Here is a 230,686-nt window from a genome sequence, read left to right on the forward strand (position 1 = left end):
CCCCCCCCCCCCCCCCCCCCCCCCCCCCCCCCCCCCCACCTCCATGGAGAGGTCGTTGTCGACCGTGAAGTAGGGCCGTACGGTGACGCCGCCGAGGGTGGCCGACGGATAGACGAAGACCTCCTTGCGGTCCGCCACGTCGTCCAGCAGCCGGCCGATCCGGATCGGCGAGGTTCCCTCGCCTCCCGGGTGGACGAGGAGATCCCAGACGCGGCTGCCGGTGGTGCCGAGGTCGGCGGTCAGCTCCCCGTAGTCCACCGTCACGGAGAACTCCCGGCCGTCGTCGCCCGCCCGTGGCTCAAAGGCCCGTACAACACCGTTCCCGCCCCGCAGACGCAGTCGTACGGCGGCTCCCTCGGCGAGGGTGGCGCCGTGCAGCCGGGCCCGGAGTGTCATCGAACGGTCCGTCACCTCGATACGCCCGATCTCCGCGTGCGCGGTACGCGCCCAGGCCCGCACCGCGAGGAAGCCGTCCTTGGTGGTGTACGGCACCCGCACGGCCACCGGCGACGGCCGGTCGCGGGCCCCGCCGTCGACCAGGGCCCGCAGATCGCGCAGACCGGGCCGCACCCGCCGGCGATCGGCGCCCGGTTCGGGCAGCAGGTAGACGTCCCAACGGCCTTCGGCGAGAACGGGCTTCGGCTCGAGGACGGCACGCAGACGGCCGTCGCCCGTCGGTTCCGGGTCCAGCAGGTGCAGGGTCTTCTCGGGCTGTCCCTTCTTGGGACGCAGCCGCAGCAGCAGCCGGGGTGCGGCGGCGCCGGCGACCGCGTCCGCCCTCAGGACGAAGCTGATCCGTCCGTCCTCGTCGACCGTGCAGTCCGCACGGAGGGCCGTCTCCTGGGTCGCGCCGGTTGCGGTCGTCATCGCTGTCCCCTCCGTACCGTGTGCAGCGCACGCGAGGCCGCGGCATAGGCGGTGTCGCGTGCGGCGAATCCCTGGCTGACCAGGGTCCGGCCCATGCCGCCGCGTTCTGCCGCGACGGGCCGGCCGGCCCTACGGGCCTGTATCGCCTCGCCGATCAGCCGCTCGGCCTGCTCCACGACAGGGCCCGGGGCGAATCGCCGCGCGTTCTCCATCGCCCTACGGCCCATCCGCCGGCGCCGTTCGTCGTCGCGGACGAGATCCAGCAGGGCAGCGGCCATGGCGTCGCGGTCCCCGACCGGCACCAGCCTGCCGTCCACCCCGTCCTCGATGATCTCGCCGGGCCCGTACGGACAGTCGGTGCTCACCACCGGCAGCCCACAGCGCATCGCCTCGACGATGGTCATGCCGAACGGCTCGAAGTTGGAGGCGGCGGCGCCGATCGACCCCTTGACCCACTCCGCCTCCATGGGGGCCGCCGCGCCCATCAGGAAGACGTTGTCGTACAGGCCGAGCCGGTGGATGAGCTGCCCCAGCCGGTCGTGCTCCTCGCCCTTGCCGTAGATGCGCAGCTGCCAGTCCGGGAAGTCGGCGGCCACCGGCGCGAAGGCCTCGATGAGCAGGTCGTAACGTTTCACCGGGACCAGCCGGCCCGCCGCGACCACCACCTTCGCCGTGCCGTCGGCGGCGGGCAGGGCCGGGTCGGGGACGCTGTTGGGGAGTGCCTCGACGCGCACACCGGGCAGCCGCATCTTGCGCCGGTAGGCGGCGGCGTCGGCCTGCGTGACCGTGGTCAGCACGTCCAGCCGGCGGTAGGCCCGGCGCAGCGCGGTGCGCAGCCGGGGCGGATGGTTGTCGAGGGTGAGGTGTTCCTGGCCGACGCGGACGACGTGCTGCGGCGCCTGGAGCGCCAGGTGCACATTGAGGCCCGGCCGGGTGCCGATGACGACGTCGGCGTCGGTCTGCGCGAGGTGTTCGCCGATGCGCCGGTCCGTCAGCTCGCTGTACTGGCCGTGGCGGTACTCGGCGGCGGGGAACACCTTCGCCGGTCTCAGATGCAGCGGGTGTTCCTTCTCGTGCCGCAGGTCGACCAGGGGTCTCAGGGACACTCTCGGGTCGAGCGCGAAGTTGGGGAGTTCGCGGTGCCGCAGCACCGAGACGATCTCCACCTCGTGCCGTTCGGCCAGCGCCTGCGCCAGGTTGAAGGTGGTGGTTATCGTGCCTCCGATTCCATAGCCGTTGTGCAGCAGGAAAGAGATCTTCATGGCGGACTAGACCGCGTCAACCTCCCCCGGGTTGCCTGCTGTTACCAGTTCGTTCTCCTGTCATCAACCCCACGGCGTGCGCCCGGCGCGCGTTTGCAAGCCCCATGAGATTTCGTGCGCTGGTTGAGCGCCCTCGCTTCCACGAACCGGCACCAGAGCCGCCCGCCGGGAGCACCAGGGTTCGCCCCGACGTTCCCGTGATGGGTGAGGAGACGTCGACAAGGGTCGACAAGGGTGCAGTTCACGCCCCCTCGCAGCGCCTCGGCGCCCCGCCGCGCACCGCCTCCGCCCCGGGCGGACGTTCAGCTCATGTCATTCAGCTCTATCCTTTTTGCTCGATGCATAATGAAGGGAGCTGAGAGCTAGGAACTTTCTGTGCATGGCCGACCGGCTTCAGGGTAGGCGCACGGTCGAAGGAGCGGTGATGACATCCCCTGACCCCAGCCTCAACAGGCGCAAGCTGCGCCTTGCCCTGCGGCAGGCCCGCGAACGCTCCGGCCTGACCCAGCGTGAGGCCGCCGAGCGGGTGGAATGGTCGCAGTCGAAACTCATCCGCGTGGAGACCGGAACCGTCAGCGTGTCCGTGAGCGATCTGCGGGCCCTGCTACGACTGTACGACGTCGGCGACCCGTCCGAGGTGGAGGAACTGGTCGAGGCGGCCCGGGGCAGCAAGGGGCCCAGCTGGTGGTCGAAGTACCACGACGTCGTCACGCCTCAGTACGCCCAGTACCTGGGCTACGAGAGCGCGGCGACATCGCTTCGGACCTATCACCCCATCGTCGTACCCGGTCATCTCCAGACCCGCGCATACGCCGATGCGCTGCTCGCCCCGCGCGGGCTGAAACCCCAACGGACCAGGAGGGTGGTGGACCTGAGGATGGAGCGGCAGGAGAGGATGCTCGACGGTTCCGCCGGCCCCGAGGTCACCTTCGTCCTGGACGAAGCCGCCGTACGACGCCAGATCGGCGGAAAGGCGGTGCTGGACGAGCAGTTGCAGCAGCTTCTCGATCTGGGCGCACGGGACGGCATCACCATCCGCGTCCTCCCGTTCGAAGCCGGGGCGCACTACAGCACCCTGGGCAGTTTCGTCCTTCTCGGATTTCCCGACGCGGACGATCTGCTGTACCTGGAGCATGCCGCGGGCAGCATGACCGGCGGCGAGGACCTGGAGCTGCTGGCCCGCTACCAGGAGTGCTTCCACACGATCATGGACCTGGCACTCGGCGACACCGAGTCACTCGACCTGATCGGTCGCATCAAGCAAGACCTCGGGGCCCGCTAGATCCGCGGTGCCATTTCTGGTGGTGAAGCCAGGGGGAGGACCAACGTGGTCTTCAGGTCGATATGGCAGGGCCTGCAAAACGTACTCGGCGCCGGGATGAACGACGACGATGTCAAAGCGCAGGCGATACAGGACCCGGCACAGACACAGAACCTGATAGCGATAGAGAACGCCCGTGGCGCCGTGAAGCTGAAGCTGGTGATCTGCCTCGGCCTTCTCGCGCTGCTCGCGCTCGTTGTGGTGGTGGGGGCGCTGCTCGTCATCGTCGAGCAGGCCGGACAGCTGAGGCTCCCGTGGTCGCGGATCGGCACGATCGTCGGTACGTTCCTCACGACGTCCGGTATCACGGGCCTGGTCGCCTGGTGGTGGAAACGACTGCTGAAGCGCCGTCAGACCGCCGCCGCTAGTTCGGGAAACCCGTCCGCGAATCCTGCGGAAGGCGATCAGAATCAGGTGGGGACGTCGTAGTGGCGCAACCGGCCCGCCAGACTCCGGCGCCCACCGCCACGGCCACGGCCACGGCGATCCACAGGATCCGCTTGGCGAGGACGCTGTCGACGAGCACGGACGCGAGCGCTGCCGCCAACGTGGCCGCCGCTCCCGCGCTCAGTGAGTAGGTGACGGCTCCGCTCATGAGCGCCGGCCGCTTGCGGCGGCCCTTCCCCGAATGCTGCACTGCAGATGCCTCGGCACCCATAGAGGCCCCCTACCTACTGCCGATGGCTTGTCAGGAACGTCACGAGCCGTCCAACTCCTCCTGCGTCAGAGCAAGAAGGAATCTCGTCCAGGCGGGGGTGCTGAAGCTCAGCGGCGAGCGTCCGGGCTTCTTGGAGTCACGCGCAAGCACTTGGCCCTCCCCCACGGCGACCTCCACGCACTCGTTCTCATTGCCGCATAAGCTGCTCTTGCGCCACAAGGGTTTCCCCTTATGCACCACCTCAGCCCTCCTGCCCCCCGATGCGCCTGGATGGTGCCCATCCATGTTAGTGGACGGTTGTGCACCACCGCAGGCGAATACCCCTACGTCAGGGCCGGGGACCGCGAGCGGCACCCGAGCGATGACACACGGCTTCCACTGGCCGGACGGCCTACTCCATGTTTGCCCAACTTGACTCAGGGGGAACCGGCTTGGGCCGGAGTTGGCTCAAGTTCCGTCATTTCAAGGCGAGTTAGCAGACATGAGGGGGATGCGACCCGGCACCCCGGAAACGCCGACGGGCCGCACCCCCGTCGCCGGGGATGCGGCCCGTCACGGCGTGGGCCGCCGTGCCGTACCGCTTACTTGCGGATCAGGCTGCGCAGCACGTACTGCATGATGCCGCCGTTGCGGTAGTAGTCCGCCTCGCCGGGGGTGTCGATGCGGACGACCGCGTCGAACTCGACACCGGTGTCGGTGGTGACCTTGACCGTGCGCGGCGTGGTGCCGTTGTTGAGCTCCTCGACGCCCGCGAAGGAGAAGGTCTCCTCGCCGGTCAGGCCGAGGGACTGGGCCGAGGTGCCCTCCGGGAACTGGAGCGGGAGGACGCCCATGCCGATGAGGTTCGAGCGGTGGATGCGCTCGTAGGACTCGGCGATGACGGCCTTGACGCCGAGCAGCGCGGTGCCCTTGGCGGCCCAGTCACGCGAGGAACCGGAGCCGTACTCCTTGCCGGCCAGGACGACCAGCGGGATGCCCTGCTCGATGTAGTTGCGCGAGGCGTCGTAGATGAACGACACCGGGCCGTCGGCCTGGGTGAAGTCGCGGGTGTAGCCGCCCTCGGTGCCCGGCGCGATCTGGTTGCGCAGGCGGATGTTGGCGAACGTGCCGCGGATCATGACCTCGTGGTTGCCGCGGCGCGAGCCGTAGCTGTTGAAGTCGCGGCGCTCTACGCCGTGCTCGGTGAGGTACTTGCCGGCCGGGGTGTCGGCCTTGATGGCGCCGGCGGGCGAGATGTGGTCCGTCGTCACCGAGTCGCCCAGCTTGGCCAGCACACGGGCGCCGGAGATGTCGGAGACCGGGGCCGGCTCCATCTCCATGCCCTCGAAGTACGGGGGCTTGCGGACGTAGGTCGACTCGGCGTCCCACTCGAAGGTGTTACCGGTCGGGACCGGGAGGGACTGCCACTGCAGGTCGCCCGCGAAGACGTCGGAGTAGGACTTGTTGAACATGTCCTCGCCGATGGCGTTGGCCACGACGTCGTTGACCTCGGCCTCGGAGGGCCAGATGTCCTTCAGGAAGACCGGGTTGCCGTCCTGGTCCGCGCCGAGGGCGTCGCGCGTGATGTCCACCTTCATGGAGCCCGCGATGGCGTACGCGACGACCAGCGGCGGGGAGGCCAGGTAGTTCATCTTGACGTCGGGGTTGATACGGCCCTCGAAGTTCCGGTTGCCGGAGAGGACCGAGGTGACCGCGAGGTCGTGGTCGTTGACGGCCTTGGAGACCTCCTCCGGCAGCGGGCCGGAGTTGCCGATGCAGGTGGTGCAGCCGTAGCCGACGAGGTTGAAGCCGACCTTGTCGAGGTACGGGGTCAGACCGGCCTTGTCGAAGTAGTCGGTGACGACCTTCGAACCCGGGGCGAGGGTGGTCTTGACCCACGGCTTGCGGGTCAGGCCCTTCTCCACGGCCTTCTTCGCGACGAGCGCGGCGGCGACCATGACGTACGGGTTGGAGGTGTTGGTGCAGGAGGTGATGGCCGCGACCGTCACCGCGCCGTGGTCGATCTCGTACGTCGAGCCGTCGGGGGCGGTCACGGTGACCGGGTTGGACGGGGCGCCGTTCGGGGCGACGGCCGGGGCGTCGGAGGCGGGGAAGGACTCCTGGCCGGCCTCGTCCACGGTGTCGACGTAGTTGAGGACGTCCGTCTTGAACTGCTCGGCGGCGTTCGCCAGGACGATGCGGTCCTGCGGGCGCTTCGGGCCGGCGATGGAGGGGACGACCGTGGAGAGGTCGAGCTCCAGCTTCTCGGAGAAGTCGGGCTCGGCCTTCGGGTCCAGCCAGAGGCCCTGCTCCTTGGCGTACGCCTCGACGAGCGCGAGCTGCTGGGCGGAGCGGCCGGTCAGGCGCAGGTAGTTGATCGTCTCGTCGTCGATCGGGAAGATCGCGGCGGTCGAGCCGAACTCCGGCGACATGTTGCCGATGGTGGCGCGGTTGGCGAGCGAGGTGGCGGCGACGCCCTCGCCGTAGAACTCGACGAACTTGCCGACGACGCCGTGCTTGCGGAGCATCTCGGTGATGGTCAGCACGAGGTCGGTGGCGGTGGTGCCGGGCTTGAGCTCACCGGTCAGCTTGAAGCCGACGACGCGCGGGATGAGCATCGAGACGGGCTGGCCGAGCATCGCGGCCTCGGCCTCGATGCCGCCGACGCCCCAGCCGAGGACGCCGAGGCCGTTGACCATGGTGGTGTGCGAGTCGGTGCCGACCAGGGTGTCGGGGTAGGCCTGGCCGTTACGGACCATGACCGTGCGCGCCAGGTGCTCGATGTTCACCTGGTGGACGATGCCGGTGCCGGGCGGGACGACCTTGAAGTCGTCGAAGGCGGTCTGGCCCCAGCGCAGGAACTGGTAGCGCTCCTTGTTGCGGCCGTACTCCAGCTCGACGTTCTGCGCGAAGGCGTCGTTGGTGCCGAACTTGTCGGCGATGACGGAGTGGTCGATGACCAGCTCGGCCGGGGAGAGCGGGTTGACCTTCGCGGGGTCGCCGCCGAGGGCCTTGACGGCCTCACGCATGGTGGCGAGGTCGACGACACAGGGCACGCCGGTGAAGTCCTGCATGATCACGCGGGCCGGCGTGAACTGGATCTCCTGCGACGGCTGGGCCTGGGAGTCCCAGCCGCCGAGGGCGCGGATGTGGTCGGCGGTGATGTTCGCGCCGTCCTCGGTGCGGAGGAGGTTCTCCAGCAGCACCTTCAAGCTGTAGGGGAGGCGGGCGGAGCCCTCGACCTTGTCCAGCCGGAAGATCTCGTACGACTCGTCGCCCACCTGCAGCGTGCTGCGGGCGTCGAAGCTGTTCGCCGACACGACAGTCTCCTTCATTGATGTGCGCGTACCACCACACCGCGAAAATATGCGGCTGCTGCCGCGTGGTGCCGCCGGCGTCTTGGCCGATCCGCTTAGGTCAGGCTAAGTTAGGTGAGCCTTACCAGTGGACCGGCGGCGACGTGCGACTGCGGTGCACCTCGGTAGATATCTCGATGTCGAGATAACTCTAGTACATGGGGCCGGAATGGTCATGCCCCGGGGCTTCGGCATGCCCCCTTTGCATGATCATGCGGAATCATGCATACTCTTCCTATGTCCAAGGTCCTCACCTCCCTGCCCACCGGCGAGCGCGTCGGCATCGCCTTCTCCGGCGGTCTCGACACCTCGGTCGCGGTCGCCTGGATGCGCGACAAGGGCGCCGTCCCGTGCACCTACACCGCTGACATCGGCCAGTACGACGAGCCCGACATCGCCTCGGTGCCCGGCCGCGCCAAGACCTACGGCGCCGAGGTCGCGCGCCTGGTCGACTGCCGCGCGGCGCTGGTCGAGGAGGGCCTGGCCGCGCTGACGTGCGGCGCGTTCCACATCCGCTCCGGCGGGCGCGCCTACTTCAACACCACACCGCTGGGCCGTGCCGTCACCGGCACCCTGCTGGTCCGGGCGATGCTGGAGGACGACGTCCAGATCTGGGGCGACGGCTCGACCTTCAAGGGCAACGACATCGAGCGGTTCTACCGCTACGGCCTGCTCGCCAACCCGAACCTGCGGATCTACAAGCCGTGGCTCGACGCGCACTTCGTGACCGAGCTCGGCGGCCGTAAGGAAATGTCGGAGTGGCTGGTCGCCCACAACCTGCCCTACCGGGACTCGGCGGAGAAGGCGTACTCGACCGACGCCAACATCTGGGGCGCCACCCACGAGGCGAAGACCCTGGAGCATCTGGACACGGGTGTGGAGTCCGTCGAGCCGATCATGGGCGTCCGGTTCTGGGACCCGTCGGTGCACATCGCCACCGAGGACGTGACGATCGGCTTCGAGCAGGGCCGCCCCGTCACCGTCAACGGCAAGGAGTTCGCCTCCCCCGTCGATCTGGTGATGGAGGCCAACGCCATCGGCGGCCGGCACGGCCTCGGCATGTCGGACCAGATCGAGAACCGGATCATCGAGGCGAAGAGCCGCGGCATCTACGAGGCGCCCGGCATGGCCCTGCTGCACGCCGCGTACGAGCGTCTGGTCAACGCCATCCACAACGAGGACACCATCGCCCAGTACCACACCGAGGGCCGGCGCCTCGGCCGCCTGATGTACGAGGGCCGCTGGCTGGACCCGCAGGCGCTGATGATCCGCGAGTCGCTCCAGCGCTGGGTCGGCGCGGCGGTCACCGGCGAGGTGACCCTGCGACTGCGGCGCGGCGAGGACTACTCGATCCTCGACACGACGGGCCCGGCGTTCAGCTACCACCCGGACAAGCTGTCCATGGAGCGCACCGAGGACTCGGCGTTCGGCCCGGTCGACCGGATCGGCCAGCTCACCATGCGCAACCTCGACATCGCCGACTCCCGCGCCAAGCTGGAGCAGTACGCCGGCCTCGGCCTGATCGGCACCGGCAGCCCGACCATCGGCGCCTCCCAGGCCGCCGCCACCGGGCTGATCGGCACCATGCCGGAGCTGCCGGAGGGCGGCGCCGAGGCCATCGCCTCCCGCGGCGAGGTCTCCGAGGAGGACGCGTGGCTGGACCGCGCCGCCATGGAGTCCGGCACGGACTGACCCGGCGGCACCAGCAGGGGACGGATCCACGGAAGGGTCCGGCTCGACGCCCGCGGCGTCGAGCCGGACCCTTCCGGCGTTCCGACATGCCATCAGTTCGTCAAGTCGGGGTAACCGGGAGATACACACCGACTCCGAAGGGAGGCATCCATGCCCCTCACGTTCCGCAAGAGTTTCCGCATCCTTCCCGGAGTGCGGCTGAACATCAACCGGCACTCCTGGTCCATCACCACCGGTGGAAGGCACGGACCGCGACGCACCCACAGCAGCACCGGACGTCGTACGACATCGATGGATTTGCCCGGACCTTTCGGATGGCGTCGCACCCGTAACACCAGGCGGCGTTGACGTCCCGTCACCCGAATGGCTCCCCCTGGAATGTGCCATCTCATATCTGAGATAGCCTCAACCTCATGGCAGACGATTACCTCGTACGCATCGGCAAGCTCATCCGTGACGCCCGGCAACACCGTGGCTGGACACAGACGCAGCTGGCCGAGGCGCTCGGTACCTCTCAGAGCGCCGTCAACCGCATCGAGCGCGGCAACCAGAACATCAGCCTTGAGATGATCGCCCGAATCGGTGAAGCCCTGGACAGCGAGATCGTGTCCCTCGGGTACGCCGGTCCGATGCATCTGAGGGTCGTCGGCGGACGTCGGCTGTCCGGTTCCATCGACGTCAAGACCAGCAAGAACGCCTGTGTGGCCCTGCTGTGCGCCTCGCTGCTCAACAAGGGGCGCACAGTGCTGCGCCGCGTCGCCCGTATCGAGGAGGTCTATCGCCTCCTGGAGGTGCTCAACTCCATCGGTGTGCGCACCCGTTGGATCAACGACGGTGTCGACTTGGAGATCGTGCCGCCGGCCGAGCTGAACATGGCCGCGATCGACGCCGAGGCCGCCGTGCGCACGCGGTCCATCATCATGTTCCTCGGCCCGCTGCTGCACCGTCTGGACCGCTTCAAGCTGCCTTACGCCGGCGGCTGCGACCTCGGCACGCGGACCATCGAGCCGCACATGATCGCGCTGCGCCGGTTCGGTCTGGACGTCGCGGCGACCGAGGGCCACTACCACGCCACCGTCGACCGCTCGGTGCGCCCCGGCCGGCCGATCGTGCTGACCGAGCGCGGAGACACGGTGACCGAGAACGCGTTGCTGGCCGCCGCGCGGCACGACGGCGTCACGGTCATCCGCAACGCCTCCTCCAACTACATGGTCCAGGACCTCTGCTTCTTCCTGGAGGCCCTCGGCGTGCGGGTCGAGGGCATCGGCACCACCACGCTCACCGTGCACGGCGTGGCCACCATCGACGCCGACGTCGACTACTCGCCGTCCGAGGACCCGGTCGAGGCGATGAGCCTGCTGGCCGCGGCCGTCGTCACCGAGTCCGAACTGACGGTGTGCCGGGTGCCGATCGAGTTCCTGGAGATCGAGCTGGCGGTCCTGGAGGAGATGGGCCTCGACCACGACCGTACGCCCGAGTACTTCGCGGACAACGGCCGTACCCGGCTGGTGGACCTCACCGTCCGGCCCTCCAAGCTGGAGGCGCCGATCGACAAGATCCACCCGATGCCGTTCCCGGGCCTGAACATCGACAACGTCCCGTTCTTCGCGGCCATCGCCGCCGTCGCGTCCGGCAAGACACTGATCCACGACTGGGTCTACGACAACCGCGCGATCTACCTGACGGACCTCAACCGCCTCGGCGGCAGGCTCCAGTTGCTGGACCCGCACCGCGTCCTGGTCGAGGGCCCGACCCGCTGGCGCGCCGCCGAGATGATGTGCCCGCCCGCCCTGCGGCCCGCCGTGGTCGTCCTGCTGGCGATGATGGCGGCGGAGGGGACGTCCGTGCTGCGGAACGTGTATGTCATCAACCGGGGGTACGAGGATCTGGCCGAGCGGTTGAACTCGATCGGGGCGCAGATCGAGATCTTCCGGGACATTTGAAAGCTCTGAGAGAAAGCAGCGCGAACCCCCTCCTGACCCGCAGGTATGCCAGTCAGGAGGGGAATTGGCTTCTTCTGTGGGACTTCTCAGGGACTTTGGGCCGAGCCGGGAGGCTGCCGGTCTCGGGGCTGAGGGGGCGGAAATTGCCCGGCCCTGCACGTGATGGGTTACGGGCAGGACGTCGGCATGAGCGACGGATGGGCGACAACTGGTCGGGCCGAGTCTCAACTCACTGCCTCGCTGTCATGCACTCCGGAAGCAAGCTCGCGCATCATGCCTCTTACCGCTGTCCTGCGATCTTTGGAGGCATGTCCTCGAACCCACAGCGTCCCGCACCGCGTCCGAGCGGCCTCTCGCACGCGGTAGCTGAGGATCTCGCGTTGTACCGGGAGACGTTTCAGCGACGTCTGCCGGAGTCGCTGGACGAGTTGCACGGCCCCACTCAGGGGGTCGTGGAGCTACCGCTGCACATGGCCCTGGTCCGGGATGACGTCGTACGACCTGAGCAAGCCGCGCCAGCGCACGGGCCTGTACCGCACCGTCCTGCACGAGGGCCTGCACGACGATCTGCCCCGCTACCTCAACCAGGGCCTGCTCCTCCAGCTGTGGCCGGTACTGCGCACCCTCGTCGGCCGCACCGTGCGCGCCGTATGGGAAGACACCTTCCCCCAGCTCGCCTCGCGCCCAGGCCGCCGCGTGACGGACATGCCGGAGCTGCACACGCGGCTCCTGCGGGACGTGATCGCCCTCGGCTCCCCGTATCTCCTGGTTCTCACCGGCGGGTACGCGGCGCGGGCGCACCGCCTCGTGAACCGTCCCAGCCAGGACCTCGACATCGCCACCGAGAACCCGGCGCCCATGGCCGACATCGCCGCCACGCTCCGCACGGGCCTGGAAGCCCCGCGGCTGGAAAGTGCACGCGCTGGAGATCTCGCCGCTGTCCGCCCGCTTCACTGTGTCCGATCCCGCCACCGGACAGGACTGCGAGGTTGACATCCTCAAAGAGACCTTCTGGCGACCGGTCGCCCAGAGTCCGTACGGACCCGTCCTCGCCGAGGAGGACGTGATCGGAACCAAGGTCCGCGCCCTCGCCGGCCGCGGAGCGCCCCGCGACCTGATCGACGTGTTCGCGGACATCGACTGCACACTTCCGGACGCGGTCATGGGCCCGAGTAGTTGGAGCAGGAGTTGAGGAACGTCTCGCGACACATGTGAGGACTCGGTTTGCTTCCGCGAGCACGGAGAAGTGACAACGCGTGGGGACGAGGCGCTGAACGGCACCGTCAAGGCCGACCTGAACCAATCGAAATCGAACGCCACGAAACTCGGGCGGCTCACGGCCCCACCCCAAACCGAACGGCGTTGGCACTAGACCGCCAGAGCCATGCCTGAATAGTGGAAACTCAACGACTACGTTCGGAAAGCGAAGCCTTCTTAATCGACCCGTACTTCTTCCGGCGCACCCATCATGGATGGGACGGGCCGTCGATAACAGCCGGACTGGGGCGTGAAGATCCGCCGCTTGACCGGGTACGGACGGACACAGACCATGTGCTGCAGATTCAGGTGACCCGCCTCATAGGACAGCAGCCCGACGGCGAAGAGCAACCGCCAGGCGGCCACCGTCTCGCGGCCGACGAGTTCGACGGCCCGCTCGTGCCGCGTCTCCAGCCGGTCCAGCCACGCCCGGAGCGTCAGAGCGAAGTCTGTCCGGAGGTTTTCGACGTCCAGAACCTCCAGGCCAGAACGCTCCGCCTGCAGCACGCTGCTGCCGATCTCGCCCGGGTTGAAGTCCGGGAACACGTAACGGAGCATGAACGGACTGCGCACCAGACGTCGCCCGGGGCGCAGGATGCACAACTCGTGACTGAGGACGCGTCCGCCCGGCGCGACCAGACGCGCCAGGGCGGCAACATGTCGGCTCTGACCACGACGTGACAGGTGCTGAGTCATCTCGACGCTGGCCACAGCATCGAAGGGCCCGTCCGAGACCGCGCGGTAGTCCTGCAGCCGTACGTGCAAGCGATCCGACAGGCCGGCTTCCTGGATCCTTCGGGTGGCGAGTCGCGCCTGGTTCGGTGAGAGGGTCACACCCACACCATTGACACCATAGTGCCGGGCAGCGTGCAGAAGCAGGCCGCCCCATCCACAGCCGAGGTCCAGCAGCCGCATCCCTGGTTGGAGGTCGAGCTTGCGGCAGATCAGGTCCAGTTTGGAGGTTTGCGCGTCGTCCAGTTCGAACCCGGCGGAAGCCGCCCCCTGGCCCCAGTAGGCACTGGAATAGACCATTGACGACCCTAGGACGAGTCTGTAGAAGTCGTCACCGACATCGTAGTGATGGCGTACCGCTCGGGAGCCACGGGTGGGCCGGACCTCCCCCGACGGGGGGCGGAGCGGTGGTCCCAGCACCTGCCGGTTCACACCGAGACGCCATGACGACAGGGCCGCGCGCGCGAGATCCGATCGGGAGGACCCCAGGGCGGAGCCCAGTTGTCGCATGACCGCTACCAGGTCACCCTCAATGTCGATGTCCCCGGCCACGAACGCTCGAGCGGCTCCAAGTTGTCCGGGACGCCACAGCATGCGTCGCACCGCGTCGGGGTGCTTCAGTACCAGGGCAGATCCCGACGCGGCACCTGCGACGCTCCCGTCCCAGGCCCGCATCTCGAACTCCATGGCTTCCCCTGTCATCTGCTGCAGAAAGGCAGCGACCTGATGGGCAATGCCGCTGGTACGTGCTCTGGTCATCATCTCTCCCTACTCGACTGGCCATGGCTCGCGGTTGCCCCCATGCCGCCGAGGTGCAGCACATGCAACCTCGTGCTCCTGTTGGCGAACGGGTCGCCCGACAGAAGCACGCGTGGCCGAGACCCATGGGGACACCGGCGAGCGCTGGGTCACGCTGTGCGCCAAAGTGTCCGCAGGCTCACAGCGTCATGCCGCCGCTCGGCTAACGACCGTCGCACCACACGGGCACGGCCATAGCGCCCTGTCAGTGGACTACGAGGTGTTCTTACTGGGACGTATTTGCGAGGAGTACCAGCGCACGGCGGACCACCATCTCGCTGTGGTGGAGGGCATCGCCCACACCGGGCGCCTGATGACGTCCGTCGCGCTGGCCGTGGCGATCTCCACAGCTGCCATGGCCACCTCCTCCGCATCCGTGATCAAGACGATCGGAGCGGGAGTGGCTCTGGCCTCACTCGTGGACGCGGTACTGGTCCGCGGCGTCCTGGTGCTCGCCGTGATGGCGGCGCTCGGTCCCGCCAACTGGTGGCTTCCCGCCCGAGGCCCTCCGTGCGAGCGTTTGTCCAGCCCGTCCACGGCCAGCTGACCGCCGCGGACCCGGCTGAGGGGCCGATCCCTCGGGAAAGGCCCCTCGCGGTATTCCGTCGCCGCTCTAGTGGTGCAGTGTGCGGTGGATGCGGTGAGCGATTCCGTCGAGGGTCGCGGCGGCCATCAGCTCCATCATGGACAGTTCGCAGTGGAAGGTCTGCTGGAGGGAGACGGAGAGTTCCGCGCCCATGAGCGAGTCCAGGCCGAGGTCGGCGAGGTTCGCGGTGGGGTCGACGCGGTCCGTGGTGGTCTGAAGAATACGGGCGGCCGCGTCGACGAGGATCTCGGTGATCAGGTCGAGTCGCGCTTGGTCGCTCTCGGCCAGCTTCAGGCGCTTGCGCAGGTCGTCGGCCTGGGCACGGGACGCGCGAGGGTTCGCGTGGGCCAGCTGGGCGGTGAAGCGGGCCACGGACAGCGCGGGGAGCAGGTCGGTGAGCCGGTCCCAGTCCATGACACCGATGGCTGCTTGGCCGTGCGCACGGTGAAGATGCCGGTCGAAAGCGGCCAGAGCGGTGGCCGGAGAGATCAGTCCGATGCCGGAGCGGGCGATGGTGTCAGCCATCTGCGTTCGTGCGACGTAACCGGTTTCGGAGATGCCGCCCCAGGCCAGGGCCAGACCCGGGCTGCCGTGATCCCGGCGCTGTCGCGCAAGTGCTTCCAGGTAGAGGTTGGCGGCCGCGTACGGGGCTTGGTGCTGGTTGCCGATCAGGGCGGCGACGGAAGAGTAGACGACGAAGAAGTCGAGCGCGCGGTCGCGTGTGAGGTCGTGGAGTACCGAGACGCCGCGAACCTTGGGGGCCACGACGTCGGCGAACCGCTCAGCGGTGAGGTCGCTCAGGGGTGCGTCGTCGAGATGCATGGCGGCGTGCACGATGCCGCGTACCGGACGACGGAGTTGATCCGCTTCCGCGATGACCGCCTCGACAGCCTCGGGCTCGGTGACGTCGGCGCCGTACACCCGTACCGTCGTACCCGCCCTCTCCAAGTCGGCGACCAGACCGGCGGCTTCGGGCGCCTGGACACCGCGCCGGGAGAGGAGAGCCAGATGACGGGCGCCCCGGTCGGCGAGGTGGCGGGCCGTCGCCGCGCCCAGGCCGCTGAGCCCGCCAGTGATCAGATACGTGACGTCGGGGTCGAGCCGCACTGCCGGTTCGGGCTGGTCGATGACGACCGGCGAGCTGTCGGTGAAGGAAATGACGACCTTGCCCAGGTGACGCGAGTGGCGCAGGGCGCTGAACGCGTCCTTGATGCGGCTGGCAGGATGACTCTGATGGGGTAGGGCCCGGTAGACGCCGGCCCCCACGCGTTCACCGACCATGCGGAACGCGGCCGCGGCCGCCTCGGGCGCGTCGGCGATGAAGCGGGTGATGTCGACGCCGTAATAGGCCAGGTTGTCCCGGAAGGGGCGCAGGAGCAAAGGAGCGTTGGCGTAGATGTCGCGCTTGCCCAGTTCGATGAACCGGCCCCCCGGCGTCAGGCACTCCAGGCTGCGGGCGATGGCCTCGCCGGCCAGCGAGTTCAGCACGACGTCCACGCCCCGGCCCGCGGTCGCGTCGCGGACCTCGTGTGCGAAGGAGAGGTCCCGGGAGTTGAAGACCGCCTCGGCGCCGAGCGTGCGCAACAGGTCCCGCTTGGCCGGTGTGCCGGCGGTGGCGATCACCCGGGCGCCGATGTGTCGCGCATAGGCGAGGGCGGCCAGGCCGATGCCGCCGGCGCCGCCGTGGACGAGCACGGTCTCGTCGGACTGGAGGTGGGCGAGGGTCTCCAGGGAGTGCTGGACGGTGAGGAAGACCGCAGGCAGCGTCGCCGCCTGTTCGAAGGTCATACGATCGGGCATGCGGCCGACCTGCTCGGTGCGCACTCGTACGTGAGAGCCGAGCGCACCGTGGGCGAAGGCGAACACGCGGTCGCCCACCGACCACTCGGCCACGCCCGGGCCGGTGGCGGTCACGATGCCGGCGCACTCCAGGCCCAGAAGAGGCCCTGTGGGGGTGGCCGGTTCGGCGTCGGGCGGGAGCAAGCCTTCTGCGAGCATCACATCGCGGTAGTTGAGTGCGGCGGCCTTGACACGGAGGATCACCTCGCCGGGGCCTGGCTCTTCCGACGCTGCGGGAGCCCAGGTCAGCCGGTGACCGCGCCCCGGGCGGTGCAGCCGCAGCCGGTAGGTGTCGTGGCGTCCGGCCTGTCGGGTCGCGGGCGGGAGCGGGCGCAGTCGGGGGACGAAGCGGCCATGGGTGTCCAGCACGGTCTCGTCCTCCTCGCCTGGCGCGCCGGACCGGGCCGGTGCGAGGAGTTCCGCGGTGAGTCGGGCGGCGTCCTGCGCCAGGTCCCCGGAGGAGGAGAGGCTGACGCGGCGTACCGTCAGGATCGGGTGCTCGTTGGCCACGACCCGGCCGACACCCCACAGCGCGGCGGCCCAGGGCAGGCTCCCGGTGTCCGCCGGCGCGGGGTGCAGGCCCGTCGGGGGAGTGACCAACCACAGCTGGGGGTCGGCGTGGCCGGCGGCGGCCAGGGCAACTGCCGCGGCCTTCACGACTCCCGCGGCCTCCGTGACGAGGTCGGCGTCGGCTTGCTCCTGCTCGGTGCCGAAGACCAGCACCGCGCGTGACGGCACCTGGCCGGTGAAGTCGCCCATCCCCCGATCCCAGGCGTCCGACACACGCGTGCCCATGACGTGGGCCCCGGCCGCACGGAGGTCGTCGACCAACGTCTCGGCCAGGGACTGACCGGCGGCGTCGGTGACGACCAGCCACGGGCCGTCGGCGCGGGTGGGAGTTTCCAGGGCGGGCGGGGCGGGATTCGGGCGAGCCTCCGGGGCAGTGCTCCGCCGCGCGACCAGCAAGCAGTAGTCCTGCGCGGTCTCCGGTTGCTCGCTGCCGACGTCAGCGACGGCGTCGAAGCCGCAGTCGGACAGCAACGGCGGCCATGCCGCGCGAGGCAGCAGAGGGCTGGTGCGCACCTGGGTGTCGGTGAACGACCAGTACTCCGGCAGCAGCCCGAAGCACGGGCCAATGATCTCCTCGTCGTGACTCTCGACCGCCAGCAGTTGCCCACCGGAGTCGAGCAGCCGCGCCAGTCGTGTACACGTGGCCCGGAGGTCGGCGGTGGCGTGCAGCACGTTCGCGGCCACGATCAGGTCGTACGACCCGGGAGCGAAACCCTGCTCCGCCGGGTCGCGGTTCAGGTCCAGCACGCGGTAGTCGAGGTAGTCGTGGTCGGCGAACCGGGCCTGCGCGCGAGGAAAGAAGGCCGGCGTGGCGTCAGTAAAGGTGTAGCTCGTGAGGTGGGGCGGAAGCACGGGAAGCAGCGCCGTGGTGAGACCGCCGGTGCCGGCGCCCACCTCGAGCACTCGCAGAGGGCGGCCGACCGGCCACGTACGCAGTGCCTCCTCGATGACGAGACGGGCGTAGTGGCCGTGCGCACGCATCTGCGGGGTGTCGGCGTAAAAAGCCTCCACGAGGTGGCGGTCGGCCTCGTTGAACAGCACCTCGCGGGCGTCGGTCCGGCCGGTGAGAATGTCGGTCAGATGCGTTCCGCAACGCGTGGACAGGGCGATGGCGGTGATCCACTGAGGGCAGCGCTCCGACCACCGGCGCATATGGGCTTCCGCAGCGGCGGCCACGCCGGTGAACTCCCAGCGCTCCCCACTGGAGGTGGGCTGGAGCAGCCCGACCTTGACAGCCAGTCCCGCGAGCAGTCGGACGTAGGGGGCGTAGTGCGGTCGCAGGCCCGCGTCCAGGAGATCGCCCAAAGAGAACGAGCCGGTGCCGGGGATCAGAGCAGCGAAGGCAGCGGCTGCGTAGTGCCCCGCCGTCGTCTTCGCTATGGCGGCGAAGCGCGGGTAGTCGTCCGCCTGGTCTGCCTCGAAGGCCGCCCGGGCCGCGGCCGTCGCCGCCGTCGAGGTCTCCGGTCCCAGCAGCGGAACAGTGGAGTGGTTCGGCCACCTGCCGGGCAGCGGCGCGTGACGCAGCACGGTCGCCAGCTCCTGCAACTCGTCCTTGGCGGCGAGAGCACGCACGCGGCAGCCCGACAGCTCGGCAGCGACAGTGCCGTCCTCCAGACTGACGGTGACGTCGACGACGGCGTCCGACCCGGTGAGGTGGCGCAGCCTGACGTGGATCCGCCCCCGGGCCGGCGGCTGGTGCCAGACCTGCGCCTTCTCGACGGCCGTGGGCAGGAACACACGGCCGTCCGCGACCGGGGCGAGGAGTGGGGCGGTCGTCTGCAGGGCACCGTCGCTGATCACCGGGTGCGCCTCGAAACCATCGCCGTCCGCCGCGGCCGCGGCGGGGAGTTCGTAGGCGGCGGTGACCCAGGAGTCGGATACCTGCAGAGTGGTCAGGACCTGGAAGGCGGGCCCGTAATGCAGGCCGGCGCGCGCGGTGAGGTCGTAGTGCACCGCGGCGTCGACCGCCGTTCCTCCCTCTGGGGCGGTGATCGGTGCGGGTGCGGGCGTGGTATGCCGTCGTACCCGGCCGCGGGCGTGCGGTGTCCAGGGCCCGGAGGCGTCCCGGCGCGAGGCGATGAGGACGATGCCGTCCTCGACCGACAGGGACGTCTGTACGGACACGGGCGTCGGGTCGTCGGCGCGTGGCAGGGTCAGCGGCCTGAGCACGGTGAGGTCGGTGACCTCGCACCGGGCGCCCAGACCCGCACGGCCCGCCGCGAGCGCGGCCTCCAGGTACGCGGTGGCCGGCATGACGACGTCCGTGCCGACCCGGTGATCGGCGAGCCATGGCAGCCGGGTGCCCGTGAGCTGCTGATGCCAGGTCGGCTCGGCGACTGCCGCCCGTCGGCCCAGCAGAGGATGTACGACCGTCCTGTCCTGGGGCACCGAGGCCCACCAGTCGGGTGCTCCGTTCCAGTGCCGCTCGCGCTGCCAGGGGTATCCGGGCAGGGACACCACTGTGCCGGGCCGGGGGAAGCACCGCGCGCCGGGGCGGGCACCCGCGGCGACGACCGCGGCGGCGGCACGTCGCACGCCGGTGGGGCCGTCGGTGTCGCGGCGCAGTGTGGCGTGCGCGCCGGCCCTCGCGGGCAGCAGCCGTTTCAGGTAGGTGGCCAGGACGGGGTGAGGACCCACCTCGATGAAGGAGGTGCAGCCCTCGTCCGCCAGAGCCCGTACGGCGTCTGCGAACAGGACCGGTTCACGTACGTTGCGCCACCAGTAGCCGGCATCGAGCCGCGGGCCCGCCAGAACGGCCCCCGTGACGGTGGAGGCGAAGCCGAGTCGGCCCAGTCCTGGCCGGAGCGTACTCAGCGGCCCCGTGACATCGCCGTGCACCGGATCCATGTGGCGGGAGTGGAAGGCGTAGTCCAGGTCCAGGAGCCGGAAGAACACCCCGCGCGCCGTCAGCTGCCGACCCAGCTCCGTCAGCGCCGCAGGGTCACCGGCGAGCGTGACGTCGGTGGGGCTGTTGACACCGGCGAGTTCCAGGCGTCCGCCGAAGGCCGCCAGCTCCTTCGTGGCCGCGTCGGCGCCGAGGCCGACCGCCGCCATGCGCCCGCTGCCGGCGGTGGCGGACTGGGCCCGGCTGCGTACCGCCACGACGCGGCACGCCTGCTCCAGATCGAGACAGCCGGCGACGTACGCGGCGGCGATCTCACCGACGCTGTGCCCGACGACAGCGTCCGGCTCGATGCCGGCGTCTTCCAGCAGCCGGACGATGCCGACCTGCACGGCGAACAGCAGGGGCTGGGCGACCTCCGTGCGCTCCAGATCGGGTGACCCCCCGGCCAGCCTCTCTGCCACGGACCACCTCAGGTACGGGCGCAGGCAGGTGTCGACCTCGTCGACGGCGGCGGCGAAGACCGCCTCCGTCATCAGGTCCGTGCCCATGCCCGCCCATTGGGAACCGTTGCCGTCGAACACGAACGCGACTCGTCCCGGCGCCGCGCGCACGGCAGTCGTCGCCGCCCCGGGCGCCTCACCCCCCGCGAGCCGCAGAAACGCGTCGGCCGCCTGCGACGGGTCCGCGGCCCAGACACAGGCGGCGTGTTCGTGACGCGTGCGCCGCAGGGTGGCGGTGTAGGCGATGTCGTAGAGACCGTCCTCGGTGAACTGCAGGTGCTCCGCCATCTGTTCGCAGGCCCGCTTCAGGGCCGCCGGAGTCCGGGCAGACACCACCACCGGCAGAGCGGTCGCCCGTGAGGGCCCAGGCAGCTGCTCGTCCACGGGGGCCGCCGAAGGGGCGGCGATGACGACGTGGGCATTGGCGCCGCCGAAACCGAACGAGTTGACACCCGCGACCGCCCTCCCGGGTGAGTCGAGCGGCTCGGGCCGAGCGACCGGGCGCACGTTGAGATCGTCGAAGGCGATCTCCGGGTTGAGTCGTTCGGCATGCAGCGTGGCCGGGATCCGCTGGTGCCGCAGGACCAGCATCGCCTTGAACAGGCCCGCCATGCCGGCGGCGGCCTCCATGTGCCCGAGATTGCTCTTGACCGATCCGATGGGCAGGGGGCCCCGGTGGCGACCGACCCCGAGCGCACGGCCGATGGCCTCCACCTCAAGCGGATCCCCGGCCCGAGTGCCCGTGCCATGGGCTTCCAGGTACGCGACGTCGTCGGGTACCAGCCCCGCCCGCGCGTACACCTGACGCAGCAGCGCCTGCTGCGCGTCGCTGCTGGGCAGTGCGAGGCCGGGAGTACGTCCGTCGTTGTTGGTGCCGCTGGACAGGATCACCGCGTGGACACGATCTCCGTCCGCCGTGGCGTCGACCAACCGCTTCAGCAGTACGAGGCCGCCACCCTCCGCGCGGGCGAACCCGTCCGCCTCGGCCGAGAACGGCCGGCAGCGGCCTGTGGGCGAAAGCATGGAGGCGTTGCAGAAACCGGCGTACAGGTGGGGGTTGAGGAGAATGTTGATGCCCCCGGCCACCGCGACACGGGCATGTCCGTTGCGCAGGTGCTCACACGCCTGGTGCACGGCGGTCAGCGCGGAGGAGCAGGCGGTGTCCACGGTGACACTCTGTCCGTGCCAGTCGAAGTAGTGCGACAGCCGGTTGGCAGCGATGGCGCCTGCCGTCCCCGACATCGTGTAGGCGTTGCCCGACTCCGGTGACATCGACTGCAACTCACCGTAGTCCCGGCTCGAGCAACCGACGAACACTGCTGTGTCCGACCCCTCCAGCCGGGCAGCATCGGTGCCCGCGTCATCCAGCACCTCGACCGCCATCTCCAGCAGCAGCCGCTGCTGGGGATCCATCTGGGCCGCTTCTCTGGGGGAGATCGCTGTGAAGTAGGTGGTGTCGAAGCCCGCCACGTCGTCCAGGAAACCGCCCGCCGCGGTGTACGACTGACCGGGACGCCGATGGGTGTCCACGAAGTCCGCCGTCGGGAAGCGGTCCGGGGGTACTTCTCCGACCAGATCGGCACCGGCCGTCAACACAGCCCACAGATCGTCCAGGTGGTGGATCCCGCTCGGCAGACGACAGGCCGTGCCCACCACGGCGACGGCGTCATCGGACAGCAAGGGCATGTGCGAGGGCAACTGTTCTCCTGACGGACTGGTATGGATGTTCAAACAAGCACGACGGATCGCGCGCTGACGTAGCAGAGAAAGGGAGGTTGTCCGGGAACCGCTACCCCGGAGAAGATGCCAGCGAAGCGCCAAATCCGAGGGCCCGCCTAAGAAAGCGTGCATCGACCGGCGCGGGCTCTGGCAGTCCCGGGGTGGCGGCCAGCGCATGGGTGCGGTCGTATCGGTGCTGAAGTCGGCAGTATTTGATGAATCCCGTCAAGTGCCGGGCGATGAAGAGTTCAGGCACACTCGCCTCGTCGAACTCTTCTGCGCACTCCAGTCGCAGACCGGCGTGATACTGCTCGAAGACACGGAGCACCTCTGCCAGTCGGGTGGGAGTGGGGTGAACGATGTGGTAAGTGCGCACCTCGGAGTCCACACGAGGCATGTCGCACCCGATGCGGACCATCGCCTCGGTCGCGTAATCGCTCGGCACGATGTTGAAGGTGGCGGAGGGTGACGCGTTGATCCGCAGGAGCATCTCGGTTCCCCGCAGACGTTCGGCCGCCGGCGGGATACCGGGCGCGCCCCCCTCCGCGAGGACCTTGACCATCTTCCCCAGCTGAGCCAGCGGATGTTCCGCCGCGCTGTCCGGCAGGGGCCGGTCACTTGCCACCACGCCGGGGCGCAGTACCAGCGCCGGACGCGCACGTCGGGCCGCCCACTGGCGGACCAGTCGCTCCGCCGCGTACTTCGACGCGTCGTAGTGCGTCACGAAACCGTGGACGTCGGTCAGGTCGTCTTCCAGCACCAGCCCGGCGGGCCGGTTACCCGCGACCGCCATAGTGCTCACGTGCACCAGTCGGCATGCGGGCCGCGTCTGGTCCATGAAAGCGAGAACGTGGGCCGTACCCTGCGTGTTCACTCGGAAAAGGCGCTCCCGCTCCCCTGCCAGGGCAATGTCACCCGCGCAGTGCCAGACGGAATCGACCTGCCCCGCCAGCCGGGCGTGCAGTGCCGGCGTCAGCCCCAGCCACGGCAGCGTCACATCGCCCGCGACGCACCGCAGCCGCTGCAGAGCAACGCTGTTCGCATCGCCTTGCAGGCGGATCGCCGCCACGACACGGTCGCGTAGAACCGAAGGCTCACCCCGCCCCAGTGCGACAACCTGCTGATTCCGCGTCGTCAGCAACGCATGCGCGATACGTGAGCCCACAAACCCAGTGGCACCCGTGATCAGAACGGTCACCGCTTCAGAATGAGTGAAGAAGACCAAAAGAGCAAAAGCGTATTAAATAGTATTTACATTATCGAAACTCCTCGTTCTTGAGTGAGCTGTTTCCGACCTCAGTTTGAACAGGTCGGTGCAGGGCGAGGATGACCCGAACAACCCCTGGCGACAGGTGGGGCTGAAGCATGAAGGCGGAAGTGGAACTACCCGGGACCTCATTGTGGAGAGCTGCCCTTTCCGTCGGCGCAGTGGTGACCGCTGGAGTGGTTGCCGTCGTGCTCAGAGGCACGGCCCTGGCAAGCGGCACCTGCCGCCAATCGGTGAACACCAGCGCGGTGCCGCCAACCTTGGTGAGCCGGTGCGCCTCGGTCCTGATCTGCGTGAGCCAGAAGCCGTACGACCTCTGATCCATGTTCTCGCCATGAAGTCCGGCAGCTCGTGACCGGTGACGGCTGAGGTGTATTTGTGCTTCACGGACCGGCTCGTACGTTTCTTCACCGTCCGCTCCCGAGTTGTACGGCGGGTCGGTGATCACGGCGTCGACGCAGCTGTCCGGCAGTCCGGCGAGCACGCAGAGTGCGTCGCGCTGGTGCAGGGAGAAGGCCTTGAGGAGCATCTGCCTCCGGACCTCGGCCCCACCATCGCCTGGTGTCGTGTTCATCCGGCAGGTCACTTCTGGCCGGAAGGCGGCACACCGGCATCCGCCCCGTCGTCCCTATTACGTGTCGATGCCGACAAATGGCCGGATATGCCAACAGGTCAGCAATCTCGATCAGGGTCGACACGTAGAGAGCGACATACCGGCCGGACAGATCCACCGACAAAACCGCTGGACAGTAACCCAGATCCGCTGGTCATCGTGGTGCCGACCGACAGATCTCGTCGGACTCTGCGCCCGCCGCGCTCTCGAGACACGCCTCAGCGGGCCCCCGTTTCAAGGTCCGTGAGCAAGTCGTTGAGCACCGTTTCTTCCTCGATCCGGACGCCGCACTGGGCGAGAGCGACGGCCAGGGCCGGGTCCCAGGGAGTTGCGGCGGGCGGGCCCGTCAAGTCCGGGGCTTCGGCCGCTGCGCTCACTGCTGCTCGGTAATCCGCAGCCGTGTAGCGCCACGGCCGCCAAGGGACGCTTCGCGCCAGTGCTGTGGCGATGCGCACCCCGCCCCAGTCGAAATCGCCGTGATAGAGAAGGCGGGCCCCCCGCGAAGACTGGTCGCGCAGCAACGTGAGCGCGGCAGCCGACGGTTGCCCTTGAAGGCACACCATGGGCGGGCACGCCCGGCCAAGGGTGTCGGCGGCAGCGGACAGTACCGCGGGGTTCTCGCAGATGTGAACGGTTCCCATCAGGGGAACGGCGGCAACCGGTGCGCGGCCGGTGAGAGAGCGGAGCGTCAGCACCGCCGGATCCCCGGCGTCGGCCATCCAGTCGAGGGCTGGGGTGCCGCGCAGGTTGAGGGTGAGGACGGTCGATGACAGGTCGTCCTTGAGCAGGCCTGCCGACGCCCACGCCTCCCGCCGCCACTGTGCCCCGGAGCCGTCGGGGAAGCCGGTCAGGCAACGGATGCCGGACAGAACGAGAGTGGCGAGCGGCGTCCCCTCGTCCAGGGCATGGGCGCCCGAGAGATTCCGTGCCGCGAACGTCGCCCGCGACGTCGGGGGTGACGCGGGCAGTGCACGCAACGCGCGCACCGCGGCCTCCACCAAGGGGACCGCCGCCTCTGGGGTGCGGGCGAGGCGTCGTACGAGACCGTCACCGCGGATCCGTTCGGCCCAGTGGGCCAGCTCCGCGTCGAGGGTGCCGAGCGGGGCGTACGCCTCCTTCCAGGCCTGCTCCTCTCTTTTCCGTGCCTCGGCGTGGAGTACGACCGGGCCGGCGAGGGCGACGACGGCCGACGCCAGTCCACCCGGGCTGACACCGGAGCGACGCAGGATCTCATCCACGGTGTCGAGGCGAATGCCGAGGGAGCCGCGGGCTCGCGGTGCCCGTCCCAGGAGGCGTTCGGCGGCACGGCGTTGGGATTCCTCGGGGTCGGACAAGGTGACGGAGCCGGTGAGCGGCCGTCCGCGTGCCATCCGTTGCCGCACGCGGTCGACGAACCAGGTGAGGCCGGGATCGCCGAGCAGGCGTCCGAGGCGCTCGGTGTCGACGTCGGTCCGGGCTTCTGCCGGTGCAGGCCCCCTCTGCACCTCGTCCGCGGTCCTGTCCTGCGGTGTTGTGCGTCCGGGCGCCGCCCGGCCTCCGTCGCGGTCAGGCGGGGTCGTCGCATGGTTCAGGTCCACAGGGCCCCCTGTCCGCCGGCACCGTCGACCACGGCGGTCCGCCCTGGCTCACGGGATGGACTCACAGACCCGTCGGGCCACTCGCCGGAGTCTCCGGCACCGGCGGCCACCGCAAACGCGCCCGCCCGGGCACCGGGCTCCGTGCCGCGCCGCCGTTCGCTGCCGTCCCATTCCCACCGCGTCACCAGTACGGCGTCGATGTCGTCGACACGGGAGAGCTGGGCGATGGCGATGCCCGGCACTTGGGGGTAGCAGGCCCATTCGCGTTCGCTGGTCATGACGACGTCGAGGTCGAAAGCGCGAAGCAGACCGAGGCACTTGGCGCGCGAGTCGTCGTCGACGCCGGCGAATGCCTCGTCCAGGGTGACCAGGCGCGGGGCGTGCGCGCCGCCCGCACTCGCGTAGTGCGAGGATGCGGCGGCGAACAAGGGGACAGAGGCGGCCAGTACCCGCTCCCCGCCCGAGGCGGGTCCGGTGGCCGGCACCCACTTGCCGTGCTGGTGGCGTTCGACGCCGAACTCGTGCCAGGACCGGTAGTCCAGGGCGGCGGTGAGGTCCTCCAGCCAGCTGCCGGCGCTGTCGTCGGCCTGCCGGTGGGCGATCTGCTCCTGGAGGAACGCGCCGACCGCGACCCGGTCCTCGGGTGACCATGCGTCAGCTGACTGACGCAGCCGTTCCCGGGCCTGGGCCAGTCCCTGCGGGGCCCGGCGGGACGCTCTCCACACCAGCCGCAGCTTCATGCCCGTGGAGGTCGGACGCTCCTCCAGCTCCCTGTTCATGGCGGCCACCTGCCGTTCGGCCGCCCCGATCAGTTCCTGGAGCGTCCCGGCGACCTCGGTGATCAGATGGGTCTGGAGGATCTCGCGCTCGCGTGCGGACAGGATGCGGGTCAGTTCCGCGACCTCTACGGCCAGTGCCTCGGCGAGTTCGGGCACGGCCCGTTCCCGGCCCTGGTAGACGATGTCGACCCGCATGCCGTCCTCGCTCGGGCGGGCGGTAGCGGTGTGGCCGTGCCGCGACAGCGCGTCCTGGAGCCTGCCGAACTCCTCGCTCAGGCGCTTCTGCACGCGCTCCCAGGCCGCCTCGGTGTCATCGATCGAGGAGAGCCGGGACTCCACGGCCCGCGCGAGGGCGACGGCGGGAGTCGCCGCCCACGTCGCTCCGCTGTCGTCCGGTACGTCGATGTCGGGTAGCGCGACGGCGAGCAGCCCCGTCGCGGCGAACCGCTGGAGCGCCGCAACTGCTTCCTCACGCGCGGCGGTCGCCTCGGTGACGTCCTCGGTGAGCTGCTCGATGCGTCCCTCGGCGCGGCTGGCCCGCCGGTCGGCGTCACCGTGCTCCGCCCGGGCCTGCCGCTGCTCGTGCTCGCACACCCGGGCCACCTCGGCCGTCTCCTCCAGTTGCCTCTGCAGCTCGGCGACGGCCGCTCCGACGGTGGAGCGGAGCGTCGTGAGGTGTTCGTCCGCCGCCGCGGCCACCCGAGCCGCCTCCGTGGCGCGCTCCGTGAGTTCGGACACGAGAAGTTCGGCCCGGCCGGCCTCCTCCCGCTCACCGGTCACCGCGCGCTCGGCCTCCGCGTGCTCGCGCAGTGTCGGCCACAGGGCCGCCAGGAGGGCGGTGTGGTCGGCGAGCGCCTGGCGCACGGCGCCCAGTGCCGTGTGGTCGGCGGGGAGGGCCAGGGCCGCCGCGGTGTCGGCGAGTTCGGCCGCCGCACGATCGGCCCGCTCCGCCGCCGGAGCCAGCTCCGCGGCCCGCTCGTCCCGCCGGGCCCGGGCGCGACGGACCGCTTCGGCCGCTGCGGTGACGCGTGCGTGGGCATGCCGCAGGTCGTCGTCGCCGGGCAGTGCGGCGAGTTCGGCGTCCAGCACGGCACGGCGTTCGGCCACGCCGCGTGACTCCTCGGTCAGTCGTTCCCGCTCCGCCGTCAGGTCGTCGATCTCCGCGCGCAGTTCCCCGATGCGGACGCGGCGTGCCTGCTCCCGTGCCCCTTCCCCCACGTACTGGGCGCTGTCCTTGGCCCAGCTTCCCGTGAGCGCCCCGACGCGGAAGCGCCCGTCCGCGCAGACCCAGGTGTCGTGGCCGCCGGCCTCCCAGGAGGCCTCGCCGGATCCGTCGCCGTCGCCCGCTGCCAGCCCGATCGAGGCGAGCAGGCGCGCGACCGTCTCCTCCCCCACGGCGGCGGCCCCCGCGTCCACGGGGTCGACGGCCGGGCACAGCGCGCGGTCGAGACCGGCCCCTCCGAGCAGGCCGACCGGGTCCAGCACGACATCATGGCCGTCCGCCGCGACCGCGGAGCCGTCCGGCCGCACCCAGGCGTCGAGGAGCCCCGACGCCTCCAGCGCGGCTTCCAATCCCGCCCGGTCGGTCTCGGTGACGTGCGGCCGGAAGTCGACTAGCCGCCACAGCGGAGCGCCGGGGCCCCGGTCCCGCACGCCGGGTGTGCGCGTCGAGGGAGCCGCGGGGCCGCGCTCCCCACCCGTTTCGAGGGCGGTCATCTCACCCAGCGCCTGCCGCATGCGCTCCGCCGTCGCGGCCTCGCGGTGGGTCAGTCCCGCCGCCCTGTCGGCCAGGCGGGATGCGACAGCGCGATGCGCCTCGCTCGCCGCCGTACGGGCCGGCATCGGGCCGTGCAGAGAGCTCGACCAGTCCTGTACGGCGTCCAGGACCCCGGGCAGCCCGGGAACCCGCAGCTCCGCACACCCGGAAAGACGCTCCCGCACGGCCGTGACCAGCGCCCGCCCCTCCCGGACGACGGCGCCCTCCGCCTCGGCCAGTTGCTCCTCCCTGTGCACGACCTCCTCGTCGGCCTCGTCGACGCGCAGCCGCGCGGCACGGCGCCGCTCCTCGGCCTGCTCGGCCCGCGTGACGAGCTCCGTCACGTGCTCGACGGCGCGCCGCCTGCTCGCGGTCGCCTCGTCCGCCTCCCGGCGCAGGACCGCGTCGGGGGCTCCCTCCGTCCTGGGCCGGTCGAGCCGGGCGGCCGCCGCGCTCTCGGCCACCCGGTCCCGGATCCCGTCCAACGCCTCCCGGGCTGCTGTGAACCGGTTGTCCGCGGTGGCAAGCCGGCCCAGGGCCCGGGTGTGTGCCTCGGCCGCCGTACGCCGGTCCGCCTCTGCCCGCTTCAGCTCTGCGGCCGTGCGGGAGGCGTCGCCCGCCGCCCGGTCGAGCGCGCGGGCGTCGCGCATCTCCGGCCGGGACCGCAGGGTGGCGTCCTGGGCGGCCAGTCGTGCGGCCCGCTCGTCGAGGGCGATGCCCCTCGCCGCGGCCTCCTCGCGTTCCGCCGAGGCCCGGTCTCGGTCCGCCTGCGCCCTGGCGAGTTCCCGTTGCAGGTTCTCGTAACGGGCGTGTTCGCGGCGGGGCAGGCGGGCGCGGCGCCGCGACGCAAGACGGGCGTAGCGGCGGTAGTGGTCGAGGAACGCCGTGGACGCCTGTTCGGCCTCGCGGGCCGCCCACAGTTCCTCCTTCTCCTCGTCCAACGACCGGAACGCCTCCGCCGCGTCGGCGACGACCGCCTGGTCCATCGGCGGGAGTGCCTCGGTCAGTGCCCGGGACAGGGCGGCCTCGCTGGGGCGCTTGGACAGCTGGGGCTGGCGCAGCTGGATCAGGAGGTCGACGAGGGCGCCGTAGCGCCGCTCCCCCAGCCCGAACAGGGCTTCGTCGACCGCCCTGCGGTAGGCCTTGGCTGTGTCGTAGACCATGCCGTGGCCGCCGACGGCCTCGGCGAGCCGGTCCCGTGAGAGCGCCGTCCCGGTCGCGTCCAGCAGGTCGAGGCCGGCGCCGATCCGCTGGTCGGTGACCGCGAACCAGTGGCGGGCGATGCCGCGTCCGGCGACCGCCTTCAGTCCGCACAGCAGCGTGCGGAAGTGCGCCTCTGACGAGCTGTCGTCGAGTCGTCCGAACTCGATCCAGGTGTAGCCGAGCCGTTCGGGATGGGGGTGCGCGCCGCCCAGGAGCAGGTTCCACTCCATGCGCTTGCCGGGGTCGCCGTCGGGTTCGACGCGGCGGGCGGAGAGGTCGCCGTCCAGGAGGAACGGCAGGGTGAGGGCGAGCACCTTCGATTTGCCGGTGCCGTTGTTGCCGCGCAGCAGCAGCCGGCCGTCGCGGAACCAGAACTCCTCGATGTCGTAGTGGAAGAGGTCGACGAGTCCGATGCGCAGGGGTTGCCACCGCCCGGGCGCGGGAGCGGGGAGCGCGGGTCCGGAGTTCTCGGAGCCGGGGAGCGCGGTCACGGGGTGGTTCACCTTTCGTCCTGCATGGGCGGCGCGGGTTGCCCGGGTTGCCCGGGTTGCTCGGTCGTGGCGGGCCGGCGGGCCCGTACGGGTTCCCTGACCACGGGCTCGCCGACCGCGTATCGCGCGAGGGCGGGCCGCGGTACGACGCCTCGTTCGGTGCGCTCGGCGAGTCCCAGCGCCACCAGCTTGGTCAGCGCCTGCTCGACGAGTTCGGGCTCCGCTCCCGGTTCCCTCGCCGACTTGGACCAGAACCCGCCGTGCTCCACGGCCAGTTCACGTACGCGAGCCGCCAGTTCCGCCGGTTCGACGGGCCCGTCCGCCCGGGCCAGGTGCTCCGCCAGCAGCAGGGTGATATGGCCGTGAGTTCCCTGTTCGGGCATGCGCACGTCCGTGAGGTCGTCCATCGGGTCGACCATGGCGATGCCCTCGGCCCTGGTCTCCGGGACGAGTCCCGTCAGTTCGTTGATGCGGGCGGTGATGAAGCCGCGCTGCCGGGTGAGGTAGGCCAGTTCGTCGTCGGTCAGGTCGTCGTAGTACAGCACCGGGTCGTCCAGGAGGATGCGGGTCAGTTTCCAGCGGACCGCCCGGAACCTGAGCTCGTCGCTGTCGAGGACGGTCCACGCGGTCATCTCCACCAGGCGCTCCTCGAAGCCCGCGGCCTCGACCATGGAGGGACCCCGCAGGGACGCGGGCATCCCGGCCAGCACACGCCGCCGCACGTCGTACAGCACATCGCCCGACCCGCTGACGTAGGCGTCCTCGTCACCGGCAACCCGCCGCAGCACCCCGAGTCGCAGCAGCAGGCGGACTACGGCCGCGAGGTCGAGGCGCTCGTCGCGCCGCTCCAGAGTGAATGTGATCCCCGCGGCGACGAGTTCGGGATCGGCGGCGGCCAGGACGACCTGCTCGGCGAGGCGTCCGAGCGCCACCTGCGACTCGCCCCGTTCCAGCGCGGCCAGTGCCAGGCAGAGCAGGACGTAGCGGCGGCGGGTGAACGGCAGGGCGCTGCGGGCGGCCTCACGCGCCGGGTGCGTGGCGTCGGTGAGGGTCCCCGGCGTCTTGCGCAGCCGTGCGGCATCGGCGTCCGTGCGCAGCGTCCAGCCGACGTTGCGTTCGAACCACTCCCGCAGCTCGGCGGTGTGCCGGCGCACCAGCCGGAACTCGTCGGCGTACGGCCCGTCGGCGGTGAGCAGCGGCTCCTTCAGCAGGGCGCGTGCGGCCTTCTGGAGGTCGGCCTGCCGCTGGCCGTCGAGGACCTCGGTGAGGGGGCCTTTCACCGGTCCTCCGTCAGCTGGGGGGCGGTATCCCGTCGCGGGACGGGGACGGGGACGGGGATGGGGACGAGGGCGGACGCTGGTGCCGGTACGGTGCTGTCACCGTGCCCCACCGTGAGGTCGACGATGTCGATCAGGTGGTCGGGACCGCTGAACACGCCGTCGGGGGTGTGCACTTCGGCCGTCGATCCGTCGTCGAGAGCGGTCAGCCGGATCTCCATCGAACCGTCCCCGCTGGTGGCGACCGTGGTGATGATGCCCGGCCGCCAGGTGGCGAGCGCGTCGCCGAGCAGCCGCAGGAACAACTGGAAGGCGTGCGGGTCGAGTCCGCCGAACCGGGACAGCCGCACCGGTCCGTCCGTCACGAGACGGTCCCGGGCTCGCCTGGTCTCCTCCGTCTGCCGGGCGGCGATCTCGGCGAGCCGGCGCTTCGCCTCGTCCCGGTCGGCCACCCGGCGCGGCCTGCCGCGTCGTTCGTAGCTGCCGGTGCGGCGCAATTGAGGGCTGATCCTGAGCGGTCGCGCCTCGCTCCACGGGGTGGAGGCCGGCTCCAGGGCGGCCGTCCGTTCGGCGAGGGTGTCGGCGTCGACGGTGAGGTGCCGGGAGGAGTGCAGCCCGAACGCCACGCGCCACAGCCGGTGCCGTGCCGCGTCATCCGGTGCCTGGGCGAACCAGCGCGCGAGGGTGCGGAAGTCGGCCGAGCGGTCCGAGCGTCCGGCCCGCCGCTCGTTGAGCTGCCGTACGACGGCCAGGAGTTGCGGGATCGAACCGAGCGCCCGCCCGCGCAGCAGCCTGGCCTGCGACTCCCGCCCCTCCCCCGACACGAACCACTCGGCCAGGCCGGACCACCGCCCGGTCCACCGCTCGTACGCCACCGCCTCCGCCCGCTCGGCGTCCTCGGGAGCGGCGTCGGCCGCCTCGCGGGCGGCGGCGAGCCGCAGCAGCGGACCCACCCGCTCCTGCTCCTCCAGCTCCCCGATCAGCAGAGCGATGCGCCCGCCGAGGGTGATGAGGTCCTGGATGAAGCGTTCCAGGTACTGGATCAGCCGGTCCTTGTAGGCCAGGAACGCCTCGACCTCGATGTCGTGCAGGTCGATGGTGCGCTGGAGCGAGCCCATGAAGGCGCGGGCGTTGTCGGCGAGGTCGGTGAACCGCGCCGTCAGCACGGACAGGGCGACGTACGTCTTGGCCGGGTCGGGCTCGTCCTCCGCGGCGATCACCAGGAGCGCCCGCAGCTGCGTGACGATGTCGTGCAGCGCGACCGCCTGGAGTTCGCCGCGCCGCCCTAGCACCTCGTCGTACGTCCCCAGCGCCGCCTCCGCCGCCTCACCGGCCCGGGTGAGCTGGTAGATGAACCGACGCCGGTAGAAGTCCTCGACCGCCGTCACCCGTGCGTGGTCAGGGTCGGCCCGCAGATTGCCCCACTCCACGAGCTTGTCCAACGCCTGCGTCACCGCTTCGAGGTCGGCGGGGCGGTTCCCCTCGTCCAGGGCGGCGTACACGTCCTCGGGCCGCAGATGCACCGCGAACCGCTCCTTGGCGGCGAGGAACGCCCGCATGACCTGGCGGTAAAGGGGGGCGTTGGGGGTGGTGAGGTGGGCGAACGGCGAGTAGTCGCTGGAGGTCATCTCAGCACATTCTTCCACCGCGGCCCCGAGCTCACATGGGAGTTGCGAACACGCACTCCGCCCAGACCGTCTTGCCCGGACCGCCCGGCCGGAGGTGCCAGCCCCAGTGAGTGGCGGGACCCGCGACCAGCAGCAACCCTCGGCCGCTGGTGTCCTCTGAGCCGGGGGCGGGCAGCGCTTCCGGTTCGGGTGGGGTGCGTGCGGTACGGGTGTCGGCGACCTCGATCCTGACCGTGCGGGCGGGTTCGCTCACGTGCAGGAGCAGATGGAAGTCCCGGCCGGGGACGTGGCCGTGTTGTACCGCGTCGGCGGTCAGCTCGCCGAGGACCAGCACAATCTCCTCGTGCGGGCCGGTGCCGTACGGGATTCCCCAGGCGTCCAAGCGGTTAGCAGCCAGTCGGCGGGGGGGCCGGCGCCCCGTTGGGTGGAGGTGAACCGCATCTCGAAAGTGCGGTTCAAGTCGTCGTCGGCACACGTGGGTTGGGAGGCGCCGATGGGGCTGGGGAGTTGGCTCGTCATGCCGACAACGGTGTCTTCGGTCGCGTGGCGTGACCAGTGGTGGCGCACCGGCGCGGCCCCTTGTACGCGTTGTGGCGGTACGGGTACGAGACGCGCGGCGTAACGAGGCCGCCGGGGCGGCGTTGCGCCAGGGAGGCGGCAGCGATGACCGAGGTTGCACGCGAGGGGGCCGCGACCGTGCTGGCAGACGACGCAGGGCAGGCGACGGCGGACACGTCCGGCCAGGCTGTGGTCATCACGTTCGGACAGACGATGAAGACGCTGCGGGTGCGGGCGGGCCTCGAGCGCGAGGAGTTCGGACGGCGGATCGGATACTCAGCGACCACGGTCGCGTCGTACGAGCAGGGGCGGCGGATCCCCTCACCCAGGACCATCGAGCGGGCTGACGAGGGTCCTGGACGCGGGCGGGTTGCTGACGGTGTGGAAGGAGCAGGTGGAGCGGGCTCAGTATTCGGTGTTCTTCCAGGGGATGGCGACGCTGGAGCAGGAGGCCCTTGAGCTGCTCATGTACTCCTCGGCCTGCTGCAGACCGAGGAGTACATGGGCCCTGCTCGCCATGACAGGAGCTGAGCGGACGGCCGTCTCCCTCTCTCCTGCGGCCTACAGCGTGATCCACTCGCTGGAGGTGGTCACCGCGTCAAGGACGTCGGGCAGCGGCTCGACACCGAGGCCGGGGGCCGTCGGGACGTCGAGGTGGCCGTCGGCGAGGACGAACGGCGGTGTGATGTCGGTGGCGAAGTAGCGGTGGGAGCCGGAGGTGTCGCCGGGCAGGGTGAAGCCGGGCAGGGCGGCCAGGGCGAGGTTGGCGGCGCGGCCGATGCCGGTTTCGAGCATGCCGCCGCACCAGACGGGGACGCCGTGGGCGCGGGCGAGGTCGTGGATGCGGCGGGCCTCGAGGTAGCCGCCGACCCGGGCCGGCTTGATGTTGATCACGGAGCAGGCGCCGAGGGAGATGGCCGCGGCGGCGTCGGCGGCCGACTCGATGGACTCGTCCAGGCAGATCGGGGTCCGCAGCAGCTTCGCCAGCTGGGCGTGCTGCACCATGTCGTCGTTGGCGAGGGGCTGTTCGACGAGCAGGAGGTCGAACGCGTCGAGCTTGGCGAGCTGTTGGGCGTCGACCAGGGTGTAGGCGGCGTTGGCGTCGACCTGGAGAAGGAGGTCGTCGCCGAAGCGTTCACGGACGGCACGTACGGGTGCCACGTCCCAGCCGGGCTCGATCTTGAGCTTGATCCGGACGTAGCCCTGCGCGACGTACCCCTCCACGGCGTCCAGGAGTTCGGGGACGGAGTCCATGATGCCGACGGAGACGCCGCAGGGGACGCGCTCGCGTGCCGCGCCGAGATAGGAGCCGAAGGACTCCCCGGCGGCGCGGAGCTGGGCGTCGAGAATCGCTGTCTCCAGGGCGGACTTCGCCATGTGGTGGCCGGTGAAGGGTGCCAGCGCCCGTTCCGCCGCGGCGGCGTCGACGCTGTCCTCGGGCAGAGCGGGGATGAGGAACTTCCGCAGCACGTCCTGGGCTCCGTCGACGTACTCGGAGCAGTAGCGGGGCTCGGACATGGCGGCGCACTCCGCCCAGCCCTCGCCCTCGGAGGTGACGACGCGGACCAGCAGCACGTCGCGGCTGGTCTCGACGGCGAAGGAGGTCCGGAAGGGGGCGACGAGGGGCATCGCGATGCGCCGCAGTTCGACACCGGAGATCTTCAACTTCATGGCGGGTGACTCCTGTTGGATCACTGTGGATCACTTGCTCGGGAAAGGGCTTGATTCACTTGCTCGGGGAAGGGCGTCGGACGAGGTAGCTGCGCCGCTCGTGGAAGCCGACGACGTGGGCGCCGTCGGCGAGCAGACCGCCCAGGGTGTCCCGGACGGCGAGCCGCCAGGCGCGCGCGGTGCCGGGGTCGGTCCGGCGGAGCGCCTCGATGTCGTCGGGGAGGTCGATCAGGACCGTCTCGGCGTCGGTGGAGCCGAGGAGGGGCCGGCCGTCGTGATTGATGACGCCGCGCACGGCACCGGCCGGGATGGCGTGGGCGACCGAGGGCTCCGGCGACGGGTCGGGGGCGGTCAGGTCCCAGGCGGTCAGGACCCGGTCGGACTCGTCGCCGCCGTTGATGGCGTCGTCCATGACCCCGTAGAAGGAGGTCAGGTACTGCACGGGGCGGGCGCCGAGCTTGACCAGGTTGAAGTAGGCGTTACGGCGGATGAGCGGGTCGTAGGTCCAGGTGATCCGCGTCAGGCCCCGGGCGAGCGCCCATTGCCGCTGGTGCAGCTTCAGCGCGAGTCCGATGCCGCGCCCGATGGCGGCGCCGGTGATGTGGGAGTGCAGGGTGGCGCCGACCGGGTCGGCGAAGAAGCCCACGGAGGCGCCGACGAGCCTGCCGTTCTCATAGGCGCCGGCCACATAGTTGCCCGCGTGGGACAGGGCTCGCATGATCTCGGCGGAGATGGGTGCGTGGTCCGCGTCCGTGCCCCAGATGTCGGCGTAGAGGCGGACCACGGCGTCCAGGTCCTCGATGTCGTGGAGTTCGCGGAGTTCGAGTGGCTTCATCGCAGGGCTCCGACGAGGTGGGTGAGGAGGCGGGCGCGCTCCGGCATGGTGGCGGTGCGCACGTGTTCGTGGTCGGCGTGCGCTCCGTCGCCGACGGCGCCGAGGCCGTCGAGGGTGGGGCAGCCCACCCCTGCGGTGTAGTTGCCGTCGGAGGCCCCGCCGACCGCCGCGGGGAGCAGCGGACCGAGGCCGAGGTGCTCGGCCGTGGTCACGGCCAGCGCGAACAGGTCGCGGGAGGCGTCGGCGTCCAGCGGTGGGCGGTTGGGGCCGCCGTCGATCTCCAGCCGGGCTCCGGGCAGCCGTGGCCGCAGCGACCTGATGAGCTGGTCCACGGCCTCCTGTGCGGCGGTCGTGGGCACGCGGACGTCCAGGTTCAGCCGGGCGCGCGCCGGGACGGTGTTGGTGGCGGTTCCCGCCGACATCACGGTGGGCGTGACCGTCGTGCCGGGACCGGTGTCCTCGACGAGGTTCGGGACGAGTGCGTCGAGGGCCAGGATCTGATGGGCCAGTTCGGTGGCGGCGTTGACGCCCTTCTCAGGCTCCAGGCCGGAGTGGGCGGCGCGGCCGTGGACGGTGATGTCGTAGAGGGACACGCCCTTTCGGCTGGTCTTCAGGGCCCCGCCGGGCGCCGAGGGTTCCAACACCAAGGTGGCCGCGCACCGGCGGGCGAGGTCCTCGATGAGCGCGCGGGACGTGTGCGAACCGATCTCCTCGTCGCCGGTGACCAGGATGCTCACGCCGTCGAGGGACGGCAGACCCGCCAGGGCGTGGAACATCTGGACCAGGCCGGCCTTCATGTCGAAGACGCCGGGGCCGCGGGCGATGCCGTCCGCCACCGACCAGGGGTGGGCCTTGAGCGAGCCGATGGGCCAGACGGTGTCGTGGTGGCCCAGGAGCAGGACGCGGGGTGTGCCGAAGGTCCACTGGACATGGGTGACGCCCGCGACGTCGAAGACTCGGGGCCGGGCACCGCCGAGGAGCCGGCTGCCCTGGTCGGCGACGACCCGGGCGCTGCGGGCCAGGGCCGCGTGGTCGGCGGAGTACGACTCACACGTCACGAGCTCTTCGAGGTCGGTGAGCATGGCGTCGAGCGCGGGCGGCGCGAGGTGGTCGTCGGTTGGTCCGGACGGGAAGGTCGGGTCCTGCTGCACGGATGGGTCCTCCTGGGTGGGCTGACCGCCACGCTAGGCAGGTCCGGCAGGCGGGAGTTGGTGCCGGCGTGAGAAGCCGCGCCGCGTTTTCGTACGGCGCCACCGATCCGCGGGGACGGCGGGTTCCCCGCGCCGCAGTGTGCTCAGCCGATGTGGCCGCTCAGGATCCGCCGCGCGCTCCGCCGCCGTTGGGGCCGTTGGGGCCGTTGGGCCCGCTAGGGCCGTTGGGGCCGTTGGGGCCGTTGGGGCCGTTGGGGCCGTTGTGCGGGCCCATCAGCCGCAGTTGCAGCATGGCGGCGAACCGGGCCGCCGGATCCCGCAGATCGATCCCGCCCACCTCCGCCACCCTGCGGATCCGGTACCGGAAGGTGTTGGGGTGGACGTAGACGCTCGCCGAGGCCGTGATCACGTCTCCGAAGGCGTCCAGCCACGCCCGCAGTGTCTGGACGAGATGGGCGTTGTGATCGGTGTCGTAGGCCACGAGGCGGGCCAGCGGACCGGACAACTCGTCACGGTGGGCGGCGGCGAGGTCCCTCATCTCCAGCAGCAGCGCGTCGACATGCACGTCGGCGAGGGGAGCGACCCGCCGCGACGTGCGGTGACCCAGCAGCACACGCAGCGCCCGGTCCGCGTTCCTGCGCGAACGGGCCAGTGCCGCCGGCTCGTCGGCCACCGACCCGACACCGACGACCGCACCCGGCCGGTCACCGGTGCGGTCGAGGAAGTTCGACGCGACCTGAACGGCCCGCTCCTGCGCCTGCGCGCTGTCACCGGCGGCCGGGAAGAGGGCGTACGCGACATCACCGAGCAGCGCCACGGCCGAACGGGGCTGTACGGCGGTCAGGTGCACGGCCAGCGCGCTCGTGAGGCGCTGCCGCTCGGCGGCGAGCTGCGCGTGGTCGTGGGCCGGTGCCGGGGCGAGCCCCATGGCCATGACGAGCAGCGGCTCCCCGGCGAGGCCGAGCCGGCCGAGCGCTTCCACGGCGCCGGTGCCGCCCTCCAGCGCGGTCGTGACCAGGTCGGCGCGCAGCCGGTACTCGGCGTCCGTGCCGGCCCGGAAGCGCAGCATGTGCAGGGCCACCAGCTGTGCCGCCTCCTGGAACGCCCGCTCCCGCTCCGGCGTCAGCGGCCGGCGCAGCGCCGCCCACACCGAGCCCAGCACCTCGTCCCCGGCCCGTACCGCGATGGCCACGCGCGGCAGCGCGACCTCGTCACCCAGGTTCGGCGGCGGGATGTGGACGACGCCGTCGGCGCGGTAGAGCTGCTTGAAGACGCCGTCCTCCTCATGGATCCGCAGATAGCGCTCGGGCACCTGACGGGCCAGGATGCTCGCCACCCGAGCGTCGTCCGCCTCGTCCTGCCGGCCGGAGAACGCCAGGATCCGCGAGCGGCGGTCCTCGATGGTGACGGGCGCGTCCAGGAGCGTGGCGATCGCGTTGGCGAGGGCGAAGAGGTCACCGGACGGCACCCCGCCCAGCGTCTGGTCGCCCTGCTCGCCCACGTCACCCTCGGCCAGCAGGACGCGCAGCATCGCCGCCAGTTGCGCCCAGGAAGCCCCCCGGGTCAGGGCGAGAAGCGCCACGCCCGTCTCGGCCACCGCCGACCGCAGTGCCTCCCCGTCGGCCACGGGCCCCCGCACGACGAGGGCGGTGGCGCCCTGGGCGGCCAGCTGCCGCAGGAGACCGCCGATCTGCTCGGCTCCGGTCACGCCCACACCCAGCACGACCGCGTGCTCGGGGTAGTGCTGCTCGTCGTGCGGATCGTGGATGCCTACGCCACCGAGCTCGGGGGCCGCCGCGGGGTCGCCGTGGATCAGATCCAGGAGAGTGGGGCCGAGGTCCTCGAGCACGCGGCTCAGGCTCCTGGCGGGGTGCGTCGACATGCGCCTGATCATCTCCGCAGGTTAGGACTCTCACGGGCGCGCGGGTTCGTATCCATGAACCAGAATAGGCGGCCCATTCGTCCTGTCGCACGAAACGGCACCGCGCCTCTCCCGACCGGGAGGGGCGCGGTGTGTGCCTTGCTGTGGGTGAAGTGTGAGGTGAGACGGGGGTGGGGTGCGTGGGTCCGGGTCGGTGAGCGCTGTGGAGGCGCGTCACTTCTTCGACAGGGTGATCTTCTGCTTCTCCACCGCGTGGAAGCGGGGCAGGGGCAGTCCGCCGAGGCTGTCCACGGGGTGCAGCTCCACGATGCTGGCCTCGACGTCCGCCTTGCCGTGCTTGAGCGTCGTCGGGGACGGCTGGCTCTTGTTCTTCCAGCGGTGCTGCTCGCCGTCGCACACGGCCATGGTGCCGCCGATGGCGTACCGGATGTCGGAGTCCTTCTGGCCGACGGAGGAGCTCACGAAGGTGGGGCCGACGCTGTCGACACAGCTGTAGGTGCCGGAGACGGTGACCGTGCCGTCCGTGGTCATCAGGGCCTTGGTGTCGATGGTCACGGTCTCCTTGGCGTCCGCGGGAGCCGGGGCGATGGCGGGACCGGAGGAGTCGGCGGGCGCCGAGGGGGCGGCGACGAGCAGGAACAGCGCGGTGCAGGCGGCGGTGGCGAGGGCGGGGCGTGTGGCGAGAACGCGGCGCAGGTGCATGGGACGACCTCCCGGGGTGAGCGGAGTGGGGGCCTCCACTGGTACCGGGCAGGTGCGCCTACGGGTGTGATCGTCACCCCTTCGGTGGCGAGTCCGACGCGTCCTTCGTGGCTCGGTCAGCGTGTCGTCCTCATGTTGTCCGCGTGTTGTCACGGTTCATGGCGTGCCGTTCCGATGAGTTCGCGGCGGGAGCATGGTCTACCCATTTGGACGATCCACACGGCTCGTCCGCCCTATGTGGAGGTGCGCCATGTGTTCCCACCAGCCTTCGTGCCCTTCCTCCGACGGCCACACCGCACATGTGGTGGCCGCACACCCCGAGCAGGGCTGGAACCTGCTCTGCACCGGCGCGATCGTGTTCGACGACAGCGGTGAGCTGCTGCCCGACGGCAGCGTGGTCGCACCGCACCGGGTACCGGCCGAGCGCCTCGCGATGGCGGCGTGAGCGAGAACGCCGCGTGAGCGAGAACGCCGCGTGAGCGACTGCTGGACGGCAGCCTCGCCCCGAGCGGCACTTACGGCGGCATCGCATGAGCCGCAGCTACGGCAGCACGGCGAACCCGTCGAGCTCCACCATCGCCCGCTCGTCCCACAGCCGTACGACCTCCACGACCGCCATCGCCGGATAGTCACGCCCCGCCGACCGCCGCCAGATACCGCCGAGTTCGGCGGCCTGCGTGCGATAGGCCGCCACATCGGTGGCGTAGACGGTGACCCGCGCGAGGTCGGCCGGGGTGCCGCCGGCCGCCGCCAGCGCGCTCAGCAGATTCGTCAGCGCCCGCTCGAACTGCTCCGGCAGCGTCTCCCCCACCACCTTCCCGTCGGTGTCCAGGGCCGTCTGCCCGGCCAGGAACACGACGCGTGAGCCGGTGGCGACGACCGCGTGGGAGAACCCGGCGGGCGGGGACAGGTCGGGCGGGTTGATGCGCTCGGCGGTCACTGTGCGGCCTCCCTGGTCGCGTACAACTCCTTGGCGATGATGCCGAGTTGGACCTCGCTGGCACCCTCGTAGATACGCGGGGCGCGCACCTCCCGGTAGAGGTGTTCGAGCAGATGGCCGCGGCGCAGGGCGCGGGCGCCGTGGAGCTGGACGGCCTTGTCGACGACGTGCTGAGCGGTTTCGGTGGCGAGCAGTTTCGCCATCGCTGCGCGCCCGGGGACGTCGGGAGCGCCCTCGTCACAGGCCGTCGCCGCCGCGTACACCATGAGCCGGGCCGCCTCGGTGCGCAGGGCCATGTCCGCCACTTGGTGGGCGACCGTCTGGAGGTCCTTCAGTTTGCCGCCGAACGCGTCCCGTTCGGCCGTGTGGCCGAGCGTCGCGTCCAGGGCGGCCCGGGCCATGCCGACGGCGAAGGCGCCGACGCTGGGCCGGAAGAGGTTGAGGGTGCCCATCGCGACACGGAACCCCCGGTCGGGCTCACCGAGGACGTCGGCGGCGGTGACGGGGACGGCGTCGAAGGTGAGGGCGCCGATGGGGTGCGGGGAGAGCATGTCGAGGGCGGCTCCGGCGAGGCCGGGGCGGTCGGCGGGGACCAGGAAGGCGGTGACGCCACGGGCGCCGGCGCCGGGGGTGGTGCGGGCGAAGACGGTGTAGAAGTCGGCCTCGGGGGCGTTGGAGATCCAGCACTTCTCACCCGTGAGGCGCCAGCGGGCGGGGCCGGCCCCCGCTTCCTCCCGCTCCGCCCGCAGTTCCAGCGCCGCCGCGTCCGACCCCGCGGCCGGCTCGCTCAGCGCGAAGGCCGCCACGGCGGTGCCCTCGGCCACCCGCGGCAGCCAGCGGTCGCGCTGGGCCGGGGTGCCATGGGCGTGGACCGGGTGGGCGCCGAGGCCCTGGAGGGCGAGCGCGGTCTCCGCCTCCGTGCAGGCGTACGCGAGGGATTCCCGCATCAGGCACAGGTCGACCGCCCCTGAGGTGAACAGCCGCTCCAGCAGGCCCAGTCGGCCGAGCTCGGCGACGAGTGCGCGGTTGACGTGCCCGGGTTCGCCCTTCTCCGCCAGCGGGCGCAGTTGTTCGGCGGCCAAGGTGCGCAGCTCGGCACACCAGGCGGTCTGCGCGGGATCGAGCGAGAATGCGGGCATTGCCGAACCTCCCTGCGGGCCGTCCGGGACGGACCGCTCGACGGACCGACTCGACGCCCCTTGGCGACGGACCACTCGACGAAACCTTCCCGACGGCCCGCGCGACGGACCTCCTGCCGGCCCCTTTCCGCCGACCTCGCCCCACGGTATCGCGCCCCATTGACTGTCGTCACCAACACGATACGCTCCCTGTTGCGAGCCCACCAAGACGCCCACGAGGCAGCCCACAAGGCAAGGGGGCGAAAACCGCCATGGCCGGTCCGTACCGCTCCGCGCACGTCGACACCTTCGCCCGCGACCATCTGCCACCGCCCGACCAGTGGCCGGAGCTCCGTTTCGAACTGCCGGGGCTGCGCTACCCCGAACGGCTCAACGCCGCGGCCGAACTGCTCGCCGGCCCCGCCGACGAGCGGCCCGTGTTCCACACCCCGTCCGGCCCCCCATGGACGTACGGCAATCTGCGCGCCCGCGTGGACCGGATCGCCCATCTGCTGACCGGCGACCTCGGGGTGGTCCCGGGCAACCGGGTGCTGTTGCGGGGCCCCACGACGCCCTGGCTGGCGGCCTGCTGGCTGGCGGTGCTGAAGGTGGGGGCGGTCGCCGTCACGGTGCTGGCCCAACAGCGGTCGCACGAGCTGCGGACCATGTGCGAGATGGCCCGGGTACGGCACGCGCTGTGCGACATCAGGGCGGTTGACGACCTCGCCAAGGCCGAGATACCGGGGCTGCGGATCACGACGTACGGCGGCGACGCCCCCGACGACCTGCTGCGCCGCCCGGCCCCCGAGACGCCGTGTCCGGCCGCCGACACCGCCGCCGACGACGTCGCGCTCATCGCCTTCACCTCCGGCACCACCGGACGGCCCAAGGGCTGTATGCACTTCCACCGCGACGTGCTCGCGATAGCCGACACCTTCTCGGAACATGTGCTGCAACCACATGTGGGCGATGTCTTCGCCGGCAGCCCCCCGCTCGGCTTCACCTTCGGCCTCGGCGGACTGGTGGTCTTCCCGATGCGGGTCGGTGCCAGCGCGCTGCTCCTCGAACAGGCCGGCCCGAAGCAGTTGCTGCCCGCGATCGCCGAGCACCGGGTGTCCGTGCTGTTCACGGCGCCGACGGCGTATCGCGCGATGCTCGACGAGCTCGACTCGCACGACATCTCCTCGCTGCGCCGCTGTGTCTCGGCCGGCGAGAACCTTCCCGCCGCCACCTGGCGGGCCTGGCACGAGCGGACCGGGCTGCGCGTCATCAACGGCATCGGCGCCACCGAGCTGCTGCACATCTTCATCTCCGCGGCCGACGAGCAGATCAGGCCCGGGACGACCGGGGTGCCGGTGCCGGGGTGGCAGGCGCGCGTGGTCGACGCCACGGGCCGGGAACAGCCCGACGGGGAGCCGGGGCTGCTCGCCGTGCGCGGGCCGGTCGGCTGCCGCTATCTCGCCGATCCGCGCCAGCGCGACTATGTGCGCGACGGCTGGAACATCACCGGCGACACCTACGTCCGGGAGAGTGACGGCTACTTCCGCTATGTCGCCCGCGCGGACGACATGATCATCTCGGCCGGCTACAACATCGCCGGCCCGGAGGTCGAGGAGGCCCTGCTGCGCCATCCGGACGTGCTGGAGACGGCGGTGGTGGGGCGGCCCGACACCGCGCGTGGACAGGTGGTGGTGGCATACGTCGTGCTCAGGGAGGGTGCCCGCCGGGACACGGAGGCGCTGCGCTCGTTCGTCAAGGCCGAGATCGCCCCGTACAAGTGTCCACGCGAGATCGTGTTCCTGGACGCCCTGCCGCGCACCGCGACCGGCAAACTCCAGCGGTTCAGGCTGCGCGGCGGCGGTGACCCGCCGGGTGATCAGGACTGATCCCTACCACCTAAGATGATCAACGTGTCCGACCAGCATGCACCACGGTCTCTGATCGTCACGCTCTACGGCGCCTACGGCCGCCACATGCCCGGCCCGGTGCCGGTCGCCGAGCTGATCAGACTGCTGGCCGCGGTCGGTGTGGACGCCCCCTCCGTACGGTCGTCCGTGTCCCGGCTCAAGCGCCGCGGACTGCTGCTGCCGGCCCGCACGACGCAGGGCGCGGCCGGCTACGAACTGTCCCCCGACGCCCGGCAGTTGCTCGACGACGGCGACCGGCGCATCTACACCGGCGGGCCGGCCGAGGACAAGGGCTGGGTGCTCGCGGTCTTCTCGGTGCCGGAGTCGGAGCGGCAGAAGCGGCATGTGCTGCGCTCCCGGCTGGCCGGCCTCGGCTTCGGGACGGCGGCCCCGGGGGTGTGGATCGCGCCGGCGCGGCTCCATGAGGAGGCCCGGCACACGCTGCGGCGGCTGCACCTGGACGAGTACGTCGACTTCTTCCGCGGTGAGCATCTCGGCTTCACACCGACGGCGCAGGCGGTGGCCCGCTGGTGGGACCTGGCCGCGATCGCCAAGGAGCACGAGGCGTTCCTCGACCGGCACGCGCGCGTGCTGCACGCGTGGGAGCGCCGGGCGGACACACCGCCCGAGGAGGCGTACCGCGACTATCTCCTCGCTCTGGACTCCTGGCGCCATCTGCCGTACACCGATCCCGGCCTGCCCGCCCGGCTGCTGCCCGAGGACTGGCCCGGCGCCCGTTCGGCCGCCGTCTTCCGGGCCCTGCACTCCCGGCTGCGCGACGCGGGGGCCGTCTACGCGGGGCTGTGACGGCCGCGACCTCGGCCGGGCGGGACCGTGCCACGGTCCGGCCCGCCCGTCGGGTCGTGCTCAACTGCCGAGCGTCAGTCGGGGTTTGGGGGCATCGGTACGTCCGGTCTGCGGCCGGCGGCTGCCCGCGCGGTACGGGGCGGGCCAGCCGACGCCCGGCCCCTCGTAGCCCTGCTCGGCCGCCGCGTGCAGCGTCCAGTGCGGGTCGTACAGGTGCGGGCGGGCGAGCGCGCACAGGTCCGTGCGGCCCGCCAGGATCAGGGAGTTGACGTCGTCCCAGGAGGAGATCGCACCGACCGCGACGACCGGCAGACCGGTTTCATGCCGGATCCGGTCCGCGTACGGCGTCTGGTACGACCGCCCGTACTCCGGCTGCTCCTCGGCCACCACCTGTCCGGTCGACACGTCGACGGCGTCGGCGCCGTGCGCGGCGAAGGCGCGGGCGATCTCGACGGCGTCGTCGGCGCTCGTGCCGCCCTCGGCCCAGTCGGTGGCGGAGATACGGACGATCATGGGCCGCTCCTCCGGCCACACGGCGCGTACGGCGTCGAAGACCTCCAGCGGGAAACGCAGCCGCTTCTCCAGGGAGCCGCCGTAGGCGTCCGTGCGGTGGTTGGTCAGCGGGGAGAGGAAACCGGAGAGCAGATAGCCGTGCGCGCAGTGCAGTTCGAGGAGGTCGAAGCCGGCGCGGGCGGCCCGCCAGGCGGCGGAGGTGAACTGCTCGCGGATGTCGGTGAGCGCCGCGCGGCCGAGTTCGCGCGGGGTCTGGCTGTACGGCTTGTAGGGGATGGGGGAGGCGGCGACGAGCGGCCAGTTGCCGTCTTCCAGGGGCTCGTCGATGCCCTCCCACATCAGCTTCGTCGAGCCTTTGCGTCCACTGTGGCCGAGCTGTACGCCGATCGCGGTGCCGGGGGCCTGGGCGTGCACGAACTGCACGATCCGCTTCCAGGCGTCGGCCTGTCTGCCGGTGTAGAGGCCGGCGCAGCCGGGGGTGATCCGCCCTTCGGGGCTGACGCACACCATCTCGGTCATCACCAGACCGGCGCCGCCGAGGGCGCGGGCTCCGAGGTGGACGAGGTGGAAGTCGCCGGGGACGCCGTCCGTGGCCGAGTACATGTCCATCGGGGACACCACTACACGGTTGCGCAGGGTCAGGCCGCGCAGCCGGAAGGGGGTGAACATGGGGGGTGTGCCGGGCGGGCAGCCGAACTCGCGCTCCACGGATTCGGTGAAGCGGGCGTCGCGCAGACGCAGATTGTCGTGGGTGACGCGGCGGCTGCGGGTGAGCAGGTTGAAGGCGAACTGGCGGGGCGGCTGGTCGAGGTACCGGCCGAGGTTCTCGAACCACTCCAGGCTGGCGCGGGCGGCGCGCTGCGTGGACGCGACGACCGGCCTGCGCTCGGACTCGTACGCGCTCAGCGCGGTCTTGAGGTCGGGCTGTTCCTCCAGGGAGGCGGCGAGCGCCAGGGCGTCCTCGACGGCGAGCTTGGTGCCGGAGCCGATGGAGAAGTGGGCGGTGTGGGCGGCGTCGCCGAGCAGGACGATGTTCTCGTGCGACCAGCGTTCGTTGACGACGGTCCGGAAGGTGGTCCAGGCCGACTTGTTGGACTTGAGCGGGCGCCCGCCGAGCGCGTCGGCGAAGATCTTGGCGCAGCGCGCGGTCGACTCCTGCTCGTCGAGCTCGTCGAAGCCGGCGGCTCGCCACACGTCTTCGTGCATCTCGACGATGACGGTGGAGGCGTCGGCCGCGTAGGGGTAGCCGTGCAGCTGCATCACGCCGTGCTCGGTCTCGGCGATCTCGAAGCGGAAGGCGTCGAAGGCGAAGTCGGCGGCCAGCCAGACATAGCGGCAGTGGTGCGTGGCCACATGGGGGCGGAACATATGGGCGTAGGCCCCGCGGGTGGTGCTGTGCACACCGTCGGCGGCGATGACGAGGTCGTATGTCTCCGCCAGTTGTGCGGCGTGCGGCGCCTCGGTGCGGAAGCGGAGTTCCACGCCGAGGCTGCGGCAGCGGTTGTGCAGGATCTCCAGGAGGCGCTTCCTGCCGAGGGCGGCGAAGCCGTGTCCGCCGGAGGTCTGGCGGGAGTCCCGGTGGACGATGTCGATGTCGTCCCAGCGGGTGAAGTACGCCTGGAGGGCCTCGTAGACGATGGGATCGGCGTGTTCGATACCGCCGAGGGTCTCGTCGGAGAGGACCACTCCGAAGCCGAAGGTGTCGTCGGGGGCGTTGCGTTCCCATACGGTGATGTCGCGGGCCGGGTCGAGGCGTTTGAGCAGGGCGGCGGCGTAGAGGCCGCCCGGGCCGCCGCCGATGACCGCGACCCTCAGGGGGCGGTCCGTCTCGCGGGGCGATGACGAGTGGGTCATCTCCTACCTCCCCCGCCACTTCGGTGGCCGCTTCTCCGTGAAGGCCGCGTGGAACTCCGCGTAGTCCTCGCCGTTCATGAGGAGCGCCTGGGTCGAGGCGTCCATCTCCACGGCCGCCGCCAGCGGCATGTCGAGCTCGGCCGTCAGCAGCGCCTTCGTCTGGGCGTACGCCAGGGCCGGGCCGTCGGCGAGGCGGTGGGCGAGGGCGCCGGCCGCCTCGTCGGCACGGCCCTCCTCCGTGAGCTGGCTGATCAGTCCGATCCGCTCGGCCTCCGGAGCGCGGACCGGTTCGCCCAGCATCAGCAGACGGGTCGCGTGGCCCAGGCCGACGACCCTCGGCAGCAGATAGGCGGCACCCATGTCGCCGCCGGACAGGCCGACCCGGGTGAAGAGGAAGGCGAAGCGGGCACTGGGGTCGGCCACCCGGAAGTCGGCCGCGAGCGACAGGACGGCGCCGGCGCCCGCCGCCACCCCGTGCACGGCCGCGATCACCGGGAACGGGCATTCCCGTACGGCCCGGACGACCTGCCCGGTCATCCGGTTGAAGTCGAGGAGCTGGGCGGTGTCCATGGACAGGGTGGCGCCGATGATCTCGTCGACGTCCCCGCCGGAGCAGAAGCCGCGGCCCTCGCCGGCCAGCACCAGGGCCCGTACCGCCCGCTCGCGGGACAGCTCGGCGAGCAGATCGCGCAGGTCGGCGTAGGCGCCGAAGGTGAGCGCGTTGAGTTTCTCGGGGCGGGCGAGGGTGACGGTGGCCACCCCGTCGGCGTGCTCGACCCGCAGATGCTTCCAGTCGGAAGTGCGGGCGGCGGAGCCGGTGAAGGGACTCATGACGTGCGGCCTCCTCGGGCGGACGGCGGGCACTGGCTCATTGAGCTCTACCCCCTCGAAGCTATCACCCAACTTTGACTGTCGTCACGTATCCGCAATAAGCCACCGGGGCGCCCGATGGCACCGGGCGGCACCGGGCGGCCTCTGACCCGGCCCGGTCACATCCGTCACGGCTCGTCGACACCCGCGTAACGGCGGGATCAGCCGTGCGAGGCCGGCCGTTCAACCGGGTAAGCCGCCCAGCAGTCGGGGCCGAAGGTTCCGAACGGTGCCCGTCGGATCTCACTGCCGGGTGGCGCCGTACCATTCATCAGGTTGAAAGCAGGACAGCCTGCTCATGAACGGACCCACCTTGCACGATCGCTCCCCGGCCTCCGCCTCCTGGCGTATCGCACTGCCGCACACCGCCGCGGCCGTGCCCGTCGCGCGCGCACTGGTCCGGACGGCACTGGCCGAGCTGGAGCACACCGCCGACAGCGACACCGCGGAGCTGCTGACCGCGGAGCTGGTCGCGAACGCCGTGGAGCACACCGCGGGAGACGGCCCGATAGAGCTCGTGGTGGAGCTGCTGCCGTCCGGCTGCCAGGTCGAGGTGCACGACCCGGACCCGGCGCCGCCCGGCGATCTGACCCGGCCGACGCGGGGCGAACCCGACCCCTGGCAGGAGCACGGGCGCGGGCTGCTGCTGATCCGTGCCCTGAGTTCGTCCTGCGGCCACCGTCCGACCGACTCCGGCAAGGCGGTGTGGTTCCGGCTGCCGGTCGTACCGCCGCAGCGTCGTCCGATGTGAGGCCCGGCTCAGGCCAGCGTCGCCACCAGCACGGCCTTGATCGTGTGCATCCGGTTCTCCGCCTCGTCGAAGACCACCGAGTGCGCCGACTCGAAGACCTCGTCCGTGACCTCCAGCGACTCCAGCCCGTGACGTTCGAAGATCTCCCGCCCGACCTTCGTACCGAGGTCGTGGAAGGCCGGCAGACAGTGCAGGAACTTGACGTCCGGGTTCCCGGTCGCGCGCAGCACGTCCATGGTCACCGCGTACGGGCCCAGCGCCGCGATTCGCTCGTCCCAGACCTCCTTGGGCTCACCCATCGAGACCCAGACGTCAGTGGCGACGAAGTCGGCACCGGCGACGCCCTCCTCGACCGCCTCAGTGAGGGTGATGCGCGCCCCGCTGGTCGCCGCGAGCTCCCGGGCCCGGTCGACGATCTCCTGCGCCGGCCAGTAGGTCTTCGGGGCGACGAGGCGCACGTCCATGCCGAGCAGGGCACCGGTGATCAGGTAGGAGTTGCCCATGTTGAAGCGAGCGTCACCCAGGTAGGCGAAAGCGATCTCGTTGAGCGGTTTGGCGCTGTGCTCGGTCATGGTGAGGACGTCGGCCAGCATCTGGGTGGGGTGCCAGTCGTCGGTCAGGCCGTTGAAGACGGGCACGCCCCCGTAGCGTGCCAGCTCCTCGACGTTGTGCTGGCTGTCTCCGCGGTACTCGATCCCGTCGTACATCCGACCCAGCACGCGCGCGGTGTCCTTCACGGACTCCTTGTGGCCGATCTGTGAGCCGGACGGGTCCAGATACGTCGTCGAGGCACCCTGGTCGGCCGCCGCGACCTCGAACGCGCAGCGCGTGCGCGTCGAGGTCTTCTCGAAGATCAGCGCGATGTTGCGGCCCCGCAGGTACTGCGTCTCGGTCCCGGCCCGCTTGGCCGCCTTCAGCTCGGCGGCCAGCTCGATCAGCCCGCGGAACTCCTGCTCGGTGAAGTCGAGCTCCTTGAGGAAGTGGCGGCCGGCGAGGGAGGTCGGGACAGTCGCCATGAGGGGCGCTCCAGGTATGCGGGAACAACAGGACTCTGGAAGTCTATACGAGCTCCAGAATTTCTATACGACACCCGTACCCTTGTACGGTCACCCGTTCCCTTCCCGGTACGGCCGCCGGCCCCACCCCTCATTCGGCCACCCGCCGCACCCCCTCGCACGCCACCCGCCCCGAGGGCCTCCCGCGTTACACCGCCTCCCGCTCGACCGGGCAGCTCATGCACCGCGGCCCGCCCCTCCCCCGGCCCAGCTCGCTCCCGGGGATCTCGATGACCTCGATGCCCTGCTTGCGCAGATGCGTGTTGGTGGTGGCGTTCCGCTCGTAGGCGACCACGACGCCCGGCTCGACGGCCAGCACGTTGCAGCCGTCGTCCCACTGCTCACGCTCGGCCGCGTGGACGTCCTGGGTCGCGGTCAGCACACGGATCTCGCTCAGGCCGAGGGCGGCGGCGATCGCGCGGTGCATGTGCTCCGGCGGATGGTCGGTGACCTTCAACTCCTTGTCGCCGCCGCCCGGTTCGATGGTGTACGAGCGGAGCATGCCGAGCCCTGCGTACTGGGTGAAGACATCGCCGTCGACCATCGTCATCACGGTGTCGAGATGCATCAGGGCGCGACTCTTGGGCATGTCGAGGGCCACGATGGTCTGGGCCGACCCGGCGGCGAACAGCTTGTGGGCGAGCATCTCGACGGCCTGCGGGGTGGTGCGCTCGCTCATGCCGATGAGGACCGCGCCGTTGCCGATGACCAGGACGTCGCCGCCCTCGATGGTGGAGGGGTAGTCGGCCTGCCCCTCGGACCAGAAGTTGAACGTTTCGTCACGGAACAGCGGATGGTGCCGGTAGATCGCCTCGAAGTGCACGGTCTCGCGATGGCGGGCGGGCCAGCGCATGGCGTTGACGGAGACGCCGTCGTAGATCCAGGCGGAGGTGTCGCGGGTGAAGAGGTGATTGGGCAGGGGGGCGAGAAGGAAGTCGTCGAGCTCCATGACATGGAAGCGCACGGAGATCGGCTCGGCGTGCGCCTGAAGGAACTCCCGCTTGGTCATGCCGCCGACCAGGGCCTCGGCCAGCTCGTCGGCGGGCAGGCCCTCGAACGCGGCACGGAGGTGGTCGGTGGCGAGGACCCCGTACTCCTTCTCGTCGAAAACCCGGTCCAGGACCAGCCTCCTGGCTTCCGGGATCGCCAGGGCCTCGGTGAGCAGGTCGCCGAAGAGGTGGACGGCGACCCCGCGGTCGCGCAGCACATCGGCGAATCCGTCATGCTCGGCGCGCGCCCGGCGCACCCACAGCACATCGTCGAAGAGCAGCGCGTCCTTGTTGCTGGGGGTGAGCCTTTTGAGCTCGAGATCCGGCCGGTGCAGGATGACGCGGCGCAGCCGCCCGGCCTCGGAGTCGACATGGAGTGCCATGCCTCCATCCTGACCACCGGGGGGCGCGTTCACCCCCTCCTTGCCCTTATCTTCTTCGCCCCCGTCTTCTTTTCGTCCCCTTGACGACAAGCAGGTATGTCCATTATCGTCGCCATGACGAAAAAGAGGAGGGGCAGGCTCCATGGCCGACATCACCCGGCGCCTGGGCTGGCGCCATCTGCGCGGCGCGCCCACGGCACACATCCGCCACCACCGCGGCGGCAAGCTGCTGCACGACGGCCCCGGGCTCAGCTTCTGGTTCCGGGCACTGACCGCCGCGCTCTCCGAAGTCCCGGTGGACGACCGCGAGTTGGCGATGACCTTCCACGCCCGTACGTCCGACTTCCAGGACGTGGCCGTGCAGGCGACGGTCACCTACCGGATCAGCGATCCGGCGACGGCCGCGTCCCGGCTGGACTTCTCCATCGACCCCGACACGGGCACCTGGCGGGGCACCCCGCTGGAGCAGCTGGGCACGCTCCTGACGGAGAGCGCACAGCAGCACGCGCTGGACGTCCTCGCCCGCACACCGCTGTCCTCGGCCCTGGTCGACGGCGTGAGCGCGGTACGGGAGCGGATCGCGACGGGCCTGGCCGCCGAGCCCCGCCTCCCGGCGACCGGCATCGAGGTCGTCGCCGTGCGCGTCGTCGCGCTGCGCCCGGAGCCCGAGGTGGAGCGGGCGCTGCGCACCCCGGCCCGCGAGCAGATCCAGCAGGAGGCGGACCGGGCGACGTACGAACGGCGTGCGGTGGCCGTCGAGCGGGAGCGCACGATCGCCGAGAACGAACTGGCCAGCCAGATCGAACTCGCCCGCCGCGAGGAGCAGTTGGTGGACCAGCGGGGCACCAACGCCCGCCGGGAGGCCGAGGAGCACGCGGCCGCGGACGCGGTCAGGGCCGAGGCCGAGGCAGCCCGGACGGTACGGCTGGCGGAGGCCGAGGCCACCCGGTCCGTACGGCTGGCCCGGGCGGAGGCCGAGGGCGCGCGCGAGGTCGGTGAGGCACGGGCGCAGGCTCAGGCGGCCTGGCTGCGGGTGCACGCGGAGGTGGACGTGGCCACCCTGCACGCGCTCACCGGGACCCGGCTGGCGGAGAACCTGCCGCGGATCGACAGCGTGACCGTGTCCCCGGACGTGCTCACGGGGCTGCTCGCCAGGCTCGGCGCCCAGGAGCGGGCGTGAGCCTCGCCCCGCGGGTCGTCCTGGTCCATCGCACCACGGAGTACGAGGAGTTGGTGGCCCGGCACGGCACCCACGGCCAGGCCGCCTTCTTCCTCTCCTCCCGGGGCCGGGACATCGAGGAGATCGCCGAGCGCCACCGCCGGACACGGCAGGCCCTGACGGAGGTGGCCTCGGCCGTCCCGCTGACCTGGCGTCAGGCGCGGGTGGAGCGGGCCGATCTGGACCGTTTCCTGTTCGCGCCGGAGGACGTGGTGGTCGTGGTCGGTCAGGACGGCCTGGTCGCGAACGTCGCCAAGTACCTGGCCGGACAGCCGGTGGTGGGCATCGACACCGACCCCGGCCGCAATCCGGGCGTCCTGGTGCGCCATCGCCCCGCGGATGCCGGCGCGCTGCTGGCCGCCGCGCAGTCTGCGAGGGCCACCTGCGACGAACTCGCCATGGTCGAGGCCGTCACCGACGACGCCCAACGCCTCGTGGCACTGAACGAGATCTACCTGGGCGCCGCCGGACATCAGACGGCCCGCTACCGCCTGGGCCTGGAGGACGACGGGGGTGTCGTCGAGGCCCAGGCTTCGTCCGGGGTGATCATCGGCACCGGGACGGGGGCGACCGGATGGATCCGGTCGGTGTGGCAGGAGCGGGGAGGGCGGCTGAGACTGCCCTCCCCCACGGAGGAACGGCTGGTGTGGTTCGTCCGCGAGGCATGGCCGTCCCCGGCCACCGGGACCTCCCTGGTGGCCGGGGAACTCGCCGCCGCGGCCCGGCTGCGGGTCACCGTCGAGTCCGAGCGGCTGGTCGCCTTCGGGGACGGCATGGAGACGGACGCGGTCGAGCTGACCTGGGGGCAGACGGTCCGGGTCGGGGTGTGCCGGGACCGGCTGCGCCTCGTCGGCTGAGCGTCACAGCCTTGGGTCGACCGGCTCCGACTCCAGCGCCAGCACCCCGAACACCGCCTCGTGCACCCGCCACAGCGGCTCACCCTCGGCAAGGCGGTCCAACGCCTCCAGGCCGAGCGCGTACTCGCGGATGGCGAGGGAGCGCTTGTGGTTGAGGAACCGCTTGCGCAGCCGTTCCAGGTTGTCCGAGCGCGTGTACTCCGGGCCGTAGATGATCCGCAGGTACTCGCGGCCCCGGCACTTGATGCCGGGCTGCACCAGACGCCCCTCACCGCTGCGCACCACCGCGCCGAGCGGCTTGACGACCATGCCCTCGCCGCCGCGGCCCGTCATCTCCAGCCACCAGTCGACGCCGGCCCGGACCGACTCCGGGTCACCGGTGTCGACGTACAGCCGCCGGGTCGTCTGGAGCAGGCCCGTGCTGTCGTGTTCCACCAGCCGGTCCAGTAGCGCGAGCTGCTCGTCGTGCGGCAGGGCGGCGAGGCTGCGGCCCTGCACGGCCAGGAGCTGGAAGGGGGCGAGGCGTACGCCGTCCAGGCCGTCCGTCGGCCAGCAGTAGCGGCGGTAGGCATCGGTGAACGCGCTGGCGTCCACGGCCCGTTCGCGCTGACGTGCCAGCAGGTCCGCCACGTCGACGCCGCGCGCCGCCGCGCCCTCCAGCGCGGCGAGCGCGCCCGGGAACACCGCGCCGGAGGCGGCGCCGACGGCCGCGTACTGCGAGCGCAGCAGGCCCGCCGCCTTCAGCGACCACGGCATCAGCTCGGCGTCGAGCAGCAGCCAGTCGGTCTCCAGCGTGTCCCAGAGACCGGCCTCGCCGATCGCCGTCCGCAGCCGGTCCAGGATGGACTCCGTCACCGACTCGTCGTCGAAGAACGGCCGGCCGGTACGGGTGTAGAGGGACCCCGTCGGGCCTTCTCCGCTCGTCGCATCTCCGACGCCGAAGCGCCCCCGCGCAACCTCCGCTTCCCGGCACACCAGGGCGACCGCGCGCGAACCCATGTGCTTCTCCTCGCACACGACCCGCTCGACGCCGTCCTGCGCGTACTGCGCGAACGCCTCCTCGGGGTGTTCGAGGTAGCCCTCGACACGGCTGGTCGCCGTCGGCGCCATCGTCGGCGGCAAGTACGGCAGCAGACGCGGGTCGACGGCGAAGCGGCTCATGACCTCCAGGGCCGCCGCCGCGTTCTCCTCACGGATCGAGACACGGCCCTGGTGCCGGGTCTCGACGACCCTGCGTCCGTGGACGTCCGCCAGGTCCAGCGGCCGGCCGTCCTGTCCACCGGGTGCCTCGGTGCGCAGCGGCTTGGCCGGCTCGTACCAGACCTGCTCGGCCGGTACGTCGACCAGTTCGCGCTCCGGCCAGCGCAGCGCGGTCAGCTTGCCGCCGAAGACGGCGCCGGTGTCCAGACAGATGGTGTTGTTCAGCCAGGTGGCCTCCGGCACCGGGGTGTGGCCGTACACCACGGCCGCCCGGCCCCGGTAGTCCTCCGCCCACGGGTAGCGCACCGGCAGCCCGAACTCGTCGGTCTCGCCGGTGGTGTCGCCGTACAGCGCGTGCGAGCGGACCCGCCCGGAGGTACGGCCGTGGTACTTCTCCGGCAGGCCGGCGTGGCAGACGACCAGCTTGCCGCCGTCGAGGACGTAGTGGCTGACGAGTCCGTCGATGAACTCCCGTACCTCGGCGCGGAATTCCTCGCTCTCGCCCTCCATCTGCTCGATGGTCTCGGCGAGTCCGTGCGTGTGCTGGACCTTTCGGCCCTTGAGGTAGCGGCCGTACTTGTTCTCGTGGTTGCCCGGCACACACAGCGCGTTGCCCGACTTCACCATCGACATGACGCGGCGCAGCACGCCCGGGCTGTCGGGGCCGCGGTCGACGAGGTCGCCGACGAAGACGGCGGTACGGCCGTCCGGGTGCACGCCGTCGGCGTAGCCCAGCTTGCCCAGCAGCGACTCCAGTTCGGCCGCGCAGCCGTGGATGTCGCCGATGATGTCGAAGGGGCCGGTGAGGTGGGTCAGGTCGTTGAAGCGCTTCTCGGTGACGACGGTGGCGTTCTCGACGTCCTCGACGCCGCGCAGGACATGCACCTTGCGGAAGCCCTCGCGCTCCAGGTGCCTGAGGGACCGGCGCAGTTCGCGGGTGTGGCGCTGGATGACGCGGCGCGGCATGTCGGCCCGGTCGCTGCGGGCGGCGTTGCGCTCGGCGCACACGTCCTCCGGCACGTCCAGCACGATGGCGATCGGCAGCACGTCGTACTTCTTGGCCAGGTCGATCAGCTGCCGTCGGGCGTCCTGCTGGACGCTGGTGGCGTCGACGACCGTGCGGCGGCCGGCGGCCAGGCGCTTGCCCGCTATGTAGTGCAGGACGTCGAAGGCGTCCCGGGTCGCGCTCTGGTCGTTCTCGTCGTCGGAGACCAGGCCGCGGCAGAAGTCGGAGGAGATGACCTCGGTGGGCTTGAAGTGCCGGCGGGCGAAGGTCGACTTGCCGGAGCCGGAGGCGCCGACGAGGACGACGAGGGAGAGGTCGGTGACGGGCAGCACACGACCCTTCGGTGCTGCGTGGTTCTCGGTCATGCGGCCTTCGCCTCCTTCTCGTCGTTCACGTCGGTGCGCATGCTGAAGACGGCCATCTGCGTGGGCGGCCCCACTTCGGGGTCGTCCGGCCCCACGGGTACGAACTCCACGCCGTACCCGTGCCGTTCGGCGACCGCGTCCGCCCAGGCCCGGAACTCCTCGCGCGTCCACTCGAAGCGGTGGTCGCCGTGCCGGACATGGCCCGCCGGGAGGCTCTCCCAGCGGACGTTGTACTCGACGTTCGGGGTGGTGACGAGGACGGTCCGCGGGCGGGCCGAGCCGAACACCGCGTACTCCAGGGCAGGCAGCCGCGGCAGGTCGACGTGCTCGACGACCTCGCTGAGCACGGCCGCGTCGTAGCCCTTCAGGCGGCCGTCGGTGTAGGCGAGGGACCCCTGGAACAGCTTGACGCGCGAGGCCTGCCGCTCCCCCATCCGGTCCAGCTTCAGCCGCCTTCCGGCGATGGTGAGCGCCCGCATCGACACGTCCACACCGACGATCTCCGTGTACGCCGGGTCCTTGAGCAGCGCCTGGACCAACTGCCCCTGCCCGCACCCGAGATCGAGCACGCGCGCCGCACCGGACGCCTTGAGCGCGGCCAGGATCGCGTCCCGGCGCTGCACGGCGAGCGGCGTCGGCTTCTCCTCGGTCTCGCCCTCCGCCCCGACCGCGTTGTCGATGTCCTCGACCTCGCTGTCGTCGGCCTCCGCGAGCCGGACCAGCTCCAGCCGCTCCATCGCCTCGCGGGTCAGCGACCAGCGGCGCGACAGATACCGGCTGGTGATCAGCTTCTGCTCCGGGTGGTCCGGCAGCCAGCCCTCACCGGCCCGCAGCAGCTTGTCGACCTCGTCGGAGGAGACCCAGTAGTGCTTGGCGTCGTCGAGGACGGGGAGCAGGACGTAGAGGTGGCGCAGCGCCTCGGCGAGGGTCAGCGCGTCGGACTCCAGCACGAGGCGGACGTAGCGCGAGTCGCCCCACTGCGGGAACTCGGTGTCCAGCGGCACCGGCTCGGCGGTCACCGTCCAGCCGAGCGGCTTGAACAGCCGGCGTACGAGTTCGGGGCCGCCCCGGGCCGGCAGGGCGGGCACCTCGATGCGCAGGGGCAGCGGCTCGGCGGCTCGCTCGGGTCGCGCGTTGCACACGCCTCGCATCGCGCTGGAGAAGACGCCGCTGAGCGCGACCGCGAGCAGCGAGGAGGCGGCGTACGGGCGGTCGTTGACGTACTGGGCGAGTGCCGCGTCCGGGGCTCCGCCGCGGCCCTTGCCCTTGCCGCGCCTGACCAGGGCCACCGCATCGACCTCCAGCAGCAGCGCGGCCGTGCAGCGCTCGGCGTCCGCCTCGGGGTAGAGGACGTGCGCCGTGCCGTAGGAGGTGGAGAACGCCTGGGATTTCTCCGGATGCTTGTGCAGCAGAAAGCCGAGGTCGGTGGCGGGGCGTTCTCGGGTGCCGGTGGTGGTGATGGTCAGGAACACGGTGGCTGGCCTTGGAGTAGTGGTCTGAACTGCGATTACGCACACCGTACAGAGGGGGCATCCGCAGCACTCGAGAATTTTCCCGGCGCCCGGCGCCCGGCGGACCGTGCCGGTCCGTGCCGGTCCGTGCCGGTCCGTGCCGGTCCGCCGGGCGCTCCGGTCACTGGTGGCGGCCGACGCGGTCGCCTCTCAGGTCAGCTGCGACTGGACCTGGGAGGAGATGAGCTCCAGGTGGTCCAGGTCGTGCAGGTCGAGGAGCTGGAGGTAGATCCGCCGCGACCCGATCTCCTGGTACCGGCCGATCTTGTCGACGACCTCCTGCGGGGAGCCGGCGAGCCCGTTGAGCTTCAGCTCGTCGACCTGACGCCCGATCGCGGCGGCTCGCCGGGCAACCTCCTGGTCGTCCTTGCCCACGCATACGACGAGGGCATTGGAGTAGACGAGGTCGTCCGCCTGGCGCCCGGCCGCCTCGGCCGCTGCCCGCACGCGCGCGAACTGCCGCTCGCTGTCCTCCGGGGAGGCGAACGGCATGTTGAACTCGTCGGCGTACTTGCCCGCCAGCCGCGGCGTACGGGTGGCGCCGTGCCCGCCGATCAGCACCGGGATCCGGTCCTGGGCGGGCTTGGGCAGGGCCGGTGAGTCGGTGAGGTCGTAGTGCGTGCCATGGAAGTCGAAGGTCTCCCCCGCCTTTGTCGCCCACAGTCCGGTGACGACGGCGAGCTGCTCCTCCAGCCGCGCGAACTTCTCCTTGGGGAACGGGATGCCGTACGCCTTGTGCTCCTCCTCGAACCAGCCCGCGCCCAGGCCGAGTTCGACGCGACCGCCGGACATCTGGTCGACCTGGGCGACCTGGATGGCGAGCACGCCGGGCAGCCGGAAGGTGCCGGCGGTCATCAGGGTGCCGAGGCGGATCCGCTTGGTCTCCCGGGCGAGTCCGGCCAGCGTGATCCAGGCGTCGGTGGGGCCGGGGAGGCCGTCCACCGAACCCATCTTCAGATAGTGGTCCGAGCGGAAGAACGCGTCAAAGCCCAGGTCTTCGGTGGCCCTCGCCACGGTGAGCAAGGTGTCGTAGGTGGCCCCCTGCTGGGGGCTCGGTGAAGATGCGAAGATCCATACCTCCATCCTGCACGCCGCGCCGCCGGTCGACCTCACGGGTCCCATGGGTCCCACGGGTCCCCGCTGTTCACGGTCGGGTGAATTCCGTCAACGCCGTGGCCGCCCCCTGCCCGGGCCAGTGACCGCCCCCGACGGTGATCGTTGGCTCGGTCGGAGCCGGACCGCCCGGCACCCGCGCCGGCCGGTGACCGCCGGCGCGTCACCGTGTCGGCCCGCTTCTGTCGGGGGGCCGGAGGCCGAGGAGGCCGTCATGTCCGAGGAATTCGCGCCGGAGCAGCCGGGCGGCGCCCCACCGCAGAAGGGGCTGCTTCAGCAGATGGAGGAGCTGATGGCAGCGCTGAACGCGGACCTGTCGGCCCTGGACGCGGACCTGCAGTCGACCGGGGGCCCGGGCGCCGGCAAGCGGCAGGACGGGGACGCCGGCTGAGCACGACGGCCGCCGGGCCGCCCGGCGCGGTGACCGGGCGGGGCGCGTCGGGGGCCGGGCGGGCGCCGGAGGCGGGCCCCGGGAAGGCCGCCCACCTCCCCCGCCTCCCTCCGCTAGCCCGCCTCCCGCTGCGCCAGCACCTGATCCCGGTCCGCCAGTCTTCGCAGCATCTCCCGCACCCGGTCCCGGGACTCGTCCGCCGCGTCGATCGCCTCCATGCACTGCCAGTACGTCGTCTCGTCGGCCGCGGCGCTCGCCATGCCGACGAGGGCGATTCCCACCTCGGCCAGGAGGCTGCCCAGGTGCATCAGCGCCTGCCGGGCGTCGCCCAGCTCGGTCAGCTGGGCCGCGCGTAAGTCGCGCTCCGCCAGCACCGGCGCGTCCAGGACGCCACAGCCACGCCCTGCCAGCTCCGTCAACCCCAGTGCCTCGCCCCGCAGTTCAGGCGGGCCGAACACGGCGAGGCGGCTCCCTATCGCCTGCGCCAGGGCCTGCGCCTGCCACACCTCGATCAGGGTCTCCGGTGCGCACCCGCTGCCGGCCAGCGCCCGCCTGCTCGTCACGATGAGTCGCACCGCGTCCATCGGCTGTCCCCGTCTGTCCGACGCGCTGCCCACGCGTCCGCCCGAACTCCCTTGTTCACTACCCAGAGTGAGGGCCCTTGAGACGAAAAGCCAGAGGAAGACGGAAATCTGCGGACAACTTTTCGGCTACGCCAAGGTGAGTGGATACGGAGAGTGAAAGTGGACTCTGGCGCTCCTAGCGAGCGGAGCCCTCGGCAAGGCGGCCGACACCTCCGTACGGCGCCGACACCTCCGTACCGCATCGACTCCTCCGTACGGCGCGAACCCCTACGGCGCCGGGAACCTCCGCTCGTTGCGGTCGATCTTCGCGGCCAGCGCGGCGAGCGGATCGATCCCGAGCACCTCGCACAGCTGCAACAGATACGCCAGCACATCCGCGACCTCGTCCGTGACGCGCTCCGCGGCCCGGGCGTCGTCCATGACCCGCGCCGACTCCTCCGGCGTCAACCACTGGAAGATCTCGACGAGTTCGGATGCCTCCACGCTGAGCGCCGCGACGAGGTTCTTCGGCGTGTGATACGGCTGCCAGTTGCGCGCGGCGGCGAACTCGGCCAGCCTGCGCTGGAGCTCGGCCACATCCAGGGGTTCGGTCACGGCTCCAGGTGTACCACTGTCACCCCGCCCGCTCCCGCCGCCCCCGACGCGTCACTCACCGCGCCGACCAGCCGGATGTGTCCGCGCCCGCCCATCCACGCCGCCAGCCGCAGCAGCTCCGCCCGTTGTGCCGGATCCAGCCCCCGGTCGAACCCGTCGGCGAGCACGGTGAGCGCCTGCAGGGCCGCCGGCACCTCGCCGACCGGGTCCACCTCCAGCACCCCGGGCCCGGTCAGCAGGACCAGGGAGAGCGCGAGATGGCGCAGCTCACCGTCGCCCAGGCGAGCGAGCTCCGTACGGATGCCGTCGCCCCGGTCGAGCGCGGCCCGCACCCGCCCGTCGCCCTGCACCTCCGCGACGACGTCCGTCACCGCCCCGGTGCACCCGGCCCGAACCGAGGACACGAAATGCGCATGCCGCCGGCCGCACTCCGCCCGCGTGCGCCACAGCACCTCGGCCAGGTTGTCGCAGGCGCCGAGCAGTCGCCCGGAGCCGACCGGGACGGGCGCCCGCATCCGCTCGGGGCGGGGATCGCAGGCGAACACCGAGCGCAGCGCCACCACCATCTGCTCGGCGGCGGCCAGCACCCTGCGCTGCCCGTCCGTCCTGCCCGCCACCCGCAGGGGTAACAGGGCGGTGCCGAGCCGGTCGTCGGGCAGTGGGGCCCGCGTCACCGGCGACTGACCGGCCGTGTGCCACGCGGCCTGCACATACGGCCGGCTCGGATCGCGCAGTGCCGTCTCCAGCAGCACCGGGCCGCCCGCGCTCAACCGTTCTCCGACGATCCGCAGTTCGGGCTCGGCCTGTACGGCGACATCCAGCCGGACCGGGCCCTCGGGACCGTCGGCGGTGCAGCCGATGCGAAAACCCCGGCGGCGCTGGGCGTCGGGCCGGGCACGCTCGGGCACGCAGGCGACCGGATCGGGGAACACCTCACCGAGTGCGGCGCCGCCACCGAGCCGGGCCAGCGCCTCGTAGGCCCGCAGAGCCGTGGTCTTCCCGCTCCCGCTACTCCCGGCGAGAAGCGTGAACGGTCCGAGCGGGAACACGGCCCGTCGATGCCCGGCGAACGCGGACAGCCGCAGTTCGGTGATGCGGGGCCGGTCCACACCCACCGCGTCGCCCGCGGCACGCACCTCGGAACCGGAAGACGAGGGGGAAGCGGACACAGACGCAGAAGACACAGAAGACACGGGCATGTCCGGACCGTATGGCCCGCCCCCTCAGGCGAACCGTTTTGGCCTCGCACTCTTCCTACGATCGAGCTATCACCCCGACCGGCATCTCACCCCGACCGGCACTCACATCGGCCCGCACCTCACGCCTCGGACACTCCGGCCCCTTCCACCAGCCCGCTGACCTCGGTCCCGGCCGGGGACAGCAGGAACACGTTCCGGTCCACGCGATGCATCCCGCTGCCCAGTCCGAAGACGACGCCGGTGCTGAAGTCCAGGACCCGTTTGGCGACCTCGGTCTCCGCTCCGGTCAGATCCAGCAGCACCGGAATCCCGGCCATCAATGTCTCCGCGACATCGCGGGCGTCCGCGAACACGTTGACCCGCAGCACGACGAACCGCCGGCGCGGCTCCGTCACGGCCTCCGGGTGGACTCGATGGTCCACGGCGGACGGCCAGGCATCGCGGCCGCGCAAAGGAACGACCTGGGCGAGCCCCTCCCACTGTTCATCGGTGACGTCGTGGCTGTTCACCGGCTCCCCCCGACCTGACTCGCCTTCAATACCTGCACCAGCCAATTCTTACGTCAAGTCACCCGTTCGGCCCAACAGCGACACGGTCCGCGACCGCTACCCGAACGCGCATACCCCCTCACATCGCGCCATCGGCGGCTGTGTGGCCGACGTAACTCCTCATGATCAAGGGATGTGACATCGACGTAACGGGCAATTCGTACGCTCTTGACACCACCCCGACGGCCGGAGAAGGGCAGCACGTGACCTCGACCACCTCCACGACTCAGGTCCGGACGGTCTGCACGTACTGCGGGGTGGGCTGCGGAATCCTGCTGGACGTCGGGATGGGGCCGGACGGGCGGCGTACGGTCCTGAAGGCGTCCGGTGACAAGGAGCATCCGGCGAACGCGGGCCGGCTCTGCACCAAGGGCGCGACCACGGCCGAGATGCTGGCCGCGCCCGGGCGGCTGACCACCGCGCTGGTCAGGGACGACCGGGGCGAGGAGCCGGTGCCCTCCCCGATGGCCGACGCGATCGCTGAGACCGCGCGGCGGCTGCGCGCCGTCATCGACGAGCACGGGCCGGACGCGGTCGCGTTCTATGTCTCGGGCCAGATGAGCATGGAGGCCCAGTACCTGGCGAACAAGCTGGCCAAGGGGTTCGTGGGGACGAACCGGATCGAGTCGAACTCCCGGCTGTGCATGGCGAGCGCCGGCATGGGTTACAAGCTGTCGCTCGGCGCCGACGGGCCGCCCGGATCGTACGAGGACTTCGAAAGGGCCGATGTCTTCCTGGTGATCGGCTCGAACATGGCGGACTGCCATCCGATCCTCTTCCTGCGGATGATGGAGCGGGTCAAGGCGGGCGCGAAGCTGATCGTCGTCGATCCGCGGCGCACCGCCACCGCCGCCAAAGCGGATCTTTTCCTCCAGGTCAGGCCGGGTACCGATCTCGCCCTGCTCAACGGCCTGCTGCACCTGCTCGTCGAGAACGGCCACATCGACACCGACTTCGTCGCCGCCCACACCGAGGGCTGGGAGGCGATGCCCGCGTTCCTCGCCGACTACGGCCCGGCCGGCGTAGCGGAGATCACCGGGATCGCCGAGGAGGACCTGCGCACGGCCGCCCGGCTGATCGGCGAGGCCGGCGAGTGGATGAGCTGCTGGACGATGGGGCTCAATCAGTCCACGCACGGCACCTGGAACACCAATGCCCTGGTCAACCTGCATCTGGCCACCGGTGCCATCTGCCGCCCCGGCTCCGGGCCCTTCTCGCTCACCGGACAGCCCAACGCCATGGGTGGACGCGAGATGGGGTACATGGGGCCGGGGCTGCCAGGTCAGCGGTCCGTCGCCGTGGACGCCGAGCGGGCCTTCGTCGAGGAGCTGTGGGAGCTGCCGCCGGGCACCCTGCGCTCCGACGGGGTCGGCAAGGGCACGATCGACATGTTCCGGAAGATGGCCGACGGCGAGATCAGGGCCTGCTGGATCATCTGCACCAACCCGGTCGCCTCGGTCGCGAACCGCCGTACGGTCATCGAGGGGCTGGAGGCCGCCGAGTTCGTCGTCGTCCAGGACGTCTTCGGCGAGACCGAGACCAACGCCTACGCCGATGTCGTGCTGCCCGGCGCGATGTGGACCGAGGGCGAGGGCGTCTTCGTCAACAGCGAGCGCAATCTCACGCTGACCCGGCAGGCGGCCGATCCGCCGGGCGAGGCGATGGCCGACTGGCGGATCATCGCGGCCGTCGCGCGGGCGATGGGGTACGAGAAGGGGTTCTCGTACGACAGTGCCGAGGATGTCTTCGAGGAGATACGGCGGGCCTGGAACCCGGCGACCGGCTGGGACGTGCGCGGGGTGACGTACGAGCGGCTGCGCGAGACGCCCGTGCAGTGGCCGGCGGCGGAGGTGGACGGGCCCACGCGCAATCCGATCCGGTACGTCGACGCGGACGGCGGACTGCGGTTCCCGACGCCGAGCGGGCGGGGTGTGTTTCACGCCCGGCCACATCTGCCGGCCGCGGAGATGCCGGACGACGACTACCCGTTCGTCCTGAACACCGGGCGGGTGCAGCACCAGTGGCACACGCTGACCAAGACCGGCCGGGTGGCCAAGCTTAACAAGCTGAATCCGGGGCCGTTCGTGGAGGTGCATCCGCAGGACGCGGACGCGCTGGGGATCGCCGACGGGGACCGGGTGGAGGTCGCCTCGCGGCGCGGGCGGGCGGTGCTGCCCGCCGTGGTGACCGACCGGGTGCGGCCGGGGTGCTGTTTCGCGCCGTTCCACTGGAACGACCTGTTCGGGGAGTATCTGAGCGTCAACGCGGTGACCAGCGACGCGGTGGATCCGATCTCCTTCCAGCCCGAGTTCAAGGTGTGCGCGGTGTCGCTGGTGAAGGTGGCGGCTCCGGTGTCGGACGCTCCGGCTGAGGCACAGGCGATGCCGGCCGCGACGACGCTCACGCCGGCGGCGACGACGCTCACGCCGACGGCCGTCACGCCCGGCGCGGGCGACGCCTTCGGACTGGAGCCCGCGCCACCGCCCGTCCTGTCCGCGCAGGAACGCCGCTATCTGACCGGTTTCCTCGCCGGTGTCCGCACCGGCGCGCCCGGCGTCCCCGTCCTGCCGCCGGACGCGCCCTTCAGCCCCGAGCACGCGATGTGGGTCAACGGCGTCCTGGCCGGCATGTACTCGCGGTCGGCGACCGAGCCGGCCGTCGCGACGCGGGCCGGCCGCGAGGTCGTGGTGCTGTGGGCCTCGCAGACCGGCAACGCCGAGGGGTACGCCAGCGCCACGGCCGAGCGGCTGGGCGCGGCCGGGCACCGGCCCACTCTCGTCGGCATGGACCAGGCGGACGTCGCCACGCTCGCCCGCACGGCCGACCTGCTCTTCATCACCAGCACCTTCGGCGACGGCGACGCGCCCGACAACGGCTCCGGCTTCTGGGACACGCTGGCCGACGAGGGGGCGCCGCGCCTGGACGGCGTGCGGTACGCCGTGCTCGCGTTCGGCGACTCGTCGTACGACGACTTCTGCGGGCACGGGCGCCGGCTCGACGCACGGCTGGACGAGCTGGGCGCGGTGCGCCTGGCCCCCCGTACGGACTGCGAACCGGACTACGAGCCCTCCGCGGACGGCTGGCTGGACCAGGTGCTCACCGCTCTCGGGTCCGAAACGGCCGACGCGGTGCCGACGGCCCCGGCTGCCCTGGCGGCCCCGGCTACGGCGGCTACGGCGGTGGTACTCGGGGCACCGGCGCCGAAGGCCGCCCCCCGGTCCGCGAAGCCCGCCCCCGCCACCGCCCGCCTCGTCGGCAACCGGCTGCTCAGCCGGCCCGGCGCGGGCAAGGAGGTGCGGCGCTTCACCTTCGACACGAGCGGGACCTCGCTGACCTACGAGGCCGGCGACGCCCTCGGCGTACGGCCGGTCAACTCCCCGGCCCTGGTGGCGGAGTGGCTGGCGGTGACCGGCGTCGAGGGGTCGCGGGGCGTGGCGCTGGACGGCGTCGGTGAGGTGTCCTTCGCCGAGGCCCTGCACCGGCATCTCGACATCACCAGGATCACCCCGGACCTGCTCCGCTTCGTCGCCGAACGCGTCCGCGACGACCGGGAGTTGCGCCGGCTGCTGCGGCCGGACAACAAGGACGGCCTGGCGCAGTGGAGCTGGGGACGGCAGGCGGTCGACGTCATCGCCGAACACCCCGTACGGGCGGGCGCCGAGGAGTGGGCCGGTGTGCTCAGGAAACTCCAGCCTCGGCTGTACTCCATATCGTCCAGCCCGCTCGTCGACCCGGACCGCGTCTCGCTGACGGTCTCGGTCGTGCGGTACGAGAACCTGCACGGCCGGCCGCGCGGCGGGGTCTGCTCCCCCTTCCTCGCCGATGCCGGGCCGGACACCGAGGTGCCGGTGTTCGTGCAGCGCTCCCCGCACTTCAGACCGCCCGCCGACGCCTCGACGCCGATGGTGATGGTGGGTCCGGGCACGGGTGTCGCGCCCTTCATGGGCTTCCTCGAGGAGCGGCGCGCGCTCGGTCACCGGGCCCCCAACTGGCTGTTCTTCGGAGAGCAGCACCGGGCCAGCGACTTCTACTACGAGGAGGAGCTGACCGGCCTGCTCGCCGAAGGGGTCCTCGACCGCCTGGACACCGCCTTTTCGCGCGATCAGCGCAACAAGGTGTACGTGCAGGACCGGATGCGCGAGCACGGCCCGGAGCTGTGGCGCCGGCTCCAGGAGGGCGCCCACTTCTACGTCTGCGGCGACGCCTCGCGCATGGCCAAGGACGTGGACCGGGCGCTGCGGGACATCGCGGTCGCGCACGGGGGGCTGGAGGAGGCCGAGGCGTCGGCGTATGTGAAGCAGCTGGCGGCGGCGAAGCGGTACGTCCGGGACGTGTACTGACCGGCCCGGGCCCCGGCACCCCTGGACCGACACCCCTGGACCGACGCCCGTGGACCGCCGGTCCGGCCGAACGTTCGCCGGGTGTGCGGCGTCGTAGCGACAGCCGTCGTCGAAGGGATGCCGTCATGGCCGTCGCACCTACCGCCGCACCTACCGTCGCCCGTCCCGCTGACCGTGCCGGAATCCGGGCCCGGGTCCGTGCCGCGCTGATCGGAGGGCTGGTCGGAGGGCTGATCTGCGCGGTCGGCGCCTGTGGCACGGGACTGCCGGCCTCCTCCGGCTCCGCGGAAAAGCCCGGAACCAGGGGCGCGGCGGCACAGCACCGGGCCGCCTGGCGGGAGCCCGGCTCGTACACCTACACGCTGCTGTCGACCGGTGGGGAGCGGAGCCTGCTCGGCACGTTCCGGATCTCGGTCCGCGACGGCGCCGTGGTCGACGCGGTGGGCCTCGACGACACCGGCCGGCGCGTGGCCGAGAGCGTGCCCGACGCGGTGCCCACCATCGGCGGGCTCCTCGCCGAGCTGCGCCAGGCACGCCGGGACGGCGCCGACCGGGCCGAGGCGCAGTACGCGGCCGACGGGCACCCCGTGCGGATCTCCCTGGACCGGGAGGAGAACGCCATCGACGACGAGACCCTCTACCTCATCGGCGACTACGCACCGGGGAAGAAGTAGCAGCAGGTGAAGCAGCGGGTACGGCGTTCAACGATGCCGGCCGAATCCGCGTTCCCGGCCGCGGAAGGCGAATGCCGTCCGGGGCGTCGTCACCGGGCGGAAGAACCGCTGTACGGCGGGGGTGCACAGCGTGGTCATCACCGCCGCCGCGACCAGTGTGACGGTGATCTCGCCGAGGGGCCGACGGATCCAGGCGGGGTCGTACCAGCCGAGGTACTCGGCGGCCTGGGCGACGAACCCGTGCAGCAGGAAGCCGTACAGCGTGCCGGCGCCCAGCACGGTGAACCAGGTCCGGCGCCCGGGCACACAGACCAGGAAGCAGGCGACCAGGACGACGGAGCAGCCGAAGCCGGCCAGGGTCATCACGGGCCCGTACCAGGCGGGCGCGGCGAGGGCCTGGGCGCTCTCGCTGCGGAAGAACCAGGCGTAGTTCATCCGTGGAACCGCCCAGTACGCCACGGTCAGGGCGCACAGCCAGACCGGCAGGGCCAGCACTCGTGCCGTGCGGTGGCGGACGAGCCCGAGGTGCTCCGGCCGCAGCAGCAGGCCGAGGACGAAGTACGGCAGGAATTGCAGGACGCGTTGCAGGCCGAGGTCGGTGCCGATGGAGGGCGAGAGAGTGGCGAGCATCGCGATGGCGAGTGCGAACGGCAACGGCCACCGCAGCAGCCGCCACACCGGGCTGGTCAGCCGCCACACGAACAGCGCGGCGAGGAACCAGGTCAGGTAGAGCGGATCCAGCAGACTGACGGGCCGGTCGGGGTCGTCCCCGGTCCACCGCACGAAGAGGGTGTAGGCCACCTCGAACACGACGTACGGCACGGCGACACGGCACACCAGGCGCCGCACGCGCTCGGGGCTCGCCTCCCAGCCGCGCGAGAAGTAGCCGCACAGGACGATGAACAGCGGCATGTGGAAGGCGTACACGAGCATGTACAGGGCGGTGACGGCCCGGCTGCCCTCCCGCAGCGGCTCCCAGGCGTGCCCGACCGCCACCAGCACGATCGCCAGGTACTTGGCGTTGTCGAGGAGGACGATCCGCTCGCCGACCCGTCTCGGCGCCGGCACTGCCGGCAGCAGCTCAGGCTGCTGTCGCTGCGGTGCGCGTGTGACGGGGGGTGCGGGTGTGGCGTCAGCGGACATCGCAGCACCCTAAGCACACCGGCCCACGCCGACTCAAGCACTTCGTATGCGAACGCACACCTTATGAGCCACGCACCAGCAGTCTCTCACCCTCCCCCGCTCAGGCCGTCGCCGGTGCCGGGCCCACCAGTTCGGACAGGACGTCCTCCATCGTCACGAAGCCGATCACCTTGCCGCCCTCGCCCAGCACGCCCGCCAGGTGGCTGCCCTCGGCACGCAGGGCGGTGAGGGTGTCGTCGAGGGGCGTGTCGATACGGACCCGCGTGACGGGGTGCAGGGCGCCGGGCGGGAAGGGGCGGCCGCGGTCGGCGACGCCGAGGGTGTCCTTGATGTGCAGATAGCCGAGGAGGGCGCCCTCGGGGCCGGTGACCGGGAAGCGGGAGAAGCCGGCCTCGGCGGCCAGGCGTTCCAGCCGGGCCGGGGTGACGGTGTGGTCGACGGTACGCATGCGCTGCACCGGCACGAGGATCTCGCCCACCGGACGGGTGCCCAGCTCCAGCGCGTCGCGCAGGCGCTCGCCGTCGGCCGGGGACAGCAGCCCCGCCTCGCTGGAGTCCAGGACCATGCGGGCCAGCTGGTCGTCGGTGAAGACGGCCTCGACCTCGTCCTTCGGCTCGACCCGCAGCAGCTTCAGCAGGGCGTTGGCGAAGGCGTTGATACCGAACACGAAAGGCCGCAGGGCCCTGGTGAGGGCCACCAGGGGCGGGCCGAGCAGCAGGGCGGTGGGGACCGGGGCGGCCAGCGCGATGTTCTTCGGCACCATCTCGCCGATGAGCATGTGCAGATACGTCGCCACGGCGAGCGCGATCACGAAGGCGACCGGGTGGACGAGGGCGTGCGGCACGTGCGCGGTCTCGAACGCCGGCTCCAGCAGATGCGCGATCGCCGGTTCCGCGACCGCGCCGAGCACCAGCGAGGAGACGGTGATGCCGAGCTGGGCGGTGGCCATCATCGCGGAGAGGTGTTCGAGGGCCCACAGGGTCATCCGGGCCCGCTTGTTCCCGTCCTTCGCGCGCGGCTCGATCTGGCTGCGGCGCACGGAGATCAGGGCGAACTCGGCGCCGACGAAGAAGGCGTTGGTCAGCAGCGTCAGTGCGCCGATGGCGAGTTGCAGGGCGGTCATCGGGCGTCCTCGGCGATCTGGACCCGGCGGGCGGCGGCCGGTGCGGTGATACGGATGCGGTCGGCGCGGTGGTGTTCGACGTCGAGGACGTCCAACTGCCAGCCGTCCAGGTCGAGTACGTCCCCCTTGTCGGGGATGCGGCCCAGCCGGGTGGCGACGAGTCCGGCGGCCGTCTCGTAGGGGCCTTCCGGGGCGGTCAGTCCTATGCCGGCGAGTTCGTCGAGACGTACGCCGCCGTCCGCCTCCCACACGCTGCGTCCGTCCCGGGTCGACGGGGCCGGCAGCAGGTCGGGGACCTCGACGGGGTCATGCTCGTCGCGGACCTCGCCGACGACCTCCTCGACGATGTCCTCCATGGTGGCCACGCCCGCCGTCCCGCCGTACTCGTCGATGACGACGGCCATGGTGCGGGTGGTGCGCAGCCGCTCCAGGAGCCGGTCGGCGGTGAGGCTGTCGGGGACCAGCAGGGGCGCGGTGGCCAGTTCGGTGACCGGTGTGACCAACCGTTTCTCCGGCTCCAGGGCGAGGACGTCACGGATGTGCACGGAGCCGATGACCTCGTCGAGGCTGCGGCGGTAGACCGGGAAGCGGGAGAGCCCGGTGGCGTGGCTGAGGTTGGCCGCGTCGGCGGCCGTCGCCTGCGCGTCGAGGGCCTTGACGTCGACGCGCGGCGTCATCACGTTCTCGGCGGTCAGCTCGCCCAGGTGCAGGGTGCGGACGAAGAGTTCGGCGGAGTCCGGCTCCAGGGCGCCGTGGGCCGCCGAGTGCCGGGCCAGCGCGACGAGTTCCTCGGGGCTGCGGGCGGCTGCGAGTTCCTCGGCGGGCTCCAGGCCGAAGCGGCGTACGAACCGGTTCGCGGTGTCGTTCAGATGGCGGATGAACGGGCCGAAGGCAGCCGTGAAGCCGCGCTGCGGGCCGGCGACGACCTTCGCGACCGCCAGCGGCCGGGAGATCGCCCAGTTCTTCGGCACCAGCTCACCGATCACCATCAGCACGACGGTGGAGACGACCACGCCCAGCACGGTCGCCACCGACGGGGCGGCCCCGCCCAGGCCGGCGGAAGTCAGCGGGCCACGCAGCAGCGCGGCGAGCGACGGCTCGGCGAGCATGCCGATCACCAGGGAGGTGACGGTGATGCCGAGCTGGGCGCCGGAGAGCTGGAGGGTCAGCCGGCGTACGGCCTTCAGCGCACCCTCGGCACCGCGCTCACCGGCCTCGGCGGCGCGCTCCAGCTCACCTCGCTCCACGGTGGTCAGCGAGAACTCGGCCGCGACGAACAGAGCGCAGGCCAGGATGAGGAGGAGGGCCAGCAGGAGCAGCAGGACCTCGGTCACCGTGCCACCCCCGTTCCCTCGTGCGCGTGGGACGTGCGGGGCATGGCACGGCTGGTACTGGGAGGCTCACCCATCGCGGGCTCGTGTCTCCTTCTCGGTTCGGTTCTCGGTCGACTCGGTTCTCGGTCGGCACTTCCGCCCAATGGTAAAGGACGAGCAAAGCTAGCGGGTCAAGATCTTTCAGAGAGCACCCGATCCCTCTGAAATACCCCCTCTGGCAGCTTCTACAGCACTGTAGAAGCTATCGAAAGTCATGGAGCTCTCATGCCAGGTCGCCACGAACGAGGTGCTGCAGAACTTCGCCGCTGACGATCTGCGCCGGCGCTTCGAGGAGAACCTGAACAAGCTCGCCACCGACTTCGACTTCGACTTCGACTTCGACTTCGACTTCGGCAAGGTGAGCGTGATGCAGGAGATCGCCAAGGCGAGGAAGAAGCCCACGGAGGCACGAACGGTCGTCCAGATCGGCATCGTCATCGGCGGCGCCGACGGCGATTTCGACCAGGCCGAGCAGGCCGTGGTCCGCGAGGCGTGCTTCGCGCTCGATCTGCCGCCGCACGAGTTCGGCCTCTGAACGACCGCGGGCACGGACGGGCGGACGCGAGGGGAGCGGCGGGCGGACGGACGGGAGCAGGGCGGCGGACGGACGGGAGCAGGGCGGCGGGGGAACCCGAGCGGAGTCCGCCCCAGGCTTCCCGCCCCCGCCCCGCCCCCGCCGGCAGGTCAGCGGATGTCGTCGGGCTCGAGTCCCTTTCCGACGACCAGGGTGACGACGCCCGGTGCCGCGGCCGGGTCCTGCCGGGCGCGGGCGTCGGGCAGCCGTGCGGCCACCGCCTTGGCCTGCTTCTCCAGGCCCGCCGGGTAGGTGACCGTCGTGGTGTCGGTGTTCTGCGGGGCGTTGCCCGTGCCGGTCACGGTGAGGCCCGCTCTGCGCAGCTTCTCGGCGACGGTTCCGGCCAAGCCCGGAACCCCGGTGCCGTTGAGGACCTGGACGCGCACGGACGAGGCGTACAGGGGCTTCTTCGCGGCAGCGTCCAGTTCCTTCTTGTCGACCTCCTTGTCCCTGGCCAGGGAGGCGAACAGGTCGCTTGCGAGCGGGTACTGCCAGACGACGTTGGCGAGGTCGGCGGGCACGTCGGCCTGGCGCGGGTAGTTGGGCACGGTGAGGAAGGCGAGACGGTCGCTGGGGATGCCCTTGAGCTCCGACGCGAGCCCGTACAGCGGCTTGATGCCGGCCATCTCGGGGTCCGTGGTCAGGGAGCCGGTGGCGGACTTCAGGAAGCCGTACAGCGCCTTCGGGCTGGTCAGCTTGTCCTGTGCCTTCTCGGCCAGGGCGTCCATGAACTCCTGCTGGCGTCCGATGCGCCCGATGTCGGAGCCGTCGCCGACGCCGTAGCGGACTCGCACATAGCCGAGGGCCTTTTCGCCGCCGACGGTCTGGCAGCCGGGGTCCATCCGCAGTTTGGCCTTCTTGGAGCGAATGGCCTGCTCGGGGCAGACCTCGATGCCGCCCAGGGCGTCGACCATGCCCTTGAACCCCTGGAAGTCGACGGACATGAAATGGTCGATACGCAGGCCCGTGTTCGCCTCGACCGTCTTGATGGAGCAGGCCGCGGCCCCGGCGACCTCGCCGCTCGTGCCACCGATCGCGAACGCTTCGTTGATCTTGGCGCGGTGCGGGGCGGAGTCGCTGCCGTCGCCCCGGTCGCAGGCCGGTATCTCCACCCAGGAGTCACGCGGGAACGAGACGACCGCGGCCCACTTCCGGTTCGCGGGGACGTGCAGCACCATCAGCGTGTCCGACTGCATGGTGTCCATGTCCTTGCCGTACTCGGCGTTGGCGCCGTCGCGGCTGTCCGAGCCGACGACCAGGATGTTCTTCGAGCCGGGGCTGAGGTTCTCGGGGCGGTCCCCGCCGATCTTGTCGTCGACGTCGGCGGACTTGATGTTGTTGTCGAGGTCCTGGTAGACCCAGGCGCCCACGCCGGCGACGCCCAACACCACCACCGAGGTCACCCCCGCGCTCCACGCCACGATCCGACCCCGCCGGGTCAGCCGGGTCTTCCCCGCACCACCCGACGCCCGCCGCTTCCCCGAACCACTCATCCGCGCCCCCTCTGTAGACATAGGGCCGGACCTGCGCCCGGACGCCCCACCATGAACAGACCCCGATCTTCGCAACTTCCGTTGCCTCGACCGAACGGGTAGGCGAATTTTCTCGGGCGAAGGGAGTTCGAGCCGGAAGTTGAGGCCCCGTCAGAGCGGGGTGGCCGCGTGGGGGATGAGGATCATCGTCACCGTCGCGTTCGCCGAGGACATCGCCGACACGGCCGTGCCCACCGCCGCGCACCACACCGCCGGCCCGACCGTCGTGAACGGCGACGGCGGCGGCCGGCGGCGTACCGCTGGAGCGGGCCCGAGCAGCGCGGCCACCCGGCGTGGCACCGGCCCCGGCGCCGCGAAGGCGGCCGGCGCCGCGAACCCGGCCAAGGTCGGCACCTGGGCGCTCCGCCCGACCAGCGCCGCCTTGCCGATCGCGGACGCCACCGTGCGCCGGTCGCCGACGGCCCGCGCCGCCTCTTCGTCCGCCCAGCGTTCCGCGGTGTACGACACCGCCGTACGCAGCGGAAGCAGGAACGGGTTGGCGCGCGCGGCGAGTTGGACGGTGAGCAGGAACCGGTGGTGCCGCGCGGCCAGATGGGCCCGCTCATGGGCGAACAGCGCCCGGCGTTCGGCGGATTCGAGGTAGTCCAGCAGTCCCGTCGTCACCACCACACGGCCCCGCCGACGTCCGGGCAACGCATAGGCGTACGGTGCCTCGTCGGGCAGCACGGCCACCGCGGCTCCCGGCAGTCCGGCCGGCGCCCGGTGGGCCCGGCCGCGCACCCGGCCGTGCCGCCACAGCGTCCGGCCCCAGGCCACGACCACCGCGCACAGCGCCGGGATCGCCGCCTTGCCGACAACCTCGTCGTACGGCACCGCGGCCCGTACCTCGGGCTGCGACCAGCCGTCGGGCAGCGGGTTGCCCGGCAGTTGGGCGGTGCCGACCACCATCACCAGGCCCAGGCAGACCGTGCTGCAGACCGCCAGCACCGCGGCCACACCGGTGAGCAGCCGTGTCGCGGTACGGGGATGCAGGTGCTGCTCGGCCAGGCGCGCGATCGGCCACGCCATGAGCGGGAGGACGAGCGGCAGAAAGACGACGATCCCCATGCGGCGTCAGGCTTCCCCTTCGCCCCGGGACTCATCCAGCAGCGCGCGCAGCAGCCGCTCGTCCTCCGGCCCCAGACCCGTGACAAAGCTGGCCAGTACGGCCCCGCGGTCGCTCTCGGCGTCCAGCACCTTGCGCATCCGGTGCGCCGCGAGTCCCGCCGCGTCCGACGCCGGAGTCCACGCGAAGGAGCGGCCCGCCCGCTCGCGGGTCACCGCGCCCTTGGCCAGCAGCCGGGTCAGGATCGTGATCACCGTCGTATAGGCGAGGTCCCCGCCGAGCCGCTCCTGTACCCAGCCGGCCGTGGCCGGTCCGTCCGCCTTGCGCAGCGCCGACAGGACCAGCATCTCCAGCTCGCCCTGCTGCCGGCGCCGGGGGCGCTGCCGGTGATCGTTCATGCCCTGTCTCTCCCTTCCGCTGACCTGCGCGTCCTGCGCGACACATCCACCGAATCCATCGACCGAATCCATCGACCGCGTCCATCGACCGAATGCACCGGCTGATACACCGCCGATACATCGGGCGCTCATCGTAAGGAAAGCAGTAATGCCTAGAGCGACCCGCTGCTCGCCCGTGCGATGCTGCTGTACCTGCGGCTACCGCCGATCGGCACACCACAAGGACAGGACCACATGTTCGGACTGAGCGAGATCGCGATCATCCTCCTCGTCGTCATAGCCGTGCTCTGCATCAAGAAGCTCCCCGAACTGACGCGTTCCGCGGGCAAGTCCGCACGCATCCTCAAGGCCGAGTCACGGGCCGTGCGGGACCAGGCCGACCCGGCGGCGGCTCAGGTGATCCAGGGCGAGGCCGTCACCCGGACCGATTCCGGAACGCAGGGCACACAAGTCCACCCGGGGAATGCGGGCTAAGGCGACCGGAGAGCGGCGGCACGCCCCATGCGGGCGAGCGCCTCGGTGAGGACGGCCTGGGAGGTGGCGAAGTTCAGGCGCACATGCCCGGCCCCTCCCGTTCCGAAGATGTGGCCGGCGGACAGGGCGACCCGAGCCCGCTCCAGGAACAGCCGGGCGGGGCCGGCCAGGTCGGTGACCACCGCGAGGTCCTCGGTGTCCTCCTCCGGCGCGAGGCCGAGGGACCGGCAGTCGAGCCAGGCCAGATAGGTGCCCTCCGGCCTGGTGTACCCGATGTCGGGCAGGTGCTCGGCGATGAGCCGGTCCAACAGGGCCCGGTTGGCGTCCAGCCCCGTCAGCAGCGCGTCGAGCCACGCGTCGCCGTGCCGGAAGGCGGCCGTGTGGGCGATGAGGCCGAGATGACTGGCCCCGTGATAGACCTCCTCGGGCATCCGGCGCAGATCGGCGGACGCCTCGGTCCCCGCGACGGCCAGTGCCGCCTTGATTCCGGCGAGGTTCCAGCCCTTGGTGGCCGACATCAGCGAGAAGGCGTTCTCAGCCCCGGGCACGCTCAGGTAGGGCGTGAACTCGGCGCCCGGCAGCACGAGCGGGGCATGGATCTCATCGGCGACGACCCGGACTCCGTACCGCCGTGCCAGCGCCGCCACCGTGGCGAGCTCCTCGGCGGTGTGCACCACGCCGGTGGGGTTGTGCGGGTTGTTGAGGAGATAGGCGATCTTTCCCCCGCCGCTCCGCTCCCGGATACTCCGGAACGTCTCCTCGAGAATGTCCGGGTCGATCCGCAGGTCCTCGCCGAGGGGCGCTTCGACGATCCGACGGTCGTCATGGGTGACGAAGGCGTAGAACGGTGCGTAGACCGGGGAGTTGACGACCACCGGGTCACCGGGGTCGGTGATCAGCCGCAGCACCTGCACGGCGCCCATCATCACGTCCGGGACGACGGCGACGCGGTCGAGCGCCACCCCGTCCCACTTCCAGCGCCGCGAGGCGAAGCCGGCCAGCGACTCGGCGAACGCGCTTCCGGCGGGGTATCCGGTGTCGCCGGCCGCTATGGCTTCGTGCAGGGCGTCGGCGACCTCCGGTGCCAGCGTGACGTCCATCTCCGCCACCCACAGCGGCAGGACGTCCGCCGGGTACGTGCGCCACTTCATGCTTCCGCGTCGGCGGAGCTGCTCGAGGGAGAGCACCTCGAGAGGATTCGCACAGGCACCGGAGTCGGCGTCGGCACCTACGGATATGGAGTCACGTCCACCCAAGGCAGTCACCCTACGCATTGGACCGCCATCCCGATCTCGACGCAAGCGTGCCCCGGGACGGCAGGCGCCGACGGTCGACTCCTGCCACGCCCGTAATGATCCGCTCACATCGAGATACATGTCCGATGAACGGACTTCCGCATCCGCATAACGGTCCGATCTCGCCACCTGGCGCTTTGATTGAGACAGCCAGATATGTGATCCAGGTCACTAAAGATCTCGTAAAGGTCGTGGTAGAACTGCGCAAATCCGCAGGTGGCACGACCCCTCGCTGCCACGCGGAGTGTCGGCGCATGCGCCGACACAGGCCAGGGCCGTGACAGTCCGAGTCCGCGGACTTGTCATCCCAGGTCGCCGATCGGACAACGGCGTTCGCTGAAAGAACCGCACTTCTCCGGCGCAGGTTTCTGCGCCGGTCCCGCGCCATCGAGGTAGCCATAGTGTCACTCGACTCCATCACCACGTCCGTCGACGAAGCAGTCAGCGGATTCTTCGAGCCCATAGCCGAACGGCTCGGGGAAATCGTCTTCTACACGGTCCCCGTAGGTGGGACCGACCTTCCCTTGATCGTCGCCTGGCTCGTGGTCGCGGGTCTCGTCTTCACCGGCTGGTTCGGGTTCGTCCAGTTCCGCAAGTTCAGACTCGCCGTCGACGTGGTGCGCGGGAAGTACGACGAGAAGGGGTCGACCGGCGAGGTCAACCACTTCCAGGCCCTCACCGCGGCCGTCTCCGGCACCGTCGGCCTCGGCAACATCGCCGGTGTGGCCGTCGCCGTCTCCATCGGCGGCGCCGGTGCCACGTTCTGGATGATCCTGTGCGGCCTGCTCGGCATGGCCACCAAGTTCGTCGAGGTCACCCTCGGCGTGAAGTACCGCGAGGTGCACGCCGACGGCACCGTCTCCGGCGGCCCGATGCACTACCTGCCCAAGGGCCTCAAGGAGCGCTTCGGCAGCGGCGGCGCCAAGTTCGGCAAGGTGCTCGCCGTCCTCGCCTCGATCATGATCCTCTTCTTCGGTCTGTTCGGCGGCAACCTGTTCCAGACCAACCAGAGCTATGCGCAGATCTCCTCGACCTTCGGTGGCGAGGACGGCTTCCTGGCCTCCTCCGCCGGTGCCGTCCTCTTCGGCCTGGTCGTCTCCGCGCTGGTCGGTCTGGTGCTGCTCGGCGGCATCCGCTCCATCGCCTCGGTCACCAGCCGGCTGGTGCCCGCGATGGCCGGCATCTACATCGTGGCCTGCCTGATCGTCATCCTGAGCAACGTCACCGCCGTGCCGGACGCCCTCCAGGAAATCCTGCATCGCGCCTTCGAGCCCGCCGGCGTCGCGGGCGGTGTGATCGGTGCCCTGATCGTCGGCTTCCAGCGGGCCGCCTTCTCCAACGAGGCCGGTCTCGGCTCCGCCCCGATCGCCCACTCCGCGGTCAAGACCAACCACCCCGCGAGCGAGGGTCTGGTCGCCCTGCTGGAGCCGTTCATCGACACGGTCGTCATCTGCACCATGACCGCGCTGACCATCGTCATCGCCAACCCGGCCAGCTGGGGCGAGGCCCGCGAGGGCGAGAGCATCGGCGGCGTCACCATCACCTCCGACGCCTTCGAGACCGTGCTGCCCTGGTTCCCGGCCGTGCTCACGATCGCGGTGCTGCTGTTCGCCTTCTCCACGATCCTGACCTGGGGCTACTACGGCCTCAAGGCCTGGTCGTACCTGTTCGGCAAGAGCAAGACCAGCGAGACCGTCTTCAAGGTCATCTGGAGCCTGTTCGTCGTCGTGGGCGCGCTGATGTCCCTCGACTCGCTGATCAGCCTCGCCGACTCGGCGCTGTTCCTGCTGTCGATCTTCAACATCATCGGCCTGTATCTCCTCGCCCCGGTCGTCAAGCGCGAGCTCGCCTCCTTCCTGGAGTTCGTCCGCGCCCGCAAGGCCGGCGAGATCGCCGACGGCGACGATGACCAGGAGTCGGTGAAGACCACCGTCTGACCGCCCCGCGGCCCGGCTCCTGAGCGGGCCCGTGCTCACCTCGCGCCTTGGTGAACACGGGCCCGCTCGTCGTGCCTTTCCTTGCATTTCCGCAGGTGAAACAGCACCTGGCGAAACGGAATGACGCCGGTTAGGGTGTTAAGAACGCGTCAGCATGCAGCCCGCTGGGCCTCGTGACCGACGCGCGGTGTGCCGGGAAGTCTGGTCGGCGTCAGGGGCTCGTATGCCCGCAAGACGATCCCCGGAGGACTCCTTCATGGCTGCCGCGCCGCGCGAACGCTCCCCTTTCCTCGGCCTTCTGCCGCTGCCCGAGCGCACGGCCATCGCCCAGGCCCTGAGAACGGAGACCGTCGGCGGGCTGGTCCTGCTGGGGGCGGCCGTGGTGGCGCTGGTGTGGGCGAACACACCCTGGTCCGAAACCTACGAGCGCATACGCGACTTCCACTTCGGGATACCGCAACTGGGCCTGGACCTCTCCCTCGGCCACTGGACCGCCGACGGCCTGCTCACCCTCTTCTTCCTCGTGGCCGGCATCGAGCTCAAGCGCGAACTGGTCGTCGGCGAGCTCCGCACCCCCGCAACCGCCGCCCTGCCGGTCATCGCCGCCATCTCGGGCATGATCGTGCCCGCTGCGTTCTACGCGATCACCGCGTCCGCGGGAGGCGGCAGCCTCGACGGCTGGGCGGTGCCCATGGCCACCGACATCGCCTTCGCGCTGGCCGTACTGGCGGTCCTGAGCACACACCTGCCCGCCGCACTGCGCGCCTTCCTGCTCACCCTCGCCGTCGTCGACGACCTCGGCGGCATCCTCGTCATCGCCGTCTTCTTCACCAGCGACCTCAACCTCGCAGCCCTCGGCGGAGCGTTCGCGGGCTTGGTCGTCTTCTACCTGCTCCAGCGCTTCCGCGTCCGCGGATGGTGGTGGTACGCCCCGCTCGGGCTCACGATCTGGGCGCTGATGTACAACGGCGGTGTCCACGCCACCGTCGCCGGCGTGGCCATGGGCCTCATCCTGCGCACCACCCGCGACAAGGACGAGGACCGCTCACCCGGCGAACGCACCTCGCACCTCCTCCACCCCGTCTCCGCAGGACTCGCGGTCCCCCTCTTCGCGCTCTTCGCCGCCGGGGTCAGCGTCTCGGCCGCGTCACTGAGCGAGGTGTTCACCAGGCCCGAACCGCTCGGCGTGGTCCTCGGGTTGGTCCTCGGCAAGACCGTCGGCATCTTCGCCGGGACCTACCTGGCCGCCCGCTTCACCCGGGCCCGCCTCAACCCGGACCTGGCCTGGGCCGACGTCTTCGCCCTCTCGGCGCTCGCCGGAATCGGCTTCACCGTCGCGCTGCTGATCGGCGAACTCGCCTTCCCCGACCCGGCAGCCGCCGGCCCCGTGAAGGCCGCGGTCCTCATCGCTTCCCTGACCGCGGCCGTGCTGGCAGCCTTGCTCCTCAAGCGCCGCAACGGCGTCTACCGGCGCCTGTACGAGGATGAGAACCGCGACGACGACCACGACGGCATCCCCGACATCTACCAGGTCGACGCCGCTGTCGAACGCTGACGAAGCGCTGACGAGACGCTGACGAGAGGAGAGGCGGAGCATGGAACCCTCACTCGCCACAGCGCTGATCATCGCTGTGATCCTGGTCGTCAAGACGGCGGTGCTGGAGCTGCGGGAGCCCGGCAGGGCGCGACGGGAGTGGGCCTTCGTCAGGGACAGGGCCGCCTGGGCCGGCGGTTGCCTGACCGCGCTTGTCGTGGGCGCCCTGGGCTGGACGTACGGAGGGTACGGGGCGGTGGCCTGGGCGCTGCTCGCCGGTCTGCTGGTCGCCCACGTGATGGGGCGGCGCTCCGCGCGCTGAGGGGTGCGGCGACGACGCGCCCGGACTCCTCGACCGGCCCGTCAGTGGCCGTCTTGCGCCTGCCGCCCCGCCGCATGGCGGGCCCGGGAGTTCGCCAACAGGTGGCGTGGGTCGGCGGCCCGGTCGATCGCCGTCTCGATCGCGGCGATCCGGTCGGCGAGCAGGCCGAGCGCGGCGACCGCCCGGGACAGGGGCGCGTCCTCGGGACCACCGAGGGCCTGGGAGCGGACGTAGGCCGACTTCACCTCCGCCCACCTCGAAGCCTGTTTCGCCGTCAGCGTGCCGCGCAGTTCGGCCAGCTTCAGCAGGTTTGCCTCGGCGCCGGTCGTGAGGGTCTGTGCCTCGGCCGTGTAGTGGTCGTCGATCAGCGCGGCGAGTTCGGTGTCGTTCATGACGGGCTGGACGCGCTGGGCGATCTTGTTCAAGTTGCGGTAGGAGCCCTGTAGTTGGAAGGGCGGTTCGGTGCGGGTCGCGTCCGACCGGGCAGCCGAGGCGATGTAGGCCGCGTTCACCGCCAGGACCGTCCGCCGGGCGGTGAGCAGGTGCCGCAGTACGGCCAGGATCCGGTCCAGCTCGGCGGGGGCGTACGGGTGGGTCAGACGGTCGGCGCGGGACGCCCCGTCGCCCTCGGCCAGGCGGATGAGGAGCTCCAGGTCGGCGCGGTCACGGCCGGCCAGCGGGGCGAGCACCGGGTTCGAGGTCAGGGCGTTCTCGATGAAGCTGAGCGCGAAGGAGTCCGCCTTGCCCGTCAGGACGTCGCCGAGGTTCCAGACGTCGGCCCGGTTGGCGAGCATGTCCGGCACGCGGAAGCGGCTGCCGGACTCGGTGTAGGGGTTGCCCGCCATGCATACGGCGAACCGCTTGCCGCGCAGGTCGTACGTGCGCGGCTCGCCGTCCCGCACGCCCTCGATCCGGCGGGTGGCGTCGCACAGCGGGATGAACTTCTGCAACAGCTCCGGGGACGTGTGCTGGATGTCGTCGAGGTACAGGAGGGTGTTGTTGCCCGCCTCCAGCGCGAAGTTGATCTTCTCGACCTCTTGGCGGGCGGTGGCGTTCGGTGCCTCTGCCGGGTCGAGCGAGGTGACGGCGTGGCCGAGTGCCGGACCGTTGACCTTCACCAGGATCAGGCCGAGCCGTTCGGCGACGTACTCCATGAGGGTCGTCTTGCCGTAGCCGGGCGGGGAGATCAGCAGGAGCAGTCCGCCGGTGTCGGTGCGCCGGGACTCGCCCGTGGTGCCGAGCTGCTTGGCGAGGCTGTCGCCGATGAGCGGGAGGTAGACCTCGTCGATGAGCTTGCTCCGCACGAACGCGGACATCACCCGCGGCCGGTACTCGTCGAGACGGATCCGTGTGCGCTCGGCGGTGACCAGGGCCGTCCGATGGCGCTGGTAAGCGCGGTGGGCCGGGGCCTCGTGCAGACGGAAGTGCCGTGTACGGGCCAGGAGTTCGTCGACGCGCACGGTGAGCGCGCGGTCGGTGATGCGCGGGTGCGTGCCCAGCAGCCCCCCGACCGTCTCGGTCAGTGCCGCGTCGGACTCGTACCGGACCAGATCCGGGCAGAGCTCTGCCGCCACCGCCTCCGCCAGGTCGCCCGGCATGATGTCCAGGCCGGTGGAGGAGGCGTACGAGGACAGCCATGCCTCCACGAGCTGCTCGCGGGCGGCGAGGTCGTCGAGGGCGGTGAGGTCGTCGTCGTAGGCGGACGAGCCCACGGTGTGGCGGAACTTGTCGAGCATCGTGCGGGTGCCGGCGCTGATGACGAAGCCGTCCGGTCCGGTGGTCAGCTCCTCGAACAGGTAGGCGGCGGCACTGTCCGCGTGCTCGCCTCCGATCGCCTCCGCCAGTTCCGCCCGCAGGTCGGCGATGGCGGGCGCGAGGCCGAACGTGTCCCTCGCCCGCGCCAGCGACACCGCGCGCCGCGTCCAGCCGTCGCGGGCCTCGGGTGTCGTCCCGTGCGTCCAGAACAGCTGGGCAGCGGCACGGGCGAGGGGCTTGTGGCGGAGCAGTCCCGCCACGTCGTGCAGGCGCAGGAGCGCGGTGAGGATCGCCGTCGCGTCGTGGTCGTGGACCCCGCGCTCGTAGCCCTCGTCGTACGCCGCCTCCGCCGCCTGTCGTACGAGGACCGGCAGGTCGGCCTCCGTCAGGGTCTCGGGGCCGTGTTCGTCCAGCAGGCGGGCGGCGAGGTGCTCGGCGCGGTAGACCTCGGGCGACTCCGAGGGCAGGGGGCGGTCCCAGTACGGGCGGGTGGCGGTGAAGGCGGGGTCGGTGACCGGGGAGCGGTAGTCGGTGCCGGTCACCGCGAAGGCCAGGCCGTCGCCGTGCGGGACCAGGGTGAGATCGAGGGGCTGGGTGTTCACGGCGAAGCGGTGGCGGCCCAGGCGGAGGGCGCGGCCGTCGTCGGAGTACAGGTCGGTGCGGTCGCGCAGGGCGCGCAGTGCCTCCTGCCGGGCGGCTTTGAGGTGGCCGTCCAGTTCCTCGGCCCGCACCTGGTCGCCGAGTTCGCGCAGTTCGCCCGCGATGCGACGGACCTTGGCGGGCATCGGGTCGGAGGAGAAGTAGGTGGCGATCGCGTCCGTGTCCGTCAGGGCGGCGGCCCGGCGGGCCAGGCTGGCGAGGACGCGGGACGCGGAGTCGGCCAGGCGCTCGGTGTGCCGGGCGCGGGCGTCGACCAGGGTCTGCTTGCGGGCGGAGAACGCCTCGTGGACCTCGTCGCGCTTGCCGGCGAGGACATCCAGGAAGTCGTCGAACTCGGCGAACCGGGATTCGAGACTCTCCACCTGGATCAGGAGGCGGGCGAGCTGCTCGTCGCAGACGTCCGGACTGTCGGCCACCGCGAGAGCACCGGCGACGGCCTGTCCCAACAGGCCGAGCTCGGCGGCGAACCCGGCTCGGCTCTCCTGGTCGAGAAGGGCACGGCGGCGGGCTTCGAGGACGGCACGGGCCCGGTTGACCGCGCCGAGGACCTCGGCAATGCGCTCCAGCACGGCCGTACGGACCGTGGCGTCACCGATGTCGAGCCCGGCGACGACCTCGGTCACCGCGTGCATTGCGTCGGCCAGTTCGTCCAGGCGGAACACGATGGGCCCGGCCTCGGCGACCGTGGCGACGGCTTCGGTGTCCGCGATGAGCCGCTCGATGTCCGTGTGGTGGTCGGCGAAGGCGTCCTCGCGTGCCAGGTGGACGACGGCCCGCTGACCGAATGCGGCCAGATCGGCCTCGGTGTCGGAGGCGAGCGTGTCGATGCGGTCGGTGTCGGCGTACCGCGTCTCCTTGAGGGTCAGCAGGTGCCCCTGCGCCCGGCGGAGCTCGGTCAGCCCGGTCACCCACGCGGCGGCCGAGCGCGGCGCCTCACCGCGCAGCCGTCGTACGACCACGGCGATCCGTTCGGCGGCTTCGGCGAGCGCCTCGGCGGCCTGCCGGGTCAGGACCTGGACGGTCTCGAACTCGGCCAGGACCTGTTGCGCCGTGGCACGCACCTGTGCCAACGGGGTGTGGAGATCTCCGAGTTCGGGGTCGGTCAGCCAGTGATGGGTGTCCGCCACCCGGACGCAGGCGGCCACCAGGGCCTCGTACACCTCGGTCGTGGGGTTGGTCTCGGCGACGGCACCGGTGATGGACAGACAGTCGGAGATGCCGCGTACCAGGTCGGCGTTGCCGACGCGGGCCAGTGGGCCGGTGCCGATCGGCTGGGCGGCGGCGTGGGTGTCCGAGACGTACGGGGAGTTCCACAGCTGTGCGGGGTGGACCCGCTGTGGTTCGTCACCGTCGGCGCGCAGGACCACGAGAGCGCCGTCGTCGAGGAGCGCCCAGCCATGGCAGGACAGCGGGGCGGACATCTCCTTGCGGATCGTGTTGTACGACAGGAGCAGGCTGCGGCCCTCGGCGCGCGCGTGGAAGGCGTAGAGCACGTCCTCGCCGTTCGGGGAGCGGATCTCCCGCTCGAACTCCAGCTCCGCCGTGTCGAGGTCGTACGTCTTGTGAGTGCCGGAGGCCAGGCAGTAGCCGCCGGGGAAGACGATGCCCTGGTCGTCCGGCAGGCGGCGGCAGGCTCTGCCCATGTCGTCGAGGCGGACGACGGCCTTGGTGAGCGTGTTGAACACCAGGTGGCGGTCGGTGTCCTCCCGGTAGGGGCGGACGCGCAACAGGATCAGGGCGCCCACGCGCGCGTGGGCGATGTCCGCGTCCGCGAGGGACTGGAGGGGCTCGTCGACCGGCTCGGAATGGATGCCCTCCCCGGTCTCGGTGTCGCCGTCGACCTTGACGGTGAGGGTGCCGCCGACCGTGGAGACGAACACCTCGCCGCCGACGGATACATGGGGATGGCGGCCGAGGACGTGGTCGTCGCGGGTGGCCGGCGTCCACTCGATGTCGTGGGCGGGAGGCAGGACGTGGTCGCGGTCACCGCGTGCGTCCAGGAAGACCGCCCGACCGTCACCGGACAGGGACCAGCGCAGGACGCGGATGTCGGCCGTCCTCTCGCCGGTCTGGAAGACGGCGAGCAGCTTGTCGTCCACCAGGCGCAGCCGCAGGAGGCGGGCCTGGCGGTAGTAGCGGTGCAGGGCCGCGAACTCCCGGACGAAGGCGGGGTCGTCGAGCAGGCCGGGCACGGCGTCGTCCGGCAGCCGCCCGAAGGTGCGGTCGTGCAGGGCCAGGACATCGCCGACGCTGGTCTCATCCGCGCGGCCCGGGACGGCGTTGTAGCCGAAGAGCAGCGCGTCCCCCACGGCGACGATGTCCCGGGGCAGCACGGCGTCATCGGTGCGCAGCCGCTCCGTGCGGGCGAGCTCCAGTCGCATCGAGCCGAACTCCTCGCCCCGGCGGGCGTCGAGCTCCTCGGTGCGCCGAGCGAGCTCGGCGGCCTGCGCGGTGAGGCGGTCGCGCAGCACCTCGTAGGCGCCCGCGTCCAGTGGCTCGTACGTGCCGGTGTCCAGGCCGGTCGTCATGGGTTCCCTCTCAGGAAGTCGAAAGAGCACACGGTCCGGAGCCGCCGTCCCCTGTGCGGCGGCTCCGGACCGGGGGCGGGCGGGTCAGGCGTGGGCGGCCCTGCCATTGAGGGCGGTGAGCGGCTTGTCAGCCAGGCCCAGTTCGCCGGCCCTGTCGAGCAGCTGCTGGAGCTGCCCGGAGTCGGCTCCGCCGGTCCGCATCAGCTTCATCAGCAGCGCGGAGACGGTCAGGTTCTGCACGTCGGCCGTGGAGGCCGAGCCGAGGATGCGGCCCAGGTCGTCGGTGAAGCTGGAGGTGCCGTCCAGCCAGGGCCCGGCCAGTGCCCGCGCGGTCTCGGAGTGCTGGACGAAGCCGTCGACGCCCTTGCCGAGCGCGATCGATCCGACCAGCCGGTCGAAGAAGACCGACTCGCCGCCGACGATGTCGATGTCGGCGTTCTCCAGCCCGGTGGCCAGGACCGTGGCCTGTGCCTCGGCGACCTGACGCTGCACCTCCAGGCCCGCCAGCCGGATGTCCTTCTCGGCCTCCAGGCGCAGCCGGTACTCCTCGTGGCCACGGGAGGCGTCGTCGAGCGCGGCCATCGCCGCCGCCTTCTCGGTCAGCCCGGCCGCCTCCGCCTTCAGCTTCTCGCCGACGCCCTCGGCCTCGGCGAGGGCCTTCGCCCTGGCGCCCTCCGCCTCGGCCCTCATCCGGGCCTGCGTCGCCTCGGCCTCCGCGCGGCCGGCCTTCTCGATGACCTCGGCCTCCTTGTCGCGGACCTGGACCGCCGCGAGCCCCTCCGCGGCGGCCTCGGCCTGGACGCCCTCGGCGAGGCGGAGCTTGGCGCGGGCGTCGAGGTCGGCCGTCTTCAACCGGGCCTCGGCGAGGGTCAGTTCCTCGGACGCACGGTGCGTGGCGGCCTGCTCGGCGGCCTCGGCGGCCTTGATGTCCTTGACCAGCTTCTCCTGTGCCTCGGCCTCGGCCGCGATGATCACGGCCTGCCGCTGGCGCTCCGCCTCCTCCACGGCGCGCAGCTTCTTGATGGACTCCTCCTGCTCGGCGACCGTACGGTCCACCGCGACCCGCTCCCGGACGACCTCGGCGATGTCCCGCTTCTCCGCCTCGACCTCCTTCTCGGCGGCGATCCGGGTCAGCTGTGTCTCCCGCTCTCGCGCGATGACTTCGAGGAGGCGGTCCTTCTCGATGCGCTCGTTCTCCACGGCGATGACCCGCTCACGGTTCTTCGCGGCGACGGCGACCTCACGGGCCTGGTTCTCGCGCTGCACGCCGAGCTTCTCCTCGGTGGCCAGGAACGCGGCCTGCGCGCGCAGCCGTTCCTCCTCCACCACCCGTGCCGTCTCGGCCTCCTCGCGGGCTCGTACGGTCGCGATCTCCCGCTTCTGCTTGGTCTCCGCGTCGACCTGCCGACGCTCCAGCTCCAGGATGGCCTCGCGGGCGTCGACGTTCTGCCGGGTGATCTCCTTCTCCTCGGTGCGCTGCGCCTCGTTGGTGCGCACATGCTCCAGGGCAGTCAGTTCGGTGATCTTGCGGATGCCCTGGGCGTCGAGGACGTTGGCGGGGTCGAGCTGGGTCAGCGGCGTCTGCTCCAGGTAGTCGATCGCCGCGTCCTCGAGGTGGTAGCCGTTCAGGTCGACGCCGATGACCTCGATGATCCGGTACCGCAGCTCGTCGCGCTTGGTGTAGAGGTCGGTGAAGTCCAGCTGCTTGCCTACGGTCTTCAGCGCCTCGGAGAACTTCGCGTGGAACAGCTCCTGCAGCGTGTCCCGGTCACTGGCCCGAGCCGTCCCGACCGCCTGCGCGACCTTGATGACGTCCTCGACCGTCTTGTTGACCTTGACGAAGAACGTGATCCGGATGTCGGCGCGGATGTTGTCCCGGCAGATCAGGCCGTCCTTGCCGGTCCGCGTGATCTCGATGGCCTTCACCGAGATGTCCATCACCTCGGCCTTGTGCAGCACCGGCAACACGACCTGCCCGGTGAAGGTCACATCGACCCTGCGCAGCTTGGAGACGATCAGCGCCTTGCCCTGCTCCACCTTGCGGAACAGCTGGGAGACGACGAGGACGGCGAGCGCGGCGACGACGACGATCACGCCGACGCCCAGGGTGATGGCATTCATGGCATACGTCCTTGAGGCGTAAGGAGCAAAGAGAGGCAAGGGAGTTGGAGCGTGGGGAGGCGAGGCTGGGCAGGGCCCCGGCCCGGTGACGCCGTGCGTCAGGCGGCGTGGTCCATGCGGCGCCGGTTCTCCCGGTCCTCTGTCCGGCCGAGCCCGGACAGACCGGGTTCATCGGGGAAGAGACGGTGCAGGGGCCGCACGACCAGGCGAGTCATCCGCCATGCGGCGAGCAGTGCAAGAACCGGTACGGCCATGCGCAGCAGTCCGGTGGCGGGTCCCGGCGACGTGAACACGACCAGGAGGAGACTCCCGCCCACGCTCAGGGACCAGGCGAGCGCTGTCAGGGAGGAGAGGGCGATCGTCACCGGTACACCGCCCATGCCCCACGCGCGAAGATCCAGATCCGCGTCGAAGCTGTGGGTATCGGCGCGGCGCGCGGCGACCAGGACCCAGAAGCACAGCAGCACGACGAGGGCGGCAGTCAGCAGGATCGTAGGCAGGCCGGTTGCGACCGCCAGCAGCATCCGCACGACGTCGTCCCCCTTCCGCCCGCAGTGCCCGTCGACCGTGTCCGGTGGCGTATCGCGTACTCGGGCTCCGGTGCCGGACACCTGCCGGTGTCCGGCACCGGAATCCCCCGCAGTGCCCCCGCAACGCCATGGTGCACGGCCGGTGCATGCCGGCGCATTGCCGGATTCCGGCAGCGTTCACTAGGGTCTGCATGCCGGTGAGCCGCTAAGAAACCGTCATCGGCGCATCAAGAAGGCGGGGGTGACATGACGGAACGGGAAATTCCGGAGCAGTATCTGGAGGGGTACGCCCAGATCCTGACCGAGGTCTCGGCGACGGGCCGGCGCCTCACTCGGGACGAACTCACCTCCCGCCGGGCGCTCGGGGAACAGGCCGCGGATGCCGGCCACGGACTGCGCGCCCTCGTCAGCGCCCACCTGAGCGCCGCCCGCGCCGCATGGCCGACCGGCCCCGGCACGGCGGACAGCGCCCTGGCGGCCACACAGCAGGTCATCGACGCCTTCGCCGAGGGCTACGAACGCGCCCAGCGCCAAGCCGTACGCCAAGAGGAGGCCACCCGCAGGGAGTTCATCGACGACCTTCTCTACGGCCGTAGCGACCTGGGGCGCCTCGCCGAACGCGCCGAGCGCTTCGGCCTGCGCCTCTCGCACGCCCACGCCGTGGCCGTCGCCCGAGGGCCCGCCCCCTACGACGAAGGTGACATGGTCCCACGGCAGGTGGAACGCGCCCTGATCTCCCGTTTCGGCGATCGCAGCACTCTGCTCACCACCAAGGACGGCCGCCTGCTGTGCATCGCCCCCGGCCACCAGGACGAGGTCCTCGCGTACTTCGCCAAGCAGGCCCACGCGGCCACGGAAGGCGGCCAGGTCGCCATCGGCCGCGCGCAGCCCGGACCCGGCGGAGTCGTCCAGTCGTACGAAGAAGCGCTCAACGCCCTGGAGCTGGCCGAGCGCCTGGAGTTGGAGGAGCCCGTCCTTCACGCCGCCGATCTGCTCGTCTACCCCGTCCTGACCCGCGACCGGCAAGCCATGGCGGATCTCGTGATGAGCAGCCTCGGCCCGCTCACCACCGCTCGCGGTGGCGCCGGCCTCCTCCTCGACACCCTCACCGCCTATTTCGACTCGGGCTGCGTCGCCGCCGAGGCCGCCCGCCGGCTCTCGCTCAGTGTGCGAGCCCTGACCTACCGGCTGGAGCGCATCCACAAACTCACGGGCGCGGACCCTTCGGATCCGGCCCACCGTTACATGCTCCAGACCGCGGTGATCGGCGCCCGGCTGCTGGACTGGCCGGCCAAGGAACTCTGACGCCGCGGCGGTGCGCGCCTGCGCCAGGCCCGAGGTGTACGAGAACGCGGCAGCAGCGGGCACATCGCGGGCGCGCCTTGCCCGCCTCCCCAGCCCTACTCGCGCGCTGCTCCTCAACCGTCTGCTGCTCACCGGGTGGTGACGCGGGTCGGGAGCGAGGAAGGTGGAGCCATGACGATCGACGTGACGGCCGAGCGGGTCGTCCCGCTGCCGCGCGAGCAGGTGGCCGCCTACGCCATGGACTGGCGGCACGACGCCGAGTGGACCCAGGGGATCCGCACGGCCGAGCTGACCCGGGAAGCGGACGGCGGGGGCTTCGGCGTCGGGGCCGAGGTCACACGGACGGCGCACTTCCTGAGCCGCCGTATCGACTATGTGCTGCGGGTCGCCGCGTACGACCCGCCCGGGCTGCTGGACATGGTCTCGGTGGCGGGCCCGATGCCGATGCACGTCACGTACAGCTTCGAGCCCCACCCTGACGGCACCCTCGCCCGGATCCGTGTCCGAGGCGGAGAGGGCGGCTTCTACCGGCTCGCCGCCCCGCTGCTCGCACGCCAGGTGCGGGGCAACCTCGTCAAGGACCTGCGCGACCTCCGAGCACGGCTCGTGGAACAGGGGTGAGACGACGGTGACTTACGACGAACGACTCGCCGAGCGGATCCGGGAACGGATGGGCACGGACCCAGAGATCAGCGAGAAACGCATGTTCGGCGGCCTGGCCTTCCTGTACCGCGGCAACATGGCCGTGGGCGTCACCGGCGACGACCTCATGGTCAGAGTCGGCCCCGAGGCGACGGACGAAGCGCTGGCACGGCCCGGAACACGGATCTTCGACATGACCGGTCGCCCGATGCGCGGCTGGATCGTGGTGGCCGGCACCGCGATCACGAAGGACGAGGCGCTCGGCGCCTGGATCGACGAGGGACGCTCCTTCGCGGCGGAGCTGCCGCCCAAGTGACGCGGGGACGGCCATGGACGGCATGCCTGTCCATGGCCGACGGACATGCCGTGGGTCAGGACCCCTTTGCCGCCGGTTCGAGGATCGCCACGCACTCCACATGATGAGTCATCGGAAAGGTGTCGGCCTAGCCGCAGACGTCAAGGCAGCAGGTCAGAGATGGTTTCGAAGCTTAGTCGGGCCGCCGGACACACGGAGCGTCAAATGAGCGTCACGGCCCCTACTTCGGTTCGGCACCGGAACACTGGCGCGTCACGCCTCCCAGTAGTACGCAGCGCCTCCACCGGTAGAAGCGGAGCCTCACGTCGGTGGAGCCGCATCGGTACGCCCAGTGCGTGCAGGAGGTCCGCCGCCAAAGGGGCAGTGTGATCGGAACTTGCTGACGAGGCTTGCCGCGCTACTCCGTCGGAGATGGAAACGGGAAACAGCTTCGATCGCCTTGTCCGTCCGGGAGTTGGTGCCGCACGCTTCCGTGCAGTACCGCCTCAGCCCGGACGACCGGGTTTGGGAGGTTCACGTGCCACATCCGTCCACCCCGTTCGGCGAAGAACTGAGGAAGCGGCGTCTGGAGACCGGTCTGAGCCTTACGGATCTGTCCGGTCTCGTGCACTACAGCAAGGCCCAGCTCAGCAAGGTCGAGCGAGGCATCAAGTCACCCAGCCGTGATCTCGCGCGGCTGTGCGACGCCGCACTCGGTGCCGACGGGGCACTGATCGCCCTGAGCACCCCTACCGCTGTCGATTCACCTGCCGTGTCGACGCCAGGCCGGGTCGAGGAGGAGAACTGGATGATGCACTTGTCACCGGACGGCCCGAGCTCCTTCGGGCCCGTGGGCCGGCGTGAGGTGATGAATGCCGGCGTCGCCTCGCTGATGACCTGGAGGTCGGGCGGATCGGGTCCAGCTTCCCCAGCCGCCGGCGCCGGCATGCTGGAAGCCTCACGCTCACTGTTCACGCACTACCGCAGACTCGGTCAGACCGTGGAACCCGGCCTGCTCCTGCCCGTCCTGATCACGCAGACACACACGCTGCGGGAGCTGTCGGCGCAGAGCGACAGCTCCACCAGGCGTCGCCTTCTGGCGCTCGGTTCCCGCTACGCCGAGTACGTGGGCTGGCTGGTGCAGGAGACTGGGGACGAGCGTGCGGCGCTGTGGTGGACGCAGCGTGCGGTTGACCTGGCCGCAGCCGGCGGTGATCAAGCACTGGCCGGTTACGCTCTGGTCCGCAGGGCGTTGGTCACGCTCTACCGGGAGGACGCCGAGCAGACGATCGCGCTGGCCCGCCGGGCGCAGAGCGGCGTACTGCCGTCACGGATCCGCGGTCTCGCCGCACAGCGCGAAGCGCAGGGCCATGCCCTCGCCGGTGACGTCGGCGCCTGTTTCCGCGCCCTGGACCGGGCTCGTATGCTGCTCGCCCGCCGGAACGACGGTGCCGACGATCCGGTGATCGGCTCTATGCACCTTCCCGATCCGGTCGGCATGATCACCGGCTGGTGCCTCGTCGATCTCGGGCGACCGCGCGAGGCGGGCGAGGAACTGGATCGGCAGCTCACTCAGGTCGGCCCCGACGCGGTGCGTACGCAGGTGCGGTACGGCGTACGCCGCGCGCTCGCCTATGCCTCCGCCGGCGAGATCGACCACGCGTGCGCGCTGTCGGAGCCACTGCTCGACGGCGTGACGGCGGTTCGCTCAGCGACCGTCACGACCGATCTCCGACGGCTCGTCCGCGTGTTGGGCCGCTACCCGGACCACCCACCGGTACGCCGGCTGGCACCGCGACTCGGCACCTTGTCCCGCCCGACCATCCCTCTTGAGGAGTCACCGTCATGAGCGAGATCTTCATCAACTACCGCACCGGGGACGGGGAGAAGACCGCGGCCCTACTCCGCCAGGGGCTGTCGCACCGCTTCGGCCCGGGACACGCGTTTCACGCGTCGCAGTCCATCGTCCCCGGTGAAAGCTGGCCCGATCGACTACTGGATGCGGTACGGCGCAGCTCCGTACTCCTGGCCGTCATCGGACCGGACTGGACGAACTTCCGTACCCGGCTGGAGGATCCCGAGGACTGGGTGCGCAAGGAGATCGAGGAGGCTTTCGAGTGTGAGGTCCCAGTGATCCCCGTTCTGGACGGACGTAAAACCAGCCGGCTGAGCAGGGCCGATCTTCCGCCCGCGCTGCGACGGCTCGCCGATCTCCAGTCCATCGCGTTCGACTCCGGTGACACCGACGTGTGTGTCGCGCGCATCGGTGATCTGATGGCCGACCTGATTCCCGGCCTCGACGACCGGTCCGGTACCGAGGCAGGGACACCCGCGCCGGGCAGCGTGACCAATTCCATCGGGACCGTGAACGGTACAGCCGTGCAGAGCCGTGACTTCACGGGTGACGTCGGCACGGTCGTCAAGGGCGCCCACGGTCCTGTCCACACCGGGAACGGCAACATCTACTCGCATTCACGTCATGTCTCGGGCGACCGTCACTTCTCGGGTGACGGGACTACGTACTTCGAGGGCGACCACCACGGCGCCATCCAGCACCGGTTCGGTGAACGGGACGGTCACGAGGACAAGGACCGGTGAACCAGCACACCGGCACCTGGGTCAGGGACTCAGGCGTCACGGTCACTGGGCCTGGCGACGTCTACATCGGCACGCAGCTACAGGACTCGGAAAAACCGGCTTTCCGCCGAGTCGCCGACGACCAACTCCGCCGACTGCGCCACGTACTGGTTGCTCCGCCGTGCATGGGCGAGGCTCGTGCCGTTCTCGCCGACTCCGGCACCGTCATCCTGGAAGGTGCCCCGGGCAGCGGCCGGTCGGCTGTGGCCCGCGTACTGCTGCACGAACACCACCGGGACAGTGGTGTCTTCCACGAACTCCCGCCCGGTGAGGAGGACGAGCTCTCCCTCCGGGACCCCGCTCTGGTCGGGACCGGTGATCAGTTGCTGCTGGACCTGTCCGCCACGGACGACCGCCGCTGGGCCGGAGCCCGGGCCGACCTCCCGGCACTGCGCAAGGCCGTGCACGAGCGGCGGGCTCATCTGGTCGTGATCATGCCGCACCGCGGCGTTCTCGACCCGGACCTGCAGTACTGCCGCGTGGTGCTCGAACGGCCACCCAGTAGAGGCGTCTTCCGGCGGCATCTGCGCCTGTACGGTGTGCCGCCTGAGGAATATCTCCGGTCGGACGGCACCGTCGACGAGTTCCTGACAGCGAACAGGCCGATGCGGGAGATCGCGGAATTCGCTGACCTGGTGCGCCGGGCACGCGAGGCCGGTCAGCCCGGGGACGGATTCGCTCAGTGGTGCGAGATGGCCGGGCGGGCACGGAACGACGGACGGCGGGAAGCCGCCGCGCTCGTCACCAAGTTGCGGGAAGCGCCGCAACGAGCCCTGCTGATCGCCGTGTCCATGCTGCACGGGGCGCATGCCGATGTCATTCACCGCGCGGCTGGGCAACTCTTGAGCGCCCTCGGGCCTCCGTCGGAGGGCGACTCGCCGCTGGAGCACCGAGACCTCGCCGAGCGACTCCTCGAAATCTCGGCCACTGCCGCCCCCAACGGACAGGTCCGGTTCGAGAAGCTGGACTTCGACTCCGCCGTTCGTGCCCATATCTGGGACCACATGCCCGATCTCCGCCCCCACCTCGGCTCCTGGGCCGCGAATGTGGTGGAGCTGAACGACCCGCACTTCGTCACCGTCGTACGCGACGGCATGGTGGAACGAGTGGCCGGTGAATACCTGCGCACCGGACGGGCGGACGGGCTGGGGGCCCTCGTCGAACGCTGGAGCACCGGAGAGACGAGCCGGCCCCGCCTGGAAGCGGCCGTTCATGCGCTCACCCGCGGGCTGGCGGACCCGACGCACGCCAGGGACTTCCGCGAGCAGATCTACCAGTGGTGCGCCAACCGGCGCCTCGATGGGGAGCTCGCGCAGGTGCTGGTCCGCGTCTGCGCCGACGTCCTCGCGACCAGTCATCCGGATCAAGCCCTGGTCAGGCTCCACCACCTGGCCCGGCGTGAGCGCGGCACGACACGTGCCCGGCAGGCGCTGTGCGATCTGGTGGCGCGCAGCCGCAGGCTGCACCGCGTGCTGCTCGACCGTCTCGCCCGTTCCGACTTCTCACCCGCCCATCTCGGGATTTTCCTCCAGGCCAGCGACCCCGAACTGTTGACGTTCCGCCCCGGCACCTCGCACGCGCTGATCGACGAGCAGAGCGCGCAGCGCTCGCTGACAGCCTGCTGGCACGCGGTACTGGCCGGGCTGCCGCCTCGGCAGTGGCAGGTCGAAGCACGCCGCTGGCTCCACTGGGCGGCCACCTGCACCGGACCACACGGCGGGCTCCTGCTCGACCTCCTCGTCAGCGCGGCACAGCGGTGCACGGAGAAGCGGGGCAAGGTCTTCGCTCTGCTGTATGCGTGCGCCCGCGACGCCGAACGCACCGGCCCCGGGGATGCGGCGCGGGCCGGGGAGACCACCGGCCTGCTGCTCCACAAGATCAGCAACGCCCAAGGCGTCGCTGCAGCAACACCGCCGACGACTTCACCCAGGGGGACTCGACCATGACCACCGCACGGAAAACCACAACCGTCTTCCTCACCGTTCTGAGCGGTCTCCTTCTGACCATCGTCGGTTTGACGCAGCGGTGGCCCGCATGGGCCTGGCCGCTGCTGGCAGTGCTGCTGCTCGTCGTCCCCGCAGCCGTCTTCCGGTTCGCCGCGATGCGCCGCGGCACGGTACCGGTGGCTTTCGAGGAGCAGCTCACGGCCGCCCCCGTGGAACGCACGGAACACCGCGTCAGCCAGATCCTGCTGCCCAGCAAGTGGGCCGACTACGACTTCGTCTTCTCCGCGACGGTGCGCTGGTGCCTCGTCGACGCTCCCGCGAGTGCCCCCGTTCTCAACCCGGCGGGCCTCGCCGTCGACGCGGTCCTGAAGCGGGCCCGCACCATCACCGAGCAACGAGAACCGGTCCGGTCCTCACTCGTCGAGCAGGAACTGTCCGCCGCCCTCAGCCGGATGGTGCCTGAGTCCACCGGGCACCTTCAGGCGATGGCGGAGAACATCCAGCTCGTCCTGGTGCAGCAGGACCAGGAGCGCCTCGACAAGCTCGCCGACGTACGCAAGGACGAGGCGGTCTGGGTGCACCAGCGCAAGTATGAGCAGAGCAGGCGCCGGTACTTGGGCGAGGACGTCCTCAAGGACACCGGCAGCGCAGTGGTCTGGTGGCTCGCCAGGAACGACGAGCACGTGGAACGTACGGTGAACGACCTGGCCCTGCTCGCTCAGCTCACCTCGGCGGCCAATGACACCGATATTCCCGAACGGCTTCAGGATCTGATCTCTCAGCAGGCCGGTGAGCCGACGACGTCGGACTTTCCCGAGGCGGGGCCTCCCTCAGCGCCGCAGGGACGGGAGACAGCCACGATGCATCTCTCCGACTTCCTCGACAGCATCGGTTTCACCGACGGAGATGTACGCCGCCCGATGCTCGCGGCACAGATCGCCGGCCTCATCAAGGAGCAGAACCGCCACGAGACCGCCGAGGAGATCCAGCACCACTTCGATCCGCCGGCGTCCCCCGCTCTGGACGACGACGAGGCGCCCGCCTCAGGCTCCCCCCTCGCCTAGGAGAAGACACATGGACAGCGAACTGGCCGTACTCGCGGCGTCGGGCGCCACCACACTGGCCTCCCTCATAGTCACCGACTCCTGGACACACGCCCGGGAACTCGTCGGGCGGTACCTGACCCGCACCGGCGCGGACCCCGACACGTTCGACGACCTGCAGGACGCTCGGACCCGGCTCCTCGCCGACGACGCCACGGAACGTGAACGGACCGCCCGCGAGATCAGCCGACGGTACGGTGACCGTCTGCGCCGGCTCGCGGAAGCCGACGACGGCAGCGGCGAGTCCCTGCGGGCTCTGCTGACCTCGGTACTGCAACTCTCGGCGTCCGCGGCAGACAGCTGGCGCACGGTGGACAAGCGCATCAGCCGGGGAGTCCAGCACGGCCCCGTCGTCCAGTCGGGCACCGTTGCTGGGCTGACCTTCCACGTGGATCACGTCGATCGCACGGATCGCCAGGTCTCCCCCGCCGCCGCGTTGGCCCAGGAGTCGTCGATCACGACGGAGCGGGGTACGTGACGCCGTGGCAGAGCACCCAGTGCGGGGCGTCGAACCCTTTGATTGGCACAACCCGATACTCCCCGAACCAGCCAATGCGACCACGTGTGGGGGGAGTTCGACAGCTCGTGAGGGCACGGCACGCGCCTGCCCTACCCTCACGTCGTTGAACGTCAGGAAACGGGGAACCAGGCTGACAGGCGCTTGGCAATGACCGGTACGTCGATGTTGTCCTGCGCGACGTCCTCGACGAACGGGCCGGCAATGGAGACGGGCGGCGGAACGGTACTGGCGCTCACGCCGTTGAACCGCAGGAAGACACGCATGGCAAGCCAGGCGGTGCGCTTGTTGCCGTCGATCAGCGCGTGATTGCGGGCCACGGAGTGCAGCAGCGCCGCCGCCTTCTCGTGCAGCGTGGGATACAGCTCAGCGCCGAACACGTTCGTCCGGGGCCGTTCGATCGCTGACACCAAGAGCCCCATGTCACGCACGCTGTGCTCGGTACCGTTGACCGTCCGGGCGATGGCCAGGATCTCGTCGATCTGGATGTAGCGCACTGCGGTCACTTCAAGTAGTCCAGGATCTCCGCATCGCTGTCCATGAGCTCGACCAGGACGTCATCGACCTTCAGCTCGGCCCGGTCCTGGGCGTCACGGATGGCCTCAATGGCAAGTTCCTGCTTGCTGCGGCCCTCCCGGCGAGCCCGCTCGGTGAGCTTCGCGTCAAGGTCGTCGGGAAGTCGGAGTGTCATCGCCATACAGCCATGATACCTGACAGGTATCAAGCGGCACGGTCTAGTCGCGTCCCCGGTCGAGCGACCCGCCCCGGCGGTAAAAGCGCAGGTCAGAGCCCCTTGCCCGCCGGTTCAAGGATCGCTACGCACTCCACATGATGAGTCATAGGGAAAAGATCGAACGCCCGCAGCATCCGCACCCGATACCCCCCGTCCCGGAAGTACCCCAAGTCCCGCGCCAGCGCCGCCGGATCGCACGCCACGTACGCGATCCTGCGTGCGCCCAGGGACGCCAGGTGAGCCACCGTCTGGCGACCGGCCCCAGCCCGCGGCGGGTCCAGGACGATCAGGTCGACCTCGGTGATTCCGGTGCGCGGCAGCACCGACTCGACCTTGCCCTGCTCGATGCGGACGCGGTCGAAGTCGGCCAGGTTGTGCCGGGCGTCCTCCACCGCGCGCTTGCCGGTCTCGATGCCGAGGACCGCGCCCTTGTCGCCGAGGCGGTCGGCCAGGGCGCCCGCGAAGAGGCCCACGCCGCAGTAGAGGTCGAGCGCCATCTCGCCCTTGCGGGGCAGCAGGCCCTGCATGACGGCCGTCACGAGGGTGTCGGCCGCCTTCGGGTGGACCTGCCAGAAGCCGCCGCTGCCGACCCGGTGGGTACGGCCGTCCGCGCGTTCGCGGACGAAGGGGCGGCCGTGGACGCGGTGGGTGCCGCCGTCCTTCTCGCCGACCCGCATCACCGAGGCCGGCTTGTCCAGCTCCACGATCGGCAGGCGGGCGCCCGGCCTCGGGGTGAGGATCACCTGGCGGTCCTGCGAGCCCGTCGCCGCGATCGCCTCGACCGACGCCATGCCGGTCCAGTCGCGCTTCTCGATGCCGAGCTCGCTGACGCCCTCCGCGGCGATCATGCAGTGGTCGACCGGCTCCACCTCGTGCGAGCGGTGCCGACGCAGTCCGGCGTGGCCGTCGGCGTCGACCGCGTACTGCACGCGCGTGCGCCACTGCGGCACCTGTCCCGCGGGCAGCTTGTCGCCCTCGGCCGGCATCACCGTGCCGTCCCAGCCGACATCCTCGGGCGTCAGTCCCGCGAGCCGCTGCAGCTGCTCGGCGATCACCTCGCCCTTCATCCGGCGCTGCGCCCCCGGCTTGGCGTGCTGCCAGTCGCAGCCGCCGCAGCGGCCGGGACCGGCGTAGGGGCAGGGCGCCTCGATGCGGTCCTTGGAGGCGGTGAGGACCTCGACGGCGTCCGCGCGCAGGAAACGGTCGCCCTCCTCGCCCTCGGTCACCCGGGCCACGACGCGCTCGCCGGGCAGCGTGTGCCGTACGAAGAGGACCTGGCCGGCGTCGGTGCGGGCGATGCAGTGCCCGCCGTGGGCGACGGGGCCGACCTCGACCTCGTACTCCTCGCCCACCAGAGACTTCTTCTGTTCTGCCTGCATGGTGGGGGGACTCCAGACCGAGACGGGGGTACGGCCCTGCACCGAGGACATGGGAGGGCCTGACAACAGCCCACCAGTCTACGTGCTCCCCGCCACGGTCATTTCCGGGCTTCGGTCTCCTTGGCCCGCTCCTGGGCCGGCCCACGCCGCACCGAACCGGGCGCGTTCCACTCACCCCGCTTGCGGGCGCGGACCTTCGCCGCCTCCGAGGACTGGAGCTGGTACGGCACCGAGGTCACCATGATGCCCGGCGTGAACAGCAGCCGGCCCTTCAGCCGCAGCGCACTCTGGTTGTGCAGCAGATGCTCGTACCAGTGGCCGACGACGTACTCGGGGATGATCACCGACACCGCGTCGCGCGGGGACTCCTTGCGCAGCCCCTTCACGTACTCGATGATCGGCCGCGTGATCTCGCGGTAGGGCGAGTCGAGCACCTTCAGCGGTACGTCGATCCCGCGCCGTTCCCACTCCTCGCGCAGCGCCTTGGTCTCCGCCGGGTCGACGTTGACGCTGAGCGCCTCGAGGGTGTCCGAGCGCATCAACTTGGCGTAGGCCAGCGCGCGCAGGGCGGGGCGGTGGATCTTGGAGACCAGGACGACCGAGTGCACCCGGGACGGCCGAACGCTGTCGTCGCTCGGCCCCTCGGGGGCGGCGAGCTCCTCGGAGACGTGATCGTAGTGACGGCGGATCGCCGTCATGGTGCCGTAGAAGATGACCATACCGAGCAGGGCCACCCAGGCGCCGTGGGTGAACTTCGTGACGAGCACGACGATCAGGACCAGGCCGGTGAAGAAGGCGCCGAAGGTGTTGATCGCACGGGAGCGGTTCATGTGGCGGCGCTTGGCCTGGTCCCGCTCCGTGGCCAGCAGCCGGTTCCAGTGGCGGACCATGCCGATCTGGCTGAGCGTGAAGGACACGAACACGCCGACGATGTACAGCTGGATCAGACGGGTCGAGTCGGCACCGTAGATCCACACCAGCAGAATGGCCGCGCCCGCCAGCAGCACGATGCCGTTGGAGAAGGCGAGCCGGTCGCCGCGGGTGTGCAGCTGGCGCGGCAGATAGCGGTCCTGGGCGAGGATCGAGCCGAGCACCGGGAAGCCGTTGTAGGCGGTGTTGGCCGCCAGGAACAGCACCAGGGCGGTGGCGGCGGCGAGCACGAGGAAGAAGAAGCTGCCCTTGCCGAAGACGGCCTCGGCGACCTGGGTGATCACCGGGTTCTGGACATAGTCGGAGCCGACCGCGACGCCGTCCTTGACGAGGTCGACGGCCGGGTTCTCGGCCATGCGGACCTTGGTCACCATGGCGAGCCCGATGATGCCGCAGAACATGGTGACGGCCAGCAGACCCATCATCGCCAGCGTGTTCGCGGCGTTCTTCGACTTGGGCTTGCGGAACGCCGGGACGCCGTTGGAGATGGCCTCGACACCGGTGAGCGCGGCACAGCCGGAGGAGAAGGCCCGCAGGAGGAGGAAGACCAGCGCGAAGCCCGCCAGGCCCTCGTGCTCGGGTTTGATCTCGTACGACGCCGTGGGTGCCCGCATGGTGTCGTCGAGGACCAGACCGCGGAACGCGCCCCACGCGATCATGATGAAGACGCCCGCGACGAAGACGTACGTCGGGATCGCGAAGAGGCTGCCGGACTCCTTGACGCCGCGCAGGTTCATCAGCGTCAGCAGCACGATCACGCCGACCGCACACTGGACCTTGTGCTCGACGACGAACGGGATCGCGGAGCCGAGGTTCTCGATGCCGGAGGAGATCGAGACGGCGACCGTCAGGACGTAGTCGACGAGCAGGGCGCTCGCGACGGTGAGTCCCGCCTTGGGGCCGAGGTTGGTGGTGGCCACCTCGTAGTCGCCGCCGCCGCTGGGGTAGGCGTGCACGTTCTGCCGGTAGGAGGCGACCACCGTGAACATCAGCACGACGACCGCGAGCGCGATCCAGGGGCTGAAGTGGTAGGCCGACACGCCCGCGATGGACAGGACCAGCAGCACCTCTCCGGGCGCGTACGCCACGGAGGAAAGCGGGTCGGAGGCGAAAACAGGCAGGGCGATGCGCTTCGGCAGGAGCGTTTCCGCCAGCCGATCACTGCGCAGCGCGCGCCCGATCAGAATCCGTTTGGGCACGTCGGTCAGTTTGGACACAACAGAGAATCGTAGGCCCCCTGCCTGGGGCGGAGCACATCCGGGTGAAATCGCGCGCGGCGCGGGGGTGAATTCGCCGTCGCGCTCGCGCCGGGCGGCGGCCCGGGCGGCGGGTGCATGCCTCCATGACCTGCGTCGGTACGCTCATCACAGCCGGGAGACCTCATGTCGCACGCGACCGCTCAGCTCGTCGGTGCCCTCGTCGCGCTCGCCGGACTCGGCGCCCTGGCCCTGGCCAGCGTCCGCAGCTTCAACCGCGACTGACGACAGCCGCTGACGACGGCGACTGGCGACAGCGACTGGCGACGGCCACGGAACAACGGCGACTGACCACGGCCACTGACAACGGCCATGGACACCGCGGCTGGGATCCGGACCGACGTCCGGGCCGGAGCGAACGGCCGGCGCCGCCCGCGCACGCGGCCGGCGAGGACGCGCCCCACGACTCCCGCCCCCGGCTCCCGTCCCCGGCAACCGCCCCTCGTCGCCTGTCGTCGCCCGTCGCCGGACGCCCCGTCGGCGGTGTCCGCCCCTGACGTTACGGTGGACCGAGGCGCAGGCGAGCCGACGATCCGACCGCGAGGGATCATCCGCCGGATTCCCCGGCATGATGTTGCCCAGCGGTCCGCGACGGCCCGCGACTGTTGCCAGGCGAACCGAGAGAAGGTTATGAGCACCACGTTCACGCAAGTCAGACGCCTAACGAGGAGTGCGGGGTAAGCGCCGTGCACATCGTCATCATGGGTTGCGGAAGGGTGGGCTCCGCTCTTGCCCAGACCCTGGAGCAACAGGGGCACACGGTCGCCGTGATCGACCAGGACCCGACCGCGTTCCGCCGGCTGGGCCCAGGGTTCGGAGGCCGCCGGGTCACCGGCGTCGGCTTCGACCAGGACACCCTGCGTGAGGCGGGCATCGAGGAAGCGGGCGCCTTCGCCGCCGTCTCCAGCGGGGACAACTCGAACATCATCTCCGCGCGCGTGGCCCGCGAGATGTTCGGCGTGGAGAATGTCGCGGCCCGTATCTACGACCCCCGCCGCGCCGAGGTCTACCAGCGCCTGGGCATCCCCACCGTGGCCACGGTCCGCTGGACCGCCGACCAGATGCTGCGCCGTCTGCTGCCGTCGGGCGCAGAGCCGCTGTGGCGGGACCCCACCGGTGGCGTCCAGCTCGCCGAGGTGCACGCGTCCACGGACTGGGTGGGCCACAAGATCAGCAGGCTCCAGGAGGAGACGGGCGTCCGTGTGGCGTTCCTGACCCGGCTCGGCGAGGCGATCCTGCCGACGTCGCAGACGGTGTTGCAGGAGGGCGACCTGGTGCATGTGATGATGCGTGCCGACGAGGTCGACAAGGTCGAGGCGGCGTTCGCCAAGGGTCCCGAAGAGGAGGGCGGTCACTGATGAGGGTCGCCATTGCCGGTGCCGGCGCGGTGGGCCGCTCCATCGCGGGCGAACTGCTGGAGAACGGCCACGAGGTCCTGCTCATCGACAAGGCGCCAACCGCCATCTCGGTCGAGCGCGTCCCGCAGGCGGAGTGGCTGCTGGCCGACGCCTGCGAGATCACGTCACTGGACGAAGCGGCCCTTCAGCGCTGCAATGTGGTGATCGCCGCGACCGGAGACGACAAGGTCAACCTGGTCATCTCCCTGCTGGCGAAGACGGAGTACGGCGTCCCGCGCGTCGTGGCCCGGGTGAACAACCCCAAGAACGAGTGGCTGTTCAACGAGGCGTGGGGCGTGGATGTAGCGGTCTCCACCCCGCGTCTGATGTCGGCCCTGGTCGAGGAGGCGGTGAGCGTCGGCGACCTGGTCCGCCTGCTCCGCTTCAGCCACGGCGACGCCAACCTCGTCGAGCTGACGCTGCCGGAGGAGTCGGCCCTGGCCGGCACCCAGGTCGGCGATGTCGAGTGGCCGCAGGACACGTCCCTGGTCACCATCATCCGCGGCACCCGCGTGCTCACCCCGTCCCGCGAGGACTCCCTCGAAGCGGGCGACGAGCTCCTCTTCGTCGCCGCCCAGGCACGGGAGGAGCAGCTGGAGGACCTGCTGTCGGTGCGCCGCGAGGACACGGCGGGCTAGCCCCGCGGAGCCCTGCGGGCTACGACGACGGAGGGCGCCCTGGGGATCACAGGGCGCCCTTCATCTTTGGGGCGGGCCGGCCGCAAACCAGCCCGTCCGGGGGTGCCCCTCGGGGGGAGTCTGAGGACGAGGCCGTTCAGACCGATGCGGGGTCCGGGCGCGGCAGCCTCCAGGGCGCGGCACACCAATGCCGGGGCACCTACTCGCCCAAGCCGGCGGCAGCCTTCCGCACCTACTCCGCCGAGCCGGCGGCAGCCTTCCGCTCCTCCTCGGCCTTCTCGGCCTTCTCGGCCGCCTCCATCTCCGCGAACACGTCGATGGGCGCGGGCGCCTTCGCCAGGAACAGCCAGGTCAGCCAGACCGCCAGCAGGAACGGCGGGATCTTCAGCGCGACCAGGACCCAGCCGAACTGGGTGGTGTCCGCCCACCAGTACAGCGGGAAGAGGATCGCGCACTTGGCGAGCAGGATCAGCCCCCAGGCCCAACTGGCCTTCGCGTACGCCTTCTTGCGTCCGGGGTTCCTCGTGCGCCAGGAGAGGTTCTCCTTGAACACCGGCCCGAGGATCAGCCCGATCAGCGGCACACCGCACAGGGTCGTGATGATGTACGCGAGCCCGAGCCCCAGCGTGTAGAGCATGCCGGGCAGATAGAAGTCCTTCGCGTTGCCCGTCATCATCGCGAAGACGACACCGAAGGCGACGCCGAAGACGCCGCTGAAGGCGTGCTTGACGGTGTCCCGCATCACCAGGCGCACGACCACGAGCACCAGGGACACCGCGAGCGCGGCGATCGCCGACAGGTGCAGGTCCTTGTTGATCGTGTAGATGGTGACGAAGAGCAGGCCGGGCAGCACCGTCTCGATCATGCCGCGCATGCCGCCGAAGGCCTCGAACAGCGCGGCTTCGGTCACCGCCCGGGAGTCGTGCCCGGCGTCTGCGCTGGTGTCTTCGGTCGGCTTGTCGAGCGACGTCACCGGCTACTCCCGTCCGAGGGGTCTCAGTTCGTATTTCGGGTTGAACAGCACCCGGCGGCCCCGGCTCATGGCGATCCTGCCCGATGCGATCAGCCGGCGCCCCGGCTCTATCCCGACTATGGAGCGCCTGCCGAGCCACACCACGTCCAGTGCGGCGGAGCCGTCGAACAGCTCGGCCTCCAAGGCCGGGACTCCCGCACGCGGGCGCAGCGTGACCGTGCGCAAGGTACCAGTAACCGTCACTATCTGTCGGTCACGGCAGTCACCGATCTTGATACAGCCGGCCGTCTCGGCGTCCTCCCGCAGCTCCTCGGACTCCAGGTCCTCCTGCGACGAGGAGAGCCGGTCGAGCATGCGCCGGAACCGGCCCACCGACTTTTCGGAACGAGGAACAGCACTCATGTCTTGAAGCGTACCGGGGCCCACCGACACCTTCGTACCCGCGGTGCGAAGGCCCGAACCGACCCCGTTCGACCAGCTCATTTCTCGAACCGGTACCCCATGCCCGGCTCCGTGATGAAGTGCTTCGGATGCGAAGGGTCCGCTTCCAGCTTTCTGCGCAACTGCGCCATGTACACCCGCAGATAGTTGGTCTCCGTGCCGTACGACGGCCCCCACACCTCCTGCAGCAGCTGCTTCTGGCTGACGAGCCGCCCGCCGTTGCGCACCAGCACCTCCAGCAGGTGCCATTCCGTGGGGGTCAGCCGTACGTCCCGCCCGCCCCGGTTGACCTTCTTCGCGGCCAGGTCGACGATGAACGCCGCCGTCTCCACCGTCGTCACGGCGTCCTCGCCGGGCCCGACCGGTTCGGCCCGCCGGACCGCCGCTCGGAGCCTGGCCAGCAGCTCGTCCATGCCGAAGGGCTTGGTGACGTAGTCGTCCGCGCCCGCGTCCAGCGCCTCGACCTTCTCGTCGGAGGAGTGCCGGGCGGAGAGCACCAGGATCGGCACCCGGGTCCAGCCGCGCAGTCCGCGGATCACCTCGACGCCGTCCATGTCGGGCAGCCCGAGGTCGAGGACGACCACGTCGGGGTGACGGGCGGCGGCGAGTTCGAGGGCGGCGGTCCCGTCGTGGGCCGCGTCGACCTCGTACTTGCGTGCCTTGAGGTTGATCACGAGGGCACGCACGATCTGCGGCTCGTCGTCGACCACCAGCACCCGGGTCATGGGGTGACCTGCCTTTCGGGTTCCGCGGGGCGCTCCATGGACGCGGCCCCCTCCTGAAGCTCCGGGCGCGGTCCCGCCGCCCGGAGGGTGAGCACCATGGTGAGACCGCCACCCGGTGTGTCCTCGGCGTCGAGCGTGCCGCCCATCGCCTCCGCGAAGCCGCGCGCGACCGCGAGGCCGAGCCCCACTCCGGCTCCGCGCGGGGCGTCGCCGTACCGCTGGAAGGGCTCGAAGATGCGTTCCTTCGCCGTGTCCGGGACGCCCGGCCCGCGGTCGACCACCCGGACCTCGACCCGGTCGGCGATGGCGCTCGCGGACACCAGGACGGTGCTCTCGTCCCGGCTGTACTTGACGGCGTTCTCGACCAGGTTGGCCACCGAGCGCTCCAGCAGCCCCGGGTCGACGGCGACCATGGGCAGCGTCTCGGGGACGTCCAGCTCCACGCTGTCGTCCGGCACTCCGCCGAGCGCCATCGGGACCACCTCGTCGAGGTCGATCTCGCGGATCAGCGGGGTGACCGTGCCCGTGTGCAGCCGGGACATGTCGAGGAGGTTGCCGACGAGGTGGTCGAGCCGGTCGGCGCCCTCCTCGATGCCCTCCAGCAGCTCCGCCTCGTCCTCCTCGGACCACGCCACGTCGTCGGAGCGCAGCGAGGAGACCGCCGCCTTGATGCCGGCGAGCGGGGTGCGCAGGTCATGGCTGACGGCGGCCAGCAGGGCGGTGCGGATGCGGTTGCCCTCGGCGAGCTCCTTGGCCTGGTCCGCCTCGCGCTTGAGTCGCATGCGGTCCAGCGCCACGGCGGACTGCGCGGCGAACGCGGCCAGCACCCGGCGGTCCTCGGCGGGCAGCACCCGGCCGGTCAGCGCGAGCGCCAGATGGTCTCCTACGGGTACGTCGACGTCGGCGTCGTCCGGCCGCGCGGGCGGGCGCCCCGAGCCGACGCTGCCGGCGCAGGTCCACGGGTCGACGTCGCTGCCGCGCTCCAGCAGGGCCGCCGACTCCATGCCGAAGGTCTCCCGGACCCGCTCCAGCAGCTCCTCCAGGCCCGTCTCGCCGCGCAGCACGTTCCCGGCGAGGAAGGCCAGGATCTCCGACTCGGCGCGCAGCCGGGCCGCCTGGTGGGTGCGGCGGGCGGCGAGGTCGACGACGGAGGCGACCGCGACCGCCACGAAGACGAAGATCAGCAGCGCGAGCAGGTTCTTCGGGTCGGCGATCGAGATGCGGTGCAGTGGCGGGGTGAAGAACCAGTTGAGCAGCAGCGAGCCGACCGCGGCCGAGGCCAGCGCGGGGAAGAGCCCGCCGAGCAGGGCCGCCGCGACCGTCAGGGTCAGGAACAGCAGCATGTCGTTGGCGAGGCCGAGATCGGCGTCGACATGGGTCAGCAGCAGGGTGAGCAGCACCGGACCGGCGACACCGGTCAGCCAGCCCCAGACGATCCGGGACCGGCCGAGGCGCGCTCCCCGGGCCACGGGCAGTCCGCGCCCCCGGGCGACCTCCTCGTGGGTGACGATGTGGACGTCGAGGTCGGGGCCGGAGTCCCGGGCGACCGTCGCGCCGACGCCCGGTCCGAAGACGTACTGCCAGCTCTTGCGCCGCGAGGAGCCGAGCACTATCTGGGTGGCGTTGACGCCGCGGGCGAAGTCCAGCAGCGCCGCCGGGATGTCGTCGCCGACGACGTGGTGGAAGGTGCCGCCGAGATCCTCGACGAGGGTGCGCTGGACGGCCAGTTCCTTCGGGGAGGCCGACGTCAGGCCGTCACTGCGGGCGATGTAGACGGCCAGCACCTCGCCGCCGGCGCCCTTCTCCGCCAGCCGGGCCGCCCGCCGGATCAGGGTCCGTCCCTCCGGCCCGCCGGTCAGCCCGACCACGATCCGCTCGCGTGACCCCCAGATCGCCGAGACCTGGTGATCGGCGCGGTACTGCTTCAGGTATTCGTCGACCCGGTCGGCCACCCACAGCAGTGCCAGTTCCCGCAGGGCGGTCAGGTTCCCGGGGCGGAAGTAGTTGGAGAGAGCCGCGTCGACCTTGTCCGGCTGGTAGATGTTGCCGTGCGCCATCCGGCGTCGCAGCGCCTGTGGCGACATGTCGACCAACTCGATCTGGTCCGCGCGCCGCACGACCTCGTCCGGCACCGTCTCCTGCTGCCGCACCCCGGTGATCGATTCGACGACGTCGCCGAGCGACTCCAGGTGCTGGATGTTGACCGTCGACACGACGTCGATCCCGGCCGCCAGCAGCTCCTCCACGTCCTGCCAGCGCTTGGCGTGCCGGGACCCGGGGATGTTGGTGTGGGCCAGCTCGTCCACCAGCGCCACCTGGGGACGCCGCGCCAGTACGGCGTCGACGTCCATCTCGGTGAAGGCGCTCCCGCGGTACTCCAGCTCCCGGCGCGGTATCTGCTCCAGGCCGTGCAGCATCACCTCGGTGCGCGGCCGGTCGTGGTGCTCGACGAAGGCGATGACGCAGTCGGTGCCCCGCTCCACGCGGCGGTGCCCCTCGGACAGCATGTTGTACGTCTTGCCGACGCCCGGTGCCGCACCGAGGTAGATCCGAAGCTTGCCGCGTCCCATGGCCCCATTGTCTTCCGGTCCCGCTGTTGCCTGCGCAGCGTCGACCTTACGGCCCGGAATCGCGACAAAGGGGGCCGGGAGCGGCGGCGGAAGCGTCTTTGACGCAACTCTGACGCGGGGCGCACCAGCCTCGGCGGAGCACGTCTGCCTCGGCGGATGCCCTCTCGCGGGGTCGGGAACGCGTCAGCTCGGGTTGTCCCCGTGGGTGAGGGTCTCCCAGGCCACGAAGAGGTTGTTGCTGCCGGCCGGGCGGTTGCGCTCGGTGAGCGTGGCCGTGTTGGTCATGGCGTGGCCCAGCCGGTTGGCCAGGGCGTTGTGCCCGACCTCGGTGACGGGACCGAGTCCGCGGTGCACGGAGCCGCCGCACAGCCAGCCGGGCACGGCCGCGCCGAGCTCGTACCTGGCCTGGAATCCGAGGGCGTGCCGCAGCCGTTCACCGACGTCGGTGCCGTACAGGTCCTGCCCCTGGATCCGGCTGGTCTCGGCGATGTGCGAGATGGCCGACAGGCCGTAGCCGGTGTGTGTGAAGTCCCGGCAGGTCTCCTGGGTCAGTCCGGTGACGAAGGTGCCCTGCCCCTGCCAGTACCTGACGATCTTGTCCCGGGTGTCGAGGTTCTGACCGGGCACGGTCTTCGGCAGGTCACCGTCGGAGGCGAGGTAGACATAGGCGGCCGTGCGGGTGCGGAACTTCGCCATGGCCTTGTCGTACGACGCCTTGTCCTCCAGGAAGACGGCGATGCCGACGGCGGCCTCCATCATCGACAGCTCCCAGTTCCCGTTGGAGTTCGAGCCGTTGATGATCTCGGGCAGGTAGACGGTGCGGAGCATGGTGGCGAACCGGCCGGAGTTCGCCCAGTTCCCGGTGTACGTGTGCTTGATGAGCTCGGCGGCCTTGGGCCACGAGGAGCCGGCCCAGCCGGTCTGCAGGGGCGCGTTGCTGTTGGTGTGGTCCCTGATCGTGGCCGACCAGGCGTCCATGAGCTGGATCGCTTTCCTGGCGTGCCGTTCGTCGCGCGTGATGTACCAGGCGAGGGCCTGTGTATAGGCGGCGATCGCGTCCTCACGCTCGTCGGTGCAGCCGTGGTTGGGGTTCGAGTACGAGCCGCACTCGACGACCGCCCGGGGCTTGGGGGTGCGGTTCAGATCGGCGTACTTGCTCGCCATCATCCGGTCGAACGCACCCTTCCAGGGCTGGGCGCCGGTGTTGACCTTGGACCGGGTGAAGTCCAACTGGCTCTGGGAGACGGTGACTCCCGGGTGGACGAAGGTGGGCGGAGCGGCACCGGCCGGCCAGGCGAGAACACCGGCGACGAGGGCGGCTGCGGCTGCGAGGAGAGCGGTTCTGCGCATGCGTGGGGGGCCTTCCGTTCTCGTATATGAACGTGAAGCGCCTTTATGAACGGGCGCGTTGGCCGGAGACGGTAGGTACAGACCAATGCGCCGTCAAGGGTGCACGCATGAGAAAGGGCCACACCCCGTACGGGATGTGGCCCTGATGCGTTTCTACGATGCCCAGCCGGCTACGACGCTCAGCCGCTGCTACGACACTCAGCGAACCTCGGTGATCTCCGGTCCGCGCTGAAGCTGACCCATGCCGCCGGAGAAGCGTGAACCCTCCTCCTGCTGAACGCCCTCGGGAACCATCTGGGCGTCGTTCGGCAGCTTCAGGACGATCGGGTCGCGCGGCGCCATCGGGCCCTCGCCGCGGACCACGACGGTGTCCCGGAAGACCTGCTCGAGCAGACCGGCCGCCTGCGGCTGCACCGCACCCTGGCCCGAGATCACACCCCGCAGGAACCAGCGGGGACCGTCCACGCCGACGAACCGCACGACCTGGAAGCCGCCCGTGCCGTCCGGCAGCTGCACCGGCACCTGGGCCCGCAGCTCCCAGCCGAGAGGACCCTCGACCTCGTCGATGATGCCACCCTGCTGGGTGATGCCGGAGCCGATCTCCTCGCGCACCTCGCCCCAGATGCCCTCGCGCTTGGGCGCGGCGAAGGCCTGAAGCTGAATGGCGCTGTCGCGCAGCACGACGGTCGCCGCGACGATCGCGTCACCCGCGACCTCGACGCGCAGCTCCATGCCCTCGACGCCCGGCACGAACATGCCGCCCAGATCCACCCGGCCCTCGCCGGGCTCACGGACTTCGGAGCTGTCCCAGGGTCCGTCGGGCCGCGGTTCCGGCTCGAGCCGTACGCGCTCGCGCGTGCCGTCGTCGTCCGCCTCAGTGTCGATGTCGACGACCTGCTCGGGCTCGCCGGCCGCGTCCTCGGCGGCACCCTTCTTCTTGCGACGTCCGAACACGTCACTGTCCTTCCCGGTCGGATACGACCGAAGCGTATCGATTCCCACCCGCCCGGCCGCCGGTGGCGGCCTGACCGCTTGTGCTGCTTGTGCTGCTTGCGCCGCCCACCGCGGCATGGCCCCCGGTGGACCCGAAGCCCCCCTCGGCCCGCGCCGAGTCGGGAAGCTCCGCGACCTCCTGGAAGCGGACCCTCTCGACCTGCTGGACGACCAGTTGGGCGATCCGGTCGAAGCGCTCGAACCGCACGGTCTCATGCGGGTCGAGATTCACCACGATCACCTTGATCTCCCCACGGTACCCGGCATCAACCGTCCCCGGGGCATTCACGAGAGCGACACCGAGGCGGGCGGCCAGACCGGAGCGCGGGTGCACGAAGGCCGCGTACCCCTCCGGCAGTGCCACAGACACCCCGGTGGGCAGCACGGCACGCTCCCCCGGCTTCAGTTCACGGCTCTCGGTGGTCCGCAGATCCGCTCCGGCGTCACCGGGATGCGCGTACGTCGGAAGCGGTACGTCGGGGTCGACGCGCCTGATCTGCACGGCGAGTTCTCGACGGGGTTCACGGCTCACGGGTTCACCTCGAAGGCACGGGCACGCCGCACCTGGTCCGGGTCGTTCATGGCGGCCCGGATCTCCTCCGGGCGGCCGTTGTCGATGAAGTGGTCGACCTTCACCTCGATGAAGAGGGCGTCGGCGCGGACGGCCACGGGGCCGTCGGGGCCGCCGATCCGTCCGGTGGCCGTCGAGTAGATCTTGCGGCCCGCCACGGCCGTGACCTCGGCCTCCAGATACAGCACGGTGCCCACCGGTACCGGCCGTACGAAGTCGGTCTCCAGCCGCCCGGTCACGGCGATCGTGCGCAGCAGCCAGTTGAGCGAGCCGAGGGTCTCGTCGAGGGCGGTCGCGAGCACACCGCCGTGGGCGAGCCCGGGAGCGCCCTGATGCGCGGGCTGCACGGTGAACTCGGCGGTGATCCGGACGCCCTGAGCGGCCCGCGCCGCCAGGTGCAGCCCGTGGGCCTGCTCGCCGCCGCAGCCGAAGCATTCGCCGTAGTGCGCGCCGAGAAGCTCGCCGGGGGCGGGGGCGTCGGGGTGACGGGCCGGTTTCACGGCGTCGGCCGGTGGCTTGAGAGCTGCTGAATTACCACTCACAGCCGCAGACCTTACCCGCGCGTCGGCAGCATTCGGACACCGTGCCAAGCTTGGCTCCATGCAGCTCTCCGCCGCCCCGTACGAAGAACGTCTCACCGCCCCCCGCTCCTGGTGGTTGATCTCGTTCCTGGCCGGTGTCTCCCTGGCCCTGATCGTCCTGCCCTTCGGCACCCTGCCGATGCTCGCCGCACTGGTCGGCGGCACCGCCGCGGCGGCCGTGATGGCCAGCTCCTACGGCTCGGTCCGCATCCGTGTGGTGGGCGACTCGCTGATCGCGGGCGAGGCCAGGATCCCGCTGCGGGCACTGGGCGAGGCGCATGTGCTGGACCCGGAGGAGGCCCGCGCCTGGCGCACCCACAAGGCCGACACCCGGGCCTTCCTGCTGCTGCGCGCCTACATCCCGCGGGCGCTGCGCGTGGAGGTCACGGACCCGGAGGACCCCACGCCGTACCTGTATCTGTCGACCCGGGAGCCGGAGCGTCTGGCGGAGGCGATCAAGGCGGCGAAGGCCTCGGCCTAGCACACCCGAACGGGCCGTCACCGGCCCGGTCGATCTTCTCCCCCGGGCTCAGCCGCGCCCGCGCCTGAAGCGTCCGCGCGGGCGGATGACGTCCTCGATCTCCAGCGGCTGAGCCGGGCGCTCCAACGGCGGCTGCTGGGACAGCTCCTCCCACGGCACCTGGACCTTGCGCAGGTCGGCCCGGATCCGGGCAGCGAGCTTCTTGGTGTCACGCCGGTTCATGAGCGCACCCACGGCGGCGCCCACCATGAAAGGCATCAGGTTCGGCAGGTTGCGCACCATGCGCTTCATGATCTGCTGGCGCAGCTCGCGTTTCATCTGGCCGCCCAGTGCGGCGTTGACCGTCGCGGGCTTCTTCGGGTCGATGCCGCGCTCCTCGGACCACGAGGCGAGATACGCGGTACTGCGGTCCTTGAGACCGCCGGGCGGGCGTACGCCGTACACCTCGTGCAACTCGGCGATCAGTTTCAGCTCGATCGCGGCCACGCCGGTGATCTCGGCGGCCAGCTCCGTGGGCATCGCGGGCGGCACCGGCAGCATCGCCACCGCGCCCACTCCCGCGCCGACGGTCGAGCTCGCGTTCGCGGCGCCCGCGACGAGCTTGTCCGCGAGCTGTTCGGGCCCGAGGCCCGGGAACTGCCGGCGGAGCGTCGCGAGGTCGCGTACGGGGATCCGCGGGGCGTTCTCGATGATCCGGTCGGCGAGGTACCCGAGGCCGGCTCTGGCGCGGCTGCCGCCCTTACGGACGCCTTCCCGGGCCTTCTGCCGGATCACCTCGCCCCGTCGCCCGGCCGGTGGCGACGGAACCTCCGTCGAGGCCGGGAGGTCAGCCCGGCCGGACGTCGGTTCGAGCGAGGCTCCCGTACCGGATGAGCCCCGCTCGTCGTCACGCGCGCCGTGCGGGCCGTCGATGGACGGCCCCTGCCCCGCTCCCCTGAACGGAAAGCGGCGCTTCCGAGGAGGGGTCGAGCCTGTCATGCCCGACCCGTCCTCAGTCGCAGTCGCGGCAGATCGGCTGACCGTTCTTCTCCCGGGCCAGCTGGCTGCGGTGATGCACCAGGAAGCAGCTCATGCAAGTGAACTCGTCCTGCTGCTTCGGCAGCACCCGGACGGCCAGCTCCTCATTGGAGAGGTCCGCGCCGGGCAGCTCCAGGCCCTCGGCGGCCTCGAACTCGTCGACGTCCACAGCGGAGGTCGACTTGTCGTTCCGCCGGGCCTTCAGCTCTTCAAGGCTGTCCGAGTCGACGTCGTCGTCGGTCTTGCGTGGGGTGTCGTAATCCGTTGCCATGTCGCTCTCCCCCTCTGGGTGTCTGCGGTGTCTCCAGCGCACGTAACGCGTGAGAGGCCGGACTTGTGCCCGACCCGAGGCGGAGATTTTGCCTCACATCAAGGTCTGTTACTCAATCGACACCCAACCGGACCCCTCAAGAGTGATCGGCTTGGATGGCGAACGGGACCGTACACGGTCCTAATGCCGCAGTTCAAAGGCGTCTCACCGTGTACTTCCCGTGATCAAGACCCCCGAAAACCCGGATTTTCCCGGCTTTCCGACGGACCGCATGATCACTGAGAGTAGATGGCCGGAAATTCGCCCTTGTGATCGATCACACACGGCACTGCCCGGCGAGTGCCCAGAAAATTCCGCGCAAAGCGAACATCTCCGGGATCTCGGAACGTGGCGGCGCCCATGATCTCAGATCACGGATGCTCTTACAGCGGCAGTGCGACCCGCATGACGAGCCCGCCTCCCTCCCGTGGCTGCGCCGAGATGTGCCCGCCGTGCGCCCGGGCCACGGACCGCACGATGGACAGTCCCAGGCCCACCCCCTTGTCGCTGCCGGTGCGCTCCGTACGCAGCCGCCGGAACGGCTCGAAGAGATTGTCGATCTCGTACGCCGGCACCACCGGCCCGGTGTTGGAGACGACCAGCACCGCCTGACCGTGCCGTGCCTCGGTGGTGACCTCGACCCAGCCGCCCTCGGGGATGTTGTACCGGACGGCGTTCTGCACCAGGTTCAGCGCGATCCGCTCCAGCAGTACGCCGTTGCCCTGGACGACCACGGGCCCCCGCTCGCCGCGGATCTCCACACCCTTGGCCGCCGCCTCCGCGTGCACCTGGTCGACGGCCTGCTCGGCCACCTCCGCCAGGTCCACCGGTTTGCGCTCGACGACCTGGTTGTCGCTGCGGGCGAGCAGCAGCAGACCCTCGACGAGCTGCTCGCTGCGCTCGTTGGTGGCCAGGAGCGTCTTGCCGAGCTGTTGGAGCTCCACCGGCGCGTTCGGGTCGGACAGGTGTACTTCGAGGAGCGTGCGGTTGATCGCGAGCGGGGTGCGCAGCTCGTGCGAGGCGTTGCCGACGAAGCGCTGCTGGGCGGTGAAGGCGCGTTGCAGCCGCTCCAGCATCTCGTCGAAGGTGTCGGCCAGTTCCTTCAGTTCGTCGTCCGGTCCGTCCAGCTCGATACGGCGGGACAGGTCCGAACCCGCCACCGCGCGGGCGGTGCGGGTGATCCGGCCGAGCGGCGACAGCACCCGGCCGGCCATGGCGTAGCCGAAGGCGAACGCGATGACGGCCAGGCCGAGCAGAGCGAGCAGGGAGCGGCTGAGGAGGTCGTCCAGCGCTACCCGGCGCTGGTCGTCGATGCAGGCGCTGACCGCCTCGTTGAACTGGGAGAAGGTCAGATTGCCGGCGTTCTTGATCCCGGGGCAGTTGTCGCTCGTGACCTTGAGCCCCTCGGCATCGGCGATCTTGAACAGGGGTTCGTTGCCGGTGTTGATCGCCTGCGCGGCCAGCAAGTAGATGATCGACAGCAGCAGGATGCCGGCGATCAGGAACATGCCGCCGTACAGCAGCGTGAGCCTTATCCGGATGGTGGGGCGAAGCCACGGGAAGGGGGGCTCCACCCTGCGGGGGTCCCAGGTGGGCTTGGGAGGCGCCTGGGGAGGCGCGGGAGTCGCTGCCATGGTCGATCAGATCCGGTAGCCGGAACCCGGCACGGTGACGATCACCGGAGGTTCGCCCAGCTTGCGGCGCAGCGTCATGACGGTGACGCGTACGACGTTGGTGAACGGGTCGGTGTTCTCGTCCCAGGCCTTCTCCAGCAGTTGCTCGGCCGAGACGACCGCGCCCTCGCTGCGCATCAGCACCTCCAGGACGGCGAACTCCTTGGGTGCCAGCTGCACCTCCTTGCCGTCGCGGAATGCCTCGCGGCGGTTCGGGTCGAGCTTGATGCCGGCGCGCTCCAGGACGGGCGGCAGCGGCACGCTCGTACGGCGGCCGAGGGCGCGCACGCGTGCCGTGAGCTCGCTGAAGGCGAAGGGCTTGGGGAGATAGTCGTCGGCGCCGATCTCCAGTCCCTCGACACGGTCGCTGACGTCGCCGGAGGCCGTGAGCATCAGCACGCGGGTGGGCATGCCGAGTTCGACGATCTTGCGGCAGACGTCGTCGCCGTGCACGAGCGGGAGGTCGCGGTCGAGGACCACCACGTCGTAGTCGTTGACGCCGATGCGCTCCAGGGCAGCCGCACCGTCGTACACGACGTCGACGGCCATGGCCTCCCGGCGCAGTCCGGTGGCCACCGCATCGGCGAGCAGCTGCTCGTCCTCGACGACGAGTACGCGCACGTCGCTTGTCCTTCCTGTGTCCACCCGCGTAGCGCTTGTCTCGCCCACGGGCAGGGTGCTGATGGGGTTCTCGGCCTCCATCCTGCCCTTTTCCGCCATAAGTCGGCGGTAAGACGGGTGAGGGGCCAGGCGGGACGGTGCGAGGCCCGGGAATGCGAATTTTTCTCCTCCGGTTGAGGTTTCCGTCTCTCGGAGCGAGGGGAGGACGGCATGTACACCCCGCGATCACGCTCTGCTTGTGCCGCACCACCATCCGGTACACAGCGCTCCGCTTCCCGCAGGGCGGGCGTGGTGTCCGGCACCGTCGCCGCCCGGCTGGGCAGCGCTGGGCACCTGTGACAGACGTGATCGCCCCTTCCGATCGGCACACCCCCGTGCCACCGACCCACGACCCAGGACGAGGGGGCGCAGCATGGACGCATTCACCGCAGGACTTCTGCAGCGCATAAAGGCGACCGAGTCCGACCTGACGCGGGCACGTGACGAGGGCGACGAGTTCCTCGTCGAGGTGGAGCAGGGCGAGCTCGACGACCTGCGCCGTCTCGCCGCCGAGCATGGTGTGGAAGTCGGCGCGACCAGCGTCTGACCAGCACGGAAAGAGGCCCCGGTGAATCCAGCACCGGGGCCTCGACGTGTTCTGGGGCGGCTTGGCGACGGACCGCGTCAGTCGTGCCAGGCCCCGAAGTCCTCCAGGAGCCGCTGGAGAGGCTCGAAGACGGCCGGGGTGGCCGCCACCGCCAGCTCGCCTGACGGGCGCTCTCCGGGCCGTCCGCCGGTCAGGGCGCCCGCTTCCCGGGCGATGAGGTCCCCCGCGGCGAGGTCCCAGGCGTGCAGCCCCCGCTCGTAATAGCCGTCGAGGCGCCCGGCCGCCAGGTCGCAGAGGTCCATCGCGGCCGAGCCGCCCCGCCGGATGTCGCGCAGCAGCGGGATCAGCCGCTGGGCTACGTCGGCCTGGTGGGTGCGGACGTCGGTGACGTAGTTGAACCCGGTCGAGACGAGGGCCTGGTCCAGCGGGGCGGCCGGCCGGCACCGCAGCCTGCGTTCCCCGGCCCATGTGCCCCTCGCCCATGCGCCCCGGCCGCGGATCGCATGGAACGTCTCCCCCCGCATCGGTGCCGAGACCACCCCGACGACCGTCTCCCCGTCCTGCTCGGCGGCGATGGAGATGGCCCAAGTCGGCAGTCCGTAGAGGTAGTTGACCGTGCCGTCCAGCGGGTCGATCACCCAGCGGACGCCGCTCGTGCCCTCCGTCGAGGCTCCCTCCTCGCCGAGGAAGCCGTCGTCCGGGCGGTACTCGGAGATCAGGCCCGTGATCAGCTTCTCCGCGGCGATGTCCATCTCCGTGACCACGTCGATCGGGCTGGACTTGGTCGCGGCGACCGCGAGGTCGGCCGGTCGGCCGTCCCGCAGCAGCTCGCCGGCGCGGCGGGCGGCCTCCTGGGCCAGGGCGAGCAGGTCCGAATGCAGGGCGTCGGTCACGGGGCTCCTCACGCGTAGGGGCTGTCGGCGCCCGCGGCGGCGGGCCTGGGCGCCCGGGACGGGCAGCAGCCGACCGGGCAGAGCTGGTGGCTCGCACCGAGCGCGCCGAGGGCGCACGGCGTGACCTCTTCCGCGCGCTCGACGGCCGCGCGCTCCAGCACGAGGTGGCGGACGGCGGCGGCGAACCGCGGATCGTCGCCGACGGTGGCCGAGCGGCGCATCGGCAGGCCCAGCTCCTCGGCCCTGGCCTTGGCCTCCGTGTCGAGGTCGTAGAGGACCTCCATGTGGTCGGAGACGAAACCGATCGGGGCGACGACGATCGCCGGGACCCCGGCGGCGTGCCGCTCCACCAAGTGGTCGCAGATGTCGGGCTCCAGCCACGGGATGTGCGGGGCGCCGGAACGGGACTGGTAGACGAGCTGCCAGGGGTGGTCGACGCCGGTGCGCTCGCGGACGGCGTCGGCGATCAGCCGCGCGACGTCCAGATGCTGCCGGACGTACGCCCCGCCGTCGCCGTGCTCCTCGACGGGGCCGGAGGTGTCGGCGGCGGCGGTCGGGATGGAGTGGGTCGAGAAGGCGATGTGGGCACCGTCCCGGACCTCCTCGGGGAGGTCGGCGAGGGAGGCGAGCACACCGTCGATCATCGGCTCGAGGAAGCCGGGGTGGTTGAAGTAGTGCCGCAGCTTGTCGACCCGGGGGACTTCGAGGCCCTCGGCAGCCAGGGCACCGAGCGAGTCGGCGAGGTTCTCGCGGTACTGCCGGCAGCCCGAGTAGGAGGCGTAGGCGCTGGTGGCGAGGACCAGGATGCGGCGGCGTCCGTCGGCGACCATCTCGCGCAGCGTGTCCGTCAGGTACGGCGCCCAGTTGCGATTGCCCCAGTAGACCGGCAGGTCCAGACCGTGCTCGGCGAAGTCCTTGCGCAGGGCGTCCAGCAGGGCGCGGTTCTGGTCGTTGATGGGGCTGACCCCGCCGAACTGGAAGTAGTGCTCGCCGACTTCCTGGAGGCGCTCCTTGGGGATGCCCCGCCCGCGCGTGACGTTCTCCAGGAACGGGATCACGTCCTGCGGGCCCTCGGGACCGCCGAAGGAGAGCAGGAGCAGGGCGTCGTAGGGGCTGGCATCGCGCGCGTCTGGCATGGGTCGATCCTGTCATCCGGTACTGACAGCCGGGAAACGGCGGGGTGAGCACCCGGGTTCCCGGTTCGTCCGGACGGGTGCATCCGGGTCACCCGACTCGTAAGCTGTATCGGCCATCCACATTGCTGACCGGCCGAGGTGCCGGTGCGCCGTCCTGCCTGCCCCGAGCCGCCGCCGTCCCGCCGCTCCCGCCCGACCGGAGACCCCGTTGCCCAGCCCCTACCACGCCCTGTTCGCCGCCCCCGGCAGCAGGGCCTTCTCCGCCGCGGGTCTCCTCGGCCGGATGCCGCTGTCGATGATGGGCATCGGCGTGGTGACGATGATCTCCCAGCTGACCGGGCGGTACGGCCTGGCCGGCGCGCTGTCGGCCACCATCGCGCTGGCCGCGGCGGTGGCGGGCCCTCAGGTGTCGCGGCTGGTGGACCAGTACGGGCAGCGGCGGGTGCTGCGGCCCGCGACGCTGATCTCGCTCGCGGCGGGTGCGCTGCTGCTGTTCGCCGCGCACCACGGGTGGCCGGACTGGGTGCTGTTCGTGGCCTGCGTCGGCATCGGCTGCGTGCCCAGCGTGGGGGCGATGATCCGCGCGCGCTGGGCGGAGGTGTACCGGGGAACGCCCCAGCTGCACACCGCGTACTCCTTCGAGTCCGTGGTGGACGAGATCTGCTTCATCTTCGGGCCGATCATCTCCATCGGCCTGTCCACGGCCTGGTTCCCGGAGGCAGGGCCGCTGCTCGCCGGCTGCTTCCTCGCGGCCGGCGTCTTCTGGCTGACCGCGCAGCGGGCCACCGAGCCCGCGCCGCATCCGCGCGCGAAGCAGGGCGGCAGCTCGGCCATGCGCTCCGCCGGGCTCCAGGTCCTGGTGGCCACCTTCGTGGCGACCGGAGCGATCTTCGGGGCCGTCGACGTCGTCACCGTCGCCTTCGCGGACGAGCGGGGTCACAAGGGGGCCGCGAGCGTGGTCCTCGCGCTGTACGCGGCGGGCTCCTGCGGGGCGGGGCTGGTCTTCGGGCTGCTGCGCTTCAAGGGGGCGCCCGAACCTCGCTGGCTGCTGGGCATATGCGCGATGGCCGTGAGTATGATCCCCCTCCTACTGGTCGGAAACTTGCCGTTTCTGGCCGTGGCGCTGTTCGTTGCGGGCATGGCCGTCGCTCCCACGATGATCACCACCATGTCTTTGATCGAAGAGCACGTACCACGCGCGCAATTGACCGAGGGCATGACCTGGGTGAGCACCGGGCTCGCGGTCGGGGTCGCGCTCGGGTCCTCCATGGCCGGCTGGGTGATCGACGCGGCCGGCGCGAAGGCCGGGTACGGGGTTCCGGCGGTGTCCGGGGCCGTCGCGGTCGCGGTCGGTTTCCTGGGGTACCGCCGGCTCAGCAGGCCGGCTCCACGTCGGGGAGGCACCGTTGAGCAGCACAGCGAGCGGGAAGAACGGAACGTGGCGTAACTGGGGCGGCAATGTCGCCGCCCGCCCCGCGCGGGAGGTCACACCGGCCTCGGTGGAGGAGCTGTCCGCGGCGATACGCCGGGCCGCCGAGGACGGCCTGCGGGTGAAGCCGGTCGGCACCGGACACTCCTTCACGTCCATCGCCGCGACCGACGGTGTGTTGATCCGCCCTCAACTGTTGACCGGCATACGCGGCCTCGACCGGGACGCCATGACGGTCACGGTCGAGGCCGGCACCCCCCTCAAGAGGCTCAACATGGCCCTGGCGCGCGAGGGCCTGTCGCTGACGAACATGGGCGACATCATGGAGCAGACGGTCTCCGGCGCCACCAGCACCGGCACCCATGGCACGGGCCGCGAGTCGGCCTCGATCGCCGCCCAGATCAAGGCACTGGAGCTGGTGACGGCCGACGGTTCGGTGCTCACCTGCTCCGAGAAGGAGAACCCCGAGGTCTTCGCCGCCGCGCGGATCGGCCTCGGCGCCCTCGGCGTCGTCACCGCGATCACGTTCGCCGTGGAGCCCCTCTTCCTGCTCTCCGCGCGCGAGGAGCCGATGCCGTTCGACAGGGTCCTGGCGGATTTCGACGAACTCTGGGCCGAGAACGAACACTTCGAGTTCTACTGGTTCCCGCACACCGGCAGCACCAACACCAAGCGCAACAACCGCAGCGCGGGCCCCGAGAACCCGGTGTCGCGGCTCCAGGGCTGGTTCGAGGACGAGTTCCTCTCCAACGGCGTCTTCCAGGTCGCCCAGTGGGTGGGCCGGGCGGCGCCCCCCGCGATCCCGGCGATCGCGCAGGTCTCCAGCAAGGCGCTGTCCGCGCGGACCTACACCGACATCCCGTACAAGGTCTTCACATCACCGCGTCGCGTGCGGTTCGTGGAGATGGAGTACGCCGTCGCGCGCGAGGCCGTCGTCGACACGCTGCGCGAACTGAAGGCGATGGTCGACCGGTCCGGCCTCAGGGTCAGCTTCCCCGTCGAGGTGCGCACCGCCCCGGCCGACGACATCACCCTGTCCACCGCCTCGGGCCGCGACAGCGCCTACATCGCCGTGCACATGGTCAAGGGCACTCCGTACCAGCGGTACTTCACCGCCGCCGAGCGGATCTTCACCGCCCACGAGGGGCGCCCGCACTGGGGCAAGGTGCACACGCGGGACGCCGAGTACTTCGCCGGGGTGTATCCGCGCTTCGGCGAGTTCACCGCACTGCGGGACCGGCTGGATCCCGACCGCCGGTTCCAGAACGACTACTTGCGCAGGGTGTTGGGGGCGTAGCGCCAGGCGACTGCGGGCCCGCGCGGTCAACCACCCGTGCGAGAAGGGGACATCCGGACGAAAGCATTCGTTCCGTTTCTGTCGTTTGCGTGAAGTACGCCACTTCGAAGATCCATGAACCGCTCAACCGGCGGCCGGGTCACGCTTCTTGCCAGAACTTGGGCGGCGTGCCAATCCACGCACGTGGCCCGAATGGAGTACTGTTGCGAGCCCTGGGTCCGGTCTCCCGCCAGGGCGTCCGCGACCTTCAAGGACCGCCGGGAGGGGGCTAGTTGCACAGGGTGACGGAGTTGGTCACTTAGCGTTGCGAATAGGTAACCGTGCCATAACGGCGATCCAGGGCCCGCGCCCGACACGCCGGGCAACTCGGCAAGGTTGTGGCAGGCTGCACCCGGGCAGGCCACACTCGACTAGCGGAAGCAGCGACGCACGTGACGTCGGCAGGCACCACCCGGGAGGTCCCCATGCCCGAACTGCGTGTCGTGGCCGTCTCGAATGACGGCACACGGCTGGTGCTCAAGGCTGCCGACTCTACGGAGTACACGCTTCCTATCGACGAACGCCTGCGCGCCGCCGTGCGCGGCGACCGTCCGCGGCTCGGCCAGATCGAGATCGAGGTGGAGAGCCATCTCCGCCCCCGCGACATCCAGGCGCGTATACGCGCTGGTGCGACCGCGGAAGAGGTCGCCCAACTCGCCGGCATCCCCGTGGACCGCGTACGCCGTTTCGAGGGCCCCGTCCTCGCCGAGCGCGCGTTCATGGCCGAAAGAGCACGCAAGACGCCCGTCCGCCGTCCCGGCGAGAACGCCGCCGGGCCGCAGCTCGGCGAGGCCGTGCAGGAGCGGCTGCTGCTGCGCGGCGCCGAGAAGGACACCGTCCAGTGGGACTCGTGGCGGCGGGACGACGGCACCTGGGAAGTGCTGCTGGTCTACCGGGTGGCAGGCGAACCGCACTCGGCGAGCTGGACGTACGACCCGCCCCGGCGGCTCGTCCAGGCCGTCGACGAGGAGGCGCGCTCACTGATCGGCGAGTCCGAGGACCTCGCCGCGCCGGAGCCCAGCTTCCCGTTCGTGCCGCGGATCGCCCGGCTGCCGCGCGAGCGTTCGATGGACCGTGCCCTCGAGACCGCGCGCCCCAGCCTGCCCGCCCAGGCGTCCGAGCCCGCCGAGGAGACCACGGAGGAACGGGACTCGCTGACCAGCCTGCTGGAGGCGGTTCCCAGCTTCCGCGGTGACCTGGTGGTGCCGGAGCGCCCGTCGGAGCCCGAGCCCGAGGAGCCCCCCACCGACGAGCCGGCCGCGGAGGAACCTCCCGCCCCGGCCGCCTCCGCGGGTTCCGCCTATGCGGACGTCCTCATGCCCCGCTCCGTCGGCAGTCACCGCGACCGCCTCATCGGTGCCACGGACCGCCAGGCGGAGGCCGACGGCGTCCGCCCCGGCCGCCGGGCCGCGGTCCCGAGCTGGGACGAGATCGTGTTCGGGACGCGTCGCAAGAAGCAGGAGTAGTCGGTCGTACGGCTGTGATGCGGCCGTACGGGACGAGGGCCGCGTTGTCGCAACGCGGCCCTCGTGTTGTGCGGGTGCGGGCCCACCGCCGTCCGCGGCGCCCTACTGCGGGTCCGGGCCCACCGCCACCGGCCGCGAGGGGTCACTGGACCACTCCGACCACGAACCGACGTACAGCCCCGCCGGAATGCCCGCGACGGCCAGCGCCAGCACCTCATGTGCGCCGGAGACGCCCGAGCCGCAGTAGGCCCCGACCTCCGTGCCCGCCACGGCCCCCAGCGCCTTGAAGCGCGCCGTGAGGTCCTCCGCGGGCAGGAAGCGGCCGTCCGCCGCCACGTTCTCGTTGGTGGGCGCGGACACGGCGCCCGGGATGTGGCCGCCGACCGGGTCGATCGGCTCGACCTCGCCGCGGTACCGCTCCCCCGCCCGCGCGTCCATCAGCACCCCCGCCCGGGCGAGCGCCGCCGCGCCGTCGGCGTCGAGCAGCCCCATGGCTCCCGGCGCCGGCTCGAAGTCGCCCTCCGCCGGGGTCGGTACGGAGGTCTCCAGCGGGCCCGCCCAGTGCGGCAGTCCGCCGTCGAGGACCCGCACGTTCGGGTGACCCGCCCAGCGCAGCAGCCACCAAGCGCGGGCCGCTCCCCAGCCCTGTCCGCCGTCGTACACGACGACCGGCGTCCCGGACGACACGCCCGCCCGTCGCATCGCCGCGCCGAATTCGGCCACGTCCGGCAGCGGATGACGGCCACGCGGACCGGGCGTGGCGGCCAGCTCCCGGTCCAGGTCGACGTAGACCGCGCCGGGGATGTGCCCGGCCTCGTACGCGGCCCGGCCGTCGAACGGCGGCTCACCGGACACCTTGGCCAGGCTCAACTGCCAGCGGACGTCGAGCAGCACCGGCGGCCGGCCGCCCGCCAGCTCACTCGCGAGTTCGGGTGCGGAAATGATGGCGTTCATGGCCACCATCCTCGCGCATGGGGTGGCCGCGGCGGCCCGCTCCGGTTACTCTGCCCGCCGGACAGGCGCGATCACGAGGCGTACGGGATCGAGCACATGCTGTACAGCTGATCGACATCCGTGGGCAATCGCACGGAAGCGGGCGGTAAATCGCACACCGGGCGTCCTCCGGGCGCCGGCCGTCGTACGGCGGCGTGCCCGCAGCGCCCGTGACCACGGGTGGTGCGAGCATCGGCACGGGGGTCCGGACAGCGGAGACGACACGGCCGCGACGAGGGCCGAGGAGAGAGTGACGGATGACCGAGGCACGGGGGTCGGCCGGCCCGAACGGCGCGACGCACGCCGGGCACGCGCCCGGCACGCCCTGCTGGGTGAGCCTGATGGTGCACGGGCTGACCGCGACCCAGGAGTTCTACGGAGCGCTGTTCGGCTGGGAGTTCAGGCCCGGCCCCCAGCAGCTCGGCCCCTATGTGCGGGCCGTGCTCGACGGCCGTGAGGTGGCGGGCATCGGCCAGCTGCCGCCCGACCGCCACCTTCCGATCGCCTGGACCCCCTACCTCGCCTCGAACGACGTCGACCAGACCGCCGACACGGTACGGCTGTGCGGCGGCACGGTCGGCGTGGGTCCGCTGGATGCCGGCGAGGCCGGCCGGATGGCGATCTGCTCCGACCCCTCCGGCGCCGTCTTCGGCATCTGGCAGACACCGGCCCACCGCGGCACACCCATCACGGGCGTACCCGGCACCCCGGCCTGGAACGACCTGCTGACCTTCGAGTCGGTGAACGTCGCCAAGTTCTACGCGACGGTGTTCGCCTACGAGGAGGAGCCCGAGGTCTCCGCGGACTCCGACCACGTCACCCTGCGCGTCGAGGGGCGTCCGGTCGCCGGTATCCATGGCATGGGCCATGCGCTGCCGCGCGACCGGGGCCCGCACTGGATGACGTACTTCGAAGTCGCCGACCCGGACGCGATGGTGGACCGTGTGGTCGGACTCGGCGGGCACGTCCTCAAGCCCGCCCAGGACGGCGAGCACGGCCGGGTGGCAACGGTGTCGGACCCGGAGGGTGCCCGGTTCTCCCTGATCCGGACGCGCTGACGACGACGAGTGACCGGCGGCCGGGGAACTGACGGCCATGGAGGGACGGCCGAGGACCGACGACCGGGGTCGACGGCCGACGACCGACGCCCAGGTGGCCGAGGAGGGGCGGCCGGCGGCGGCTCAGGCCGGCTGGACCGGCAGGACGTCTGGGGACAGCGCCGCCGCCCGGGCGCTGGCCGCCGTCATGCGACGCCGGTGGTGGCGCCGGCACAGGACCTCGTAGCCGACGGCGTTCGACTGGTCGACGTCGCTCCAAGGCGTAGACGTCGAGGCTCAGGTCGTCGACCACGCGCGCGAGTTGGTCGATCTGGTCCGGAGCGAGGAACTGGGCCTCGTCGGCGATGACGTGGTCCGCTCGGCCGCCCCGGGAGAGGTGGTCGACGATGTAGGCGTACAGGTCCATGCCGTCCTCGACCTCCACCGCGCCCCTGACCAACTGCTGACGGGGCCTGATCCTCCAATGCCACGAAGTCGAGAGCCCAGCGGCGGTGTCGAGGCATCAGGGAGAGTGATCTTGTGCTGTTCGGTGCTGTGCGGATGAGTCGGCCGTTGCGGGCCCAGTAGCAGAGTTGCGCGGTGAGGCTGCTGCGGGGGCGTCCCGAGGTGCGAAGCCCCAGATACCGCGCGATGTCCCGGACGTGCATGGCCGGGTTGGAGTTCGCGGCCAAGAGCCGGCAGACCCACCCCTAGCGGCCGGAGTGGGCAGCCCGGCTCGGGTCCTGCGTGCTGGGCAGGACCGGTGGGTGCACGGTGATCTCGATGGCGGTGATCGGTGTGCTGACGCGTGGACGCCCGTCGCGCTTGCAGATACCGCCAGCGGCGGTAGCGCACTCCGGGTGTGGACGGCTGGGCCAGCGGGCCGGCCAGCACGTCGAACAGCCGCGTGAGCGGGCCCACCCCTGTCCCGCCGACGCAGATCGCGAAGTCCAACTCGGGCGGGATGACATGCGTTGACTCACCGATATGACCTGGCGCCACACGTCATCGGCACGCCCGTGACAGACCATCCACTGGGCCTCTGCCTTCTCAGGAAGATCTTGGTCGATCCCCTGGACAGCGTCGATCTGCCGGTCGGAGGCGAGGAGATCGACGGCCCGTGACGGGACCGCGCGCAGGTCCTCCTCGTCGAGGCCGAGGCACTTGTTGCAGACTGCGCGCGACAGGGTGCTAGTCCCGGGCTGGGACCGCCATCTCCCCAAGAAGAGACCAGTCATCCTGCGGGATCGTCGCGTTCACAATGCGCGGCGTCTCGACCAGATGGGGCGGCAGCGTCTGCTGCGCAGCCTTGAAGTGCGCGGACTGTACATGCGCGCTCCCGGCCTCGTCATCGCGGAAGGCCTCGACCAGGACGTACTGCGTCGGATCGGCCACGCTGCGCGACCACTCGAACCACAGGCAGCCGGGCTCGGCGCGCGTCGCACGGGTGAAGTCGGCGGTGATCTCGGGCCAGCGGTCGGCGTGCTCGGAACGGACTCGGAACTTGGCGGTAATGAAGATCACGGGATTCCTTCGCTGATGTGTGTGCACCCTGCATCACAACAGGCGTGCATGTAAGGCACCGGCAGGACGACGAGCCGATCCGATGGCGGGTGGGCCACTGCTCGCGTTCCTGCCGCGCCGTCAGGACTCACTGGTCGAGACGGCGGGACACGATCGTACGAACTCGGCTTGCCTGTGCCGGCTTGCGGACTTCCCGACACCGAATGTGTCGCGGTGATGGCCGACGGATCGTTACGACCGGAGTACCAACTTACCGTCCGCGTACGGAAGGACCTTGGCGCGCGGCAGGTGCACGAGGACCTCCTCGCCGACCGGAACCCCCTCCTCCCGCGGCGTCTTGGCCCTGAGTGGTTGCCCGGCGACCTCGATCTCGAGCACGCGCTGCGCGCCGTGGTCGCTGACGCCCCGCAGCCGGCCGGGGAAGGTGTTGGGGCCGGGGTCCGTGACGATCTTTACGTACTCGGGCCGGACGCCGATCTGGACCTCGGTCGTGGTCCGGGGGATGTCCCAGGCAGCGGACAGTGCCCGGCCGCCCAGCGCGAAGGGCCCGTCGCTGCGGTCCACGGTCAGGAAGTTCATCGCCGGTGCGCCGATGAAGTAGCCGACGTAGGTGGAGGAGGGCGCCTCGAAGAGCTGCTCGGGGGTGCCTTGCTGCACGGCGCGGCCGTCCTTCATGACGAGCACTTCCTGCGCGAAGCTCATCGCCTCGTACTGGTCGTGCGTCACGTAGATCACTGTGGGCCGGAACTGCTCGGTGATCTCTCGGATCCTGCGCCGCAGCGAGTGCTTCAGCTGCGGGTCGATCACGGTGAGCGGCTCGTCCATCAGGACGGCCGCCACGTCGTCACGGACCAGACCGCGGCCGAGTGAGATCAGCTGCTTGTCGTCGGCGGTGAGCCCGCGCGCGGGCTGCCCCAGCCGGTCGTGCAGGTCCAGGGCCTCGGCGACCTGCCGGACCTTGGCGTCGATCCTCGCCTTGTCCCAGCGCCGGCATTGCAGCGGGAAAGCGAGGTTGTCGTAGACCGTCATCGACCTGTAGATGACGGGGAACTGGAAGACCTGAGCGATGTTGCGCGCCTTCGTGGGCAGAGCGGTGACGTCGACGCCGTCGAACAGCACCCGTCCCCGGGATGGTCTGACCAGGCCGGACAGGATGTTCAGCAGCGTCGTCTTGCCGCAGCCCGAGGGACCGACCAGCGCGTAGGTCTTGCCGGACTCGAAGGTCAGCTGCAGCGGCTTGAGAGCCCATCGCTCCTCCTCGGCACCCGGCGCGTACGCGTGCCCGACGTCGACGATGTCCAACTGCGCCATATCAACGTCCTTCCACTGAGACGAGTTCGTACGAAGGCGTCCGCACGAGCGCCCCCTGCTCGTCGAAGGCGAACAGCCGGTCCGGACGGAGCCGAAGTTTGACCAGGTCGCCGAGGGCGACGTCGTGGATGCCCTCGATCTGCACCACGAAGGGGCTCTCGCCGACGACCACATGGACGAAGGTCTCGGAGCCGGAGATCTCGACGAACGTGACCTCGCCCTCGACCCCGCTGGACGCCAGGCTGACGTCGGTGGCGCGCAGGCCGAACTGGTAGGCACCCTCGGGCAGTCCGGCCAGGTGCCCGGAGAGGTGAGTGGCCTGGAATCCGGCCGCCGTGACCTGGCCGCCCTCGACCCGGCCCGCGAAGATGTTCATGGGCGGGTCGTTGATGATGGACGCCACCGTGGTGGTCGCCGGGCGTTCGAAGACCTCCTGGGGGGTGCCGGTCTGGAGGATCCGCCCCTCGTGCATGACGAGGACCACGTCCCCGAGCATCATCGCCTCGGCGGGTTCGGTGGTGGTGTAGATGACGATCGTGTCGCCCTGGTCCGAGAAGAGGGCCTTGAACTCGTCGCGCAGCTGTTCGCGCAACTTGTAGTCCAGGTTCGCCAGTGGCTCGTCGAGCAGGAGGATGCCGGTACCTCGGGCCAGGGCGCGAGCCATCGCGACGCGCTGCTGCTGGCCGCCGGAGAGCTGGGAGGGCTTGCGCTTCTCGAAGTCCGAGAGTCCCACGCTCGCCAGGCTCTGGCGGACCCGGCGGCGGATCTCCTCCTTTGACAGCCCGGCCCGCTTCAGCGGGAAGGCCACGTTGTCGAACACATTGAGATGCGGGTAATTGATGAACTGCTGGTAGACCATGGCTGTGTCGCGCCGCCACACCGGCGTCTTCAGGAAGTCGGCTCCGGCCCGGGTCAGTGAGCCGGAGTCCACTCTCTGAAGTCCGGCCAGGGCCCGCAGCAGCGTCGTCTTCCCGGCCATCGTCCGGCCGATGACGGTGTGGAGCCGTCCCGGCCGGAAGGTGGCGGTCACGTTCTTGAGGTGGTCGACGCCGTCGACGGTCAGAGACAGATCGGTGGCAATCAGATTCATCTTCATCGGACGGCTCCCGACAGGTTCCCCTTGGACAGCAGGCGCTCCACCCAGAGGGCGAGCAGGATCAGTGGTGCCACGCCGAAGAGCGCGGCGGCGGACAGCGTCCACCACGGTGGAATGGAGGAGTTGAGGGCGACGACGGCCTGGGGCAGGGTCTGGACCTCGGTGAAGGTCAGCCGGAAGGCGAAGAAGAAGTCGTTCCAGCCGAACACGGCGCAGAACATCGCCGCGACGGTCAGCCCGGGCAGGGAGTTCGGCAGGATCGCCCGTACGAAGGTCTGGAACGGGGGACAGCCCTCCAGCATCGCCATCTCGTCGATCTCGCGGGGGATGCCGTCGAAGAAGTCCACCATCACCCAGACCGCGATCGGCAGCAACAGCGCGACCGTCACGATGACCAGGCCCGGGATGGTGTCCAGAAGGCCGCCCCACTGCAGGAGGTAGAAGAACGGGATCACCAGGACGACGGGCGGCATGATGCGTTGGGAGACGAAGAAGAAGACGATGTCGCTGTTCTTGATGAAGCCCAGCCTGAACCGGTACCGGGACAGCGCGTAGGCGGCCAGCGACCCCAGCGCCAGGCTGATGGCGGACGCGGCGATCGTGATGATGGCACTGTTGATGAAGGGATCGATCACATCGACGCCGCCGGCTCCGCCGAAGATGTTGCGCCAGCCGGTGAGGGTGGGCTCGTACTGGGCCCAGGGAAGGTAGGTGGGACCGCCCTGGACGGCGTTGGCGTTCTTGAAGCTGGTCGTCATCGCCCAGAAGAACGGTCCGGCGACGAAGCAGGCCCACAGGGCGATCACGGTGTACTTGAATATGGGATAAAGGCGTGCCCTCATGAGTCCCCCTTCAGCTTGAAGGCCCTGGTGAGCAGGGCGGCGACGACCGTGAGCGTGACGATCATCAGGACGAGGTAGGTCAGCGACATCGCCCCGCTGTAGCCGGTCTGCTGATCGCGGAGCCCCTGGATGTACAGGTAGTAACCCGGGGTCTCCGTGGAGGACCCCGGCCCGCCGGACGTCAGGACGTAGACGCTGTCGGAGAGCTTGGACGCCTCGATCAGCCGGATGATGACCGCCGCGACCGAGACCGGTGCCATCAGCGGGAAGGTCACCTTCCAGAAGGTGCGCCAGGTGCCGGCGCCGTCGATCGCGGCGGCCATGAACGGTTCCCTGGGAAGGCTGAGCAGGCCGGCCAGCAGCAACAGGAACAGGAAAGGGGTCCACTGCCAGACCTCGACGGTCATCAGCGCGACCAGGGCCGGGGCGGACTCGGTGAGCCAGGCAATTTTCGTCAGGCCCAGCATCCCCAAAAGGTCGTTGACCGGCCCCAGCGACTCATGGAAGATCGTCTGCCAGATGGCGGCCATCACCACGGGCGTGGTCATCATGGGAACGAGGAAGAGCACCCGCCAGAATCTGCGGCCGCGTACCTCGCGCCAGACCAGCAGGGCCATGCCGAACCCGATGACGTACTGGATCAGGACCGTGCCGCCCGCCAGCAGGATCAGCCGGGTGATGGAAGCCCGGAAGCGGCCGTCGTGCAGCATCGCGCTGTAGTTGGCCCCTCCGATGAAGTCCATCTGAGGGTTGCTGACGTTCCAGCCGGAGAAACTGACGCGGATGGTGAACAGAAGCGGGAAAATGATGATCAGAAAGAGCGTGAGCAGTCCCGGCAGCAGGAACATGCTCTTGTGCCGGCGCAGGCCGTCCATGGTTCTCCTTGCGGAAGGGAGCGGGAGTCCCCGGGCGGCCGGCCGATGCGGACCGGCCACCCGGGGCGCCCTGCGTTCGGATCAGGACTTGTCCTCGAGCGCGACCACGTTGCGATAGGCGCTCTGGACTTTCTCCTTGCCGATCTGGTTGGTGATCTTGGCCCATTCCCCGGCTACACCATCCAGCGCCCGCTGCGGGGACTCCTGGCCCGCCAGCGCCGCGGCGACGCCGTTGGCCAGCGCGGACATGTACTGATTGACGCCCGGGACACGCAGGTCGAAGACGCGGTTGGGGTTCTCCTCCATGCCGGCGAGCGTGTTCACATACGCCTTGGCGACGTCCTTGTCCCAGCCCTCCTTCTCCCAGAACGCCGGGTCGAAGTGGGAGATGCGATAGGGGTTGACGCCGAAACGGCCGATGGTCAGGTCGAGAGCGGTGTTGGCCTCATTGCTGAAGAAGCACAGGTAGTCGAAGGCCATCTCCTGGTGGCTGGACGCCTTGGCCACCGCGGAGGTCCATCCCCAGGTGAAGTAGGCCGCCTGGTTCGCCTTCGTGTCCCACGACTTCGTGGTGCGGTTGTAGACCTCCGTGGAGCCTGGCAGCGGTGCCGCCTCAACCGTGTTGCGGATCTTGCTGTCCGGCTGCTGGGCCTGGATGAAGGCGTCGTCCCACGAGTACGACAGCAACGTCTGGCCGCCTCCGAAGGAGAAGATCTCGTCTCCCAGGCCGAAGTTGGCGCCGCCGGGTGCCCAGGTGGACTTGGCCTCGACCATGTCCTCCAGGGCTCGCACGAAGCCGGGCGTGTTGATCAGCGGCTTCATGGTCTCGACGTCGAAGAAGACACCGCCCTTGACCTCCGGGTTCTTCACGTACGGTGCCGCCCGGCTGATGAACGCGGAGAAGGTGAGGTCGTCGCGCTTGGTGACCTCGGCGCTGCCGTAGTTCTTCTTGCCGTCGTCGTCGAAGTCCTTGCCGCTGAACACCTCGGCCATGTCCTGGTATTCGGCCCATGTCGTGGGGACCTTCAGGTCCTTGCCCGTGGCTTTCTTGTACTCTGCCTGCCACTTGGGGTCCTTCAGTACATCGCTGCGGACCTTGAGGTAGTGCCGGTCACCGTCCACCGGGTACTGCACGACCTTCCCGTCCCAGGTCGCCACGTCCATGTAGGCCGCGGTGACGTCCCGCATACCGGTGGTGTTCAGGTACTTCTCCGGCACCGGTGCCAGGTACGGGGCCATGTCGCCGATCCACAGGGACGGGTAGAACATGACGTCGTACGCCGGCTGGCCCGCCTGCAGGGGCGTGAGGATCTTCTGGTGCAGCTCGCCGAAGGGGACGTTGACCACCTCGACCTTCCCGCCGGTGATCTCCTCGAACTGCTTGGCATGCAGTTGCGTCGGCTCACCGATGACCGGGACGGCATGGCTGATGATCTTCAACGTCTGTCCGGAGTAGTCCTTGCGGCTGATCGACTCGTAGCTGCAGGCGCCGGGGACGTCCTTGACCTTCGTCGCCGGGTAGTTCTTGCCGTACTTCTGGTAGCTGATCTGCGAGCCGGGCTTGAACAGCGCGGTCTTTTCCTTGGGCTTTTGCTGGGCCTCGTTCTGGGCGGTGCACGCGGTGGCGGTCAGGGCCGCTACGGCCGCGACGGCGACGAGGCCCGGGTACGGTCTGCTGCGCATGGGGCTTCTCCTGCGGTGTCAGGGGATCAAGATCGCTCGGCCGCGTACGGCGCCGGCGTGCAGGTCGTCGAGAGCCTGCCGGAAGGAGGCGAGGGGGTAGCGCTGGGTGTGCAGGGTGACCTTGCCGCGGGCCGCCAGGACCATGAGCTCGGACAGGTCGTTGTAGGACCCCACGAGATTGCCGATGAAGTTGATCTCCGTGGAGATGACATCGATCGTCGGCACGTGGAGGTGGCCGCCGTAGCCGATGACGTAGTAGTTGCCGTTGCGGCGCAGGCAGGCCACGCCCGTCTCGACGGCGCCACCCTCACCGACGAAGTCCAGGACGGCCTCCGCCCCGTGCCCCGCCGTGAGGTCCCGTACGCGGTCGGCTTCGGTGCCGTCCGCGAGGAGCGTGTGGTCGGCGCCGAGTTCCTTGGCCAGCGCGAGGGCCTCGGGGCTGCGGTCGATGACGATCATCTCGACCGGCGACAGGGCCCGCAGCACCTGGATGCCGATGTGCCCGAGTCCGCCGGCGCCGATGATCACGGCCTTGTCACCGGGCCACAGTGCCCGGGCCGCCTTGGCGACGGCGTGGTACGCCGTGAGCCCGGCGTCGGCCAGGGCCGCCACCGAGGCCGGCTCCAGGGACGGGGCAAGGGGCACGACCGATCGGGCGTTGGTCTTGAGGTACTCGGCGTAGCCCCCGTGGGTGTCGATGCCGGGGAAGGCCGAGTTCGTGCAGTGGACGTCGTCGCCGTCCCGGCAGGCGCGGCACAGACCGCAGGTCACCAGCGGGTGCAGGATGACCGGGTCGCCCAGCTCGACGTTGGTGACGGCCTCCCCGACCTCCGCGACCCAGCCGGCGTTCTCGTGACCGATCGTGTACGGAAGGGCGACCCCGCTCTTCTCCCTCCACTGTCCTTCGAGGATGTGCAGATCGGTCCGGCAGACCCCGGCGCCCCCGATCTTCACGATCACGTCCAGCGGGCCGGTGATCTGCGGGTCCGGCACGTCCACGAGCACGGGCGGCTCGTCGTACTCGATGACCTGCACGGCTTTCATGGCGGCTCCCTGCGAGTCGGCGGGTGGGTGGTGCGCCGATTACACAGGCGGCCGATCGCAGGACGATGTCTCAGAATTCGTCCGTGGATGTCTCAATGTGATACACGCCGTAGGCGCGACGCCGCCGAGCTGGTCCAATCACTGCACCGAGGATTGTGACGCGCGCCGCACGGGAGTGTTAAATGCCCCGACACCAACCCGGAAACTCACTGAGAACAGCCAGAGAGCTCTATCTGGAAGCCACCAACGATCCGAGCGCTCGGCCGCTCGTGGTCGCCTCGTGGCAACGCTCGATCGAGTACAAGGTGAAGTCCGGCAGCCTCGACGCTCCCTACCTGGACAACCCCAATCTCGACAGCCCCCTGGCCAGGGCGGCGCTGCCCATCCTGGACACGCTTCACGAGCAGCTCGCCGACGACCCGGTATCCACGATGATCACGGACCGGAACGGCGTCGTGCTGTCCAGGAAGGTGTCCCACGACGGCCTGACGACGCACCTCAACCGCGTGCGTCTGGCCCCGGGCCATGTGTTCTCCGAACGCTACGTCGGCACCAACGGCATCGGGACCGCGCTGGCCAGTGGTCGCCCGGTCGTGATCGCCGGAAGGCAGCACTACGTCGAAGAGCTGCGGGACTTCCACTGCGCGGCCGTACCGATCCTGCATCCCACCCGCGGCAGCCTGCTGGGAGCGTTCAACCTCACCACCATCCGCCAGGGCTCCGACGGCATGCTGATGGCCTTCGCCCGCTCGGTCGCGGCCCAGATCGAGGCCGAGATCGCGGCGATCACATCGCGGCGCGAGCGGGCCCTCTTCCAGGACTACATGGAGGCTTGCTCCTCGGCGCGCCCTGGACCCGTGCTGGCGCTCAATCGCGACGTCGTCATGATGAACGAGCAGCTCAGCGCTGCCGTGACCGGGCCCGACCAGTATGCGCTGCTCGACCACGCGCGTGAGATCGCCGAGCATCCCCGGCTGGAGGGGACCCGCAGCATCGCCCTGCCCTCGGGGCGGGTCGCCGAACTCAAGGTCAGTCGCTGCCGGCGCGAGGACAGCGACGCGGGCGCCGTCTTCCGAGTCCGGCTGATCGGACGGGCCCAGCCCACACCTGCGGTTTCCGCCGCGCCGGTCCGCGCCGGCCTGGGGCTGGTGGGCTCGTCCCCGCCCTGGCTGCGCGCGATCGCCGACAGCGAAGCAGCGTTCGTCGCCGGGACATGGCTTCATCTCCTGGGCGAAGCCGGCGTCGGCAAGAGGACGCTGGTCGAGGCCTTGCACCGAGCCCAGGGCGCCGGACGTCGGCTGGAGATACGGGAAGCGCCACTGTCGGATTCAGCTGCCGTCACCGAGCGCTGGCTGCACGACATCGAGGAGCTGCTCGCCGTGCCGTCCAACGTGCTCCTCCTGCGCGATGTCCACCTGCTGGGCGACCTGCAGCGGCAGCGGCTGACGCACCTGCTGGCGCGCCGGGACCGCAGCGCGTCCGGGCAACTGGTCATGACCAGCCAGCCGTCGATGGTCGGCGCCGACGACGAGCTCGACCAGCTCTGCGACGCCTCGGTGAAGGTGCCTGCCCTGCGTCATCGTTATGGGGACACCGAGCACCTGGCGCGGTTCTTCCTGCGCAAGTACCGGCCGAGCGGTGAGAGCGGGTTCTCCCCGGATGCGTTGACGTTGCTGCAGCGATGTCCTTGGCCGGAAAACGTACGGCAGCTGGAGTCGGTGATCCGGGGCCTGGCGCGGCGGCCTTCGGGCCGGATGATCCGCGCGGAGGACCTGCCGCCGGAATGCCGGGTGTCGTCGAACAAGGTTCTCACCACCATCGAGGCGCTGGAACGCGACGCCATTCTGCGCGGGCTGATGGACCGCAACTCCAACGTCCAGCAGACCGCGCAGGACCTCGGGATCTCCCGCGCCACGATGTACCGAAAGATGCGCCGCTACGGCATCGTCCCGTCGAGCCTGACGTGACGGGCCGTTCCGGCACGTAGGCCGCGCCTGTCGCGTGGAGGGCAGGGCGGATCCATCGTGGAGCAGGGAGCGACCCACTCGGGTCCGGGGCACGCCGGCTGTCGGCCGCGGTGAGCCACTGCGCGATGACCATGTCCGCGCATGGCTGCTCGCCTGGCGCTCCTCGACCAGGCCGGCGCCCGCATCGGGTCGCACACCGTGCGACGACACCGACCGGTGGCTGCGCGGGATGCGGCGCTCACGCCGGCGCATCGACGACATCGCCGCAGGCTGAGCGCGGCACGGGGCGGCGGCCGGTGGAGCGTGTGAGGGCGCTCCACCGGCCGCCGCATGCATGCGTCAGGCACTGACGGGCTGCTCCGGCAACGCGTCCGCACGCCGCCGTCCCGTGACACTTCCGAGCCAGCCGAGCAGGAACGCGACGGGCAGCGACACCAGGGCGACCGTCTGCAGCGGGAACCAGGCGATGTCCCACTCGGGGAACAGCGCCACCGGGCTGCCGGAGAAGACGGGGCTCACGACCTGGAGTCCGAGCGCGCAGCCGAGCCCTCCGTACAGCGTCCACTGCAGCCCCCTGCGCGTGAAGCCGCGCCAGAACAACGAGTACACCAGCGCTGGAAGCAGGCAGGAGCTCGACACCGCCAGGGAGATCGTGGACAGGAAGCCCATGTTCCAGCCCTGCACCCGCACCGCGAGGCAGATGCTCAGCACCCCGACCAAGACGGACGCGATACGGGCAGCGGCCACCTCCCGGCCTTCGGTCGTGCGCCCGCGGCGGACGACGTTGGTGACGAGGTCGTGGGCGACCGAGCCTGCGGCCGCCAGCGTCACGCTCGCGACGACCGCCAGCGTGGTGAGGAACACCGCACAGGAGACCAGCACGACGAGCCATGCCTCGCCCGCCTGCGCCGACGAGCCGCCCGCCAGTTCGCCGGTGAGCATGAGCAGGCTGCTGGTGGCCCCGGGGTCGGCGGCGAGGATCTTCGGAGCGCCGATCAGCGCCGCGGCCCCGAAACCCAGCACGGTGGTGAGCAGGCAGATGGCACCGACGATGGCGATGGTGTGGCGGACCGTACGGCGTGCCGCGGCGACATCGGGCGCGGTGTTGAGCTGGGTGGCGACATGGGGCATGCACGCGACACCCAGCACCACGGTGATCATCAGACCCATGAACTCGAGGGTCCCCTGGACCGGGCTGCTGGCGGCGAAGCGCAGGCCTGGACGCATATAACCCTCGGGACGGCCGCTGCCCCGCCCGGCGGCCTCGATGAGGGAGTCGGGGCTCCAGTGGAAGCGGTGGAGCAGCACGGCCGCCACTGCCACGGCCATGGCGAGCAGGATCACCGTCTTGATCACCTGGATCGCGATCATGCCGCGCATCCCGCCGAAGGCCGTGGCGCAGACGACGAGGGTGCCCATCATGACGATGGCGGTCTGCTCGGCGCCGGGACCGGACAGGCCGAGCAGCATGACGGTGGTCCTGCCCGAGCCGGAGAGCTGGACGATCAGATACGGGACGCACGCGCTCAGCGTGACGACGGCGACCGCGATCCTGACCGAGGGCCCCGGGGCCCGCAGGGCGAACGTGTCGCCGAGGGTGTAGCTGCCGCGTTCCCGCAGTGGGCCGGACAGCAGGAGCAGGACGCCGAGCGACAGCACGGTGCACAGGGCGATGAACAGACCGTCGAAGCCGAAGACCGCGACGGTTCCCGTCGTGCCGAGCACGGTCGCGGCGGAGAGGTAGACGCCGGTGAGGACGAGGGCGCCCTGGACGGGCCGCAGCCTGCGGCCCGCCGTGTAGAAGTCGTCGACCCGGTCCCGCTTGGGGCCGTTGAGCACGCAGATGAGCAGGGTCGGGACGATGAAGGCGAGGAAGCCGACGAGAACCCAGGAGCGGGTGTCCGTGTCCAGGCCGAGGGTGCCGGGATCCCCTGCGGCGAGCAGGATCTGAGGAAGCATCACTGCTCCTCCGCCGACTCGTACGCGGCCTGCTCGTGGGCGGCGCGGTCGTAACGCGTTGCCGTCCACAACAGGAGCAGGCCCTGCGCGAGAAGGACGACGACGCCGAGGTTGATCTGTCCGACGACACGGGTAGCCAGCAGGTCCTCTGCGGCGCAGGCAAGCAGGAGATGGACCACGAAGGTCAGTCCGTTGACGAGCGCAAAGGATTGGCCCGGCCGGTGGGGCCGGGGTCTTAGGTGGAACCGGGGCGTGTGCGGATGGGTGTGCTGATGGGCCATGAGCTCTCCTGGCTGGCAGGGATGCGCGCGCATCGCATCGCTCGGGCGATGCCTGGCGAGGGCATGCCTCTGACGGCATTGCCCCTGACGAGGGCTCACCAGAGCACGTACCGACCGGTCAGTCCATACGCTTGCGGGCACCCCGTTGTCCGCTCCCAACGCCGTAGGGGGGCAACTGTGCTGATGCCCATTCGGCCATCCGCCGTAAGGAATCTGGCCATGGTGATACGAGTGCCGGGGGCAGGGCACACCGCCGGGCGGCCGTACACGTACCGGGAGTCGCGGATTACGCGTGCCGGACGGGCTACCGCCGTGCGGCTTCAGCTTTCCGAGGCGGAGTCCCAGGCGTCCCCGCAGCCGAGGACGGCCGCCGGCCCGAGCAGTTGGAGCGTGTCGAAGGCGAGCGTGAGCCGTACGAGATCGCGGGGGCGGGACAGTTCGAGACTCGTGATCTGCTCGAAGCGGCGCAGCCGGTTCAGCACCGTGTTGCGGTGGCACAGCATGTGCCGGGCCGTTTGGACCGCGGAGCCGCCCTTCTCGATCCACACTCCGAGCGTGTCGATCAGCGTTTCGCGGTCGGCGGGCTCCAGGTCGTACAGCGGCCGGAGCACCCGGAGAGCCAGCACGGCGGACAGGTCGGGCCGTGAGACCAACAGGCCGTCGGGCAGACGGGCGTCGAGCCGGGCGACTTCCCCGTCCGCGCGGCAGGTGCGCAGGGCGAGTCCGGCCATGTCCCGCGCCCGGGGCAGGTTCTCCAGGCCGTGGACGACGGGGCTGATGCCGATGCGCATGCCGGGTCCGGCATCGAGGGCGGAGGCGAGCGCGTCGAGTGGGCGGTCGCCGAGGTGGGCGACGAGCACATCGCGCTGTGCGCCGACGTGGCGCAGGACGCGCATGCCACGGATCTCCGGAACGGCGTCGGGTGCACGGCCGAAGGCCGACGTGGCCCGCAACTCCGCCACCGCGAAGCGTCCGTCAGGCGGCAGATCGAGGATCGACGCGGCGTCCTGGATGAACGACGGGTCGTCACGGCTCTCCAGGACGGCGGCAAGGATCAGGCGCACCCGCTCGCTGTGCCGGCTGGCCACGCCCTCGGCGACGTGGCGGTAGGCATCGGCGACCAGGACGGCGTCGCGGTCGTTCATCTTCCACACCAGCTCCGCCACCTGCACGAGCTGACGTTGGTCGCCGAGACCGTCCCGCTCCACGACGTTGATGATCCCGCCCCAGACCTCCGAGCCGGCGACCCGGAAGGCGTGCATCACCTCGTCGAGGGGGCGGCCCTCCTCGGCACGGCGTATGCCGAGCTCACGGGTGTAGCGCTCGATGTCCACGATGCGGCCCGGGTCGAGGGCGGCCTCCAGCGCGCAGCGGATGCCGGTGTCCGCGGACTGCTCGAGGTCGGGCGGCGAGAGTACTGGGTCGGCGTAGTACGGCACCTCGGTGCGGATCCGGTGCACCACGGAGTCGGTCAAGGAGGTGCCCCGCCCAAGTAGGCGCCTACAGGCGCGGTCGAACAGTTGGAGCGGCGAGGGATCGGCGGCGGCTTGGGGCAGCGGACCGACGGTGGAGACGGTGGTGCCGCGGGGGCGGACCGCGCCACGGACGGAACTGGTGTGCATGGGCCCTCCAGACGGATGGGGCGTGCAAGGACACCACGGCGGGTCGCCATGTCTTGTGCTGCGCGGTTCGCAGGTGCGGGTGCTCCACCGGTCGGCGATCGGCGTGTGGCGGCGGCGCACCCTTCAAGGAGTCCACATGCTAAGCAGTCGGTCACCCATTGAGGCGAGACTTCCGCCAAATCGTGATGATCCACGCACAGCAGGAGGTACGGATTGTGTCCCCTCACAAGCGGAGCGCGCCCCGGCTGGGAGCCGACAGCTGCTTGTTCCCCGGGCCACCACCTTTGACGGCTCCGAGGAGACAGGCCCCACGTACCTCTACGACTACTCGTCGAGCACTCCGAACACCGCGGGCACCACGACGGTCACCGACCCTGTCGGCGACACCACGACCTACAAGTACGCGGCCGACGGCGAGATCACCAAGGTCACCGACGCCCTGGGGCACTCCCGCGACCGTAGGTATGACGCGAACCGGAACGTGGCAACCGCCGCCGATGCCATGGGTGTCGGCGGCACACCGGGCAACGTGACCACCTACGGGTGGGACGCACGCTCGAACCCGACGACAGCGAAGCTGCCGACCGGCGCCACCTCCTCGCTGTCCGGCTACCAGACCGTCGCCGGCGCTGACGTCCCCGGCAATCTCGCCACAGCGGACGGCGTCTCGGTCAGCTACAGCTACGACTCCGCGGGCAACACCACCAAGGAGACGGTCTCCGGCACCGAAGGCGGCACCCGCTCCTTCACGTACAACCCCGCCACCCCCACCTGCGGCGGCTTCGAGGGCCAGCGCTGCGAGGTGAAGGACGCCAACCAGAACGCCACGAAGTTCACCTACGAAGCCAAGGGCAACCTGTCCAAGGTCACCCCGCCCAAGCCGCTCGGCGAGACCAGCTACACGTACGACAGCCTGGGCCGCACCGAGACCGTCACCGACGGCCGCGGCATCAAGACCGTCTCCGTCTACGACAACCGCGACCGGATCACCAAGGTCTCCAGCACCAAGCAACCGTGACCTACGCCTACGACGGGGACGGCAACCTCAAGCAGCGCTCCGACGCGACCGGCATCACCAAGTACGACTTCGACCCGCGCAGCAGGGAAACGGTCCGCACCCTGCAGGACGGCTCCCAAACCGTGCTCACCTACACGGCCGACGGCAACGTCGAAACGTACAAGGACCCCTCGGGCACCGTCCGCTACACCTACAGCAAGACCAACCGGCCGGAGTCGCTGACCGATCCGTTCGGCCAGAAGACCGGCTACGAGTACAACGCCAACGACGCCCGCACCAAGATCAGTTACCCCGGTGGGACGGTCCAGTCGATCACCCTGGACAAGGCCAACCGTGCCACGGCCATCAAGGCGACCTCCCCCAAGGGAACCCTGATGGACCTCGCCTACACCTACACGAACACCAGCGGCACAACCACCAAGGACGGCACGAAGATCCGCACCCGCAACGACGCGGCGACCGGCCTCAAGCGCACCTACGACTACGACTCAGCCGGACGCCTGACCTTCACGAAGGAGACCAAGGGCACCACGACCAACAGCAGCTGGCTCTACTGCTACGACAAGGCAGGAAACCTCACCTCACAGGGCACCGCGGCCGGCTGCCCCGGCGGCGGCTCCACCTACGACTACAACGCCGCCAACCAGATCACCGGCAAGAACGGCTCCTCAACGAACTGGTCCTACGACCAGGACGGCAACGAGACCGCAGCCGCCCCGACCGCCGAGACAACCCGCACCGGCGGCCAATGGAGCGACTTCTCCCAGCAGACGTCAATCACTCAGGGCGGCACCACCTACAAGGGCCGCTACGCCAGCACCGACAACTCCGAGCGCACCCAGTTCGGCGGCACCGCCTTCCACCACGGCCCGCTCGGCCTGGCGTCCCAGACCGCCGGCGGCGTGGACACGAACTTCACCCGCGAAGCAGGAGGCACCCTCAACTCGTTCCGCACCAAGGACAAGACGTACTACTACCTCGCGGACTCCCTCGGCACCATCGAAGCCGTAGTGAACGCCGACGGTGAGAAGGTCAACACCTACACCTACAGCCCGCGCGGCGTCACCAACGCCAACGAGAAGGTCTCCCAGCCCTACCGCTTCGCGAGCGGCTACCAGGACCCGACCGGGCTCTACCACTACCAGGCCCGCTTCTACGACCCGAACCTCGGGCGCTTCACCCAGACCGACCCGTCCAGACTCGAAACCAACCCGTACCTCTACGCCTCCGGCGACCCCACCAACATCATTGACCCGAGGGGCCTGTGGGGCATGCCCGGCTGGGCCAAGGCTGCAGTCGGCACCGTTGTGACCGTCGCGGTCGGCGCTGCGGCAGTGTTGGCCGTAGATGGCCAAGGCCATGGGCCAAGACCCCGTCGAAGGCCTGACCGGGGGCGTCGGCGGCGGCATTCTCGGACCGTGGGTGCCCGCCCTCCGCCCGATCCATTACATAAACTGAAGCCTCCCGTGCTGTGCAGCCGAACCAAGGGAACGAAATGAACCCCGCTGCTAAAGGCATTGCAATCGGCTCTGCCCGACTGTCGATGCTCGTTTTAGCCATCGTCATTTTTTGCACCCCATGGATCGTCGGTTGGTCCTTCTCCGCATTCATAGTCTGGAACGCGTCCTTCGTCGTCATTGTTTACGCGGCAAATCTCCTGCTGTTACGGGCCGTTGCCCGATGGGACATCCGGAAGCAAGTACCGCAAGGCGAACCTGTACGGCTGGTCGTGGCAGTGCGCAGGAGAATCAGGCGGCTGCCATTCCTCCTGCTCGGCGATGAGTTCGTTGTGGCTCTGACTGACCAGCGCCTGCTCATTCAGTCGCGCTCAACGTTCACCGGACGCCCGAGAGGGGAGCTTCTCTTAGGCGGGCAAGTCACCTTTCACCAGGGGAAGGTCCTCTCTATCGAGAGAGAATCCGGCGTCAGAATAGAGGCGCTGGTGCAGATGGCGCATCGGCACGACGTCGCCTATTGGATACGGCGGTGGCAGGACCGCTGACCGGGCATTGGCTCGCCCTTCATTGCGCACCGCCCGAGAGCCTCCCGCTCCCCCACACTCGCTCACCCACGTCCGGCGACAACGCCGCCGCCCGCGCCACGACGCTCGTCATCCGCAAGTCAGTGGAGATGCCGAAGGCGAAGACGTCCAGCTTCAAGTCGTCCACGATTCGGGCCAGTTGGCCCATCTGCCCGGTCAGCAGGAACTGGGGTCGTCCACGATCACGTAGTCGACTCGGCCACCCCGGGACAACTGCTAAACCACATATCCGTACAGATCCAGCCCCGGCCCCGGCCTCCACCGCGTCGGTCGGCGGCCCTGTGGTATCGGATGAGGCCGGCGCCGGGGGGTTCCGGTGAGGAGCCGGGATCCGCGCCACTCGCGCTGTAGGTGCCCGCGTTTGCTGGCGTCGAGGCCGGTTACGGCGGGCCGAGCCTTTGTAGCCGGTGGAGGGAGCGGTGGCACAGAGCTGGTCCCGCCGGGGGTACTCGTCAGCGCTTACCCCCTGTCCTCGGCGGGGTCACCGTGGCGCGCTCTCGGGGGCCGTCCTGTTTCAGTGCTGCTGTCAGGTGCGGGCCGGGCGGCCGGGTCTGTCCGCGAACTGCACAACCCCGACCACGCCGGTCTTCGGTCGTCCTCACGCGGCCGTTGCCTTGGTCTTCGCGCGGGCCTGTTGCAGCAGCTCCAGCACCTGGTCCATTACGCCCTCGGAGTTCTGGGTGCGGTCGATCTCGCTGAGGATGATTGCCCAGATTTCCCGCATGCCCGCCGCTTTCGCCTCGTAGTAGGGCCGCGGACGCCCTCGCGGGTCGGCTCCTCGGTGAAGGTGGCGTAGATGCCGAGGAACTGGCGCACCATGAGCCCGCTGGTCTGCCGTGGGTCGTAGACGACGTAGTGGCCGTCGCCGTCGAGACGGTGAGTGAAGTACTCATCCGGGCCGAGCGGGGCCTGTTCGACGTGGAGGTGCTGGTTGCCGAGCCCGTCGGGCAGCTGTCCGAAGTGGTCGCACATGCGGTCACGAAAGGCATCGAAGCCAGCGCGCGTGGTCAACGTCGTCATACCGTCACCTCCACCGACTCGCTGAGGAGGTTGCGCATGAGCTGGGGCGTTGGGCGTGCAGCTGGTCCAACGCCACACGACGCATGAGGTGGCGCCCAGGGCGCGGCGCGCGCTCATCGACGGTCTCCCCGGGCCGCGTGACGCCCACGTACGACGCGGCGGTGCCGACCGCGTCCAAGGCTTGCGCAATCGCGCGCTTCAAACAGCGCGAACGGGCCGGCGGCCGTGACGAAAGGCAGCAACAGCACAGCGGTGAACAGAATCGGCGCCACGGCAGGGACCTCCCGGTGATCGCGACTGGGTCGCGACCACGACCGTGGGGCCCATGAAGAGCGGGACCCTTCTTTCGAGGACCTTCGCCGCGCCGTACGCATCAATTAGCTGACGGTCATGAAGTGATGGCGAGGATCGGGCTCGCCGAGCCGAAGCCGGGTTCCGGGCAGCCCGCGCTTGGTCGCCTTCAACCTCAACCGCAAAGGAGACGCGCAACGCGCGAGATGTCCGACGCGAGCTGCAGCACGACGAGCGGAGGGCCGTAAGGCTCAGCGTGCACATCGACAGCAACGCCGCTTCCAGTCACTTCCTGACCGTCCACCACGACGCTGCGGCCCCGCCCATCGAAGGGCGTCTGGAATCGATGTGGTGTCGTCACCGGCGGACCTGACGGTTGGGGTGGCTCGCACCCGGGTCACGGGTGCGAGCCACCCCAACAGCTCTGTCAGGAACTCGGCTTGTCAGTGGACGCGGATGCCTTACCGGACTCCGCAGGCTGCTGTGTGAAGACCACGAGGTGCCAGGTGCCCTTCTCCCGCGTCACGGTGAAGGTGTCCCGCATGGCCTTTCCGGCCTTGTCCTCGGCCATCAGGCGGGCCGAGCCGGTGTCCCGGCCCATGTCGTGCTCGACCTGCACGTCCTTGATCTTCCACCCCCGTCCGCCTTTGTCCGCGAGGATCTGCTCGGCCTCGTGCCTGGACCACTTCTCGTCCTTCACGCCCCCGGCTTCGATCAGTCCGTCGGCGCTGCGGGTGTTGAGGGCGTTCACGTACGCCACGACGGCCTCGCGGGCTCCGTCGGACGATGCCGAGGCCGAGGGGGTCGAGGGGCTTGCGGACTTGGCCTCGTCATCACCGGATGAGCAGCCGGCTGCGAAGGCCAGAGCGACCAGAGCCGCCGGCACAGCCAGAAGATGTCGACGCTCCACAGCGCACTCCTATGTGGTTCCTGTAGGGGGATCAGCAGCCTGTCAGGTGCGGTGTGCGTACCACCAGGCACGCGGGTGGTCCGAGAGGAGCTTCTTCAGGCTTTTGTTGTGGGTGTCGCTGGTGTGGTACGTCAGATAGGGGGTGCCCCGGTACTTCTTCGTGACGATCATCGTGTGGTCGATGTTGTTGTCGCGGCCCCAGTCGGCCTGGAGGACGTCCGACTTGGCCATCTTCCACACGTTGTCGAGGATCTTGGTCCGCTTCGAGTGCTTCTTCGCGAACCAGTACCAATTCTCCGCAGCCGCCCAGGTGTAGCTGGTGGTCCACGTCGTAGGTCCGTAGAACCAGTACTTGTTGCTGGGCCGCTGGATGATCGCGCCGCCCTTGGGGCCCCAGCCGCCGGCATGCATCGCCTGGGAGATGAAGTTGGTGCAGTCGGTGCCGTACGTGCGCCAGGCGCTGTTGTGGTGGTCCCAGTACTTGTCCGCGTAGGCCACCATCTTGCCGTAGCTGTAGCCCCTGACATCCCGCTTGTCGCCGGAGTCGTCGCTGTTACCGGGAAGCGGAGCGATGCCAGACGCGGCGTCCTTGCTTCCCTCGTCCTCTTCCGCCTTACCGCCCCCGTCATCGGCGCCGTCAACGGCGTCCACGTCGGACACCTGCGTGGTCGGCGTCGGGCCGCCCTTCGTCTCGGCCGTGTCGGACGACAGCAGCCAGGCACCATCGGAGCCTTGGGTGAACTTCACGGTGTGCGGGACAGACACTTCCTCGTACTCCGGAGCGCCGTCCGCGACCTCCTGCGGCGTGAAGGGGAGGTAGAGGCGGGTGCGCTCGATGAGCTGGAGCGTTGCCGACTGGCCGGTGACGGAGGTGTCGGCCACCTCCACATCGACCTGCGCCTTCGTGTAGCCGCCGTCGACTTCCTTGTACCGCTTGCCCTTCTCCACCAGTGCGGCGAGATCATCCTGCACCTGCGCGGTCATGGAGCGCGTGGCCCGGACGCGGGCGGTCGCGGCTCTGGCCGTCGGACGAGTCGTCGTCAGCATGTCGGCCCGCTGCTGCAGATAGCCTTCGGCGAGCTGAGTGAGAGCGGTGGAGTCGGCGTTCGCCGACGAAGCCGCTGCCGGGGAGGCAGGCTGGGCGTCCGCCGGGGTGCCGGTGAGCACAAGCATCGCCGCTGTGGCTGAGACCGCGGTTCCGGCGAGGACACGTCTGTGATGCGCAATGCGCATGAAACCCCCTTGATTACGGCTGACTGGTCGGGTCAGCCCGCAGATCAAGAGGGCCCATTCGAACATCGCGTTCCGAGTGACGCATTCCCATCTCGGAATGTCCGATTCCTGCAGGGTCCCTTGTCCGCTCCCTTCTACAGGCGCAAGCCCCGGGGTGGCACAGGAGCTACGAGGGGCGGCCGTCGACGCACAGCTCTGCGTGCACGTAATCGTGGATTCCGTCGCTGGAGTCGCTGTCCAACTTGCGCCGCTCGTACAACTCCTCGTCGGCGACGAGTTCCGAGAAGGTGCCGCACAGGCGTCGGCGGATCTCATCGTCGATCTCGTCTGCGCCGGTCGGTTCGCCGAGCGGGCCGGGGTGCTGGTGCAGCGTCAGGAGGGCTCGGGTCATGGTGGCGAGGTTGTACGCGTCGCATGCCGGGGCGCCGTCGGCGTCTTTCTCCAGGAGCTGGGACGCGCGCACGACGACGTGGATCGCCAGCCGTCGCATCTCGCCCAGCATGCGGGTTGCGAGACCCTGCACGTCCGGGACCAGGAGCTGCACATGCCCCTGGAGCTGTTCCTTCAGGGTGTCCAGCCCCTCGCCGGTCGGCAGGCGGGGAGCCCACAGTACGGATTCGTTCGCCGTCCGAATCGTGTCTGCGTCGAGTGGGAGCAGCATGTTCTCAGGCACCGGTGTCCGCCTCCGCCGCCGTGAGCCGGCACCGGCCGTCCTTCAGAAGCTGGGCGACCGCGTCCAGGCTGCACAGCGCCTCGGGGTTGTGCGATGGCCCGCACCAGTACGAGAAGCCGACGCCCGGGTCAGTGCGCGTGGGGTCGGGTACGCCGAGGTAGGCGTTCGAACCGAGGCATTCCGCGTCCTCGGTGCGGTAGCTCCAAGACGGCAGGCGGTCGGCGCCCTCCGGTACGAGGGCGTAGTAAAGGTGCCATCGGGTGTCGGCGAACACCGGCCCGCCGAGCAGCGCCTGACCGAGGTAGGCGTCGACGTCCCACAGGTCGTCGCTATCGGCGGCGGCGTGCACGAGGCCGGCGGTGAGACGGACGGCCGTGAAGAGAGTTCCGCACGGTAGGAGCGTGATCCCGTTCTCGGTCCATTCCCTCCGGGCCCGCTGCGTGTCTTCCGCAGCGGAGAGGAACCAGTGGCCGGCCGCCAGGTGCCGGTCTGTTCTGGACTGGATGAGGGTGCCGGGGTGTGCCTCAACATGGTGGGCGGTGTCCGGGGTCGTCATCGATGAGCCTCCGCGGGCAGCCGGTTGGCGGGCCAGGCGGGAACGGCCGTGGCCGGAGTTCCGACTGCGAGCATGCGGGCGATGCGTTCGGCGCAGGCTTGCTCATGTCCGTGCTCGCCGATCGCGTAGTCAAACCCGGTGACGTACTGGTCGCCTCGCCCATGGCGAGAATCTCTTCGGTGAGGCGGCTGTTCAGCGGGTTCGTCGCATTCAGCCGCATCACGCTGTCGTCGACGGTGACCTGGAGACCGTACTTCTCCAGGTGGCCGGCAAGCCGTTGCAGGTCGTTGCTGTCCACACGCAGACGATCCCAACGGCGAACGACGGGCGGGATATGACGACCTATGACACGGAGTTGATCACGCGGGCGGTAGCGATCACGGGCGCCGGTTGGGATGCCGGCAGTCGAAATGGTGACGGCGGCCTGGTCACGGCGCTGCACCTGACACCTCTGTTCGTCGATCAGAACCCAAGTGGCCGGGGTGGCTCGCTCGACGCGCAGGGTGAGAGTGTCATCCCCCTGGGAGTAGCCGAGACCTGCCAGCGCCACAGCCATGTCACGGTCGAGGAGGTCCAGGAGCACGCAGGCGTGGGCCAGCACGCGCAGGCACTCACTTCTGGTACGGCATACGAGGCTGGGCTTGTCCTTGTGAGCGCGGTCGCCGCGGTGCAAACCGATCGCGCCGTCGAACATCTGGTGCAGCCGCTGTTGGTCGCCGGTCCGCCGTGAGACCTTGATCTGGCGAGGCCCGTCCTCCACGAATGCCGCGGCCAGCAGGCGACCGCCGATCACGTCGACAAATCCGGTGCGGCGTTGGACCTCGGCCTCGACATTTCGGAATGCTGTAAAGATCGCGCCATCGAAGCGACCGTCAATCAATGCCGCGGCGCACAGCTCAGCAACGTCCTCGCGCAGAAACAGCCAGCAATGGGTCGCTGCCGCGTCCTGGGAGGAGCACAACCTCCGCACTGTCCGTCACCGTGACCTGATCCGTCGCTTCCACCGACTGAACAAACCCGCTGGCTTCCGCCACCGGTAGTGGGAGGGCGGCCGTGAGCGTGCCGTGCGGCTGACGATCGGCCTCGCGTGCCAGGAGGTCGGCGCCGTCCCGCAGTCCTCGGTACGCACGAAGCCGACGCCGATCAACGGTGAACGTCCAGTCCCACGGCCGATCGGGCTGGTGGCCAGCGCCCCTCCAGAAGCTCGACACGAGCCCCCCGAGGATCCTGAGGCGCATCATCTCGTCGCGCGCCGCCTGAACCGGCGCGGCGACCTCCTCGGGCCCCGCGGGCATGAGATGCGGCTGCTGCGGGTCGGGAACCGGGCCAAGGTCCTGGCCCAGGAAGCCGGCGTACTGTCGGCTGGTGACGACGACATCGCTTTCGTCAATGGGCCTCTCCAGCTCACGCTCACAGACCCACCGGAGGAATGAGGCGAACGTGTCGATGTCCGCACGACCGCCCTCGCACGCGTCCACGCCCTGCAGCGTCAGCCTGATCTCGTCATTGTCCGAGAACGCTGCACCCCGCCACGGGTGCACCAAGAGCCCTCCCGGGATGGCGAGCAGAGCGGCTTGTGTATCAGCGATGTTGAGCTCGCGGTCCATGTGGAGATCGACCGTGCGTCATCGGCCAAACCCCATCCGGAATGACCAAGCCGTAGATCAGTTCCAAGATCGCCCGCTCAGCCTCCATCAGTGCCATGGGCCCATTGTGTGACACCCCCGACTCACCAGACCCCTATGACCGCACTGAGCACTCTTCTCAACTCGCCCCGAACCCGTGCCTCGCTTCAGGCCCGATGACGATGTACGGCGATCGGCGCCCATACACCTCACGATCTGTAGGGTCGGGCTACGTGACACCCGGGCACGCCTCGCACTCAGAGCGAAACGGTCGCCGTCACCACCAACGACCCACCCCCGACCGGCGCCGATCCGGCTCCCCATGTTTTGCGGCTCCCGCCCAGGACTCGAACCTGCGACCAAGGCCCCCCGAACCCACGGCCCAGAGCCTCCCGCTCCCTCATGGCCAGCGAGCCCGACAAGCAAGTCAATGCGCCTCTCGTCGGCCAGAGGTCAAGTGGCGGTGACCGGCAGCACGTCCGGCGACAGCGCCGCTGCCCGCGCCGTGGCGCTCGTCATCCGTCGGCGGTGATGACGTCGGCAGAGCACCTCGTACCCGACCTCCGCCGCCGACTGAGCCACGTCGCCCACGACGACCTGCTCCCCCTCGACGACCATCTCCCCACCCACGGTGCGTGCATTGTGCGTGGCCCGAGCACCGCACCAGCACATCGCCTCGACCTGCAAGGTCTCCAGGCGATCGGCAAGTTCAATCAGACGCTGGGAGCCAGGGAAGAGCCTCGTGCGGAAGTCAGTGGTGATACCGAACGCGAAGACGTCCAGCTCCAAGTCGTCCACAATCCGCGCCAGTTGGTCGATCTGCCCGGACAGCAGGAACTGGGCCTCGTCCACGATCACGTAGTCGACCCGGCCGCCCTGGGACAACTGCTCCACCACATACCCATACAGATCCAGCCCCGGCCCGGCCTCCACCGCGTCGGTCACCAGCCCCAGACGCGACGACAACTTGCCCTCACCCGCACGGTCATCACGCGTGAAGATCAGCCCCTGCAGACCACGCGCCGATCGATTATGTTCGATTTGCAGCGCCAAAGTTGACTTTCCACAGTCCATAGTCCCAGAAAAGAACACCAACTCGGACATCAGGGACGCAAAGCCTTTCGGATCAAGCAAACACGGCGGGAACCGCCAACACGAACAGCATCACACCCGAACCCGACGGAGCCACCCACGCCACCGCCGTTCGATGGCGAATACCCAAGAAAGTTGGTCGACTTCCCGCAGTCCATCGTTCCGGAGAAGAACACCAGCTCGGGCATGTCGAGTTGAGCACCTTTCGGCAGCGAGGAGAGACGGGGAGGAGCTTCAGGAGCGTACTTCGAGCAGCGGGACCAGCTGCTCGGCGGGGGTCATCGAACCGTGGTTGCCGACCATCGCCGACTCCTTGGGCTCTCGCTCGGAGGCGATGATCAGGACGTCGTCCCGCGCCGCCGCGACCACGTCCCCGATGCGCAGATACACCCGCTCGTCGATGCGCGGCCCGAACCAGCCGGCCGCGATCGCCTCCTCCCGGGAGGCCACCCAGAACTGCTCGCCGAGCACCTCACGCCAGCAGGTCAGGACGTCACCGGCGGCGCCGGGAACCGCGTAGACGTGCCGCGCCCGGCCCTCGCCGCCCAGCAGGGCGACGCCGGCGCGCAGCTCCCAGTCCTCGTCGAAGTCGATGCGGTGCTGCTCGTCGAAGGGCACGTCGATCATGCCGTGATCGGCGGTGACGTACAGCGCGCTGCGCGGCGGGAGCTGCTCGGCGAGGCGCTGGACGAGCCGGTCGACGTACATGAGCTGGCCGCGCCAGGTGTCGGAGTCGACGCCGTAGCGGTGGCCGGCGCCGTCGAGTTCGGCGTAGTACGTGTAGACCAAGGAGCGGTCGCCCGCGGCCAGTTGCTCAGCGGCGAGGTCCATGCGCTCCTCGCCGGTCAGCCGCCCGAGGAACGTTCCGCCACTGAGCGCGACCTTGGTCAGCGGGGTGTTCTCGAAGGTGGGTGAGGAGACCTGGGCGGCATGCACACCCGCCCGGTGCGCCACCTCGAAGACCGTGGGATACGGCTGCCAGGCGCGCGGCGGGGTCCACGGGTTCCAGCGCAGCTGGTTCATCAGCTCGCCGGTCTTGGGATTGCGCACGGTGTAGCCGGGCAGGCCGTGCGCGCCGGGCGGGGTGCCGGTGCCGACCGAGGCGAGGGAGGTCGCGGTGGTCGCCGGGTAGCCGGCGGTGAGGGGACGGCCGGTGCCGCCGCGCGAGCTGCTGAGGAGCGAGCTCATGAACGGCGCTTCCTCGGGGTGCGCCCTGAGCTGCTCCCAGCCGAGGCCGTCGATGAGGAACACGCAGTTCCGGTCGGCGGCGGTCAGCTCGGGGATGGCGGCGGTCATCTCCGGTACGGCCATGCCCGCGGCCAGGGTGGGCAGCAGATCGGCGAGCGAGCCGCTGCCGTACTCCGGGACCGGCGCGGAGGCGACGGCGAGGGGCTCCGGATGCGGGTCCCAGGCGGTGTCCTGGATCATCAGCGGGTGAGATCCGCGGTCGCCTCGGAGAGCGCCTGCGCGAAGGCGAGCGCCTGGCGCACCGTCTCCGGGCCGTCACCGGCCTCGCTGACGCGCAGGCTGAGGTCGTCCGCCGTCGAGCTGCCCGTGTAGCCGTGGTCCGCCTCGCAGTTGGGGTCGCCGCAGGCGGCGGGCTCCAGGTCGATGCGGGAGACGGCACCCCAGCCGATGGTGAGCACGACCTCCCGGGGCAGGGTGCCCGGGCTGTACTGCTCGGGGTTGGCGACGACGCGGCTGACGACGACCGACGAGATCCGGCCGAGCTTCACGGACTCCGTGGACGTCGTGGCGTAGGGCGTCGGGGAGGTGTTGTCGGCGGCCTGCTCGTCGGTGTGGCTGACGATGAAGCGGTTGCCGGTGAGGACGAGCACGGTCACATGCCGCCGCACCTCGTTCTGGTCGAACGTCGTCTCCTGATGGACCAGGTACGACCGGATGGGCTCGCCGCCCACAGCGGCCTCCACCGCCTCGGCCACGAGGGCCGGGTAGTAGCCGCTGCGTTCGATCGCCGCACGCAGCCCCTGGGTCGTCGTACTGGTCTTGGCCATGACGCCCATCCTACGGTGGCCCACTGACTGCGAGGCACGGTCGCGGTGGTCTCAGTACGTCGGGAGGGTGCGAGGGCCGAGGTCGTCGCGGGCGGGGGGCGGGGCGAGGCGTACCGAGGCGCCGAGGACGCTCAGGCCGTGCGGGGCGACGACGACGGGCTCCAGGGTGACCGCGACGACCTCGGGATGGTCGTCGACCAGCCGTGACACCCGCAGCAGCAGCTCCTCCAGGGCAGCCGTGTCGACGGGCTCGGAGCCGCGCCAGCCGAACAGGAGCGGGGCGGTCCGGATCGAGCGGACGAGCGAGGTCGCCTCACGGTCGGTGACCGGGACGAGCCGGTGGGCCATGTCCCCCAGCAGCTGCGAGGCGGCTCCGGCGAGCCCGAAGGACAGCACGGCGCCTGCGGCCGGGTCGATCACGGCCCGTACGACGGTGTCGACGCCGCGCGGTGCCATCCGCTGCACGACCGGGCGCAGCTCCTCCGGCTTCCCGAACAGCGCGGTCAACTCGGTGTACGCCCGGCGCAGTTGCTCCTCGTCGGCGAGATCGAGCCGTACGCCGCCCAGGTCGGCGCGATGGCGCAGGTGCGGGGCGGTGGCCTTGAGGGCGACGGGGTAGCCGAGGGTGCGGGCCGCGTCGGCGGCGGCCTCGGGGGTGGAGGCGTGCAGGGCTCGGTGCACCTGGACGCCGTACTTCCCGAGCAGATCGCCGGTCTCGTCCGTGCCGAGGGTGAGTCCTTGGCCGCGCGCGAGCAGCCCGTCGATCAGGCGGGCGGCGCCCTTCTCGTCGATGTCGTCGTACTCGGGCACCCTGCCGGGGTCGGCCGCCTCGCGTCGCCACTGGGAGTACCGGACGGCTTCGGAGAGGGCCCGGACGGCACGCTCGGCGGCGGGGTAGGCGGGGATCAGGCGGGGGACGTCCGGGGCGTCCCCGGCGCTGTCCGACTGCCCGGGCGGCGGCTCGGCGGGGAAGTCCAGGGGGCGGAAGGGGTGGTCACGGTCTCGGCCTGCGGTGCCGGGGGCCGTCGTGCCCGCGCGCGGTGCCGTGCTGGCCGCAGCCGACAGGGCCTCGGCGAGGCCGCCCAGCTCCACGTGCACCACCAGTACCGGTTTGCCGGGCACCCGCTCGGCGGCCGACCTGAGGGCCTGCGCCAGCTCCGCGTCCCCCGGTGAGCCCTCGCCGATGGCCGGGATCGCCGTCACCACCACCGCGTCGCATGTCTCGTCCGCCAGCGCGCGCGACAGGGCCGCGCGGAAGTCCTCCGCCGACGCTCCCGTCGTCAGATCCAGCGGTGGCAACGGCCGCAGCCCTTCGGACAGGCACGCGTCGTAGGTCAGCAGTCCCAGCGACTCGGAGTTCCCGAGGATCGCGACTCGCGGTCCGGCCGGCAGCGGCTGCCGGGCGAGCAGCAGCCCCGTGTCCACCAGCTCGGTGATCGTGTCCACCCGGATCACGCCGGCCTGTCGCAGCAGCGCGGACACCGTGGCGTGCGGCAGCCGCGTGGCCCGCACCGCGTGTCCCTGCGGCGCGGCGCCGCCGTGCCGCGCGCCCTGCACCACGACCACCGGCTTGGCAGCCGCCGTACGGCGGGCGAGGCGGGTGAACTTGCGCGGATTGCCGATGGACTCCAGGTACATCAGGACGACGTCGGTGTCCGGGTCGTCGTACCAGTACTGGAGGACGTCGTTGCCGGAGACGTCGGCGCGGTTGCCGGACGAGACGAAGGTCGACACTCCCGTGACGCCGGTGACCCCGCCGCCGCGCCGGTGGAGCCGGGACAGCAGCGCGATCCCGATGGCGCCGGACTGGGCGAACAGCCCGATCCGGCCGGGACGGGGCATTTCCGGAGCCAGCGAGGCGTTCAGCCGTACGTCGGCCGAGGTGTTGATGATCCCGAAGGCGTTCGGCCCGATGATGCGCATGCCGTACGCGCGCGCGTGCCGGACGAGTTCGCGCTGGCGCCGGCGTCCGTCGGGCCCGCTCTCGGCGTACCCGGCGGAGACCACGACCAGCCCCTGCACGCCGTGCTGACCGCACTCGGCGACCACGTCGGGGACGTACTCGGCGGGCACGGCGACCACCGCGAGGTCGACCGGCCCGTCGATGTCCCGCACCGAGCGGTGGGCCGGCACCCCGTCGAGCTCCTCGAGGTCCGCCGGGAACGCCTTGTTCACCGCGTACAGCCGTCCCGAGTAGCCGGCGTCCCTGATGTTGCCCAGGACGCTGCGGCCCACCCCGCCGGGGGTGCGGCCGGTGCCGATGACGGCGACGGATCCGGGCACCAGCAGCCGCTGCACGGACCGCGCCTCGGCGCGCTGCTCGCGCGCGTACTGCACGGCGAGCGAGCGGTCGGTCGGCTCCAGGTCGAACTCCAGGCGTACGACGCCGTCCTCGAAGCTGCGCTGCTGTGTGTACCCGGCGTCCGTGAACACCTTGATCATCTTGTTGTTCGCGGGCAGCACCTCGGCGGCGAACCGGCGGATGTCGCGCTCGCGCGCGACGGCGCCGATGTGCTCGAGCAGGGCGGAGGCCACACCGCGCCCCTGGTGGGCGTCCTGGACGAGAAAGGCGACCTCGGCCTCGTCGGCAGGTGCGGACGCGGGCATTCCGTCGGAGCCGATCCGGTCGTAGCGTACGGTGGCGATGAACTCGCCGCCCACCGTGGCCGCGAGTCCCACCCGGTCCACAAAGTCGTGGTGCGTGAAGCGGTGGACGTCCTTGGCGGACAGTCGCGGGTAGGGCGCGAAGAAGCGGTAGTACTTCGACTCGTCCGACACCTGCTCGTAGAAGCTGACCAGGCGCTCGGCGTCGTCAACGGTGATGGGGCGGATGCGTGCGGTGCCGCCGTCGCGCAGCACCACGTCGGCTTCCCAGTGGGCGGGGTACTCGTGCCGGTCCGAGGCGCTCTGCATGGGGCCCAGAGTACGGCTCGCGTACGACAACGGCGCGAGGCAGTCTGTGCAGGATGTACGTGGGGTCGAGGCCGCGACCCGACGGTCACCGGAGGAGGGGTGTTTTGTCCTCTCCCGGCGTGCTTCACGAGTGTGGGAAACTGGTCTAGACAACCCTGAACACCGAAGGGCAGCAACACATGGCTGAGCGCCGCGTCAACGTCGGCTGGGCCGAGGGCCTCCATGCCCGCCCCGCCTCCATCTTCGTCCGAGCCGCCACGGCCACAGGCGTCCCGGTGACGATCGCCAAGGCCGACGGCAACCCCGTCAACGCGGCCTCCATGCTCGCGGTCCTGGGCCTGGGCGCCCAGGGCGGCGAGGAGATCGTCCTCGCTTCCGACGCCGAGGGCGCGGATGCCGCCCTCGACCGGCTGGCGAAGCTGGTCGCCGAGGGCCTCGAGGAGCTGCCCGAGACGGTCTGAGGGACCTGAGCGGGTCTCCGCAGCAAACGGTGAAGCCGCGTCCGCTTTTCGGCGGGCGCGGCTTCGCTGCTTTTCGGCCCGGCCTCGCTGTCTTTCGGTGGGCGTGGCTTCGCCGTCTTTCGGCGAGCGGCTTCGCTGTCTTTCGGCGGGCGCGCCTTCGCCGTTTTTCAGCAGCCGGCCGAGGCTTTTCCGGCGGGCGACCGACGGTCGCCGACCGAATTGACGACACACCGAAAACGGCAGTCGAAATTCTCCGCCGCCGAATATCCCCTCTTTGTATACGGCGCCCGTGTTAATGCCGCAGGCTCGGCATGTTTACGGGGTGTTGCGAATTCCTCACACGCTCCCTGCGCTCCACGGCGGAGCCGGAGCGCAGCCGGTGCGCGGAGGTCGCGCGCTCGGTGTGCAGCGCCGTGAGCGCCCGGGCGCGCTCACCGTCGCCGCGCGCCACCGCGTCCACGATCGCGCCGTGCTCGGTCCAGCAGGCCATGGGGTCGACGGGCGGCTCCACCGTGTACATCCAGGCGATCTTGTGGCGCAGCTGGGTCAGCATCGAGGTCAGGGCAGGGCTGCCGGACGCCTGGGCCAGCGTCTCGTGGAACCAACCGCCCAGGGAGCGCAGATCCTCGCTGTTCCCCCTCCTGGCACGCTCCTGGCCCAACCTGACCAGGCCGCGCAGCACCTTGAGGTGGGCTTCGGTGCGCCGCTGAGCCGCCCGGGAGGCGCCGAGGGGTTCCAGGAGGGTGCGCATCTCCAGCAGGTCGGCGGCCTCCTGCTCGGTCGGTTCGGCGACGCACGCGCCCGCGTGGCGCCGGGTCACCACGAAACCCTCCGCCTCCAGGGTGCGCAGGGCCTCCCGCACAGGGACGCGCGAGACGCCGTAGCGGCGTGCGAGAAGTTCCTCGGTGAGGCGGCTGCCGCGCTCATGGACACCGGCGACGATATCGTCCCGGATCGCGGTGCATACCGAGTGCGCCGGAATACGCATGACCGACCTCCGCTTTAATCCCCGTGCAACGTCGACGAATGACGTGTGTTGGGTGACTCTATGGCAACGGGCCGGAATTTCCGACGGCGGGCCGGAATCCATGGATATTTTTTGGACAGCCGAACATCCCCGCGAACGCCGAAAGCCCCGGCTCGGTGAGCCGGGGCTTTCGGGCAGACGTGGAGGAACCGTCAGAGGCTCACGCCGTGCGAGCGGAGGTAGGCGACGGGGTCGATGTCGGAGCCGTACTCCGCGGTGGTGCGGGCCTCGAAGTGCAGGTGCGGTCCGGTGACATTGCCGGTGGCGCCGGACAGGCCGATCTGCTGGCCGGGGGTGACCGTCTGGCCGACCGAGACGCCGATGGACGACAGATGGCCGTACTGGGTGTACGTACCGTCGTTCATCTTGATCACGACGTTGTTGCCGTAGGCCCCGCCCCAGCCGGCCTCCACGACGGTGCCGGCACCGACCGAGTGCACAGACGTGCCGCTGCCGGCGTGGAAGTCGACGCCGGTGTGACTGCCGGAGGACCAGACGGCGCCGCCGGCCTTGTAGCCGGTGGAGACGTACGAGCCGGAGATCGGGGCGACGTAGGACAGCAGACGCTTGCGCTCGGCCTCGCGCGCGGCGCGCTCCTTGGCCTCGCGCTCCTTCTTGGCCTTCTCGGCCGCCTTCTTACGGGCGGCCTCCTGGGCGGCCTTCTTCGCGGCGGCGGCCTCCTCGGCCGCCTGCTCCTGCGCGTCGGCCTGGGCGTCGATCTGCTCGGCGATCGAGTTGTCGACGGTGATGACCGGGATGAGGCCGGTCTGCTCCGCGGCGGGCTCGGCGGCGAGCGCCGGGGCGGCCAGGGTGCCCATCACGCCGGTGGCGGTGAGAGCGGCGACGCCGGCCGCACGGGCCGTGGTGCGCTCGAACCGGCCGGGCTTACGGTGCTTCCCGCTGGGGCGGTTCTTCCCCGTGGCGCAGGTGAACGCCATGTAGTGGCTGATCCTTTCCTTCCTTCTCGCCTACCGGGTTAGCTGACGGGTTCGGAGCAGGAAGGTCTCCTACGGACCCCCTCGCGATCTCGCGCGGGCGTCCGATTCACCCCAGGGACTACTGGGCCCCTGCAGCCGCGATAGCGGCGGCAGGAGGTGGGTCCCCGGCTCCCCTGGCTCGCGCCGTACGGGGACTCGGCGATGACTGTCCGGTGCCGCGGGCGCGGCGCACTGCCTGACGGACAGCCCGGAAGACGCTAAACGGGGCCACTTTCAATCCCCAAACGCATCGCGGCTTTTGTAGCGCATCCCACAGGGCAGACAGGCAACCTCTCCCTCAATTCGGGCATAAAGGGGCCCCGGTGACTCGGCGGTCTCCGGGGCCCCTCACGCGCGCGTGCCGTCGTCCGGCACTGCCGGTACCTCTACTCGGCCGCCACGACGGTGACTTCACCGATTCCGAGGGCCTCGACGGGCTCCCGGATCTCGGCCGCGTCACCGACGAGGATCGTGACCAGGCGGTCCACCGGGAAGGCGCTCACGGCCGCGGCGGTGGCCTCGACGGTGCCGGTCGACGCGAGCCGCTGGTACAGCTTCCCCTGGAAGTCGTCCGGCAGATGCTGCTCGACCTGGTCGGCCAGCGTGCTCGCCACGGCGGCGGCCGTCTCGTACTTCAGCGGCGCCACCCCGACGAGGTTCTGAACGGCGAAGTCCCGCTCGGCGTCGGTGAGCCCCTCGCCGGCGACCCCGCGCAGGACCTTCCACAGGTCGTCCAGCGCCGGACCGGTGTTCGGGGTGTCGACGGAGCCGCTGATGGCGAGCATCGCCGCGCCCGTGCCGTCCGGGGCGGAGCGCAGGACCTGGGCGAAGGCGCGCACGCCGTAGGTGTAGCCCTTCTCCTCGCGCAGGACCTTGTCCAGACGGGAGGTGAGGGTGCCGCCCAGGCAGTACGTGCCGAGCACCTGCGCCGGCCACACGCGGTCGTGCCGGTCGGGACCGAGACGGCCGATCAGCAGCTGTGTCTGCACGGCGCCGGGCCGGTCCACGATCACGACGCGCCCGGCGTCGTCGGCGGTCACCGGCGGAACGGGCCGCGGCTCGGCCGCGGAGCCGGTCCACGCGCCGAGGGTGTCGCCGAGCAGGCCGTCGAGGTCGACCCCGGTGAGGTCGCCGACGACCACGACGGTGGAGGTGGCGGGCCGCACATGCCGCTCGTAGAAGGCGCGTACGGCGGCGGAGTCGATGCCCGCGACCGTGTCCTCGGTGCCCTGGCGCGGACGCGACATGCGCGAGGTCGCCGGGAACAGCTCCTTGGCGAGCTCCTTGGCGGCGCGACGGGAGGGGTTGGCCAGCTCGTGCGGGATCTCGTCGAGCCGGTTGCGCACCAGACGCTCGACCTCGGCGTCGGCGAACGCGGGCGCCCTGAGGGCGTCGGCGAGCAGGTCGAGGGCCTTGGGCAGCCGGGAGACGGGCACCTCGAGGCTGACGCGGACGCCGGGGTGGTCGGCGTAGGCGTCGAGCGTGGCGCCGCAGCGCTCCAGCTCGGCGGCGAACTCCTCGGCGGTGTGCTTGTCGGTGCCTTCGGAAAGGGCGCGCGCCATGATCGTGGCGATGCCGTCGAGGCCCTTCGGCTCCGCGTCCAGGGGCGTGTCCAGAAGCACCTCGACGGCGACGACCTGCTGGCCGGGGCGGTGGCAGCGCAGGACCGTCAGGCCGTTGTCCAGCTCACCGCGCTCGGGGGCCGGGAACGCCCAGGGCCGCGCCTCGCCGGCCTGGGGCTGCGGGTGGAACTCCATGCTGGCGAGCTCGGTCACTGCGCCGACTCCTCGTTCTCGTCGGTGGTCCCGGCGGGGGCGGCCCCGTCGGCGGCGGCTTCCAGGTCCTCGGCCTCGCCGGCGACCGGCTCGTACACCAGCACGGCACGGTTGTCGGGGCGCAGGCGGGCCTTGGCGACCGCCTGGACCTCCTCGGCGGTGACCTCCAGGACGCGCTGCACGGCGGTGAACGCGAGCTGCGGGTCGCCGAACAGGACGGCGTAGCGGCACAGTTCGTCGGCGCGGCCGGCGACCGTGCCGAGGCGGTCCAGCCACTCGCGCTCCAGCTGGGCCTGGGCGCGCTCCATCTCCTCGGCGGTGGGGCCCTCCGCGGCGAAGCGGGCGAGCTCCTCGTCGACCGCCGCCTCGATGACGGGCACCTCGACGTCGCCGGAGGTCTTCACGTCCAGCCAGCCCAGGGAGGGTGCGCCGGCCAGGCGCAGCAGGCCGAAGCCGGCCGCCACGGCCGTACGGTCGCGCCGGACGAGCCGGTTGTACAGGCGGGAGGACTCGCCGCCGCCGAGGACGGTCAGCGCGAGGTCGGCCGCGTCGCACTCGCGCGTGCCGTCATGCGGGAGGCGGTAGGCGGCCATCATCGCGCGCGCGGGGACGTTCTCCTCGACGACCTCGCGCAGCTGCTCGCCGATGATCTCGGGCAGCGAACCGTCACGCGGCGCGGGCTTCCCGTCGTGGGACGCGATGGAGCCGAAGTACTTCTCGACCCAGGCGAGCGTCTGCTCCGGGTCGATGTCGCCGACGATCGTGAGGACGGCGTTGTTGGGCGCGTAGTACGTGCGGAAGAACGCGCGCGCGTCCTCCAGGCTGGCCGCGTCCAGGTCGGCCATCGAGCCGATCGGCGTGTGGTGGTAGGGGTGCCCGTCCGGGTACGAGAGGGCGGTGAGCTTCTCGAAGGCGGTGCCGTACGGGACGTTGTCGTAGCGCTGGCGGCGCTCGTTCTTGACGACGTCGCGCTGGTTCTCCAGGCCCTCCTCGTCGAGCGCGACCAGGAGGCTGCCCATGCGGTCGGCCTCCAGCCAGAGCGCGAGCTCCAACTGGTGGGCGGGCATGGTCTCGAAGTAGTTGGTGCGCTCGAAGCTCGTGGTGCCGTTCGGCGAGCCGCCCGCGCCCTGGACGAGCTCGAAGTGGCCCGTGCCCTCCACGCTCGCCGAGCCCTGGAACATCAGGTGCTCGAAGAGGTGGGCGAGTCCGGTACGGCCCTTGACCTCGTGGCGGGAGCCGACGTCGTACCAGAGGCAGACCGCGGCGACCGGCGTGAGGTGGTCCTCGGAGAGCACCACGCGCAGGCCGTTGGCCAGGCGGTGCTCCGTCGCGGTGAGGCCGCCGGATTGTGCCTCCGGTGTGGCCGTGTGACCCATGGGCAAGGTGTCCTTCCGGTCGCGTGCACTGCGTTGTGCCGAGCAGTTCGGCATAAGTTCCTGCCACTGTATGCAGCGTCCGAAGGGTCGGCGAAGTTCCCGGTCAGAACGTTGTGTCCGGACAGCGGTGAACGCGAGCCGGAGCCGCGGCACGGGACGGCCCGCCGGGCTCTGCGCCGCCGCGTGCGGCGACCCCGGCGAGCGGGGCCGGTCGGGCACGCTCCATTCGCGCTCCCGCCCTGGCTCATCCGTGCCGACGATCGTCCGGCAGGAGATCACTCCGGCGAGTGAAGGGTCTCGCGGCGCGTGCTTGCCCTGGCGGAACCGCTCGCGGCGCGCGGCTGTGGGTGCCCGATGCGGCCCCTCGCTCGCCGGCGACGGGGTCCGTCGGCGACACTTCTCGGACGCCGGGCGGGAGACCGACATTCGGGTCCTGGTCGGTGGTTGTCAGTGCCACGGTCCACAATGGTCCGCGTCAGATCCGTCAAACGCTCGAGCGACCAGAAAAAGAGGAGCCGGCAGCGATGGCCCGCCGCAGCACGAAGACCCCTCCGCCCGACGACTCGTACGAGGAGAAGATCCTCGACATCGACGTCGTCGACGAGATGCAGGGCTCCTTCCTCGAGTACGCGTACTCGGTCATCTACTCGCGCGCCCTGCCGGACGCCCGCGACGGCCTCAAGCCGGTGCACCGGCGCATCGTCTATCAGATGAACGAGATGGGCCTGCGCCCCGATCGCGGCTATGTGAAGTGCGCCCGCGTCGTCGGCGAGGTCATGGGTAAGTTGCACCCGCACGGCGACGCGTCGATCTACGACGCCCTGGTGCGCATGGCCCAGCCCTTCTCGATGCGGGTGCCCCTCGTCGACGGCCACGGCAACTTCGGTTCGCTGGGCAACGACGACCCGCCGGCCGCCATGCGGTACACGGAGTGCCGGCAGGCCCAGGCCACGAGCCTGATGACCGAGTCGATCGACGAGGACACGGTCGACTTCACACCCAACTACGACGGCCAGGAGCGGGAGCCGGTGGCGCTGCCGGCCGCCTTCCCGAACCTCCTGGTCAACGGTGCCTCGGGCATCGCGGTCGGCATGGCCACGAACATGCCGCCGCACAACCTCGCCGAGGTCATCGCAGCCGCCCGTCATCTGATCCGCCACCCGAACGCGGATCTGGACACCCTGATGAAGCACGTCCCGGGCCCGGACCTGCCCACGGGCGGCCGGATCGTCGGCCTGGCCGGCATCCGGGACGCGTACGAGACGGGTCGCGGCACCTTCAAGATCCGCGCGACCGTGTCCGTGGAGACGGTGACGGCCCGCCGCAAGGGCATCGTCATCACCGAACTGCCTTTCACGGTCGGCCCGGAGAAGGTGATCGCCAAGATCAAGGATCTGGTCGGCTCGAAGAAGGTCCAGGGCATCGCCGACGTCAAGGACCTCACCGACCGCGAACACGGCCTGCGCCTGGTCATCGAGATCAAGAACGGCTTCGTGCCGGAGGCGGTCCTGGAGCAGCTCTACAAGCTGACGCCGATGGAGGAGTCCTTCGGCATCAACAATGTGGCGCTGGTCGACGGCCAGCCCCTCACCCTGGGCCTCAAGGAGCTCCTCGAGGTCTATCTCGACCACCGCTTCGAGGTCGTGCGGCGGCGCAGCGAGTTCCGCCGTGGCAAGCGGCGCGACCGGTTGCACCTGGTCGAGGGCCTGCTCACGGCGCTCGTCGACATCGACGAGGTCATCCGGCTGATCCGCTCCAGCGAGAACAGCGCCCAGGCGAAGGAACGCCTGATGGAGCGCTTCTCGCTGTCCGAGGTGCAGACGCAGTACATCCTCGACACCCCGCTGCGCCGTCTGACCAAGTACGACCGCATCGAGCTGGAGGCGGAGAAGGACCGCCTGAACGAGGAGATCGCCGAGCTGACCCGGATCCTGGATTCGGACGCGGAGCTGCGCAAGCTGGTGTCGTCCGAACTGGCCGCGGTGGCCAAGAAGTTCGGCACCGAGCGGCGTACGGTCCTGCTGGAGTCCGCGGGCTCGCCGGTCACTGCCGTTCCGCTTCAGGTGGCGGACGACCCGTGCCGGGTGCTGCTGTCCTCGACGGGTCTGCTGGCCCGTACGGCGAACGGCGACCCCTTCGCGGAGGACGGCGATGCCAAGCGCTCCAAGCACGACGTGATCGTCTCGGCGGTGCCGGCCACGGCCCGGGGCGAGGTCGGCGCGGTCACGTCCACCGGTCGGCTGCTGCGCATCAACGTCATCGATCTTCCGCAGCTGCCGGAGACAGCGTCGAGACCGAACCTCTCGGGCGGCGCGCCGCTGTCGGAGTTCGTGTCCCTGGAGGGCGACGAGAGTGTCGTCTGCCTGATCACGCTCGACGAGTCCTCCCCCGGCCTGGCACTCGGCACCGAGCAGGGCGTCGTCAAGCGTGTGGTGCCGGACTACCCGTCCAACAAGGGGGAGTTGGAGGTCATCACCCTCAAGGAGGGTGACCGGATCGTCGGCGCGGTCGAGCTGCGCACCGGCGAGGAGGACCTGGTCTTCATCACGGACGACGCCCAGCTGCTGCGCTACCAGGCGTCCCAGGTCCGCCCGCAGGGCCGGCCGGCGGGCGGCGTGGCGGGCATCAAGCTCACCGCGGGCGCGAAGGTCATCTCCTTCACGGCGGTGGACCCGGCGGTCGACGCGGTGGTGTTCACGGTGGCCGGTTCGCGCGGCACGCTCGACGACTCGGTCCAGACGACGGCCAAGGTGACCCCGTTCGACCAGTACCCCCGCAAGGGCCGGGCCACCGGTGGCGTCCGCTGCCAGCGGTTCCTGAAGGGCGAGGACTGCCTGTCCCTGGCCTGGGCGGGTGCCGTCCCGGCGCGCGCGGCGCAGAAGAACGGCACCCCGGTGGACCTCCCGGACATCGACCCGCGCCGCGACGGCTCGGGCGTGTCGCTGCCGAAGACGGTGGCGGTGGTGGCCGGTCCGGCCTAGGGCCTGTCGTCAAATTCCCGTCGTCCGCCCGCAGGGCGGGCCGCGCGGCGTCAGGTGCGTGCTCTCGGCGTGCCGGGCGCGGACCCTCGTACTGGTTGTACGTGGGTCTGCGCCCGGTGCGGCGAGAGTGCGTGCATGGCGTCGCACGGCAGGCGGGAATTTGACGACAGGGCCTAGGCCCTAGACCGAGGGATCGTCGGGACCCACTCGCGGCGACCCGGCAGGGTCCTCGTCGTCGTCGGGGTCTCGTACGTAGCGCAGGACGCCCCACATGCCGTGCTCGTCGGCGGAGTGTGGGGCGTCGCTCTTGCACGCCTCGAGTTCCTTCGACAGGGACGCGGTGTCGATGCCGGAGCCGATCAGGACGAGCTGGGTCAGGCGCGCCTCGCCCGCGCTCCAGGGCTCGGGGTAGAAGCGCAGGAACCGTCCGACGGCGTGCACGGCGTAGCGGTTCGCGGTGTCGTGGGGGCCGAAGTCGACGTACCCCTTGATCCGGTACAGCCCCTCCGGCCTGCTGTCCAGAAACTCCATCGTCCGTCGCGGGTCGAGGGGCACGTCGGAGACGTGGGAGAGGCTGTCGTACCCGGAGTGCAGATGGCCGCTGTGGCCGTCTTCCTCAGCGTGCCCGCCGTGTTCGCCGTGTTCGCCGTACTTGGGCAGATCGTCGAAGGACAGCTGGCCGAGGCGCTCCTCGCTGGGCCGGCAGTCGAAGAGGAACTCGGGGTCGATCCGGCCGTAGGTGGCGGGGGCCACGGCGGCGCGGTCGGCGAGCCCGCGGACCAGGCCGAGCGCGCGCTCCTCGTCCTCCGCCCGGTCGAGCTTGTTGACCACGACCAGGTCGGCGAGGGCGAGATGCCGGTCGATCTCGGGGTGCCTGGCGCGGGTGTCGTCGAACTCGGCGGCGTCGACGACCTCGACGAGCCCGCCGTACACGATGCCGGGGTGTTCGCTGGCGAGCAGCATGCGCACGAGTTCCTGGGGCTCGGCGAGTCCGCTCGCCTCGATGACGATGACGTCGATGCCGGTGGCGGGCCGGGCGAGCCGCTCCAGGTAGACGTCCAGCTCACTGGCGTCGACGGCACAGCACAGACAGCCGTTCCCGAGGGAGACGGTGGAGTCGCCGAGCGCGCCGGCGACGGCCATGGCGTCGATCTCGATGGCGCCGAAGTCGTTGACGATGGCACCGATGCGGGTACCTCCGCTGCGGTGCAGGAGGTGATTGAGCAGAGTCGTCTTACCGGAACCGAGGAATCCGGCGAGTACGACCACCGGGATCTGCTGCGCGGTGCGGCTGTGCCCCAACGTGCGACCTCTCTCACGCCTACGCGTGCACCGGCTCTCGGCCCCGGCGCACCTACGGAAAATGAATGCCGCCCCAGGATACGAACCACGGGAAACATCGCGAAGTGAACGATTGTTAGCAGCACTTGCTGGGCAGACGTTGGGCAAGGCGCCGGAGTGTGCGACCCTCGCTTCCCTCCGTGCGCCTCCTCTCCGCCTCCCCCGCCGATCAGAGCCGCTCGGCACTCTGGGAGACGGCAAGCGCCGCCCACCGCTCGCCGGTCCCCTCCAGTCGACCCACCTTCCGACGACCGGCGGACGGCCGCCTGATCGGGGGTAATTGACATGACCACACGGAAGTACTCAGTCGGGAGGCTGGGCACCACCGCACTCGCCCTCCTGGTCACCACCGTCACCACAGCGGCTGCCCACCGACGGCGGTCCGAGCGGACCCGGCTGCAGGAGAGGCAGCTGGAACTCGAAGAACTCGCGATGCGCCGCAAGGCCCTGGCCCACCAGCAGCGCATGCAGTGGGAACTGCTGGCCAGGGCGATCGACGACCCGTCACTAGCGGCGGTGATAGACACCTACGACAAGAGGATCCCGGCGGAGAGGCGCCGCCAGTTCTTCTACGCCAACGCGTGGTACGTCCACCTCTACCACCTGTACCGAGCGGGCCTGCTGGACCGCGAGGAGCTCTACCGCCACCTGCGCGAGTTCTTCCAGAGCCCGATCTTCCGCGAGTACTGGAAGGCTTCGCAGCCCATGCGGGCGTCCCTCAACGAGACGTCCGAAGAAGCCCAGCTGGGACATATGGTCGATGGTCTCGTCAGAGACCTCGACGAGGCCGACACGGACGAGTGGTGGGTTGTGGGTCATCCACCGACCGACTGATCCGGGGCGGCGGAGCGGAGACGGAGGTCGAGGCGGAGGCGGTCAACCACGAGGTACGCAGGCGCGACTGGGTGACTTTTCGCCAATCCAGCCGCGTGCGGCTGGGCATCAGCAGTAACGTGCTGCCCACTAGTGTGCCCAACCCCCTGTTCGTAAGGACCGGAACCTTTGAAGATCGTGCGCCGCATCGGTGTGCCTCCGAGCGCCCGAGGCAGTAACTCGGGAGCCACCTGCCCGGACGTGTTCGAACTCAGTGACGGCAATTTCGCCGTCATCGGCACCGAGGCAACCGAAGCGCTTGAGCCGGAACTGCCCGCCGATGCCGCCCGCGCCGACTACGAGCGCATCGTCATCGTCAGCCGGGAGACCCTCATCCGCGCCAAGGCCGACATCCCTGACGCCTGACCACCGCACGAGCACGCGTCCACCCAGACCCGTACCGTCACACCCCCGGCCGCGCGCGACCGTTCCGCGAGCCGGCGACCGACCCGGCGAGCAGCCGGCACCCCGTCACTGCTCCGCTCCCCACCGATGAGGCCTGGCGCCGGAACGGCACCAGGCCACACGCGTATCTTGGCCGTTCAGGCAGCGCTCCGGCCTCACTACGCCCTGCCGGCCTCGCTACGCCCTGCCTCACTAGGCCCTGCCTCACTAGGCCCTTCAGGCCGCCCCCGGCACCCGCACCGGCGCCCCCGGCCCCACATATCGGGCGACCGGCCTGATGATCTTCGAGTCCTGTGCCTGCTCCAGGATGTTGGCGCTCCAGCCCACCACCCGAGCAGCGGCGAACGTCGGCGTGAACATCTCGCGTGGCAGGCCGCAGAGTTCCATGACCACGCCCGCGTAGAACTCGACGTTCGTGTGGAGTTCGCGGCCCGGCTTCAGTTCCGCGAGGATCGCCTCGACGCGGTGTTCGACCTCGACGGCGAACTCGACGCGCGGGCCACCGAAGGTCAGCGCGAGGTCGCGGAGCATCCGGGAACGGGGGTCCTCGGTGCGATAGACCGGGTGGCCGAAACCCATGATGCGATCACCGGCGAGAACACGTTCGCGGATCCAGGCGTCGATGCGGTCGGGGGTGCCGATGGCGTCGAGCGTGTCCAGCGCCCGGCTGGGCGCTCCGCCGTGCAGGGGGCCCGACAGCGCACCCACGGCTCCGACCAGACAGGCCGCGACGTCCGCGCCGGTGGAGGTGATGACCCGGGCCGTGAAGGTTGACGCATTGAATCCATGGTCAATGGTCGAGATCAAGTATTGCTCAACCGCCCGCGCCCGCTCCGGATCCGGTTCGACTCCGGTCAACATGTACAGGTAGTTCGCCGCGTACGACAGATCCTCCCGCGGCTCGACGGGCGAGAGCCCTTTGCCCAGCCGGTGCAGCGCGGTGAGCAGCGTGGGTACGGCAGCTGCTGCCACGAGCGTGTCCCGGAGCCGCTGGTCGGCGCCGATGTCGTACACCGGCCGGAACCCCGCGGCCGCGCCGAGCAGGGACAGCGCGGTGCGCAAACCGGCCAGCGGGCCGGACGGTCCGCTCGCCGCCGCGATCGCGGGCAGCGCCGCCCGCACCTCGTCAGGGAGCCGCCGCAGCGCCGCCGTCCGGGCGGCGAAGACGGCGGCACCTTCGGCGTCCGGCAGTTCACCGTGGACGAGGAGATGCCAGACGTCCTCGAACGGGCGGGTCTGCGCGAGTTCGACGGCCGAGTACTGGCGGTAGTGATAGAAGCCCTCGAGCCCCCGGACGTCACCGACTTCCGTGTCGGTGACGACGACGCCCGCGAGTCCACGGGGTACTTCGACGAGCGCGGCTGCTGACCTGTTGACGGACATGATTCCTCCCTGGACTTGATTTAACCGTCCATGCTTGACTGTCAATCTGTCAATATTGATTGAATCAATATATAGATCAATGTCAGCGCTCTGGATACGGTGACCCCATGCGCGATCAAGAACCCGGCCCTGCCCCGGCGGCACGTCGGCTGACCACCCAGGAGGCAGCCGAGCTGCTCGGAGTGAAGCCCGAGACCGTGTACGCGTACGTGAGCCGCGGGCACCTCAGCAGCCGCCGCGTGCCCGGCGGCCGGGGCAGCACGTTCGACGCCCAAGAGGTGGAGTCACTCGCCCGGCGCAACAGGCGGGAATCCTCCGGCGGTTCCGGTTCGGGCTCGGGCGGCGACCTGTCCGTGCGCACCCGGCTCACGTTCATCGACGCCGACCGCTACTACTTCCGCGGCGTGGACGCGACCGAACTGGCCGCCGGGCACTCCTACGAAGAGGTCGCCGAATGGCTGTGGACCGGCAGGATGCGCCACGGCGTCACCTTCAGAGCCCTCGAGGCCTCCGTCGCCGCCGCGCGGCTCGCCGCCGAAGCACTGCCCGAACACGCCGGACCCACCGACCGCTTGCGGGTGGCCGCCATCGCCGCCGCGGCAGCGGACCCGCTGCGCTTCGACCTGTCCGAGGAGGCCGTGCTCGGCACCGCACGCACCCTCATCCCCACGCTCGTCGCCGCCCTGTCGACCTCGCGCCACACCTACCGCGACGAGGGTTCACTCGCCCACCGACTGTGGGGTCAGCTGAGCGGCCTGCCCGCCGACGAGGCCTCCCTGCGAGTCCTGGACACCGCGCTCGCCCTGCTCGTCGACCACGACCTGGCGGCCTCGACCCTCGCCGTGCGCGTCGCGGCCTCAGCCCGGGCACACCCCTACGCCGCCGTCTCCGCCGGGCTCGGCGTACTCGAGGGCCCCCTGCACGGCGCGGCCAGCGGCCACGCCCACAAGCTGCTCATGGAGGTGCTCGACCGGGGCGACGCGGGCCCCGTCATCGCCGAGGAGCTGCGGGCGGGCCGAAGGATCCCGGGGCTGGGTCACCGGCTGTACACCGGCGAGGACCCACGCGCGCGGGTCCTGTTCGAGCTCCTGGAGGAGCTCCCGGGCTCCGCTCCCGCCCTCGCCGCGGCCCGCGACATCGTCGCCACCGCGGCCCGGCACGCCCCACTGCACGCCAACGTCGACCTGGCCCTCGCCGTCCTCACGGCGTCCTCCGCCATGTCCTCCTCCGCGGGTGAGGCGATCTTCGCCGTGGCCCGTACGGCGGGCTGGATCGCCCACGCTCTGGAGGAGTACGGGGAACGCCCGCTGCGCATGCGCCCGAGCGGGCACTACAGCGGCCCCACCCCACCCCAGCCGCTCCCGGAGTAGGTCGCACCCCCGGAACAAGCCCCTCGGGAGGCCACCGTGACGCAAGTCAGGTTAGGCTCACCTCTGTGAGTACGTGCTCAACCGTCTCGCGCGACCTCGACGAGCCCATCGCGGGGACCGCCGCGACCGCGACGACCTGGCTGCTGCTGGAGCAGCCCGGTCCGTGGGGTGCCAAGGCGCTCACCCAGAGCCACCTGGACCCCGCGCTGGGCCGCGCCCTGGAGGCGGCCGCGCAGGGCACAGGCGTACGCGTGGCGCTGATCCGCCGCCCCGGCCGGCATGCCGACTGCGGAACTCTCGCCGAGCGCAGGGTCTACGTGGCGCACACGGTGCCCGGGCGGGTGTGGCTGCACGCTGCCACCACCAACGACCCCGGGCGGCTGCTCGACCTGGACTTCGCCGCCCTCGGCGCCGGTGATCCGCGCACCTTCGACGCCGTACTTCAGGGTCGCCCCCACACCGGCCATCCCCTTGCGCTCGTCTGCACCAACGGCAAGCGGGACCGCTGCTGCGCCCTCCTCGGCCGCCCGCTCGCGGCCGAGCTCAGCGCATCCGGCGTCGACGGCGTCTGGGAGGTCACCCATCTGGGTGGACATCGGTTCTCCCCGACACTGCTCGTCCTCCCGTACGGCTACGCGTACGGCCGTGCGCAGGCCCACGCCGTCAAGGAGGTCCTGCACAGCGCCCACGAAGGGCGGATCGTCCTCGACGGCTGCCGCGGGAGTTCGGCCTGGGAGCGGCCCGGCCAGGCAGCCGAGCTGGCCGTACGCAGGGTTACGGGAGAGTGCGCGGCGCAGGCCCTGAGTGTCGTACGGACGGACGGCGCCGCTCCCCGGTGGGACGTGACGGTCGCCCACGTGGACGGGCGGCGCTGGCGGGTCGTCGTGGCCCAGGGCAGCTCCTTGCCGGCGCGACCCGAGAGCTGTGGGGCGTCGGTGCTCGGCTCACCTGCGCGAATGGACGTGGTGGCGGTGCGCGAGCTCACGGTGACGGCTGCACTCGCGAGTTGATCGGCCGCACCAATAGGCACCTCGGGTGGACCGGCCCGATCGACTGGACAATCATCGACTCGACGCCCCTCGACTGGACCGGCGTGCCTGGACATTGATCAAGACAGCAGTCGATCACACGCCGAGTAGAGGGCCGGTCCCGGCGTCTGCACATTGATCAAGAGATCCACGCCACATCCCTCTACGGCAGTCCCCGCACGTCCACGTACCGTCGTGGGTATGAGCCCCACTCCCCCCGCCCGTCGCCTGCGCCTCGGTCTGCCCCGGCGGATGTTCTCGCAGCTGCTGCTGATGCAGGTGGCGATCGCCGCGGGGGTCGCGGTGCTCGCGACCGGACTGTTCCTCGCTCCGCTCAGCGACCAGCTCGACGATCAGGCGATGCGCCGCGCGCTCTCGATCGCACAGACCACCGCGGCCCAGCCGCAGATCGCCGAGGACCTGGCGAGCACGGCCGCGACCGCCGACGGTCCGGTCCAACAGGAGGCGGAGCGGATTCGTACGGCGACCAAGGCCGAGTACGTCGTCGTCATGGACCGGACCGGCGTGCGCTGGTCCCACCCCACCCCGGGCGAGATCGGCAGACTCGTCTCGACCGACCCCGGTCAGGCCCTGGCCGGGCATGAGGTCATGCAGATCGACGACGGCACCCTGGGCCGCAGTGCCCGCGGCAAGGTACCGCTGCGCGACAGTGACGGCGACATCGTCGGGGCCGTCTCGGTCGGCATCGCCTACGACAGCGTGCGGGCCCGACTGCTGCACGCCATCCCGGGGCTGTTCGCATACGCGGGCGGCGCCCTGGCCGTCGGCGCGCTGGCCGCCTGGCTCATCTCCCGCCGGGTTCAGCGACAGACCCGTGACCTGGCCTTCTCCGATATCTCGGCGCTGCTCGCGGAGCGCGAGGCGATGCTGCACGGTATCCGGGAGGGCGTCGTCGCCCTCGACCGCGACGGCCGGGTCCGTCTGCTCAACGACGAGGCCCGGCGCCTGCTGGGCATCGGTGACGAGGCCGTCGGCCGGTCCCTGGACGAGGCGCTCGGCGCGGGCCGTACGACCGATGTACTGGCCGGCCGGGTGACGGGCACCGATCTGCTCACGGTCCGCGGTCAGCGGGTCCTGGTCGCCAACCGCATGCCCACCGACGACGGCGGCGCCGTCGCCACTCTGCGCGACCGCACCGAGCTGACCCAGCTCGGCCGGGAGCTCGATTCGACGCGCGGTCTGATCGACGCCCTGCGCGCCCAGGACCACGAACACGCCAACCGTATGCACACGCTCCTCGGGCTGCTGGAGCTGGAGATGTACGACGAGGCAGTGGAGTTCGTCGGCGAGGTGGTCGGCGATCATCGCGCCACCGCGGAGCAGGTCGCCGAGAAGATCCAGGACCCGTTGCTGGCCGCCCTGTTGGTCGGCAAGGCGACCGTGGCGGCCGAACGCGGTGTCGCCCTGCGCCTGTCGGACCGGACGGGGCTGCCGGACCGGCTGATCGATCCCAGGGGGCTCGTCACGGTCGTCGGCAATCTCGTGGACAATGCTCTGGACGCCGCCGCGGGCACACAGCACGCGCGCGTGGAGGTCGAATTGCGCGCCGAGGGGCGGACCGCAATCCTCCGGGTACGGGACACGGGGCCGGGAATCCCGGAAGGGCAACGCGAGTTGATCTTCACGGAGGGGTGGTCCACCAAGCAGCCGCCCGCCCATCGTGAGCGCGGCATCGGGCTCTCCCTCGTGCGCAGGCTCGCCGAACGGCAGGGCGGCAGCGCGACGGTGGGCCGAGCGGACGGCGGAGGCGCCGAGTTCATCGTCGTCCTGCCCGAGGCGCTGGCCGAACCGGACCTGGAACCGGTCCTCACGTCGCCGTCGGATCCGCACGGTGCAGCCCGGAAGGAGTCGCGATGATCGAGGTCCTGGTCGTGGACGACGACACGCGCGTCGCGCGGGTCAACGCCGCCTACGTGGAGAAGGTGCCGGGCTTCCACGTGGCCGGCGAGGCGCACAACGCGGCGGAGGCGCTGCGCCAGGTCGAGCTGCTGCCCCGCCTCGACCTGGTCCTCATGGACCACTATCTGCCGGACGAGACGGGCCTGTCGGTCGTCCAGGAGATGCGCCGGCGCGGCCACCAGACCGATGTGATCATGGTGACGGCGGCGCGTGATGTGTCGACGGTGCAGGCGGCGATGCGGCACGGGGCGCTTCAGTATCTGGTGAAGCCGTTCGCCTTCGCGGGCCTGCGCGCCAAGCTGGAGGCGTACGCGGATCTGCGCCGCACCCTCGACGGCGGCGGCGAGGCGGAACAGGCGGAGGTGGACCGTATCTTCGGCGCCCTGTCGGCGCCGTCGGAGCCGGATCTGCCCAAGGGCCACTCCCCCACGACCGCGGAGCTCGTACGGCAGGCCCTGATGAACGCCCAAGGCCCCCTGTCCGCTCAGGAGATCGCCGAGCGGACCGGAGTGAGCCGCCAGACCGCCCAGCGCTATCTCAAGCTCCTGGAGCGCACGGGACGGGCCCGCCTCACCCTGAAATACGGCGACGCGGGCCGCCCGGAACACCGATATGTGTGGGCGACCCGCGCCTGAGGCACGGCCCGTGGGGGCGGGGGAAGGAACCGTGCCCTTCTCTTCATACGGATGCCGGGGACGCGAATATCAGCCGTCGGCTCGGCGCTTTGCGTGAGCCGTTCGCGTCAGACCGCTCCCGCTCAGACCGCTCCCGCCCCGGTGAGCGACCGCACCTCCGTCTCCGCGTGCTTGGCCTCGTCGGGGATCTCGGCCGAGGTGACCGTGCCCAGCCAGCCCGCGACGAAGCCGAGCGGGATCGAGACGAGGCCGGGGTTCTGGAGGGGGAAGTACTGGAAGTCGACGCCGGGGAACAGGGATTCGGGGCTTCCCGAGACGACCGGCGACAGCAGCACGAGCACCACCGCCGGGAGCAGGCCGCCGTACACGGCCCATACGGCTCCGCGCGTGGTGAAGTTCCGCCAGAACAGCGTGTAGAGCAGCACCGGCAGATTGGCGGACGCGGCGACGGCGAAGGCGAGGCCCACCAGGAAGGCGACGTTCAGATCGCGGGCCAGCAGGCCGAGGGCGATCGCGACGAGGCCGATCGCGACGGCGGCGACGCGCGCCACGGCGACCTCACTGCGGGGCTGCTTGGTGCGTCGGCGCCATAGGGAGGCGTACAGGTCGTGGGCCACGGAGGCCGATGAGGCGAGGGTGATGCCGGCGACCACCGCGAGGATCGTGGCGAAGGCGATGGCGGCGACCACGGCAAAGAGAACCGTTCCTCCGGTGGAGTGCGCGCCGCCGCCCAGATCGAGGGCGAGCAACGGAACCGCCGTGTTCCCGGCCGCGTTCGACGCCCGCACGGCCTCAGGACCCACGATCGCCGCAGCGCCGAAGCCCAGGACGATCGTCATCAGATAGAAGCCCCCGATCAGCCCGATCGCCCAGACCACCGAGCGCCGGGCCGCGCGAGCCGTGGGCACGGTGTAGAAGCGCGAGAGGATGTGCGGCAGCCCGGCTGTGCCCAGCACGAGTGCCAGGCCCAGGCTGATGAAGTCGAACCGGGACGTCCAGTCACCGCCGTACTTCAGCCCGGGCGCGAGGAACGCCGCACCGTGACCGCTGCGCTCGGCCGCCGTGAGCAGCAGGCGGTCGAAGTCGCCGTGGAAACGCACCAGGACGAGCACGGTCAGCGCCACGGTCCCGCCGAGGAGCAGGACGGCCTTGACGATCTGGATCCAGGTGGTGGCCCGCATCCCTCCCAACGACACATAGATCACCATGAGCGCGCCGACGCCGATGACGGCCCAGGCCTGCACCGCCCCGCCCTCGCCCCCGAGCAGCAGCGCGACCAGGGTGCCCGCGCCCACCATCTGCGCCACCAGATACAGAACGGACACGGTGACCGAGGAAGTTCCCGCCGCGATCCGTACGGGGCGCTCCCTCATCCGCGCGGCGACCACATCGGCCAGCGTGAACCGCCCGCAGTTGCGCACGAGTTCGGCGACCAGGAACAGCACCACCAGCCAGGCCACGAGGAAGCCCACCGAGTACAGCAGCCCGTCATAGCCGAAGAGGGCGATGAGCCCCGAGATGCCCAGGAAGGACGCGGCGGACATGTAGTCACCGGCGATGGCAAAACCATTCTCCATGGGGGAGAAGAGCCGACCGCCCGCGTAGAACTCCTCCGCCGAACCCTGCCGCTTACGGCTCACCCAGGTCGTGATCGCGAGTGTGATCGCGACGAACACGCTGAACAGCAGCAGCGCGAGGCTCTGATGGTCTCCCGTCATGACGCACCCCCGCGTGTGACGCGCGTCAACTCCTGCGTGTCCCAGCGCAGTTCGAGCGCCGCACGGTCCCGGCGCAGCCGTGCGTGCCGGGCGTATGCCCAGGTGAGCCCGAACGTGGTGAGGAACTGTCCCAGCCCCGCCAGCATCGCCACGTTCACAGCGCCCGCCACGGGCCTGGCCATCAGCCCGGGCGCGGTCGTGGCCGCGACGACGTAGGCCACGTACCAGGAGAGGAACACAGCGACCGCCGGCACCACGAACCTCCGATAGCGGCTGCGGACCTCCTGGAAGGCCGCGCTGCGCTGTACCTCGAGGTACACATCGCGGGCGACCGGCCGCGTGACCTCGGGAGCGTCCGTGCCGTCCGACTCTCCCCACCCGGCGGCGAGAGCGTCGTACCAGGGATCGTCGTACCGCACATTTCTGGCGTCGCGGGGACGACCGTCGCTTGAGTACATGCCCAAGCATGGACAGAACGGAAAGATCGCCGACGCGGCTTCTCCTCGCGCTTCACCCCATCAGGTGATTCACCCGCAGAAGCCCGCATTTTTGGCGCGAACGGCATCCTGGCGCTGCGTTCTACCGCAACCGCCGACCGCGGCCCCTCGCGCACGGAGGTCCGGCCGCCCGCACTCACCGACGCAGGCGGCCCCGATGTCGCCGCAGCGTCGGGGGCGCGGGCCTGAACACCCCGATGCACAGCACCAAGCCGAGCCGAAGTGGAAGCCGAAACCACCACCCCGGCTCAGCCGGCGCAGCGACTACGCGTCGATACGTGACCGGTCCAACGTGGCCGCCGACCCCGAGATGAACTCCTTGCGCGGAGCCACGTCGTTGCCCATCAGCAGGTCGAAGACCCGCTCGGCGGCCTCCAGGTCGGAGAGGTTGATCCGGCGAAGGGTGCGATGGCGCGGGTCCATCGTCGTCTCGGCCAGCTGGTCGGCGTCCATCTCACCGAGGCCCTTGTAGCGCTGGATGGAGTCCTTGTACCGGATGCCCTTGCTCTGGAACTCCATGAGCTTGTCGCGCAGTTCGCGATCCGAGTACGTGTAGATGTACTTGTCCTGCCCCTTCTTGGGCTGGATCAGCTCGATCCGGTGCAGCGGCGGCACCGCGGCGAACACCCGGCCCGCCTCGATCATCGGACGCATGTAGCGCTGGAACAGGGTCAGCAGCAGGGTCCGGATGTGGGAGCCGTCCACGTCGGCGTCGGTCATCATGATGATCTTGCCGTAGCGCGCCGCGTCGATGTCGAAGGTCCGGCCGGACCCAGCCCCTATGACCTGGATGATCGCGCCGCACTCGGCGTTCTTGAGCATGTCGGTCACGGACGACTTCTGAACGTTGAGGATCTTGCCGCGGATCGGCAGCAGCGCCTGGAACTCGGAGTTCCGGGCGAGCTTGGCGGTGCCGAGCGCGGAGTCTCCCTCGACGATGAAGAGCTCGCTGCGGTCCACGTCGTCACTGCGGCAGTCCGCGAGCTTGGCGGGCAGCGACGAGGACTCCAGTGCCGTCTTACGGCGCTGTGCGTCCTTGTGCTGGCGGGCCGCGATGCGCGTACGGGCGGCGGCAACAGCCTTCTCGAGGACCACGCGCGCCTGTGCGGCGGCGTCGCGCTTGGCGGACGTCAGGAACGCCTTGAGCTCCTTGGCGACCACCGAGTTCACGATCCGGCGGGCCGCCGAGGTGCCGAGGACCTCCTTGGTCTGCCCCTCGAACTGCGGCTCGGCGAGGCGCACGGTGACGACCGCGGTGAGCCCTTCGAGGGCGTCGTCCTTGACGATGTCGTTTTCGGCGACGCGCAGCAGCTTCTTGGTGCGCAGCACCTCGTTCATCGTGCTGGTCACCGCCGTCTCGAAGCCGGCGACATGTGTGCCGCCCTTCGGCGTGGCGATGATGTTCACGAACGACCTCAGGGTCGTGTCGTACCCCGTGCCCCACCGCAGCGCGACGTCGACCTCTAGCTCGCGGGTGACCTGAGTGGGGGTCATCTGCCCGTGCTCGTCCAGGACCGGGACAGTCTCCCTGAAGGAGCCCTGACCTGAGAAGCGGAGGACGTCGCAGACGGGCTTGTCGGTGGCCAGGAACTCGCAGAACTCACTGATGCCGCCGTCGAAGCGGAACGACTCCTCGCCCTTGCTGCCGCCATCGCCGAGACCGAATTCATCGCGGACGACGATGGTCAGCCCCGGCACCAGGAACGCGGTCTGGCGGGCGCGCTGGTGCAGCGTGTCGAGGGAGAGTTTGGCGTCCTTGAGGAAGATCTGGCGGTCGGCCCAGTACCGCACGCGCGTACCGGTACGGGTCTTGGGGATCTTCTTTGCCTTGCGCAGGCCGCTCTTGGCGTCGAACTTGGCGTTCGCGCCGTCGGCGGCGAAGGCGCCGGGAACGCCCCGCCGGAAGCTGATGGCGTGGGTGTGGCCGCCCCGGTCCACCTCGATGTCCAGCCGCGCGGACAGGGCGTTGACCACGGAGGCGCCCACGCCGTGCAGACCGCCGGAGGCGGCGTAGGAGCCGCCGCCGAACTTGCCGCCGGCGTGCAGCTTGGTCATGACGACCTCGACGCCGGACAGGCCGGTCTTGGGCTCGACGTCGACCGGGATGCCCCGGCCGTTGTCCCGGACCTCCACGGAGCCGTCGTCGTGGAGGATCACCTCGATGTGGTCGCAGTAGCCACCGAGGGCTTCGTCGACGGAGTTGTCGATGATCTCCCACAGGCAGTGCATCAGACCGCGGCTGTCGGTGGAGCCGATGTACATGCCCGGGCGCTTGCGCACGGCCTCGAGGCCCTCGAGGACGAGCAGGTGCCGCGCGGTGTAGTTGGAACCGTCCCGGTCTGCTCCTGCCAGCAGCGCTGTGGACGGCACGGACGTCTCGGCGGTCACGCGGTTCGCTCCTCGCTGAATTTCAGGTGACGCCCTGATGGGTAAGGGCGCGGCTTCGGTCGCCGTCAAGAGGGTACCGAGGCCTGGTAGAGCCGTTGTAACGCCACCCTCGTGCGAAACACAGACTAGTCCAGACTCGTATACATGTTCGATCCCTCGATGGGGTGAAGTACATATCACGTTCCCTTCCAGGCATGAACCATTTAGGCTCCGGGCACGTCCTCATGAACGAACCGGCAACCCAGCCGGGAGGACCTGACCTTGACCGACAGCGCGAAACCGTAAGCAAGACAGAGACGCAATACGGCACATTCGCCGCCAAACCGGCAGCAGCCGCCCCCTCGGAAAATTTCACTGAGGGAGAAGCCACGAGCGGGAACGTTTTGGGGCTGGTTGGATGTTGACCCTGGTACGACAGCTCGTCGAGCTAGAGAAGAGGCGACGTGACTACTGTTCTGACCCCCGCGAGCCAGCTGACGGCCGCTGACCGCTGCGACCGCTGCGGCGCACAGGCATACGTGCGTGTCGTCCTGCTCAGCGGCGGAGAACTGCTCTTCTGCGCCCACCACGGTCGCAAGTTCGAGCCGGAACTCAAGAAGATCGCCGCTGAGATACAGGACGAGACGGAGCGGCTGACCTCCGTTCCTGCGTCTGCGTCCGAGGATGAGCGCTGACATCTCGCGTTAACGACGAGCCAGCTCCGGCACAGGCCGGTTGACGGGCGGTCGCCCCTGAAGAGCAGGGGCGACCGCCCGCGCTCATGCCCCGCGGCCCTCAGGGCCCCCGTCAGCCGCCCACGGGACGGTTGGCCGCTGTAGGCCGGCGCAGGGCGCGCAAGACCTCGGACACTCTCGTGTAGACCCCCGGACTGCCCGCGCGACCGCAGCCGCTCCCCCAGGACACGAGCCCGATCAGCTTCCCCTGAGCGACCAGCGGCCCTCCGCTGTCCCCCTGACAGGCGTCCCGGCCGCCCTGCGGCTCCCCCGCGCAGACCATGCTGTCCGCCAGGTACCTGCCGTCACCACCGCCCGGATACGCCTCCTTGCACAGCGCGTCCGACAGCACCCGCACACGCGCCGCACGCAGGCTGCGCGCGTAGTCGCCGGCGCCGGTGATGTCCCCCCAGCCGTAGACCAGCGCCTCCGTCCCCGGCGCATAGGCGGGATCGCCGGTACGGGCCATGCCGATGACCGAGCTCGCGGGAAGCGGCTCAGCGAGGGAGAGCACGGCGAAGTCCCCCGCATTGGTGGCACTGTCGTAGGCCGGATTCACCCAGCTCCTGCGGACCCGGATCTCCTGTCCCTGGCTCGACAGCAGGTCCGTACGGCCGGCGATGACGCTGAGGTCGCGGATCCGGTCCGGAGTGGCACCGAGGACCTCCTCGCTCATGCAGTGGGCGGCGGTGAGCACGGTAGTGCGGCCCACCGCCACACCGACACAGAACTGACCAGCCCGCGTACCCCCGAACCGGTCACGGCTGGCCAGGGCCACGGTCCACGGGCTCTCGGACACATCGACCGGGAACCCCCCGACGACGACGCTGTCGGCGACCGCAGGGGCGGCGGACACCAGCGGTATGGCGGCAGCGACGGCCGCAAGGGCCAACGGCCGGGTCAGCGCCCGGGCAACGGAACGACGCATGGACCCTCCTCACTCTGGGGTGGTCATGGGACACCCAGGGTGATTCAGCCCACGCCACCCCGCACCCGCGCCGACAGCGCGAAGGCCCGGCCCCCACTCGGGGAACCGGGCCTTGGGCGATGCTCGGGAGGGACTAGTCGAGGTAGTCGCGCAGCACCTGGGACCGCGACGGGTGGCGCAGCTTCGACATCGTCTTGGACTCGATCTGGCGGATGCGCTCACGCGTCACGCCGTAGACCTTGCCGATCTCGTCGAGGGTCTTCGGCTGGCCGTCGGTGAGACCGAAGCGCATCGAGACGACTCCCGCCTCGCGCTCGGACAGGGTGTCGAGGACCGAGTGCAGCTGCTCCTGCAGAAGCGTGAAGCTGACCGCGTCGGCCGGGACGACGGCCTCGGAGTCCTCGATGAGGTCACCGAACTCGCTGTCGCCGTCCTCGCCCAGCGGGGTGTGCAGGGAGATGGGCTCGCGGCCGTACTTCTGGACCTCGATGACCTTCTCCGGGGTCATGTCGAGCTCCTTGGCCAGCTCCTCCGGGGTGGGCTCGCGGCCCAGGTCCTGGAGCATCTGGCGCTGCACGCGCGCGAGCTTGTTGATGACCTCGACCATGTGCACCGGGATACGGATGGTGCGGGCCTGGTCGGCCATGGCGCGGGTGATCGCCTGACGGATCCACCAGGTGGCGTACGTGGAGAACTTGTAGCCCTTGGTGTAGTCGAACTTCTCGACCGCGCGGATCAGACCGAGGTTGCCCTCCTGGATGAGGTCCAGGAAGAGCATGCCGCGGCCGGTGTAGCGCTTCGCCAGGGAGACCACGAGGCGGAGGTTGGCCTCCAGCAGGTGGTTCTTGGCGCGGCGGCCGTCCTCGGCGATGATCTCCAGCTCGCGCTTGAGCTTCGGGGCCAGCTTGTCGGCGTTGGCCAGCTTGTCCTCGGCGAACAGACCCGCCTCGATGCGCTTGGCGAGCTCGACCTCCTGCTCGGCGTTGAGCAGGGGGACCTTGCCGATCTGCTTGAGGTAGTCCTTGACGGGGTCGGCGGTGGCGCCGGCCGCGGCGACCTGCTGCGCGGGCGCGTCGTCCTCGTCCTCGTCGGAGAGCACGAAACCGGCGCTCTCGGTGCCCTCGGGCTCGTCGCCGGGCTTGCCGGGCGCCGCCTCCTCGAGGACCTCTTCCTCGAGAAGCTCGACGTCGTCCTTCTTGGCGGTGGTCTTCTTGGCAGCGGTCTTCTTCGCGGCCGTCGTCTTCTTCGCTGCCGCCTTCTTGGCGGTCGTCTTCTTGGCAGCGGCCTTCTTGGCGGGGGCTTCGTCCTCTACGGCGGGCTCGGCTGCGGGCGCCGCCGGCGTGGCGGTGGCGGTGGCCTTCTTGGTCGTCACCGTCTTCGCCGCGACCGTCTTGGTGGCGGTGCGCTTGGCCGGGCTCTTCGCTGCGACGCTCTTTCGGGTGCGCTTGGGCTCCGCGGCACTGACCATCAGCGTCACACCCTCTTCCTCGAGGATCTGGTTGAGGCTGCGCAGTACGTTCTTCCACTGAGTGGCCGGAATCTGGTCAGCTTCGAAGGCCCGACGCACATCGTCGCCGGCGATCTGCCCCTCAGCCTTTCCCCGCTCAATCAGAGCCATGACAGAGACGGACTCGGCGATCTCCGGCGGGAGCGTACGGGATGTGCTGGCCGACACGAACAACCTCTCGGAACGTTGAAAAACGGCTTCCGGCCCCGTCCACGGCGGACAGGAGCCGACCACCGACCTGGGGATGGGCCGACGGTGCGGGCGGGGGCCTGGAGGATGCACAGCGCCTTGAGCGGCGTCCGTATTCCCTCCTCGGCAGTCACCTCTTAGGTCATCGCGTTGTTTCCCCGAGCGTTACGCCCAATCTGCGTGGCCCGAGTCACATCCCGTAACCGATCAAAAACGGGCAGACACGACCAAAATAGGTCAGCCGTGATCTGGCCCCATGCACTGTACGGCGAATCGACCACCTCGTCGCACCGTCGGACCCGCAGGATCCGTGGTGGATCCTGCGGGTCCGACGGGAGAGGGTGCGCGGACCGGTCGACGCCCCAGGAGGGGGGAGGCATCCCTCGGTCGCGCCACCCTGGTGCGCGGTCAGTGCTCGCGGGGTGCGGGCACGACGCGCTCGACCTCGGGGTGGACGGTGAGCAGCTGACGCATGGCCGTCTCGGCGGCGGCTCCGTCGCCGGCGGCGAGGGCGTCGACGATCCTGCTGTGCAGCGCCAGGGACGTCTCGTTCGGCCGGTCACAGCCGGTGACGGGGCCACCGGAGACCTGGAGGGCGGCCGAGACGATCCCCGACAGGTGCTCCAGCATGCGGTTGCCCGCGACCTGGATCAGCAGCGAGTGGAATTCGGTGTCGGCACGGGAGAAGGTGAGGACGTCGCCCTGCCCCATCGCATGGCTCATGATCTCGACCATGTCGGCCAGCCGCTGCTGGACGTCGTCGCGCCCGTGCCCGGCGGCGAGGCGGGCGGCGAGCGGCTCGATCGTCCAGCGCAGCTCGCTCAGCTCCCGGCGCTGATCGTCGCGCTGCGGTCCGAAGGCCCGCCACTCGATGATGTCCGGGTCGAGGAGGTTCCAGTCGCTGACGGGGCGCACGCGCGTGCCCACGTTCGGCCGGGCGCTGACCAGGCCCTTGGCCTCCAGGACGCGGAGCGACTCACGGACTACGGTGCGGGAGACCTCGAACCGCTGCCCGATCTCCTCGGGCACGAGCGGCCGGTCGGCGCCCAGGTCGCCGGAAACGATCATCTGGCCGAGCTGCTGGACGAGTTGGCCGTGCAGCCCGCGCCCGCGGCTGCCCGCGGCACGGCGGCCGACACGGCCCAGCTCGGGGTCCGCGCTCTCCCAGGCGGGGACTCCGACGCGGTCGGCGACGGGGGCCTCGGCGTAGGGGTAGCGGTCGAGTTCGCCCGGGCCGGCGAGACCGGAGTCGGCGGCGCGGGCGGCGGTCATCATGGTGTGCGCAAGGGTACTCACGGATCCTTTGTCGGCGCAGTCCTCAACTCCCTTGAGGTCTTTGGTGAAAAGCACACGAAAGGGTGATCGCTCACCCCATCGCAATTGACGCCTTATCGGAAAGAAATGGGCTTTCCCCGGGGAGTTGCGCGCAGGACGGAAGCGGGAAGGACAGGGACGGTCGTCATCGAACCCTGCTCCGCAGGGTCGTGAGGAGATATGCGCCGAGCAGGGCCGCCAGCGACAACGTGAGTGCGCCTCCGACGGGTTGGGCGATCACGCGCGCGGCGGCGGCCACATACCGCTCGCCCCCGAACGGCCACTGGGACAGCAGCACCTCTCGCAATCGCAGCGGAAACCCGGCCGCCGTCCGCACGGACGGCCCTTCCACGACCTTCTGCACCAGGGGCACGAGGAGGACCGGTACGGAGACCACCGCGGCGAGCCCGGCCGTGGTCGACCGGAAGAGACCCGCGGCCAGCACGCCGGCCCATGCGCAGCCGACCACGAGTCCGATCCAACTGGCGCTCAGCGAAAGCCAGTCTCCGGGAACCTCCGCGAGTTCCCGTCCGTAGACGATGTAGAGCACTTCGATGTCGCAGCCCACCGTGAGGACGGCCAGCACCACCGCGGTGGCCGAGGCGACGAGAAGTTTCGCGGCCAGCAGCCCCAGGCGGCGGGGGACGGTGCCGCGATCCGCCGCCAGCGCGGGGTGGCGGAACTCGTCGCCGAACGCGATCGCGCCGAGTAGCCCGGCCCCGAGCGCCGCGGGCGGCAGCGGCAGCTCCTGCGGCCACGCCACGAACAGGCGCGGCCGTGGGGTGTGCCCGATGCGTGCCAGCAGTACGGCGGTGACGGCGGACACCAGGAGCACGGCCGCGCAGGTGAGGAACCCCGTGCCGACTCCGGCGGCGCGTCGCAGTTCGTAACGCAGAGGGCGCAGGGGGCTGGGGGCGGGGCGGACGGAGATGGGGGGTGGTAGATCCGGAAGACGATCGGCGTGGGAGTCCGACCGGCGCCCCGAGCTCACCACCGCGGTGCCTGCCTCGCCCGGCTCGGCTGCGCGGGCCGGCCCGGTGTCCGCCGCAGCGTCCGACACCGACCGCGTGACGAGTCCGTCGGCGGCGGCCACACCTCCGCCCCTCAGCGAGGGCCTGGCATCCCCACGCCCGCGATCGCGAGCCCCCTCCAACGACTCACTGCCCGTCGTCTGCGAAACGTCGTCGACGACCTCCTCACCCGGGAGCTCCAGCCGACGATTCGGCCCCATGTCCCCGGTCTCGTCAGCGAGTTGATGCACGAGAACGCCGTGCCGGAATGCGATCTCTCCTACGGCCGCGCATGTACTGCCGTACACGGAGAGTCGGTTGCCGCCCTCCCGTACGACCTCGACGCTGCGGCGTGCGGTGCGTGCCTCCTTGGTGACCAGCGCGGCGAGGCGGGAGGCGTGCGGGGTGCGGACGGCGACGCGGGGGCGCAGCCGGGTGCGGGCGAAGTCGGCCGCCTCCTGGTCGGCGACGAGCCTGCCCTGCTCCAGGGTGACGACCCGGTCGGCGGTGCGCGCTGCCTCCTTGGGATCGGTCGTGGTCAGCAGAACGGTGCCGCCCTGGGTGGCGTGCGCGCGCAGCATGCCGTACAGCCAGCGGCTCTCGCGGGTCGAGAGCCCGTCCGCGGGGGCGTCGAGCACGAGGGTGTGCGGGTCGGCCAGCAGGGCGCAGGCCAGGCCGAGGCGGCGGTCCATGCCGCGGGAAAGGGTGCCGAGGCGTTCGTCGCGCAAACTGACGAGGCCGACCACCTCCAGGACCTCGTCGGCCCGCCGCGCCGGTACGCCCGCGGCGGCGCACAGCATGCGCAGATGGCCGCGCAGTGTGCGCGAGGGATGTCCGGGGACGTCCCCCAGCAGAACACCGACCTCACGCGACGGATGGGCGATGCGGTGCAGGGGGCGGCCTCTGAAGTAGGTGATCCCACGGCCGCGTTGGAGTTCGAGCATGAGTCTGAGCGCCGTCGTCTTGCCTGCTCCTGACGCCCCGAGCAGCGCGGTGACATGACCCGCGCGCGCCTCGAACGAGACGTCGTCGACGGCGGGCGGAAGCTCCTTGCGAGGGTCGCTGGTCAATCCGATGGCCTGGATCACCCTTAGCAAGATAGCGCGTTATGTCCGTTTTTCCGGGCAGCGCAAGGCCCGCTCCCCGCGCGGCAGTCCGTCCGGTCGGCTCCCGGTCGGGTCCGGCTTCGGTGCCGCTTACCGTCGTACGCGTCGTTCCGAGCCTGTACCGGACGCCCGCCGATCCCGATGCCGGCGTGCGTCCTGGGCTGCGACGTCAGACCTCGGGGCGCAGCATCGGAGGGTTGAGCAACGTGGCTCCGCCGGCCCGGAAGAGCTGCGCGGGGCGGCCACCCTGGCGTGTGGTCGTACCGCCGGTGGGGACGAGGAAGCCCGGCGTGCCGGTCACCTTCCGGTGGAAGTTGCGGGGGTCCAGGGCCACGCCCCACACCGCCTCGTACACCCGGCGCAGCTCACCGACGGTGAATTCGGTGGGGCAGAACGCGGTGGCCAGCGACGAGTACTCGATCTTGGAGCGCGCCCGTTCCACCCCGTCGGCCAGGATCTGTGCATGGTCGAAGGCGAGCGGCGCGACCGGTTCGCCGTCGCGGCCGTAACCGCCCTGCTGCAGCAGTTCGTCGACGGGCGCCCAGCGGGCATTGCTGGCGTCGCCGCCCGCGCGGGGTGCGGGCAGGTCGGGGGCCAGGGCGAGATGGGCGACGCTCACCACACGCATGCGGGGGTCCCTCTCGGGGTCGCCGTACGTCGCGAGCTGCTCCAGGTGAGCACCGTTGTCCTGGGCGGGCGCGGCGGGGTCGTGGGCGCGCAGCCCGGTCTCCTCGGCCAACTCGCGAGCCGCCGCCTGCGCCAGGTCCTCGTCCGCCCTCACGAACCCGCCTGGCAGTGCCCAGCGCCCCTGGAACGGCGGCTCGCCCCTCCGCACCGCCAACGCGCACAGGGCATGGCGGCGCACGGTCAGCACGACCAGGTCCACGGTCACGGCAAAGGGCGGAAAGGCTGACGGGTCGTAGGGCATGCGGCGATCATAGTCGTCTGCCTGACGATAAACACTCCCTTCCTCGGCCTCATCGACGGCTGATCCATTTCGGTGCGGTATGCGCCTCGCCGTACCTGCGTGTGTCGTGCCGTACGGCGTCGTACGAGGTCATGTGCGTAGTTGGAGGCCGTCGGCCGCCTCCTCGACCATGGCGAGACCCAGTCTGCTGACACGTACGGCGAAGGGGGCAGAGGCGATCCGCAGGCCCGTCAGGACGATCTCGCCGACGGGGGCGCTGCGCATGGGGCGCAGTGTCACCGTTCCCCCGGGTGCGTCGGGGCGGATGCCCGCCAGCGTGGTCAGCAGGAGCACTCCGGCTGCCGCCGCTGTGGCCGCCGGGCGGCAGGCCGCGGGGTGCGGGAGCGGGGCGCCTGCATCGGTACGCTGCTTGCCCGCGTACATCTCGGGGAGCCGGTGGCCGAACGCCTCCGCCGCCGCCAGTACGCCCCGCAGCAGGGCGGTCGCCTCCTTCTCGTAGTCGGCCGTGGCGAGGCCCGCGACGGCGAGGGCCGTCTCGTGGACCCGCACGGCACCGCTGCGATGACCGAACGGGTTGTGCCCCGCCTCCTTCGCGCCCAGTCCACGCAGGCCCCAGCCCGAGTCCATGGCAGGCCCGCCGAGCAGCCGGGCGAGGTGCTCGGTCTGCACCCTGTCGAGCAGGCCGGGCGCATGCTCTCCCCCGCCCAGCAGGCCGGTGTCGAGAAGGTGGACGACGGCGGCACCGAGCTGCGGTACGAGGCCTCCGTCGGGTGTCCTGGCAGCCGCGGGTCGGCCGCCGCCCACATCGTCGATCCAGAACTCCTTGCGGAACGTCACCCGCAGCGCCCTTGCCCACTGCCGCAGCTCGGCGCCGCCCGGTCTGCCGCAGGCGTCGAGGAGATCGGCGCCGAGCAGGGCCGCACGATGGGCGTGGGCCTGGGTCTCGCAGCGGACGAACCCGCCGGGCTGCGGGTCGCGCAGGTAAGTGCCGTCACCCGCGGTGGTCCGCAGCCAGGTCAGACAGCGCTCCGCCACCGGGAGGAGCTCCTCGGTCTCGGGCTCGGGCATCCCCCAGCGCCGGGCCTCCGCGAGCAGCACGGGAAAGAGCAGTGTGGCCTCCGTACCCGTGCAGCCCGGCGGCAGATGCGTGCCGGCGTCCCGTATCGGGCCGGGGATCATCCCGGACTGCGGCTTCGGACCCCGGAGTTGGCTGCGGGCGAGTGTGCGCAGCGTGCCCACGGCGAGACGAGGGCCGAGGGGCAGAGTCATCCGGGCTGCGGCGAGCGCCTCGGCCGGGGCCAGCCCGCAGCGCCAGGGCACGCCTGCGGCGAGGTGGGTGTCGGCGGGGTTCGTGGGGTCGCGCAGCAGCAGGGCCTGGAGACCCTCGATGCTCGTCCGCAGGAAGGGCTCCACTCTGGAGTCGTCACCGACGGCCCGTGCAGCAGCCAGTGGGCTGGTCGCCGCCCGGCCTGCGGCACGTACGGGTCCAGCCCCGTCGGCACGCACTCGCAGTTCGATGGTCGTGCTGCCGCCCGGGGCCAGTACGAACTCCCAGCGCAGCAACCCGGCGGACGCGAGCGCGTCGGTGGGCGGCGGGTCGGCTGTCACTGTCGCGCCGCCCGCGGCGGACGACCACCGCAGGCCGGAGTCGTGCACCGTGGCGGGCAGTTCCGCACCCGTACTGCCGCATGCGATCGCACCGAGGTCGGCCAGGTCCGTGCCCAGGGCGACCTCGACCGGGACGCGCACCGGGCGCGCCCCCGCGCTGTGCAGCGTGATCCGCTCGGTGCCGTCCGCGTGGCGGGTTCTCTCGACGACGAGGTCCGGGTCGGGGCCGGTCTGCGGGGAGACCCTCAGCGTGCCCACGAAGCGGGCGGAGTCGGCCGAAGTCATCCGTGCCTGCACCGCGAGCGGTTCGCGCCCGGCCACCCTGACCAGGCAGCGTGAGAGCACCCGTCGGCCTGCGCGGTAGAACCCGTCCAGTCCCCGCCCGGTCAACTGCCCCTCGTCCGTGGAGATGGCGAGGCCCGGCAGGCCGACGCAGATCACGGCGTCATGGGTGGGAGGGAGGGAGGTGGGAGGGTGGGCGGTGGGGTGTCGTGGCGTCGGAGGGTGGTGTGGGGGCGGTGAGTGGTGTGGGGATGGTGGATGAGGTGGGGGTAACCGGTGAGGAGGGAGGGAAGCGGGAGGCGGTTGGGGTGACGGGTGAGGTGTTGGGGGGTGGGTCGTCGAGTGATGGCTCGGGGAGGGGCGGGTCGGGGAGGGTGGCCTCGTCGGCTGCACGGGGAGTGTGGTTCGTGCTTCCGCTGGAAAAGGGCGGCTGGCCTGGCCCGCCGAGGGCTGCCGCCAGGCCGCGGGAGGGCTCTGCTCCCCCGATGCGTCAGCGCTCGGGGACCTTGGGGCGAGGCGTCCTGCAGTTCCGCCGGCCGGAAGTACCGAATCAGTTGTGAGGGATGTGGTCGACCCACCGTCGGTGGACCGTTCGTCGGCAGCCGGGGAGGTCGGAGTCGGCTGTGGCATGGGGCGGCTTCCTCTGCGCTCGTTGCGCCTCGGGCGTGTGTGGCGCCGGCTGGGGGATCCGGAGTGACAGGGGCAGTGCGGCGGCGGCGGTAGAGCCGGTCCCGGCGTTCCGCCACTCAGGTGAACGGGAGGAGACTCCTCCTGGTCACGGCAGGGGCGGAGTGACCCCGGTGACATGTCATTGCTGCCACCGAGTTCGCCAAGTGGGCAACGCTCCTCATGGGGCGGGCGGGCGACTTCGGTCGACCATTGCCCCACGTGGCGGCTCGGGTCAGGAAGTTGGTCGCGACGACCCGGACCGCGAACGCCGCACAAGAGCCGGACTTTGCCTGCCCGGGCGCAGGACGCCACACCAGACGCCACAGACGTCACCGCCACGACACCCGTCACGGCCCATCTCGCGATGCCTCCCCTCACGTATCTCCCTCAGCGCCGGCGTTCTCAGGCCGACCGCCGTCCGGACGGGGCCCGCTCCGACGCACAGCTCCCTTCTTTGGGCTGCGCGGACTCGTAGTCTTCGGTGCGCGGGGAGAGGGGCCGCCAGCCGGGCGTGGTGCGCCGGGAGCCGTACCTGTCGACATACGGGGGGCGGGGCGAGGGGCACGGGTCGGGCGCTCTCGACGGGCCGCCCTCACGGGGTGGGGTCGAGCGCCCTTCGGCCCCACCACTTGCCGCGGCCGTGGGCCGTCGTCCCCGCTGCACGTCGTCGGCGACGCTGTCGCCGCCTCACACTGCACTGGCTCTGCGGCATCCTCCGGCGGGCCGAGGCGAACGGCAGCCGTTCGTCCGGTGCCGGTGCGATCGGTTCCCGTTTGCTCAGCGCGCTCAGCCCGTCCAGTGCCCGCAGTTCGATCAGGTCGCTCAGCCCGTCCAGTGCTCCCGGCTCGATCAACTCGGTCGCTTCGCCCGGCCCCCTCCCCTCGTGAAGCACCCTCCGACCGCTCAGCCCCGTCACGGTTCACATGATCCGCCCGCAGACAGCGCCGGATCGACTCGGGGTCCAGTCCCTCGTTGCAGGCCTGGTGCAGGAGGCGGGCGAAGAGGTAGTCGGAATCGGCGCCGAGTGCCATGGCAAGTGCTTCACGAGCCTCCAACTCGTCGCCCGTCGACCACGCGACCCAACCGGCGAGCGTGAGGGGCGGCGCGGCGTGCTCGCTGTACGGTCCGACGCAGCGGCGGGCCAACGCCCGCCAGAGCCGGAGGGCGGGACCGGCCTCGTCGCCCTCCATCCACTGGGCCGCGCGGTCGCGAGTCGTGCGGTCCTGCAAGCCCAGAATGAGCCTCGCGGCCTCGTCGTTCCCGAGCAGTTCGTCGTCGCGGCGATCCGCGGCGGGAGCCCCGGGCACGGGCGCAGTCGCGGCGAACCGGTCCATGAGCTGCTCGGCCAACCGCAGCGTCTCCTGTGCCACACCCGCACGTGCCGAGTCGTCCAGGATCCTGGGGACCAACGCCATACCGACGGTGTCCAGGGCTACTTCCTGCTCCAAGGCGACCGAGGTCTCCAAGGGCAGCAGCCTGGTCTGGAGCTCTCGCAACGTCCCACGTACCTGAAGTCCGGCGTACGTCGCCGCGGCGGCCAGCACGGACGTACCGGGCAGGCCCATCGGCCGGCCCTCGGGCGGGCAGCACTCCACCTTGTCGCAGCAGAACGACCAGAACCGGCCGTCGGAGATGCACAGGGCCTCGATCACCGGCACGTCGAGGCTGCCGCATGCGACGCGCATTTGCTGGGCCAGAGGACGCAGCCTTTCCATGACCTGTCGTCCGGTCTGGCCTGGTGGCGGCTCCTGGCAGAGGAAGGCAACCATCTGCTCGGGGCGGGAGCCCCTGCGCTCGCTGCCCCTCATCAGGCCGTGGGCCAACTGCCTGGCGGCAGGCTCCCAGTCGTCCGCGCTCGCGGGGATGCCGAGCCGTGCCCGACCGCCGAACCGGCCGCGGCCGTCCCGTTCGTGCAGGGCTACGAGGACGATGCTGTCCTCAGGGCGGTACCCGAGGAGGTAGGGCAGGGCATCGGCCAGCTCGGCCGGCGTACGCAGAGTGACTTGGTGCTCGGCGGGATGCCCGTCGTATGCGGGGCAGTCGAGTTGGTCCGCGGGCCGTGAGTGTCGCAGAGGTTCGTCGTGTGCTCCCCGCGCCGCCCGCCCCGCAACAGGCTTGCCCAGCGCCTGACGACCCTCACCTGAGTCGTTCAGTGCCCCGCCGCCCTCACCTGACTCGTTCGGGGCCTCTCCGCCCTTCGCCCTTGGAGCAAGCTGGTGTTCGCCTCCCCCGGCACGCTCATTCTCGGAAGATCCAGTCGTTTCGCTGTGCTTCGTCATGCGTCGACGATCTCGCGGATCGCGAGGCTCCGCTTTGCCCTGTGGATAAGTCCGACCAGGGACACGACAACCCAACGATCAACCCGCCGTCACCCGGCGACGCACATACTTCAACTATCGCTCGCATTGCGGCAGTTGATGGGAAACGGGATCGCTCAGCCCGTCGCCGCAAGGACCAGCGGCAGTACCTGCTCGCTGCCCGATTGCCGCAGCAACCGCGCAGCCAGTGCCAATGTCCAGCCGGATTCGGTGTAGTCGTCCACGAGCAGAACAGGCCCCGGAGACCGAGCGAGCGCTCCGGCCAGCTCCTCGGAGACGGTGAAGGACCCGAACAGCCCCCTGAGACGCTGCGCGGAATTACTGCGGCGTGCCGCGTGGGGGCCGTTCGGCCCGCCGTACGTCAAGGTGCCCAAGAAGGGCAGGCGGCCGATGGACGCGATGCCCTGCGCAAGCGAACCGACCAACTGCGGGCGGGACATGGAAGGCACGGCGACCACTCCGACGGGCCGGGCCGAGGCGTCCGGGACGTTCGGTGCCCAGCCGCCCGGCGAGCGCGCCCAGTCGGCAAGGACTGCCACGGCGGCCCGCAGGACGTCGTCCGGGACCGGCCCGTCCGGGGCGTTCTCGGCCAGCAGTGGGCGCAGCCGGTTGCCCCAGCCGATGTCGGAGAGGCGGCCCAGGGCACGCCCGGTGGAGCACTGGTGCCCGATCGGGATACGGCCCTTGAGGTCGATGCCCAGCGCGGGCATTCCCGTCGGCCACATACGGCGCGGCTCGATCTCCACACCGGGGCGGTCCAGCTCCTTCTCCGCCCCGGTCAGCGCGTCCGCCGAGACTTGCGAATCCACCCATGCGCCCGCGCAGTTGTCGCAACGGCCGCAAGCCGCCGCCCCGTCGTCGTCCAGCTGCCGGCGCAGGAACTCCATTCGGCACTCGGCCGTGCTCACGTAGTCACGCATGGCCTGCTGCTCGGCTGCCCGCTGCCGGGCGACCCAGGCGTACCGTTCGGCGTCGTAGGCCCACTGCTCACCGGTCGAGATCCAGCCGCCCTTCACCCGTTTCACGGCTCCGTCCACGTCGAGGACCTTGAGCATGCTCTCCAATCGGGTGCGGCGGAGGTCGACCATGGCCTCGAGGGCCGGCACGGACAGTGGCCGTCCGGCGTCGGCGAGGGCCGACAGTGTCTGGCGCACCTGTGTCTCGGGCGGAAAGGCCGTATCGGCGAAGTAGCGCCAGATCGCCTCGTCCTCCTTGCCCGGCAGGAGCAGTACATCGGCATGCTCCACGCCGCGCCCGGCACGTCCCACCTGCTGGTAGTAGGCGATCGGCGAGGACGGTGAACCGAGGTGGACGACGAATCCCAGGTCCGGCTTGTCGAAACCCATGCCCAGCGCCGAGGTCGCGACCAGCGCCTTGACCCGGTTCTCCTGGAGATCGGTCTCGGCCTGCAATCGGTCGGCATTCTCCGTACGCCCCGTGTACGAGGCCACCCGGAAGCCACGTTGCCGCAGAAAGGCCGTGGCTTCCTCGGCGGCGGCCACAGTGAGCGCGTAGATGATCCCGGAGCCCTGCAGCTCGTCCAGGTGCTCGGCGAGCCAGGCCAGGCGGTGGGCCGCATCGGGCAGCTGGACCACGCCCAGCCGCAGACTCTCCCTGTCCAGCGGGCCACGCAGCACCAGGGCCTCGCTGCCGCCGGTGCCCAGTTGCTCGGCCACATCCGCGGTGACGCGCGCGTTGGCGGTCGCGGTCGTGGCCAGGACCGGCACGCCGGCCGGCAGCTCGGCGAGCATCGCCCGCAGCCGCCGGTAGTCCGGACGGAAATCGTGGCCCCAGTCGGAGATGCAGTGGGCCTCATCCACGACCAGCAAACCGGTCGTGTCGGCAAGCTTGGGCAGCACCTGCTCGCGGAAGTCGACCGCGTTGAGGCGTTCCGGACTGACGAGCAGGACGTCGGTCTCTCCGCGCTCGACCTCTTCGTAGATGACCCCCCAGTCCTCCGGATTGGCCGAGTTGATGGTGCGTGCCCGGATACCGGCGCGCGCCGCCGACTCGACCTGGTTGCGCATCAGCGCCAGCAGCGGCGAGACGATCACCGTCGGACCGGACCCGCGGCGGCGCAGCAGCGCGGTGGCGACGAAATACACCGCGGACTTCCCCCAGCCGGTGCGCTGCACGACCAGGGCACGCCGGCGCTCCTTCACCAGAGCCGCGACCGCCTGCCACTGGTCCTCCCGGAGTCGCGCCGCGCCCCCCGGGGTGCCGACGAGCTCGGCGAGGACGGCATCGGCTTCAGCGCGCAGCTCCAGAACGTCTTCCATGCCTCCATGCAACCCGACACCACTGACAATCGCCCACTCCACCCCGCACTGCCAGGCGCATCTCCCGCCCACGATGATTCCGTGACCGGACTGTCCTTCCAGGTCAGGGACAACGTCAGCATCCCGATCAACGGATCTGGCCATGGCCGGGATCAGGTCGCAGCTCAGGTCTCAGCTCAGGTCCCGCGCGGTCCTGCTTCCGCCCCGTTCCAGGTCCTGCTTCCGCCCCGTTCCCTACGATGTGGCATCGCACGAGAACTGCGTGCCCGACCCGGCACGACCGCTACACGCATCGCTCGGTGACGCGCTGGGTAGGGATATAACCCGCGCACCCTCAGATATCGGGCGGTGGCCCCAATTGCTCGTTGCCGCATCCTGGTTCGCCAGGAAGAATTGAAGTCCGCTCCCCGTACGGCTCGTCCGTGATCCGGTAGGGCTCTGCTGCGGTGCGCGCTCCCCCGATTCCGACCCCGCCCCGCAGTGTGGGCGCGTAGCCGAAGGGAGGACCGTGACCTTCGGATTCGCTCCGTCCTCTGCGGCATCCATGTCGACGTCAGCCGACCTGTCCGCCGCATCCGCCAACCCCCTGGCCCGCATGCTCGAACCCGCCGAGTGGGCGGCAGCGGGAATCCCCCTGCTACGCAATCCACGCGAGGTCGTCAGCGGTCTGCATTCCAGGCACCGCCCTGGACCGGCCACTGCGATCGTGGCGGTACTCGACCCTGACGAGCGGCTGCGCGCGAGCGCCTCCTTCATCCGCCGCCCGGCTCCGGCCGACGGCTGGATGTTCCGTAACGCACTGCTCGCGCAACTGCGTCGGGTCATCCCGCACGACCTGCGCCGCCGCACCCCGGTGCGCACCGCCGTGCTGCTCTACTGCCGTGAGGGCGACGGCCGTTGGACGGAAGAGGACGGTGCGTGGATGTGGGGCCTGCGTGACGCCTGCACCCTGCATGGCCTTCGCTGCGGCGCGTACATCACGCTGACCCGTGACGGCTGGCAGGTCCTTGGCGAAGGTCGCGGCGGACGCCGACCCAGCGCCGACTCGTCGCCCGAGCCCTTCGCGATGTCCGAGGCGCCGCTTCCGATACCCCGCACCGGCGGCGCAGCCTCGGAGGTCATGCGGCGCGCGGCGGCCCGCTGAGGACGCCGTCGCGGGTTTCGCCACCGGTGACACGCAGACGTCGTAGCACCGCCGCCACGCGGGACGACGGACGGGCTTTCGTACGACGATGACCGCCACCGGCGCAGCCTCCTCACGGGGCTGCCGCCAGGACCACACCGCGCGGCCGACCCAGTCTCGGAGCCCCTGGAGGCGCCCCGTGCGGGGCGGGGGCCAGATCAGGGCACTCGGAGAACCAGCCCGGGCGGTCCCCACCGCACGTCGAACGCCCAGCGGTATCACACGACGTCCCCCGGCCGCCGCGCCTCCGGTTGCGCGCACCTCGACTCACCCGCAGGCCCTGAGCGCACGACATCGGTGCGCCAGTCGGACTCACGGCTGGAGCCCATGCACCACTCGGACTCACGGCTGGAGCCCGTACGCCACTCGGACTCAGGGCTGGCACCCGTGCGCCAGACGGGCTGACGGCCGGCGTCCGTGCACCGGGGCCGCGCGGTCGGTACCTCCGTGCGGCCAGGACCTGCCGTACCCGTGAGCTGTGCACACGGCCCATCCCCCACACGTTGGTGCGCATGCCGGATGTCCCGCCGTGCAGACGCCACCGAGGTGGCGTCCTGCCTTCGCCGCCCTGTGGCGTGTCCCCCGGACCGAGCCGGAACGGCTCAAACGCCCGCGCCGAGCACCGAGTTGATCCGCTGCGGGTCACCGCAGACGATCAACAAGGCACGCGCCTGGCTGAGGGCCAGCGGAAGCACGGTGGCGGCAGCGGTGTCGGGGCCGCCGTTGACGGCGACCACGACCACGGGCCGCGCCGTGGCACGGGGCGCCGCGGAGGCGTCGGCGTAGAAGACGTCGTCTCCCGCGTCGTGCTGCGCCCAGTAGGCGGCTTCACCGAAGGACAGCTCATGGGTGGCCCACGGATGCTGTTCACCGGTGGTGATCACCAGCACCTCGCCGGGGGCGCGGCCCGACTCCAAGAGCAGGTCCACGGCCTCCTCGGCGGCGTCGAGGGCGCCCTCGGGCGAGGCCGGGATCAACTGGATCTGCGGGGCCGCCACAGCCTGGGCGGATGCGGCAGGGGCCGCGGGGCCCGACGGACCGGGCTTGGCCACGGCCACCTCCCGCGGCGTCCTTTGCACCGGCGGCGCGGGCCGCGGAGGCCCAGGTCGGCCGGGGCGCGACGAAGCCGCGGGGCGGGGACCGGGTACGGGACGGGGGGTCGGCGCGATACGGCCACTGGCCGGAGTGGCGCGGGGACCCTGGGCACTCTCGTGAATCTGAGGCTCCTCGGGAATGAGAGGCATGAGTTGATATTTATCAAACGCTGGTGCGACTCGCGTCAGCGGGTGGCACATGAGTGGGAGCGGAATCGTCAGAAATCGAAGCCGAGCTGACCTTCGACCTCCGGAACGCTTCCTTCCATCCAGGTGCGGACCTTCTTGAGGTGCCGCCACTGGGGCAGCGCATCAAGATACGCCCACGACAACCGGTGGTGCGGGGTGGGCCCCCGCTCCGCCAGTGCGGCCTTGTGCACGGGTGACGGATACCCGGCGTTGTCCGCAAAACCGAAGTCTGCATGGTCGACACCCAGTTCGGCCATCATTTTGTCGCGCTGCACCTTGGCGATCACCGAGGCCGCCGCGACCGCCACGCAGGACTGGTCCCCCTTGATCACCGTCCGGACCCGCCAGGAGCCCCCGAGGTAATCATGCTTTCCGTCGAGGATCACCGCGTCGGGGCGGACCGGCAGGGCTTCCAAGGCCCGCACTGCGGCGAGGCGCAGCGAGGCCGTCATGCCCAGGTCGTCGATCTCCTCCGGCGAGGCGTGCCCCAGCGCGTACGACGTCACCCAGCCCCGCAACTCTTCCGCGAGTACGGTGCGCCGCTTGACGGCGATCAGCTTGGAGTCGGTGAGGCCCACGGGGGGTCGTCGCAATCCGGTGACCGCCGCACAGACGGTGACGGGGCCGGCCCAAGCACCGCGACCCACCTCGTCGACACCGGCAATGATCTTCGCTCCGGTCGTGGCTCGGAGGGAGCGCTCGACGGTGTGAGTAGGCGGTTCGTACGGCATGGCGCCCTTAGCCTACGCCGCCCGGAACCCGCTTCGACACCCTGGTTCCCCGAGCGGCCCCAAGGTCGGCGCAGCGGGGCCTCACAGGGCCCCCGGCCGCAGCAGGGGGATCATCAACTGGTCGATCATTTCCTCCAGATCTCGATCAGTCCATTCGCTGGCGCACATCTTCGACCGGTACATCATCATCGCCGGAACAGCATCGAAGACATAGCCGTTCGCCGCGTCGTGCCGCACCTCTCCCCTTTCAATGCCACGGGTGATGACCTCTCGCAGCAGCTTGATCGTCGGCTCGACCACACCCTCGTAGATCACTCCATGGAACCGCTCAGTCTGCTGGTTGTCGCATTCGTGAATCACCGAACGCAAAGCGAACCCGGAGGGGGAGAACATCGCCTCCCGCGTCTGACGACACAGCTCGAGCAGATCTTCGCGCACGCTCCCCCGATCGGGAGCCTCCTCGAAACTCGGCAACCCGGCCCGCAGCGCGTCGGCGACGAGATCCTCCTTGGACGGCCAGCGGCGATAGACGGCGGCCTTGCCGGTCTGGGCGCCGGCGGCGACGCCCTCCATGGTGAGGCCGTTCCAGCCGACCGTGCTGAGTTGATTCAGCGCGGCATCGAGGATCGCGCGTTCGAGCACGGCGCCGCGCCGGCGAGGAGCGGCCGTCCGAGCGGGGGCGGCCGTCCAGCGCGAGGTAACCATCTGAGCGTCTCCAACAAACAAGGGAAGCGGGGAATTTACGGGACCCAAGGAGCAGTCGCGCGACATCCAGGGGGGACAGAAACACCGCACGACGACACCAGTGAACGCTTGCGTTCACTACCACGAGCTCACTACGGTAGACGCGACAGTGAACGCGAGCGTTCACTAAGGCTCTTGTGGGGGACCCATAGTGACAACCTCTCAGTTGATCAAGGACCAAAAACCAGGTGCGGCTCGCCGGGAGGGGCATCCCGGCATCGCGCTCACCGTCATCGCGGCTTGCCAACTCATGGTGGTACTCGACGCGACGATTGTGAACATTGCGCTTCCGCACATTCAGAACGCGCTCGATTTCAGCACCACCGACCTCACCTGGGTCGTGAGTGCCTACACCCTCACCTTCGGCGGCCTGCTGCTTCTCGGAGGCCGCGCCGGTGACATCCTGGGGCGCCGCAGGGTCTTCCTGACCGGCATCCTGCTCTTCACTCTCGCCTCCCTGCTCGGCGGATTCGCCCAGGAACCCTGGCAGTTGCTGGCCGCGCGTGTACTGCAGGGCGTGGGTGGCGCCATCGCCTCGCCCACCTCGCTGGCGCTCATCACCACGACGTTCCCCGAAGGCCCGGAACGCAACCGGGCGTTCGGCGTCTTCGCCGCCGTTTCCGCAGGCGGTGGCGCCATCGGCCTGCTCGCGGGCGGCATGCTCACCGAATGGCTCGACTGGCGGTGGGTGCTCTTCGTCAACGTGCCGATCGGCATCGTCATAGCCGTGCTCACCCCGCTCTACATCAGCGAGTCCGAGCGGCACACGGGCCGCTTCGACATAGCGGGCGCCCTGACCTCGACCGCGGGTATGGCTTCCCTGGTCTACGGCTTCATCCGCGCGGCGGACGAAGGCTGGCGAGACAACCTGACCATCGGATCCTTCGTCGCCGCGGTTGTTCTGTTGCTGGCCTTCGCGTTCATCGAGTCGCGGGCCAAGGAGCCCATCACCCCGCTCAGGATGTTTGCCGACCGTAACCGCTCCGGCACGTATGTGATCATGCTCAGTCTGGCCGCGGCGATGTTCGGCATGTTCTTCTACATCGTGCTGTTCGTGCAGAACGTGCTCCAGTACAGCCCGATCGACGCCGGACTCGCCTTCCTTCCGGTCACGGTCGTGATCGCGATCGGCGCCGGCCTGTCGCAGCGCTTCCTGCCCGTGCTCGGCCCCAAGCCCTTCATGCTCACCGGTTCCGCGCTCACCGCGATCGGCCTTGCCTGGCAGAGCCTCATAGGCGCGGACAGCTCGTATGTCGGCGGAGTGCTCGGGCCGATGCTGCTCTTCGGCTTCGGCATGGGCCTGAACTTCGTGACGCTGACGATCACCGCGGTCTCCGGTGTGGCCCAGCACGAGGCAGGTGCCGCATCCGGACTGCTCAACGCGACTCAGCAGGTCGGCGGTTCGCTCGGCCTCTCCATCCTGACGACGGTGTTCGGCTCGGCGAGCAAGGAGGAGGCGGAAAAGCAGGTCCCGGCATTCCTGGCCCAGGCGACGCCCGAGCAGAAGGCGGAGTTCGCCAAGACGGAGCAGCTCCCCGGCCCATGGGGACACGAGGTGCTCACGGAGGGCATCTCCATGGGCTTCGTGGCTGCCGCCGCGATGGCCGTCCTGGCCCTGGCCACCGCATGGTTGGTGATCCGGGTACGCAAGAGCGACCTGGAGGCTCTTGCCGGGAAGGCCGGCCCCGTGGGCGGCTGACCCGATCTGGTCCACGGCGTGCCGCGGATGGCCGATTCGCATCGCGGGCGAAACCGGCGAGGACGACGAGCCGGCCATCCGCACCACCCACCCGTCGAAGGACGTCGGGCGCGCACCGGTGGCGTAGCAGCAGAACAGCCTAAGCCCACTCCAACCGGCAGCCACCACGACGCACAGCACGCCGAGCGCCGTCAGCACCCCCATGGCTCCCACGACACCACCCCTGTACCTGTTTCTGCGCGTGCGGCGTGAGGTCCGGCACACGCAGGCCGCTGCCGCCTACCAGCGACCAACTCCCAACTACCAACTGCCTCCACAACGACCCTACAGTCACACAGAGTTCCCGACCAGAACAGAAAGTTACTGCCGAGGTTGCGCTCACGGCGACATCATCTCGACGGGGCTGACAGGGCGGACCGGGCGCCGACGGGGCGAAGGCAGCGGCGGCGGGGCAGGGCGGAGCAGCTGCGCGCCCAAGTCATCGACGGCCGACGGAGCATCTGAGCCCCCAAGTGTCGAATCAGAGCTGAGACACACCGTCCGGCCCACTCCTCCACACCCGGCGTCGTCCAGCGTCCAGCCGCCAGGCGGACGGACCGGCTACACCGACCCCGGCACCCAGTCAGGCAGCGCCTCGGTCTTCTCCACCCACTCGGCCGGCGTCGCACCGGCCTTTCCGGATCCGATCACCCCGCCCACGATGGCGCAGGTGGTGTCGACGTCACCGCCGACCTGCGCGGTCGTCCAGAAGGCGTTCTCGTAGTCGCCCAGGGCGCGCGCGGCCGACCAGAGCGCGAAGGGCACGGTGTCGTGAGCCGTGGTGCGCCTCCCGCAGCCCAGCACGGCCGCCACGGTGGCAGCGTCGCCGTAGTCGAGCATGTCCCGGGCTCGTCTCAGCCCCGCGCCCACCGCGCTCTTCGGCACGAGCGCGATGACGTCGTCGAGGAGCGATTCAGGGCTGGGCGGGCCACCAGGCGCGGCGGCCAGCGCGGCAGCCGCGGCGACAGCCATGGCGCCGACCACGGCCTCACGGTGCTGGTGGGTGGGATAGGCCGAGATCTCGGCCTGGTGGGTCGCCTGCTCGGGATCGTCCGCGTACCAGGCGCCCAGAGGCGCGATCCGCATCGCCGCGCCGTTGCCCCAGGAGCCCTGGCCGTTGAAGAGCGCGGCGGCGAGCTCGCGCCAGTCGCCGCCCTCCCGAACCAGACGCAGCAGCCGGTTGACCGCGGGGCCATAGCCCCGGTCGAAGTCGTGATGCTCGGCGAAGGAGAGGGCCAGAGCGTCCTGATCAATGCGGTGGTGGGCAGCCAGGACGGCGACCACGGAACAAGCCATCTCCGTGTCGTCCGTCCACTGCCAGGGACCGGGGGGAAGCTCGCGGCGCTTGAGCAGCGGATAGTTCACCGGCACGAAGAACTGCGAGCCCAGCGCGTCCCCCACCGCGAGGCCGCGCAGGCTGGCGAGGGCGCGGTCCAGGCGCCCTTCGGGAGAGGAATCAGCGGTCATCGCCCTGCCACTCTATCCGGTGATCCCGTACGGTTCCGGATCTCGCCAGCGTTCGAACGGCCGGTCAAGCGTGTACTTGCCGTCGTCCCCGAGAACGAGCATCCGCATCTCCGCGTTCCCGGGGTTGGACAGCGACTCGAATTCCGCGACCGTCCAGTGGAACCAGCGCATGCAGAACAGCCGCATGGCGAGGCCATGGGTCACCAGCAGCACGTTCGGGGGGTGATCGGGCGCCTCGAAGCTGCGGAAGAGGCTCTCCAGGAAGCCCCCGACCCGGTCGTACACGTCGGCGCCGGACTCGCCCTGGGCGAAACGGTAGAAGAAGTGGCCGTAGGCATCCCGGTAAGCCTTCTGGAGGCGTACGTCGTCGCAGTCCTGCCAGTTCCCCCAGTCCTGCTCACGCAGCCGGGGCTCCTCGCGCACGCGTATGAGGTCGGGGTCCAGGTGGAAGGAGCGCAGCGTCTCGTGGGTACGGCGGTAGGGAGAGACGTACACGCTGACGCGCTCGCGGCCGAAGACCTCCCGCAGCCGTTTTCCCGTGTCCTCGGCCTGCTGCCGGCCCCGCTCGGTCAGGGCCAGCGCATGGTCGGGCTCACGCTCGTAGACGGTGTCATCAACATTGCCCGTTGACTCTCCGTGCCGGACAAGGACGATGCGCCGTGGTCGTGCCATGCCAAAACCCTAGATCGGGTGACGGCTCTTCGAGCACTCGTACGGGCCTTATACGGCGCAGGTCACACAATTCCTGCACCATCAGCCACATCAAACCCGGAGCTTTACGGTTCGGAAATCAAACTATCCAGGTCTGCTCGAGCTCCACGATGTCCCCCGTGAGGGCGGCGATGTCCGCCTCGGTCTGGGCCCGCAGCGCCAGTCGCTCCACTCGTTCCGTACGGTACTTGCCGTGCTCCGCGGCCGATCGCCACATCGACAGCACCAGGAACTCATGACCCGGAGCCTCTCCGAACAGCCCGCGGATCATGCCGGGAGACCCCGCCATCGCCGGGTTCCAGACCTTCTCCTGCATGAGCGTGAAATGCTCGGCGCGTTCCTGATGGACACGGCAGTGAGCCACTCTGACCAGGTCCGCATCGGTGAAGCGCGGCTCGAAGCCCGTCTTCACGTCGAAGCGGTAGTCGAAGAGTTTCGCCTGCAGATCCTTGTAGGTGCCCGACTGGGCCGCGGCCAGCCTGTCATGGGAGCGGGCCATGAAGGAGTCGTAGAAGGAACGGCTCTCCCAGAACGAGAAGATGTGCGCCACCCCCTGCCGCCCCCGGCTCCAGCCCCCACCCTGTCCCCGAAACCCCGGCTCCCCCAGAAGCCCCGCCCATTTTCGCTGCCCCCGCTCGAAGCCGCGGCGGTCCACCACGGTGCAGCGAATCCACTTGACCAGCACCGCGCCATGGTAAGGCCACGGCACGCGGCGCCGGTCGCCCTCGGGCGCACAGCTCACCGGCGTACGCCCCCACGCGCGTGGCAGGATGGACAACCGGCCTCATCCGCTGGGCAGTTCGGGATGAGTGCCATTCGCGCAACGGGGAAGGGGAGCCTGGTGAACGCCATCAACAAGGGGATCCGGAAAGTCGAGATCTCGGTCAAGTGGGATCCCAGTCCCACCGGGCAGCCGCCCACCGACCTGGACCTCGTCGCCGCGACCTACCTGACCGACGACCCGTACGGCGATCCCGCGTACGTGGTGCACTTCGACAGCCGTTCCCCCGACGGGACCATATATCTGAACCGGGACAGCAAGGACGGCAAGGGTTTCGGCTGGGACGAGGTCCTGACCGTGGAACTCGACCGGCTCGACAGCCGCTACGCGCGCGTGGTGGTCGGAGTGGTGATCCAGCAACGCCCTGCGGAGCGCACCTTCGTCAGTGTCATCAAGCCGGCCCTGCGCATCCGTGAGGGCTACACCGTCCTGGCGGAGGACGACTTCGGCGGCGTCCTCGGGTCGACGGCGGCGACGGTCGCGGAGTTCGTACGCGAGGGTTCGAGCACGTGGGACTTCCATTCCGGAGTCCACGGTTTCGAGGACGACCCGGCGACCTTCACGGCCGCCATGGGCCGGGCCCGTCGCAGCTGACAGCGCTGCACGCGCGCGAGGCCGTACGACGAGGAGGGGCGCCGACCTGTCGTCGGCGCCCCTCCTGTTCAGGTTCGCGTCAGCGGTGCGCGGCTCGGGACCGCGTTGCTGCCGGCGTCAGCTGCAACCGCTGGTCGAGCCGCAGCCCTCGCAGATGTAGCAGGAGCCGGCACGCTGCATCTTCGTGCCGCAGGAGAAGCACAGCGGGGCGTCGGCCTGGATGCCCAGCTGCATCTCCACCAGCTCGGCGCTGGTGTGGGCCTGCTGCGGAGCGGGCTTGGCCGCCTCGGCCTCGGCCTTCGGCGTGGCGACGGCCTTCAGCTCCTGAGCCCGCGGCGCCGACTGGGCCAGGCCCTCGACGTCGACCTCGTCCTCGGAGGGCTCGTAGGAACCCGTCTCCAGGTGACGCTGACGCTCCTCGGCGGAGTGGATGCCGAGCGCCGAACGCGTCTCGAACGGCAGGAAGTCGAGCGCCAGGCGGCGGAAGATGTAGTCGACGATCGACTGCGCCATCCGCACGTCCGGGTCGTCCGTCATGCCGGCCGGCTCGAAGCGCATGTTCGTGAACTTCGAGACGTACGTCTCCAGCGGCACGCCGTACTGGAGGCCGACGGAGACCGCGATGGAGAAGGCGTCCATCATGCCGGCGAGGGTCGAGCCCTGCTTGGACATCTTCAGGAAGACCTCGCCGAGACCGTCGTCCGGGTAGGAGTTGGCGGTCATGTAACCCTCGGCACCGCCGACGGTGAAGGATGTCGTGATGCCGGGACGGCCCTTGGGGAGGCGCTTGCGGACCGGGCGGTACTCGACGACCTTCTCGACCGTCTCACGGATGGTGGCCTCGGCCTTCTCCGTGATCTCGGCCTTCTCCTTCTCCTTGGTCTTCGCGGAGAGGGGCTGGCCGACCTTGCAGTTGTCGCGGTAGATGGCGAGCGCCTTGACGCCCAGCTTCCAGGCCTCGAAGTAGATCTCCTCGACCTCCTCGACGGTCGCCGACTCCGGCATGTTGACCGTCTTGGACAGGGCGCCGGAGATCCACGGCTGGATCGCGGCCATCATGCGGACGTGGCCCATCGCGGAGATGGAGCGCTCGCCCATGGCGCAGTCGAACACCTCGTAGTGCTCGTGCTTGAGGCCCGGGGCGTCGACGACATTGCCGTGCTCGGCGATGTGGGCGACGATCGCCTCGATCTGCTCCTCCTGGTAGCCCAGGCGGCGCAGGGCCTGCGGAACGGTGCCGTTGACGATCTGCATCGAGCCGCCGCCGACGAGCTTCTTGAACTTGACCAGCGCGAGGTCGGGCTCGAGGCCGGTGGTGTCGCAGGACATCGCGAGACCGATGGTGCCGGTCGGGGCGATGACGGACGCCTGGGAGTTACGGAAACCGTTCTTCTCACCGAGGCGCAGCACGTCCTGCCATGCCTCCGTGGCGGCGGCCCAGACCGGCGTGTCCAGGTCGTCCATGCGGACGGCCGCGGTGTTGGCGTCGGCGTGCTGCTTCATGACGCGCAGGTGCGGCTGGGCGTTGCGCGCGTAGCCGTCGTACGGGCCGACGACCGCTGCGAGTTCGGCGGAGCGCTTGTACGACGTGCCGGTCATCAGGGAGGTGATGGCGCCGGCGAGGGCACGGCCGCCGTCGGAGTCGTACGCGTGGCCCGTCGCCATCAGCAGGGCGCCGAGGTTGGCGTAGCCGATGCCGAGCTGGCGGAACGCGCGCGTGTTCTCGCCGATCTTCTGTGTCGGGAAGTCCGCGAAGGAGATGGAGATGTCCATCGCGGTGATGACGAGCTCGACCACCTTGGCAAAGCGCTCGACGTCGAAGGACTGGTTGCCCTTGCCGTCGTCCTTGAGGAACTTCATCAGGTTGAGCGAGGCGAGGTTGCAGGACGTGTTGTCCAGGTGCATGTACTCGCTGCAGGGGTTCGAGCCGTTGATACGGCCGGACTCCGGGCAGGTGTGCCAGTGGTTGATGGTGTCGTCGTACTGGATGCCGGGGTCGGCGCATGCCCAGGCGGCCTCGGCCATCTTGCGGAACAGGGACTTGGCGTCGACCTCTTCGATGACCTCGCCGGTCATCCGCGCGCGCAGGCCGAACTTGCCGCCCTGCTCGACGGCCTTCATGAACTCGTCGTTCACCCGGACCGAGTTGTTGGCGTTCTGGTACTGGACGGACGTGATGTCGTCGCCGCCCAGGTCCATGTCGAAGCCCGCGTCACGCAGGGCGCGGATCTTCTCCTCTTCCTTCACCTTGGTCTCGATGAAGTCCTCGATGTCGGGGTGGTCGACGTCGAGGATGACCATCTTCGCGGCGCGGCGGGTGGCACCGCCCGACTTGATCGTTCCCGCGGAGGCGTCGGCACCGCGCATGAAGGAGACCGGGCCGGAGGCGTTGCCGCCGGAGGACAGCAGCTCCTTGGAGGAGCGGATGCGGGAGAGGTTCAGGCCGGCGCCGGAGCCGCCCTTGAAGATCATCCCCTCTTCCTTGTACCAGTCGAGGATCGACTCCATGGAGTCGTCGACGGACAGGATGAAGCAGGCGGAGACCTGCTGGGGCTGCTTGGTTCCGACGTTGAACCAGACCGGGCTGTTGAAGCTGAAGATCTGGTGCAGGAGGGCGTAGGCCAGCTCGTGCTCGAAGATCTCGGCGTCGGCGGGGGAGGCGAAGTACTTGTGGTCCTCGCCGGCCTTCCGATACGTCTTCACGATGCGGTCGATGAGCTGCTTCAGGCTCACCTCGCGCTGCGGGGTGCCGACGGCACCGCGGAAGTACTTGCTGGTGACGATGTTGACCGCGTTCACCGACCAGAAGTCGGGGAACTCGACGCCGCGCTGCTCGAAGTTGACCGAGCCGTCGCGCCAGTTGGTCATGACGACGTCACGGCGCTCCCAGGCCACCTCGTCGTACGGGTGCACGCCGGGGGTGGTGTGGATGCGCTCGATACGCAGTCCCTTGGTCGCCTTGGTGCCCTTGGCGCGGGAACTCCGTGCCGGACCGCTCGCCGTCTCTGTCATGCCGCCTCCCTGTACGGGCTAAAACGCCCTGAAGTGCCCCGATGTTCCCCGTGGCACGGTGTTCTGTCTGGTGCTGCGGGCACCCTGATCGCCACCCGCAACAGGTCTTGTGTCGCCGCCTCAGGGCCGGATCCGCACTCCGGGAACGGACCCGGCCCGCCCTCAGTCGGCGGCGTTGGCGGGCACCGGGACTTGTGCAGCCCCTCCGGACCCGCGGTCGTCTTCCCGGCCCCCCGCTACAGCTCCTGCGTCGTCATCGCGGTCGTCGTCGTCCACGTCGGGGCCTGTCGTCTCCCTCAGTTCCGCGATCGCGGCCTCGAAGTCCTCGAGCGAGTCGAACGCCCGGTAGACGGAGGCGAATCGCAGAAAGGCGACGAGATCGAGCTCCTGCAACGGGCCGAGTATGGCCAGCCCCACGTCGTGGGTGGTCAGCTCGGCGCTTCCAGTGGCCCGCACCGCCTCCTCGACCCGCTGGCCGAGCAGGGCCAGCGCGTCCTCGGTGACAGGTCGCCCCTGGCATGCCTTGCGCACGCCGTTGATGACCTTGGTACGGCTGAACGGCTCGGTGACTCCGGACCGCTTGATCACCATCAGTGAGCACGTCTCCACGGTCGTGAAACGACGGGAGCAGTCAGGACACTGGCGGCGCCTGCGGATCGACGTGCCGTCGTCGGTCGTACGGCTGTCGACGACACGGCTGTCGGGGTGCCTGCAGAAGGGGCAGTGCATAACTCCCAACCCTCCTCACAGCAGACTCAATAGCCTCGCCGGCCTCATGGGCCCCTCGAAGCAGCCCCAAGCATAGGCGATCTCCGAGCGTCCGAAGACCCGGGCGACCACAACTTCTGGGCTGCTGGAGCAATCCAACCACTACATGTGGGGATTGGCTCATACACACAGGCAGTACGCGCGTGTCGCGTCGACATGAGGCCGTGCCGTACGACTGCCGCCGCGCGCCGCACTCATGAACGCACGGCCGTATCGCTACGACGCATACGGAGATACCGTGAGCGCCACACGGAGGGGACGTGGGACTCCCGCACAGATGGGGGGTCGGATCCCGGTTGATCCGCTACCGGATGGCAGACTGAGGCGACGACCCGCGAGGCCGCAGGCCGACGGTGAAGAGTACAGCAATGAGCCCTTTTGCCCGCCGGACAGCGCGTTAGCTATACACCCAGACACATGATCACGTCAGTCGATTCGCGATTTTTCACTCGAACGTGTGTTTGGCGCAACCTTTCGAAAGCAACTACCGTTGTGCTGCAGGGAGACCATCGAGAGGGGCCGACGTGACCACCACCGCAGACAGTGCCACCATCACTGCCCAGGACCGCTCCCAGGGCCGACTCGAGCCGGTGCATGCGATGAACGAAGCCGTGAATCCCGAGGGACACAAGCGCTCCCTGCCGGGCCGACCTCCCGGCATCCGGGCGGACAGCTCGGGGCTCACCGATCGGCAGCGCCGCGTGATCGAAGTCATCAGGGATTCCGTCCAGCGGCGCGGCTATCCGCCGTCGATGCGGGAGATCGGCCAGGCGGTCGGCCTGTCCAGCACCTCTTCGGTCGCACACCAGCTCATGGCACTGGAGCGCAAGGGCTTCCTCCGCCGCGACCCGCACCGCCCTCGCGCATACGAGGTACGCGGCTCCGACCAGGCCGCCTCCGTGCAGCCCACGGACACCGCGGGCAAGCCCGCAGCGTCGTACGTCCCGCTGGTCGGCCGCATCGCCGCCGGTGGCCCGATCCTCGCGGAAGAGTCCGTCGAGGATGTCTTCCCTCTCCCCCGGCAGCTGGTCGGCGACGGCGAGCTGTTCGTCCTGAAGGTCGTCGGTGACTCGATGATCGAGGCCGCGATCTGCGACGGCGACTGGGTCACGGTCCGCCGCCAGCCCGTCGCCGAGAACGGTGACATCGTCGCCGCGATGCTCGACGGCGAGGCCACGGTCAAGCGCTTCAAGCGCGAGGACGGCCACGTCTGGCTTCTTCCGCACAACGCCGCGTACGAGCCCATCCCGGGTGACGACGCGACCATCCTGGGCAAGGTGGTGGCAGTGCTGCGCCGCGTCTGACGGCTGCGGCGGGCGAAGCCGACAGCGTCGCCCCCTGACCGGGCCCCGGGACCCCTGCGCCGGTTCCGGGGCCCTGTGCTGCTCCCGGAGACCTGCCTGACTCGTGAACCTGTGCTGTCTCGGCCTCACAGGACTGGTCGTGGCCTGTCAGTCACCTCCGACAGGCCACCCGCCGCTCACTGTGCCTGCCCCGCTTCCGCCTGCTTGGCCGCGGCGTCGATGGCGGCCAGCGACCTTCGGACCTGGTTACGGTCCGTCGTGTACCAGAAGTCGGGCAGTGACGCCTTCAGATAGCTCCCGTACCGGGCCGTGGCCAGCCGCTGGTCCAGCACGGCGACCACGCCGCGGTCCCCCGACGCGCGGACGAGTCGTCCGGCGCCCTGGGCCATCAGCAGTGCGGCGTGGGTGGCCGCGACCGCCATGAAGCCGTTGCCACCGGCGTCCTCCACGGCCTTCTGGCGGGCGCTCATCAGGGGGTCGTCCGGTCGCGGGAAGGGGATCTTGTCCATGACGACGAGCTGGCAGCTGGGGCCGGGGACATCGACGCCCTGCCAGAGGGACAGCGTTCCGAAGAGGCATGTCTCAGGGGCAGCCGCGAAGTTCTTGATCAGCTCGCCGAGCGTCTCCTCGCCCTGAAGGAGGATCGGGAACTCCGGGATGCGCGACCGAAGCTCCTCGGCAGCCAGTTGGGCTGCCCGCATCGAGGAGAACAGGCCGAGGGTGCGACCGCCGGCGGCCTGGATCAGTTCCGTCAGCTCATCGAGCATGTCGGCGCGATCGCCGTCCCGCGCGGGGCGGGCCAGGTGCTTGGCGACGTACAGGATGCCCTGCTTGGGGTAGTCGAAGGGCGAGCCGACGTCCACGCCCTTCCACTGGGGTAGGTCATCGCCCTCCGTGCCTTCGGGGGCGAGCCCCAGGGACGCGCCGACGCCGTTGAAGTCCCCGCCCAGCTTCAAGGTCGCGGAGGTGAGGACGACGGAACGGTCCGCGAAGAGCTTCTCCCTGAGGAGCCCCGACACGGACATGGGAGCCACGCGCAGGGACGCGCCGAAGCGGTCGTGGCGCTCGTACCAGACGACGTCCCACTCGGAGCCGTTGGTGATCCGCTCCGCCACGTCGTGCACGGACTCGACCGAGGCCAGCGCCTGCTTGCGGACCGCGTCCTCGTCCTGCACGGATTTGTCGCGGGTGGCGCCGATCGCGGAGATCACGGTGCGGCAGGCGTCGCGCAAAGCCATCAGGGCATAGGCGAGGTCCTCGGGAATCTCCTCCAGTCGGCCGGGCAGGGCCAGCTCCATCAGCCGTTCAAAGCCCTCGGCAGCGGTCTGGAGCTGGTCCGCGGCCTTCTCGTTGACCAGCTTGGCGGCGCGGCGCACCGCGCGGTTGACCTGGCCGGGGGTGAGTTCGCCGGTGGCGACTCCGGTGACCCGGGAGACCAGTTCGTGCGCCTCGTCGACGATCAGGACCTCGTGCTGAGGGAGGACGGGAGCGCCCTCGATGGCGTCGATCGCGAGCAGCGCGTGGTTGGTGACGACGACCTCCGCGAGCTTGGCACGCTCCCGGGCCATCTCAGCGAAGCACTCTGCGCCGTAGGCACATTTCGTGGCGCCCAGGCACTCCCGGGACGACACCGACACCTGGGCCCAGGCCCGATCGGAGACGCCGGGCGTCAGGTCGTCGCGATCTCCCGTCTCGGTCTCGTCCGACCAGTCCCGCAGCCGCAGCAGGTCCTGCCCCAGCTTGCTGGTGGGAGCGGCAGCCTCGAACTGGTCGAAGAGGCCCTCTTCCTCGTCTTGGGGAACGCCCTCGTGCAGGCGGTGCAGACACAGGTAGTTCGACCTGCCCTTGAGCATCGCGAATTCGGGGCGGCGACGCAGCAGCGGGTGCAGTGCCTCGACGGTGCGTGGCAGATCCCGCTCCACGAGCTGACGCTGAAGGGCCAGGGTGGCCGTCGCCACGACCACGCGCTCCCCGTGCGCGAGCGCGGGCACCAGGTACCCGAGCGACTTTCCGGTGCCGGTACCGGCCTGGACCAGCAGATGGGCGCTGCCGTCGATCGCCTCCGCGACGGATTCGGCCATGGTCACCTGGCCGGGGCGCTCCGTGCCGCCGACGGCAGTGACGGCAGCATGCAGGAGTTCGGGGAGTGAGGGCTTTGTCATAGCGCGACCACCCTACGGCGCGGCACTGACAAACGGGTGATCGCGGTGGAGACGAGGGGTGGGATCAAGACCTGGGGTTCCTTGGGTGGGGATCGCGAACGGTGTACCAGAAGTGACGTAGGTACAACTCGACGTCACAGCAGATGGCGCCGGCTCCGGTCTCTGACCATGAGCGCGGCCCGCTTGGCGGGCAGATCGATCTCGGCGGAGAACCGGAAGCCGGCGCCCAGGAAGGCGGCGACTGAAGGCGTGTTGCGCATGTCGGGCTCGGCCACGACGCGAGCGCAGGCGGACCGTTTGTCCAGTACGAGGTCGGCGACGGCGCGGAGAAGAGTTCTGCCGAGCCCTCGGCCGCGATCGCCGACGGCGCCGATGAGGAGGTGGACGCCGGTGTCATGGGGCCGAGCCGGGTAGTGCCTGGCCAGCGGGTCGAGGTCGGCTCGGTAGATCTCCCAGTAGCTCATCGGCGTCCCGTCCAGCAAGCCGAGACATGGAACGCTGCGTCCGTCGCCGGACAGCTGGGACTCCAGATGCTTCTCAGTCGCGTCCGGCGGACCGGCAAGTTCCCAGAACGTCGCCACGGCAGGGTCGTTCATCCACCGACTGATGATCGGGAGGTCCCTGGTGATGTGCACGGGGACCAAGTGCAGCACTCCGGCCGGCGTGCCTGTGGGCCCCCAGTCGGCCACGGAGTCGAGCAGGTCGTCGGTGCTCGGTTGGACAGAGGCGGGTACGGCGGCTCCCACGCGACGCAAGCGGCTCACGTCCGTGGCATGGCCGTCCTCCGCGAGGAGGGTGAGGAGGTCCTCGGGGAGGCCGAGGTCCAGGGTGTCCTCCATGTCCTCTGTCTCCTCCGTGTCCTCCGTGTCCTCCATCTCCTCCGTGTCCTCCATGTCCTCCATGGCCTCCGCGTCCTCATTGTCGGTGGCGGGGGCGGTACCGGCATTGGTACTCGAGTCGGTGGGAGGCACGGGGACACTCCTCTCAGGAGGCGGGGCTGGTCGTGTTCCTCGGGGAGAGCGGCGGCTCGCTGTAGGGCTCCGGTGAGGGTGGGTGGTGGCAGTGGCGCTGGCGGTGGCAGCGGTGAGGCTCAGGAGTACAGGGGGTTGGCAATGGTGACGTAGACGGACTGGGTGTCGACCGGGCCGACGAGTTCGTCGAGACCGTGCAGCCGGGTCAGGAGATTGCCCTTGCAGCGAAGAACCGGTGAGTCGAGCAGCAGGGCAGGTAGAGAAGTGCGAAGACGGGCGGGGCCGGCGGCTGCATCCCCCAGGAATCTGCGGAAGGCGGCGAGGAGCAGACGTTCGTCGGCGAGGCGTTGGGAGCCGAACGCGCCGATGAGACCGAGGACGTTGTTGATCGCCAGGTAGTACGCGAAGCGCTCGTCGGCGACGTCATCAGAGACAAAGGTGTCGCTGATCTCACCGATGCCGGGCAGCCGGGTTTCGAGTTCCGCTCGCCGGGAGTCACGGAAGTAGTAGCCCTGGTTGTCACGGTAGCGGCCACCCGAGGGCCAGCCGTCGCTGTCAAGCAGAAGCAGGGTGTTCTGCTGGTGTGCCTCCAGCGCGACCCCCGCCTTCGCGTCCAGCCAGAGCACTGGCCGGACCACCTGTTCGAGATATCGCAGGAACCACTCCGCGGCGACGGTCCCGAGCGGGCGCCCTGTCCGCTCGGCGAGGCAGGTGACAACGTCGGCGAGACGGGATCGCAGGGGGTGCTCGCCCGACCGAGGTCGTCCCGTGATCCCCGTGGACTGCGTTCGAGGAACGGGCGAGACGAACCCGGCTACACACGACACATCGTCGGATGGCGTGAACGGGTTGTGCCGGATCATCACGTCGAGGCCGGCCATGGGAGCACCGTCCGGGGCGTCGACGGCGAGCCAGGCAGGGTCGCGAACGATGTCGAACGTCGGATGCGCAGCCTGCCACTCCATTGCGACGCCACTGCGCAGGAGCCGGTGTACCTCGACTCCGCGGTGCAGCTCCTTGCGCAGGTTCTCGCGCCGGGAGTTGGTGATGCGCAGGCCCAACGACAGTTTGAGCATGGCGGAGGCGCCGGATCGATGGACGGTACGCACGGAGGACGTGGGATGCCACGAGGCGCCGTGGCAGCCGAGGTCCCGGAGCAGTCCGGCATCAAGAAGGGCCGCGACCTCGGGACGTTGCCGGACCTCACGGATCTGCCAGGGGTGCAGCGGCAATGCCGCGTACCCGTCGGGCAACGGTAGTCCGGATCCGGCCAGGCGAGCCGTGAGCAGGGCCGCGGGAACGGCACGGCCGCGCTCGGTCCATGCCGAGTCCGTGGCGACGAGGGCGGGAGCGACAGCCAGCCAGCGCAGCGGGAAGGAGCCACGCAACTCAGGTGAATACAGCCGTGCTTCGGCTTCGGAGAGTCCCTCGCGGCTCTTCGGCGTCGGATGAAGCGGGTGCCCGAGCAGGAGCGCCTGTTCAGCCGTGAGGAAGAGGTCAGAGCCTTCTTCGGGGTTGCCACGGCGCTCGCTCAGGAAGGTGACAGTTCGTCGGACGGAGTCGGCGACGCGGGCGACGAGGTCGGTGGCAGCGGACATGCGGCCCGCCTCCCCTGGGGTCTCCCGGGCGAGCAAGGCCGCGAGGGTGGGTGCGTCGATCGGCGGGGAGTGGTCAGGAGCATCCGCAAAGCGGGGCAGGCCGAAACGGTGCCACCCCGCCGGGGACCAGTAGTGGACCGGGACAATCAGGTTCGTGCCGGAGGCAGGCATGGGAATACGGAGGATTCCGTCGTCGCCAGCAGCCGGGGGGTCGGTCTCACGCACCCAGCAGCGGAGCAGGTTCTCCACGGAGGCGGCCTGCGCTGCGAAGTGCGGGTCCGGATGCTCCAAGAGGTCGGTTCGGGCACCGTGCAGCCGCCCCTTCTCCGGAGCGGCTGTCTGCATCGGCGCCGGGAACGCCTCCTGAGCACTGGCGACGGATCCCTGCGCCGGTACGCGTGGCTGGGGTGAGCCTCCTTCGCGTGCAGGTGTGCCCGTCCGCGCGCGTGCCTCGGCGTCTGCCTCGGCCGGTGGCGATGCCGGTGCCGGTGCCGGTGCCGGTGCCGGTGTGGGCGTAACCGCCTGTGTCGAGGCGCCATCCTCACCGCCGGCGGCCGGCGCGGTCGTCGGCGTGGGTGGGTCCGGGTGGGACACGCAGGAGTCCGAGGCGCCTCGCGCCTGGATGTCGGCCTGGCCGCCGTCGGATGTGGGGGTGGTGATCAAGGTCGGGTCCTCTGAGGTGGTCAAGGCTCGTGCGGCGACGGCCGTCCTTCGACGGGGGGAGGTTGGCGTGGCTTTCGGTGCTGCGTTTCGCCGCGCTACCCCGCCCGGTCCGCCCGGCCCGCTCGGTCCTCGTGCCGCCGATGGTTCGGGCGTGGGTGGGGCCTCCGGTCGTGACCGGCGCGCCCCCGGGACACCGCCGCCACCGCGTCGGCCAACCGGTCCAGTACGGCGGCGGACTGTTCGTCGGTGATCGTCAGCGGCGGCAGCAGCCGTACGACACTGGCGTGGCGGCCACCGAGTTCGACGATCAGGCCGCGACGCAGGCACTCCCGTTGGATGGCAGCCGCAAGCTCGGGCGCTGCGGAACGAGGGTGTCCGCCTCGGGCCTGCACGGCCTGTGCCGCCGGCGCCCGCCCGCCCGGCGCTGCGGAGGCGAAGTCGGACGTGAAGCCGACGGCATTGCTTTCATGGGTGAGGCCCCCCAAGTCGTCGCTGCTCGGGGCCCCGAGCAGCGGCGGCGCTCCCGCGAAGGCCCCGGGCGACCCGGCGTCGCGCGTGGCCCCGTCGTCCGGGTCCACCACCTCGACCCCGATCATCAGTCCCCGCCCCCGTACATCGCCGATGCAGGCGAAGTCCGTCGCGAGTCCCTGGAGTCGGTGCAGCATGCGTGAGCCCAGTTCGCCCGCTCGCTCGGCGAGCTGGTTCTCGCGGACGTAGGCGAGTGTGGCCGTGCCGGCGGCCATGGCGAGTTGGTTGCCGCGGAACGTTCCGGCATGCGCCCCGGGTTGCCAGGCGTCGAGGTCGTCGCGGTAGACGATGACCGCCAGGGGCAGGCTGCCTCCGATGGCTTTGGAGAGGACCATGACGTCGGGGGTCACCCCGCTGTGTTCCACCGCCCAGAAGGAGCCGGTGCGCCCGACGCCGGTCTGGACCTCGTCGGCGATCATCGGGATGGAACGGTCGGCCGTGATCTCCCGCATGCGTCGCATCCAGTCGTCCGGGGCGGGGATCACTCCGCCCTCGCCCTGGACGGGTTCGAGGATCATCCCGGCGGGCCGCGGCACACCCGACTTGGGGTCGTCGAGGACGGACTCGGTCCAGCGGGCGGCGAGTTCGGCGCCGTGTTCACCGCCGACGCCGAAGGGGCAGCGGTAGTCCTGCGGGTACGGGAGGCGTGCGACGCGTACGTCGCAGGCGCCCCCGGACGCCGCGAGGGCTCCGGCGGTCATGCCGTGGTAGGCACCGCTGAAGGCGAGGATTCCGGTGCGCCCGGTCGCGGCCCGGACGAGCTTGAAGGCGGCCTCGACGGCGTCGGTGCCGGCCGGCCCGCAGAACTGCACACGCGCGCGGTCGGCGAGACCGGTCGGCAGGGTCTGGAACAGCTCGGTGATGAAGGCGTCCTTGACGGGAGTCGCGAGATCGAGGACGTGCAGCGGCGCGCCTGAGTCGAGGACCTTGCGGATGGCCTCCAGGACGACCGGGTGATTGTGTCCGAGGGCCAGCGTCCCGGCGCCGGAAAGGCAGTCCAGGTAGCGGCGGCCGTCCGCGCCCTCGATGGTCAGCCCACGCGCCCGTACCGGCACGATCGGCAGGGCACGCGCGTAGGTGCGCGCCGCCGACTCGCGCGCGGACTGCCGCCTCAGGATGCCCTCGTGCACGGCACGCGCCCCCGTCGACTCGGACGTATCCCCGCGCAAAGATTCGGTCACGGCCATGGCTCCCTGTCCTCCCGCTGTCCAGGGGCGAGCAGGTTTCGTGCATCCTCGCCCGACCCGACATACGAAGCCCCGCGAGCGTCCACTCGAAACTCCGGGGAACTGGGCACTGGGGGACGCCCACGGGCAGCGGGCCCCCTGCCGCTACCAACCGCGGACCGAACGCCGGGTTACGGGTTGCTTCAAGATCCTTGCTGTAGCGAAACCGTTGCCGTTCCGTCGGGTCTCCCCCACAGCGACCGCATAGTGTGTGATGCCGTCCCAACGCGCCTGACCTCACGCAGAACCACCACGTGATCAGCGGGAGTTCACGGCCGCGGCACCGAACTGTTCCTCAGGGGGAGTCAGATCATGCGATCGATACGGCCGTCGTCCACCGCTCGTCGCGGAAGGAGCGCGCGCCGCACCATCTCCCCGCTGCCCGTGGTCGCGCTCGCCGCGACGCTGGCCCTCACCGTCACGGCCTGCGAGTCGGGTGACGCCGAGGCGGGCGGCGGTGCCACCGCGTCGGCGGCGGCCGGAGGCGAAGGCAAGATCACGATCCCGGACGACATCAAGGACAAGCTCAAGGAGCACGGGATCGACGTCGACAAGTGGCGGGACGGCGCCTGGAAGGAGTGGGACAAGGACGACTGGCTGCGCGAGGCACAGGACTACATCAACCCGATCATCGAGGGACTGTGGGACCCGGACCGCATGCGCGAGGCCGAGGACCCGGACCGTGGTGTCGACGACAGCGACCTCTCCGGGGACCAGGGCGTCACCGATCCGACGCCGCAGCCGGTGCAGGCACAGGCCGTGTCGCCCGAGTACCACGCCAACGCCCCCGAGGCGGGCAAGGTGTTCTTCGACTCCCCCAAGGGCACGATGGTCTGCTCGGCGACGGTCGTGCAGGACCCGGCCAATCCCGGCAAGTCCAACATGGTGTGGACGGCGGGCCACTGTGTGCACGCGGGCAAGAGCGGCGGCTGGTACCGCAACATCGCGTTCGTGCCGTCGTACAACAACGCCGGTATGAGCGCCGGGCAGTTGGAGGACGCGACTCCCGCGCAGGCCGCACCGTACGGCGTGTGGTGGGCGGACTGGGCGCAGACCTCGGACCAGTGGATCGAGCAGGGTGGCGCGACGGGCGGGGACGGCGCGCCGTACGACTTCGCCGTGCTGCATGTGAAGCCGGAGGAGGGCGGCAACGGCAAGTCCCTCGAGGAGACGGTCGGCTCGGCTCTCCCGGTGGACTTCGACGCGCCGGCCGTCCCGGAAGTGAAGAGCATCAAGGCGACCGGCTACCCAGCGGCTGCGCCTTACGACGGTCAGAAGCTTTACCAGTGCCAGGACGAGCCGGGTCGGCTGTCGCTCAAGAGCTCGGATCCGACGATGTACCGCATCGGCTGCACCATGACCGGCGGATCCTCCGGTGGCGGATGGGTCGCGCAGGGATCGGACGGCAAGCCGGCGCTCGTGTCCAACACCTCCATCGGGCCGGTGAAGTCGGGCTGGCTCGCCGGTCCGCGGCTGGGCAAGGACGCCGAGAGCGTCTTCGACTCGGTGAGCGAGAAGTACGCCGGTCGGTGACGGCACCGGCGGAGCTCGGTCGCAGTCGGGGCGGTTGCAGTCGTGGCAGGGCCGGCGGGTAGGGAGAAACCTTCACCGCCTCGCCCCCGTTCGCCCTCAACTGCCCCGGCATAGTGGGGTGTCGCGTCCGAACCAGCGACGACGGACACAACTGCAAAGCACGATCAACGGGGGTTATCGCACCATGCGTTCCATACCTATGCCCGCAGCACCACGCCGCAGGCGGCGTTCCGCCTACGTCGCCACCGGGCTCGTCGCCATCCTCGCGCTGACCGCGACGGCTTGCGACGGCTCGGCGCAGGGCGCGGCGAGCGACCGGTCCGATGCAGCCGCGTCCCAGGCCGCCGAAGCGGCCGATGCGGCGGGCGCCGGCGACGGCGACGGCGACGGCGACGGCGACGGCAAGATCCAGATCCCGACCGATATCGCGGACAAGCTCAAGGAGCAGGGCATCGATGTCGACAAGTGGACCCGCGGTGGCTGGAAGGACTGGGACAAGGACAAGTGGCTCAGTGACGCCAAGGACTTCGTCAACCCGGTGATCGAGGGCCTCTGGAAGCCTGAGCGGATGCAGTCCGCGAAGGAGGCCGACAAGACGGTCACGACCCAGGACGCCGCGGTCGACCAGGGCGTCAGCGACCCGGAGCCGGCTCCGGTCCAGGCCTCGCCCGAGAAGCTGCCGTACCACGAGAACGCCGCGCCCGTGGGCAAGGTCTTCTTCGACTCGCCCGACGGTCCGGCCGTCTGCTCCGGCACGGTCATCAAGGACGTCAACCATCCCGGCAAGTCCAACCTCGTCTGGACGGCGGGCCACTGCGTGCACGCCGGCGGCAAGGGCGGCTGGTACCGCAACATCGTCTTCGTCCCGGCCTACAACGACCTCGGCAAGGCCACCGCGCAGTCGAGCGCCGCGAACCCTTCCGAGATGGCCCCGTACGGCAATTGGTGGGCGGACTGGGTCTCGACCTCGAACGAGTGGATCCAGGGTGGCTCGGAGACGGGCGGCGCGGGTGCCGCGTACGACTACTCCGTGCTGCATGTGAAGCCTGAGCAGGGCTCCAAGTCGCTGGAGGAGACGGTCGGCGCCGCTCTCGACGTGGACTTCTCGGCCCCGTCCACGGCCGAGGCCGGGAAGATGGGCGCCTGGGGTTACCCGGCGGCGCCGCCGTACAACGGACTCCAGATGTTCAAGTGCATCGACCGGCCGGGCCGCTTCTCGCTGAGCCCCTCTCTTCCCACGATGTACCGCATCGGCTGCACCATGACCGGCGGTTCGTCGGGCGGCGGCTGGTTCCGGGTGGTGGGTGGCGAGACCAAGCTGGTGTCGAACACCTCGATCGGCCCGCAGGACAACACCTGGCTCGCCGGCCCGCAACTGGGCGCTGACGCCGAGGCCCTCTACCAGAACATGAGCAAGATGTACGGCGGTCGGTGACCCACCCGGAACCCCGCACGCCGTACGCACCAAGGCCCGCCTCCTGCGACAGGGGGCGGGCCTTCGGCGGTTCTTCTACGGCGGTCAGGCCGCTGTCACACGACGGCTCGGGCGGTCGGGGCCGGAACGTACGGCGCGAGATCCGCCGCCAGTTCCTTGTGCACCCGCACCTTCAGGAGCGTGCCCTCCTGGGTGTGCTCCTCGGAGATCACCTCGCCCTCGGTGTGGGCGCGAGCGACCAGCTTGCCGAGCGTGTACGGCACGAGCGCCTCGATCTCGACCGACGGACGCGGCAGGTCGTTGTCGATCAGGGCGAGCAGTTCGTCGATGCCCAGGCCGGTGCGGGCGGAGACCGCGATGGAGCGCTTCTCGATCCGCAGCAGCCTCTGGAGCGTCAGCGGATCGGCCGCGTCCGCCTTGTTGATCACGACGATCTCGGGCACGTCGGTGGCACCGACGTCCCGGATCACCTCACGCACGGCGGCCAGCTGCTCCTCCGGGTTCGGGTGCGAACCGTCGACCACGTGCAGGATCAGGTCGGACTCGCCGACCTCCTCCATGGTGGAGCGGAACGCCTCGACCAGGTGGTGCGGCAGATGCCGTACGAAGCCGACCGTGTCGGCCAGCGTGTACAGCCGGCCGCTCGGGGTCTCGGCGCGGCGGACAGTGGGGTCCAGGGTCGCGAACAGGGCGTTCTCGACCAGTACGCCCGCGCCCGTGAGTCGGTTGAGCAGTGACGACTTGCCGGCGTTGGTGTAGCCCGCGATGGCGACCGAGGGCACCTTGTTGCGCCGGCGTCCCTGGCGCTGGACCTCGCGGCCGGTCTTCATCTCCGCGATCTCCCGGCGCATCTTCGCCATCTTCTCGCGGATCCGACGCCGGTCGGTCTCGATCTTGGTCTCACCGGGACCACGGGTGGCGAGGCCGCCGCCCTTGCCGCCGCCCATCTGCCGGGACAGCGACTGACCCCAGCCGCGGAGCCTCGGCAGCATGTACTGCATCTGCGCGAGCGCGACCTGTGCCTTGCCCTCTCGGGACTTGGCGTGCTGGGCGAAGATGTCGAGGATCAGGGCCGTACGGTCGATGACCTTGACCTTGACGACGTCTTCGAGGTGAATCAGCTGGCCCGGGCTGAGCTCACCGTCGCAGATGACGGTGTCGGCGCCGGTCTCCAGCACGATGTCCCGCAGCTCGCCGGCCTTGCCGGAACCGATGTAGGTGGCCGCGTCGGGCTTGTCGCGGCGCTGGATCACACCGTCGAGCACGAGCGCGCCCGCGGTCTCCGCGAGGGCGGCGAGCTCGGCGAGTGAGTTGTCCGCGTCCTGCGCGGTCCCCGATGTCCAGACGCCGACGAGCACGACCCGCTCCAGGCGGAGCTGGCGGTACTCGACCTCGGTGACGTCCTCGAGCTCGGTGGAGAGGCCCGCCACACGGCGTAGAGCCGCGCGCTCGGAGCGGTCGAACTGGTCGCCGTCCCGCTCTCCGTCGATCTCGTGGCTCCAGGCGACGTCCTCTTCCATCAGGGCATCGGCCCGAAGACCTTCGGGATAGGTGTGCGCAAGGCGCTGCGTGTCCTGGGAAAAGGAAGAAGAGGAGGTCATTGGGTCCTTACGTCGATGGGCAATCCGTTTCGGCGGCGACGGTGGCAGTGACACTGCGGAACGAGGCCGTAGCGCCCGGACACCGATCCGTCACTGCTCACAACGCACGAGCACCCCGGGAGATTCCCGTTTCCCGTGCCGCGCCGACCTGATGATGGTCGCACGGCACGGGCCGTCTCGTCACCGCCTTATTTCACGCTGGCCGCCTGGCCGGCTCGGCCGCCTTGCTCACCTTGTCCGCTTGCTCGTCGTGGCCGGCTTGCTCGTCGTGGCCGGCTTGGCCGCCTTGGCGGGCTTGCTGGTCTTGGCGGGCTTGGTCATCTTGGCGGGCGCCTTGGCGGGGTCCATGGACTTCCAGTCCGGCTGACCGGGCATCGGCGGGGTCTTCTTGCCGTACAGCCAGGCATGCAGGAAGCCATGCAGGTCCCGTCCGGAGACGTCCTCCGCGAGCGCGACGAATTCCGCGGTCGAGGCGGACGTGTCCTGGTACCGGCTCACCCAGGCGCGTTCCAGCCGCTCGAAGGCCGGGGCACCGATCTCCTGGCGCAGGGCGTACAGGACCAGGGCCGCGCCGTCATAGACGTTCGGCCGGAAGATGCCGTTCTTCTTGCCGGCGGCGGGCGGCTTGGGTGCAGCCGGCGGTCCACCGGCCGCACGCCAGCGGTCGGAGGCGGCGTACGCGGCCTTCATCCGGGCCTCCAACGGCCTGTCGGCCTTCTCGGCCGCGTACAGGGCTTCGTACCAGGTGGCATGCCCTTCGCTGAGCCACAGGTCGGACCAGCTGCGGGGGCTGACGCTGTCGCCGAACCACTGATGCGCCAGTTCGTGCACCATGATCGCCTCGACGTACCACTTCGGGAAGGCGGACTGCGTGAAGAGCTCTCGCTCGAAGAGAGAGAGCGTCTGAGTCTCCAGTTCGAAGCCGGTGGCCGCGTCGGCCATGAGCAGCCCGTACGTCTCGAACGGGTACCGGCCGAGCTTGCTCTCCATCCAGGAGATCTGGCCGGGGGTCTTCTCCAGCCAGGGTTCGAGCTGCTTACGATGCGCGGTCGGCACGACGTCCCGCAGGGGGAGGCCGTGCGGGCCGGTGCGGTGGAGCACGGTCGAGCGGCCGACGGAGACCTGGGCGAGCTCGGTGGCCATCGGGTGTGCGGTGCGGTACGTCCAGGTCGTCGACCTGCCCGCGCGGTCGACGTCGGTCCGCAGGCCGTTGGCGACGGCGGTGTAACCGTTCGGGGCCGTCACCCGGATGGTGAACATCGCCTTGTCGGAGGGGTGGTCGTTGCACGGGAACACGACGTGCGCGGCGTCTGCCTGGTTGGCCATGGCGAGGCCGTCGGCGGTCCGTACCCAGCCGCCCTCCCGCTCCGCGCTGTACACCGGGTCGCTGCTGTGCCGCACGGTGATGCGCGTCAAGCTGCCTTCGGACAACGGCTCCTCGGGCGTGATCACGAGGTCCTCGCCGGCCGTGCTGAACGCTGCGCGCTCCCCGTCGACCTCCACGGACTCGACCTTGCCGTGCGCGAAGTCCAGGTTGATCCGGTCCAGGTCCGCGGTCGTCCAGGCGTCGATCCTGGTGACGGCCTTGAGTGGCTTGCTGTTGGTGCCCGGATAGGTGAAGGAGAGGTCGTACGACATCACGTCGTAGCCGGGGTTGCCCAGGTAAGGGTAGAGGCGGTCACCGACGCCCAGGGGCGTGGCGGGTGCGCTCGCGGCGACCAGGCAGGTGGAGGCCGCCAGGGCGAGGAGTGCGGGCACCCTGAGGCGCCGACGGGTTCGAGGACCGGGACGAGAAGCACCGGGGACTGGCCGCTGGGCCTTGGTGCGGGGAGTGAGCAGCATGAACCACGGCTACCAGCGCGCGCGTGCGGGACCCCGGCGACGCGCGACCGGCCCACTCGAACGGGTATGCCGGGTTGGTGCAGTCTGCTGCGTCTGGGCGGTGGGGGCGGAGTCGAGGGGGCCGCGGAGTGGCGGGCAGGGGAGTCACGGGGCGCGGGGCCGTAGGAGTCCGGGAACCGCGGCCCTCAGCAGCGCGCGCCCTCACGCCCTCTGTGTCTGTGTCCGCGCCCTGCTCACGTCGTACACGCCCGCCACGTTCCGCATGGCCCGCATCAACCCGGGGAGCTGGGCCGCGTCGGGTAGTTCCACGGTGTACGTGTGCCGTACGTGCTGCTGGCTCGGCGGCTCGACGGTGGCCGAGACGATCTCCGCGCCCTCCATGGCCATCGCTTCCGTGAGGTCCGCCAAGAGATGTGGGCGAACGAACGATTCGGCGACCAGGGTCACCCGGCACTCGGTGGTCTCTCCCCAGCGCACGCCGACCGCCGAGCGCCCCGCGCTCTTCATACGCGCCACCGCGGCACACTCGACGCGGTGCACGGTCACCACTCCCCCGCGAACGGCGAAGCCGGCGACCTCGTCGGGCGGTACGGGGGTGCAGCAGCCGGCGAGGCGTGCGCTCGCGCCGGGCCGGTCGACGAGGACGTTCGCGGCGGCGGGGCGGCCGACGGGTCCCTCGACGCCCGGACGCCCGGGCGCTCCCTCCGCGACGGGGCGGAAATCCGTCCCGTCCCCGGCCTGACGAAATGCCTTCGTCTCGCCGGCCTGACGAAGAGCCCCGTCATCGGCCCGAGAGGGTACCGCCCCCGCACCCCCGGCGCGACGAGCTGCGGCTCCGCCCGCGGCACGACCGACAGCGATCCCGTCCCCGGCCGGCCGAACGGCCGTAGTACTCCTGGCAGCCCCTTGGTCGGCCACTCCGGCCCTCTCGGCCCCCTCGTCCTCCGTGGAGCGGACCGGCGCCGTCCCGGCCTCCCCCGCGGCGAGGACCTCGCTCTGCGGCGGATGGGCGGCCAGCCACCGCTGGATGGCGATCCGGGCGGCAGCCGTGTGCGCGTGCTCCAGCCACTCCCTGGAGGGTTCCGAGGCCGGGTCCTGTCCCATGAGGAGCTGGACGGAGTCGCCGTCCCGCAGAACCGTGCTGAGGGTCGCGAGCCGGCCGTTGACGCGGGCGCCGATGCACGCGTGGGCGTCCTCGCCGTACTGCGCGTACGCGGCGTCCACACAGGTCGCGCCCTCGGGAAGGCCCAGGGTGCCGCCGTCCGGCCGGAAGACGGTGATCTCGCGGTCCTGGGCGAGGTCCTCGCGCAGGGTGGACCAGAAGGTGTCCGGATCGGGCGCGGCCTCCTGCCAGTCGAGGAGACGGGAGAGCCAGCCGGGGCGCGTGGGATCGGCGCGCTCGCCGTCGCTCGACGCGGTCTGCTCGTCCGAGGGAGGAGCATAGGGATTGCCGAGTGCGACGACACCGGCCTCGGCGACCTTGTGCATCTGGTGGGTGCGGATGAGGACTTCGGCGACTTGGCCGTCCTCGCGGGCCACCGCGGTGTGCAGCGACTGGTACAGGTTGAACTTGGGGACGGCGATGAAGTCCTTGAACTCCGAGACGACGGGCGTCATACAGGTGTGCAGTTCACCCAGGACTCCGTAGCAGTCCGCGTCCTCGTTCACCAGCACCAGCAGTCGGCCGAAGTCGGCGCCGCGCAGCCGTCCCCGCTTGCGGGACACCCGGTGCACGGAGACGAAGTGCCGTGGCCGGATGAGTACTTCGGCCTGGATGTCGGCCTCGCGCAGGACTTTGCGCATCTCGTCGGCCATCTCGGCGAGCGGGTCGTCCGCGCGGGAGGCGTTCTCGACGATCAACTCCCTTGTGTGCTCGTACTCCTCGGGGTGCAGGATGGCGAAGACCAGGTCTTCCAGTTCGGTCTTGAGCGCCTGTACGCCGAGCCGTTCGGCGAGCGGGATGAGGACGTCGCGGGTCACCTTGGCGATGCGGGCCTGTTTCTCGGGGCGCATCACACCGAGGGTGCGCATGTTGTGCAGCCGGTCGGCGAGTTTGATCGACATCACGCGGACGTCGTTGCCGGTGGCCACGAGCATCTTGCGGAAGGTCTCCGGCTCGGCGGCGGCGCCGTAGTCGACCTTTTCCAGCTTCGTCACGCCGTCGACGAGGAAGCGGACCTCCGCGCCGAACTGCTCGCCGACCTGATCGAGGGTCACGTCGGTGTCCTCGACGGTGTCGTGGAGCAGAGAGGCCGTCAAGGTCGTGGTCTCGGCGCCCAGTTCGGCGAGGATCAGGGTCACGGCCAGGGGGTGGGTGATGTACGGCTCGCCGCTCTTGCGCATCTGGCCGCGGTGCGAGGACTCGGCCAGGACGTAGGCGCGGCGCAGCGGTTCGAGGTCGGCCTCGGGGTGGTGGGCGCGGTGGGCGTCGACGACATGGCTGATCGCGTCGGGCAGCCGGTCGCGTGCGGCCGGGCCGAGCAGCGCGGCCCGGCCGAGACGGCGCAGATCGATCCGGGCGCGGGCCTTCCTGCGAGGTACGGCAGGCGCCGCAGGGCCTGCTACCGGGCCTGGCGTCGCGGGATTCGTGGCCTCCGCACTCATGGGCACCTCCGGCTGCGTGGACCGGCGGACGGTGTGCCCCATGGCGGACACGGCTCAGGGGATGGCGACTTCTCCCCCGCCCGGGCCGGTGCTTGATGCTACCGAGCCCATCACGTGTGACTGACCGTCTCTCGCCGAGCGTGAAACGGATCACCCATTCGAGCGAGGGTTTGCAGGTTTACGAATTCGCGCCATGCCACAGGCCGGAGTTCGCGAAATTGAACCTCTCCGGCGCCGCCGACAACCTCACATCCAGGCCATGCGCCACTCAAGGCTTTGATGGCAAGTCTCAAAACCGCTCAACGAGCGAGCTGTTCCAGCCACTCAGGGTCGATCTCGCCCTCGGCCACGATCACCGCGGGACCGGTCATCTCGACCTCGCCGTCCGGCCGCTCGGTGATCACCAGGGTGCCACCAGGCACATCGACGGTGTACGTCACGGGGGTGCCGGTGACCGCCGGGTCGGCCCCGTCCCGCCGCGCGGCGGCCACAGCGACGGCGCATGCGCCCGTGCCGCAGGAACGGGTCTCGCCGGAGCCGCGCTCGTGCACGCGCAGGGCGACGTGTCCGGGCCCGCGGTCGACCACGAACTCGACGTTGACCCCGTCCGGGTAGGCCGAGGCAGGGGTGAAGGGCGGCGGGGTGTGCAGATCGCCGGCGTGGGCGAGGTCGTCCACGAAGGCGACGGCGTGCGGGTTGCCCATGTTCACGTTGCGGGCGGGCCAGCTGCGCTCACCGACACTGACCGTGACGTCGCCTTCGGGGAGCCGGGCCTTGCCCATGCCCACCGTGATGCCGCCGTCCTTGGCGATGTGCACGGTCTTCACACCACCGCGCGTGGCCACCGTGAGGTCGCCTTCCCAGACGTGACCGGCGCGCTGGAGGTAGCGCGCGAAGACGCGCACGCCGTTGCCGCACATCTCCGCGACCGAGCCGTCGCCGTTGCGGTAGTCCATGAACCACTCGGCCTCGGTCGCCATGTCCTCGGCCTCGGGGTGGGCCGCGGACCGCACCACGTGCAGCAGTCCGTCACCGCCGATGCCGGCACGGCGGTCGCACAGGGCGGCGACGGCGGCCGGTGGCAGGTCGATGGCGTTCTCGGGGTCCGGAACGATCACGAAGTCGTTCTCGGTGCCGTGCCCCTTGAGGAAGGCGATCCGCGTGCTCATTCCTCGATCGTACGGTGCGGCTCCGACAGTGCCGAAAAAGATCCGTGAGTCACGGGAGACGGGGCCGCTTCAGCACCCGGCCAGGTGCGGCCCGCCCCGACGGGCGGCCCGCCGATGGACGACGCCCGTCAGCGCAGGGGGTCACTCGCCGTACGCGCCGCCCATCAGCGCAGGCGCGCCACTCTCCATACGGCCAGTACCACGATCGCGGCGACGACCAGGGCGTAGGCCAGCACGACCCGCCAGTCCGGTCTGCGCCCGGAGCCCCGCTGCGGGAGCCCGGGCCAGGTGTGGCCCACCCGGCGGGCGGCCATCATGCCCCAGCCCGCCGCGCACGAGCAGATCAGCAGCCCCAGCATGGCGATCACGGCACCGCTGTCGCCGAAGTCGAAGGCCAGCGGGAACGCGAACATCAGGGAGCCGACCGCGGCCAGGGACACGATGGGGGCGAGCTGCCAGATGCGCAGGCGGCGCTGCGGACGCAGCTCGACCTCGACCTCCGGGCCGCCCGCGTACATCTCCTCGGGCTCGGGTCCGTCGTCGGTGACAGCGACCTCCGTCTCGTCGAGCCCGTCGGGGCTCAGACGGTCGCGGTCCTGCTCCGGTTCGTCACGGTCGGTGGTGACGTTCTCGGTGCTTTGTGCGGTGTCGCGAGGGCCGGCCTCCATCGCCACGCGCCCTCCCAACTCGGATTCCACTTGGTCGATCGAAGCTCGATGATGGCACGGCGCCGGAGGCCGGGATGACGGCCGGAGCGTCCCGATGCCATCACGTGATCAGGCTGTAACCGGTCGTTCGACCAACGCCAGGGCGAGCTGCGGAAGTTCCCTGAGGTCCGCCGCGGCCCCACTGAGCCAGTGCACCCGCGGATCGCGCCTGAACCATGAATCCTGGCGGCGCGCGAAGCGCTTGGTGGCCCGGACGGTCACGGTCCGCGCCTCTTCAAGGGTGCAGTCCCCGGCGAGCGCCGCGAGCACCTGCTGGTAGCCGAGTGCGCGCGATGCCGTACGCCCCTCACGCAACCCTTGCGCCTCCAAGGCGCGCACTTCCTCGACGAGCCCCGCCTCCCACATCCGGTCGACCCGGCGCGTGATGCGCTCGTCCAGCTCGGGGCGAGCCACGTCGACTCCGATCTGGACCGTGTCGTAGACCGAGTCATGGCCGGGGAGGTTGGCCGTGAAGGGCTGCCCGGTGATCTCGATCACTTCGAGAGCCCGGACGATACGTCGGCCGTTGCCCGGCAGGATGGCCCGCGCGGCCTCCGGGTCGGCGGCGGCCAGGCGGGCGTGCAGCGCCCCGGAGCCGCGCAGCGCGAGCTCCTCTTCCAGCCGGGCCCTGACCTCGGGGTCGGTGCCGGGGAACTCCAGGTTGTCGATGGCACCCCGGATGTACAGGCCCGAGCCGCCCACGAGAATCGGCCAGCGCCCCTCGGCGAGCAGGGCGTCGATCCGCTCCCGCGCGAGCCGCTGGTACTCGGCGACGGACGCCGTGACCGTCACGTCCCAGATGTCCAGCAGGTGGTGCGGTACCTCGGCGCGCTCCTCCGGCGTCAGCTTGGCGGTTCCGATGTCCATCCCTCGATACAGCTGCATGGAGTCGGCGTTGACGACCTCGCCGCCGAGCTGCCGGGCCAGGAAAACGCCCAGATCGGACTTTCCGGCCGCGGTGGGTCCGACTACGGCAATGACGCGGGGGGCGGGGGGTGCGCTGCTCACCGCCCCAGTCTCGCAAACCTCACGGGGTGGCCTCGAACGAGTTACGTGACGGCACACGCGTGAGGTCGTTGCCAGTTGCGAGGTTCTCGCCGCCGGTTTCGCGGAGGCGGCGACCCGGGGGCGCAAACGGACGCACCGGACGACGCGGGATTTCGCCCGCACGAGTAACGTATGGAGTTGATATGGGCGTTTTCGCACGACTTTTCCGGAGGTCGAAGGCCACGGAAGAGGCGTCAACCGCCGAGGCGCAGGCCGACACACCGGCGGCCGAGCCCGCGACGGAAGAGGCCGCAGAGGTGAAGGAGTCGGCCGCGGCCGAGGCCGAGGAGGCATCGGCGGAGCAGTCGACGGCGGCGGAGGCCGTCGAGGCGGACACCGACACCGAGACCGACGACGGCGTCGAGATTCCCAAGCAGCAGTCGGCCGACAAGGCGGCCGACAGCGAGGCCGGCGAGGGCGCCCGCACGTAACTGCCCCGCGCGGGAAGGTGAAGCATGGGTCTGATGCACAATTTGAAAGCCAAACTCTCCCCGGCCAAGGACAAGGTCTCCGACTTCGCACAGCGACACGAAGAGCAAGTCCACCACGGCCTCGACAAGGCCGCGAAGGCCGTCGACGAGAGGACCAAGGGCAAATACAGCAACAAGATCCAGTCGGGCACGGGCAAGGCCAAGGGCGCCATGGACCGACTCGCGCACAAGGGTGACGACACGGCGACGGACAGGAGCACGCCGCCGCCGGACGCACCCCCGCCGACCACCTGAACGGCGCTTGGGCCGGGACGGCACCTCAGCCCGAACGGCACATCGACGGACGGCCGCGGAGCTTGACGGCTCCCGGCCGTCCGCCGTTTCATGCGGCCGTCCTTCGGTCGGCGGCGGCGCAGGGCTGATCGGCCGGTGGCAACGCCGGTGCTGGTCTGCCGGTGGCGACACAGGGGTTGGTCTGCCGGTGGCGACGCAGGGATTGGTCTACCGGTGGCGACGCAGGGGCTGATCGGCTGGGAGCGACACCGAGGGTGGTCGGCTGGCGGCGACACCGACACCCGCCGTCCCGCACCCCCGCCGTTCGGGGGCCACCCGCCGTTCGAGGCGCCCGCCGCCCAGGCCACCGCCGCCCAGGTCATCCGGTGACGATGCCCGCGCCGCACACGCCCGGCCGTTACGACCAGGCCGCGACCACGTACCCCACCCCGTACGGCGCGTCCTCGTACAGCAGGGCTCCCGCGAGACCCGCCTCCTCGGCCGCGCCCGCGAGAACCTGCCAGGGCAACCGCCCCGAGGCCAGAAGCTCGCGCGCGAGCCCGATGTCGAGCGCCTTCAACGCGGCAAGGTCGGCCGCACCCAGCGCACGCCCCACGGACGCGTCGAAGGGTGCCGCCCGCTCGTCGAGGTAACCGGGAGCCTTGAGCGTGCGGCACGCGCTGGCGTCGCCCATCACCAGCAGCGCCACCCGCTCGGCCCGGGAGGCGATGTCCCTTCCGATCTCAATGCATCGCTCGGCCTCGAGAGGTTCTCCCACCCCGAGTCCCTCGATCGGGGCATCCGACCAGTCGGTTCGCTCCAGCAGCCAGGCGCCTACGGCGAGCGAGGTCGGCAGCGCTCGCCCCGGCTCCTCGCCTCCCGTGCCCAGGCGTACGTCGACATCGACGCCGAAGCCCCGGAAGGAACCCGGCGTCCCCTCGGCGTACGTCCCCTGCTCGCTCTCCTCGGCGGGCCCGACGATCACGAGCCGGTCCGGCCGGGCGGCGGCGAGGACGCCGAGCGCGTCACAGCACGCGGCACGCGCGGCGTCCAGCTCGGGTGCGGCGCCCGCGGCGACCTCGGGCACGAGGAGTGGCGGACACGGGCAGACTGCGGCGGCGACAAGCATGATCGGCAGCCTACTGCGACGTCCCGGAACGCTCCGGGACGCATCCCGCGCTCAGGTCAGTCGACCGCGCAGCCGCCGGTGACCACGGGCAGCGGCTCCGGCACGCCGACCTTGGGCAGACCGAGCATGACGCCGGCCGGCCCGGCGGCCTCGGTGGCGTTGCGCTTCTCCCAGGCGTCACCCGCGCGCGTGCGGCGCACCTCGAGGACGGCGCCCTCGGCGAGGAGGTGGTGCGGGGCGGCGTAGGTGATCTCGACCGTCACCACGTCGCCGGGGCGCACCTCCTGCTCCGGTTTGGTGAAGTGGACCAGCCGGTTGTCGGGGGCGCGGCCCGACAGACGGTGGGTCGTGTCGTCCTTGCGGCCCTCGCCCTCGGCGACCATCAGCTCCAGGGTGCGGCCGACCTGCTTCTTGTTCTCCTCCCAGGAGATCTCCTCCTGAAGGGCGACGAGACGCTCGTAGCGCTCCTGGACGACCTTCTTGGGGATCTGGTCGTCCATGGTGGCCGCCGGGGTGCCGGGGCGCTTGGAGTACTGGAAGGTGAAAGCCTGCGTGAAGCGGGCCTCACGCACCACGTGCAGCGTCTGCTCGAAGTCCTCCTCGGTCTCGCCGGGGAAGCCCACGATGATGTCGGTGCTGATCGCGGCGTGCGGGATGGCGGCGCGGACCTTCTCGATGATCCCGAGGTAGCGCTCCTGGCGGTAGGAGCGGCGCATCGCCTTCAGGACGGTGTCCGAGCCGGACTGGAGCGGCATGTGCAGCTGCGGCATGACGTTCGGCGTCTCGGCCATGGCGGCGATGACGTCGTCGGTGAAGTCGCGCGGGTGCGGGGAGGTGAAGCGGACGCGCTCCAGGCCCTCGATCTTCCCGCAGGCCCGCAGCAGCTTGCTGAAGGCCTCGCGGTCGCCGATGTCGGAGCCGTACGCGTTGACGTTCTGGCCGAGCAGGGTGATCTCGGAGACGCCCTCGGCGACCAGGGCCTCGACCTCGGCGAGGATGTCGCCGGGACGGCGGTCCTTCTCCTTGCCGCGCAGCGCGGGGACGATGCAGAAGGTGCAGGTGTTGTTGCAGCCGACGGAGATGGAGACCCAGGCCGCGTAGGCGCTCTCGCGCCGGGTCGGCAGCGTGGAAGGGAACGCCTCCAGCGACTCGGCGATCTCGACCTGCGCCTCCTCCTGGACGCGGGCGCGCTCCAGCAGGACCGGCAGCTTGCCGATGTTGTGCGTGCCGAAGACGACGTCCACCCAGGGCGCCCGCTTCACGATGGTGTCGCGGTCCTTCTGCGCGAGACAGCCGCCGACCGCGATCTGCATGCCGGGGCGGCCGGCCTTCTTCGGGGCGAGGTGGCCGAGGTTGCCGTACAGCTTGTTGTCGGCGTTCTCCCGGACCGCGCAGGTGTTGAAGACGACGACGTCCGCGTCGCCGTCCGACCCTTCGGGCGCACGTACGTAGCCGGCGTCTTCGAGCAGCCCGGACAATCGCTCGGAGTCGTGGACGTTCATCTGGCACCCGTAGGTGCGCACTTCATAGGTCTTGGTTCCCTGAACGTCCACTGCGAGGCTCCGGTCACTGCTGCTGGTCATGCCCTCAAGGGTAGGCCGTCCGGGGAGGCACCCGTCCCGGCCTGTGGACAACGGGCCCGATCACCACGGGCAAGCCCGCAAGAGCCGAGGAAGGCCAAGCCCAAGAAAGCCGAGAGAGCGGGCGGAGCCCGTCCCGGCCCGTCACCTCCCGACCGTCCCCCACCCTTGCCGGCGCAGCACCCCCGACACATCCGGCGACTCGTAATGATCGCCCTTGAGCACCTTGCCGTCGGCCCGGCGGGAGACCTGGCCGTCGGGTCCGAGCTTGGTCATGTTGGAGCGGTGGATCTCGGCCAGCACGGCATCGAGGTCGATCCCGTGGACCAAAGCCGTGCCGTACGCGACGTAGACCACGTCCGCCAGCTCGTGCGCGAGCCTGTCGAGCGGGCCCGCGACGGAGACCTCGGCGACCTCCGCGGCCTCCTCGGCGAGCAGCTCTCCACGATGTGCGGCGAGTTCCGGCGAGACCTCGGTCGGCGTTCTGCGGGCATCGAGCCCGAAGGCGAGGTGGAATTCACGGACGAGGTCGGCAGGGGAGGAACTCATGCGCCGACTGTAACGGCCGGGTACGACAGCCCCGCCCTGGCTGTGAGGCGTCAGCCGTCCGCCCGAGGCCGCTGCCTGCCCTGGGCCCTGTGACCCCCGCCCTGGTCAGCACCCCGGACCGGCTGGCAGGATCTCGGCCATGTCCAAGGCAGTCACTCGCATCACCGGGCGCCGGGCCCTCCAGGGCGGCGCGGCCGGTGTCGTTGCGTTGGGGTTGCTGCTGTGGTGGCTGCTGCCCCTCGGGGAGAAGCCTCCGAGCGGGACGATCACGTTCAGCACGGGCACGCGCGCGGGCGTCTATCAGGAGTACGGCGAGCTGCTGCGCAAGGAGCTCGCCAAGGACATGCCCCAGCTGAAGGTGCGGCTGCTGACCAGCGACGGGTCGCAGGAGAACGTCAAGCGCGTCGCGACCGGCAAGGCCGACTTCACGATCGCCGCCGCCGACGCGGTGGACACGTTCAAGATCAACGGCTATCCCGTCATGGACCGCCTGCGCGGCGTCGCCCGTCTCTACGACGACTATGTGCAGCTCGTCGTCCCACCGGACTCGGACATCCGCTCCGTCGCGGACCTGAAGGGCAAGCGGGTGGCCATAGGGCTGCCCAACTCCGGCGTACGGCTGATCGCCACGCGAGTGCTGGAAGCCGCCGGCATCGACCCGGAGAAGGACATCACGCCCAGGTCGGACGGTATCGACACCGGACCCAAGCGGCTGGGCCACGAGCTGGACGCGTTCTTCTGGTCGAGCGGGGTGCCGACGGACGGGCTGGAGAAGATCGTCGAGACCTCGTCGTTCCGGTTCGTGCCGATCGACGCCGACCTCGTCGCCAAGGTGCACGCCCAGGGGGACGCGGCCCACTTCTACCGCGCCACCAATATGCCGGAATCGGCATACCCGACGGTCCAGAACGGCGACACGGTGCCGACGATCGCCGTCTCCAATCTGCTGATCACCCGCAAGGACATGGACCCCCGGCTCACCGAGTGGCTCACCCGCACGGTGATCAAGAGCCGTGACGGCATCGGCGCCCACGTCCACTCGGCGCAGCTGGTCGATCTGCGCACGGCGATCTACACCGACCCGCTGAGCCTGCACGAGGGTGCCCGGCACTACTACCGCTCGGTCAAGCCGTAGCGGTCCGGCCGGCTCGTCAGAGGTCCGGCGCCGATTCGTTCAGGGGGCCGGTCGGATCGTCAGCTGGGCCGGCCGGTTGGTCAGAGGTCCGGCCGGTTCATCAGGGGTTCGGCCGGCTGGTCAGGGGTCCGCCGGACACGTCAGGGGCCCGCCGGGTTGGTAGGGGCCAGGCCGGTCAGCTAAGCCCCCCATTGTCATCAGTGACCCACCCGCTACGCCGCCGGCGCGGACCTCGGCACCGTCACCGTCACCCGGAGCCCATGGGGCTCGTGATGGCCGTACGAGATGGAGCCTCCGCTCGCCGCTAGCAGGGCGCGCGAGATGGACAGGCCGAGGCCCGAGCCCTTGATGTTCTGGTGCCGGCCGCTGCGCCAGAAGCGGTCGCCCACGCGGGCGAGCTCCTCGTCGGTGAGGCCGGGGCCCCGGTCGCTCACCACGATCGTCGACGTGGTGCCGTTGGAGGCGACGGTCACCTCGACGTTCTCGTCCTTCGGCGTGAACTTGACCGCGTTGTCGATCACCGCGTCCAGCGCGCTGGACAGCGCCACGGGGTCGGCCCAGGCGGTGGTGGGCGGGCAGTCCGACAGCAGCCGTACGCCCTTGGCCTCGGCGGTGGGCGCCCAGGCCGCCACCCGCTCGGCGGTCAGCGCGCCGACGTCGGTGAGTCGCAGGTCGGCCGCGGTGTGCTCGGCCAGGGCCAGGTCGAGCAGGTCGTCGAGAACCTGAGCCAGACGCTTGCCCTCGGCCTGGACCGAGGCGATCTCCGCATTGCCCTCGGGTAGTTCGAAAGCGAGCAGTTCGATGCGCAGCAGCAGCGCCGCGAGGGGGTTGCGCAGCTGGTGCGAGGCATCCGCGACGAAGGCGCGCTGTTGCTCCAGGACGTCCTCGACGTTGTCCACCATCTCGTTGAACGACCGGGCCAGGCGCCGAAGTTCCGGCGGACCGCTGGCCACCGCGACCCGCGACTTCAGGCGCCCGCTCGCGATCGCGTGCGTGGTGGTGTCCAGCACGCGGACCGGCTTCAGTACCCAGCCGGTCAGGCGGAGCGCGGCCCCGACGGCCAGCAGCATCGCGGCGGTCAGACCAGCGCCGATGATCAGCCAGCCGTCCAGGATCCGTGAACGCATCTCGCCGGTGGGCGAGTCGGTGACGACAACCGCGACGACATCACCGTCCCGGATGACCGGCGAGGCGACGACGAGGCGGCCACGCTGCCAGGGCCACACCTGCTCGGGGTCGTGGCTGCGACGGCTGAGCAGCGATTCCTCAAAGGCGTCACGCACTTCGCCGGTCGCAGGCAAGAACCAGTTCTTAGGGCCGTTGGCCAGGGGCGTGTCATTGGGCAGGAAGACGCCGGCCCTGATGCCGTAGACCTCGTAGTAGCTCTGGAGCTCCTGGCTCAGGACGCGCAGCTCGTCGCGGGATCCGGTCGTGGTGTCGGCGGCGGGCCGGGCGATGGCCGCGAAGTACGCCGTGTCGTCGATCCGGTCGACGATCACCTTCTGCTGCTGTGCCGAGGCGAGGCTGACGGCGAGCGGGACGCCCAGCGCGAGCAGCACGGCCGCCATCAGAACGATGAGCAGCGGGAGGAGACGAGTGCGCACCCTTGCCCGCTACGCGCCCGGGGCGACGAGTCGGTAGCCGACGCCGCGTACGGTCTCGATCAGCGCCGGCATGCGGAGCTTGGCCCGCAGGGACGCCACATGCACCTCAAGAGTGCGGCCGGTCCCCTCCCAACTCGTCCGCCACACCTCACTGATGATCTGCTCCCGGCGGAAGACCACTCCGGGGCGCTGGGCGAGCAGCGCGAGGAGGTCGAACTCCTTACGGGTCAGCTGCACCACCGAGCCGCCCACGCTGACCTGACGGGTGGGCAGCTCGATGTGCACCGCGCCGAGCCGCAGCACACCGTCGCCCTCCTCCGTCACGTCCTCCTGCACGGTGCGCCGGCTGACCGCGTGGATCCGGGCGAGCAGCTCACCGGTGTCGTACGGCTTCACCACGTAGTCGTCGGCCCCGAGGTTGAGGCCGTGGATACGGGAGCGGACGTCGGAGCGGGCGGTCACCATGATCACCGGGGTGCTGGTGCGCTTGCGGATCTTGCCGCAGACCTCGTAGCCGTCCTGGTCGGGCAGGCCGAGGTCGAGAAGGACGACGCCGAAGCCGTTGCCCTCCGGGACGAGCGCCTGAAGTGCTTCCTCGCCGCTGCGCGCGTGGGTGACGTCGAAACCGTGCCGCGCCAGGACCGCGGACAGCGCGGCGGCGACATGGTTGTCGTCCTCGACGAGGAGCAGTCTCACCCCGGCCTCCTTCGGTTCATCGGCCGTACGATTTCAATAGCTACACAGGGGTGCACGCGCGCGCGTGCATCCAGGAAGTCACGCTGATGGACGACGACGCCGTCAAGTGCGTTCCGGCCGCACGCCGCTTCCGTTATGGAGCCGGTACGCGCCCCGGTGTCAAGTGCTACGACACGTGTCCGATTGCTATCGGATCGTGATGCTCAGATTCACCTCAGAACTGATGACGCAGGTCGGATACGGTTATTACTGTCCTCCGAAACCGAGGAGGACGGAGCCTGAGAGCGATGACCGAAGTATCGGTGGCCAAGGAAGACGTGGCCGCGACCGCCGACCTGGTCGTCCTGAAGAACGTGAACAAGCACTTCGGCGCGTTGCATGTACTCCAGGACATCGATCTGACGATCGCCCGCGGTGAGGTCGTCGTGGTCATCGGACCCTCCGGGTCCGGGAAGTCCACCCTGTGCCGCACCATCAACCGCCTCGAGACGATCGACTCCGGCGCGATCGCCATCGACGGCAAGCCGCTGCCCCAGGAAGGCAAGGAGCTCGCCCGGCTGCGCGCCGACGTCGGGATGGTCTTCCAGTCCTTCAACCTTTTCGCGCACAAGACTGTGCTCGAGAACGTGATGCTGGGCCAGATGAAGGTCCGCAAGACCGACAAGAAGAAGGCCGAGGAGAAGGCCCGAGCCCTGCTCGACCGGGTGGGCGTGGGCAGCCAGGCGGACAAGTACCCCGCCCAGCTCTCCGGCGGCCAGCAGCAGCGTGTGGCCATCGCCCGTGCCCTGGCCATGGACCCCAAGGTCATGCTCTTCGACGAGCCCACGTCGGCTCTCGACCCGGAGATGATCAATGAGGTCCTG

Annotated in this window: 179 protein-coding genes, 9 pseudogenes and 1 riboswitch (1 of these 189 cut by a window edge); of the genes and pseudogenes, 64 read left to right on the forward strand and 124 right to left on the reverse strand. The window is 70.3% G+C overall.

What is annotated here, in order from left to right; genetic code table 11:
• On the reverse strand, positions 1–867 hold an 867-nt coding region (locus ACHBTE_RS03345; RefSeq protein WP_394721786.1), incomplete at its 3' end, for a transferase.
• A complete protein-coding gene (locus tag ACHBTE_RS03350) occupies positions 864–2,129 on the reverse strand; it encodes a glycosyltransferase family 4 protein (protein ID WP_394721787.1) in 1,266 nt (421 codons plus the stop codon). The genes ACHBTE_RS03345 and ACHBTE_RS03350, both read right to left, overlap by 4 nt.
• A 424-nt stretch (positions 2,130–2,553) precedes the next feature.
• Between ACHBTE_RS03350 and ACHBTE_RS03355 the strand changes: the two genes are divergently transcribed.
• Together ACHBTE_RS03355 and ACHBTE_RS03360 are read left to right on the forward strand one after the other, a co-directional pair.
• Positions 2,554–3,411: a helix-turn-helix domain-containing protein gene (locus ACHBTE_RS03355; RefSeq protein WP_394721788.1), complete on the forward strand. Its 858-nt coding sequence runs from the start codon at positions 2,554–2,556 to the stop codon at positions 3,409–3,411.
• A 45-nt stretch (positions 3,412–3,456) separates the two neighbouring features.
• Positions 3,457–3,879 (forward strand): hypothetical protein, encoded by a 423-nt coding sequence (locus ACHBTE_RS03360; RefSeq protein ID WP_394721789.1) that lies wholly within the window; start codon positions 3,457–3,459, stop codon positions 3,877–3,879.
• A gap of 268 nt (positions 3,880–4,147) precedes the next feature.
• Here the strand turns inward: ACHBTE_RS03360 and ACHBTE_RS03365 are convergent, their stop codons facing one another.
• Together ACHBTE_RS03365 and acnA are read right to left on the reverse strand one after the other, a co-directional pair.
• A complete protein-coding gene (locus ACHBTE_RS03365; protein ID WP_394721790.1) occupies positions 4,148–4,393 on the reverse strand; it encodes a DUF397 domain-containing protein in 246 nt (81 codons plus the stop codon).
• 296 nt (positions 4,394–4,689) lie between these two features.
• Positions 4,690–7,407, reverse strand: a complete 2,718-nt coding sequence (acnA, locus tag ACHBTE_RS03370) for an aconitate hydratase AcnA (protein WP_394721791.1) — start codon at positions 7,405–7,407, stop codon at positions 4,690–4,692.
• A gap of 273 nt (positions 7,408–7,680) precedes the next feature.
• Between acnA and argG the strand changes: the two genes are divergently transcribed.
• From argG to ACHBTE_RS03395, 5 genes and pseudogenes are all read left to right on the forward strand, one after another.
• The gene (gene argG, locus ACHBTE_RS03375; protein ID WP_394721991.1) at positions 7,681–9,135 is read left to right on the forward strand and encodes an argininosuccinate synthase; all 1,455 of its coding nucleotides are present in this window, start codon (positions 7,681–7,683) and stop codon (positions 9,133–9,135) included.
• Between the two features lie 150 nt (positions 9,136–9,285).
• Entirely contained in the window at positions 9,286–9,483 is a 198-nt protein-coding gene (locus ACHBTE_RS03380) for a DUF4236 domain-containing protein (protein ID WP_394721792.1), read from the forward strand.
• Positions 9,484–9,548: 65 nt separating this feature from the next.
• Positions 9,549–11,078, forward strand: a complete 1,530-nt coding sequence (locus tag ACHBTE_RS03385; protein ID WP_394721793.1) for a helix-turn-helix domain-containing protein — start codon at positions 9,549–9,551, stop codon at positions 11,076–11,078.
• A gap of 308 nt (positions 11,079–11,386) precedes the next feature.
• A pseudogene (locus ACHBTE_RS03390) lies at positions 11,387–11,762 on the forward strand (hypothetical protein); the annotation flags it as partial.
• Between the two features lie 21 nt (positions 11,763–11,783).
• A pseudogene (locus ACHBTE_RS03395) lies at positions 11,784–12,210 on the forward strand (nucleotidyl transferase AbiEii/AbiGii toxin family protein); the annotation flags it as partial.
• Positions 12,211–12,512: 302 nt separating this feature from the next.
• Here the strand turns inward: ACHBTE_RS03395 and ACHBTE_RS03400 are convergent.
• Positions 12,513–13,829, reverse strand: a complete 1,317-nt coding sequence (locus ACHBTE_RS03400) for a class I SAM-dependent methyltransferase (protein WP_394721794.1) — start codon at positions 13,827–13,829, stop codon at positions 12,513–12,515.
• Positions 13,830–14,073: 244 nt separating this feature from the next.
• On the opposite strand from ACHBTE_RS03400, the gene ACHBTE_RS03405 reads away from it, so the two are divergent.
• On the forward strand, positions 14,074–14,412 hold the full coding sequence (locus ACHBTE_RS03405) for an MMPL family transporter (RefSeq protein WP_394721795.1): 339 nt from the start codon (positions 14,074–14,076) through the stop codon (positions 14,410–14,412).
• Positions 14,413–14,478: 66 nt separating this feature from the next.
• On the opposite strand, the gene ACHBTE_RS03410 is transcribed toward ACHBTE_RS03405, so the two are convergent.
• The 8 genes and pseudogenes from ACHBTE_RS03410 to ACHBTE_RS03445 all read right to left on the reverse strand — a co-directional run bounded on the left by ACHBTE_RS03410 (position 14,479) and on the right by ACHBTE_RS03445 (position 32,897).
• The gene (locus ACHBTE_RS03410) at positions 14,479–21,903 is read right to left on the reverse strand and encodes an SDR family NAD(P)-dependent oxidoreductase (protein ID WP_394721796.1); all 7,425 of its coding nucleotides are present in this window, start codon (positions 21,901–21,903) and stop codon (positions 14,479–14,481) included.
• A 91-nt stretch (positions 21,904–21,994) separates the two neighbouring features.
• Positions 21,995–23,122 carry an SDR family oxidoreductase gene (locus ACHBTE_RS03415; RefSeq protein ID WP_394721797.1) on the reverse strand — a complete coding sequence of 376 codons (1,128 nt, stop codon included), beginning with the start codon at positions 23,120–23,122 and terminating at the stop codon, positions 21,995–21,997.
• 283 nt (positions 23,123–23,405) lie between these two features.
• A pseudogene (locus ACHBTE_RS03420) lies at positions 23,406–23,720 on the reverse strand (DNA methyltransferase); the annotation flags it as partial.
• Between the two features lie 302 nt (positions 23,721–24,022).
• Positions 24,023–25,288, reverse strand: a complete 1,266-nt coding sequence (locus ACHBTE_RS03425; protein WP_394721798.1) for a TIGR02679 family protein — start codon at positions 25,286–25,288, stop codon at positions 24,023–24,025.
• A gap of 83 nt (positions 25,289–25,371) precedes the next feature.
• Positions 25,372–29,610, reverse strand: coding sequence for a TIGR02680 family protein (locus ACHBTE_RS03430; protein WP_394721799.1), 4,239 nt, complete (start codon positions 29,608–29,610; stop codon positions 25,372–25,374).
• An 8-nt stretch (positions 29,611–29,618) separates the two neighbouring features.
• The gene (locus ACHBTE_RS03435) at positions 29,619–30,890 is read right to left on the reverse strand and encodes a TIGR02678 family protein (protein WP_394721800.1); all 1,272 of its coding nucleotides are present in this window, start codon (positions 30,888–30,890) and stop codon (positions 29,619–29,621) included.
• A complete protein-coding gene (locus ACHBTE_RS03440) occupies positions 30,887–32,515 on the reverse strand; it encodes a TIGR02677 family protein (protein ID WP_394721801.1) in 1,629 nt (542 codons plus the stop codon). The genes ACHBTE_RS03435 and ACHBTE_RS03440 overlap by 4 nt, the downstream gene beginning before the upstream one ends.
• 31 nt (positions 32,516–32,546) lie before the next feature.
• Positions 32,547–32,897: an ATP-binding protein gene (locus ACHBTE_RS03445; RefSeq protein WP_394721802.1), complete on the reverse strand. Its 351-nt coding sequence runs from the start codon at positions 32,895–32,897 to the stop codon at positions 32,547–32,549.
• Between the two features lie 281 nt (positions 32,898–33,178).
• On the opposite strand from ACHBTE_RS03445, the pseudogene ACHBTE_RS03450 reads away from it, so the two are divergent.
• Positions 33,179–33,577: pseudogene (locus tag ACHBTE_RS03450) on the forward strand (helix-turn-helix domain-containing protein); the annotation flags it as partial.
• Positions 33,578–33,634: 57 nt separating this feature from the next.
• On the opposite strand, the gene menC reads toward ACHBTE_RS03450, so the two are convergent.
• The 5 genes from menC to ACHBTE_RS03475 form a co-directional block, all read right to left on the reverse strand.
• Positions 33,635–34,744 carry an o-succinylbenzoate synthase gene (gene menC / locus ACHBTE_RS03455; protein ID WP_394721803.1) on the reverse strand — a complete coding sequence of 370 codons (1,110 nt, stop codon included), beginning with the start codon at positions 34,742–34,744 and terminating at the stop codon, positions 33,635–33,637.
• 55 nt (positions 34,745–34,799) lie between these two features.
• Positions 34,800–35,579, reverse strand: a complete 780-nt coding sequence (locus tag ACHBTE_RS03460) for a GNAT family N-acetyltransferase (protein WP_394721804.1) — start codon at positions 35,577–35,579, stop codon at positions 34,800–34,802.
• Complete coding sequence (locus ACHBTE_RS03465; protein WP_394721992.1) at positions 35,576–36,661, reverse strand: M20 family metallopeptidase; 1,086 nt, start codon at positions 36,659–36,661, stop codon at positions 35,576–35,578. Before ACHBTE_RS03465 ends, ACHBTE_RS03460 begins: the two co-directional genes overlap by 4 nt.
• Positions 36,662–36,890: 229 nt before the next feature.
• Positions 36,891–38,612 carry a PucR family transcriptional regulator gene (locus ACHBTE_RS03470; protein WP_394721805.1) on the reverse strand — a complete coding sequence of 574 codons (1,722 nt, stop codon included), beginning with the start codon at positions 38,610–38,612 and terminating at the stop codon, positions 36,891–36,893.
• A gap of 213 nt (positions 38,613–38,825) precedes the next feature.
• A complete protein-coding gene (locus ACHBTE_RS03475) occupies positions 38,826–39,314 on the reverse strand; it encodes a DUF6299 family protein (protein WP_394721806.1) in 489 nt (162 codons plus the stop codon).
• 250 nt (positions 39,315–39,564) lie between these two features.
• Here ACHBTE_RS03475 and ACHBTE_RS03480 point away from each other — a divergent pair, with 250 nt between their 5' ends.
• The gene (locus ACHBTE_RS03480) at positions 39,565–39,759 is read left to right on the forward strand and encodes a DUF5999 family protein (protein WP_394721807.1); all 195 of its coding nucleotides are present in this window, start codon (positions 39,565–39,567) and stop codon (positions 39,757–39,759) included.
• Positions 39,760–39,855: 96 nt separating this feature from the next.
• Here ACHBTE_RS03480 and ACHBTE_RS03485 read toward each other — a convergent pair whose 3' ends face one another.
• Together ACHBTE_RS03485 and ACHBTE_RS03490 are read right to left on the reverse strand one after the other, a co-directional pair.
• The gene (locus tag ACHBTE_RS03485) at positions 39,856–40,254 is read right to left on the reverse strand and encodes a RidA family protein (protein WP_394721808.1); all 399 of its coding nucleotides are present in this window, start codon (positions 40,252–40,254) and stop codon (positions 39,856–39,858) included.
• Positions 40,251–41,393 (reverse strand): acyl-CoA dehydrogenase family protein, encoded by a 1,143-nt coding sequence (locus ACHBTE_RS03490; protein ID WP_394721809.1) that lies wholly within the window; start codon positions 41,391–41,393, stop codon positions 40,251–40,253. Before ACHBTE_RS03490 ends, ACHBTE_RS03485 begins: the two co-directional genes overlap by 4 nt.
• Positions 41,394–41,644: 251 nt before the next feature.
• On the opposite strand from ACHBTE_RS03490, the gene ACHBTE_RS03495 reads away from it, so the two are divergent.
• Both ACHBTE_RS03495 and ACHBTE_RS03500 read left to right on the forward strand, forming a co-directional pair.
• Positions 41,645–43,258, forward strand: a complete 1,614-nt coding sequence (locus tag ACHBTE_RS03495; protein WP_394721810.1) for an AMP-binding protein — start codon at positions 41,645–41,647, stop codon at positions 43,256–43,258.
• Positions 43,259–43,273: 15 nt separating this feature from the next.
• Positions 43,274–44,086: a PaaX family transcriptional regulator C-terminal domain-containing protein gene (locus ACHBTE_RS03500; protein ID WP_394721811.1), complete on the forward strand. Its 813-nt coding sequence runs from the start codon at positions 43,274–43,276 to the stop codon at positions 44,084–44,086.
• A gap of 60 nt (positions 44,087–44,146) precedes the next feature.
• Here ACHBTE_RS03500 and ACHBTE_RS03505 read toward each other — a convergent pair whose 3' ends face one another.
• Both ACHBTE_RS03505 and ACHBTE_RS03510 read right to left on the reverse strand, forming a co-directional pair.
• Positions 44,147–46,453: a bifunctional salicylyl-CoA 5-hydroxylase/oxidoreductase gene (locus ACHBTE_RS03505; protein ID WP_394721812.1), complete on the reverse strand. Its 2,307-nt coding sequence runs from the start codon at positions 46,451–46,453 to the stop codon at positions 44,147–44,149.
• Positions 46,454–46,456: 3 nt separating this feature from the next.
• The gene (locus ACHBTE_RS03510) at positions 46,457–47,284 is read right to left on the reverse strand and encodes an enoyl-CoA hydratase family protein (protein WP_394721813.1); all 828 of its coding nucleotides are present in this window, start codon (positions 47,282–47,284) and stop codon (positions 46,457–46,459) included.
• Between the two features lie 337 nt (positions 47,285–47,621).
• On the opposite strand from ACHBTE_RS03510, the gene ACHBTE_RS03515 reads away from it, so the two are divergent.
• Positions 47,622–48,074, forward strand: coding sequence for an ATP-binding protein (locus tag ACHBTE_RS03515; protein ID WP_394721814.1), 453 nt, complete (start codon positions 47,622–47,624; stop codon positions 48,072–48,074).
• A gap of 8 nt (positions 48,075–48,082) precedes the next feature.
• Here ACHBTE_RS03515 and argF read toward each other — a convergent pair whose 3' ends face one another.
• Positions 48,083–49,090, reverse strand: coding sequence for an ornithine carbamoyltransferase (gene argF / locus ACHBTE_RS03520; protein WP_394721815.1), 1,008 nt, complete (start codon positions 49,088–49,090; stop codon positions 48,083–48,085).
• 187 nt (positions 49,091–49,277) lie between these two features.
• Positions 49,278–50,501, reverse strand: coding sequence for an arginine deiminase (locus ACHBTE_RS03525; RefSeq protein ID WP_394721816.1), 1,224 nt, complete (start codon positions 50,499–50,501; stop codon positions 49,278–49,280).
• A gap of 142 nt (positions 50,502–50,643) precedes the next feature.
• On the opposite strand from ACHBTE_RS03525, the gene ACHBTE_RS03530 reads away from it, so the two are divergent.
• Positions 50,644–51,681, forward strand: coding sequence for an SPFH domain-containing protein (locus ACHBTE_RS03530; protein ID WP_394721817.1), 1,038 nt, complete (start codon positions 50,644–50,646; stop codon positions 51,679–51,681).
• A complete protein-coding gene (locus ACHBTE_RS03535) occupies positions 51,678–52,577 on the forward strand; it encodes a hypothetical protein (protein WP_394721818.1) in 900 nt (299 codons plus the stop codon). The genes ACHBTE_RS03530 and ACHBTE_RS03535 overlap by 4 nt, the downstream gene beginning before the upstream one ends.
• A gap of 3 nt (positions 52,578–52,580) precedes the next feature.
• On the opposite strand, the gene ACHBTE_RS03540 is transcribed toward ACHBTE_RS03535, so the two are convergent.
• The 3 genes and pseudogenes from ACHBTE_RS03540 to ACHBTE_RS03550 all read right to left on the reverse strand — a co-directional run bounded on the left by ACHBTE_RS03540 (position 52,581) and on the right by ACHBTE_RS03550 (position 57,734).
• Positions 52,581–55,148: a polynucleotide kinase-phosphatase gene (locus ACHBTE_RS03540; RefSeq protein WP_394721819.1), complete on the reverse strand. Its 2,568-nt coding sequence runs from the start codon at positions 55,146–55,148 to the stop codon at positions 52,581–52,583.
• Positions 55,145–56,620, reverse strand: coding sequence for a 3' terminal RNA ribose 2'-O-methyltransferase Hen1 (locus ACHBTE_RS03545; protein ID WP_394721820.1), 1,476 nt, complete (start codon positions 56,618–56,620; stop codon positions 55,145–55,147). Before ACHBTE_RS03545 ends, ACHBTE_RS03540 begins: the two co-directional genes overlap by 4 nt.
• Positions 56,621–56,809: 189 nt before the next feature.
• Positions 56,810–57,734: pseudogene (locus ACHBTE_RS03550) on the reverse strand (LLM class F420-dependent oxidoreductase).
• 252 nt (positions 57,735–57,986) lie between these two features.
• On the opposite strand from ACHBTE_RS03550, the gene ACHBTE_RS03555 reads away from it, so the two are divergent.
• Entirely contained in the window at positions 57,987–58,163 is a 177-nt protein-coding gene (locus ACHBTE_RS03555; protein WP_394721821.1) for a hypothetical protein, read from the forward strand.
• Between the two features lie 113 nt (positions 58,164–58,276).
• On the opposite strand, the gene ACHBTE_RS03560 is transcribed toward ACHBTE_RS03555, so the two are convergent.
• From ACHBTE_RS03560 to ACHBTE_RS03575, 4 genes are all read right to left on the reverse strand, one after another.
• Positions 58,277–58,747: a DUF6099 family protein gene (locus tag ACHBTE_RS03560; RefSeq protein ID WP_394721822.1), complete on the reverse strand. Its 471-nt coding sequence runs from the start codon at positions 58,745–58,747 to the stop codon at positions 58,277–58,279.
• Between the two features lie 267 nt (positions 58,748–59,014).
• The gene (locus ACHBTE_RS03565) at positions 59,015–59,341 is read right to left on the reverse strand and encodes a nucleotide pyrophosphohydrolase (protein WP_394721823.1); all 327 of its coding nucleotides are present in this window, start codon (positions 59,339–59,341) and stop codon (positions 59,015–59,017) included.
• Positions 59,338–60,540: an AAA family ATPase gene (locus ACHBTE_RS03570; RefSeq protein ID WP_394721824.1), complete on the reverse strand. Its 1,203-nt coding sequence runs from the start codon at positions 60,538–60,540 to the stop codon at positions 59,338–59,340. Before ACHBTE_RS03570 ends, ACHBTE_RS03565 begins: the two co-directional genes overlap by 4 nt.
• Positions 60,541–60,659: 119 nt before the next feature.
• Positions 60,660–61,049 carry a cell division protein SepF gene (locus ACHBTE_RS03575; protein WP_394721825.1) on the reverse strand — a complete coding sequence of 130 codons (390 nt, stop codon included), beginning with the start codon at positions 61,047–61,049 and terminating at the stop codon, positions 60,660–60,662.
• A gap of 242 nt (positions 61,050–61,291) precedes the next feature.
• Between ACHBTE_RS03575 and ACHBTE_RS03580 the strand changes: the two genes are divergently transcribed.
• Positions 61,292–65,428, forward strand: coding sequence for a molybdopterin-dependent oxidoreductase (locus ACHBTE_RS03580; RefSeq protein ID WP_394721826.1), 4,137 nt, complete (start codon positions 61,292–61,294; stop codon positions 65,426–65,428).
• Positions 65,429–65,553: 125 nt separating this feature from the next.
• A complete protein-coding gene (locus ACHBTE_RS03585; protein WP_394721827.1) occupies positions 65,554–66,102 on the forward strand; it encodes a DUF6174 domain-containing protein in 549 nt (182 codons plus the stop codon).
• 27 nt (positions 66,103–66,129) lie between these two features.
• Here ACHBTE_RS03585 and ACHBTE_RS03590 read toward each other — a convergent pair whose 3' ends face one another.
• The 3 genes from ACHBTE_RS03590 to ACHBTE_RS03600 form a co-directional block, all read right to left on the reverse strand.
• A complete protein-coding gene (locus tag ACHBTE_RS03590; protein WP_394721828.1) occupies positions 66,130–67,245 on the reverse strand; it encodes an acyltransferase family protein in 1,116 nt (371 codons plus the stop codon).
• Positions 67,246–67,345: 100 nt separating this feature from the next.
• Positions 67,346–68,368 carry a hemolysin family protein gene (locus ACHBTE_RS03595; protein ID WP_394721830.1) on the reverse strand — a complete coding sequence of 341 codons (1,023 nt, stop codon included), beginning with the start codon at positions 68,366–68,368 and terminating at the stop codon, positions 67,346–67,348.
• On the reverse strand, positions 68,365–69,702 hold the full coding sequence (locus tag ACHBTE_RS03600) for a hemolysin family protein (protein WP_394721831.1): 1,338 nt from the start codon (positions 69,700–69,702) through the stop codon (positions 68,365–68,367). Before ACHBTE_RS03600 ends, ACHBTE_RS03595 begins: the two co-directional genes overlap by 4 nt.
• Before the next feature lie 271 nt (positions 69,703–69,973).
• Between ACHBTE_RS03600 and ACHBTE_RS03605 the strand changes: the two are divergent.
• Positions 69,974–70,276: pseudogene (locus ACHBTE_RS03605) on the forward strand (tellurite resistance TerB family protein); the annotation flags it as partial.
• Between the two features lie 149 nt (positions 70,277–70,425).
• Here the strand turns inward: ACHBTE_RS03605 and ACHBTE_RS03610 are convergent.
• From ACHBTE_RS03610 to ACHBTE_RS03620, 3 genes are all read right to left on the reverse strand, one after another.
• Positions 70,426–71,808, reverse strand: a complete 1,383-nt coding sequence (locus ACHBTE_RS03610) for an LCP family protein (RefSeq protein WP_394721832.1) — start codon at positions 71,806–71,808, stop codon at positions 70,426–70,428.
• A gap of 150 nt (positions 71,809–71,958) precedes the next feature.
• The gene (locus tag ACHBTE_RS03615; protein ID WP_394721833.1) at positions 71,959–72,915 is read right to left on the reverse strand and encodes a M56 family metallopeptidase; all 957 of its coding nucleotides are present in this window, start codon (positions 72,913–72,915) and stop codon (positions 71,959–71,961) included.
• A gap of 6 nt (positions 72,916–72,921) precedes the next feature.
• Entirely contained in the window at positions 72,922–73,311 is a 390-nt protein-coding gene (locus ACHBTE_RS03620; protein WP_394721834.1) for a BlaI/MecI/CopY family transcriptional regulator, read from the reverse strand.
• Positions 73,312–73,545: 234 nt separating this feature from the next.
• On the opposite strand from ACHBTE_RS03620, the gene ACHBTE_RS03625 reads away from it, so the two are divergent.
• The gene (locus ACHBTE_RS03625; RefSeq protein ID WP_394721835.1) at positions 73,546–73,785 is read left to right on the forward strand and encodes a twin-arginine translocase TatA/TatE family subunit; all 240 of its coding nucleotides are present in this window, start codon (positions 73,546–73,548) and stop codon (positions 73,783–73,785) included.
• Here the strand turns inward: ACHBTE_RS03625 and ACHBTE_RS03630 are convergent.
• Entirely contained in the window at positions 73,782–75,059 is a 1,278-nt protein-coding gene (locus ACHBTE_RS03630) for a MalY/PatB family protein (RefSeq protein ID WP_394721836.1), read from the reverse strand. The genes ACHBTE_RS03625 and ACHBTE_RS03630 overlap by 4 nt on opposite strands.
• Positions 75,060–75,481: 422 nt before the next feature.
• On the opposite strand from ACHBTE_RS03630, the gene ACHBTE_RS03635 reads away from it, so the two are divergent.
• The 3 genes from ACHBTE_RS03635 (at position 75,482) to ACHBTE_RS03645 (ending at position 78,873) form a co-directional block, all read left to right on the forward strand.
• Positions 75,482–77,017, forward strand: a complete 1,536-nt coding sequence (locus ACHBTE_RS03635; protein WP_394721837.1) for an alanine/glycine:cation symporter family protein — start codon at positions 75,482–75,484, stop codon at positions 77,015–77,017.
• Between the two features lie 256 nt (positions 77,018–77,273).
• Complete coding sequence (gene nhaA / locus ACHBTE_RS03640; protein WP_394721993.1) at positions 77,274–78,572, forward strand: Na+/H+ antiporter NhaA; 1,299 nt, start codon at positions 77,274–77,276, stop codon at positions 78,570–78,572.
• Between the two features lie 40 nt (positions 78,573–78,612).
• Positions 78,613–78,873 carry a hypothetical protein gene (locus tag ACHBTE_RS03645; RefSeq protein WP_394721838.1) on the forward strand — a complete coding sequence of 87 codons (261 nt, stop codon included), beginning with the start codon at positions 78,613–78,615 and terminating at the stop codon, positions 78,871–78,873.
• A 41-nt stretch (positions 78,874–78,914) separates the two neighbouring features.
• Here ACHBTE_RS03645 and ACHBTE_RS03650 read toward each other — a convergent pair whose 3' ends face one another.
• The 3 genes from ACHBTE_RS03650 to ACHBTE_RS03660 all read right to left on the reverse strand — a co-directional run bounded on the left by ACHBTE_RS03650 (position 78,915) and on the right by ACHBTE_RS03660 (position 86,461).
• Positions 78,915–83,816: a DNA repair ATPase gene (locus ACHBTE_RS03650; RefSeq protein ID WP_394721839.1), complete on the reverse strand. Its 4,902-nt coding sequence runs from the start codon at positions 83,814–83,816 to the stop codon at positions 78,915–78,917.
• Between the two features lie 84 nt (positions 83,817–83,900).
• Entirely contained in the window at positions 83,901–85,937 is a 2,037-nt protein-coding gene (locus tag ACHBTE_RS03655; protein WP_394721840.1) for a flotillin family protein, read from the reverse strand.
• A gap of 98 nt (positions 85,938–86,035) precedes the next feature.
• Positions 86,036–86,461 carry a hypothetical protein gene (locus tag ACHBTE_RS03660; RefSeq protein ID WP_394721995.1) on the reverse strand — a complete coding sequence of 142 codons (426 nt, stop codon included), beginning with the start codon at positions 86,459–86,461 and terminating at the stop codon, positions 86,036–86,038.
• Positions 86,462–86,713: 252 nt separating this feature from the next.
• Here ACHBTE_RS03660 and ACHBTE_RS03665 point away from each other — a divergent pair, with 252 nt between their 5' ends.
• From ACHBTE_RS03665 to ACHBTE_RS03700, 8 genes are all read left to right on the forward strand, one after another.
• Entirely contained in the window at positions 86,714–87,772 is a 1,059-nt protein-coding gene (locus tag ACHBTE_RS03665; RefSeq protein WP_394721841.1) for a PucR family transcriptional regulator, read from the forward strand.
• Positions 87,773–87,943: 171 nt separating this feature from the next.
• Complete coding sequence (locus tag ACHBTE_RS03670) at positions 87,944–88,393, forward strand: SRPBCC family protein (RefSeq protein WP_394721842.1); 450 nt, start codon at positions 87,944–87,946, stop codon at positions 88,391–88,393.
• A gap of 7 nt (positions 88,394–88,400) precedes the next feature.
• Positions 88,401–88,730 (forward strand): TfoX/Sxy family protein, encoded by a 330-nt coding sequence (locus tag ACHBTE_RS03675; RefSeq protein ID WP_394721843.1) that lies wholly within the window; start codon positions 88,401–88,403, stop codon positions 88,728–88,730.
• Positions 88,731–89,247: 517 nt separating this feature from the next.
• Positions 89,248–90,558 (forward strand): helix-turn-helix domain-containing protein, encoded by a 1,311-nt coding sequence (locus tag ACHBTE_RS03680; protein WP_394721844.1) that lies wholly within the window; start codon positions 89,248–89,250, stop codon positions 90,556–90,558.
• Positions 90,555–91,307, forward strand: a complete 753-nt coding sequence (locus tag ACHBTE_RS03685) for a toll/interleukin-1 receptor domain-containing protein (RefSeq protein WP_394721845.1) — start codon at positions 90,555–90,557, stop codon at positions 91,305–91,307. Before ACHBTE_RS03680 ends, ACHBTE_RS03685 begins: the two co-directional genes overlap by 4 nt.
• The gene (locus ACHBTE_RS03690; protein WP_394721846.1) at positions 91,304–93,292 is read left to right on the forward strand and encodes a hypothetical protein; all 1,989 of its coding nucleotides are present in this window, start codon (positions 91,304–91,306) and stop codon (positions 93,290–93,292) included. Before ACHBTE_RS03685 ends, ACHBTE_RS03690 begins: the two co-directional genes overlap by 4 nt.
• Positions 93,289–94,356, forward strand: coding sequence for a hypothetical protein (locus ACHBTE_RS03695; RefSeq protein ID WP_394721847.1), 1,068 nt, complete (start codon positions 93,289–93,291; stop codon positions 94,354–94,356). Before ACHBTE_RS03690 ends, ACHBTE_RS03695 begins: the two co-directional genes overlap by 4 nt.
• Before the next feature lie 10 nt (positions 94,357–94,366).
• Positions 94,367–94,873, forward strand: a complete 507-nt coding sequence (locus ACHBTE_RS03700) for a hypothetical protein (protein WP_394721848.1) — start codon at positions 94,367–94,369, stop codon at positions 94,871–94,873.
• A gap of 152 nt (positions 94,874–95,025) precedes the next feature.
• On the opposite strand, the gene ACHBTE_RS03705 is transcribed toward ACHBTE_RS03700, so the two are convergent.
• The 4 genes from ACHBTE_RS03705 to ACHBTE_RS03720 form a co-directional block, all read right to left on the reverse strand.
• Positions 95,026–95,418 carry a type II toxin-antitoxin system death-on-curing family toxin gene (locus ACHBTE_RS03705; protein WP_394721849.1) on the reverse strand — a complete coding sequence of 131 codons (393 nt, stop codon included), beginning with the start codon at positions 95,416–95,418 and terminating at the stop codon, positions 95,026–95,028.
• On the reverse strand, positions 95,415–95,609 hold the full coding sequence (locus ACHBTE_RS03710) for a ribbon-helix-helix protein, CopG family (protein WP_107021548.1): 195 nt from the start codon (positions 95,607–95,609) through the stop codon (positions 95,415–95,417). Before ACHBTE_RS03710 ends, ACHBTE_RS03705 begins: the two co-directional genes overlap by 4 nt.
• An 86-nt stretch (positions 95,610–95,695) precedes the next feature.
• Positions 95,696–97,024, reverse strand: coding sequence for a class I SAM-dependent RNA methyltransferase (locus ACHBTE_RS03715; protein ID WP_394721850.1), 1,329 nt, complete (start codon positions 97,022–97,024; stop codon positions 95,696–95,698).
• Between the two features lie 98 nt (positions 97,025–97,122).
• Positions 97,123–99,171, reverse strand: a complete 2,049-nt coding sequence (locus tag ACHBTE_RS03720; protein WP_394721851.1) for an APC family permease — start codon at positions 99,169–99,171, stop codon at positions 97,123–97,125.
• A gap of 725 nt (positions 99,172–99,896) precedes the next feature.
• Here ACHBTE_RS03720 and ACHBTE_RS03725 point away from each other — a divergent pair.
• Positions 99,897–100,568, forward strand: coding sequence for a potassium channel family protein (locus ACHBTE_RS03725; RefSeq protein WP_394721853.1), 672 nt, complete (start codon positions 99,897–99,899; stop codon positions 100,566–100,568).
• A complete protein-coding gene (locus ACHBTE_RS03730; protein WP_394721854.1) occupies positions 100,568–101,245 on the forward strand; it encodes a potassium channel family protein in 678 nt (225 codons plus the stop codon). The genes ACHBTE_RS03725 and ACHBTE_RS03730 overlap by 1 nt, the downstream gene beginning before the upstream one ends.
• Before the next feature lie 232 nt (positions 101,246–101,477).
• Here ACHBTE_RS03730 and ACHBTE_RS03735 read toward each other — a convergent pair whose 3' ends face one another.
• From ACHBTE_RS03735 to ACHBTE_RS03770, 8 genes are all read right to left on the reverse strand, one after another.
• A complete protein-coding gene (locus ACHBTE_RS03735; protein ID WP_394721855.1) occupies positions 101,478–102,218 on the reverse strand; it encodes a DUF3159 domain-containing protein in 741 nt (246 codons plus the stop codon).
• Between the two features lie 3 nt (positions 102,219–102,221).
• A complete protein-coding gene (locus ACHBTE_RS03740; protein ID WP_394721856.1) occupies positions 102,222–102,620 on the reverse strand; it encodes an OB-fold nucleic acid binding domain-containing protein in 399 nt (132 codons plus the stop codon).
• A gap of 77 nt (positions 102,621–102,697) precedes the next feature.
• Positions 102,698–103,384, reverse strand: a complete 687-nt coding sequence (locus ACHBTE_RS03745; protein WP_394721857.1) for a response regulator — start codon at positions 103,382–103,384, stop codon at positions 102,698–102,700.
• Positions 103,381–105,954: a DUF4118 domain-containing protein gene (locus ACHBTE_RS03750; RefSeq protein ID WP_394721858.1), complete on the reverse strand. Its 2,574-nt coding sequence runs from the start codon at positions 105,952–105,954 to the stop codon at positions 103,381–103,383. The genes ACHBTE_RS03745 and ACHBTE_RS03750 overlap by 4 nt, the downstream gene beginning before the upstream one ends.
• A 183-nt stretch (positions 105,955–106,137) precedes the next feature.
• The gene (locus ACHBTE_RS03755) at positions 106,138–107,304 is read right to left on the reverse strand and encodes an alginate lyase family protein (RefSeq protein WP_394721859.1); all 1,167 of its coding nucleotides are present in this window, start codon (positions 107,302–107,304) and stop codon (positions 106,138–106,140) included.
• A 198-nt stretch (positions 107,305–107,502) separates the two neighbouring features.
• The gene (locus ACHBTE_RS03760) at positions 107,503–108,258 is read right to left on the reverse strand and encodes a DUF3710 domain-containing protein (RefSeq protein ID WP_394721860.1); all 756 of its coding nucleotides are present in this window, start codon (positions 108,256–108,258) and stop codon (positions 107,503–107,505) included.
• Position 108,259: 1 nt separating this feature from the next.
• On the reverse strand, positions 108,260–108,829 hold the full coding sequence (dut, locus tag ACHBTE_RS03765) for a dUTP diphosphatase (RefSeq protein ID WP_394721861.1): 570 nt from the start codon (positions 108,827–108,829) through the stop codon (positions 108,260–108,262).
• Positions 108,826–109,410 carry a PaaI family thioesterase gene (locus tag ACHBTE_RS03770; protein ID WP_394721862.1) on the reverse strand — a complete coding sequence of 195 codons (585 nt, stop codon included), beginning with the start codon at positions 109,408–109,410 and terminating at the stop codon, positions 108,826–108,828. The genes dut and ACHBTE_RS03770 overlap by 4 nt, the downstream gene beginning before the upstream one ends.
• 58 nt (positions 109,411–109,468) lie before the next feature.
• Between ACHBTE_RS03770 and ACHBTE_RS03775 the strand changes: the two genes are divergently transcribed.
• A complete protein-coding gene (locus ACHBTE_RS03775; RefSeq protein WP_394721863.1) occupies positions 109,469–109,930 on the forward strand; it encodes a DUF3093 domain-containing protein in 462 nt (153 codons plus the stop codon).
• Between the two features lie 48 nt (positions 109,931–109,978).
• On the opposite strand, the gene ACHBTE_RS03780 is transcribed toward ACHBTE_RS03775, so the two are convergent.
• The 4 genes from ACHBTE_RS03780 to ACHBTE_RS03795 form a co-directional block, all read right to left on the reverse strand.
• The gene (locus ACHBTE_RS03780) at positions 109,979–110,908 is read right to left on the reverse strand and encodes a hypothetical protein (protein ID WP_394721864.1); all 930 of its coding nucleotides are present in this window, start codon (positions 110,906–110,908) and stop codon (positions 109,979–109,981) included.
• Positions 110,909–110,921: 13 nt separating this feature from the next.
• Positions 110,922–111,218 (reverse strand): DUF4193 domain-containing protein, encoded by a 297-nt coding sequence (locus ACHBTE_RS03785; RefSeq protein WP_005481602.1) that lies wholly within the window; start codon positions 111,216–111,218, stop codon positions 110,922–110,924.
• A 422-nt stretch (positions 111,219–111,640) separates the two neighbouring features.
• On the reverse strand, positions 111,641–112,891 hold the full coding sequence (locus tag ACHBTE_RS03790) for a sensor histidine kinase (protein WP_394721865.1): 1,251 nt from the start codon (positions 112,889–112,891) through the stop codon (positions 111,641–111,643).
• A gap of 6 nt (positions 112,892–112,897) precedes the next feature.
• Positions 112,898–113,551, reverse strand: a complete 654-nt coding sequence (locus ACHBTE_RS03795; protein WP_394721866.1) for a response regulator transcription factor — start codon at positions 113,549–113,551, stop codon at positions 112,898–112,900.
• A gap of 412 nt (positions 113,552–113,963) precedes the next feature.
• On the opposite strand from ACHBTE_RS03795, the gene ACHBTE_RS03800 reads away from it, so the two are divergent.
• Positions 113,964–114,137, forward strand: a complete 174-nt coding sequence (locus tag ACHBTE_RS03800) for a hypothetical protein (RefSeq protein WP_394721867.1) — start codon at positions 113,964–113,966, stop codon at positions 114,135–114,137.
• A gap of 77 nt (positions 114,138–114,214) precedes the next feature.
• Here ACHBTE_RS03800 and ACHBTE_RS03805 read toward each other — a convergent pair whose 3' ends face one another.
• Positions 114,215–115,030, reverse strand: coding sequence for an inositol monophosphatase family protein (locus ACHBTE_RS03805; protein ID WP_394721868.1), 816 nt, complete (start codon positions 115,028–115,030; stop codon positions 114,215–114,217).
• An 8-nt stretch (positions 115,031–115,038) separates the two neighbouring features.
• Positions 115,039–116,166, reverse strand: a complete 1,128-nt coding sequence (locus ACHBTE_RS03810) for a ferrochelatase (RefSeq protein WP_394721869.1) — start codon at positions 116,164–116,166, stop codon at positions 115,039–115,041.
• Between the two features lie 208 nt (positions 116,167–116,374).
• Here ACHBTE_RS03810 and ACHBTE_RS03815 point away from each other — a divergent pair, with 208 nt between their 5' ends.
• From ACHBTE_RS03815 to sepH, 3 genes are all read left to right on the forward strand, one after another.
• Positions 116,375–117,613, forward strand: a complete 1,239-nt coding sequence (locus ACHBTE_RS03815) for an MFS transporter (protein WP_394721870.1) — start codon at positions 116,375–116,377, stop codon at positions 117,611–117,613.
• Positions 117,573–118,892 (forward strand): D-arabinono-1,4-lactone oxidase, encoded by a 1,320-nt coding sequence (locus ACHBTE_RS03820; RefSeq protein WP_394721871.1) that lies wholly within the window; start codon positions 117,573–117,575, stop codon positions 118,890–118,892. Before ACHBTE_RS03815 ends, ACHBTE_RS03820 begins: the two co-directional genes overlap by 41 nt.
• Before the next feature lie 464 nt (positions 118,893–119,356).
• Positions 119,357–120,397, forward strand: a complete 1,041-nt coding sequence (sepH, locus tag ACHBTE_RS03825) for a septation protein SepH (RefSeq protein WP_394721872.1) — start codon at positions 119,357–119,359, stop codon at positions 120,395–120,397.
• A 102-nt stretch (positions 120,398–120,499) separates the two neighbouring features.
• On the opposite strand, the gene ACHBTE_RS03830 is transcribed toward sepH, so the two are convergent.
• Entirely contained in the window at positions 120,500–121,351 is an 852-nt protein-coding gene (locus ACHBTE_RS03830; RefSeq protein WP_394721873.1) for a sulfurtransferase, read from the reverse strand.
• A 296-nt stretch (positions 121,352–121,647) separates the two neighbouring features.
• Here ACHBTE_RS03830 and ACHBTE_RS03835 point away from each other — a divergent pair, with 296 nt between their 5' ends.
• Positions 121,648–122,448 carry a VOC family protein gene (locus tag ACHBTE_RS03835; RefSeq protein WP_394721874.1) on the forward strand — a complete coding sequence of 267 codons (801 nt, stop codon included), beginning with the start codon at positions 121,648–121,650 and terminating at the stop codon, positions 122,446–122,448.
• Between the two features lie 123 nt (positions 122,449–122,571).
• On the opposite strand, the pseudogene ACHBTE_RS03840 reads toward ACHBTE_RS03835, so the two are convergent.
• From ACHBTE_RS03840 to ACHBTE_RS03880, 9 genes and pseudogenes are all read right to left on the reverse strand, one after another.
• Positions 122,572–122,700 (reverse strand): annotated as a pseudogene (locus tag ACHBTE_RS03840) (thymidine kinase); the annotation flags it as partial.
• 10 nt (positions 122,701–122,710) lie between these two features.
• A pseudogene (locus ACHBTE_RS03845) lies at positions 122,711–122,896 on the reverse strand (thymidine kinase); the annotation flags it as partial.
• Positions 122,897–123,618: 722 nt separating this feature from the next.
• A complete protein-coding gene (locus ACHBTE_RS03850; RefSeq protein WP_394721875.1) occupies positions 123,619–123,951 on the reverse strand; it encodes a putative quinol monooxygenase in 333 nt (110 codons plus the stop codon).
• Positions 123,952–124,182: 231 nt separating this feature from the next.
• The gene (locus ACHBTE_RS03855; protein WP_394721876.1) at positions 124,183–125,262 is read right to left on the reverse strand and encodes an ABC transporter ATP-binding protein; all 1,080 of its coding nucleotides are present in this window, start codon (positions 125,260–125,262) and stop codon (positions 124,183–124,185) included.
• Position 125,263: 1 nt separating this feature from the next.
• Positions 125,264–126,358: an ABC transporter ATP-binding protein gene (locus tag ACHBTE_RS03860; RefSeq protein WP_394721877.1), complete on the reverse strand. Its 1,095-nt coding sequence runs from the start codon at positions 126,356–126,358 to the stop codon at positions 125,264–125,266.
• On the reverse strand, positions 126,355–127,200 hold the full coding sequence (locus ACHBTE_RS03865) for a carbohydrate ABC transporter permease (RefSeq protein WP_394721879.1): 846 nt from the start codon (positions 127,198–127,200) through the stop codon (positions 126,355–126,357). Before ACHBTE_RS03865 ends, ACHBTE_RS03860 begins: the two co-directional genes overlap by 4 nt.
• Positions 127,197–128,075, reverse strand: a complete 879-nt coding sequence (locus tag ACHBTE_RS03870; protein WP_394721880.1) for a carbohydrate ABC transporter permease — start codon at positions 128,073–128,075, stop codon at positions 127,197–127,199. The genes ACHBTE_RS03865 and ACHBTE_RS03870 overlap by 4 nt, the downstream gene beginning before the upstream one ends.
• Positions 128,076–128,156: 81 nt before the next feature.
• Complete coding sequence (locus ACHBTE_RS03875; RefSeq protein WP_394721881.1) at positions 128,157–129,758, reverse strand: extracellular solute-binding protein; 1,602 nt, start codon at positions 129,756–129,758, stop codon at positions 128,157–128,159.
• 18 nt (positions 129,759–129,776) lie between these two features.
• The gene (locus ACHBTE_RS03880) at positions 129,777–130,802 is read right to left on the reverse strand and encodes an NAD(P)-dependent alcohol dehydrogenase (protein WP_394721882.1); all 1,026 of its coding nucleotides are present in this window, start codon (positions 130,800–130,802) and stop codon (positions 129,777–129,779) included.
• Between the two features lie 182 nt (positions 130,803–130,984).
• Here ACHBTE_RS03880 and ACHBTE_RS03885 point away from each other — a divergent pair, with 182 nt between their 5' ends.
• A complete protein-coding gene (locus ACHBTE_RS03885; RefSeq protein WP_394721883.1) occupies positions 130,985–132,769 on the forward strand; it encodes a sigma-54-dependent Fis family transcriptional regulator in 1,785 nt (594 codons plus the stop codon).
• 339 nt (positions 132,770–133,108) lie between these two features.
• Here ACHBTE_RS03885 and ACHBTE_RS03890 read toward each other — a convergent pair whose 3' ends face one another.
• From ACHBTE_RS03890 to ACHBTE_RS03900, 3 genes are all read right to left on the reverse strand, one after another.
• Positions 133,109–134,728 (reverse strand): cation acetate symporter, encoded by a 1,620-nt coding sequence (locus ACHBTE_RS03890; protein ID WP_394721884.1) that lies wholly within the window; start codon positions 134,726–134,728, stop codon positions 133,109–133,111.
• Positions 134,728–134,907, reverse strand: a complete 180-nt coding sequence (locus tag ACHBTE_RS03895) for a hypothetical protein (protein WP_394721885.1) — start codon at positions 134,905–134,907, stop codon at positions 134,728–134,730. Before ACHBTE_RS03895 ends, ACHBTE_RS03890 begins: the two co-directional genes overlap by 1 nt.
• A 422-nt stretch (positions 134,908–135,329) precedes the next feature.
• On the reverse strand, positions 135,330–136,631 hold the full coding sequence (locus ACHBTE_RS03900; RefSeq protein ID WP_394721886.1) for a PucR family transcriptional regulator: 1,302 nt from the start codon (positions 136,629–136,631) through the stop codon (positions 135,330–135,332).
• Positions 136,632–137,112: 481 nt separating this feature from the next.
• Here ACHBTE_RS03900 and ACHBTE_RS03905 point away from each other — a divergent pair, with 481 nt between their 5' ends.
• The 3 genes from ACHBTE_RS03905 to ACHBTE_RS03915 are packed head-to-tail and all read left to right on the forward strand — an operon-like array spanning position 137,113 to position 139,651.
• Positions 137,113–137,649, forward strand: a complete 537-nt coding sequence (locus ACHBTE_RS03905) for a hypothetical protein (RefSeq protein ID WP_394721887.1) — start codon at positions 137,113–137,115, stop codon at positions 137,647–137,649.
• Entirely contained in the window at positions 137,646–139,148 is a 1,503-nt protein-coding gene (locus ACHBTE_RS03910) for an RHS repeat-associated core domain-containing protein (RefSeq protein WP_394721888.1), read from the forward strand. The genes ACHBTE_RS03905 and ACHBTE_RS03910 overlap by 4 nt, the downstream gene beginning before the upstream one ends.
• Entirely contained in the window at positions 139,145–139,651 is a 507-nt protein-coding gene (locus ACHBTE_RS03915; RefSeq protein WP_394721889.1) for a hypothetical protein, read from the forward strand. The genes ACHBTE_RS03910 and ACHBTE_RS03915 overlap by 4 nt, the downstream gene beginning before the upstream one ends.
• Positions 139,652–139,763: 112 nt before the next feature.
• Here the strand turns inward: ACHBTE_RS03915 and ACHBTE_RS03920 are convergent.
• Together ACHBTE_RS03920 and ACHBTE_RS03925 are read right to left on the reverse strand one after the other, a co-directional pair.
• Positions 139,764–140,021 (reverse strand): annotated as a pseudogene (locus tag ACHBTE_RS03920) (hypothetical protein); the annotation flags it as partial.
• Between the two features lie 267 nt (positions 140,022–140,288).
• A complete protein-coding gene (locus tag ACHBTE_RS03925) occupies positions 140,289–140,414 on the reverse strand; it encodes a hypothetical protein (protein WP_394721890.1) in 126 nt (41 codons plus the stop codon).
• Positions 140,415–140,545: 131 nt separating this feature from the next.
• On the opposite strand from ACHBTE_RS03925, the gene ACHBTE_RS03930 reads away from it, so the two are divergent.
• Positions 140,546–140,797 (forward strand): hypothetical protein, encoded by a 252-nt coding sequence (locus tag ACHBTE_RS03930; RefSeq protein ID WP_394721891.1) that lies wholly within the window; start codon positions 140,546–140,548, stop codon positions 140,795–140,797.
• Positions 140,798–141,428: 631 nt separating this feature from the next.
• Here ACHBTE_RS03930 and ACHBTE_RS03935 read toward each other — a convergent pair.
• The 10 genes from ACHBTE_RS03935 to ACHBTE_RS03980 form a co-directional block, all read right to left on the reverse strand.
• Complete coding sequence (locus ACHBTE_RS03935; protein ID WP_394721892.1) at positions 141,429–141,761, reverse strand: hypothetical protein; 333 nt, start codon at positions 141,759–141,761, stop codon at positions 141,429–141,431.
• 192 nt (positions 141,762–141,953) lie between these two features.
• Positions 141,954–143,144 carry an amidase domain-containing protein gene (locus ACHBTE_RS03940; RefSeq protein WP_394721893.1) on the reverse strand — a complete coding sequence of 397 codons (1,191 nt, stop codon included), beginning with the start codon at positions 143,142–143,144 and terminating at the stop codon, positions 141,954–141,956.
• A gap of 166 nt (positions 143,145–143,310) precedes the next feature.
• The gene (locus ACHBTE_RS03945; RefSeq protein ID WP_394721894.1) at positions 143,311–143,817 is read right to left on the reverse strand and encodes a DUF6415 family natural product biosynthesis protein; all 507 of its coding nucleotides are present in this window, start codon (positions 143,815–143,817) and stop codon (positions 143,311–143,313) included.
• Positions 143,810–144,373 (reverse strand): hypothetical protein, encoded by a 564-nt coding sequence (locus tag ACHBTE_RS03950; RefSeq protein ID WP_394721895.1) that lies wholly within the window; start codon positions 144,371–144,373, stop codon positions 143,810–143,812. The genes ACHBTE_RS03945 and ACHBTE_RS03950 overlap by 8 nt, the downstream gene beginning before the upstream one ends.
• The gene (locus ACHBTE_RS03955) at positions 144,342–145,334 is read right to left on the reverse strand and encodes a TIGR02391 family protein (protein WP_394721896.1); all 993 of its coding nucleotides are present in this window, start codon (positions 145,332–145,334) and stop codon (positions 144,342–144,344) included. The genes ACHBTE_RS03950 and ACHBTE_RS03955 overlap by 32 nt, the downstream gene beginning before the upstream one ends.
• Positions 145,270–145,980, reverse strand: a complete 711-nt coding sequence (locus ACHBTE_RS03960; protein ID WP_394721897.1) for a hypothetical protein — start codon at positions 145,978–145,980, stop codon at positions 145,270–145,272. Before ACHBTE_RS03960 ends, ACHBTE_RS03955 begins: the two co-directional genes overlap by 65 nt.
• Positions 145,981–146,451: 471 nt before the next feature.
• Entirely contained in the window at positions 146,452–147,102 is a 651-nt protein-coding gene (locus ACHBTE_RS03965; protein WP_394721898.1) for a thymidine kinase, read from the reverse strand.
• Between the two features lie 222 nt (positions 147,103–147,324).
• A complete protein-coding gene (locus ACHBTE_RS03970) occupies positions 147,325–148,518 on the reverse strand; it encodes an alkaline phosphatase family protein (protein ID WP_394721899.1) in 1,194 nt (397 codons plus the stop codon).
• A complete protein-coding gene (locus ACHBTE_RS03975) occupies positions 148,518–149,105 on the reverse strand; it encodes a DUF5998 family protein (RefSeq protein ID WP_394721900.1) in 588 nt (195 codons plus the stop codon). Before ACHBTE_RS03975 ends, ACHBTE_RS03970 begins: the two co-directional genes overlap by 1 nt.
• Positions 149,106–149,156: 51 nt before the next feature.
• Positions 149,157–152,018 carry a GNAT family N-acetyltransferase gene (locus ACHBTE_RS03980; protein ID WP_394721901.1) on the reverse strand — a complete coding sequence of 954 codons (2,862 nt, stop codon included), beginning with the start codon at positions 152,016–152,018 and terminating at the stop codon, positions 149,157–149,159.
• A gap of 179 nt (positions 152,019–152,197) precedes the next feature.
• On the opposite strand from ACHBTE_RS03980, the gene ACHBTE_RS03985 reads away from it, so the two are divergent.
• Positions 152,198–152,479 carry an HPr family phosphocarrier protein gene (locus tag ACHBTE_RS03985; protein WP_029382363.1) on the forward strand — a complete coding sequence of 94 codons (282 nt, stop codon included), beginning with the start codon at positions 152,198–152,200 and terminating at the stop codon, positions 152,477–152,479.
• A gap of 292 nt (positions 152,480–152,771) precedes the next feature.
• Here the strand turns inward: ACHBTE_RS03985 and ACHBTE_RS03990 are convergent, their stop codons facing one another.
• The 4 genes from ACHBTE_RS03990 to ACHBTE_RS04005 form a co-directional block, all read right to left on the reverse strand.
• Positions 152,772–153,467: a GntR family transcriptional regulator gene (locus ACHBTE_RS03990; protein ID WP_394721902.1), complete on the reverse strand. Its 696-nt coding sequence runs from the start codon at positions 153,465–153,467 to the stop codon at positions 152,772–152,774.
• Positions 153,468–153,658: 191 nt separating this feature from the next.
• On the reverse strand, positions 153,659–154,444 hold the full coding sequence (locus tag ACHBTE_RS03995) for a M23 family metallopeptidase (protein WP_394721904.1): 786 nt from the start codon (positions 154,442–154,444) through the stop codon (positions 153,659–153,661).
• 13 nt (positions 154,445–154,457) lie between these two features.
• A riboswitch (cyclic di-AMP (ydaO/yuaA leader) is annotated at positions 154,458–154,655 on the reverse strand.
• Between the two features lie 214 nt (positions 154,656–154,869).
• Entirely contained in the window at positions 154,870–156,258 is a 1,389-nt protein-coding gene (locus ACHBTE_RS04000; protein ID WP_394721905.1) for a M16 family metallopeptidase, read from the reverse strand.
• Complete coding sequence (locus ACHBTE_RS04005) at positions 156,255–157,634, reverse strand: M16 family metallopeptidase (protein ID WP_394721906.1); 1,380 nt, start codon at positions 157,632–157,634, stop codon at positions 156,255–156,257. The genes ACHBTE_RS04000 and ACHBTE_RS04005 overlap by 4 nt, the downstream gene beginning before the upstream one ends.
• 524 nt (positions 157,635–158,158) lie before the next feature.
• On the opposite strand from ACHBTE_RS04005, the gene ACHBTE_RS04010 reads away from it, so the two are divergent.
• On the forward strand, positions 158,159–160,615 hold the full coding sequence (locus ACHBTE_RS04010) for a DNA topoisomerase (ATP-hydrolyzing) subunit A (protein ID WP_394721907.1): 2,457 nt from the start codon (positions 158,159–158,161) through the stop codon (positions 160,613–160,615).
• Positions 160,616–160,795: 180 nt separating this feature from the next.
• Here the strand turns inward: ACHBTE_RS04010 and ACHBTE_RS04015 are convergent, their stop codons facing one another.
• Positions 160,796–161,917 carry a CobW family GTP-binding protein gene (locus ACHBTE_RS04015; RefSeq protein WP_394721908.1) on the reverse strand — a complete coding sequence of 374 codons (1,122 nt, stop codon included), beginning with the start codon at positions 161,915–161,917 and terminating at the stop codon, positions 160,796–160,798.
• Positions 161,918–162,241: 324 nt separating this feature from the next.
• Between ACHBTE_RS04015 and ACHBTE_RS04020 the strand changes: the two genes are divergently transcribed.
• Positions 162,242–162,790, forward strand: a complete 549-nt coding sequence (locus ACHBTE_RS04020; protein ID WP_394721909.1) for a DUF6082 family protein — start codon at positions 162,242–162,244, stop codon at positions 162,788–162,790.
• Between the two features lie 168 nt (positions 162,791–162,958).
• Positions 162,959–163,195, forward strand: coding sequence for a hypothetical protein (locus ACHBTE_RS04025; RefSeq protein WP_126899425.1), 237 nt, complete (start codon positions 162,959–162,961; stop codon positions 163,193–163,195).
• A gap of 255 nt (positions 163,196–163,450) precedes the next feature.
• On the opposite strand, the gene ACHBTE_RS04030 is transcribed toward ACHBTE_RS04025, so the two are convergent.
• Positions 163,451–164,617, reverse strand: a complete 1,167-nt coding sequence (locus tag ACHBTE_RS04030; RefSeq protein WP_394721910.1) for a citrate synthase/methylcitrate synthase — start codon at positions 164,615–164,617, stop codon at positions 163,451–163,453.
• Between the two features lie 107 nt (positions 164,618–164,724).
• Between ACHBTE_RS04030 and ACHBTE_RS04035 the strand changes: the two genes are divergently transcribed.
• The 4 genes from ACHBTE_RS04035 to ACHBTE_RS04050 all read left to right on the forward strand — a co-directional run bounded on the left by ACHBTE_RS04035 (position 164,725) and on the right by ACHBTE_RS04050 (position 169,570).
• Entirely contained in the window at positions 164,725–165,987 is a 1,263-nt protein-coding gene (locus ACHBTE_RS04035) for a citrate synthase (protein WP_394721911.1), read from the forward strand.
• 65 nt (positions 165,988–166,052) lie between these two features.
• Positions 166,053–166,997 (forward strand): sucrase ferredoxin, encoded by a 945-nt coding sequence (locus ACHBTE_RS04040; protein ID WP_394721912.1) that lies wholly within the window; start codon positions 166,053–166,055, stop codon positions 166,995–166,997.
• Between the two features lie 219 nt (positions 166,998–167,216).
• Positions 167,217–168,893, forward strand: coding sequence for an ATP-binding protein (locus ACHBTE_RS04045; RefSeq protein WP_394721913.1), 1,677 nt, complete (start codon positions 167,217–167,219; stop codon positions 168,891–168,893).
• Entirely contained in the window at positions 168,890–169,570 is a 681-nt protein-coding gene (locus ACHBTE_RS04050) for a response regulator (RefSeq protein ID WP_394721914.1), read from the forward strand. Before ACHBTE_RS04045 ends, ACHBTE_RS04050 begins: the two co-directional genes overlap by 4 nt.
• 122 nt (positions 169,571–169,692) lie before the next feature.
• Here ACHBTE_RS04050 and ACHBTE_RS04055 read toward each other — a convergent pair whose 3' ends face one another.
• The 3 genes from ACHBTE_RS04055 to ACHBTE_RS04065 all read right to left on the reverse strand — a co-directional run bounded on the left by ACHBTE_RS04055 (position 169,693) and on the right by ACHBTE_RS04065 (position 174,173).
• Positions 169,693–171,288 carry a cation acetate symporter gene (locus ACHBTE_RS04055; RefSeq protein WP_394721915.1) on the reverse strand — a complete coding sequence of 532 codons (1,596 nt, stop codon included), beginning with the start codon at positions 171,286–171,288 and terminating at the stop codon, positions 169,693–169,695.
• Entirely contained in the window at positions 171,285–171,746 is a 462-nt protein-coding gene (locus ACHBTE_RS04060) for a DUF485 domain-containing protein (protein WP_394721916.1), read from the reverse strand. Before ACHBTE_RS04060 ends, ACHBTE_RS04055 begins: the two co-directional genes overlap by 4 nt.
• Positions 171,747–172,049: 303 nt before the next feature.
• Positions 172,050–174,173, reverse strand: coding sequence for a type IIA DNA topoisomerase subunit B (locus ACHBTE_RS04065; protein ID WP_394721917.1), 2,124 nt, complete (start codon positions 174,171–174,173; stop codon positions 172,050–172,052).
• Positions 174,174–174,616: 443 nt separating this feature from the next.
• On the opposite strand from ACHBTE_RS04065, the gene ACHBTE_RS04070 reads away from it, so the two are divergent.
• On the forward strand, positions 174,617–174,847 hold the full coding sequence (locus ACHBTE_RS04070) for a hypothetical protein (protein WP_394721918.1): 231 nt from the start codon (positions 174,617–174,619) through the stop codon (positions 174,845–174,847).
• A 112-nt stretch (positions 174,848–174,959) separates the two neighbouring features.
• Here ACHBTE_RS04070 and ACHBTE_RS04075 read toward each other — a convergent pair whose 3' ends face one another.
• The 8 genes from ACHBTE_RS04075 to ACHBTE_RS04110 all read right to left on the reverse strand — a co-directional run bounded on the left by ACHBTE_RS04075 (position 174,960) and on the right by ACHBTE_RS04110 (position 189,024).
• On the reverse strand, positions 174,960–175,814 hold the full coding sequence (locus ACHBTE_RS04075) for a serine protease (RefSeq protein ID WP_394721919.1): 855 nt from the start codon (positions 175,812–175,814) through the stop codon (positions 174,960–174,962).
• A gap of 133 nt (positions 175,815–175,947) precedes the next feature.
• Positions 175,948–177,489: an RNA polymerase sigma factor gene (locus tag ACHBTE_RS04080; protein WP_394721920.1), complete on the reverse strand. Its 1,542-nt coding sequence runs from the start codon at positions 177,487–177,489 to the stop codon at positions 175,948–175,950.
• A gap of 429 nt (positions 177,490–177,918) precedes the next feature.
• Complete coding sequence (locus tag ACHBTE_RS04085; RefSeq protein WP_394721921.1) at positions 177,919–178,806, reverse strand: FadR/GntR family transcriptional regulator; 888 nt, start codon at positions 178,804–178,806, stop codon at positions 177,919–177,921.
• A gap of 163 nt (positions 178,807–178,969) precedes the next feature.
• Entirely contained in the window at positions 178,970–180,922 is a 1,953-nt protein-coding gene (locus ACHBTE_RS04090) for an ATP-binding cassette domain-containing protein (protein WP_394721922.1), read from the reverse strand.
• A gap of 187 nt (positions 180,923–181,109) precedes the next feature.
• Positions 181,110–181,868: an NUDIX domain-containing protein gene (locus ACHBTE_RS04095; protein ID WP_394721923.1), complete on the reverse strand. Its 759-nt coding sequence runs from the start codon at positions 181,866–181,868 to the stop codon at positions 181,110–181,112.
• 129 nt (positions 181,869–181,997) lie between these two features.
• Positions 181,998–183,914, reverse strand: a complete 1,917-nt coding sequence (locus ACHBTE_RS04100) for a glycogen debranching N-terminal domain-containing protein (protein WP_394721996.1) — start codon at positions 183,912–183,914, stop codon at positions 181,998–182,000.
• An 887-nt stretch (positions 183,915–184,801) separates the two neighbouring features.
• Complete coding sequence (locus ACHBTE_RS04105) at positions 184,802–186,706, reverse strand: DUF4192 family protein (protein WP_394721924.1); 1,905 nt, start codon at positions 186,704–186,706, stop codon at positions 184,802–184,804.
• Between the two features lie 155 nt (positions 186,707–186,861).
• Complete coding sequence (locus ACHBTE_RS04110; protein ID WP_394721925.1) at positions 186,862–189,024, reverse strand: RecQ family ATP-dependent DNA helicase; 2,163 nt, start codon at positions 189,022–189,024, stop codon at positions 186,862–186,864.
• A 508-nt stretch (positions 189,025–189,532) separates the two neighbouring features.
• On the opposite strand from ACHBTE_RS04110, the gene ACHBTE_RS04115 reads away from it, so the two are divergent.
• On the forward strand, positions 189,533–190,168 hold the full coding sequence (locus ACHBTE_RS04115; RefSeq protein WP_394721926.1) for a hypothetical protein: 636 nt from the start codon (positions 189,533–189,535) through the stop codon (positions 190,166–190,168).
• Positions 190,169–190,809: 641 nt separating this feature from the next.
• Here ACHBTE_RS04115 and ACHBTE_RS04120 read toward each other — a convergent pair.
• From ACHBTE_RS04120 to ACHBTE_RS04130, 3 genes are all read right to left on the reverse strand, one after another.
• On the reverse strand, positions 190,810–191,451 hold the full coding sequence (locus tag ACHBTE_RS04120; RefSeq protein WP_394721927.1) for a hypothetical protein: 642 nt from the start codon (positions 191,449–191,451) through the stop codon (positions 190,810–190,812).
• 68 nt (positions 191,452–191,519) lie between these two features.
• Positions 191,520–192,221 (reverse strand): ribonuclease HII, encoded by a 702-nt coding sequence (locus ACHBTE_RS04125; RefSeq protein WP_394721928.1) that lies wholly within the window; start codon positions 192,219–192,221, stop codon positions 191,520–191,522.
• A gap of 81 nt (positions 192,222–192,302) precedes the next feature.
• Positions 192,303–192,926 (reverse strand): TetR/AcrR family transcriptional regulator, encoded by a 624-nt coding sequence (locus ACHBTE_RS04130; protein WP_394721929.1) that lies wholly within the window; start codon positions 192,924–192,926, stop codon positions 192,303–192,305.
• Between the two features lie 190 nt (positions 192,927–193,116).
• Between ACHBTE_RS04130 and ACHBTE_RS04135 the strand changes: the two genes are divergently transcribed.
• Positions 193,117–194,664 carry an MFS transporter gene (locus ACHBTE_RS04135; RefSeq protein ID WP_394721930.1) on the forward strand — a complete coding sequence of 516 codons (1,548 nt, stop codon included), beginning with the start codon at positions 193,117–193,119 and terminating at the stop codon, positions 194,662–194,664.
• 600 nt (positions 194,665–195,264) lie between these two features.
• Here ACHBTE_RS04135 and ACHBTE_RS04140 read toward each other — a convergent pair.
• From ACHBTE_RS04140 to ACHBTE_RS04150, 3 genes are all read right to left on the reverse strand, one after another.
• The gene (locus ACHBTE_RS04140) at positions 195,265–196,170 is read right to left on the reverse strand and encodes an ADP-ribosylglycohydrolase family protein (RefSeq protein WP_394721931.1); all 906 of its coding nucleotides are present in this window, start codon (positions 196,168–196,170) and stop codon (positions 195,265–195,267) included.
• A gap of 12 nt (positions 196,171–196,182) precedes the next feature.
• The gene (locus tag ACHBTE_RS04145) at positions 196,183–196,842 is read right to left on the reverse strand and encodes a histidine phosphatase family protein (protein ID WP_394721932.1); all 660 of its coding nucleotides are present in this window, start codon (positions 196,840–196,842) and stop codon (positions 196,183–196,185) included.
• A gap of 118 nt (positions 196,843–196,960) precedes the next feature.
• A complete protein-coding gene (locus ACHBTE_RS04150) occupies positions 196,961–197,566 on the reverse strand; it encodes a YdbC family protein (protein ID WP_394721997.1) in 606 nt (201 codons plus the stop codon).
• Positions 197,567–197,722: 156 nt separating this feature from the next.
• On the opposite strand from ACHBTE_RS04150, the gene ACHBTE_RS04155 reads away from it, so the two are divergent.
• A complete protein-coding gene (locus tag ACHBTE_RS04155) occupies positions 197,723–198,256 on the forward strand; it encodes a TerD family protein (protein ID WP_394721934.1) in 534 nt (177 codons plus the stop codon).
• Between the two features lie 117 nt (positions 198,257–198,373).
• Here ACHBTE_RS04155 and ACHBTE_RS04160 read toward each other — a convergent pair whose 3' ends face one another.
• Positions 198,374–201,268: a vitamin B12-dependent ribonucleotide reductase gene (locus ACHBTE_RS04160; RefSeq protein WP_394721936.1), complete on the reverse strand. Its 2,895-nt coding sequence runs from the start codon at positions 201,266–201,268 to the stop codon at positions 198,374–198,376.
• A gap of 162 nt (positions 201,269–201,430) precedes the next feature.
• Positions 201,431–201,997 carry a transcriptional regulator NrdR gene (gene nrdR, locus ACHBTE_RS04165; RefSeq protein WP_394721937.1) on the reverse strand — a complete coding sequence of 189 codons (567 nt, stop codon included), beginning with the start codon at positions 201,995–201,997 and terminating at the stop codon, positions 201,431–201,433.
• Positions 201,998–202,560: 563 nt separating this feature from the next.
• Between nrdR and lexA the strand changes: the two genes are divergently transcribed.
• Positions 202,561–203,340, forward strand: a complete 780-nt coding sequence (gene lexA / locus ACHBTE_RS04170) for a transcriptional repressor LexA (protein WP_059198553.1) — start codon at positions 202,561–202,563, stop codon at positions 203,338–203,340.
• A gap of 176 nt (positions 203,341–203,516) precedes the next feature.
• Here the strand turns inward: lexA and ACHBTE_RS04175 are convergent, their stop codons facing one another.
• The 4 genes from ACHBTE_RS04175 to ACHBTE_RS04190 all read right to left on the reverse strand — a co-directional run bounded on the left by ACHBTE_RS04175 (position 203,517) and on the right by ACHBTE_RS04190 (position 210,449).
• Positions 203,517–205,502: an ATP-dependent DNA helicase gene (locus tag ACHBTE_RS04175; RefSeq protein ID WP_394721938.1), complete on the reverse strand. Its 1,986-nt coding sequence runs from the start codon at positions 205,500–205,502 to the stop codon at positions 203,517–203,519.
• A gap of 134 nt (positions 205,503–205,636) precedes the next feature.
• Positions 205,637–206,473, reverse strand: coding sequence for a GNAT family N-acetyltransferase (locus ACHBTE_RS04180; RefSeq protein WP_394721939.1), 837 nt, complete (start codon positions 206,471–206,473; stop codon positions 205,637–205,639).
• Between the two features lie 119 nt (positions 206,474–206,592).
• On the reverse strand, positions 206,593–208,416 hold the full coding sequence (locus ACHBTE_RS04185) for an IucA/IucC family protein (RefSeq protein ID WP_394721940.1): 1,824 nt from the start codon (positions 208,414–208,416) through the stop codon (positions 206,593–206,595).
• A gap of 413 nt (positions 208,417–208,829) precedes the next feature.
• Positions 208,830–210,449: a diaminobutyrate--2-oxoglutarate transaminase family protein gene (locus ACHBTE_RS04190; protein WP_394721941.1), complete on the reverse strand. Its 1,620-nt coding sequence runs from the start codon at positions 210,447–210,449 to the stop codon at positions 208,830–208,832.
• Positions 210,450–210,800: 351 nt separating this feature from the next.
• Here ACHBTE_RS04190 and ACHBTE_RS04195 point away from each other — a divergent pair, with 351 nt between their 5' ends.
• Together ACHBTE_RS04195 and ACHBTE_RS04200 are read left to right on the forward strand one after the other, a co-directional pair.
• On the forward strand, positions 210,801–212,021 hold the full coding sequence (locus ACHBTE_RS04195; RefSeq protein WP_394721942.1) for a trypsin-like serine peptidase: 1,221 nt from the start codon (positions 210,801–210,803) through the stop codon (positions 212,019–212,021).
• Between the two features lie 184 nt (positions 212,022–212,205).
• Positions 212,206–213,456: a trypsin-like serine peptidase gene (locus ACHBTE_RS04200; RefSeq protein ID WP_394721943.1), complete on the forward strand. Its 1,251-nt coding sequence runs from the start codon at positions 212,206–212,208 to the stop codon at positions 213,454–213,456.
• Positions 213,457–213,551: 95 nt separating this feature from the next.
• On the opposite strand, the gene hflX is transcribed toward ACHBTE_RS04200, so the two are convergent.
• From hflX to miaA, 6 genes are all read right to left on the reverse strand, one after another.
• Positions 213,552–215,057 carry a GTPase HflX gene (hflX, locus tag ACHBTE_RS04205; protein WP_394721944.1) on the reverse strand — a complete coding sequence of 502 codons (1,506 nt, stop codon included), beginning with the start codon at positions 215,055–215,057 and terminating at the stop codon, positions 213,552–213,554.
• Between the two features lie 228 nt (positions 215,058–215,285).
• Positions 215,286–216,899 carry a M1 family aminopeptidase gene (locus ACHBTE_RS04210; protein WP_394721946.1) on the reverse strand — a complete coding sequence of 538 codons (1,614 nt, stop codon included), beginning with the start codon at positions 216,897–216,899 and terminating at the stop codon, positions 215,286–215,288.
• 201 nt (positions 216,900–217,100) lie between these two features.
• A complete protein-coding gene (locus ACHBTE_RS04215) occupies positions 217,101–219,503 on the reverse strand; it encodes a RelA/SpoT family protein (RefSeq protein WP_394721947.1) in 2,403 nt (800 codons plus the stop codon).
• A 299-nt stretch (positions 219,504–219,802) separates the two neighbouring features.
• Positions 219,803–220,672, reverse strand: a complete 870-nt coding sequence (gene dapF / locus ACHBTE_RS04220; RefSeq protein ID WP_394721948.1) for a diaminopimelate epimerase — start codon at positions 220,670–220,672, stop codon at positions 219,803–219,805.
• A gap of 164 nt (positions 220,673–220,836) precedes the next feature.
• Entirely contained in the window at positions 220,837–221,340 is a 504-nt protein-coding gene (locus tag ACHBTE_RS04225) for a hypothetical protein (RefSeq protein ID WP_394721998.1), read from the reverse strand.
• A gap of 108 nt (positions 221,341–221,448) precedes the next feature.
• Positions 221,449–222,387 (reverse strand): tRNA (adenosine(37)-N6)-dimethylallyltransferase MiaA, encoded by a 939-nt coding sequence (gene miaA, locus ACHBTE_RS04230; protein ID WP_394721949.1) that lies wholly within the window; start codon positions 222,385–222,387, stop codon positions 221,449–221,451.
• Positions 222,388–222,569: 182 nt separating this feature from the next.
• Here miaA and ACHBTE_RS04235 point away from each other — a divergent pair, with 182 nt between their 5' ends.
• The 3 genes from ACHBTE_RS04235 to ACHBTE_RS04245 all read left to right on the forward strand — a co-directional run bounded on the left by ACHBTE_RS04235 (position 222,570) and on the right by ACHBTE_RS04245 (position 223,520).
• On the forward strand, positions 222,570–222,857 hold the full coding sequence (locus ACHBTE_RS04235) for a hypothetical protein (RefSeq protein ID WP_394721950.1): 288 nt from the start codon (positions 222,570–222,572) through the stop codon (positions 222,855–222,857).
• Positions 222,858–222,881: 24 nt separating this feature from the next.
• A complete protein-coding gene (locus ACHBTE_RS04240) occupies positions 222,882–223,151 on the forward strand; it encodes an antitoxin (RefSeq protein WP_394721951.1) in 270 nt (89 codons plus the stop codon).
• A gap of 213 nt (positions 223,152–223,364) precedes the next feature.
• The gene (locus tag ACHBTE_RS04245) at positions 223,365–223,520 is read left to right on the forward strand and encodes a hypothetical protein (protein WP_394721952.1); all 156 of its coding nucleotides are present in this window, start codon (positions 223,365–223,367) and stop codon (positions 223,518–223,520) included.
• Positions 223,521–223,548: 28 nt separating this feature from the next.
• Here the strand turns inward: ACHBTE_RS04245 and ACHBTE_RS04250 are convergent, their stop codons facing one another.
• The 3 genes from ACHBTE_RS04250 to ACHBTE_RS04260 all read right to left on the reverse strand — a co-directional run bounded on the left by ACHBTE_RS04250 (position 223,549) and on the right by ACHBTE_RS04260 (position 226,388).
• Positions 223,549–224,259: a class III extradiol dioxygenase subunit B-like domain-containing protein gene (locus ACHBTE_RS04250; protein WP_394721953.1), complete on the reverse strand. Its 711-nt coding sequence runs from the start codon at positions 224,257–224,259 to the stop codon at positions 223,549–223,551.
• A 56-nt stretch (positions 224,260–224,315) separates the two neighbouring features.
• Positions 224,316–225,842 (reverse strand): tRNA (N6-isopentenyl adenosine(37)-C2)-methylthiotransferase MiaB, encoded by a 1,527-nt coding sequence (gene miaB / locus ACHBTE_RS04255; protein WP_394721955.1) that lies wholly within the window; start codon positions 225,840–225,842, stop codon positions 224,316–224,318.
• Positions 225,843–225,983: 141 nt separating this feature from the next.
• Positions 225,984–226,388: a MazG nucleotide pyrophosphohydrolase domain-containing protein gene (locus ACHBTE_RS04260; RefSeq protein WP_394721956.1), complete on the reverse strand. Its 405-nt coding sequence runs from the start codon at positions 226,386–226,388 to the stop codon at positions 225,984–225,986.
• A gap of 139 nt (positions 226,389–226,527) precedes the next feature.
• Here ACHBTE_RS04260 and ACHBTE_RS04265 point away from each other — a divergent pair, with 139 nt between their 5' ends.
• On the forward strand, positions 226,528–227,523 hold the full coding sequence (locus tag ACHBTE_RS04265) for a TAXI family TRAP transporter solute-binding subunit (RefSeq protein WP_394721957.1): 996 nt from the start codon (positions 226,528–226,530) through the stop codon (positions 227,521–227,523).
• A gap of 212 nt (positions 227,524–227,735) precedes the next feature.
• On the opposite strand, the gene ACHBTE_RS04270 is transcribed toward ACHBTE_RS04265, so the two are convergent.
• Together ACHBTE_RS04270 and ACHBTE_RS04275 are read right to left on the reverse strand one after the other, a co-directional pair.
• Positions 227,736–229,127 carry a sensor histidine kinase gene (locus ACHBTE_RS04270; RefSeq protein WP_394721958.1) on the reverse strand — a complete coding sequence of 464 codons (1,392 nt, stop codon included), beginning with the start codon at positions 229,125–229,127 and terminating at the stop codon, positions 227,736–227,738.
• A 9-nt stretch (positions 229,128–229,136) separates the two neighbouring features.
• The gene (locus ACHBTE_RS04275; RefSeq protein WP_394721959.1) at positions 229,137–229,823 is read right to left on the reverse strand and encodes a response regulator transcription factor; all 687 of its coding nucleotides are present in this window, start codon (positions 229,821–229,823) and stop codon (positions 229,137–229,139) included.
• A 287-nt stretch (positions 229,824–230,110) separates the two neighbouring features.
• Between ACHBTE_RS04275 and ACHBTE_RS04280 the strand changes: the two genes are divergently transcribed.
• Positions 230,111–230,686, forward strand: the 5' portion of a protein-coding gene (locus ACHBTE_RS04280; RefSeq protein WP_394721961.1) for an amino acid ABC transporter ATP-binding protein. 201 nt of this gene lie beyond the right edge of the window; the window shows 576 of its 777 coding nt (coding positions 1–576); its start codon is at positions 230,111–230,113; the stop codon falls past the right edge of the window.

It is taken from the genome of Streptomyces sp. M41 (assembly GCF_043673425.1).
GTDB lineage: Bacteria > Actinomycetota > Actinomycetes > Streptomycetales > Streptomycetaceae > Streptomyces.

What these genes read in the sequence shown, in the direction of transcription:
- ACHBTE_RS03350 (WP_394721787.1), bottom strand. Translation starts at nt 2,129, where the DNA reads ATGAAGATCTCTTTCCTGCTGCACAACGGCTATGGAATCGGAGGCACG.
- ACHBTE_RS03355 (WP_394721788.1), top strand. Translation starts at nt 2,554, where the DNA reads ATGACATCCCCTGACCCCAGCCTCAACAGGCGCAAGCTGCGCCTTGCC.
- ACHBTE_RS03365 (WP_394721790.1), bottom strand. Translation starts at nt 4,393, where the DNA reads ATGGATGGGCACCATCCAGGCGCATCGGGGGGCAGGAGGGCTGAGGTG.
- argG (WP_394721991.1), top strand. Translation starts at nt 7,681, where the DNA reads ATGTCCAAGGTCCTCACCTCCCTGCCCACCGGCGAGCGCGTCGGCATC.
- ACHBTE_RS03380 (WP_394721792.1), top strand. Translation starts at nt 9,286, where the DNA reads ATGCCCCTCACGTTCCGCAAGAGTTTCCGCATCCTTCCCGGAGTGCGG.
- ACHBTE_RS03385 (WP_394721793.1), top strand. Translation starts at nt 9,549, where the DNA reads ATGGCAGACGATTACCTCGTACGCATCGGCAAGCTCATCCGTGACGCC.
- ACHBTE_RS03400 (WP_394721794.1), bottom strand. Translation starts at nt 13,829, where the DNA reads ATGATGACCAGAGCACGTACCAGCGGCATTGCCCATCAGGTCGCTGCC.
- ACHBTE_RS03440 (WP_394721801.1), bottom strand. Translation starts at nt 32,515, where the DNA reads ATGACCTCCAGCGACTACTCGCCGTTCGCCCACCTCACCACCCCCAAC.
- menC (WP_394721803.1), bottom strand. Translation starts at nt 34,744, where the DNA reads ATGAAGTTGAAGATCTCCGGTGTCGAACTGCGGCGCATCGCGATGCCC.
- ACHBTE_RS03460 (WP_394721804.1), bottom strand. Translation starts at nt 35,579, where the DNA reads ATGAAGCCACTCGAACTCCGCGAACTCCACGACATCGAGGACCTGGAC.
- ACHBTE_RS03465 (WP_394721992.1), bottom strand. Translation starts at nt 36,661, where the DNA reads ATGCTCACCGACCTCGAAGAGCTCGTGACGTGTGAGTCGTACTCCGCC.
- ACHBTE_RS03470 (WP_394721805.1), bottom strand. Translation starts at nt 38,612, where the DNA reads ATGTCGACGCACCCCGCCAGGAGCCTGAGCCGCGTGCTCGAGGACCTC.
- ACHBTE_RS03475 (WP_394721806.1), bottom strand. Translation starts at nt 39,314, where the DNA reads ATGCACCTGCGCCGCGTTCTCGCCACACGCCCCGCCCTCGCCACCGCC.
- ACHBTE_RS03480 (WP_394721807.1), top strand. Translation starts at nt 39,565, where the DNA reads ATGTGTTCCCACCAGCCTTCGTGCCCTTCCTCCGACGGCCACACCGCA.
- ACHBTE_RS03490 (WP_394721809.1), bottom strand. Translation starts at nt 41,393, where the DNA reads ATGCCCGCATTCTCGCTCGATCCCGCGCAGACCGCCTGGTGTGCCGAG.
- ACHBTE_RS03495 (WP_394721810.1), top strand. Translation starts at nt 41,645, where the DNA reads ATGGCCGGTCCGTACCGCTCCGCGCACGTCGACACCTTCGCCCGCGAC.
- ACHBTE_RS03500 (WP_394721811.1), top strand. Translation starts at nt 43,274, where the DNA reads ATGATCAACGTGTCCGACCAGCATGCACCACGGTCTCTGATCGTCACG.
- ACHBTE_RS03505 (WP_394721812.1), bottom strand. Translation starts at nt 46,453, where the DNA reads ATGACCCACTCGTCATCGCCCCGCGAGACGGACCGCCCCCTGAGGGTC.
- ACHBTE_RS03510 (WP_394721813.1), bottom strand. Translation starts at nt 47,284, where the DNA reads ATGAGTCCCTTCACCGGCTCCGCCGCCCGCACTTCCGACTGGAAGCAT.
- ACHBTE_RS03515 (WP_394721814.1), top strand. Translation starts at nt 47,622, where the DNA reads ATGAACGGACCCACCTTGCACGATCGCTCCCCGGCCTCCGCCTCCTGG.
- argF (WP_394721815.1), bottom strand. Translation starts at nt 49,090, where the DNA reads ATGGCGACTGTCCCGACCTCCCTCGCCGGCCGCCACTTCCTCAAGGAG.
- ACHBTE_RS03525 (WP_394721816.1), bottom strand. Translation starts at nt 50,501, where the DNA reads ATGGCACTCCATGTCGACTCCGAGGCCGGGCGGCTGCGCCGCGTCATC.
- ACHBTE_RS03530 (WP_394721817.1), top strand. Translation starts at nt 50,644, where the DNA reads ATGGCCGACATCACCCGGCGCCTGGGCTGGCGCCATCTGCGCGGCGCG.
- ACHBTE_RS03540 (WP_394721819.1), bottom strand. Translation starts at nt 55,148, where the DNA reads ATGACCGAGAACCACGCAGCACCGAAGGGTCGTGTGCTGCCCGTCACC.
- ACHBTE_RS03555 (WP_394721821.1), top strand. Translation starts at nt 57,987, where the DNA reads ATGTCCGAGGAATTCGCGCCGGAGCAGCCGGGCGGCGCCCCACCGCAG.
- ACHBTE_RS03560 (WP_394721822.1), bottom strand. Translation starts at nt 58,747, where the DNA reads ATGGACGCGGTGCGACTCATCGTGACGAGCAGGCGGGCGCTGGCCGGC.
- ACHBTE_RS03570 (WP_394721824.1), bottom strand. Translation starts at nt 60,540, where the DNA reads ATGCCCGTGTCTTCTGTGTCTTCTGCGTCTGTGTCCGCTTCCCCCTCG.
- ACHBTE_RS03585 (WP_394721827.1), top strand. Translation starts at nt 65,554, where the DNA reads ATGGCCGTCGCACCTACCGCCGCACCTACCGTCGCCCGTCCCGCTGAC.
- ACHBTE_RS03590 (WP_394721828.1), bottom strand. Translation starts at nt 67,245, where the DNA reads ATGTCCGCTGACGCCACACCCGCACCCCCCGTCACACGCGCACCGCAG.
- ACHBTE_RS03595 (WP_394721830.1), bottom strand. Translation starts at nt 68,368, where the DNA reads ATGACCGCCCTGCAACTCGCCATCGGCGCACTGACGCTGCTGACCAAC.
- ACHBTE_RS03610 (WP_394721832.1), bottom strand. Translation starts at nt 71,808, where the DNA reads ATGAGTGGTTCGGGGAAGCGGCGGGCGTCGGGTGGTGCGGGGAAGACC.
- ACHBTE_RS03615 (WP_394721833.1), bottom strand. Translation starts at nt 72,915, where the DNA reads ATGGGGATCGTCGTCTTTCTGCCGCTCGTCCTCCCGCTCATGGCGTGG.
- ACHBTE_RS03620 (WP_394721834.1), bottom strand. Translation starts at nt 73,311, where the DNA reads ATGAACGATCACCGGCAGCGCCCCCGGCGCCGGCAGCAGGGCGAGCTG.
- ACHBTE_RS03625 (WP_394721835.1), top strand. Translation starts at nt 73,546, where the DNA reads ATGTTCGGACTGAGCGAGATCGCGATCATCCTCCTCGTCGTCATAGCC.
- ACHBTE_RS03630 (WP_394721836.1), bottom strand. Translation starts at nt 75,059, where the DNA reads ATGCGTAGGGTGACTGCCTTGGGTGGACGTGACTCCATATCCGTAGGT.
- nhaA (WP_394721993.1), top strand. Translation starts at nt 77,274, where the DNA reads ATGGCTGCCGCGCCGCGCGAACGCTCCCCTTTCCTCGGCCTTCTGCCG.
- ACHBTE_RS03645 (WP_394721838.1), top strand. Translation starts at nt 78,613, where the DNA reads ATGGAACCCTCACTCGCCACAGCGCTGATCATCGCTGTGATCCTGGTC.
- ACHBTE_RS03650 (WP_394721839.1), bottom strand. Translation starts at nt 83,816, where the DNA reads ATGACGACCGGCCTGGACACCGGCACGTACGAGCCACTGGACGCGGGC.
- ACHBTE_RS03655 (WP_394721840.1), bottom strand. Translation starts at nt 85,937, where the DNA reads ATGAATGCCATCACCCTGGGCGTCGGCGTGATCGTCGTCGTCGCCGCG.
- ACHBTE_RS03660 (WP_394721995.1), bottom strand. Translation starts at nt 86,461, where the DNA reads ATGCTGCTGGCGGTCGCAACCGGCCTGCCTACGATCCTGCTGACTGCC.
- ACHBTE_RS03665 (WP_394721841.1), top strand. Translation starts at nt 86,714, where the DNA reads ATGACGGAACGGGAAATTCCGGAGCAGTATCTGGAGGGGTACGCCCAG.
- ACHBTE_RS03670 (WP_394721842.1), top strand. Translation starts at nt 87,944, where the DNA reads ATGACGATCGACGTGACGGCCGAGCGGGTCGTCCCGCTGCCGCGCGAG.
- ACHBTE_RS03685 (WP_394721845.1), top strand. Translation starts at nt 90,555, where the DNA reads ATGAGCGAGATCTTCATCAACTACCGCACCGGGGACGGGGAGAAGACC.
- ACHBTE_RS03695 (WP_394721847.1), top strand. Translation starts at nt 93,289, where the DNA reads ATGACCACCGCACGGAAAACCACAACCGTCTTCCTCACCGTTCTGAGC.
- ACHBTE_RS03700 (WP_394721848.1), top strand. Translation starts at nt 94,367, where the DNA reads ATGGACAGCGAACTGGCCGTACTCGCGGCGTCGGGCGCCACCACACTG.
- ACHBTE_RS03710 (WP_107021548.1), bottom strand. Translation starts at nt 95,609, where the DNA reads ATGGCGATGACACTCCGACTTCCCGACGACCTTGACGCGAAGCTCACC.
- ACHBTE_RS03715 (WP_394721850.1), bottom strand. Translation starts at nt 97,024, where the DNA reads ATGCAGGCAGAACAGAAGAAGTCTCTGGTGGGCGAGGAGTACGAGGTC.
- ACHBTE_RS03730 (WP_394721854.1), top strand. Translation starts at nt 100,568, where the DNA reads ATGAGGGTCGCCATTGCCGGTGCCGGCGCGGTGGGCCGCTCCATCGCG.
- ACHBTE_RS03740 (WP_394721856.1), bottom strand. Translation starts at nt 102,620, where the DNA reads ATGAGTGCTGTTCCTCGTTCCGAAAAGTCGGTGGGCCGGTTCCGGCGC.
- ACHBTE_RS03745 (WP_394721857.1), bottom strand. Translation starts at nt 103,384, where the DNA reads ATGACCCGGGTGCTGGTGGTCGACGACGAGCCGCAGATCGTGCGTGCC.
- ACHBTE_RS03750 (WP_394721858.1), bottom strand. Translation starts at nt 105,954, where the DNA reads ATGGGACGCGGCAAGCTTCGGATCTACCTCGGTGCGGCACCGGGCGTC.
- ACHBTE_RS03755 (WP_394721859.1), bottom strand. Translation starts at nt 107,304, where the DNA reads ATGCGCAGAACCGCTCTCCTCGCAGCCGCAGCCGCCCTCGTCGCCGGT.
- ACHBTE_RS03775 (WP_394721863.1), top strand. Translation starts at nt 109,469, where the DNA reads ATGCAGCTCTCCGCCGCCCCGTACGAAGAACGTCTCACCGCCCCCCGC.
- ACHBTE_RS03780 (WP_394721864.1), bottom strand. Translation starts at nt 110,908, where the DNA reads ATGACAGGCTCGACCCCTCCTCGGAAGCGCCGCTTTCCGTTCAGGGGA.
- ACHBTE_RS03785 (WP_005481602.1), bottom strand. Translation starts at nt 111,218, where the DNA reads ATGGCAACGGATTACGACACCCCACGCAAGACCGACGACGACGTCGAC.
- ACHBTE_RS03790 (WP_394721865.1), bottom strand. Translation starts at nt 112,891, where the DNA reads ATGGCAGCGACTCCCGCGCCTCCCCAGGCGCCTCCCAAGCCCACCTGG.
- ACHBTE_RS03800 (WP_394721867.1), top strand. Translation starts at nt 113,964, where the DNA reads ATGGACGCATTCACCGCAGGACTTCTGCAGCGCATAAAGGCGACCGAG.
- ACHBTE_RS03810 (WP_394721869.1), bottom strand. Translation starts at nt 116,166, where the DNA reads ATGCCAGACGCGCGCGATGCCAGCCCCTACGACGCCCTGCTCCTGCTC.
- sepH (WP_394721872.1), top strand. Translation starts at nt 119,357, where the DNA reads ATGCCCGAACTGCGTGTCGTGGCCGTCTCGAATGACGGCACACGGCTG.
- ACHBTE_RS03830 (WP_394721873.1), bottom strand. Translation starts at nt 121,351, where the DNA reads ATGAACGCCATCATTTCCGCACCCGAACTCGCGAGTGAGCTGGCGGGC.
- ACHBTE_RS03835 (WP_394721874.1), top strand. Translation starts at nt 121,648, where the DNA reads ATGACCGAGGCACGGGGGTCGGCCGGCCCGAACGGCGCGACGCACGCC.
- ACHBTE_RS03855 (WP_394721876.1), bottom strand. Translation starts at nt 125,262, where the DNA reads ATGGCGCAGTTGGACATCGTCGACGTCGGGCACGCGTACGCGCCGGGT.
- ACHBTE_RS03860 (WP_394721877.1), bottom strand. Translation starts at nt 126,358, where the DNA reads ATGAAGATGAATCTGATTGCCACCGATCTGTCTCTGACCGTCGACGGC.
- ACHBTE_RS03865 (WP_394721879.1), bottom strand. Translation starts at nt 127,200, where the DNA reads ATGAGGGCACGCCTTTATCCCATATTCAAGTACACCGTGATCGCCCTG.
- ACHBTE_RS03870 (WP_394721880.1), bottom strand. Translation starts at nt 128,075, where the DNA reads ATGGACGGCCTGCGCCGGCACAAGAGCATGTTCCTGCTGCCGGGACTG.
- ACHBTE_RS03875 (WP_394721881.1), bottom strand. Translation starts at nt 129,758, where the DNA reads ATGCGCAGCAGACCGTACCCGGGCCTCGTCGCCGTCGCGGCCGTAGCG.
- ACHBTE_RS03880 (WP_394721882.1), bottom strand. Translation starts at nt 130,802, where the DNA reads ATGAAAGCCGTGCAGGTCATCGAGTACGACGAGCCGCCCGTGCTCGTG.
- ACHBTE_RS03885 (WP_394721883.1), top strand. Translation starts at nt 130,985, where the DNA reads ATGCCCCGACACCAACCCGGAAACTCACTGAGAACAGCCAGAGAGCTC.
- ACHBTE_RS03890 (WP_394721884.1), bottom strand. Translation starts at nt 134,728, where the DNA reads ATGCTTCCTCAGATCCTGCTCGCCGCAGGGGATCCCGGCACCCTCGGC.
- ACHBTE_RS03900 (WP_394721886.1), bottom strand. Translation starts at nt 136,631, where the DNA reads ATGCACACCAGTTCCGTCCGTGGCGCGGTCCGCCCCCGCGGCACCACC.
- ACHBTE_RS03915 (WP_394721889.1), top strand. Translation starts at nt 139,145, where the DNA reads ATGAACCCCGCTGCTAAAGGCATTGCAATCGGCTCTGCCCGACTGTCG.
- ACHBTE_RS03925 (WP_394721890.1), bottom strand. Translation starts at nt 140,414, where the DNA reads ATGCGGGAAATCTGGGCAATCATCCTCAGCGAGATCGACCGCACCCAG.
- ACHBTE_RS03940 (WP_394721893.1), bottom strand. Translation starts at nt 143,144, where the DNA reads ATGCGCATTGCGCATCACAGACGTGTCCTCGCCGGAACCGCGGTCTCA.
- ACHBTE_RS03950 (WP_394721895.1), bottom strand. Translation starts at nt 144,373, where the DNA reads ATGACGACCCCGGACACCGCCCACCATGTTGAGGCACACCCCGGCACC.
- ACHBTE_RS03960 (WP_394721897.1), bottom strand. Translation starts at nt 145,980, where the DNA reads ATGGACCGCGAGCTCAACATCGCTGATACACAAGCCGCTCTGCTCGCC.
- ACHBTE_RS03965 (WP_394721898.1), bottom strand. Translation starts at nt 147,102, where the DNA reads ATGTCCGAGTTGGTGTTCTTTTCTGGGACTATGGACTGTGGAAAGTCA.
- ACHBTE_RS03970 (WP_394721899.1), bottom strand. Translation starts at nt 148,518, where the DNA reads ATGATCCAGGACACCGCCTGGGACCCGCATCCGGAGCCCCTCGCCGTC.
- ACHBTE_RS03975 (WP_394721900.1), bottom strand. Translation starts at nt 149,105, where the DNA reads ATGGCCAAGACCAGTACGACGACCCAGGGGCTGCGTGCGGCGATCGAA.
- ACHBTE_RS03980 (WP_394721901.1), bottom strand. Translation starts at nt 152,018, where the DNA reads ATGCAGAGCGCCTCGGACCGGCACGAGTACCCCGCCCACTGGGAAGCC.
- ACHBTE_RS03985 (WP_029382363.1), top strand. Translation starts at nt 152,198, where the DNA reads ATGGCTGAGCGCCGCGTCAACGTCGGCTGGGCCGAGGGCCTCCATGCC.
- ACHBTE_RS03990 (WP_394721902.1), bottom strand. Translation starts at nt 153,467, where the DNA reads ATGCGTATTCCGGCGCACTCGGTATGCACCGCGATCCGGGACGATATC.
- ACHBTE_RS03995 (WP_394721904.1), bottom strand. Translation starts at nt 154,444, where the DNA reads ATGGCGTTCACCTGCGCCACGGGGAAGAACCGCCCCAGCGGGAAGCAC.
- ACHBTE_RS04005 (WP_394721906.1), bottom strand. Translation starts at nt 157,634, where the DNA reads ATGGGTCACACGGCCACACCGGAGGCACAATCCGGCGGCCTCACCGCG.
- ACHBTE_RS04010 (WP_394721907.1), top strand. Translation starts at nt 158,159, where the DNA reads ATGGCCCGCCGCAGCACGAAGACCCCTCCGCCCGACGACTCGTACGAG.
- ACHBTE_RS04020 (WP_394721909.1), top strand. Translation starts at nt 162,242, where the DNA reads ATGACCACACGGAAGTACTCAGTCGGGAGGCTGGGCACCACCGCACTC.
- ACHBTE_RS04030 (WP_394721910.1), bottom strand. Translation starts at nt 164,617, where the DNA reads ATGTCCGTCAACAGGTCAGCAGCCGCGCTCGTCGAAGTACCCCGTGGA.
- ACHBTE_RS04035 (WP_394721911.1), top strand. Translation starts at nt 164,725, where the DNA reads ATGCGCGATCAAGAACCCGGCCCTGCCCCGGCGGCACGTCGGCTGACC.
- ACHBTE_RS04045 (WP_394721913.1), top strand. Translation starts at nt 167,217, where the DNA reads ATGAGCCCCACTCCCCCCGCCCGTCGCCTGCGCCTCGGTCTGCCCCGG.
- ACHBTE_RS04050 (WP_394721914.1), top strand. Translation starts at nt 168,890, where the DNA reads ATGATCGAGGTCCTGGTCGTGGACGACGACACGCGCGTCGCGCGGGTC.
- ACHBTE_RS04055 (WP_394721915.1), bottom strand. Translation starts at nt 171,288, where the DNA reads ATGACGGGAGACCATCAGAGCCTCGCGCTGCTGCTGTTCAGCGTGTTC.
- ACHBTE_RS04060 (WP_394721916.1), bottom strand. Translation starts at nt 171,746, where the DNA reads ATGTACTCAAGCGACGGTCGTCCCCGCGACGCCAGAAATGTGCGGTAC.
- ACHBTE_RS04075 (WP_394721919.1), bottom strand. Translation starts at nt 175,814, where the DNA reads ATGCGTCGTTCCGTTGCCCGGGCGCTGACCCGGCCGTTGGCCCTTGCG.
- ACHBTE_RS04095 (WP_394721923.1), bottom strand. Translation starts at nt 181,868, where the DNA reads ATGCCCTACGACCCGTCAGCCTTTCCGCCCTTTGCCGTGACCGTGGAC.
- ACHBTE_RS04105 (WP_394721924.1), bottom strand. Translation starts at nt 186,706, where the DNA reads ATGACGAAGCACAGCGAAACGACTGGATCTTCCGAGAATGAGCGTGCC.
- ACHBTE_RS04110 (WP_394721925.1), bottom strand. Translation starts at nt 189,024, where the DNA reads ATGGAAGACGTTCTGGAGCTGCGCGCTGAAGCCGATGCCGTCCTCGCC.
- ACHBTE_RS04120 (WP_394721927.1), bottom strand. Translation starts at nt 191,451, where the DNA reads ATGCCTCTCATTCCCGAGGAGCCTCAGATTCACGAGAGTGCCCAGGGT.
- ACHBTE_RS04125 (WP_394721928.1), bottom strand. Translation starts at nt 192,221, where the DNA reads ATGCCGTACGAACCGCCTACTCACACCGTCGAGCGCTCCCTCCGAGCC.
- ACHBTE_RS04130 (WP_394721929.1), bottom strand. Translation starts at nt 192,926, where the DNA reads ATGGTTACCTCGCGCTGGACGGCCGCCCCCGCTCGGACGGCCGCTCCT.
- ACHBTE_RS04140 (WP_394721931.1), bottom strand. Translation starts at nt 196,170, where the DNA reads ATGACCGCTGATTCCTCTCCCGAAGGGCGCCTGGACCGCGCCCTCGCC.
- ACHBTE_RS04145 (WP_394721932.1), bottom strand. Translation starts at nt 196,842, where the DNA reads ATGGCACGACCACGGCGCATCGTCCTTGTCCGGCACGGAGAGTCAACG.
- ACHBTE_RS04160 (WP_394721936.1), bottom strand. Translation starts at nt 201,268, where the DNA reads ATGACAGAGACGGCGAGCGGTCCGGCACGGAGTTCCCGCGCCAAGGGC.
- nrdR (WP_394721937.1), bottom strand. Translation starts at nt 201,997, where the DNA reads ATGCACTGCCCCTTCTGCAGGCACCCCGACAGCCGTGTCGTCGACAGC.
- ACHBTE_RS04175 (WP_394721938.1), bottom strand. Translation starts at nt 205,502, where the DNA reads ATGACAAAGCCCTCACTCCCCGAACTCCTGCATGCTGCCGTCACTGCC.
- ACHBTE_RS04185 (WP_394721940.1), bottom strand. Translation starts at nt 208,416, where the DNA reads ATGCAGACAGCCGCTCCGGAGAAGGGGCGGCTGCACGGTGCCCGAACC.
- ACHBTE_RS04190 (WP_394721941.1), bottom strand. Translation starts at nt 210,449, where the DNA reads ATGGCCGTGACCGAATCTTTGCGCGGGGATACGTCCGAGTCGACGGGG.
- ACHBTE_RS04195 (WP_394721942.1), top strand. Translation starts at nt 210,801, where the DNA reads ATGCGATCGATACGGCCGTCGTCCACCGCTCGTCGCGGAAGGAGCGCG.
- ACHBTE_RS04200 (WP_394721943.1), top strand. Translation starts at nt 212,206, where the DNA reads ATGCGTTCCATACCTATGCCCGCAGCACCACGCCGCAGGCGGCGTTCC.
- hflX (WP_394721944.1), bottom strand. Translation starts at nt 215,057, where the DNA reads ATGACCTCCTCTTCTTCCTTTTCCCAGGACACGCAGCGCCTTGCGCAC.
- ACHBTE_RS04210 (WP_394721946.1), bottom strand. Translation starts at nt 216,899, where the DNA reads ATGCTGCTCACTCCCCGCACCAAGGCCCAGCGGCCAGTCCCCGGTGCT.
- ACHBTE_RS04215 (WP_394721947.1), bottom strand. Translation starts at nt 219,503, where the DNA reads ATGAGTGCGGAGGCCACGAATCCCGCGACGCCAGGCCCGGTAGCAGGC.
- dapF (WP_394721948.1), bottom strand. Translation starts at nt 220,672, where the DNA reads ATGAGCACGCGGATCGCCTTCCTCAAGGGGCACGGCACCGAGAACGAC.
- ACHBTE_RS04225 (WP_394721998.1), bottom strand. Translation starts at nt 221,340, where the DNA reads ATGGAGGCCGGCCCTCGCGACACCGCACAAAGCACCGAGAACGTCACC.
- ACHBTE_RS04235 (WP_394721950.1), top strand. Translation starts at nt 222,570, where the DNA reads ATGGGCGTTTTCGCACGACTTTTCCGGAGGTCGAAGGCCACGGAAGAG.
- ACHBTE_RS04240 (WP_394721951.1), top strand. Translation starts at nt 222,882, where the DNA reads ATGGGTCTGATGCACAATTTGAAAGCCAAACTCTCCCCGGCCAAGGAC.
- ACHBTE_RS04250 (WP_394721953.1), bottom strand. Translation starts at nt 224,259, where the DNA reads ATGCTTGTCGCCGCCGCAGTCTGCCCGTGTCCGCCACTCCTCGTGCCC.
- miaB (WP_394721955.1), bottom strand. Translation starts at nt 225,842, where the DNA reads ATGACCAGCAGCAGTGACCGGAGCCTCGCAGTGGACGTTCAGGGAACC.
- ACHBTE_RS04260 (WP_394721956.1), bottom strand. Translation starts at nt 226,388, where the DNA reads ATGAGTTCCTCCCCTGCCGACCTCGTCCGTGAATTCCACCTCGCCTTC.
- ACHBTE_RS04265 (WP_394721957.1), top strand. Translation starts at nt 226,528, where the DNA reads ATGTCCAAGGCAGTCACTCGCATCACCGGGCGCCGGGCCCTCCAGGGC.